Origin of the sequence: Leifsonia sp. TF02-11 (genome assembly GCF_017565305.1) — a bacterium.
In the GTDB taxonomy this organism is placed as follows: Bacteria; Actinomycetota; Actinomycetes; order Actinomycetales; family Microbacteriaceae; genus Leifsonia.
In genome coordinates, this window is record NZ_JAGEKP010000004.1 from 1 (window position 1) to 230,686 (window position 230,686).

Annotated in this window: 210 protein-coding genes, 3 tRNA genes and 1 pseudogene (1 of these 214 cut by a window edge); 64 read left to right on the plus strand and 150 right to left on the minus strand. The window is 69.8% G+C overall.

Going from position 1 to position 230,686, the window contains the following annotated elements; genetic code table 11:
* Positions 1-13 precede the first annotated feature (13 nt).
* The 10 genes from JNB50_RS05855 to JNB50_RS05900 all read right to left on the minus strand — a co-directional run bounded on the left by JNB50_RS05855 (position 14) and on the right by JNB50_RS05900 (position 7,655).
* Positions 14-640, minus strand: a complete 627-nt coding sequence (locus tag JNB50_RS05855) for a hypothetical protein (protein ID WP_208039199.1) — start codon at positions 638-640, stop codon at positions 14-16.
* Positions 641-1,193: 553 nt separating this feature from the next.
* Entirely contained in the window at positions 1,194-1,814 is a 621-nt protein-coding gene (locus JNB50_RS05860; RefSeq protein ID WP_208039200.1) for a transposase, read from the minus strand.
* A 74-nt stretch (positions 1,815-1,888) separates the two neighbouring features.
* Entirely contained in the window at positions 1,889-2,755 is an 867-nt protein-coding gene (locus JNB50_RS05865) for an alpha/beta fold hydrolase (RefSeq protein WP_208039201.1), read from the minus strand.
* Complete coding sequence (locus tag JNB50_RS05870) at positions 2,752-3,216, minus strand: GbsR/MarR family transcriptional regulator (RefSeq protein WP_208039202.1); 465 nt, start codon at positions 3,214-3,216, stop codon at positions 2,752-2,754. Before JNB50_RS05870 ends, JNB50_RS05865 begins: the two co-directional genes overlap by 4 nt.
* Before the next feature lie 73 nt (positions 3,217-3,289).
* Complete coding sequence (locus JNB50_RS05875) at positions 3,290-3,802, minus strand: AAA family ATPase (protein ID WP_208039203.1); 513 nt, start codon at positions 3,800-3,802, stop codon at positions 3,290-3,292.
* A 45-nt stretch (positions 3,803-3,847) separates the two neighbouring features.
* Entirely contained in the window at positions 3,848-4,468 is a 621-nt protein-coding gene (locus JNB50_RS05880) for a dihydrofolate reductase family protein (protein WP_208039204.1), read from the minus strand.
* Complete coding sequence (locus tag JNB50_RS05885; RefSeq protein ID WP_208039205.1) at positions 4,465-4,974, minus strand: SRPBCC family protein; 510 nt, start codon at positions 4,972-4,974, stop codon at positions 4,465-4,467. Before JNB50_RS05885 ends, JNB50_RS05880 begins: the two co-directional genes overlap by 4 nt.
* 3 nt (positions 4,975-4,977) lie before the next feature.
* The gene (locus JNB50_RS05890) at positions 4,978-5,322 is read right to left on the minus strand and encodes a helix-turn-helix transcriptional regulator (protein ID WP_208039206.1); all 345 of its coding nucleotides are present in this window, start codon (positions 5,320-5,322) and stop codon (positions 4,978-4,980) included.
* 33 nt (positions 5,323-5,355) lie between these two features.
* Positions 5,356-6,741 carry a sodium/glutamate symporter gene (locus tag JNB50_RS05895; RefSeq protein ID WP_208039207.1) on the minus strand — a complete coding sequence of 462 codons (1,386 nt, stop codon included), beginning with the start codon at positions 6,739-6,741 and terminating at the stop codon, positions 5,356-5,358.
* 71 nt (positions 6,742-6,812) lie between these two features.
* Entirely contained in the window at positions 6,813-7,655 is an 843-nt protein-coding gene (locus tag JNB50_RS05900; protein ID WP_208039208.1) for a class II glutamine amidotransferase, read from the minus strand.
* A gap of 182 nt (positions 7,656-7,837) precedes the next feature.
* Here JNB50_RS05900 and JNB50_RS05905 point away from each other — a divergent pair, with 182 nt between their 5' ends.
* The gene (locus JNB50_RS05905) at positions 7,838-8,485 is read left to right on the plus strand and encodes a M23 family metallopeptidase (RefSeq protein ID WP_208039209.1); all 648 of its coding nucleotides are present in this window, start codon (positions 7,838-7,840) and stop codon (positions 8,483-8,485) included.
* Positions 8,486-8,510: 25 nt separating this feature from the next.
* On the opposite strand, the gene JNB50_RS05910 is transcribed toward JNB50_RS05905, so the two are convergent.
* From JNB50_RS05910 to JNB50_RS05940, 7 genes are all read right to left on the minus strand, one after another.
* Complete coding sequence (locus tag JNB50_RS05910; protein WP_208039210.1) at positions 8,511-9,029, minus strand: universal stress protein; 519 nt, start codon at positions 9,027-9,029, stop codon at positions 8,511-8,513.
* A gap of 25 nt (positions 9,030-9,054) precedes the next feature.
* Positions 9,055-9,477 (minus strand): VOC family protein, encoded by a 423-nt coding sequence (locus tag JNB50_RS05915; RefSeq protein WP_208039211.1) that lies wholly within the window; start codon positions 9,475-9,477, stop codon positions 9,055-9,057.
* A gap of 80 nt (positions 9,478-9,557) precedes the next feature.
* The gene (locus JNB50_RS05920) at positions 9,558-10,169 is read right to left on the minus strand and encodes a universal stress protein (protein ID WP_208039212.1); all 612 of its coding nucleotides are present in this window, start codon (positions 10,167-10,169) and stop codon (positions 9,558-9,560) included.
* Positions 10,170-10,276: 107 nt separating this feature from the next.
* Complete coding sequence (locus JNB50_RS05925; protein ID WP_208039213.1) at positions 10,277-11,344, minus strand: hypothetical protein; 1,068 nt, start codon at positions 11,342-11,344, stop codon at positions 10,277-10,279.
* A gap of 55 nt (positions 11,345-11,399) precedes the next feature.
* Entirely contained in the window at positions 11,400-12,152 is a 753-nt protein-coding gene (locus JNB50_RS05930) for a methyltransferase (RefSeq protein ID WP_208039214.1), read from the minus strand.
* An 87-nt stretch (positions 12,153-12,239) separates the two neighbouring features.
* A tRNA-Val gene (locus JNB50_RS05935) sits at positions 12,240-12,312 on the minus strand.
* A gap of 43 nt (positions 12,313-12,355) precedes the next feature.
* A complete protein-coding gene (locus JNB50_RS05940) occupies positions 12,356-12,826 on the minus strand; it encodes a peroxiredoxin (RefSeq protein ID WP_208039215.1) in 471 nt (156 codons plus the stop codon).
* Between the two features lie 225 nt (positions 12,827-13,051).
* Between JNB50_RS05940 and aceE the strand changes: the two genes are divergently transcribed.
* The 6 genes from aceE to JNB50_RS05970 all read left to right on the plus strand — a co-directional run bounded on the left by aceE (position 13,052) and on the right by JNB50_RS05970 (position 20,684).
* A complete protein-coding gene (aceE, locus tag JNB50_RS05945) occupies positions 13,052-15,778 on the plus strand; it encodes a pyruvate dehydrogenase (acetyl-transferring), homodimeric type (protein WP_208039216.1) in 2,727 nt (908 codons plus the stop codon).
* Between the two features lie 11 nt (positions 15,779-15,789).
* The gene (locus JNB50_RS05950) at positions 15,790-16,998 is read left to right on the plus strand and encodes a CdaR family transcriptional regulator (RefSeq protein WP_208039217.1); all 1,209 of its coding nucleotides are present in this window, start codon (positions 15,790-15,792) and stop codon (positions 16,996-16,998) included.
* Positions 16,999-17,090: 92 nt separating this feature from the next.
* Positions 17,091-18,011 carry an ACP S-malonyltransferase gene (locus JNB50_RS05955; protein WP_208039218.1) on the plus strand — a complete coding sequence of 307 codons (921 nt, stop codon included), beginning with the start codon at positions 17,091-17,093 and terminating at the stop codon, positions 18,009-18,011.
* Positions 18,012-18,022: 11 nt separating this feature from the next.
* Positions 18,023-19,027, plus strand: a complete 1,005-nt coding sequence (locus JNB50_RS05960) for a beta-ketoacyl-ACP synthase III (protein ID WP_208039219.1) — start codon at positions 18,023-18,025, stop codon at positions 19,025-19,027.
* Between the two features lie 55 nt (positions 19,028-19,082).
* Positions 19,083-19,334, plus strand: coding sequence for an acyl carrier protein (locus JNB50_RS05965; RefSeq protein WP_021765217.1), 252 nt, complete (start codon positions 19,083-19,085; stop codon positions 19,332-19,334).
* 114 nt (positions 19,335-19,448) lie between these two features.
* Positions 19,449-20,684, plus strand: coding sequence for a beta-ketoacyl synthase (locus JNB50_RS05970; protein WP_208039220.1), 1,236 nt, complete (start codon positions 19,449-19,451; stop codon positions 20,682-20,684).
* Positions 20,685-20,805: 121 nt separating this feature from the next.
* Here JNB50_RS05970 and JNB50_RS05975 read toward each other — a convergent pair whose 3' ends face one another.
* Positions 20,806-21,309, minus strand: coding sequence for a DUF3145 domain-containing protein (locus JNB50_RS05975; protein ID WP_208039221.1), 504 nt, complete (start codon positions 21,307-21,309; stop codon positions 20,806-20,808).
* Positions 21,310-21,476: 167 nt separating this feature from the next.
* Between JNB50_RS05975 and JNB50_RS05980 the strand changes: the two genes are divergently transcribed.
* A complete protein-coding gene (locus JNB50_RS05980) occupies positions 21,477-22,070 on the plus strand; it encodes a PadR family transcriptional regulator (protein ID WP_208039222.1) in 594 nt (197 codons plus the stop codon).
* A 39-nt stretch (positions 22,071-22,109) separates the two neighbouring features.
* Here the strand turns inward: JNB50_RS05980 and JNB50_RS05985 are convergent, their stop codons facing one another.
* Both JNB50_RS05985 and JNB50_RS05990 read right to left on the minus strand, forming a co-directional pair.
* Positions 22,110-22,952: a DUF1684 domain-containing protein gene (locus JNB50_RS05985; RefSeq protein ID WP_208039223.1), complete on the minus strand. Its 843-nt coding sequence runs from the start codon at positions 22,950-22,952 to the stop codon at positions 22,110-22,112.
* Positions 22,953-23,052: 100 nt separating this feature from the next.
* A complete protein-coding gene (locus JNB50_RS05990) occupies positions 23,053-24,741 on the minus strand; it encodes a bifunctional 3'-5' exonuclease/DNA polymerase (protein ID WP_208039224.1) in 1,689 nt (562 codons plus the stop codon).
* Positions 24,742-24,945: 204 nt separating this feature from the next.
* On the opposite strand from JNB50_RS05990, the gene JNB50_RS05995 reads away from it, so the two are divergent.
* The gene (locus JNB50_RS05995) at positions 24,946-25,281 is read left to right on the plus strand and encodes a hypothetical protein (protein ID WP_208039225.1); all 336 of its coding nucleotides are present in this window, start codon (positions 24,946-24,948) and stop codon (positions 25,279-25,281) included.
* Between the two features lie 16 nt (positions 25,282-25,297).
* Here the strand turns inward: JNB50_RS05995 and JNB50_RS06000 are convergent, their stop codons facing one another.
* The gene (locus tag JNB50_RS06000; protein ID WP_208039226.1) at positions 25,298-25,756 is read right to left on the minus strand and encodes an NUDIX domain-containing protein; all 459 of its coding nucleotides are present in this window, start codon (positions 25,754-25,756) and stop codon (positions 25,298-25,300) included.
* Positions 25,757-25,817: 61 nt separating this feature from the next.
* On the opposite strand from JNB50_RS06000, the gene JNB50_RS06005 reads away from it, so the two are divergent.
* From JNB50_RS06005 to JNB50_RS06025, 5 genes are all read left to right on the plus strand, one after another.
* Complete coding sequence (locus JNB50_RS06005; protein WP_208039227.1) at positions 25,818-26,528, plus strand: potassium channel family protein; 711 nt, start codon at positions 25,818-25,820, stop codon at positions 26,526-26,528.
* On the plus strand, positions 26,528-27,004 hold the full coding sequence (locus JNB50_RS06010) for an NUDIX domain-containing protein (protein ID WP_208039228.1): 477 nt from the start codon (positions 26,528-26,530) through the stop codon (positions 27,002-27,004). Before JNB50_RS06005 ends, JNB50_RS06010 begins: the two co-directional genes overlap by 1 nt.
* A gap of 61 nt (positions 27,005-27,065) precedes the next feature.
* On the plus strand, positions 27,066-27,455 hold the full coding sequence (locus JNB50_RS06015; protein ID WP_208039229.1) for a hypothetical protein: 390 nt from the start codon (positions 27,066-27,068) through the stop codon (positions 27,453-27,455).
* A gap of 63 nt (positions 27,456-27,518) precedes the next feature.
* The gene (locus tag JNB50_RS06020) at positions 27,519-31,493 is read left to right on the plus strand and encodes a Pls/PosA family non-ribosomal peptide synthetase (RefSeq protein WP_208039230.1); all 3,975 of its coding nucleotides are present in this window, start codon (positions 27,519-27,521) and stop codon (positions 31,491-31,493) included.
* Positions 31,490-32,821: a M1 family metallopeptidase gene (locus JNB50_RS06025; RefSeq protein WP_208039231.1), complete on the plus strand. Its 1,332-nt coding sequence runs from the start codon at positions 31,490-31,492 to the stop codon at positions 32,819-32,821. Before JNB50_RS06020 ends, JNB50_RS06025 begins: the two co-directional genes overlap by 4 nt.
* A gap of 31 nt (positions 32,822-32,852) precedes the next feature.
* Here the strand turns inward: JNB50_RS06025 and JNB50_RS06030 are convergent, their stop codons facing one another.
* The 5 genes from JNB50_RS06030 to JNB50_RS06050 form a co-directional block, all read right to left on the minus strand.
* A complete protein-coding gene (locus JNB50_RS06030; RefSeq protein WP_208039232.1) occupies positions 32,853-33,368 on the minus strand; it encodes a hypothetical protein in 516 nt (171 codons plus the stop codon).
* Between the two features lie 113 nt (positions 33,369-33,481).
* Complete coding sequence (locus JNB50_RS06035; protein ID WP_208039233.1) at positions 33,482-33,751, minus strand: hypothetical protein; 270 nt, start codon at positions 33,749-33,751, stop codon at positions 33,482-33,484.
* A gap of 82 nt (positions 33,752-33,833) precedes the next feature.
* Positions 33,834-33,907: transfer RNA gene (locus JNB50_RS06040), tRNA-Ile, on the minus strand.
* A 16-nt stretch (positions 33,908-33,923) separates the two neighbouring features.
* On the minus strand, positions 33,924-35,177 hold the full coding sequence (locus JNB50_RS06045) for a glycosyltransferase (RefSeq protein ID WP_208039234.1): 1,254 nt from the start codon (positions 35,175-35,177) through the stop codon (positions 33,924-33,926).
* 89 nt (positions 35,178-35,266) lie between these two features.
* Positions 35,267-36,232, minus strand: coding sequence for a DMT family transporter (locus JNB50_RS06050; protein WP_307794616.1), 966 nt, complete (start codon positions 36,230-36,232; stop codon positions 35,267-35,269).
* 40 nt (positions 36,233-36,272) lie between these two features.
* Here JNB50_RS06050 and def point away from each other — a divergent pair, with 40 nt between their 5' ends.
* Entirely contained in the window at positions 36,273-36,839 is a 567-nt protein-coding gene (gene def / locus JNB50_RS06055; RefSeq protein WP_208039235.1) for a peptide deformylase, read from the plus strand.
* 16 nt (positions 36,840-36,855) lie between these two features.
* Here def and JNB50_RS06060 read toward each other — a convergent pair whose 3' ends face one another.
* The 16 genes from JNB50_RS06060 to dusB form a co-directional block, all read right to left on the minus strand.
* Positions 36,856-37,731, minus strand: coding sequence for a sensor histidine kinase (locus JNB50_RS06060; RefSeq protein ID WP_208039236.1), 876 nt, complete (start codon positions 37,729-37,731; stop codon positions 36,856-36,858).
* An 84-nt stretch (positions 37,732-37,815) separates the two neighbouring features.
* Positions 37,816-38,127, minus strand: a complete 312-nt coding sequence (locus JNB50_RS06065) for an SHOCT domain-containing protein (protein WP_208039237.1) — start codon at positions 38,125-38,127, stop codon at positions 37,816-37,818.
* Positions 38,128-38,255: 128 nt separating this feature from the next.
* Positions 38,256-38,918, minus strand: coding sequence for a response regulator transcription factor (locus tag JNB50_RS06070; protein WP_208039238.1), 663 nt, complete (start codon positions 38,916-38,918; stop codon positions 38,256-38,258).
* Positions 38,915-40,138, minus strand: coding sequence for a sensor histidine kinase (locus tag JNB50_RS06075; RefSeq protein WP_208039239.1), 1,224 nt, complete (start codon positions 40,136-40,138; stop codon positions 38,915-38,917). The genes JNB50_RS06070 and JNB50_RS06075 overlap by 4 nt, the downstream gene beginning before the upstream one ends.
* Positions 40,139-40,371: 233 nt before the next feature.
* Positions 40,372-40,575 carry a hypothetical protein gene (locus JNB50_RS06080; protein ID WP_208039240.1) on the minus strand — a complete coding sequence of 68 codons (204 nt, stop codon included), beginning with the start codon at positions 40,573-40,575 and terminating at the stop codon, positions 40,372-40,374.
* Between the two features lie 431 nt (positions 40,576-41,006).
* A tRNA-Asn gene (locus JNB50_RS06085) sits at positions 41,007-41,079 on the minus strand.
* A gap of 78 nt (positions 41,080-41,157) precedes the next feature.
* A complete protein-coding gene (locus tag JNB50_RS06090; RefSeq protein WP_307794617.1) occupies positions 41,158-42,159 on the minus strand; it encodes a D-isomer specific 2-hydroxyacid dehydrogenase family protein in 1,002 nt (333 codons plus the stop codon).
* A 65-nt stretch (positions 42,160-42,224) separates the two neighbouring features.
* Entirely contained in the window at positions 42,225-43,070 is an 846-nt protein-coding gene (locus tag JNB50_RS06095; protein ID WP_208039241.1) for an ATP-binding cassette domain-containing protein, read from the minus strand.
* A gap of 9 nt (positions 43,071-43,079) precedes the next feature.
* Entirely contained in the window at positions 43,080-44,768 is a 1,689-nt protein-coding gene (locus JNB50_RS06100) for an ABC transporter ATP-binding protein (RefSeq protein WP_208039242.1), read from the minus strand.
* Complete coding sequence (locus tag JNB50_RS06105; protein WP_208039243.1) at positions 44,765-45,838, minus strand: ABC transporter permease; 1,074 nt, start codon at positions 45,836-45,838, stop codon at positions 44,765-44,767. The genes JNB50_RS06100 and JNB50_RS06105 overlap by 4 nt, the downstream gene beginning before the upstream one ends.
* A gap of 1 nt (position 45,839) precedes the next feature.
* Positions 45,840-46,937, minus strand: a complete 1,098-nt coding sequence (locus JNB50_RS06110) for an ABC transporter permease (protein WP_208039244.1) — start codon at positions 46,935-46,937, stop codon at positions 45,840-45,842.
* A gap of 77 nt (positions 46,938-47,014) precedes the next feature.
* Positions 47,015-48,649 (minus strand): ABC transporter substrate-binding protein, encoded by a 1,635-nt coding sequence (locus tag JNB50_RS06115; protein ID WP_208039245.1) that lies wholly within the window; start codon positions 48,647-48,649, stop codon positions 47,015-47,017.
* 254 nt (positions 48,650-48,903) lie between these two features.
* Positions 48,904-50,787 (minus strand): DNA primase, encoded by a 1,884-nt coding sequence (gene dnaG / locus JNB50_RS06120; protein WP_208039246.1) that lies wholly within the window; start codon positions 50,785-50,787, stop codon positions 48,904-48,906.
* Positions 50,788-50,854: 67 nt separating this feature from the next.
* Positions 50,855-51,853 (minus strand): DUF4282 domain-containing protein, encoded by a 999-nt coding sequence (locus JNB50_RS06125; protein ID WP_208039247.1) that lies wholly within the window; start codon positions 51,851-51,853, stop codon positions 50,855-50,857.
* 76 nt (positions 51,854-51,929) lie between these two features.
* Positions 51,930-53,225 carry a deoxyguanosinetriphosphate triphosphohydrolase gene (locus tag JNB50_RS06130; protein ID WP_374222246.1) on the minus strand — a complete coding sequence of 432 codons (1,296 nt, stop codon included), beginning with the start codon at positions 53,223-53,225 and terminating at the stop codon, positions 51,930-51,932.
* Positions 53,215-54,438, minus strand: a complete 1,224-nt coding sequence (gene dusB, locus JNB50_RS06135; RefSeq protein ID WP_243768119.1) for a tRNA dihydrouridine synthase DusB — start codon at positions 54,436-54,438, stop codon at positions 53,215-53,217. The genes JNB50_RS06130 and dusB overlap by 11 nt, the downstream gene beginning before the upstream one ends.
* A gap of 33 nt (positions 54,439-54,471) precedes the next feature.
* Here dusB and JNB50_RS06140 point away from each other — a divergent pair, with 33 nt between their 5' ends.
* Positions 54,472-54,969 carry an aminoacyl-tRNA deacylase gene (locus tag JNB50_RS06140; RefSeq protein ID WP_208039248.1) on the plus strand — a complete coding sequence of 166 codons (498 nt, stop codon included), beginning with the start codon at positions 54,472-54,474 and terminating at the stop codon, positions 54,967-54,969.
* Between the two features lie 206 nt (positions 54,970-55,175).
* On the opposite strand, the gene JNB50_RS06145 is transcribed toward JNB50_RS06140, so the two are convergent.
* From JNB50_RS06145 to recO, 3 genes are read right to left on the minus strand one after another with little or no spacing between them, the layout of a single operon-like run.
* Positions 55,176-55,871, minus strand: a complete 696-nt coding sequence (locus JNB50_RS06145; protein ID WP_208039249.1) for a DsbA family protein — start codon at positions 55,869-55,871, stop codon at positions 55,176-55,178.
* A 29-nt stretch (positions 55,872-55,900) separates the two neighbouring features.
* Positions 55,901-56,701, minus strand: coding sequence for an isoprenyl transferase (locus JNB50_RS06150; RefSeq protein ID WP_208039250.1), 801 nt, complete (start codon positions 56,699-56,701; stop codon positions 55,901-55,903).
* Entirely contained in the window at positions 56,698-57,438 is a 741-nt protein-coding gene (gene recO / locus JNB50_RS06155) for a DNA repair protein RecO (RefSeq protein WP_208039251.1), read from the minus strand. The genes JNB50_RS06150 and recO overlap by 4 nt, the downstream gene beginning before the upstream one ends.
* 70 nt (positions 57,439-57,508) lie before the next feature.
* On the opposite strand from recO, the gene JNB50_RS06160 reads away from it, so the two are divergent.
* On the plus strand, positions 57,509-58,288 hold the full coding sequence (locus JNB50_RS06160) for a trimeric intracellular cation channel family protein (protein ID WP_208039252.1): 780 nt from the start codon (positions 57,509-57,511) through the stop codon (positions 58,286-58,288).
* Positions 58,289-58,378: 90 nt separating this feature from the next.
* On the opposite strand, the gene leuA is transcribed toward JNB50_RS06160, so the two are convergent.
* The 15 genes from leuA to hrcA form a co-directional block, all read right to left on the minus strand.
* Positions 58,379-60,154: a 2-isopropylmalate synthase gene (gene leuA / locus JNB50_RS06165; protein ID WP_208039253.1), complete on the minus strand. Its 1,776-nt coding sequence runs from the start codon at positions 60,152-60,154 to the stop codon at positions 58,379-58,381.
* Between the two features lie 137 nt (positions 60,155-60,291).
* On the minus strand, positions 60,292-62,892 hold the full coding sequence (locus JNB50_RS06170; RefSeq protein ID WP_307794618.1) for a DUF2156 domain-containing protein: 2,601 nt from the start codon (positions 62,890-62,892) through the stop codon (positions 60,292-60,294).
* On the minus strand, positions 62,889-64,169 hold the full coding sequence (locus JNB50_RS06175) for an esterase family protein (protein ID WP_243768121.1): 1,281 nt from the start codon (positions 64,167-64,169) through the stop codon (positions 62,889-62,891). Before JNB50_RS06175 ends, JNB50_RS06170 begins: the two co-directional genes overlap by 4 nt.
* 132 nt (positions 64,170-64,301) lie before the next feature.
* Positions 64,302-65,741, minus strand: a complete 1,440-nt coding sequence (locus JNB50_RS06180; RefSeq protein ID WP_208039254.1) for an ABC transporter permease — start codon at positions 65,739-65,741, stop codon at positions 64,302-64,304.
* Positions 65,738-66,490 carry an ABC transporter ATP-binding protein gene (locus tag JNB50_RS06185; protein ID WP_208039255.1) on the minus strand — a complete coding sequence of 251 codons (753 nt, stop codon included), beginning with the start codon at positions 66,488-66,490 and terminating at the stop codon, positions 65,738-65,740. Before JNB50_RS06185 ends, JNB50_RS06180 begins: the two co-directional genes overlap by 4 nt.
* A gap of 131 nt (positions 66,491-66,621) precedes the next feature.
* The gene (locus JNB50_RS06190) at positions 66,622-67,311 is read right to left on the minus strand and encodes a response regulator transcription factor (RefSeq protein ID WP_208039256.1); all 690 of its coding nucleotides are present in this window, start codon (positions 67,309-67,311) and stop codon (positions 66,622-66,624) included.
* The gene (locus JNB50_RS06195) at positions 67,308-69,182 is read right to left on the minus strand and encodes a sensor histidine kinase (protein ID WP_208039257.1); all 1,875 of its coding nucleotides are present in this window, start codon (positions 69,180-69,182) and stop codon (positions 67,308-67,310) included. The genes JNB50_RS06190 and JNB50_RS06195 overlap by 4 nt, the downstream gene beginning before the upstream one ends.
* 94 nt (positions 69,183-69,276) lie before the next feature.
* Positions 69,277-70,170, minus strand: a complete 894-nt coding sequence (gene era, locus JNB50_RS06200; RefSeq protein ID WP_208039258.1) for a GTPase Era — start codon at positions 70,168-70,170, stop codon at positions 69,277-69,279.
* The gene (locus JNB50_RS06205) at positions 70,167-71,474 is read right to left on the minus strand and encodes a hemolysin family protein (RefSeq protein WP_208039259.1); all 1,308 of its coding nucleotides are present in this window, start codon (positions 71,472-71,474) and stop codon (positions 70,167-70,169) included. Before JNB50_RS06205 ends, era begins: the two co-directional genes overlap by 4 nt.
* A 5-nt stretch (positions 71,475-71,479) precedes the next feature.
* On the minus strand, positions 71,480-71,941 hold the full coding sequence (ybeY, locus tag JNB50_RS06210; RefSeq protein ID WP_208039260.1) for an rRNA maturation RNase YbeY: 462 nt from the start codon (positions 71,939-71,941) through the stop codon (positions 71,480-71,482).
* Complete coding sequence (locus tag JNB50_RS06215; protein ID WP_243768156.1) at positions 71,938-72,960, minus strand: PhoH family protein; 1,023 nt, start codon at positions 72,958-72,960, stop codon at positions 71,938-71,940. The genes ybeY and JNB50_RS06215 overlap by 4 nt, the downstream gene beginning before the upstream one ends.
* Before the next feature lie 88 nt (positions 72,961-73,048).
* Positions 73,049-73,414: a histidine triad nucleotide-binding protein gene (locus tag JNB50_RS06220; protein ID WP_208039261.1), complete on the minus strand. Its 366-nt coding sequence runs from the start codon at positions 73,412-73,414 to the stop codon at positions 73,049-73,051.
* 40 nt (positions 73,415-73,454) lie between these two features.
* A complete protein-coding gene (locus JNB50_RS06225; RefSeq protein WP_208039262.1) occupies positions 73,455-74,183 on the minus strand; it encodes a 16S rRNA (uracil(1498)-N(3))-methyltransferase in 729 nt (242 codons plus the stop codon).
* Between the two features lie 16 nt (positions 74,184-74,199).
* The gene (gene dnaJ, locus JNB50_RS06230; RefSeq protein WP_208039263.1) at positions 74,200-75,312 is read right to left on the minus strand and encodes a molecular chaperone DnaJ; all 1,113 of its coding nucleotides are present in this window, start codon (positions 75,310-75,312) and stop codon (positions 74,200-74,202) included.
* Positions 75,313-75,360: 48 nt separating this feature from the next.
* Positions 75,361-76,377: a heat-inducible transcriptional repressor HrcA gene (gene hrcA, locus JNB50_RS06235; RefSeq protein ID WP_208039264.1), complete on the minus strand. Its 1,017-nt coding sequence runs from the start codon at positions 76,375-76,377 to the stop codon at positions 75,361-75,363.
* Between the two features lie 228 nt (positions 76,378-76,605).
* Between hrcA and JNB50_RS06240 the strand changes: the two genes are divergently transcribed.
* The gene (locus JNB50_RS06240) at positions 76,606-77,094 is read left to right on the plus strand and encodes a DUF4870 domain-containing protein (protein WP_208039265.1); all 489 of its coding nucleotides are present in this window, start codon (positions 76,606-76,608) and stop codon (positions 77,092-77,094) included.
* Between the two features lie 98 nt (positions 77,095-77,192).
* Complete coding sequence (locus JNB50_RS06245; protein ID WP_208039266.1) at positions 77,193-77,576, plus strand: DUF4870 domain-containing protein; 384 nt, start codon at positions 77,193-77,195, stop codon at positions 77,574-77,576.
* A gap of 20 nt (positions 77,577-77,596) precedes the next feature.
* Here the strand turns inward: JNB50_RS06245 and hemW are convergent, their stop codons facing one another.
* The 5 genes from hemW to JNB50_RS06270 all read right to left on the minus strand — a co-directional run bounded on the left by hemW (position 77,597) and on the right by JNB50_RS06270 (position 83,023).
* A complete protein-coding gene (hemW, locus tag JNB50_RS06250) occupies positions 77,597-78,826 on the minus strand; it encodes a radical SAM family heme chaperone HemW (protein ID WP_208039267.1) in 1,230 nt (409 codons plus the stop codon).
* Positions 78,826-79,473, minus strand: a complete 648-nt coding sequence (locus JNB50_RS06255) for a DUF1990 family protein (protein ID WP_208039268.1) — start codon at positions 79,471-79,473, stop codon at positions 78,826-78,828. The genes hemW and JNB50_RS06255 overlap by 1 nt, the downstream gene beginning before the upstream one ends.
* Before the next feature lie 125 nt (positions 79,474-79,598).
* Entirely contained in the window at positions 79,599-79,820 is a 222-nt protein-coding gene (locus JNB50_RS06260) for a hypothetical protein (protein ID WP_208039269.1), read from the minus strand.
* A 19-nt stretch (positions 79,821-79,839) separates the two neighbouring features.
* Complete coding sequence (gene lepA, locus JNB50_RS06265) at positions 79,840-81,690, minus strand: translation elongation factor 4 (protein ID WP_208039270.1); 1,851 nt, start codon at positions 81,688-81,690, stop codon at positions 79,840-79,842.
* 112 nt (positions 81,691-81,802) lie between these two features.
* Complete coding sequence (locus JNB50_RS06270; protein WP_208039271.1) at positions 81,803-83,023, minus strand: amidohydrolase; 1,221 nt, start codon at positions 83,021-83,023, stop codon at positions 81,803-81,805.
* An 86-nt stretch (positions 83,024-83,109) separates the two neighbouring features.
* On the opposite strand from JNB50_RS06270, the gene JNB50_RS06275 reads away from it, so the two are divergent.
* The 3 genes from JNB50_RS06275 (at position 83,110) to JNB50_RS06285 (ending at position 85,155) form a co-directional block, all read left to right on the plus strand.
* Complete coding sequence (locus JNB50_RS06275; RefSeq protein ID WP_208039272.1) at positions 83,110-83,997, plus strand: NAD-dependent epimerase/dehydratase family protein; 888 nt, start codon at positions 83,110-83,112, stop codon at positions 83,995-83,997.
* A gap of 159 nt (positions 83,998-84,156) precedes the next feature.
* Positions 84,157-84,417: a 30S ribosomal protein S20 gene (gene rpsT / locus JNB50_RS06280; protein ID WP_208039273.1), complete on the plus strand. Its 261-nt coding sequence runs from the start codon at positions 84,157-84,159 to the stop codon at positions 84,415-84,417.
* A 156-nt stretch (positions 84,418-84,573) separates the two neighbouring features.
* Complete coding sequence (locus tag JNB50_RS06285) at positions 84,574-85,155, plus strand: dihydrofolate reductase family protein (RefSeq protein ID WP_208039274.1); 582 nt, start codon at positions 84,574-84,576, stop codon at positions 85,153-85,155.
* 59 nt (positions 85,156-85,214) lie between these two features.
* Here JNB50_RS06285 and holA read toward each other — a convergent pair whose 3' ends face one another.
* A complete protein-coding gene (gene holA / locus JNB50_RS24950; RefSeq protein WP_307794619.1) occupies positions 85,215-86,267 on the minus strand; it encodes a DNA polymerase III subunit delta in 1,053 nt (350 codons plus the stop codon).
* A 293-nt stretch (positions 86,268-86,560) separates the two neighbouring features.
* Positions 86,561-87,940, minus strand: a pseudogene (locus tag JNB50_RS24955) (ComEC/Rec2 family competence protein); the annotation flags it as partial.
* Here JNB50_RS24955 and JNB50_RS24960 point away from each other — a divergent pair.
* Entirely contained in the window at positions 87,879-88,196 is a 318-nt protein-coding gene (locus JNB50_RS24960) for a hypothetical protein (protein ID WP_243768122.1), read from the plus strand. The pseudogene JNB50_RS24955 and the gene JNB50_RS24960 sit on opposite strands and share 62 nt — an antisense overlap.
* A gap of 679 nt (positions 88,197-88,875) precedes the next feature.
* Here the strand turns inward: JNB50_RS24960 and JNB50_RS06300 are convergent.
* The 3 genes from JNB50_RS06300 to JNB50_RS24965 form a co-directional block, all read right to left on the minus strand.
* Entirely contained in the window at positions 88,876-89,517 is a 642-nt protein-coding gene (locus JNB50_RS06300; RefSeq protein WP_208039276.1) for a ComEA family DNA-binding protein, read from the minus strand.
* Positions 89,518-89,698: 181 nt separating this feature from the next.
* Positions 89,699-92,287: a leucine--tRNA ligase gene (gene leuS / locus JNB50_RS06305; protein ID WP_208039277.1), complete on the minus strand. Its 2,589-nt coding sequence runs from the start codon at positions 92,285-92,287 to the stop codon at positions 89,699-89,701.
* 83 nt (positions 92,288-92,370) lie between these two features.
* A complete protein-coding gene (locus JNB50_RS24965) occupies positions 92,371-93,777 on the minus strand; it encodes an anthranilate synthase component I family protein (protein WP_208039278.1) in 1,407 nt (468 codons plus the stop codon).
* Positions 93,778-93,804: 27 nt separating this feature from the next.
* Between JNB50_RS24965 and JNB50_RS06315 the strand changes: the two genes are divergently transcribed.
* The gene (locus tag JNB50_RS06315) at positions 93,805-94,590 is read left to right on the plus strand and encodes an aminotransferase class IV (RefSeq protein WP_208039279.1); all 786 of its coding nucleotides are present in this window, start codon (positions 93,805-93,807) and stop codon (positions 94,588-94,590) included.
* A gap of 18 nt (positions 94,591-94,608) precedes the next feature.
* Here the strand turns inward: JNB50_RS06315 and cydC are convergent, their stop codons facing one another.
* From cydC to JNB50_RS06335, 4 genes are read right to left on the minus strand one after another with little or no spacing between them, the layout of a single operon-like run.
* Entirely contained in the window at positions 94,609-96,345 is a 1,737-nt protein-coding gene (gene cydC, locus JNB50_RS06320) for a thiol reductant ABC exporter subunit CydC (protein WP_208039280.1), read from the minus strand.
* Complete coding sequence (gene cydD / locus JNB50_RS06325) at positions 96,332-97,960, minus strand: thiol reductant ABC exporter subunit CydD (protein WP_208039281.1); 1,629 nt, start codon at positions 97,958-97,960, stop codon at positions 96,332-96,334. Before cydD ends, cydC begins: the two co-directional genes overlap by 14 nt.
* 1 nt (position 97,961) lies before the next feature.
* A complete protein-coding gene (cydB, locus tag JNB50_RS06330) occupies positions 97,962-98,987 on the minus strand; it encodes a cytochrome d ubiquinol oxidase subunit II (RefSeq protein WP_208039282.1) in 1,026 nt (341 codons plus the stop codon).
* Positions 98,988-98,999: 12 nt separating this feature from the next.
* Positions 99,000-100,412, minus strand: a complete 1,413-nt coding sequence (locus JNB50_RS06335) for a cytochrome ubiquinol oxidase subunit I (RefSeq protein WP_208039283.1) — start codon at positions 100,410-100,412, stop codon at positions 99,000-99,002.
* Between the two features lie 96 nt (positions 100,413-100,508).
* Between JNB50_RS06335 and JNB50_RS06340 the strand changes: the two genes are divergently transcribed.
* The 4 genes from JNB50_RS06340 to JNB50_RS06355 are packed head-to-tail and all read left to right on the plus strand — an operon-like array spanning position 100,509 to position 103,110.
* A complete protein-coding gene (locus JNB50_RS06340; RefSeq protein ID WP_208039284.1) occupies positions 100,509-100,874 on the plus strand; it encodes a BlaI/MecI/CopY family transcriptional regulator in 366 nt (121 codons plus the stop codon).
* 5 nt (positions 100,875-100,879) lie between these two features.
* Positions 100,880-101,821 carry a M56 family metallopeptidase gene (locus JNB50_RS06345; RefSeq protein ID WP_208039285.1) on the plus strand — a complete coding sequence of 314 codons (942 nt, stop codon included), beginning with the start codon at positions 100,880-100,882 and terminating at the stop codon, positions 101,819-101,821.
* 27 nt (positions 101,822-101,848) lie between these two features.
* On the plus strand, positions 101,849-102,439 hold the full coding sequence (locus JNB50_RS06350) for a TetR/AcrR family transcriptional regulator (protein WP_208039286.1): 591 nt from the start codon (positions 101,849-101,851) through the stop codon (positions 102,437-102,439).
* Complete coding sequence (locus JNB50_RS06355) at positions 102,436-103,110, plus strand: DedA family protein (protein WP_208039287.1); 675 nt, start codon at positions 102,436-102,438, stop codon at positions 103,108-103,110. The genes JNB50_RS06350 and JNB50_RS06355 overlap by 4 nt, the downstream gene beginning before the upstream one ends.
* 25 nt (positions 103,111-103,135) lie before the next feature.
* Here the strand turns inward: JNB50_RS06355 and JNB50_RS06360 are convergent, their stop codons facing one another.
* From JNB50_RS06360 to JNB50_RS06380, 5 genes are all read right to left on the minus strand, one after another.
* On the minus strand, positions 103,136-104,071 hold the full coding sequence (locus tag JNB50_RS06360) for an ABC transporter substrate-binding protein (RefSeq protein WP_208039288.1): 936 nt from the start codon (positions 104,069-104,071) through the stop codon (positions 103,136-103,138).
* Between the two features lie 62 nt (positions 104,072-104,133).
* Positions 104,134-104,877 (minus strand): ABC transporter permease, encoded by a 744-nt coding sequence (locus tag JNB50_RS06365; RefSeq protein WP_208039289.1) that lies wholly within the window; start codon positions 104,875-104,877, stop codon positions 104,134-104,136.
* Complete coding sequence (locus JNB50_RS06370; protein ID WP_208039290.1) at positions 104,874-105,563, minus strand: ABC transporter permease; 690 nt, start codon at positions 105,561-105,563, stop codon at positions 104,874-104,876. The genes JNB50_RS06365 and JNB50_RS06370 overlap by 4 nt, the downstream gene beginning before the upstream one ends.
* Positions 105,560-106,471 (minus strand): ABC transporter ATP-binding protein, encoded by a 912-nt coding sequence (locus JNB50_RS06375; RefSeq protein ID WP_208039291.1) that lies wholly within the window; start codon positions 106,469-106,471, stop codon positions 105,560-105,562. Before JNB50_RS06375 ends, JNB50_RS06370 begins: the two co-directional genes overlap by 4 nt.
* A gap of 202 nt (positions 106,472-106,673) precedes the next feature.
* Positions 106,674-107,333 (minus strand): TetR/AcrR family transcriptional regulator, encoded by a 660-nt coding sequence (locus JNB50_RS06380; RefSeq protein WP_208039292.1) that lies wholly within the window; start codon positions 107,331-107,333, stop codon positions 106,674-106,676.
* A gap of 205 nt (positions 107,334-107,538) precedes the next feature.
* Here JNB50_RS06380 and JNB50_RS06385 point away from each other — a divergent pair, with 205 nt between their 5' ends.
* From JNB50_RS06385 to JNB50_RS06395, 3 genes are all read left to right on the plus strand, one after another.
* The gene (locus JNB50_RS06385) at positions 107,539-108,606 is read left to right on the plus strand and encodes an App1 family protein (RefSeq protein ID WP_243768123.1); all 1,068 of its coding nucleotides are present in this window, start codon (positions 107,539-107,541) and stop codon (positions 108,604-108,606) included.
* A 67-nt stretch (positions 108,607-108,673) separates the two neighbouring features.
* The gene (locus JNB50_RS06390; protein ID WP_208039293.1) at positions 108,674-109,750 is read left to right on the plus strand and encodes a winged helix DNA-binding domain-containing protein; all 1,077 of its coding nucleotides are present in this window, start codon (positions 108,674-108,676) and stop codon (positions 109,748-109,750) included.
* Positions 109,751-109,782: 32 nt separating this feature from the next.
* Positions 109,783-110,856, plus strand: coding sequence for an FUSC family protein (locus tag JNB50_RS06395; RefSeq protein WP_307794621.1), 1,074 nt, complete (start codon positions 109,783-109,785; stop codon positions 110,854-110,856).
* A gap of 52 nt (positions 110,857-110,908) precedes the next feature.
* Here the strand turns inward: JNB50_RS06395 and JNB50_RS06400 are convergent, their stop codons facing one another.
* From JNB50_RS06400 to JNB50_RS06425, 6 genes are read right to left on the minus strand one after another with little or no spacing between them, the layout of a single operon-like run.
* Positions 110,909-112,675, minus strand: a complete 1,767-nt coding sequence (locus JNB50_RS06400) for a proline--tRNA ligase (protein ID WP_208039294.1) — start codon at positions 112,673-112,675, stop codon at positions 110,909-110,911.
* Between the two features lie 54 nt (positions 112,676-112,729).
* On the minus strand, positions 112,730-113,887 hold the full coding sequence (gene ispG, locus JNB50_RS06405; RefSeq protein ID WP_208039295.1) for a flavodoxin-dependent (E)-4-hydroxy-3-methylbut-2-enyl-diphosphate synthase: 1,158 nt from the start codon (positions 113,885-113,887) through the stop codon (positions 112,730-112,732).
* A 55-nt stretch (positions 113,888-113,942) separates the two neighbouring features.
* Positions 113,943-115,265: an RIP metalloprotease gene (locus JNB50_RS06410; RefSeq protein WP_208039659.1), complete on the minus strand. Its 1,323-nt coding sequence runs from the start codon at positions 115,263-115,265 to the stop codon at positions 113,943-113,945.
* Between the two features lie 53 nt (positions 115,266-115,318).
* Positions 115,319-116,020 carry a hypothetical protein gene (locus JNB50_RS06415; RefSeq protein ID WP_208039296.1) on the minus strand — a complete coding sequence of 234 codons (702 nt, stop codon included), beginning with the start codon at positions 116,018-116,020 and terminating at the stop codon, positions 115,319-115,321.
* Between the two features lie 46 nt (positions 116,021-116,066).
* The gene (dxr, locus tag JNB50_RS06420; protein WP_208039297.1) at positions 116,067-117,152 is read right to left on the minus strand and encodes a 1-deoxy-D-xylulose-5-phosphate reductoisomerase; all 1,086 of its coding nucleotides are present in this window, start codon (positions 117,150-117,152) and stop codon (positions 116,067-116,069) included.
* A complete protein-coding gene (locus tag JNB50_RS06425; protein WP_307794622.1) occupies positions 117,152-118,156 on the minus strand; it encodes an FKBP-type peptidyl-prolyl cis-trans isomerase in 1,005 nt (334 codons plus the stop codon). Before JNB50_RS06425 ends, dxr begins: the two co-directional genes overlap by 1 nt.
* A 41-nt stretch (positions 118,157-118,197) precedes the next feature.
* On the opposite strand from JNB50_RS06425, the gene JNB50_RS06430 reads away from it, so the two are divergent.
* Genes JNB50_RS06430 through JNB50_RS06440 form a run of 3 tightly spaced genes read left to right on the plus strand, consistent with a single transcriptional unit; the run spans position 118,198 to position 121,304 of the window.
* Complete coding sequence (locus tag JNB50_RS06430) at positions 118,198-119,544, plus strand: aminotransferase class III-fold pyridoxal phosphate-dependent enzyme (RefSeq protein WP_208039298.1); 1,347 nt, start codon at positions 118,198-118,200, stop codon at positions 119,542-119,544.
* A gap of 10 nt (positions 119,545-119,554) precedes the next feature.
* Positions 119,555-120,487, plus strand: coding sequence for a hypothetical protein (locus JNB50_RS06435; protein WP_208039299.1), 933 nt, complete (start codon positions 119,555-119,557; stop codon positions 120,485-120,487).
* Positions 120,488-120,533: 46 nt separating this feature from the next.
* Positions 120,534-121,304 carry a 1-acyl-sn-glycerol-3-phosphate acyltransferase gene (locus tag JNB50_RS06440; protein ID WP_208039300.1) on the plus strand — a complete coding sequence of 257 codons (771 nt, stop codon included), beginning with the start codon at positions 120,534-120,536 and terminating at the stop codon, positions 121,302-121,304.
* Here JNB50_RS06440 and JNB50_RS06445 read toward each other — a convergent pair.
* Positions 121,301-121,798 (minus strand): CGNR zinc finger domain-containing protein, encoded by a 498-nt coding sequence (locus JNB50_RS06445; RefSeq protein WP_208039301.1) that lies wholly within the window; start codon positions 121,796-121,798, stop codon positions 121,301-121,303. The genes JNB50_RS06440 and JNB50_RS06445 overlap by 4 nt on opposite strands.
* A 67-nt stretch (positions 121,799-121,865) precedes the next feature.
* Between JNB50_RS06445 and JNB50_RS06450 the strand changes: the two genes are divergently transcribed.
* On the plus strand, positions 121,866-122,081 hold the full coding sequence (locus JNB50_RS06450; protein WP_208039302.1) for a hypothetical protein: 216 nt from the start codon (positions 121,866-121,868) through the stop codon (positions 122,079-122,081).
* 28 nt (positions 122,082-122,109) lie between these two features.
* On the opposite strand, the gene JNB50_RS06455 is transcribed toward JNB50_RS06450, so the two are convergent.
* The gene (locus JNB50_RS06455) at positions 122,110-122,583 is read right to left on the minus strand and encodes an OsmC family protein (RefSeq protein ID WP_208039303.1); all 474 of its coding nucleotides are present in this window, start codon (positions 122,581-122,583) and stop codon (positions 122,110-122,112) included.
* Between the two features lie 38 nt (positions 122,584-122,621).
* On the opposite strand from JNB50_RS06455, the gene gabT reads away from it, so the two are divergent.
* The gene (gene gabT, locus JNB50_RS06460) at positions 122,622-123,977 is read left to right on the plus strand and encodes a 4-aminobutyrate--2-oxoglutarate transaminase (RefSeq protein ID WP_208039304.1); all 1,356 of its coding nucleotides are present in this window, start codon (positions 122,622-122,624) and stop codon (positions 123,975-123,977) included.
* Positions 123,974-124,972: an asparaginase gene (locus JNB50_RS06465; RefSeq protein WP_208039305.1), complete on the plus strand. Its 999-nt coding sequence runs from the start codon at positions 123,974-123,976 to the stop codon at positions 124,970-124,972. The genes gabT and JNB50_RS06465 overlap by 4 nt, the downstream gene beginning before the upstream one ends.
* A gap of 70 nt (positions 124,973-125,042) precedes the next feature.
* Here JNB50_RS06465 and JNB50_RS06470 read toward each other — a convergent pair whose 3' ends face one another.
* From JNB50_RS06470 to JNB50_RS06485, 4 genes are read right to left on the minus strand one after another with little or no spacing between them, the layout of a single operon-like run.
* On the minus strand, positions 125,043-125,867 hold the full coding sequence (locus JNB50_RS06470) for an ABC transporter permease (RefSeq protein WP_307794623.1): 825 nt from the start codon (positions 125,865-125,867) through the stop codon (positions 125,043-125,045).
* Positions 125,864-126,784 (minus strand): ABC transporter permease, encoded by a 921-nt coding sequence (locus JNB50_RS06475; RefSeq protein ID WP_208039306.1) that lies wholly within the window; start codon positions 126,782-126,784, stop codon positions 125,864-125,866. Before JNB50_RS06475 ends, JNB50_RS06470 begins: the two co-directional genes overlap by 4 nt.
* Entirely contained in the window at positions 126,785-127,984 is a 1,200-nt protein-coding gene (locus JNB50_RS06480) for an ABC transporter ATP-binding protein (protein ID WP_208039307.1), read from the minus strand. It lies immediately after the preceding gene.
* A complete protein-coding gene (locus JNB50_RS06485; protein ID WP_208039308.1) occupies positions 127,984-129,198 on the minus strand; it encodes a PotD/PotF family extracellular solute-binding protein in 1,215 nt (404 codons plus the stop codon). Before JNB50_RS06485 ends, JNB50_RS06480 begins: the two co-directional genes overlap by 1 nt.
* A gap of 369 nt (positions 129,199-129,567) precedes the next feature.
* Here JNB50_RS06485 and ald point away from each other — a divergent pair, with 369 nt between their 5' ends.
* A complete protein-coding gene (gene ald / locus JNB50_RS06490; RefSeq protein ID WP_208039309.1) occupies positions 129,568-130,683 on the plus strand; it encodes an alanine dehydrogenase in 1,116 nt (371 codons plus the stop codon).
* A gap of 87 nt (positions 130,684-130,770) precedes the next feature.
* Here ald and JNB50_RS06495 read toward each other — a convergent pair whose 3' ends face one another.
* The 10 genes from JNB50_RS06495 to JNB50_RS06540 all read right to left on the minus strand — a co-directional run bounded on the left by JNB50_RS06495 (position 130,771) and on the right by JNB50_RS06540 (position 147,265).
* A complete protein-coding gene (locus JNB50_RS06495) occupies positions 130,771-131,286 on the minus strand; it encodes a hypothetical protein (protein WP_307794624.1) in 516 nt (171 codons plus the stop codon).
* Between the two features lie 65 nt (positions 131,287-131,351).
* A complete protein-coding gene (locus JNB50_RS06500) occupies positions 131,352-133,664 on the minus strand; it encodes a transglutaminase-like domain-containing protein (protein WP_307794625.1) in 2,313 nt (770 codons plus the stop codon).
* The gene (locus JNB50_RS06505) at positions 133,661-135,004 is read right to left on the minus strand and encodes a DUF58 domain-containing protein (RefSeq protein WP_208039311.1); all 1,344 of its coding nucleotides are present in this window, start codon (positions 135,002-135,004) and stop codon (positions 133,661-133,663) included. The genes JNB50_RS06500 and JNB50_RS06505 overlap by 4 nt, the downstream gene beginning before the upstream one ends.
* The gene (locus JNB50_RS06510) at positions 135,001-135,972 is read right to left on the minus strand and encodes a MoxR family ATPase (protein ID WP_208039312.1); all 972 of its coding nucleotides are present in this window, start codon (positions 135,970-135,972) and stop codon (positions 135,001-135,003) included. The genes JNB50_RS06505 and JNB50_RS06510 overlap by 4 nt, the downstream gene beginning before the upstream one ends.
* A 74-nt stretch (positions 135,973-136,046) precedes the next feature.
* Entirely contained in the window at positions 136,047-141,956 is a 5,910-nt protein-coding gene (locus tag JNB50_RS06515) for an Ig-like domain-containing protein (protein ID WP_208039313.1), read from the minus strand.
* Entirely contained in the window at positions 141,953-143,371 is a 1,419-nt protein-coding gene (locus tag JNB50_RS06520) for a serine/threonine-protein kinase (protein WP_243768124.1), read from the minus strand. The genes JNB50_RS06515 and JNB50_RS06520 overlap by 4 nt, the downstream gene beginning before the upstream one ends.
* 192 nt (positions 143,372-143,563) lie before the next feature.
* Positions 143,564-144,400, minus strand: coding sequence for a PP2C family serine/threonine-protein phosphatase (locus tag JNB50_RS06525; protein WP_208039315.1), 837 nt, complete (start codon positions 144,398-144,400; stop codon positions 143,564-143,566).
* Positions 144,397-145,665, minus strand: coding sequence for an FHA domain-containing protein (locus tag JNB50_RS06530; RefSeq protein ID WP_208039316.1), 1,269 nt, complete (start codon positions 145,663-145,665; stop codon positions 144,397-144,399). Before JNB50_RS06530 ends, JNB50_RS06525 begins: the two co-directional genes overlap by 4 nt.
* A gap of 84 nt (positions 145,666-145,749) precedes the next feature.
* Entirely contained in the window at positions 145,750-146,487 is a 738-nt protein-coding gene (locus tag JNB50_RS06535; protein WP_208039317.1) for a cache domain-containing protein, read from the minus strand.
* Positions 146,480-147,265, minus strand: a complete 786-nt coding sequence (locus tag JNB50_RS06540) for a FadR/GntR family transcriptional regulator (protein ID WP_208039318.1) — start codon at positions 147,263-147,265, stop codon at positions 146,480-146,482. Before JNB50_RS06540 ends, JNB50_RS06535 begins: the two co-directional genes overlap by 8 nt.
* A gap of 87 nt (positions 147,266-147,352) precedes the next feature.
* On the opposite strand from JNB50_RS06540, the gene JNB50_RS06545 reads away from it, so the two are divergent.
* The 3 genes from JNB50_RS06545 to JNB50_RS06555 are packed head-to-tail and all read left to right on the plus strand — an operon-like array spanning position 147,353 to position 151,082.
* Entirely contained in the window at positions 147,353-148,522 is a 1,170-nt protein-coding gene (locus JNB50_RS06545) for a CaiB/BaiF CoA-transferase family protein (protein WP_208039319.1), read from the plus strand.
* Entirely contained in the window at positions 148,519-149,688 is a 1,170-nt protein-coding gene (locus tag JNB50_RS06550; RefSeq protein ID WP_208039320.1) for an acyl-CoA dehydrogenase family protein, read from the plus strand. Before JNB50_RS06545 ends, JNB50_RS06550 begins: the two co-directional genes overlap by 4 nt.
* On the plus strand, positions 149,688-151,082 hold the full coding sequence (locus tag JNB50_RS06555; RefSeq protein WP_208039321.1) for an aldehyde dehydrogenase family protein: 1,395 nt from the start codon (positions 149,688-149,690) through the stop codon (positions 151,080-151,082). Before JNB50_RS06550 ends, JNB50_RS06555 begins: the two co-directional genes overlap by 1 nt.
* Before the next feature lie 83 nt (positions 151,083-151,165).
* Here JNB50_RS06555 and JNB50_RS06560 read toward each other — a convergent pair whose 3' ends face one another.
* The gene (locus JNB50_RS06560; RefSeq protein ID WP_208039322.1) at positions 151,166-152,695 is read right to left on the minus strand and encodes an APC family permease; all 1,530 of its coding nucleotides are present in this window, start codon (positions 152,693-152,695) and stop codon (positions 151,166-151,168) included.
* A 124-nt stretch (positions 152,696-152,819) separates the two neighbouring features.
* Here JNB50_RS06560 and JNB50_RS06565 point away from each other — a divergent pair, with 124 nt between their 5' ends.
* On the plus strand, positions 152,820-154,181 hold the full coding sequence (locus tag JNB50_RS06565; protein ID WP_208039323.1) for an MFS transporter: 1,362 nt from the start codon (positions 152,820-152,822) through the stop codon (positions 154,179-154,181).
* Here the strand turns inward: JNB50_RS06565 and JNB50_RS06570 are convergent, their stop codons facing one another.
* Positions 154,182-155,639 carry a gamma-aminobutyraldehyde dehydrogenase gene (locus tag JNB50_RS06570; protein ID WP_208039324.1) on the minus strand — a complete coding sequence of 486 codons (1,458 nt, stop codon included), beginning with the start codon at positions 155,637-155,639 and terminating at the stop codon, positions 154,182-154,184.
* Positions 155,640-155,727: 88 nt separating this feature from the next.
* Here JNB50_RS06570 and JNB50_RS06575 point away from each other — a divergent pair, with 88 nt between their 5' ends.
* The 3 genes from JNB50_RS06575 to JNB50_RS06585 all read left to right on the plus strand — a co-directional run bounded on the left by JNB50_RS06575 (position 155,728) and on the right by JNB50_RS06585 (position 159,132).
* A complete protein-coding gene (locus JNB50_RS06575) occupies positions 155,728-156,210 on the plus strand; it encodes an Lrp/AsnC family transcriptional regulator (protein ID WP_208039325.1) in 483 nt (160 codons plus the stop codon).
* Between the two features lie 2 nt (positions 156,211-156,212).
* A complete protein-coding gene (locus tag JNB50_RS06580; RefSeq protein ID WP_208039326.1) occupies positions 156,213-157,628 on the plus strand; it encodes an aspartate aminotransferase family protein in 1,416 nt (471 codons plus the stop codon).
* A 115-nt stretch (positions 157,629-157,743) separates the two neighbouring features.
* Positions 157,744-159,132 carry an FAD-binding oxidoreductase gene (locus JNB50_RS06585; RefSeq protein ID WP_208039327.1) on the plus strand — a complete coding sequence of 463 codons (1,389 nt, stop codon included), beginning with the start codon at positions 157,744-157,746 and terminating at the stop codon, positions 159,130-159,132.
* A gap of 103 nt (positions 159,133-159,235) precedes the next feature.
* Here the strand turns inward: JNB50_RS06585 and JNB50_RS06590 are convergent, their stop codons facing one another.
* Both JNB50_RS06590 and JNB50_RS06595 read right to left on the minus strand, forming a co-directional pair.
* Complete coding sequence (locus JNB50_RS06590) at positions 159,236-160,015, minus strand: AMP nucleosidase (RefSeq protein ID WP_208039328.1); 780 nt, start codon at positions 160,013-160,015, stop codon at positions 159,236-159,238.
* A gap of 19 nt (positions 160,016-160,034) precedes the next feature.
* Positions 160,035-160,757, minus strand: coding sequence for a VIT family protein (locus tag JNB50_RS06595; RefSeq protein WP_208039329.1), 723 nt, complete (start codon positions 160,755-160,757; stop codon positions 160,035-160,037).
* Between the two features lie 164 nt (positions 160,758-160,921).
* Here JNB50_RS06595 and gdhA point away from each other — a divergent pair, with 164 nt between their 5' ends.
* Positions 160,922-162,271 carry an NADP-specific glutamate dehydrogenase gene (gene gdhA / locus JNB50_RS06600; RefSeq protein ID WP_208039330.1) on the plus strand — a complete coding sequence of 450 codons (1,350 nt, stop codon included), beginning with the start codon at positions 160,922-160,924 and terminating at the stop codon, positions 162,269-162,271.
* Between the two features lie 94 nt (positions 162,272-162,365).
* Here the strand turns inward: gdhA and JNB50_RS06605 are convergent, their stop codons facing one another.
* On the minus strand, positions 162,366-164,111 hold the full coding sequence (locus JNB50_RS06605; protein WP_208039663.1) for a DEAD/DEAH box helicase: 1,746 nt from the start codon (positions 164,109-164,111) through the stop codon (positions 162,366-162,368).
* A 239-nt stretch (positions 164,112-164,350) separates the two neighbouring features.
* On the opposite strand from JNB50_RS06605, the gene JNB50_RS06610 reads away from it, so the two are divergent.
* The gene (locus JNB50_RS06610; protein WP_208039331.1) at positions 164,351-165,139 is read left to right on the plus strand and encodes an SGNH/GDSL hydrolase family protein; all 789 of its coding nucleotides are present in this window, start codon (positions 164,351-164,353) and stop codon (positions 165,137-165,139) included.
* Between the two features lie 4 nt (positions 165,140-165,143).
* On the opposite strand, the gene JNB50_RS06615 is transcribed toward JNB50_RS06610, so the two are convergent.
* From JNB50_RS06615 to JNB50_RS06630, 4 genes are all read right to left on the minus strand, one after another.
* Positions 165,144-167,270: an acyltransferase family protein gene (locus JNB50_RS06615; RefSeq protein ID WP_208039332.1), complete on the minus strand. Its 2,127-nt coding sequence runs from the start codon at positions 167,268-167,270 to the stop codon at positions 165,144-165,146.
* 101 nt (positions 167,271-167,371) lie between these two features.
* Positions 167,372-169,684, minus strand: coding sequence for an acyltransferase family protein (locus JNB50_RS06620; protein ID WP_208039333.1), 2,313 nt, complete (start codon positions 169,682-169,684; stop codon positions 167,372-167,374).
* Positions 169,685-169,850: 166 nt separating this feature from the next.
* Positions 169,851-171,110, minus strand: a complete 1,260-nt coding sequence (locus tag JNB50_RS06625; protein ID WP_307794626.1) for a D-alanyl-D-alanine carboxypeptidase — start codon at positions 171,108-171,110, stop codon at positions 169,851-169,853.
* 73 nt (positions 171,111-171,183) lie between these two features.
* A complete protein-coding gene (locus tag JNB50_RS06630; protein WP_208039334.1) occupies positions 171,184-171,993 on the minus strand; it encodes an RNA methyltransferase in 810 nt (269 codons plus the stop codon).
* Between the two features lie 75 nt (positions 171,994-172,068).
* On the opposite strand from JNB50_RS06630, the gene JNB50_RS06635 reads away from it, so the two are divergent.
* Together JNB50_RS06635 and JNB50_RS06640 are read left to right on the plus strand one after the other, a co-directional pair.
* The gene (locus tag JNB50_RS06635; protein ID WP_374222247.1) at positions 172,069-172,938 is read left to right on the plus strand and encodes a Sir2 family NAD-dependent protein deacetylase; all 870 of its coding nucleotides are present in this window, start codon (positions 172,069-172,071) and stop codon (positions 172,936-172,938) included.
* Positions 172,939-172,970: 32 nt separating this feature from the next.
* Positions 172,971-173,570: a histidine phosphatase family protein gene (locus tag JNB50_RS06640; RefSeq protein ID WP_208039335.1), complete on the plus strand. Its 600-nt coding sequence runs from the start codon at positions 172,971-172,973 to the stop codon at positions 173,568-173,570.
* A gap of 49 nt (positions 173,571-173,619) precedes the next feature.
* Here JNB50_RS06640 and JNB50_RS06645 read toward each other — a convergent pair whose 3' ends face one another.
* Positions 173,620-174,714, minus strand: coding sequence for a glycosyltransferase family 1 protein (locus JNB50_RS06645; RefSeq protein WP_208039336.1), 1,095 nt, complete (start codon positions 174,712-174,714; stop codon positions 173,620-173,622).
* Positions 174,711-175,658 (minus strand): alpha/beta fold hydrolase, encoded by a 948-nt coding sequence (locus tag JNB50_RS06650; RefSeq protein ID WP_208039337.1) that lies wholly within the window; start codon positions 175,656-175,658, stop codon positions 174,711-174,713. Before JNB50_RS06650 ends, JNB50_RS06645 begins: the two co-directional genes overlap by 4 nt.
* 155 nt (positions 175,659-175,813) lie before the next feature.
* On the opposite strand from JNB50_RS06650, the gene treS reads away from it, so the two are divergent.
* From treS to JNB50_RS06665, 3 genes are all read left to right on the plus strand, one after another.
* Entirely contained in the window at positions 175,814-177,523 is a 1,710-nt protein-coding gene (gene treS / locus JNB50_RS06655) for a maltose alpha-D-glucosyltransferase (RefSeq protein WP_208039338.1), read from the plus strand.
* 37 nt (positions 177,524-177,560) lie between these two features.
* Entirely contained in the window at positions 177,561-178,247 is a 687-nt protein-coding gene (locus tag JNB50_RS06660; RefSeq protein WP_208039339.1) for a 3'-5' exonuclease, read from the plus strand.
* A gap of 67 nt (positions 178,248-178,314) precedes the next feature.
* Positions 178,315-178,647, plus strand: a complete 333-nt coding sequence (locus JNB50_RS06665; RefSeq protein ID WP_208039340.1) for a DUF4190 domain-containing protein — start codon at positions 178,315-178,317, stop codon at positions 178,645-178,647.
* A 132-nt stretch (positions 178,648-178,779) separates the two neighbouring features.
* Here JNB50_RS06665 and JNB50_RS06670 read toward each other — a convergent pair whose 3' ends face one another.
* From JNB50_RS06670 to glgA, 3 genes are all read right to left on the minus strand, one after another.
* Positions 178,780-179,031 carry a type B 50S ribosomal protein L31 gene (locus JNB50_RS06670; RefSeq protein ID WP_055916022.1) on the minus strand — a complete coding sequence of 84 codons (252 nt, stop codon included), beginning with the start codon at positions 179,029-179,031 and terminating at the stop codon, positions 178,780-178,782.
* 136 nt (positions 179,032-179,167) lie between these two features.
* Positions 179,168-179,968 carry an ABC transporter ATP-binding protein gene (locus tag JNB50_RS06675; protein ID WP_208039341.1) on the minus strand — a complete coding sequence of 267 codons (801 nt, stop codon included), beginning with the start codon at positions 179,966-179,968 and terminating at the stop codon, positions 179,168-179,170.
* A 19-nt stretch (positions 179,969-179,987) separates the two neighbouring features.
* Positions 179,988-181,175, minus strand: coding sequence for a glycogen synthase (glgA, locus tag JNB50_RS06680; protein WP_208039342.1), 1,188 nt, complete (start codon positions 181,173-181,175; stop codon positions 179,988-179,990).
* Between the two features lie 47 nt (positions 181,176-181,222).
* Between glgA and JNB50_RS06685 the strand changes: the two genes are divergently transcribed.
* Positions 181,223-182,467, plus strand: a complete 1,245-nt coding sequence (locus JNB50_RS06685) for a glucose-1-phosphate adenylyltransferase (RefSeq protein WP_208039343.1) — start codon at positions 181,223-181,225, stop codon at positions 182,465-182,467.
* Positions 182,464-183,147: a phosphoserine phosphatase SerB gene (gene serB / locus JNB50_RS06690; RefSeq protein WP_208039344.1), complete on the plus strand. Its 684-nt coding sequence runs from the start codon at positions 182,464-182,466 to the stop codon at positions 183,145-183,147. The genes JNB50_RS06685 and serB overlap by 4 nt, the downstream gene beginning before the upstream one ends.
* Before the next feature lie 98 nt (positions 183,148-183,245).
* Here the strand turns inward: serB and fabG are convergent, their stop codons facing one another.
* Positions 183,246-183,956 (minus strand): 3-oxoacyl-ACP reductase FabG, encoded by a 711-nt coding sequence (gene fabG / locus JNB50_RS06695; protein ID WP_208039345.1) that lies wholly within the window; start codon positions 183,954-183,956, stop codon positions 183,246-183,248.
* Positions 183,957-184,032: 76 nt separating this feature from the next.
* Here fabG and JNB50_RS06700 point away from each other — a divergent pair, with 76 nt between their 5' ends.
* Genes JNB50_RS06700 through JNB50_RS06710 form a run of 3 tightly spaced genes read left to right on the plus strand, consistent with a single transcriptional unit; the run spans position 184,033 to position 185,494 of the window.
* Positions 184,033-184,338, plus strand: a complete 306-nt coding sequence (locus JNB50_RS06700) for a DUF3099 domain-containing protein (RefSeq protein WP_208039346.1) — start codon at positions 184,033-184,035, stop codon at positions 184,336-184,338.
* Positions 184,338-184,568, plus strand: coding sequence for a hypothetical protein (locus tag JNB50_RS06705; RefSeq protein ID WP_374222252.1), 231 nt, complete (start codon positions 184,338-184,340; stop codon positions 184,566-184,568). The genes JNB50_RS06700 and JNB50_RS06705 overlap by 1 nt, the downstream gene beginning before the upstream one ends.
* Positions 184,565-185,494: an SURF1 family protein gene (locus tag JNB50_RS06710; protein ID WP_208039348.1), complete on the plus strand. Its 930-nt coding sequence runs from the start codon at positions 184,565-184,567 to the stop codon at positions 185,492-185,494. Before JNB50_RS06705 ends, JNB50_RS06710 begins: the two co-directional genes overlap by 4 nt.
* Before the next feature lie 13 nt (positions 185,495-185,507).
* Here JNB50_RS06710 and JNB50_RS06715 read toward each other — a convergent pair whose 3' ends face one another.
* The 6 genes from JNB50_RS06715 to sufB all read right to left on the minus strand — a co-directional run bounded on the left by JNB50_RS06715 (position 185,508) and on the right by sufB (position 191,325).
* Positions 185,508-187,106, minus strand: a complete 1,599-nt coding sequence (locus JNB50_RS06715; RefSeq protein WP_307794628.1) for an ABC-F family ATP-binding cassette domain-containing protein — start codon at positions 187,104-187,106, stop codon at positions 185,508-185,510.
* Positions 187,107-187,212: 106 nt separating this feature from the next.
* Complete coding sequence (locus JNB50_RS06720; RefSeq protein WP_055916008.1) at positions 187,213-187,542, minus strand: metal-sulfur cluster assembly factor; 330 nt, start codon at positions 187,540-187,542, stop codon at positions 187,213-187,215.
* Positions 187,543-187,571: 29 nt separating this feature from the next.
* On the minus strand, positions 187,572-188,366 hold the full coding sequence (sufC, locus tag JNB50_RS06725; RefSeq protein ID WP_208039349.1) for a Fe-S cluster assembly ATPase SufC: 795 nt from the start codon (positions 188,364-188,366) through the stop codon (positions 187,572-187,574).
* Between the two features lie 4 nt (positions 188,367-188,370).
* A complete protein-coding gene (locus JNB50_RS06730) occupies positions 188,371-188,700 on the minus strand; it encodes a non-heme iron oxygenase ferredoxin subunit (protein ID WP_208039350.1) in 330 nt (109 codons plus the stop codon).
* Positions 188,700-189,905, minus strand: a complete 1,206-nt coding sequence (sufD, locus tag JNB50_RS06735) for a Fe-S cluster assembly protein SufD (RefSeq protein ID WP_208039351.1) — start codon at positions 189,903-189,905, stop codon at positions 188,700-188,702. The genes JNB50_RS06730 and sufD overlap by 1 nt, the downstream gene beginning before the upstream one ends.
* Position 189,906: 1 nt before the next feature.
* Positions 189,907-191,325 carry a Fe-S cluster assembly protein SufB gene (gene sufB / locus JNB50_RS06740; protein WP_208039352.1) on the minus strand — a complete coding sequence of 473 codons (1,419 nt, stop codon included), beginning with the start codon at positions 191,323-191,325 and terminating at the stop codon, positions 189,907-189,909.
* 280 nt (positions 191,326-191,605) lie between these two features.
* Between sufB and JNB50_RS06745 the strand changes: the two genes are divergently transcribed.
* Complete coding sequence (locus tag JNB50_RS06745) at positions 191,606-192,547, plus strand: heme A synthase (protein WP_208039353.1); 942 nt, start codon at positions 191,606-191,608, stop codon at positions 192,545-192,547.
* On the opposite strand, the gene JNB50_RS06750 is transcribed toward JNB50_RS06745, so the two are convergent.
* Both JNB50_RS06750 and JNB50_RS06755 read right to left on the minus strand, forming a co-directional pair.
* Positions 192,521-193,063, minus strand: a complete 543-nt coding sequence (locus JNB50_RS06750) for a GNAT family N-acetyltransferase (RefSeq protein WP_307794629.1) — start codon at positions 193,061-193,063, stop codon at positions 192,521-192,523. The two genes, JNB50_RS06745 and JNB50_RS06750, sit on opposite strands and share 27 nt — an antisense overlap.
* A 2-nt stretch (positions 193,064-193,065) precedes the next feature.
* Positions 193,066-193,989: a heme o synthase gene (locus JNB50_RS06755; protein ID WP_208039354.1), complete on the minus strand. Its 924-nt coding sequence runs from the start codon at positions 193,987-193,989 to the stop codon at positions 193,066-193,068.
* A gap of 332 nt (positions 193,990-194,321) precedes the next feature.
* Between JNB50_RS06755 and tkt the strand changes: the two genes are divergently transcribed.
* Genes tkt through pgl form a run of 6 tightly spaced genes read left to right on the plus strand, consistent with a single transcriptional unit; the run spans position 194,322 to position 202,461 of the window.
* The gene (gene tkt, locus JNB50_RS06760; RefSeq protein WP_208039355.1) at positions 194,322-196,415 is read left to right on the plus strand and encodes a transketolase; all 2,094 of its coding nucleotides are present in this window, start codon (positions 194,322-194,324) and stop codon (positions 196,413-196,415) included.
* A gap of 34 nt (positions 196,416-196,449) precedes the next feature.
* Positions 196,450-197,577, plus strand: a complete 1,128-nt coding sequence (tal, locus tag JNB50_RS06765; RefSeq protein ID WP_208039356.1) for a transaldolase — start codon at positions 196,450-196,452, stop codon at positions 197,575-197,577.
* On the plus strand, positions 197,574-199,184 hold the full coding sequence (locus JNB50_RS06770; RefSeq protein ID WP_208039357.1) for a glucose-6-phosphate isomerase: 1,611 nt from the start codon (positions 197,574-197,576) through the stop codon (positions 199,182-199,184). Before tal ends, JNB50_RS06770 begins: the two co-directional genes overlap by 4 nt.
* A 9-nt stretch (positions 199,185-199,193) precedes the next feature.
* Positions 199,194-200,735, plus strand: a complete 1,542-nt coding sequence (gene zwf / locus JNB50_RS06775; RefSeq protein ID WP_208039358.1) for a glucose-6-phosphate dehydrogenase — start codon at positions 199,194-199,196, stop codon at positions 200,733-200,735.
* Complete coding sequence (locus JNB50_RS06780) at positions 200,732-201,694, plus strand: glucose-6-phosphate dehydrogenase assembly protein OpcA (protein WP_208039359.1); 963 nt, start codon at positions 200,732-200,734, stop codon at positions 201,692-201,694. Before zwf ends, JNB50_RS06780 begins: the two co-directional genes overlap by 4 nt.
* Positions 201,691-202,461: a 6-phosphogluconolactonase gene (gene pgl / locus JNB50_RS06785; RefSeq protein WP_208039360.1), complete on the plus strand. Its 771-nt coding sequence runs from the start codon at positions 201,691-201,693 to the stop codon at positions 202,459-202,461. The genes JNB50_RS06780 and pgl overlap by 4 nt, the downstream gene beginning before the upstream one ends.
* A gap of 75 nt (positions 202,462-202,536) precedes the next feature.
* Here the strand turns inward: pgl and JNB50_RS06790 are convergent, their stop codons facing one another.
* The 26 genes from JNB50_RS06790 to JNB50_RS06915 all read right to left on the minus strand — a co-directional run.
* Positions 202,537-202,902 carry an RNA polymerase-binding protein RbpA gene (locus tag JNB50_RS06790; protein ID WP_055915984.1) on the minus strand — a complete coding sequence of 122 codons (366 nt, stop codon included), beginning with the start codon at positions 202,900-202,902 and terminating at the stop codon, positions 202,537-202,539.
* A 26-nt stretch (positions 202,903-202,928) separates the two neighbouring features.
* Positions 202,929-203,174, minus strand: a complete 246-nt coding sequence (gene secG, locus JNB50_RS06795; RefSeq protein WP_055915982.1) for a preprotein translocase subunit SecG — start codon at positions 203,172-203,174, stop codon at positions 202,929-202,931.
* Positions 203,175-203,335: 161 nt separating this feature from the next.
* Positions 203,336-204,139: a triose-phosphate isomerase gene (gene tpiA, locus JNB50_RS06800; RefSeq protein WP_208039361.1), complete on the minus strand. Its 804-nt coding sequence runs from the start codon at positions 204,137-204,139 to the stop codon at positions 203,336-203,338.
* The gene (gene pgk / locus JNB50_RS06805) at positions 204,127-205,344 is read right to left on the minus strand and encodes a phosphoglycerate kinase (protein WP_208039362.1); all 1,218 of its coding nucleotides are present in this window, start codon (positions 205,342-205,344) and stop codon (positions 204,127-204,129) included. Before pgk ends, tpiA begins: the two co-directional genes overlap by 13 nt.
* A 15-nt stretch (positions 205,345-205,359) precedes the next feature.
* A complete protein-coding gene (gene gap / locus JNB50_RS06810) occupies positions 205,360-206,364 on the minus strand; it encodes a type I glyceraldehyde-3-phosphate dehydrogenase (protein WP_179605828.1) in 1,005 nt (334 codons plus the stop codon).
* Positions 206,365-206,466: 102 nt separating this feature from the next.
* A complete protein-coding gene (locus tag JNB50_RS06815; protein WP_208039363.1) occupies positions 206,467-207,093 on the minus strand; it encodes a superoxide dismutase in 627 nt (208 codons plus the stop codon).
* A gap of 115 nt (positions 207,094-207,208) precedes the next feature.
* Positions 207,209-208,189, minus strand: a complete 981-nt coding sequence (gene whiA, locus JNB50_RS06820; RefSeq protein ID WP_208039364.1) for a DNA-binding protein WhiA — start codon at positions 208,187-208,189, stop codon at positions 207,209-207,211.
* 57 nt (positions 208,190-208,246) lie between these two features.
* Complete coding sequence (rapZ, locus tag JNB50_RS06825; protein ID WP_208039365.1) at positions 208,247-209,134, minus strand: RNase adapter RapZ; 888 nt, start codon at positions 209,132-209,134, stop codon at positions 208,247-208,249.
* A 33-nt stretch (positions 209,135-209,167) separates the two neighbouring features.
* A complete protein-coding gene (locus JNB50_RS06830) occupies positions 209,168-210,469 on the minus strand; it encodes an acyltransferase (protein WP_208039366.1) in 1,302 nt (433 codons plus the stop codon).
* A 116-nt stretch (positions 210,470-210,585) separates the two neighbouring features.
* On the minus strand, positions 210,586-211,257 hold the full coding sequence (locus JNB50_RS06835; RefSeq protein ID WP_208039367.1) for a response regulator transcription factor: 672 nt from the start codon (positions 211,255-211,257) through the stop codon (positions 210,586-210,588).
* Positions 211,254-212,471: a sensor histidine kinase gene (locus JNB50_RS06840; RefSeq protein WP_208039368.1), complete on the minus strand. Its 1,218-nt coding sequence runs from the start codon at positions 212,469-212,471 to the stop codon at positions 211,254-211,256. The genes JNB50_RS06835 and JNB50_RS06840 overlap by 4 nt, the downstream gene beginning before the upstream one ends.
* On the minus strand, positions 212,468-213,163 hold the full coding sequence (locus JNB50_RS06845) for a DedA family protein (RefSeq protein WP_208039369.1): 696 nt from the start codon (positions 213,161-213,163) through the stop codon (positions 212,468-212,470). The genes JNB50_RS06840 and JNB50_RS06845 overlap by 4 nt, the downstream gene beginning before the upstream one ends.
* Before the next feature lie 158 nt (positions 213,164-213,321).
* The gene (gene uvrC, locus JNB50_RS06850; protein WP_208039370.1) at positions 213,322-215,358 is read right to left on the minus strand and encodes an excinuclease ABC subunit UvrC; all 2,037 of its coding nucleotides are present in this window, start codon (positions 215,356-215,358) and stop codon (positions 213,322-213,324) included.
* Position 215,359: 1 nt separating this feature from the next.
* Positions 215,360-218,335: an excinuclease ABC subunit UvrA gene (uvrA, locus tag JNB50_RS06855; protein WP_243768184.1), complete on the minus strand. Its 2,976-nt coding sequence runs from the start codon at positions 218,333-218,335 to the stop codon at positions 215,360-215,362.
* A gap of 207 nt (positions 218,336-218,542) precedes the next feature.
* Positions 218,543-219,082: a hypothetical protein gene (locus JNB50_RS06860; RefSeq protein ID WP_208039371.1), complete on the minus strand. Its 540-nt coding sequence runs from the start codon at positions 219,080-219,082 to the stop codon at positions 218,543-218,545.
* The gene (locus JNB50_RS06865) at positions 219,079-220,383 is read right to left on the minus strand and encodes a DUF58 domain-containing protein (RefSeq protein WP_208039372.1); all 1,305 of its coding nucleotides are present in this window, start codon (positions 220,381-220,383) and stop codon (positions 219,079-219,081) included. Before JNB50_RS06865 ends, JNB50_RS06860 begins: the two co-directional genes overlap by 4 nt.
* A 23-nt stretch (positions 220,384-220,406) precedes the next feature.
* On the minus strand, positions 220,407-221,465 hold the full coding sequence (locus JNB50_RS06870; protein WP_208039373.1) for a MoxR family ATPase: 1,059 nt from the start codon (positions 221,463-221,465) through the stop codon (positions 220,407-220,409).
* Positions 221,462-222,016 (minus strand): hypothetical protein, encoded by a 555-nt coding sequence (locus tag JNB50_RS06875; protein ID WP_208039374.1) that lies wholly within the window; start codon positions 222,014-222,016, stop codon positions 221,462-221,464. The genes JNB50_RS06870 and JNB50_RS06875 overlap by 4 nt, the downstream gene beginning before the upstream one ends.
* Positions 222,013-222,741, minus strand: coding sequence for a DUF4129 domain-containing protein (locus JNB50_RS06880; RefSeq protein WP_307794631.1), 729 nt, complete (start codon positions 222,739-222,741; stop codon positions 222,013-222,015). The genes JNB50_RS06875 and JNB50_RS06880 overlap by 4 nt, the downstream gene beginning before the upstream one ends.
* Positions 222,742-222,823: 82 nt before the next feature.
* Positions 222,824-224,890, minus strand: coding sequence for an excinuclease ABC subunit UvrB (gene uvrB, locus JNB50_RS06885; RefSeq protein WP_208039375.1), 2,067 nt, complete (start codon positions 224,888-224,890; stop codon positions 222,824-222,826).
* 63 nt (positions 224,891-224,953) lie between these two features.
* Entirely contained in the window at positions 224,954-225,550 is a 597-nt protein-coding gene (coaE, locus tag JNB50_RS06890; RefSeq protein WP_208039376.1) for a dephospho-CoA kinase, read from the minus strand.
* Between the two features lie 161 nt (positions 225,551-225,711).
* Positions 225,712-227,154: a 30S ribosomal protein S1 gene (rpsA, locus tag JNB50_RS06895; protein WP_208039377.1), complete on the minus strand. Its 1,443-nt coding sequence runs from the start codon at positions 227,152-227,154 to the stop codon at positions 225,712-225,714.
* A gap of 107 nt (positions 227,155-227,261) precedes the next feature.
* Entirely contained in the window at positions 227,262-228,245 is a 984-nt protein-coding gene (locus JNB50_RS06900; protein WP_208039378.1) for an epimerase, read from the minus strand.
* The gene (locus JNB50_RS06905; RefSeq protein WP_208039379.1) at positions 228,242-228,862 is read right to left on the minus strand and encodes a DUF4166 domain-containing protein; all 621 of its coding nucleotides are present in this window, start codon (positions 228,860-228,862) and stop codon (positions 228,242-228,244) included. The genes JNB50_RS06900 and JNB50_RS06905 overlap by 4 nt, the downstream gene beginning before the upstream one ends.
* A gap of 31 nt (positions 228,863-228,893) precedes the next feature.
* The gene (locus JNB50_RS06910; protein ID WP_208039380.1) at positions 228,894-230,567 is read right to left on the minus strand and encodes a DUF885 domain-containing protein; all 1,674 of its coding nucleotides are present in this window, start codon (positions 230,565-230,567) and stop codon (positions 228,894-228,896) included.
* A protein-coding gene (locus tag JNB50_RS06915; protein ID WP_208039381.1) for a hypothetical protein crosses the window boundary here: on the minus strand, positions 230,518-230,686 show its 3' end. It continues 287 nt past the right edge of the window; only the last 169 of its 456 coding nucleotides appear in the window; the start codon falls outside the window, past its right edge; the stop codon is at positions 230,518-230,520. The genes JNB50_RS06910 and JNB50_RS06915 overlap by 50 nt, the downstream gene beginning before the upstream one ends.

Below are 230,686 nucleotides of genomic sequence, written 5' to 3' on the forward strand. Positions count from 1 at the left end.
CCGGGAAACCGGGTCAGGCTCCCAACAGCCCCGCAGCGAGTGAACGTTTGATCTCCGCCTCATTCGCTCCGCCGGTCTGAGCTGGGAACCCTCCGTTCGCAAAGACCTGGTTGAGATACGCCACAAAGGACACCTCGGCTTCGGCCACGAACACGCCGTCCGCACACGCATCGGGAAGCCGAACACCATAAGGCTCTCCGCCACTCACGTTCGACTTATGGAGGCGATCGGGCGCCACAGGCAGGACGAAGCGCTCGGCCGTCGCGTCTTCGGCGACGCGCTCCTTCCACGCCTCATACTCGCTCGCCCAATAGTCCTCGATCCGCACGTTCGCATACCTCCCTCCCTCCAGCTCGATGACGAACGGATCCGCCTCAGCCGCCTCGTCCCACTCCGGATGGCTACCTACGAACCAGACATCTCCAACCAGACGCATCCACGACTCGATCACGAGCGGAATCGGCCCCAGCTCAGACTCCAACCAACCGGCAGCCTCGGCCCCTCGCGGGCCAGCCGGACGAAATGGCACAACGAGAGCGCGGTCATCGTCGTTCGAATGAAAGACAAACCCCTGAGCAGTCAAACGCTCAACGATTGCTTCGATATTGAACCTCGCGCGCGCCGCCATCTCATCGCACACAGCACGAGCCTCATCCTCGGCGGCTCCCCCACGCACTGCCGTCCCAAGCTGCCGGAGCTCAACCCACACCTGCGCCCCCTCGCCAGCCCGGTATCGAGCCAGCCAATTCAAAGACGTCACAACGGGTCATTATCCACAGTGAATACGCAACTCACGAATACGCACCCACACCACTCGTCTCGATTGTATTAGCGGGATTGCAGGCGCATCCGCCCCTGATAATCCAGCCTGGGTGCCGCCGATGTTGGCACTGACTGGGTATTTTGACTGCGACGGTAAAGGTCGGGCCTTCCGCCTGGGGTCGTTTTGCGTGCCACGAAGGATGGCTCCTGGTCTGGCCTTTCCTGATGACATTGCAGGGCTCGACCCCACCAACCCCGCCGCTCAGCTACTGCGGCAGGATCATGACCAAACACTTCGATCGCGCCGCAACCATCATCGCCAACAGAACGCACACAGCGGTGACGGTTGAATAGGCGACATTGGATTTGCGCAACAAGCGCACTTTGGTCCTACCGCTCACCGTCAAACCCATGTCCACTCGTCATGTGTGCTACCGATTCAGGGTGGGGCCTTCCGATGTCGCGTCGTGGTGCGTCGCTACTGGCGCGACGACTGCGACAAAGAACGAGATCACAAGTGCAAACGCGTAGCCACCCCACGCCGAAACACCGTAAGGAGCCGGCTTTCCGGCGTTGATGTCGAGAACAATAAAGCCCACCACAAAAGGCAGAATGATCAGGCCGGCAACCTTTGTTCGAGCATCCAACGAAGCCATTCTTCGTCGCATCGCCTTGTTCAGCGCGGTTCCGTACAAGGACGGAGCAAACGATCGTGCTCGCCAGAAGACAAGCGCAACAATCACCAACGAGAACCACAGCGCCATGCCGACCAGCGCAAGGATCACACCGATTAGTCCCGCGCGAAGCGGAGCGAATAGCAGTGCCCCAACTCCGAGCACAATGCTTGCGGCAGCGAGGACACGATACGCCGTGTTGAAGAGACGAAGCGGCATCGGATTCGGCCTACTTCTCAATGCATCCACGCATAACTCCCCCACCATGTTCCACTTCCCGAACCGCTCCGGTATATCCCGCCAGGGCGCCCCCGTCCGGAACCGCCACGCCATCGCTTCGCTTCCTCTGGTTCGTGCGCTGCCCTGTTTGAGCACCATTCGCTTGAATCCGTTTGCATCCGCAATTGTCGGCGGACCGGTCTTGGTTTGTTCCAACCGCGAACATCCCCCGCCTACGCGAACGCAGCCAGTATCGGATCCGGTTCCGCGAATAGCAGCGTGTGGCCTCCGTCGACGAGATGCGCCGTCGCGTTCGGGAGGTGCTCGACCATGACCCGCCCGGCCGACGGCTTCACGTTGCCGTCCTGTTCGCCGTGCCACCAGACGACGGGCGTCGACACGTCCTCCACGCGGAAGCCCCACGCCTGGCAGACGGCGCGAGCGTCGTCGACCGGGCCGCGGTTTCCGCCGCGGAAGCCGTCGGCCACTGCCGCGAGGGCCTGACGGGTTTCGTCGGGGTGGGTGCGCGCGAACTCGGCGTCGGGCGAGGATCCGCGGGAGATCAGCGCGAGCGTGCGGTCGATCGCCGCCGGTGTCCGCGCCGTGCTCGAACTCAGCAGAGCGCCGAAGAGGCGGGGCGTGCGGCGCGCAACCGCGTAGTAGACGCGTGAGGTCGCGGTCTGCGCGGACGCGTCGCGGTACCACGCCTCGGCGTACGGACCCGACCCGGCGCAGACGACGACCGCCGAAGCCCGGCTGCCGAGTTGCTGCGCTGCTGCGAGGACGAACGCGCCGCCGGCCGAGTGGCCGAGCAGGCCGATCCGGTCGATCCCGAGCTCGTCGAGCAGCTCGATGACGTCCGCGGGCCAGTCCGCGAGGGGCCGGTCCGGCGCGCGGTCCGAGAGTCCCAGCCCTGGGCGGTCGAGCGAGATCAGGCGGATCCCGGTACGTTCCGCCGCCTCCTGGAGCGGGGCGCCCGCGAGGCCGGAGCTCGACGATCCGGGGATGAAGAGACACGGGCGGCCCTCCGGCGTGCCGTACTCGTGCCAGCCGAGCGTCCGTCCGTCCGCCAGGACCGTCGATCGGGGTTCCTCAGTCATGCCCATTCCTCCTGCGTGTGCCGCCACTCCTCGAGAAGCTCCGGCAGCCGCGCCGCCAGGTAGGCGTTGAGCGACGCCGTGCGGGCAAGCAGCTCGCGTTGCTCAACGCCGCCGTCGCCGACCAGCGCGAGCCCTGCGGAGGCCAGCTCTGCGGCCTCCCGATATGGGGCGGGGTCGAAGCCGCGCGTCTCGTCGAACACGATGCCCACGCGGTCGGCCCGCTCCCCCGCCGCGCGCTGCCGCCGCACGAGTCCGCGAGACTCCAGCAGCTGGACGCCGGCGACGATCGCCGTGCGACTCGCCTGCAGCGCCGCGGCGAGCTCGTCGATGGTCTGCGCGGGAGGATCGCACACGTACAGGTAGCCGGCGATGCGCCCGGTCACCGGGGCCACCCGATAGCGAGCCGCCCAGACCGTGGCTACGCGTTCCGCGTAGGCGAGGCGGTCCTCGAGCGTGGTCATACGAAGCACTCTACCCCTGAGTTGACCCAAATGACAGTTTTTTCTGTCACTTGAGTATTTTCCAGGAATCGCCCTACGCCTCCCACCCCGCCGCCAGCCGCACCGCCCGCACGAGATCGCCCGGCGCGGCGTTCGAGGAGTCGAGCACGAGGTCGTGGCCCTCGAAGCGGTCGAGGATGGCCGTGAGCTCCCCCACCCGCTCGAGATGCCACTGCAGGTCGGCCGGGTCGTCGCGATGGCGTGCCCGCAGCCGTCCCGACAGGATTTCCGGCCGTGCAGTCAGCCGGACGAGCAACAGGCCGCTCGCTCCCAGCGCGTCGACGTACCGTGCGGTCTCCCCCGGGTCCTCGATGACGCCGGCGAGGATGAACCGCCGCGCTCCGGCCGCGCGGTAGTTGGCGGCGAAGGCACGGAGGTTCTGCAGTTCGAGCTCGTGCGCGAAGGGATCCCCCTGCGGCGGTGGGCTCAGCCGCCGGATCGCGTCCAGGTCGATCACCGCGTGCGGAAGCGGCTCGGCAGCGCTCAGCGCGTCGGCCAGCGTCGACTTGCCCGCGCCAACAGTTCCGTTGATGAAGACGCTGTCCATCCGGCCATTCTCACAGCTCCGCGTCACTCGTCCGCGGAGGCCGACCTACCGCTGCCGCACCGCATACGTCAGATGCGTCGCCCGCTTGGTCGGAACCACCTCGCGCTGCTCCAGCGCGATCCGGGAAGCGTCCACCCCCTCGAACAGCCTCACGCCTGCGCCGAACAGCACCGGGGCGAGCGACACCGTGAACTCGTCGATCAGGCCGGCGTTCAGGTACTGCAGGATCGTGTCACCGCCTCCGGAGATCCGGACGTCGCGCTCCCCTGCCGCCGCGCGCGCCAGCTCGAGCGCGCCCTCGATGCCGTCGTTAACGAAGTGGAACTCTGTGCCGCCCGGACGCTGCCAGGGGTCTCGTCGTTCGTGCGTCACCACGTACACGGGCGTGTGGAAGGGTGCCTCCTCCGGCCACATCTGCTCGCCGGCGTCGAACATCCGCTTGCCCATCACGCTGGTGCCGGTCCGCTCGAAGGTCGCTCGTGCGATGTCGTCGTCCGGCCCGGTCTCGCCGCCCGAGCCGAGCTTCAGGTTCGAGCGGAAGAACTCCGTGGAGAAGACCCAGTGCTGCAGTTCCATCCACTGCTTCCCCATCAGCTCGTCCGGGGAGTCGGGTGCGATGTAGCCGTCGAGCGACATCGAGACGGCGAAGTAGACCAGGCCGCTCATCGCTCCCCCACCTCCTGGCTCAGAACGTCGGCGACATAGCCGGCCAGGTGCGCGAGCGTCTGCCCGCCGGCCTCGACGGCATGGTACGTGTGCACGGCTTCGTCGCGCTGTTCGCGCGTCGGGAAGACCGTGCGCATTTCGAGCACGGTGGCGTCGCCGTCCTGATCGAAGGTGATCGCCGACTCGAACGCATCGGGGTCGTCGCGGAACGCGCCATGGCGGAAGGTGATCCGTTCGGGACGGTCGATCGCGGTCCACACGATCCACTCCGAGTAGTCGGTGCCGTCCGGTCCGCGCATCGCGAAGACCCACTCACCGCCGACGCGGAACTCGAACGCCTCCGTCGTCGTGGTGAACCCCTCCGGCCCCCACCAGTGCGCCAGGTGTCGCGCCTCGGTGAACGCCTCGAACACCAGCTCCCGCGGGGCGTCGATGCGACGGGAGATGACGATCTCCCTGTCGGTCGTCGCGCCGGGCGCTGTCGATGCCTGATCCGTCGTACTCATCTCTCACTGCTCCCCGTGTCGTTCTTGCTTCAGTTCCTGCACGTACGCGTCGAGGCGGTCGAAACTCTCGTTCCAGAACCGCTCGAAACCGCCCGTCCACTCGTGCACCGCGCGGAGGCCGCCGGCGTCGAGTCCGTAGACCCGCTGCTTACCTTCCCGGCGATCGCGCACCAGGCCGACCTCCCGCAGCACCCGCAGATGCTTGGAGGCCCCCGGCTGCGGCAGCCCGAGCTCCAGCGCCAGTTGCGCCACCGGTCGCTCGCCCGTGCGCAACAGCGTCAGGATCTCCCGACGCCGCGGCTCGGCGATCGCGTTGAAGACATCGGAGGTCGTCGCTGCTCGTGCCATGCGACGATCATATACCCATATGGGTACGTGTTGTCATCCCCCGGGTGGGCCCGTGCGTCGCCCGCGAAGGATCCCCCACAGGATCAGCCCCGCCGTGACGATCAGGCTGGCGAGGCCGAACCACGCCGACCCGATCTGCAGGATGATCGGCACGCTCAAGGCCGTCAGGACACCACCGCCCAGGATCGGCTCGTAGGTGAGCTGCTTGTAGCCGTATGCGCGCGCGGCGGCGGTCGTGCGGTCCGGATCCGCCATGTCGGCGAGGATGAAGCCCGTTGCGACGTTCCCCTGCGACTGCCCGTAGTCGGCGACGGCGTGCTCGAACCAGTCGACTCGATGGATGCGCGGACCGAGCCACAGCATCCCGACGACGCTCCACGCGAACGCGATCACCGTGAGGATGATCAGGCTCGGGACGTTCGCCCCGAGCGCCGCGAGCGACATCGTCCCGATGGCCGCAGCGATCAGGATGTCGAGGGCGAGCGTGGTGATGTCGTTCACCGTGCGACGCTCGACGAGCTCCTCCTTGCCCGTCGCGCTGAGCAGCAATTGCACCACGAACCCGCCGATGACGGTGAACGGGAACAGCGGGAAGTCGTCGAAAAGGGCGGACCCGAGCGCGTTCGCGCCGAATCGCAACAGCTCGAGGATGAGCAGCCCCAGCGCGATGGCGAGGGCGATCGCCCCGAAGCTCCTGCTGATCGAGCCGAGGCCGATATCGGCAGGGTTCGTGTCGCCGCTGTTCGGGGCGACGAAGTGCTCTGCGTCGCGCGCGGGATGCACGTGCGCCGTCCTGGCAACGGAGATGCGCGGGCTGCGGATGGCGTAGTTGACGAGGATCGAGCCGCCGACGACGCCGGTGATCATGCTGATGGTCGCCAGCCCGAGCCCGATGTCGACCACCTCCGGTGCGCCCGCACTGTTCAGGATCTCCCCCATGCCGGCGATCGTTCCGTGGCCGCCCGCGAACGACAGCTCCAGGATGGAGCCGGCCGCGTCGGGCAGTCCGAAGAACGGCTTCAGCACGAACGCGACCGCGAGTGCACCGAGGGCGAACTGGCCGAACGAGAACACGCTGCCGAGGATGAAGTGCGGCGCCGACTCGCGCCAGAACGTGCGCACCGACGGGAGCCGCTTGCCCAGCATGACTCCCGCGAAGACGATGTTGATCATCAGGCCGGGGAGGCGCGAGAGCACGTCGGCGATCGGTGCCGGCATGATGCCGGCCGTCCCGGTGAGCGCGCCCAGCACCTGCGGGCCGAGCAGGAGGATGAGGAAGCCGGCGATGACGCTCACCGGGATGTAGAGGGCGCGCAGGAACCCCGCGTATCGCCGGACGAGCGTTCCGACCAGCAGCGCGATGCCGAGGAAGACGAACGACAGCGCGACCCATTGGGCGTCCGAGAAGTCAGCGTTCACGATCTACTCTCCCGATCGCGCCGCCGCACGCTCCCATCCGAGGGTCTCAGTCCTCGCCCCCGCTTGTGTCTTCAGTCATCCGAGGCCAGGAACGCCTCGTGGTGGTATCCGTCGTCGTTGAGGATCGCGACCGTCGACTCCTCCACCTCGACGAAGGCGCCGGGGAGGTCGTTGAGGGGCTCGGACACGACCACCTTCGCTTTGTCGCCGAACACGTCCAGCCGGGCGGCGTCGGGATACATCTCCCGCAGCTCCGGGATGGCGACCGAGTGGTAGAGGCTCCGGCTGCGGTGTGCCGTGGAATAGCGGAACGCCCAGAGCGTCTCTCCGTCCGACAGCGCGAGCGTGCCCTGCATCGGGAACCGGATCCCCTTCGACTGGCCGACCTCCTCGACGCGCCGTACCGCCGCGCCCATCGCGGCGATCGGATCGTCCTGCAAGCCCAGCGAGAGCGCGAGGTAGAAGAACACCTCCGAGTCCGTCGTGCCATGGATCAGCGGGAACAGCGACTCGTCGACCGAGAACACCAGGTCGCGCTTCATCGCGCTGAAGCCGTCGAGGAAGCCATTGTGCATGAACATCCAGTTCTCGTGACGGAACGGGTGGCAGTTGGTCTGCTGGATCGGCGGTCCGCCGGCCGCGCGCACATGGCCGAAGAACAACGGGCTTGCGACCGAGTTCGTCAGCTCCCGCAGGTTCTCGTCGTGCCAGGCCGGCTCGATGGAGTGGAACAGGGCGGGAGCGTCGCCCTTCTTCGACCCTTCCGGATACCAGCCGAAACCGAAGCCGTCACCGTTCACGGTCTCCGCTCCCAGCGGCGAGTTCAGCGATTGGGCGACGAGCGAATGCTGTGCGTCCAGGATCAGGACGGCAGGCTTGAGGGCCTCCCCCGAGTATGCGAGCCATCGACACATGACGTCCACCTCTCCGGACCGATCGGCTCGATCCGGGAGCACCATAACGCGCGGACCACTCCCCTGGGAATGGGTGGGCGCTGTCGTTCGCACAGGGTTTACCCATGGTGATATGTGACACTTGTAGTGCGGAATACCCGTTCCGCCGTATTCTCCCCACCGCATCGAAACGAGGCCCACCCGTGCTCCGATTCACGCCGTTCTCCCACACCCTCACCGCCACCGGCCTGGTGCTCGGCCTCGCCGCCACCTCCACGCTCACAGTCACGGTGACGCCCGCGGCTGCCGAGCCCGCCCGGGTCTCGACGTCATCGGCGAGCCTGGCAGCGCAGGATCTCATCGTCGGCGCGGACGGAGACGGCGCGGTGTTCGGCATCGCCCGCGAGCTCGGGAGCGTTCTCGTGCCCCCGACGGTCGTCTGGCCGGTGCTGGGGGCCACCGTCTCCGACGGGTTCGGTCACCGGGAGTCTCCGACCGAGGGCGCGTCGACCGATCATCAGGGCGTCGACTTCGCCGCGCGGCTCGGTGAGCCCGTTCGCACGGCGGCCACCGGTGTGGTCAGCGCGGTCGTATCGGAGGACCGCGGCGGCTGCGGCGTCACCATCGCGATCGACCACGTCATGCGCGGGCAGAAGATCACCACGGTCTACTGCCACCTCGCGGCGGGCTCGGTGCGAGTCGCGCCCGGCCAGAGCGTCGTGGTCGGCGACACGATCGCCGCGGTCGGAAGCACGGGCACCTCCACCGGCGCGCACCTGCACTTCGAAGTGCGTCCGAACGGCGCCGCGGCGATCGACCCCCTGCCCTGGCTCGGCGCACTGGCGGCCTGAGCGCGCTGATACGGAGGAGCCGGCGTCAGCGCGGCGGCGCGAGCCTGTCGTCGGCGATCCCGTGCGTCGGGACGACGACGACGGGCCGCACCTGGTCTCGCGCGAGATGGGCGGCGACCGAACCGCCGAGCCACTCCTCGAGCGCGGGCTCCACTCCCCGTCCTCGTGTTCCGACGACGAGGAGGCGGGCGTCGAGTTCCTCCCCGATCCGCGCGAGAGCCTTGCCGGGGTCGCCGGCGAGGATTCGCAGCGTCCAGTCCGGGTCTGCCAGCCCATCGACGGAGGCGAGGGCCGTCGCGATCGCCGCGGCCAGTTCGCGGGCGACGCCCGCTTCGGCGGAGGCCGTGTCGGCGGGATGGAGGGAGGCCTGCTCGCGCACCTCGGCGCGATCCCACTCGGTGAGGTAGCTGTCCTCGGTGACGTAGGCACAGACCAGCGGCCGGCCGAGCGCGTCGGCCAGCCGTGCAGCCTCCACCACCACCGCGACGCTCTGGTCCGGATGGACGCCGACGATGACGGCACGCCGCATTGCCGCAGCGCTCATGATCGCGCAGGCGGCCGATGCCGCCTCAGGCCGATGGACCGGAGCCGGCGATGTTGACGAGCCATTGCACGCCGTAGCGGTCGACCAGCATCCCGAAGCTGTCCCCCCATGGCGCCTTGGAAAGTGGTTCGAGGACGGTGCCTCCGTCCACCAGCTTGTCGTAATAGCCGGAGAGCTGCGCCTCGTCGTCGCCGCTCAACGAGACGGAGATCTGCGAGCCCTCCTTCAACTCCATGTGCGCGGGGACGTCCGCGGCCATGAGCGTGAAGCCGGCGTCGGTCGTCAGCTGCGAGTGCATGATCAGGTCGGCGTCCTCCGGATCCTGGCTCATGCCGAACTCCGCGAAGGTGCTCTGCTGGAGGGTGCCCCCGAAGACCGACTGGTAGAAGTCCATCGCCTCCCTGGCCTGCCTGCGGAAGTTGATGTACGGATTGAGGATGGCTGCCATCGTGGGATCTCCTTCGTGCGGACCCGGAGCGCGCCCGCTCTCCCTCACAGGCTACTCAGCGGCCGGGGAGCGCGGGAGGGTCAGCTCGGGTTCTGAGCCGGCGCGGCCGTCGGGAGCTCGAGGAGGCCGCGGTCCGGCCCGCGATGGTGGCCGGGATCGGGCACGACGATGAGCGGGCGCAGCTGATCGTGCGCCAGCCGCGAGGAGACGGAGCCGCCGGTGAAGTGATCGAGCACCCGGTCGAACCCGCGCCTCCTCCCGCCGACGACGATCAGCCGGGCCTCGGTCTCGTGGGCGAGTTCGGCGAGCTCGTCGGCGACATCGCCCGAGAGCACGCGGATGGTCCACTGCGGGCTCACGGGGAGTTCGGTCACGGCAGCGCGGATCGCGGCGATCAGCTCGGGCGCCAGGTCGTCCTCCGACGAGCCGTCCTCGAAGTCCAGCGCCACCTCGAAATGCTCCGGCCGATCCCAACCGGTGGAGACGACCTCGGCCGCGACGTACGCGCAGACGAGGTCGCGGCCGAGTTCGACGGCGAGTCGGGCGGCATGGAGGAGGACGTCGATCGGCTGGCCGAGATGGACGCCGACGATCACCGGTCCCGCGTCAGGGATCGGAGGGTGCGAGGCGTGCGCCGTGACGTTCGTCGGCTCTGCGGTGTCGCCCGGTTCGTCGGGACGGGGATGGGACACGGCGTCCTCCTGGAGTCTGGCGGGCGTCGCCGACGACGCCCGGAGTCGATGCGGAAACACTAGAGCGCCATGGTCTCCATGACCGGGTCCGCTCTGCGCTGTGAGCCTCAGCGACGATAGGCGTCCACGATCAAATCACCCCTGATCTCCCCCAGGCGCGACAGGAGGCGTTCGACGACCGCGTCCGTCACGCCGGATGCCTCGACGTCGTACGGTCCGAGCAGGGACAGCGGGCGGCATCGCACGCGAACGACCTCCCATCCGACGGCGCGCAGCAGACGGTCTTTGCGGCGGTCGGACGTCTCGCGCGGGCCGACGTGCTCGAGCCCGTACCGACCGATCGTGTCGTACTCGATCGCGACCCGCAGCTCCGGGATGATGATGTCCGGCCAGACCTCCAGCTGGTCGTGGAACGGACGGGCGACCCGGACCGCCGTGCAGTCGAGGTCGACATCGAGCCGCTGGGCGATGCGCCTCCGGAGTTCCGGCTCCGCCGCCGACGCCGGTTTCGGCGCCCGTTCGCTCCGGAACGCCTCGCCGACGGCGACACGGGCGGCCCCACCGCGCGCGTTCCGGCAGACCGGGCAGCGACGACCGCCGAGAATCCGCTCGACCGTCGCCGTGTAGGCCGGATGGCCGTCAGAGCACTGCCACGAGTACCTGGTGGCTGTTCCGTTCTCGCGCGAGAGCGCCGCCCGCGAACCCGGAGTCGCGAGCGCGACCAGTTGTTCACGGCTCATCGCGGTGCGGTCCAGGCGACGGCAGAGGTAGCAGCGGTCGTCGTCGGGGTCGTTCTCGATGCGGCGCGGATCCCGCGCGTGCCCGCACGGATGGGTGCCGGCGTCGGGCTGAGCCGCGCGGATCCGGCTCGGAGCCGCGAGCTCGGCGCACCACGGGCACCAGGCTGAGCGCCGCCGGGTGCCTCCCGGTCTCGAACGCTGCTCCTGCGGTGTCGCGATGAACCGGTGCCCCGCGTCGCACTCCCACTGCACGTAGACATCGGCTGCGGGTGGGATCTGACTGAGCACGACGCCCGCGTTCAGCTCGGGGTGGAACTGCCGTACCAGCGCGGGAAAGCGCTGCCAGTCGGCGCGGTACGTGCCCACGGCGTAGGGCACTGTCAGATCTTTCGACCACTGGCGGCGCGCCCACCACTGGGCGACGTTCTCGGTCACCTCACCCCGCTCTTCACACGGCAACGCTAGGGTCGACCGCCGACATCGCGACGGTTCAGATGATGTAGGGCACCAACGCCCGTCGCTCGGGCGGATAGTCGGGGAACGTCTCGCGATACCAGCGGTGGTTGGCGACGGCGCGCGGCGCGAGGTTCGCGACGGTGTAAAGCGCGAACGCGAGGCCGGCGACCGACCAGGTCGCGATCGCCCAGCCCGTCCACTCGACGATCTCGCCGAGGTAGTTCGGGCTCGACACGTAGCGGAAGCCGCCGCCGTACGGCACGCGGTAGCCGGTGCCGCCCTTACGCAGCCGTCGAAGGATGCGATCGGAGCCGACGTTGAGCGCGTACCCGCCGGCGAAGAGCACGAGGCCGAACCAGAAGCGCGCGTCCGTCAGCCAGCTCGACGGGTAGTCGCCGTACTCCGAGATCCATCGGGCATTCACCCACGCGTTGAGCAGGTTGAACAGGATCGCCAGCAGCATCACCAGCACGGGCATCCGAGAGCCGGAGCGCATGAGGAACGGGTAGACGAACGCCCGCTGCACGTAGTGCGCCTGCCAGAGCAGGAGGAACAGGAGCGGCACGACGTCGGCCCGGTGGGCGCCGAGCAGGTAGAAGGCCAGGAAGGCCAGGCTGGCGGGCGCTTCCATTACGATCCAGCCGACCCGTGCCGGCACCGTCGGTCCCCAGCCGGAACGGCCATGGCGGCCGCCGTACGGTGCCACCACGAACAGCAGGGCGACGAACGTGACGGCCGCGAGCACCAACTCCGCCACCACGAACCAGCGGTACGGACCCTCGGGCATGTGCGGGAGTCTAGCGAAAGCGGGGGAAGACGTTGTGGGCCCTGCGTCCGGCGCTGCGTCGAACCGACGACATCGCCTGTAGAACGGTGGGCCCTGCCGGGATCGAACCGACGACATCCACGGTGTAAACGTGGCGCTCTACCAGCTGAGCTAAAGGCCCGTGCGACCAACCCTACCGGGTGGGCCGTGTGGATGCGGGCGGGTCAGACGTGCGCGGGCAGGAGTTCGAGCGCGGCGCGATAGGCCTCGATAGAGCGGGCCTCCCCCGGTGCCGTGATGAACGAGGCGCGGATGATGCCCGACTCGTCGATGAGGAAGGTCGCGCGGTTCGCGAAGCCCTTCTCTGCGAGGAAGACGCCGTACTCCTTGGCGGTCTCGCCGTGCGGCCAGAAGTCCGCGAGGAGGCTGAAGTCGTAGCCCTCCTGCTCCGCCCACGCGCGCAGCGTGTATTTGGAGTCGACGGAGATCGCGAGCAGCTCGACGCGGTGGTCCTGGAACATGGCCAGGTTGTCGCGGAGGGCGCACAGCTCGCCGGTGCAGGTGCCGGAGAAGGCCAGAGGGAAGAAGACGAGCGCGACGGCCTTCGATCCGCGGAAGTCGCTCAGCCGGACCGATCGGCCGTGCTGGTCGAGCAGCTCGAAGTCGGGTGCCTGGGTGTCGTTCTCCAGAGCCATGAGACGGTGTCCTTTCCGCGCGCAGGGGACCGTTTCTGCCGCCGGCGCACGAGGACACAGCATAGACCCGGTCGCGGTGCGGTCCAACAGTGCCCCCGTCTTCCGCACGGTCACCGGGTGCCTCGACTTGCGGCTAGGCTGAACGATGGTGCCCGCAATACGTCGTGACCCGACCAGCGGATGCGCGCCTTCCACGATCCGTCCGACACAAGAAAGAGGTCGAGGGTGACTGTAAACGACCAGGACCCGTACTCGGTGAATAACATCGATTCGGACCCCGAGGAGACCGCCGAGTGGCGTGAATCCCTCGATGCACTGGTTGCGGCACACGGCCATGAGCGCGCTCGCGAGATCATGCTGAGCCTGCTGAAGCGCTCGAAGGAACTGCACCTCGGCGTGCCGATGGTGCCGACCACCGACTACATCAATACCATCTCCCCCGAGAACGAGCCGGACTTCCCCGGCGACGAGGAGATCGAGCGCCGCTACCGGGCGTGGATCCGCTGGAACGCGGCCATCCTGGTGCACCGCGCGCAGCGCCCCGGCATCGCCGTCGGCGGCCACATCTCGACGTACGCGTCGAGCGCGGCCCTCTACGAGGTCGGCTTCAACCACTTCTTCCGCGGCCAGGACCACCCCGGCGGCGGCGACCAGATCTTCGTCCAGGGGCACGCCTCCCCCGGCACCTACGCGCGGGCGTTCCTCGAGGGCCGGCTCAGCGCCGACCAGCTCGACGGCTTCCGCCAGGAGAAGTCGCACGCGGGCGGCGGCCTCTCGTCGTACCCGCACCCGCGGCTCATGCCCGGCTTCTGGCAGTTCCCGACGGTGTCGATGGGCCTCGGGCCGATCAACGCCATCTACCAGGCGCAGCTCAACAAGTACCTCACCAACCGCGGCATCAAGGACGCCTCCGACCAGCACGTCTGGGCGTTCCTGGGCGACGGCGAGATGGACGAGGTCGAGTCGCGCGGCCAGCTGCAGGTCGCGGCCAACGAGAAGCTCGACAACCTGACGTTCGTGATCAACGCGAACCTCCAGCGCCTCGATGGTCCCGTTCGCGGCAACGGCAAGATCATCCAGGAGCTGGAGAGCTACTTCCGGGGCGCGGGCTGGAACGTCATCAAGGTCATCTGGGGCCGCGAGTGGGACGACCTGCTCGCCCGCGACACCGACGGCGCGCTGGTCAACCTGATGAACCAGACGCCCGACGGCGACTACCAGACCTACAAGACCGAGAACGGCGCCTACGTGCGCGAGAACTTCTTCGGCCGTGACCCGCGCACGCTCGAGCTGGTCAAGGACTACACCGACGACGAGGTCTGGAACCTCAAGCGCGGCGGTCACGACTACCGCAAGGTCTACGCGGCCTTCAAGGCGGCCGTCGAGCACAAGGGCCAGCCCACCGTCATCATCGCGAAGACCATCAAGGGCTACGGCCTCGGTCCGTCGTTCGAGGGCCGCAACGCGACCCACCAGATGAAGAAGATGACGCTGGACAACCTCAAGACGTTCCGCGACGCGATGCGCATCCCGATCACCGACGCGCAGCTCGAAGAGAACCCGTACCTGCCCCCGTACTACAACCCGGGGCCGCAGGACGAGGCCATCCGGTACCTGCACGAGCGCCGTGCAGCGCTCGGCGGCTACGTCCCGGAGCGCCGCGTGAAGTACACGCCGCTGAACCTCCCTGACGACTCGGCGTACGCCATCGCCAAGAAGGGCTCCGGCACGCAGGAGATCGCCACCACCATGGCGTTCGTCCGGCTGCTGAAGGACCTGCTGCGTGCGAAGGACTTCGGTCACCGCATCGTCCCGATCATCCCGGACGAGGCGCGCACCTTCGGCATGGACGCCTTCTTCCCGAACGCGAAGATCTACAACCCGAACGGCCAGCACTACACGTCGGTCGACCGTGAGCTGCTCCTGGCCTACAAGGAGAGCCCGCAGGGCCAGATCATCCACGTCGGCATCAACGAGGCGGGCGCCCTCGCGGCGTTCACCAACGTCGGCACGTCGTACTCGACGCAAGGCGAGCCGCTCATCCCGGTCTACGTCTTCTACTCGATGTTCGGCTTCCAGCGCACGGGCGACGCCATGTGGGCTGCCGGCGACCAGATGGCGCGCGGTTTCATGATCGGCGCGACCGCCGGCCGCACCACGCTGACGGGCGAGGGCCTCCAGCACGCCGACGGACACTCCCTCGTTTTGTCGAACACGAACCCGGCCGTCGTCTCGTACGACCCGGCGTACGGCTACGAGATCGGGCACATCGTCCGTTCCGGCCTCGAGCGGATGTACGGCGAGTCGCACCCCGAGCCGAACGTCATGTACTACCTGACGGTCTACAACGAGCCGATCGTGCAGCCGGCCGAGCCGGAGAACGTGGACGTGGACGGCATCGTCCGCGGCATCTACAAGCTCCGCGACGGCGAGGGCCAGGGCCCCAAGGCACAGCTGCTCGCGTCGGGTGTCTCGGTGCCGTGGGCGCTCGAGGCCCAGCACCTGCTCGCGCAGGACTGGGGCGTGTCGGCTGACGTCTGGAGCGTCACCTCGTGGGGCGAGCTGCGCCGCGACGGTCTCAAGGCGGAGGAGCACAACTTCCTCTACCCGCAGCAGGAGAAGCAGGTGCCGTACGTCACCCGCAAGCTGCAGGGCGCAGAGGGCCCGTTCGTCGCCGTGACCGACTACATGCACGCCGTGCCCGACCAGATCCGGCAGTTCATCCCTGGCGAGTACGCGACGCTGGGCGCCGACGACTTCGGGTTCTCGGACACCCGCGCCGCCGCACGCCGGTTCTTCAAGATCGACGGCCCGTCGATGGTCGTCCGCACCCTGGAGCTGCTCGCGGCGCAGGGCAAGGTCGACCCGAACGCGCCGGCCTGGGCGATCGAGAAGTACCTGCTGCACGACGTGAACGCCGGGACCACCGGTACCGCGGGCGGCGAGTCCTAGACCGCGGGCCCGTGCCGACGACACCGGAAAGGACGAAGTCCGAGACACTTGCGTGGTTGCGCAAGATCTCGGGCGAACTCGCCACGACCACGCTGAAGCGGCTGGAGGACACGCTCCCCTGGTACCGGGACATGCCCCCCGGCCGCCGCAGCGCGGTCGGCCTCGTCGCCCAGGCGGGCATCTCGTCGTTCATCTCGTGGTTCGACGACCCGCGCTCGACACCCTGGATCGCGGCCGACGTCTTCGGGGCGGCTCCTCGTGAGCTGCTCCGGAGCGTCAGCCTGCAGCAGACCCTGCAGCTCATCAAGATCACGGTCGAGGTGGTCGAGGAGCGGGTGAAGAGCGGGGGCAACGAGGCGCTGAAGGAGGCCATCCTCCTCTACTCGCGTGAGATCGCCTTCGCCGCCGCGGATGTCTACGCCCGCGCCGCCGAAGCGCGCGGCCTGTGGGACGCGCGACTGGAGGCGCTGGTCGTCGACAGCATCCTCACCGGGGAGTACGACGACGAGCTGCCGAGCCGGATCGCCGCGCTCGGCTGGCACGGTCACGGCGAGGTCAGCGTGCTCGTCGGCACAGCGCCCAAGATGCTCGACGTCGACCAGTTGCGCCGCACGGCGCGGCACATGTCGGCCGATGTGCTGATCGGGGTGCAGGGCAGCAGACTGGTGCTCGTCATCGGTCGCGCCGTCCCGAGCGACGGCAGCGCGGAGGACGCCATCGGCACGGCGCCGATCATCAGCTTCCTCGAGATCGCCCAGCAGCTGGAACCGGGATTCGGCCCGGGGCACCTCGTCCTCGGGCACGAGGTCGCGAGCCTGGTCGACGCGTCCAAGAGCGCCAAGGCGGCCCTGGCCGGGTTCGCGGTGGCGAAGGCGTGGCGCAACTGCCCGCGCCCGGTGCACGCCGACGATCTGCTGCCCGAACGGGCGCTCGCCGGCGACGGTCTCGCGCGGGCCACCCTCATCAGCCGCATCTACCGGCCGCTGCAGGGCTACTCGACCGAACTGCTCACCACGCTGTGGTGCTACCTCGACAACGGTCGGTCTCTGGAGGCGACCGCGCGGGAGTTGTTCGTGCACCCCAACACCGTGCGGTACCGCCTCAAGCGCGTGTCGGAGGTCATCGGCTGGGACGCGACGGGAGCCAGGGAGGCGCTGATCCTCCAGGCGGCGCTCATCGTCGGTTCGATCAACGAGCCGGACGCTCCGCGACGGCACTGACGCGTCGTATTGTAGACATTCACAAAGCATCCACCAATAGTTCGTATCGATCCGACACATCCGCTCCGCGGAAGATTGGCAGACTTGAACCCGTGATCGTCATCGTGTGCCCGGGACAGGGCTCCCAGACCCCCGGCTTCCTCGACCCGTGGCTCACCGAAGCGTCGTTCCGCGACCAGCTCACCGGCATCTCCGACGCCGTCGGCATCGACCTGGTCGCCCATGGAACCGTGAGCGACGCGGACACCATCCGCGACACCGCGGTGGCGCAGCCGCTCATCGTCTCCGCCGGGCTGCTGACGCTCTCCGCACTCCTCGCCGACGGCCGTCGCGAGCGGATCGGCGGCATCGCCGGGCACTCGGTGGGCGAGCTGACCGCCGCCGCCGGCGCCGGTGTGCTCTCCGAGACGGACGCCGTCGCGTTCGTGCGCGAGCGCGGGGTCGCGATGGCCGCGGCCGCGTCCCAGGTCCGCACCGGCATGAGCGCCGTGATCGGCGCAGACGAGGCCGAGCTGCTCGCGACCCTCGACACGCTCGGGCTCTCCCCCGCCAACTACAACGGCGGCGGCCAGATCGTCGTCGCGGGCGACCTCGATGCGCTCGCGGCCCTGGCCGAGCAGCCTCCCGCCCGCTCGCGCGTCATCCCGCTCCAGGTCGCCGGCGCCTTCCACACGCGCTACATGGCGCCCGCCGTGCCCGCGCTCGAGGCCTTCGCCGCCACGCTGACCACGAACGACCCGACCCTCCGGCTCTGGACGAACAAAGACGGGTCGGAGGTCACCGACGGCGCCGAGTTCCTCCGCCTGCTGGTGGGTCAGGTCTCGTCGCCGGTCCGCTGGGACCTCGACATGCAGGCCTTCCAGGACGCCGGCGTGACCGGCATCATCGAAGTGGCCCCGGCCGGCGCCCTCGTGGGACTCGCCAAGCGCGGCCTCAAGGGCGTGCCCGCCGTCGCCGTCAAGACGCCGGACGACCTGCCCGCCGCTTTCGACCTCATCGACCAGGCCGCCTAGGAGAGAACCCGATGACCCACCCCACTCTGCAGCAGTCCCACGGCCCGCAGTACACGCGCATCCTCTCCATCGGCGCCGCCCGCGGCGACCTGATCGTCCCCAATGACGACCTGGTCGGCCCGATCGACTCGTCGGACGAGTGGATCCGCCAGCGCACCGGGATCATCACGCGCACCCGCGCCAGCCACGACGTCGGGGCCGTCGACCTCGCGACCGCCGCGTCGAAGGAGGCCATCGAGAAGTCGGGCGTCGACCCGAAGCTGATCGACGCCGTGATCGTCGCCACCATCTCGAACCCGCAGCAGACCCCGTCGCTGGCCGCCGTGCTCGCCGACAACGTCGGCGCGAACCCGGCGGCCGCCTACGACATGAACGCGGCCTGCGCGGGCTACGCGTACGCCGTCGCCCAGGCCGACGCGCTCATCCGCACCGGCCAAGCGCACTACGCACTCGTCGTCGGCGCCGAGAAGCTCTCGGACGTCGTCGACCCGACCGACCGCACCATCTCGTTCCTGCTGGGCGACGGCGCGGGGGCCGTGGTGATCGGCCCGAGCGAGTACCCCGGCATCGCGAAAACGATCTGGGGATCGGACGGCTCCAAGGCGGGCGCGGTCGGCATGGGCAACACGCTGACCGAGTTCCGCGACGGCGAGGCGCCGTGGCCGACGCTCCGGCAGGACGGCCAGACGGTCTTCCGCTGGGCCGTCTGGGAGATGGCCAAGGTCGCCAAGCAGGCGCTCGACGCCGCGGGCGTGACGCCCGACCAGCTCGCCGCCTTCATCCCGCATCAGGCGAACATGCGCATCGTCGACGAGTTCGCCAAGCAGCTCAAACTGCCGGAGACCGTGGCGATCGCCCGTGACATCGAGACGACGGGCAACACGTCGGCCGCCTCGATCCCCTTGGCGACGCACCGGCTCCTGCAGGAGCACCCCGAGTTGTCCGGCGGCCTCGCCCTCCAGATCGGCTTCGGTGCCGGTCTGGTCTTCGGCGCGCAGGTCGTCGTGCTCCCCTAGGGCCTGCCCTAGACTGATCAACGGTCAAAACGACACCCCTCAAGGAGATAACACCATGGCATTGTCCACCGAAGAAGTTCTTGCCGGCCTGGCCGAGCTCATCAACGACGAGACCGGCATCGCGACCGACACGGTTGAGCTGGACAAGTCGTTCACCGACGACCTCGACATCGACTCGATCTCGATGATGACCATCGTGGTCAACGCCGAGGACAAGTTCGACGTCAAGATCCCGGACGAAGAGGTCAAGAACCTCAAGACCGTCGGCGACGCCGTCGAGTTCATCGTCAAGGCGCAGGACGCCTAAGCACCGCACGAAGAAACTTCCTCCGCGCGGGCGGTCCTCCCCCGGGGTTCCGCCCGTGCTGGCGGCAGCGCTGTGCGCGCTGCACCGTCGTACCTACTACCCGGAGTTGCCGTTATGACCAAGAAGATCGTCGTCACCGGCGTGGGTGCATCCTCCCCGCTCGGTGGCACCGCCCCGGAGAGCTGGGCCGGCCTGCTGGCCGGGAAGTCGGGCGCCCGCAGCCTCACCCACGACTGGGTGGCCGAGCTCGAGCTGCCTGTCACCTTCGCAGCGGAGGCGCTCGTGCGCCCCGACACCGTCCTCGAGCGCCCGGTCGCCAAGCGCCTCGACCCGTCCAGCCAGTTCGCACTCGTCTCCGCGATGGAGGCCTGGGCCGACGCCGGCTCGCCGGAGGTCGCCCCCGAGCGTCTGGGCGTCGACTACGCGACCGGCATCGGCGGAGTCTGGACCCTCCTCGACGCGTGGGACACGCTGCGTGAGCGCGGCCCTCGCCGCGTCCTGCCGATGACGGTTCCGATGCTCATGCCCAACGCGGCCTCCGCCGCCGTCTCGATGCACTTCGAGGCCCGCGCGTTCGCGCGCACGGTCGCCTCGGCGTGCGCGTCGAGCACCGAGTCCCTCGTCAACGCCTACGAGCACCTCCAGGCCGGCCTCGCCGATGTGGTCATCGCGGGAGGAACCGAGTCGGCGATCCACCCGATCACCATCGCGTCGTTCGCCTCGATGCAGGCGCTCTCGCGTCGCAACGACGACCCGGCGACCGCTTCCCGTCCGTACAGCATCGACCGTGACGGCTTCGTCATGGGCGAGGGCGCCGCAAGCCTGGTCCTCGAGACCGAGGAGCACGCGCTCGCCCGAGGTGCGCACATCTACGCGGAGATCGTCGGCGGCGGCGTGACCGCCGACTCCTACCACATCACCGCGAACGACCCGGAGGGCCGCGGCGCAAGCCGTGCCGTGCGGATGGCTCTCGAGCAGGCCGGCGCCTCGCCGGACGAGGTCACGCACATCAACGCGCACGCGACGAGCACGCCCGTCGGCGACCCGTCCGAGTACGTCGCCCTGCGCGAGGTGTTCGGCGAGCGTGTGCACGACATCCCCGTCTCGGCCACCAAGGCGTCGACCGGTCACCTGCTGGGCGGCACCGGTGCCCTGGAGGCGGTGTTCACCATCTTCGCGCTGCGCGACCGCGTCGCGCCGCCGACCATCAACATCACCGAGATGGACCCGGCAATCCCGCTGAAGGTCTCCGGCGAGCCGCAGCCGCTCGGTGATGGGCCGCAGCTCGCCATCAGCAACTCGTTCGGATTCGGCGGTCACAACGCCGTCGTGGCGATCCGCTCGGTCTGAGCTCGTCGCATCGGCTCTGATCACCCGCAGAGCGAGAAGGAGGCCCCGGTCGATCGACCGGGGCCTCCTTCGTTCACCGCGTGCGGGCGGCAGCGCCCGGCCCGCCGCGGGAGTGTGTGCGTCAGCCGACTTTGTGCAGCCAGGTGACGGAGGTGTCGTCGTGCGCGTGCCGGAACGGCTCCAGCTCGTCGTCCCACGCCTGGCCGAGCGCCAGCCGCAACTCGCGCTGCAGTTCCAACGGGTTCGATCCGGCGACCTCCATGGCATAGCGGATCCGGTCCTCCGGCACCACGGTGTTACCGGCGGTGTCGGTCTGCACGAAGAAGATGCCGAGATCGGGCGTGTGCATCCAGCGACCGCCGTCGGTGCCGAGACCGGCATCCTCGGTGACTTCGAAGCGTAGGTGCTCCCAGCCGCGCAGGGCGGTCGCGAGGCGCGCGCCCGTTCCCTGCGGGCCGTCCCAGAAGAACTCGGCGCGCTGGGAGCCCTTCAGCACCGGCTGCGTCTCCCAGGTGAAGTTGACGGCGCGACCGAGTGCGCGTCCTGCCGCCCACTCGATGTGCGGGCAGAGCGCGCTGGGAGAGGAGTGCACGTAGAGCACTCCTCTGGCTGCGTGAGCCGTCATGGTTTCCTCCGTTCGTCGGTACGTCTTCCCCTACGACCGCGAACGTGTTCCATGACTTCTATGAAGTTGACTACCGCGATTATGCCGGACAACGCGCCCGAGTTACAAGATTGTGATTCGGCGATTCCTCCGTGCCGCCGTGCGACGAGCGGAATAGCATACCGAGTATGTCGGTTCAGTATGGTTTTCTGGCGGTGCTGACCCAGGGTCCCGCCTACGGCTCCCAGCTCCAGAACGAGTTCCTCATGCGCGCGGCGAACCGCCGCCAGCTCAACGCCGGACAGGTCTACTCGACCCTCGACCGGATGAGTGAGCAGGGCCTGATCGAGTCGGCGGGCGAGACGGAGGACGGTCTGCCGCTCTACCGGCTCACCGACGCCGGCGAGCGGGCGGCGACGACGTGGCTGACCGCCGGTCCCGTCGAGGCGCGGCCCGACTGGGACGAGATGCAGGATCAGGTGCTCGTCGCCGCGTCGATCGATGGTGCCGATCCGGTAGCCGTGGTGGCGGACTACCGGGCGGCCTTCGCCGAACGGATCCGCGAGCTGACCCACGATGCCGACTCGCGCGCGGTCCTCGCAGCGAACCGTGCGGCCGAGCTCGGCGCCAGGGCCGCCATCGAATGGCTCGACGAGGTGTCAGCGGCGCTCGCGACGCATCCGGGCGCGCTCGTGCAGCCGCGCTGCCCCGAGCGTCCGCGTCGGGGTCGCCGGCCAGCGGACACCGACGGGCACGCGAACGCCCCGCAGACCGCGCCTTAGGGGCGTGTGCGTGCCCTTCAGCAGTCGGCGCCCGGGAGTTCAGTGGAGGAGGGTGCCGTCTTTGGCGAGCACGTTCTTCTCCCCCGCCTCGATCGGCACCGCGAACCGGTTCTGGGCGGGCGGCAGCGGGCAGTTGAAGTTGTAGCTGAACGCGCACGGCGGCAGCACCGCGAGGTTGAAGTCCAGCGTGACCGTACCGTCGTCGTTCGGGACGACGAAGAGGAAGCGACCGACGGAGTAGGTGCTCTCACCGTTCGTGGTGTCGGCGAACACCAGCTGGAGCGCGCGCCCCGCTTTGAAGGCGGCCAAGTTGTAGTCGACGCCGTCCTTGGTGAACGTGATCTCTCCGGGGATCACCGTGTCGCGGCTGGCACCGTCGTCTTTGAGGTGCTCGAAGCCGACGGTCTTGCCGCCCTCGATCGGCGAGAACGTCGCACGGATGATCCACTCGGGGTTGAACGGGAACGCATCGATCGAGCCGAACCGCTGGATGTCGTCGGACTGCGCATCCCACACGCGCAGCGCGTATTCGCCCTGCTCGCTCGCGATGACGAAACCGGTGAGGGTGTCGCTGAACCGGATCGCCGACGGGTTCGCGTCGTCTTTGCCGCGCACGATCGCCGAGCCGTCGACGAGCACCTCGTCCACGAACACGTTGTCGGTGGCAGCGGCAGTGACGCGCAGCCCCGACTGGCCCTCCGGCAGCGGAGACCACAGGCCGGGAACGCCCCAGACCGGCTGTTCGGAGGCCGGGTCGCCCGTGATCCACTGCGTGTTGACCAGCGCGAGGTTGCCCTGCGGTGCGGTGACGGCCTGCGCGCGGCGCGCGTGGTAACGGGCGAGGACCGCGTCGGGATCGGCGGGGGCTGCGGTGTCGGTCATGGTCTCCATCCTCTGTCAGGTCGGTAGCGACAACCAAGCGCGACACTCCCCCATTCCCGGCACGGTCGCGCCCCTCGACGGCCGCGCCGATCGATCCGACTCACTTCGCCGCGCCGTAGTCGTCGACGATCGCCGCCGTGACCGGGAAGTCGACGGGGAAGTCGCCGAAGAGCAGCCGGCCGGCAGCGGCGGCCGAGGCGGTGACCGACTCCGCGACGGCGTCCGCCAGCTCTGCGGGAGTGTGCACGATCACCTCGTCGTGCAGGAAGTACACCAGATGCGGTCCTGCTGTGAACGGCCTTTCCGGCGGCGACAGTGCAGAGAGTCGGTTGCGCAGTTCCGCCATCCAGCACAGCGCCCATTCCGCTGCGCTCGACTGCACGACGAAGTTTCGGGTGAAGCGGCCCCAGTCGCGGGCCTGCGTGCGCGCACGACGCTCCTCGGCCGGCGTCGAGTCGGACGCGGAGGCCGCCTCCTGCGCGCGGCGCCAGCCGCTGCCGGGCGGCGGCGAGCTGCGGCCGAGCCTCGACGTCACGATGCCGCCGTTCTCCCCCGTGCGGGCCGCGTCCTCCACGAGCCGGACGGCGCGGGGAAAGGCGCGGGCGAGGCGGGGCATGAGGCGCCCGCTGTCGCCGGTCGTCGCACCGTACATGGCGCCGAGCATCGCGACCTTGGCGTGGGCGCGCTCGGCGACGGCGCCGGTCGCCACGATGCCGGCGTAGAGGTCGCGACCGCGCCCCGCCGCGGCCATCGCCGTGTCTGCCGCGAGCCCGGTGAGGATGCGCGGTTCGAGTTGGGCGGCGTCGGCGACCACGAGCTTCCACCCGGGATCGGCGACGACCGCTCCGCGCACCTCCTTCGGGAGCTGGAGTGCACCCCCGCCGCGCGTGGCCCAGCGACCCGTCACGACTCCACCCGGGATGTAGTCGGGTCGGAACCGTCCGTCTGCCACCCAGGTGTCGAGCCACGTCCAGCCGTTCGCCGAGTAGAGACGGGACAGCTTCTTGTACCGCAGCAGCGGTGCGATGGCCGGGTGTTCGATCTCCCGGAGCTCCCACGACCGTGTCGAGGTGACCATCAGCCCGGCGCGCTGCAGCGCCTTCAGCACCTCGGGCGGGCTGTCCGGGTTGAGCGCCGGGGCGTCGAGGAGGCCTCTGAGCTCTGCCACGAGCTCCTCCATGATCGGAGGGCGGCCGTACCGCGGTCGGGGGCCGAGCAGCGCGGTCAACAGCGCGTCATGCCGCTCGACACTGTACGGGAGGCCGGCGTGCTGCATCTCGGCCGCGATCAGCGCGCCGGCCGACTCCGCCGCCAGCAGCAGGCGGAGGCGGCCCGGGTCGGCGCATGTCGCAACGGCGTCCTGCTGCAGCACGAACTCCGCCTCGGCCGACGGCAGGGCAGGCACCGACGGCGGATCGAACTCGAAAAGGGTGCTGTGATCGGTCTCTGATTCGCTGTCGGCGGCGGGCGATCGCTGATCCCAGGCGCCGGCAGGGGCGTTCGCCAACGCGGTCGCTGCGCACAGCGCGGACGCGCGCAATATGGCGTGAGCGAGCGCCAGGTCGTGGCAGCGCTGCACCGCGACTCCGCTCTCGAGAAGGGGCGGGTACCACGAGCGCGTGTCGCTCCAGACCCAGCGCGGAGGGGTGCCGGGCGCGGACTCGTGCTCCGCCACGAAGGCGGCGAGTTCGCCTGAGGGCATCGTGAGCGATTCGCCGCGCTCCCCCGAGTCGTCGATTCGCGTCGCGGAGACTTCACCGCGCGCGGGACGGTCGAGGACGATGTGCACTGCTCCATTGTCCTCGGTGCCGCTGACACCGCTCACCTCCGCTGGGACGCGGGCGTGGAGCAGTCCGCCTCGTCGTCGACGACCCAGCGGTTCCGTGTCGAAGCCGGGCGGCTGATCCCCCTCTGACCCAGCGCCGAGGGGCAGCTGATGTTATAGTGAGCAACGCTCATGTCGTGATGCTGCCGACCCGAAAGGCGAACCGCGATGATCGAATACCTGCACGACTCCCAGGGCGTCTGGATCGCCTACCGGAGCGGGCCACAGGAGCGCTTCCTGTTCAATCCGGACGGCGACTGGATCGGCTGGTTCCCGTGGGGCGACGGCGACGTGGTGACGCCCGACGGCGCCTACCTCGGCACAATTCACGGCGACCGTCTGTTCGCCGACGCCGACCATCCCTATCGCGGCGACCCCGGTTACCCGGGAGCTCCTGGACACCCCGGAGCCGCGCCCTATCCGGGTGCGGGGACGTACTCGGGGCTCCCGGCACAGTGCGCCGACGTCCCGAGCGCCCTGCTCTGGCCGCGCATCGCCTCCTGAAACGGCTGCGACGGGCTCAGCCCGCCAGCGCCGTCAACCGCGACCGCAACTCGGGCCACGACGCGCTGAAGCCGGGGTGCAGCGGGAGGTCGGCGACCTGCGGCACGGAGACCCACCGCAGTTCGATGCTCTCGACGTCGGCCATGTGCGGCTCGAAGGCCCTGACCGCCTGCGCGACGACCGTGGTGTACGACCAGAACCCGAGGTCGAGCACGCTCGTGAACAGGACTTCTACGGCGTCGGCGGGCACGGCGGCCTCCTCCGCCGCTTCGCGCAGTGCCCCCTCCACGGCGGTCTCGCCCTCGTGACGGGCGCCCCCGGGGAGTCCCCAGGTGCCGCCGAAGTGGCTCCAGTCGGCGCGATGCTGCAGCAGCACGCCGCGACGCAGATCGTGCACGAGCAGCCCTGCTGCGCCGAAGCGGCCCCAGAACCGTTCGCCGTTCGGACCTTCCACCCATGCGTCGCCGGAGTTCACGTCTCCACGTTAGCCGCCCGCTCGGGATGCTGACGCCCCATGACGGTCCTAGGGTGTTGCAATGACACTCGAACGTTGGCGCCACCTCACCGAGTGGCCGCTCACCGCCGCCGCCGCGGTGTTCCTCGTCGCCTACGCCTGGGAGGTCATCGCAGATCTCCACGGGCCGCAGCTCGTCGTCGCCGAATCCGTCATCTGGGCGACGTGGTGCGTGTTCCTCATCGACTACGCCGTATGCCTCGCCCTCGCGCCGCACCGGTGGAGATGGTTCTACACCCACCTGTTCGATCTCGCGATCGTCGTGCTGCCGATGCTGCGGCCGCTGCGGTTGCTGCGACTGGTCACGATCCTGGCCATCCTGCAGCGGAGCGCAGGAACCGCCTTCCGCGGGCGCGTCCTCGTGTACGTCGTCGGCGCGGGCGGACTGCTGGTCTTCACGGCGGCCCTTGCCGCGCTGGACGCGGAGCGCGGCGCGCCGCACGCGCACATCGAGACCTTCCCGCAGGCGGTCTGGTGGGCGTTCGAGACGATCTCCACCGTCGGTTACGGCGACTACACGCCGGTCACCGACGTCGGCAGGCTGGTCGCCGTCGGCCTGATGATCGGCGGGATCGCCACGCTCGGCATCGTGACTGCGACCCTCGCGTCGTGGATCGTCGACCGGGTCGCGCAGACCGAGATCGACACCCGGTCGGCCACGCGCGGCCAGATCCGCGAGCTCTCCGCGCAGGTCGCCGAGTTGAAGGCGATCCTCGAGAAGAAGTCCGCCTGATGGTCCAGCGCAGCGCCGCTGTGCTCCTGCACCGCGAGGGCGCCGACGGTCGCGAGGTCTGGATCGCGCACATGGGCGGCCCGTTCTGGGCGCGCAAGGACGAGGGTGCCTGGTCACTGCCGAAGGGGCTCGTCGAGGAGGGGGACGCTGACGAACTCGCCGCGGCCCGGCGCGAGTTCGCCGAGGAGATAGGGACGCCCTCCCCCGACGCCGACTACATCGCACTGGGCGAGTTCAGGGCGTCGTCCAAGACGTTCGTGGTGTTCGCGGCCGAGACCGACTTCGGGCCGATCGAGCTCGCCAGTAACACGTTCGAGCTCGAATGGCCCCCGCGCTCCGGAATCCTGCGGGCGTTTCCCGAGGTGGACGCCGCAGGCTGGTTCCCGATCGAGGAGGCGCGCACGAAACTCTCGAAAGGGCAGCGGCCCATTCTGGACGCGCTGCTGCTCCGCCTCCACGACATCCAAGATCGCTAGCGCGCTGAGCCCCTCCTCGGTCGTATCGTTGGGAGCACAAGCCGGGACGAAGGAGGAGCAGGTGGCGGCGAAGAAGAAGGCTGAGAAAGAGGCCGAGAAGGCCCTGATCACTGCACGGGCCGCGGTCGACGAGGCCCAGCGCCTGGTCAAGAAGCTCGACAAGAAGACCCGCAAAGAGGCGGACGACCTCGCCGCAGCGCTCGAACAGGCCGCGAAAGACGCCAAGAAGGCCGTACAGCGCGCGCGCAAGACCGCTGAGCAGGCTGCGAAGGACGCCAAGCAGAAGGCGCAGACGGCCAGGGAGAAGGCGCGAACCGCCGCCTCCGTCCCCGCCGCGAGCACCGGCATCCCGACCTTCCGCGACCTGCGCGATCGGGCGAAGGCGCAGGGCATCCAGGGCTATTCGCGAATGAACAAGGCGCAGCTGCTCCACGCCCTCGGCGAGGGCTAGGGAGTGACGCCCGACGACCGCGTGTTCACCGGCCGGTAACCGGCCGCTCCTACGGTTGCGGCCGTGACTGACACCTCCGCGCGGCCGGCGATCCTCTCGGCGCTGGCCGCGGCGCCCCCGCCGCGAACCCTGATCGACATCCTCCGCGAGCAGGCGGTGCGGAACCCTCAGGCCTCGGCGATCGAGGACGCGACCGGTGCGCTCAGCTACCGCGAGCTGCTCGCGCGCGTCGTCGCGACCGCCGCCCGTCTGCACGAGGCCGGCGTGCGCCGCGGCGACCGGGTCGGCGTGCGGATGACTTCCGGCAGCCGTGAGTTGTACCTCGCGATCCTCGGCGTGCTCGCCGCCGGCGCCGCCTACGTGCCCGTCGACGCGGACGACCCGCAGGAGCGCGCCGATCTGGTCTTCGGCGAAGCCGACGTGCGGGGAATCATCACCGACGACGGCTACCTCCCGACCGCCTCGGTCGACGCGGTGCCCGTCGACGCGGTCGTCGCGGACGCCGCTCCCGTCGTGCCGCACGCCGTGCAGGCGGGCGATCCGCACCCGAGCACGTCGAGCCTGCCGCTGATCGAGCCTCCGACGCCGCAGGACGACGCCTGGATCATCTTCACGTCCGGCTCGACAGGGACGCCCAAGGGCGTGGCCGTGAGCCACCGGTCCGCGGCCGCTTTCGTCGACGCAGAGGCACGACTGTTCCTGCAGGAGGAACCCATCGGCCCGGGCGATCGCGTGCTGGCCGGACTGTCGGTCGCGTTCGACGCCTCCTGCGAGGAGATGTGGCTCGCCTGGGGCCACGGTGCGTGCCTGGTGCCCGCGCCGCGCTCGCTCGTGCGCACCGGCATGGATCTCGGCCCGTGGCTTGCCGCACGCCGCATCTCGGTGGTGTCGACGGTTCCCACGCTCGCCGCCCTCTGGCCGACCGATGCGCTCGACACCGTCCGGTTGCTGATCTTCGGCGGCGAAGCGTGCCCGCCCGAACTGGTCAACCGGCTCGCCGTCGAGGGACGGGAGGTCTGGAACACCTACGGCCCCACCGAGGCGACCGTCGTGGCCTGTGCGAGCCTGCTCACGGCCGGCGAGCCGGTGCGGATCGGGCTGCCGCTCGACGGCTGGGACCTGGCCGTCGTCGGACCGGACGGTTCCCCGGTCGCCGACGGCGAGAGCGGCGAGCTCATCATCGGAGGTGTCGGTCTCGCCCGCTACCTCGACCCGGCGAAGGACGCCGAGAAGTACGCTCCCCTGCCCTCGCTCGGCTGGGAACGCGCGTACCGCAGCGGCGACCTCGTGCGCTTCGACCCGGCAGGACTCTTCTACCTCGGCCGCGCCGACGACCAGGTGAAGGTCGGCGGCCGCCGCATCGAGCTCGGCGAGGTGGAGGCCGCGCTGCAGCAGCTGCCCGGCGTCTCCGGAGCAGCGGCCGCCGTGCGCAGGAGCGCAGCGGGCAACGATGTGCTGGTCGGCTACCTCGCCGTGCCGGAGCGCTCGCTCTTCGACCGACGCGCCGCACTGGAGGAGCTGCGGGCCGAACTTCCCGCCGCACTGGTGCCGTTGCTGGCTGTGGTGGACGAGCTCCCCGTGCGGACCTCCGGGAAGGTCGACAGAGCGGCGCTGCCCTGGCCGCTCGAGGACGATGCCGAGGACACCCCGGACCTCGACCCGGTCTCCGAAGCGCTCGCCGTCGACTGGCGGAGCGTCCTCGGTCTCCCGGTCGGCGGTCTCGACGACAACTTCTTCGACCTCGGAGGAGGTTCGCTGGCGGCGGCCCAGCTGGTCTCCCTGGTGCGCAGGCGCCACCCCGACATCACGGTCGCCGACATCTACGCGCACCCCCGCTTCGGATCGCTCGCCGCTGCTCTCGCGGAGAGCTCGCCGTCGGCGTCAGCCGCCTCCACACACGTCGTGCCGCCGACTCCTCGACGGATGCAAGTGCTGCAGACCCTGCTCGGCGTCCCGCTCTTCATCCTCAACGGGATGCGCTGGCTGCTCTACCTGCTGACCGCCGCCGCGGTGCTCCGGCCGTTCGGCGGTTTCGGCTTCCTGCCGGACGTGAACCTGGTCTGGCTCATCGTCGGCCTGCTCGTCTTCGTCACACCGTGGGGCCGGATGGCGATCGCGGTCGTCGCCGCGCGCCTGCTGCTGGCGGGTGTCAAGGCGGGCGACTTCCCGCGCGGGGGTGGGGTGCACCTGCGCCTATGGCTCGCCGAACAGGTCGCCCACCAGATCGGTGCCGCGAGCCTGGCCGGCGCGCCGTGGATCAGCTACTACGCCCGCGCGCTCGGGGCGACCGTCGACCGCGGGGTCGACCTGCACGCGCTGCCCCCGGTCACCGGCATGCTCCGCATCGGCGCCGGGGCCTCCATCGAGCCGGAGGTCGACCTGGCCGGGTACTGGATCGACGGCGACCTGGTGCGGATCGGGGAGATCCGGATCGGCGCCGGCAGCTCGGTCGGCGCGCGCAGCTCACTCATGCCGGGCGCGAAGATCGGTCGCGACGCGACCGTCGCGCCGGGATCGGCGGTCTTCGGCCGGGTACCCGCCGGGCAGAACTGGGCGGGGTCGCCGGCGGTCCGTGTCGGCAAGGCTCGCGAGTGGTGGCCGGCCGAGCGTCCGCCGCGCCGCACGCGCTGGGTCGCCGCCTACGCCGCTGCATCCCTCGTCGTCTCACTCGTGCCGGTGGTCGCCCTCGCGGTCGGAGGTCTGGTCGTCGCGGCTTTCACGCGCGGCGCGACCTCCCTCTCCGGCGCCGTGCCGGGGGCGCTGGCCGCCATCGTGCCCGCCACGCTGGCCTCGGGTGTCGTCCTGGCCGGCCTCGTCGTCGTGCTGGTGAGGCTGCTCGGACTCCGCCTCCGCGAGGGCGTGTACCCGGTGCGCAGCAGGGCCGGTTGGCAGGTGTGGTCGACGGAGCGTCTTCTCGACATGGCGCGCACGGTCCTGTTCCCGCTGTACTCCAGCCTGTTCACCCCGGTCTGGCTGCGGATGCTCGGTGCGAGGGTCGGCCGCGATGTCGAGGCGTCCACCGTGCTGCTCCTTCCGGCGATGACCAAGATCCGCGACGGCGCGTTCCTGGCCGACGACACGCTCGTGGCGTCGTACGAGCTCGGCGGCGGGTACGTCCGGGTGGCGGAGGCCGAGATCGGCACCAGAGCATTCCTCGGCAACTCCGGCATGGCCGGCGGCGGCAACCGGGTGCCGCGCGACGGGCTGGTCGCCGTACTGTCCGTCGCGCCCCGCAAGGCGAAGGCCGGATCGTCGTGGCTCGGCTCTCCCCCGGTCAAACTGCGCAGGCGCGCCCAGGACGCCGACCTCTCGCGCACGTTCGAGCCGCCAACGGCCCTCCGTGTCGCTCGTGCGGCGTGGGAGCTGCTGCGCATCGTCCCGGTCTTCGTCACCTGCGCGATCGGCCTCGCGGTGCTCCTCGCATTGGGGGCGCTCTCGGAGAGCCTGGGGATCGTGTGGGCGATCGTGCTGAGCGGTCCCGTCCTGCTCGTCGCCGGTGCGGTGGCCGCGGCCGTCAGCACGGCAGCCAAGTGGGTCCTGCTCGGCCGGCTCAAGGCCGGCGAGCATCCGCTCTGGTCGTCGTTCATCTGGCGCAGCGAGGTCTCCGACACCTTCACGGAGATGGTGGCCGCGCCCTGGTTCGCCTGGTCGGCGGCAGGCACCCCCGCGTTGGTGTGGTGGCTGCGCAGCCTCGGAGCACGGATCGGCAGCGGCGTCTGGATCGACAGCTACTGGCTGCCGGAGGCCGACCTGGTCGAACTGGGCGACGCATCCACGGTCAACCGGGGCTGCGTCGTGCAGACGCACCTGTTCCATGATCGAATCATGAGCATGGACGAGGTGATCATCGAACGCGGCGGCACGCTGGGGCCGCACAGCGTCATCCTCCCCGCCGCTGCGATCGGCGCCGACGCGACCGTCGGGCCCGCGTCCCTGGTGATGCGCGGCGAGACCGTGCCCGACCGGAGCCGCTGGAGCGGCAACCCGATCGGCCCGTGGCGGGATGTGACGGTGCGCGAGTACCGTGCGGTGCGATGACCACGGCTCCCACCAGCGCTGACGCGGCTCCCGCCGCCTCCCACGCCTACCTTCCGCGCTCCGGCACCGACGACTTCTCGGTGCTCTCCTACGATCTCGACCTCGGCTACAAGGTCGCCACCAATCGCCTCGACGGCACCGCTGTGATCCGCGGGCGGGCGAACGTCGCACTCTCGGCGATCTCGCTCGACCTGGTGCATCTGCGCGCCAAGCGCGTCCGGCTCGACGGCGACAAGCGCACCCGCTTCACGCAGTCGCCCACGCACGTGCGGGTGAAGCCGGCCAGACCGATCCCCGCGGGGAGTGAGTTCACGGTCGAGATCGCCTACGACGGCTCCCCGGTCCCCCGCCGCACCCGCTGGGGCACGCTGGGCTGGGAGGAGCTCAGCGACGGCGTCATCGTCGCTTCGCAGCCGTCCGGCGCGCCGACGTGGTTCCCGTGCAACGACCGGCCGTCCGACAAGGCCGCCTACCGCATCACGGTCACCACCGAGCAGCCGTACACGGTGCTCGCCACCGGCGAACTCGTGGAGCACACCGTCAGCGGAGGACGCGGCACCTGGACGTTCGAGCGCACCGAGCCGACGGCGACCTACCTCGCCGCTGTGCAGATCGGCCGCTACGTGCTGGAGCCGCGCCGCACCGACGGTGTCGAGTGGGTGATCGCCTACCCGCCGGCGCTGGCGCGACGCGTCCTCGCGGACTTCGCACCGGTCGGCCGGATGCTCGAGTGCTTCCAGGAACGCTTCGGCCCGTACCCGTTCCCGTCGTACACGGTCGTGGTGACCGAGGACCCGCTGGAGATCCCGCTGGAGTCGCAGGGCATGGCGACGTTCGGCGCCTCCCACGTCGACGGCCGAGGCGGCTCCGAGCGTCTGATCGCGCACGAACTCGCCCACCAGTGGTTCGGCAACAGCGTGGGCGTGGCCTCCTGGAGCGACATCTGGCTCAACGAAGGCTTCGCCTGCTACGCCGAGTGGATCTGGTCCGAGTATGCGGGCGGCGCGACGGCGAACACACTCGCCCGCACCCACCACGCCGGCCTGCGACTCAAGCCGAAGGACCTCGTGCTCGCCGACCCCGGCGTCGACCACATGTTCGACGACCGGGTCTACAAGCGAGGAGCCTGCCTGCTGCACGCGCTGCGCCGACGGCTCGGCGACGACCGGTTCTTCGAGCTGCTCCGCGGCTGGTCGGCCACGCGCCGCTACGGGACGGCGTCGTCCGACCAGTTCGAGGCGTTCGCGGCCGGGTACTCGGAGGAGCCGCTCGACGCGTTCTTCGACGCGTGGCTGCGGGAGACGCCGTTGCCCTCGCTGGGGGCGTAGGGGCGGAGCGTGCGGATCGGGCCGCGGCGGCTCAGACCTGACGGTCCTCGGGTCGGCGCTCCTCGCCCGTGATGCCGTCGATGCGCGGCGCGCTGTGCGACGGCGCGGTGTGCGATGCCTCGGCGTTCGCGGGCGCTTCCGTGCGGCGCGGCGGGAGGCTCTCTTCGCCGTTCGCGCCTGCACGGGTCTCCACACGATTGCCGTGCCGGTCCGTCTCGACATCCGGGTCGACGCTGTCGGCGCGGGCGAGCTTGTGCTCCTGCTCCGCGCGTGCTTCGGCAGCGGCGCGCTCCCGCTCGTCGGCCTCGCGCCGCAGGCGCTCGGCGTCGACTTCGGCCTGCTTGGCGTCCGCTGCGGCGCGGGCGGACTTCGCCTCCCGTTCGCGCGCGGCGAGCTCAGCCCGTGCCGCGTCCTCTCGGAGGTCCGCGGCGCGGCGCCGGTCGGCCTCCTGCTTGCGCCGTCGCCCCACCGTGGCGGCGACGATGATGATCGCGATGACGACCACCACGATCACGACGATCAGGACGATCCATCCGATTGTGTTCATGCCACGGCACCGTACGCCGAGGAGCCCATCACACGAGGGCCTTGCGCTCGAGCGCCGGAGGTGCAGTACAGGGCTCCAGCACATACCCCGACGCCGCATCCGCGACATTCACCTCACCGTGGCGATCCGCTGCCCCGCCGGCGCACGTAGTACCCGACGCCGACCCCGGCCCAGGCGGCGAGAGCGGCCCAGCCCACGCAGAGGACGATCGGCCACGGCCCCCGTGTCCCTCCGAAGAGCGGGCCGACGAGTGCGACGATGCCGAACATCACGGACAGGACGCCGTAGAGGATCGCGTTGGTCCTGGCGCGGCGGAGCGACCCGGCGATGACCCACCACGGCCGACCCGCTCGGCGCACGCATTCGTCGTGGACTCCGCTCACTTGTCCGCTCCCCCGTCGGATGGCACGCATCAGACCGCGACGCGCGCCGTGCCAGACTTCGCGGCAGAAGCGGAGGTCCTTGTAGGGCGGACGGGACTTGAACCCGTGACCGGCGGATTATGAGTCCGATGCTCTAACCAGCTGAGCTACCGCCCCGTGCGCTCTCCCCTGGTCACTCCGGGGTGGGCACGCCGGGGGCCGTCGCCGTCTCCGGGTCGGCCACCGGCTCTCCACGATACAGGCTCTCGAAGGTGCTGATCGTGGTCTGGATGTCGTGCGTCGCGACGATCCGCAGCGACGCGTTCTTGAGGACGTCGAGCTCGTCCTGCGGGAGGGTGAGCACGCTCTCGAGCTTGTCGGCGAGGTCCTGGGCGTCCCCCGGCCGGAACAGGTGGCCGTTCTCGCCGTCGTGCACCAGGTGCGGAAGCGCCATGGCGTCGGCGGCCACCACGGGGAGAGCGGACGCCATGGCCTCCATGGTCGCGATCGACTGGAGCTCGGCGATCGACGGCATCGCGAACACGGCCGCCCGCGTGTACGCCTGGCGAAGCTCCTCGTCGGTCACGTAGCCGAGGAAGTTCACCCGGTCGGCGATGCCGAGGGTCTCGGCCAGGGTCTGGAGGTTCTTGAACTGGTCGCCGCCGCCCACGATGTCGAGCTTCGCGTCGAGCTCGGCCGGAAGCAGCTTGACCGCGTTGAGCAGCACGTCGATCTGCTTCTCGCCGGTGACCCGGCCGACGAACAGGATGCGGTTGTCGGTGCGCGGCGTGAAGTCGGGTGTGTAGTTGTGCGCGTCGATGCCGCACGAGATCGCGTGCACGTTGGTCAGGCCGGTGGCGGCTTCCAGGAACTCGGCGGCGCGGCGGGTCGGTGTCGTGATCGCCTCGGCGCGATCGAAGCTCTTGCGGGCGTCCCGCCACGCGATCGACACGAACGTGTGGTGGAGGAACTTCGGCAGGCGCGTGAACTCGATGATGTTCTCCGGCATCACGTGGTTCGTCGCGACGATGCGGATGCCGCGCTTCTGCGCTTCGTAGGCGAGACCGCGCCCGATCACGATGTGCGACTGGAAGTGCACGACATCGGGCTTGACCTCGTCGAGCACGCGACGCGCGTTCGCCTTGCTCATCCACGGGAGGGCGAAGCGCAGCCAGTCGTGCGGGTACCAGCGCCAGCTGCGGAGGCGGTGGGCCGTCATCTTCTGGCCCTCGTGCTCCTCGATCCAGGTGCCGTGGCGCCGGCTCGCGGCGGGGGCGACGATGTGCATGTCGTGGCCGCGCTCGACGAGGCCGGCGGCGAGCCGCTCGGCGAACCGGGCCGCGCCGTTCACGTCGGGCGGGAATGTGTCGCAGCCCATGAGGATGGTCATCGGCCTGTGTTCGGCCGGGGCGGGCGGGATGTTGTGCGTTCCGCTCGTATCAGGCACGTGGTGAGTCCCTCACGGTCGTTGGCCGGGATGATCGCCCCGGCGACGGTCTGAGTGCGCCGGACGGGTCGGACCGGCGATTCATCGGCCTAGTCTAGGCCGGATTCCCGGACGGAGTCCGCAAGCTGCCCGCTGAGCGGCGAGTCGACGTGCGACTGCGGATGGTGCTTGGCGAGCTGGAAGACGCCCAGGATGGCCACCGCGCCGGTCAGGGCGAAGCCCACCATCGCCCACCACGGAGCGCCTGCGGCCTCGTTCAGGACCACGATCCCGATGGTCACCGCGACCAACGGGTCGATGACCGTGAGACCGGCGATGACGAGGTCGGGCGGCCCCGACGAGTAGGCGTTCTGCACGAAGTAGGCGCCGAGCCCGGCTGCGGCGAGCAGTGCGACGATGCACAGCACGAGCAGCCAGTCCCACTCCTGGTTGGAGATGCGGTCGATGACGACCTTGGCGAGCGTCGCCACGAAACCGTACAGCACGCCGGCCCCGACGATGTAGATGATCGCCTTGAACCGGTGGCGGAGGAACCAGAACGCCAGTCCAAAGATGATGAGGACGACCGCCAGGATGATCAGGATGACGACGAGCGCCCGCGACGTCACCGGTTGATCGCGCGCGAAGATAGCGGCGATCACGACGAACGCTCCGACGCCTCCCACACACAGACACACCGCGATCACGGACTGCCTGTTGAGTTTCACGCCGCTGACCCGGGCGTTGAGCACGCTCGTGATCACGAGCCCGACCACGCCGAGCGGCTGCACCAGGATGATCGGCGACAGCTTGAGGCTGACGAGCTGGAACACGATCGCCAGCCCGAGCAGGAGCGTGCCGATCACCCAGGAGGGCCTGGCGAGCAGCAGGCCGAGCTGGCGGAGATTAAGGCCGCCCTTCGCGTCCTGCGTCTGCGCCTCGACTTTCGCGACGCCGTGGTGCTGCAGTTGCGCTCCGATGGAGAGGAACACGGCGCCAACGAGTGCGACCGGGATGCCCAGGAGCTGACTGGGCTGATAGGCCAGCTCGAGCGCATCCATCAGTTCCGTACCCACGCCACGACCCTACCGAACATGATCCCGATAGTCTTGCCGAATGGCCGTCCTTCCGATCCGGATCACCGGAGACCCCGTCCTGCACACGCGCGCCGCGGAGGTGACGGAGTTCGACGACGAGCTGCGAACGCTCGTCGACGACATGTTCGAGACGATGGACGAGGCGCCGGGAGTCGGGCTCGCCGGGCCACAGGTCGGTGTGCCACTGCGGCTGTTCGTCTACGGCTGGACCGACGACGACGACGTCGAGCACCGGGGCGTCGCGATCAACCCGGTGCTGTGGCTCAGCCCGCTGGAGGTCGGCGAGCCGGATGAGGACTCGGAGTCCGAGGGCTGCCTGTCGTTCCCGGGCGAGCGCTTCCCGCTCCGCCGTGCCGGACGGGTGATCCTCGAGGCGGTCGACCTGGAGGGCGAGCCGTACACCGTACGCGCCGACGGCTGGCTGGCCCGCATCTTCCAGCACGAGTACGACCACCTCGACGGCGTGCTGTACGTCGACCGGCTGGAGCACCCGTACGGCAAGCAGGCGCTCAAGGCGCAGCGCAAGAACTCTTGGGGCGTCCCCGGGCTCAGCTGGCTCCCCGGCCGCGACCACCTGGAGGACTGACCGGCGGCGGCCCGCTCTACCGCAGCGGCACGCCGTGAACGCCGTTGTGGTGGCGGAGGGCCGGGAACACCACGGAGAGCGAGAAGCCCACGCCCGGGACGCTCCGCGCGTCCAGGACGCCGCCGTACAACGCGACCCGGTCGCGCAGCTCGTTGAGGTCGGGGCCCTCGACGAACTCGGTAACGGCGCGCAGGTCGTCTTCCGCGCTGTAGGCCGTCGCCTTGTCCACTCCGTCGCGGTCGAGCCCCGCCCGACGGGCCGCTGCCCGGATGCCGTCGTCCTCGACCGTGACGTGGAGGCCGTCTGCGGTCCAGGCGAAGCCCACCGTCGCGCGTGTGCCGGGGCCGCCGTGGTCGAGGGCGTTGCCGAGGCTGGTCTGCAGAATACGGAAGACCACGAGCTCTGCGCCCTGCCGCAGCTCGTACCGCTCCCCCGTCTCCGTGGAGGTCACCTCCAGTCCCGCCTCCCGCATCACCCGGAACAGGTCGCCTGCGGAGTGGAGGCTGGGTGCCGGCGCGGAATCGCGCACACCCTCGGCCACGGCGTTCTGAAGCCTCCGCAAGTCGGCCAGAGCGTCCCGCGCCGACGTCTCGAGCGCCGCCGCCGAGCGGGTCGCCGCCTCCAGGTCGGTGCCCGCCGCGTAGCGCATCCCCTCGGCCTGGGACACCACACGGGACACGGACGCGACCGCCACATCGCCCAGCTCGCCGATGATGCGGAAGCGTCCGGCCTGCTCTGCGACCTCGAGCTCGCGGTCGATCCGGTCCCACTCGCGCTCCTCGCGCGCCTCTTCGGCGCGGCGCCGCCGCCTGCGCTCCACGAACCAGAGCGCCGCGAACACGACGGCCGCCGCGAGGAACACGGCGGCGAGGGGTATCGCGAACGGGGTCATGCTGGTCCTTCCAGGGCCGGCGGACGCGGCCCGGACGATCATATCCGGGCCGCGCTGCGCTGCGAGGTGCGATCTTCCCCGGCGTCAGGCGCTGTCCCCGCGGTTGGCGCGCAGCACCTCCAGCCGGGCGCGGTACTCCTTCTCGTCGATGTCGCCGTTGGCGTAGCGCTCCGCGAGCGTCTGCTCGGCGGCGCGCGTCCCGGAGTGCGGACCCCAGCCGTAACCGCCGCGTGCTGCTGCGGCGCGGCGCCAGCGACGGCCTGCGAGGCCGAAGATCAGGAAGAAGATCCCGATCCAGAACAGCGGGATCAGGAACCACCACCAGCCGAACCAGGGGCCGCCTCCCCAGGCGACGACGGCGCAGGGTGCGGCGGCGACGGCGAGCGTACTGAACATGGTGCATCCAATCGGTGAGCTGTCCGCGGCTTTCGCGGAACCACTCTCAGCCTCGCCGGAGCGGCCGTCGGGCGAATCCACCGGCGGGAGACACCTGCGCTACTCCCCCGGGAGCACTGGGCGGCCGGTCACTGCCGACCGGGCTGCACCAGCCCGGTCTCGTACGCCACAACGACCAGGTGCACCCGGTCGCGTGCCGCCAGCTTGGTCATGATCCGCGAGACGTGCGTCTTGGCGGTCAGGGGGCTGAGGAACAGCCGCTCGCCTATCTCGGCGTTGGTGAGGCCGTGACCGACCAGCGCAAGGACCTCGCGCTCCCGGTCGGTCAGCTCGCGCAACGCCTCAGGGTCGGGTGCCGGCCGGAGACCGCCCGCGACACGCTCGATGAGGCGGCGGGTGGCGCCGGGCGACAGCAGCGCGTCACCCGCCGCGACCACGCGGACGGCGCGGAGCAGCTCGACGGGCTCGGTGTCCTTCACCAAGAAGCCGCTCGCGCCCGAGACGATGGCCTGCGCGACGTACTCGTCCAGTTCGAAGGTCGTGACCATCACGATGCGCGTCCCCGCGAGCTCCGGGTCGGAGGCCAGCTCCCCCGTCGCCCATAGTCCGTCTCCGTCGGGCATCCGGATGTCCATGAGCACGACGTCGGGACGGCTGCGCCTGGCGAGTTCCACCGCCTCGCGGCCCGTCGCCGCCTCCCCGACGACCTCCAGGTCGTCCTCGGCCTCCAGCAGGGCGCGGAAACCCGCCCGCACCAGATGCTGGTCGTCGGCCAGCAGCACGCGGATCATTCGCGCTCCGTCCTGGGGCGCGGGATCCGCGCCTCGATGGTGAGCCCGCCGCCGGCAGTCTCACGGGTGTCGAACCGTCCGCCGAGCAGTTCGGCGCGCTCGCGCATTCCGACCATCCCCTTGCCGCCGTCCACCGGTGCACGCGCGCTGTCGGCGTCGGGCATCCCGCGGCCGTCGTCGGCGATCGTGAGCACGTAGTCGCCGCCGACCTCCTGCAGGGCGATCGACACCGTCGTGGCCTGTGCATGCCTGCCGATGTTGGTCAGCGACTCCTGCACGATCCGGTAGAGGGCGAGCTGGGTCGCGGCCGACGGAACCGAGGTCAGGCCGTCGTCATACTGGATGTCGAGTCCCGCACGGCGGTAGGTGTCGACCAGAACGGGTATGCGCGCGAGATCGGGCTCGGGGGCGCGCGCCGCCGGATAGCCCTCCGTGCGCAGGAAGCCCAGCACGCCGCGCACCTCTTCGAGGGCCTGGCTGCTCACCGACTTGATCGCCTCCAGGCTCTCCCTGGCCTTTTCCGGGCGACTGTCGAACAGGTGGAGGCCGACACCGGCCTGCACACTGATCTGCGACAGCGAGTGGGCGAGCACGTCGTGCAGTTCGCGGGCGATGCGGAGTCGCTCGGCCTCCGCTGCCGCCTCGCGTCGTGCTGCGACCTGACGCGACACTTCGCGGTAGCGCTCCCGACGGCCGCGGATGGCTTCGCCGACGCCGACCAGCAGCGTCAGCACGAGAGCGATGATGAGGGGACGGATGACCGCCTCCGGACGCCCGACGAGCAGGTAGGCGCCGAGCGGCCCCACGACGGCGATGCCCGCCACGGTCCACCAGGCCCAGACCCGTGCCGAGCGCACGACAGCACCGACCACCGCGAACGCGAGCGGAAGGGCCGCGAGCGGTGGGCCGACCGTCAGGGCGATTGCCGGAATGCAGAGCGCCGCAACGGCGACGACCACTGGTCCGGGGTGGGCGCGCCCGAGGAGCAGCAGGAACGAGGCCGCCAGCGCGACGAGGACCGCGACCAGCGTCCACGGGTCTTCCGCTGCGGAATGCGCGGCGATGAAGACGCCGGGAAGCTGCACGAGCACCGAGAGCACCACGGGGAACCAGATCGCCCCTGGCGGACGGCGGCGGCCCCCCCAGCCGGGAGTCCAACCCCCGCTCTGGCCGACGTCGTGCCCCGGCGGGCGGGAGTCGGCGGGCGGGTTCCAGGGCATTCCCTCATGCTAATGAGCGCACCGCGCCCGTGCAGTGCCCCCGCGGGAGTCTGTCGGCTACTCCCCCGGGAGTACGCAGCCCGCCCTCGGCTCGCTCACGGTCTATGGCGCCGTCCGCGCGCGGCAGAGCAGGCCGCGATCACCGCAGCACGGGCTGACGAGCAGGAACTCCGCCGGCGCGGTCGGGTCGAGGAACGAGATCCCCCGGGGACCGCCAACGCGTCGACTCCGACCTACGGATTGTGCTGGGCGTCGAAGATCTCGCCGTCGTCGCCGTCCGGCCGCCCGAACAGCGGTCCGAACGCCGGGCCGCCGAAGCTGGTCAGCCCCGCCTCGCGCTCCAGCGAGGCACGCAGTTCGTCGTCGTCGTTCTCGTACTCTTCGACCGGTTCGTCCGCTTCTTCGGGCTCTCGGTGCTCCGGCTCCCTGTCATCCATGGCCGAATGATACTCAGTTTCAGGTGAACGGGAGATGTATTCCGCGAACTGCATGCACAGGAAGCCGACGGGCTGCGAGGATCGTCGCCCTCGCCTTCGCGAGCCCCGCCCGCCGGCCCCTGGAGGCACGACCCGTGCAGTGGGTGGGCACGCGGTCCTTCAGCCTCTACCTCGTGCACGAGCCGATCCTCGTCGCCGCGGCTCTGCTGGTCGGCGTCTCCGGGTGGTGGCCGTGGGTCGCGATCGCCGTCGCGCTCGTACCCGCCATCCTGCTCTCGGCTGCGCTCTTCTACCGTGTGGTGGAGCACCCTTCGATCGGGTTGTCCCGACGCGTCGGCCGACTCATCGCCACTCCTCCGAGCGCACGCGCGAGCCGGACCGCGAAAGGGAAAGGGAAAGGCCCGGACGCTTTAGCGCCCGGGCCTCAGATGCTCCCCGACTTGGACTCGAACCAAGAACCTGCCGGTTAACAGCCGGCTGCTCTGCCAATTGAGCTATCGAGGAATGCTTGATCAGCGAAGCTACTCTAGCAAGACTTCGACCACCGAGAGAAATCGGCCGGGCATCCCGCGCGCGTCGCCGTCAGTAGCCCGCCGCGGGGTCCACCCGCCCCACGAAAGCGCCCGTCCCGAGGAACGCGCGCACGTTCGCGCCGATGCGCTCGGCGAGCAATGGCGCGACCATCTCGGAGGTGTCGGCCTGGTGCGGCGTGATCAGGCACGCCTCCTCGTCCCAGAGGGGGTGTCCGTCCGGCAGGGGCTCGGGATCCGTGACGTCGATGCCTGCTCCGGCGATCGCTCCCGTGCGGAGGGCGCGCAGCAGCGCGTCGGTGTCGACCAGTCCGCCGCGGGCGATGTTCACCAGGTAGGCGGTCGACTTCATCGCCGCGAACTCGGCGTCCGAGAACAGGTGACGCGTCCCTCCGGTCAAGGCGGCCGCGACGACGACGACGTCGGCATCGGGCAGCACGTCGAGGAGTCGGTCGGTCGGCACCGTGCGCTCCGCGCCCTCGACCGGGTCCGACGAGCGCCGCACGATCGTCACCCGCACGCCGAACGGCGCCAGCAGCACCATGAGCTCGAGGGCGATGCCTCCCGCTCCGACGATCACGACGTGGCGCCCGTAGAGCGACCGGCCCTCCTCGGCCGTCGCCCACGATTTCGCGCGCACGCGCTTCGGGATCACCCGCATCAGCGCGAGCGTCAGAACGAGGGCGTGCTCGGCGACCGGTTGGGCGTACGCGCCCTTCGCGCTCGTCCACACCAGGCCGCTGCGCTCCTCCGAGGCGATGATCCCGGAGAACGCGTCGACACCGGCGAACGGCAGTTGCACCCAGCCGATGCCGGGATGTGCTTCCAGGATCGGGGGGAAGGCCGCAGCGTCCTTGTTGGAGAGCCACACGACGCCGCGCGTGCGGTCGGAGAGCGGCTCGACCGTACCGCCCGCGGCCTCCACGGCCGCGACGAACGACGGCTCCGCTGTGGGCAGGACGGCGATCGGCCCGGGCTCCGGCCGGTCCTCCGGGGCGAGCGGTGCGCCCTCCGGCGCGAGTACGGCTCGATGCTGGGGCGGGCGGTCGGCCACGATGTCCTCCTGAAAGGTCGGCGGTGCGGAATCGGAACGTTCGGGTCTCAGTGCCTTCGGCGGCGTCAGTTCGCGCGCTGCGGACGGCGCTCGGTGCGACGCTGCGGTGGCTTCAGAGCCTCCGCCAGACCGCGCACGAACGGGTGCGACGGCTCGGCGAGCACCTCCTCGATCGGGCCGTAGCCGACGGGGCGTCCGCCCTGCAGGACGATCGACACGTCGGTCGCGCGACGCAGCACGGCCAGATCGTGACTGACGATCACGGCGGTGAACCCGGCGTGCTCGCGCAGCCGGGCCAGCAGGTCGATGACGGCGTCGCGCACCGTGGCGTCGATTCCCGCCGTGGGCTCGTCGACCACCAGCACCTGGGGGCCGAGGACGAGCGCCTTGGCCAGCGCGACGCGCTGCCGCTGTCCCGCGCTCAGCTCGTACGGATACTTGGCGAGAACGCTCAGCGGCAGATGCACCGTGTCGAGCATCAGGGCGGCCCGCTCCCCCGCGGCCCGGCGGTTGTAGTGGTGATCGCGCTCGAAGATCGGCAGCGAAACATTGTCCTGCACCGACAGCGTCGGCTCCAGCGTTGCGGCGCCCTCCTGCGGCAGATAGCCGACATGGAACGTCACCTCGGCCAGGTCGCGCTTGCGCGCGTGCCGCAGCGAGTGGCCGAGCACGGTGGCGTCCCCACCGCTGATCCGCGGTCCAGGCTCGCCGGAACGGAGGGGAAGCCCCCGCCCGGCGAGCACCGACGCCAGCGTGCTCTTGCCCGAACCTGTCTCGCCCAGCACCCCGATCGACTGCCCGGCCTCCAGGCGGAAGCTCACCCCGCGCAGGGCGACGCACGACGGGCTCGCCCCGCGCGCAGGATATTCGACGGACAGGTCGCTGACGAGGATGGCGGGATCGGGACTCACATCACGACACTATGCGCTCTGCTCCTGCAAGGCGTGCAGGGCTTCCCGCCGGTCGGCCTGTTGGACCGGATCCGGGACGGGGAGGGAGGCGAGCAGCCGCTGCGTGTACGCCTCCTTCGGGTTGCCGAGCACTTCCGCTCCCGTGCCTTCTTCGACGAGCCGCCCGCGGTGCAGCACCGCTATGCGGTCGGCGAGGAGGTCGACGACGGCGAGGTCGTGGCTGATGAACAGGGCGGCGAAGCCGAACTCGCGCTGCAGGTCGGAGAAGAGCTCGAGCACGCGTGCCTGCACCGACACGTCGAGCGCCGAGGTCGGCTCGTCGGCGATCAGCAGCGTCGGCTCGAGCGCGAGCGCCCGGGCGAGGCTCGCCCGCTGGCGCTGACCGCCCGACAGCTCGTGCGGGAATCGGTCGCCGTAGCTGCGCGGCAGCTGTACGGCCTCCAGCAGCTCGTCGACCCGGCCGCGTGCCGCGGTCGGCGACGACGCCTTGCCGTGCACGACGAGCGGTTCGGCCACGCAGTCTGCGATCGTCAGCAGCGGGTTGAAGCTCGACGCCGGATCCTGGAACACGAAGCCGATGTCGCTGCGCACCTTGCGGAACTGCCGCTCCCTGACGCCGTTCATCTCGATCCCGAGCACCTTCAGCGAGCCGTCGGTGACCTTGCCGAGGCCGGCGATGGCGCGACCGATGGTGGTCTTTCCCGAACCGGACTCACCGACCAGGCCGAGGACCTCGCCCGGCCGGATGTCGAAGCTCACGCCGTCCACGGCAACGAAGCCGGGCCGGCCGAGCCGACCGGGGTACTGGATGCGCAGGTCGCGTGCCGCGACCACCGGTGCCTCCTCCGGGCGCTCGGCGCGGGCGATCGCGCGATCCTGCGTCGCAACGGCGCCCTGCCCGATGCGCGGCACGGACGACAGGAGCTTGCGGGTGTACTCGGCCTTCGGCGCGGAGAACAGCGTCCGTGCATCGGCCTCCTCCACCACCTTGCCCTGGTACATCACCGCGACGCGGTCGGCGAGATCGGCGACCACGCCCATGTTGTGCGTGATCAGCACGATGGCCGCGCCGAACTCGTCACGGCACCGCCGCAGCAGATCGAGGATCTCGGCTTGGACCGTCACGTCGAGCGCGGTCGTCGGCTCGTCTGCGACGATCAGGCCGGGGTTGAGCACGAGCGCCATCGCGATCACGATGCGCTGCTTCTGACCTCCGGAGAACTGGTGCGGGTAGTACTTGACCCGCTTCTCCGGCTCGGGGATGCCCACCCGGCGCAGGATGTCGACCGCCTTCTCCTGCGCCTGCTTCTTCGAGAGCTTCTCGTGTGCGCGCAGGCCTTCGGCGATCTGCCAGCCGACCTGGTAGACGGGATTGAGCGCCGTGGACGGCTCTTGGAAGACCATGGCGACATCCGTGCCGCGGACCTCCCGCAGCTCGCGCTTGCTCAACGTCACGATGTCCGATTCCGTGCTGCCGTCCTTGCTGCGCAGCACGACGGCGCCGGACGCGGTCGCGGTCTCGGGGAGGAGCCCGAGGATCGTCTTCGCGGTGACCGTCTTGCCGGAGCCGGACTCGCCGACGATCGCGAGCACCTCGCCGGGCGAGACCCGCAGGCTCACATCGTCGACGGCCTTCACTGCGCCGGCGTCGGTGGCGAACGTCACGGACAGGTTGTCGATGGTGACGACGTCGCTCATGGCTTGACCTCGATTCCGTGTTCGTCGAACGACTCTCCGCCTTCGAGACCGTCGATGCCGCCGGGGCCTGCCTCGAGGGGGCCACCGGGCACGACAGAGGTCTCCGCGACCAGGCCGGAGGCCTCGGCCGCGCGGCGACGGCCACGCAGACGCGGGTCGGCCAGGTCGTTGAGGCTCTCGCCGACCAGGGTGATGCCGAGCACCACCAGCACGATCGCGAGGCCCGGATAGATGGACGTCCACCAGATGCCGCTGGTGACATCCGACAGCGCCTTGTTGAGGTCGTAGCCCCACTCGGCGGCGGCGGTCGGCTCGATGCCGAAGCCGAGGAAGCCCAGCGCGGCGAGCGTCAGGATGGCGTCCGAGGAGTTCAGCGTGAAGATCAGCGGCAAAGTGCGGGTCGAGTTGCGGAACACGTGACGGAACATGATCCGCCCATTGCTCGCACCGATGACCTTGGCCGACTCGACGTAGGCCTCCGCCTTGATCCGGACGACCTCCGAACGGATGACTCGGAAGTACTGCGGGATGTAGACGACGGTGATCGAGATCGCCGCCGCCAGGATGCCGCCCCAGAGGCTGGACTGACCGCCAGAGATCACGATCGCCATCACGATCGCCAGCAGCAGGGACGGGAACGCGTAGATCGCGTCGGCGATCACGACGAGCACCCGGTCGACCCAGCCGCCGAAGTAGCCGGAGACCAGGCCGAGCACGACGCCGGCGAAGATCGACAGGATCACGGCGACGACGATCACCAGGATCGCGGTCTGCGCTCCCCAGATCACGCGGGAGAAGACGTCGTAGCCGCCGACCGTCGTGCCCCAGATGTGTGCCGGACTCGGCGGCTGCTGGGAGCCGAACTGGCCGTTCGCGTCCTTCAGCTGCGCGAAGCCGTACGGGGCGATGAGCGGCGCGAAGACCGCGATCAGGATGAAGATGCCGGTGAGCACGAGTCCCACGATGAGCATCCCGCGCTGCAGTCCGACGGACTGCCGCAGCTGATGCACGACGGGGAGCCTGCTCCAGATGGAGCGCTTGGGGGCGGTGCTGGTCGTACCCGAGGCCATGTCAATACCTCACTCTCGGGTCGATGAGCGCCGCGATGATGTCGACGATGAAGTTCGTGATGGCGACGATGACGGCGAGCAAGACGACCATGCCCTGCACGGCGACGAAGTCGCGCGCCTGCAGGTAGTGCGACAGCTGGAACCCGAGACCCTTCCATTCGAAGGTCGTCTCGGTCAGGATCGCGCCACCGAGCAGGAGGGCGATCTGAAGCCCCATGACCGTGATGATCGGGATGAGCGCCGGGCGGTACGCGTGCTTGCGCACCAACCGGCTCTCGCTCACGCCGCGTGAGCGTGCCGCGTCGACGTAGTCGGTGGAGAGCGTGCCGATCACATTGGTGCGCACCAGCCGCAAGAAGATGCCGGCCGTGAGGAGCCCTAGAGTCACGGCGGGAAGGACGGCGTGCAGGAGGACGTCGCCGACGACGGCGGGATCGCCGGTCTGGAACGCGTCGATCAGGTAGATGCCCGTCTTGTTGGGCAGCGTCTGCATCTCGATCTCCGAGCTCGTGGACGCGCGGCCGGCGACGGGGAGCACGTTCAGCCAGATCGAGAAGACGAGCTTGAGCACCATGCCGACGAAGAACACCGGGGTGGCGTAGCAGAGGATCGCGAAGATGCGCAGCGACGCGTCGCCCCAGCGGTCGCGGAAGTACGCGGCGAGCAGACCGAGCGGGATGCCGACGATGAACGCGACGATGAGCGCGTAGAACGCCAGCTCGAGGGTCGCAGCGCCGTACGTGAGCAGCACCTGTGTCACCGGCTGGTGGTCGGTGAAGGTCGTACCGAAGTCGCCCCGGAGGATCTGACCGAGGTACTCGAAGTACTGCACGATCAGGGGCCGGTCGTACCCGGCCTCGTGGATGCGCTGGTGCAGCTGCGCGGGAGGCAGCTTACCGCCGAGCGCCGCCGTGATGGGGTCGCCGGTGGACCGCATCAGGAAGAAGACGACTGTGACGAGGATGAAGATCGTCGGGATGATGAGGAGGGCGCGGATGACGATGTAGCGGCCGAGGCCGCCTCCCGTTCGTCGACGCGCCGTGGTTCGTTCGGGGCCGGACGCTGTTGGCGCCGCCTGGCCGCTGACCGTCGCTGTCATGGAAGCCAATCGTGGGTGGTTCGTGAAGGGGGCGGCCCGCTGATGCGAGCCGCCCCCGTTCGGCCGTGGAGTGCGGCCTAGCTCTTCGAGAGAGCCGCGTAGCGGAACTTGAACGACGGGTCGAGCGTCTTGTCGGCGCCCGAGACGTTCTTTCCGACCACGGCGACCTGGGCGCCCTGCAACAGGGGCAGGGTCGACAGGTCGGCGCCCACCTTCGCCTGGATCTCTTCGATCAGCTTGGTGCGCTCGGTCGGGTCGGTCGTACCCAGCTGCTGGGTGATCAGCTGCTGGACCTCGGGGTTGTCGTAGTGGTTCGCGAGGAAGTTGTCCTTCGTGAAGAACGGCGACAGGTAGTTGTCCGCGTCGGAGTAGTCCGGAAACCAGCCCAGCTGGTAGGCCGGGTAGAGGTCCTTCACGCGGTCCTTGGAGTACTGCACCCACTCGGTCGACTGCAGGTTGACCTTGAACAGGCCGCCGTTCTCGAGCTGCTCCTTCACGAGCGCGTACTCGTCACCGGAGGACGGGCCGTAGTGGTCCGGGTTGTACTGCAGGTTCAGCGCGATCGGCGTGGTCACGCCCGCGGCCTGGAGAACCGCCTTCGCCTTGTCGAGGCTCGGGCCGCCGTTGCCGTCGCCGTAGAGGTCCTTGAGAACGGTGGTGGCACCGGTCAGGCCCTGCGGGACGAACGAGTAGACCGGGGTGTAGGTGTCCTTGTAGACCTGCTTGGCGATGGTCGCGCGGTCGACGAGGTCGGCTGCGGCCTGCCGCACGGCGAGGGCCTTCTTGGCGTCGGCCTCCGGAGTCGTGGCGCCGTACGGCTGCGTGTTGAAGTTCCACACGATGTAGCGGAGCTCACCACCCGGGCCCTTGACGACCTTGACGTTCTTGTTGGTGCCGAGGCTCTCGACATCGGTGGCCGAGAGGCTGCGGAACGCCACGTCGATGGCGCCCTTCTGGATGTCGAGCTTGAGGTTCGACGACTCCGCGTAGTACTTGACGTTGACCTTGTCGGTGGCCGGCTTGCCCAGCAGACCCTGGTAGTCCGGGTTCGCCTTGTACGCGATGAGGTTGTTGAAGTCGTAGCTCGTGATGTCGTACTGACCGGCGAACGGGTGACCCTTGACGATGGTGTTGTCCGGGGTGACCTTGTCGGCCGAGAAGACCTGGTGGTCGACGATCGGGCCGGCCGGGCTCGAGAGCACCTGCGCGAAGGTCTGGTCGTTCGGCACCTTGAGCTTGAAGACCGCGGTCGTCTTGTCCGGGGTGCTCACGCTGTCGAGGTTTCCGAGGAGCGACGCGGGGCCGTTCGGGTCGTTGATCTTCAGCTGACGGTCGAAGGTGAACTTGACGTCCTCGGAGGTCAGCGCGTGACCGTTCGCGAACTTCAGGTTCGGCTTCAGCTTCACGGTGTACTCGGTCGGCGACGTGAACGTGGCGCTCTCGGCGATGTCCGGCTTGACGTCCGGGCTGCCGTAGGGCGAGTTCATCAGGAACGGGTAGACCTGGTTCATCACGGCGAACGAGCCGTTGTCGTACGACCCGGCCGGGTCGATCGACGTGATCTTGTCCGTCGTGCCGATGGTCAGCGTGCCGCCGCTGGAGCCGCCGGAGCCGTTGTTGCTCCCCGAGCAGCCCGCGAGCACCAGCGCCGCGGCCGCGAAGGCCGCTGAGACGGCGAGCAGGCGCCGTCCGCCGATGTGAACGGATCTCATATCCGATTACCTCTTCCTTGGTGGGGTCACTGAGACGGCCGAGCGCACGCGAGCGCGTCGTTGCCGAATCGCGTTGCCACAGTCCTAGCATGAATGCCGCGTGGAGCGCGCATCCTGCCGCGGATCGCGGCGCAATCTTTACATCGACGCAACAATATCGCGCGCATTCGTGCAGGATGACACGGATTCCGTCGTCACGGTGCGCCGATGGCCTATGCTGCCCGGCCCGATTCGGCGGCCCCCCTCCCTACGGTCTATTCGCCGCGCAGGCGCATCCGCTCCTGGTCGATCGACGACAGCGCCACCTGCAACGACCGTCGAAGGTCGGCGTTCTGCGGGTCGGTGCGCGCGAGACGGGAGGTCAGCTCGGCCTTCTCGCGCAGGAGGTCGCGGTCGATCAGGCCGTCCAGGATCGACCGCGCATAGCGACCGGCGTCGGAGCCCGCCTGCGGCAGCGCGGCCACCGCCAGCGCGTTCACCGTCGGCTCATAGGCCTGAGGAACCTCCGCGAGGATGCGATCCACCCAGCCCGGGTCGGCGATCGAAGGCAACTGGCTGGCGATCGCGTCGCGGACCACGGCGTGCGTCGGGTTCACGAACGGCACCTGCACAGCACGCGCGGCCCGCTCTGCACCGATCTCCCCCGGCAGCTGAAGCAGCACCATCAGGCTCTCGCGCTCTGTCCGCTGCGTCGGATCGGTCGGGTCGACCGGCGTCGGCACGGGCTGCGCGGAGCCGTGCTCGCCGACAGAACCCGGCGAAGCCGAATTCTGGGCCGCGGTGGAGTCGCTCCGGCCGCCCGAGTCGCCGCGCTGACCGCGCTGAGCCGACCGCACGGCTCGCAGAGCATCGTCGAGGTCGGCGCCGGAGAGCCGCGCGAGCTCGCGCGTGTAGCCGTTCTGCGACGCGGGGTCGCGGATCGTCGCGACGATCGGTGCACCTGCGCGGAGCGCGGACGAGCGGCCCTCCACCGTATCCAGATCGAAGCGCTCCACCACCTGCCGGATCATGAACTCGAACATCGGCTTGCGGTTGTCGATCATCCGGCGGACGGCGTCGTCGCCCCCCGCCAGCCGCAGGTCGCACGGGTCGAGGCCGTCCGGGCCGACGGCGACGTAGGTCTGTGCAGAGAAACGCTGCTCCTCGCCGAAAGCTCGGGCTGCCGCCTTCTGACCGGCCGCATCGGGATCGAAGGTGAAGATCACGGATCCGGTGCTGCTGTCGTCACCCATCACCCGTCGGATCACCTTGATGTGGTCGACGCCGAACGCCGTTCCACACGTCGCGACTGCCGTCGTGATCCCGGCCAGATGGCAGGCCATCACGTCGGTGTAGCCCTCCACCACGACCACTTCGTCGCGACGCGAAATGTCGCGCTTGGCGAGATCGAGGCCGTAGAGCACCTGGGCCTTCTTGTAGACCGCCGTCTCCGGGGTGTTGAGGTACTTCGGGCCGTTGTCGTCGTCGAGAAGCCGGCGCGCGCCGAACCCGATCGTCTGGCCGGTGACGTCGCGGATGGGCCAGACCAACCGGCCGCGGAAGCGGTCGTACACACCTCGATCACGCTGCGACACGAGCCCGGCGGCGAGCAGTTCGTCCGGCGTGAACCCTTTGGTGCGCAGGTGCTTGGTGAGCTCGTCCCAGCTCTTCGGGGCGAAACCGACGCCGAAGTGCGAGGCGGCCGCTGCGTCGAAGCCGCGCTCCCCGAGAAATCGTCGGCCGGGGTCGGCGTCGGGCGCGGCGAGACGCTCGCGGAAGAACTCCTCCGCCGCGTTGTTGGCTGCCAGGATGCGGGCGCGGTTGCCGCTCGACTCGCTCGGGCCTCCCCCGCCCTCTTCGTAGTGCAGCTGGTAGCCGATGCGGGCGGCGAGCCGCTCGACGGCCTCGGTAAACGAGACATGGTCGAGCTTGACGAGGAAGGCGTAGACGTCGCCGCCCTCGCCGCAGCCGAAGCAGTGGTAGCGCCCCACGCCCGGGCGCACGTTGAAGCTCGGGCTCTTCTCGTCGTGGAACGGACAGAGCCCCTTGAGAGAACCGACGCCGCCCGGCTTCAGGCTGACGTAGTCGCCGATGATGTCGGCGATGTTGGTGCGGGCCTTGACCTCGTCGATATCACTCTGTCGTATCCGGCCGGCCATGTTCCGATTCTAGTGATCGGGTCCGACCTTCCGGCGCGGGGCGCCGCTGCACGCGTCGCGGACGACGCTACTCGCGGGGCGGGCGCCTGCGCCGCGTGTTCTGGGCGATCTCGATGATCGCGCAGAAGACCTCGATCGTGACGCGCAGCAGCAGCACGGCGAGGATGGCGCCGACGAGCGTCACCAGCACGCCGAGCAGGAAGATGAAGGCGCCTCCCGGGGAGTCGGCCGCGATCGCGATGCCGAGGCTGTTCGCGAAGCCGACGACGATCCCGAGGCCGATCAGCACCAGCCCGACGACGTACACCGGACCGGCGAGCTTGCGCGTCACGTAGCTCGTGAAGGTGAAGTCGAACAGCGACGAGAAGAACCGCGAGTCGTCGAGACGGTCGGCCAGCTCGTTCACGCTGCGACCATGCCGTCCTGTCGGGTCGGCGTCCTGGCCCGGCACTGCGGAGCCCTCCGAGGGTACGGAGGTGTCGGCCGCTGCGCCCGTCGCGGCAGACGGGGCCTCCTGCGCCGGGACGGGAGCGTCTTCGTCCGCGTGCTGCTCGACTGCGGTGGTCTCAGTTGCAGTGGACTCAATTGCAGCGGTTTCAGTTGCAGCGATCTCGGCGGCGGTCAGAACCTCGGTCTCTCCCGTCGGTTCACTGGAGAAGTCCGAAGCCGACGGCAGGACCGCTGTCTCGGTCTCCGGAGGCTCCGGCGGGTTCTCCGCGCTCGCGACAGGCTCTGCCGCAGAAACGGAGCTGTCCGGAGCGGCAGGCGCGGGAGCCTTGCCGAGCATGGCGTCCAGGATCTCGGGAGCCTCACCGTTCGGCGAGATCGGCGGCGTGGCCGTCGAGCGCTTGCGGGCGGAGGGCGTGCGCTTGACCGGGTTCTCCGCGTCCTCCGGCTTCTTGGCGGCCGGTGTACGACGCGGCGTCGTTCGCTTCGGCGCCGGCGTGGTCGGCGACCCCGCGGCCTCCGCGCGCGCCGAAGCGCCCTGGGGGCCGGCCTCCTGGGGAGCGGCCTCCTGGCCCGCTGAGGGCCGGTCGCCGTTCGACGGTGGCTGTGCGCTGGTCATTCGTTTCCCTCCGATGCCGTGCCTCAAGCATTCTGCACCCTGGCCGACGTTTCAAGCCTGCGTGCGGCGCGCCGGGTCAGTGCTGCACGAGCCGTTCGTACCAGCTCAGCGCCGACTGGTCGGTCAGGCTGGCCACCTGGTCGACCACCACCCGCTTGCGCTCGCGGTCGCTCGCAGCCTGGTGCCAGTCCTCTTGGAATCCGGGGTCGAGCTCCTGCGGCCCGCGCGCGAGCAGGATGTCCGCGAGCGTCGTGAGGATCTGGCGCTGCTGCGCGTAGATGGGCTGGCGCGTGTTGCGCGACATCACGAACGTCGCGACGATGCCCTTGAGCACGGCGATCTCGGCGCGGATCGCATCGGGTACGACGACGTCCGCGCCGAACCGGCGCAACTCCACGCCGCCGGCCGTCAGCTTCGTCTCGTGCACGGCGGCGTGCGCGAAGCGGCCGATGAGCTGGCTGGTGAGGTTCTTGAGATGGGCTTGCGCCCGCCTGCTGCCGTTCCAGCCCTCCAGCCAGATGTCGAGGCTGTCGAGTCGGTCGAAGGCGGCGATCAGCTCGTCGTGACTGAACTCACCGCCCACCCACTCGTACATCGACCGGACGAGGTCGTCGTGGTCGACGCGGCTGCTCAGCGCGGCGACATCGATGTAGCCGTTGACCACGGCGTCCTCGAAGTCGTGCACCGAGTAGGCGATGTCGTCGGACAGATCCATGACCTGGGCCTCGATGCAGCGCGTGCGCTCCGGAGCGCCGTCTCGCATCCACTCGAAGACGGCGTGGTCGTCGGCGTAGAAGCCGAACTTGGCCCGCCCGCTGGGATCGGCCACCGCGTGCGTCTCCGGCCACGGATACTTGCAGCTGGCGTCGAGGCTCGCCCGGGTCAGGTTCAGGCCGTACGCGCGGCCGTCGCGCCCGAAGACCTTCGGCTCGAGGCGGGTCAGCAGCCGCAGTGTCTGCGCGTTGCCCTCGAAACCGCCGATGTCTTCTGCCCACGAGTTGAGTGCGCGTTCCCCGTTGTGGCCGAACGGCGGGTGGCCGATGTCGTGCGCGAGGCACGCCGTGTCGACGATGTCGGGGTCGAGCCCGAGGCTCGTGGCGAGCTCGCGCCCGACCTGGGCGACCTCCAGGGAGTGGGTGAGCCGGTTGCGGGCGAAGTCGAGCCCGGCGGTCGGGCTGAGCACCTGGGTCTTGGCCGCCAGCCGCCGCAGGGCGCTGGAGTGCAGCAACCGGGCCCGATCGCGGGCGAAGTCGCTGCGCCGGCTGGAGTGGTACTCGGGGAGCCAGCGCTCCGCGTCCCGCTCGCTGTACCCGTCGGCAGGCGCGCCGCCTCCGATCGGCGTCACTGTCGACCGCGCTGCGCTATCCGCCACTGTTGTGCACCTCCGCCTCGGCGACCTCTGCCCTGGCACTGCCGGCGAGTTCTCTGCTGTCGAGCCAGCCCTCGGGAAGGGCAGGCCGCTTCGGGGAGCCGGCGCGACCGCGCTGGCCCTCCGCGGCCTCCCCCGGGTACTCCTGAGTCCAGTCGAGCGTGGCGAGGAGGTCGTCCAGGTGGGCGAGCGTGTCGACGGTCGCCAGGCTCGCGCGCAGGTCGCCGCCGACCGGGTAGCCCTTGAAGTACCAGGCGACGTGCTTGCGGATGTCGCGGCAGCCGCGCTCCTCGCTCTCGAAGAACTCCACCAGCAGCTCCGCGTGGCGCCGGAACGTCGCCGCCACCTGGCCGAGCGTCGGGTGCGCCTGCGCCCGTGCGGCCTCCTCGGCGCTGAGCTCGCCGGCGCGGGCACGGAACGCGGCGGCGAGGTCGCCGAACAGCCAGGGGCGGCCGAGGCAGCCCCGGCCGACCACGACGCCGTCGCACCCGGTCTCGTCGACCATGCGGATCGCGTCGGCAGCCGACCAGATGTCGCCGTTGCCGAGAACCGGCGTGCCGGTGATCGTCTCCTTGAGTCGAGCGATCGCCGACCAGTCGGCGTGGCCCGAGTAGAACTCGGCCGCTGTGCGGGCGTGCAGCGCGATCGACGCCACCCCGGCGCCCTCCGCCGCCTTGCCGGCCTCGAGGTAGGTGAGGTGATCGCCGTCGATGCCCTTGCGCATCTTGACGGTCAGCGGGATGTCGCCGGCGGCGGCGACGGCGCCCTCCACGATCTCGCGGAAGTGGTTCAGCTTCCACGGCAGCGCCGCGCCGCCGCCTTTGCGGGTCACCTTGGGCACCGGGCAGCCGAAGTTGAGGTCGATGTGGTCGGCGCGGTCTTCTGCCACGAGCATCGTGACCGCTTCGCGGACCGTCTTGGGATCGACGCCGTACAGCTGGATGCTGCGCGGGGTCTCCGACTCGTGGTGCGTGATGAGGCGGAGCGATTCCGGGGTGCGCTCGACGAGCGCGCGCGAGGTGATCATCTCGCTCACGTAGAGACCGGCGCCGAACTCGCGGCAGAGCCGGCGGAAGGCGGTGTTGGTGATCCCCGCCATCGGCGCGAGGACGACCGGCACGTCGAGCTGCAGCGGGCCGATGGCCAAGCGCGAGCTCGGATCGGCACGGCGCGAGCTCGGGTCTGTGCGAGCGGTTAGGGTTGCGGTAGTAGACATCTGCATCGATTCTCCCAGAAAGCGTGCTGATACATGGCCGAGAGCCCGGAAGTTGTGGAACCTCGCGCCGGACGCCGGCGTGTGGAGGACGATGCGAGCGCCCGCGGCATCCCGGTGCGGATCGTCGAGCGACCCGCCGCGCGCAGCCTCGAGGAGGCGGCCGAGCTGCTGGGCATTCACCCCGCCGACATCGTGAAGACGCTCGTGGTCAAGCGCAGCGACGACACGTTCGTGTTCGCGCTCGTGCCCGGCGGGCGCAAGATCTCCTGGCCCAAGCTGCGTGCCCTCCTCCACGTCAACAAGCTGCAGCTGCCGGACGCCTCGGTGGCGTTCGCGGCGACCGGCTACGAGCGCGGCACCATCACCCCGTTCGGGAGCACCACCGCGTGGCCGGTGATCGCCGACGAGACCGTGGCCGGCCGCACCGTCTCCATGGGAGCCGGTGAGCACGGCTACTCCCTCTTCGTCGACGCGGATGCGCTCCTGACCGGCTTCGACGCGACCGTCGCCGACATCACCGACCCCGAGTAGCCCCGCGCCGTCGAGACGGCGCATTCTTCGCCGTCTCGACGGATTCGCCCCGATTTCGAGCCGTCTCGCGGACGGCTATCGGAGCGGGACGGCGCAGGAGTCGCCGTCGCACGCAGCGGCGGACGGGTCGCCCAGGAGCGCGAGCGACGGGCGGGGCGCAGCAGGCGCAGCCTGCACAGCAGCCTCCGCGGACTCGGGCGCGGCGCTCACGCGCCGGCCCCGACCGCGGCGGACTCGCCTGCCGCGGCGCGCTCGGTCCAGACCTGCTCGAGCGCCTGCGCGAACGTGGCCGACTCCTGGGCGCCGGACACGCCGTAACGACCGTCGATCACGAAGAACGGAACACCGTTGATGCCGAACTCGGCTGCCGTGCGCTGGTCGTCGCGCACAGCGGCGAGGTACTCGCCCGACTCCAGCGCCGCCACCGCGGCGTCGCGGTCCAGTCCTACCTCTGCGGCCAGATCGGCGAGGTCCTCGACGCGGCCGACGTGGCCGCCCTCCACGAAGTACGCCCGGAACAGGCGCTCGGCCAGTTCGAGCTGCTTGCCGTTCGCCTTCGCGAAGTGCAGCAGCTCGTGGGCCTTCACCGTGTTGGTGTGCTGCAGCGAGCCGAAGTCGTAGTCGAGGCCGACCGAGGACGCGATCCCGGTGACGCGGTCGAGCATCTGGTGCACCTGCTCGGCCGGGATGCCCTTGTGGCCCGCGAGGAAGTCGACTTCCGTGCCGTCGAAGTCGACGGGGGTGTCCGGGGACAGCTCGAAGGAGTGGTACTCGACCTCCACGGCGCGACCGTCCCCGGCCTCAGCGAAGAGGGTGCTTCCGCCTTCGAAACGGCGCTTGCCGATGTAACACCAGGGGCACGCGATATCGGACCAGATGTCGATCTTGATGGGTTCACTCACAACAACATCAACATCCTGCAGCGCTGCAGTTATTCCGGGGTGTCCACAGCTCCACCGAATCGCCGGTTGCGCCGCGCGAAGATGTCGATCGCGTTCCACAGGTCGGTGCGCGAGAAGTCCGGCCACAGCGTGTCGAGGAACACCATCTCGGCGTACGCGCTCTGCCAGAGCAGGAAGTTGCTGGTGCGCTGTTCGCCCGAGCTGCGCACGAAGAGATCGACGTCGGGCATGTCCGGCAGGTAGAGGTGGCGTTGGATGGTCTTCTCCCCCACCGCCGACGGCTTCAGCCTCCCCGCCGCGACCTCCTCGGCGATCGAGCGCACGGCGTCCGCGATTTCGGTGCGACCGCCGTAGTTGACGCACATCGTCAGTGTCAGCACGTCGTTGCCCGCCGTCATCCGCTCCGCGAACTGCAGCTCCTTGATCACCGACGACCACAGCCGGGGCTTGCGACCGGCCCAGCGCACGCGCACGCCCCACTCGTTGAGCTGGTCGCGGCGGCGGTGCAGGACCTCCCGGTTGAATCCCATCAGGAAGCGCACCTCGTCGGGCGATCGCTTCCAGTTCTCGGTCGAGAAGGCATACACGCTCAGATGCTTGACGCCGACCTGGATGGCCCCCGCGACGACGTCGAGGAGGGAGGCCTCCCCGGCCCGGTGGCCTTCGATGCGCGTGAGCCCCTGGCGGTTCGCCCACCGGCCGTTGCCGTCCATCACGATCGCGACGTGCTCGGGCACCGCCCCGGACGGGAACGCGGGCGGGTGGACGCCTGTCCAGTCGAGCGGACGATACGCGACCGCGTCCCGGTGGGTGTAGGGCTTCGGGCTCATCCACTCGCCTTCTGGTCGTGCTGAACGTGTTGCAGGGAGCGCAGGCCGCGCTCCAGGTGCCACTGGGTGTATGCGGCGACGAGACCGTTCGCCTTCGACCGGGTGCTCTCGTCCGACGCGTCGGCCGTCACCCAGTCGCCGGTGAGCAGGGCACCGAGCAGCGCGATCGTCGCGGAGTCGATCCGCGGTGCGCCCTGCGGTGCGCAGTCGTCGCAGACGACACCGCCGAGTTGGACGACGACGTGCTCGTGCGGACCGGTCGCGCCGCAGCGCGAGCAGTCGAGGAAGCTCGGCGCCCAGCCGGCGAGCGACAACGCCCGCAGCAGATAGGAGTCCAGGGTGAGCTGCGGGCCGTGTTCGCGACGCGAGAGCGACCGCAGCGCGCCGACCAGCAGCAGGTACTGCTGCAGCGACGCTTCGGCATCGGTCAGCCGGTCGGCGGTCTCGACCATGGCGTTCGCTGCGGTGTAGCTGGCGTAATCGTCGGCGATCAGCGCGCCGTAGGCGCCGATCGTCTCGGCCTGCGTCACGACATCGAGCGAGCGCCCCTCGTAGAGCTGCACGTCGGCCACCATGAACGGCTCCAGCCGCGACCCGAACTTGGAGGCCGTGCGGCGCACACCCTTGGCGACGGCGCGGATCTTGCCGTGCTGCCTGCTCAGCATCGTGACGATCCGGTCGGCCTCGCCCAGCTTGTGGGTTCGAAGCACGACGACTTCATCACGGTAGACAGGCACCCCTTTAGTATCGCGCGTCATCCGCCGCACCATGCTCAGCCGAGCGTCTCGGTCGTGATACAAGTGACGGGTGACCACAGCCGCCTTCACGATCCCTCTCTGGGGCGACCTGGTCGCCGTCGGCGTCGGCAGCCTCCAGGGCGCGATGTTCGCCTCGGGATTCCGCGACCGCCGGCTCGACCTGCTCGGGGTCGCGATCATCGGCGTGGCGACCGGTGTGGGCGGCGGCCTCCTGCGCGATCTGCTGCTCAACGTGACGCCGGTCGCTCTGCAGTCGAACTGGTACCTGCCGGCGACGGTGGTCGCCGCTCTGATCGGGATGCTTCTGGTGCGCCTCTTCCGCCGCTTGGACCCGATCATCACCTTCCTCGACGCACTGACGATCGGGCTGTTCGGAGCCATCGGTGCGACCAAGGCGCTGGCGCTCGGGTTGCCGGAGGTGCCAGCGGTGTTCGTCGGCGTCGTGTCAGCCGTCGGCGGGTCGATCCTGCGCGACATGCTGTTGAACCTCCCGATCGCGCTCATGCACGTCGGGTCGCTCTACGCGGTGGCGGCCGGCGCCGGCACGATCGTCCTGGTGCTGCTGGTCGACTTCGGCGCGCCGTTCACGATCGCCGCCCTCGTCTGCGTCTTCGTGACGCTGGTGATCCGACTGCTCGCCGTGCGCTTCGGCTGGAGTCTCCCGGAGCAGCGCGAACTGGGACGGCTGCGCACACCACGCTGGATGGCGTTCGGTTTCGGGAGGCGGCCGAGCGCCGAGCACACCATCGAACGCACCGACACGGGGGCGATCCCGCGGTACCGCATCGATGACCGCCCTGCGGATAACGGAGGAGATCGGCCCGACTGACCAGCCGAGATGCCGTTAACGGAGGAGATCCCGGTGGATTTCACCGGGATCTCCTCCGTTGGCTACGAGGTAGGCGACCGGAGCAGAGGGTCAGGCGCCGACCAGCTCGGCCTCCGTCGCGTGGCCGGCGGATGCGCGCACCGCGCGGTTGACGGCCGACACGACCGCCTTGAACGACGCGGTCGTCGTGTCGCCGTCGATGCCGACGCCCCAGAGGCGCACACCGTCGACGTCCAGCTCGACGTACGCGGCGGCCTGCGCCGACTCGCTCGCCGACAGCGTGTGCTGCGAGTAGTCGTACAGGTGGGCGTTGATGCCGCGGGCGTTCAGGATGTCGAAGAACGCCGCGATCGGGCCGTTGCCCTCCCCCGTCGCCTTCGACACGGTGTCGCCGTCGCGCAGTGCGACCGTGAGGGTGACGTGCTCGCCGCTCTCGTTGGTGGTGCTCGTGCTGCCCAGCTCGAAGCGACCCCACTTCGCGTCGGGGTCGGAGTCCGGAGCCGGAAGGTACTCGTCCTGGAAGATCGACCAGATCTCGCCGCTCGTCACCTCGCCGCCCTCGGCGTCGGTCTTGGCCTGCACGACCCCGGAGAACTCGATCTGCAGCTTGCGCGGCAGGTCGAGGGCGTGGTCGGTCTTCAGCAGATAGGCGACGCCGCCCTTGCCGGACTGCGAGTTCACCCGGATGACCGCCTCGTAGCTGCGGCCCAGGTCCTTCGGGTCGATCGGCAGGTAGGGAACGGCCCACACCAGGTCGTCGACCGAGACGCCCTCGCGCTCCGCCTGCGCCGCCATCGCCTCGAAGCCCTTCTTGATGGCGTCCTGGTGGGAGCCGCTGAACGCGGTGAAGACCAGGTCGCCGCCCCACGGGCTGCGCTCGCCGACCGGCAGCTGGTTGCAGTGCTCGACGGTCCGCTTGATCTGGTCGATGTCGCTGAAGTCGATCTGCGGGTCGATGCCCTGGGTGAACAGGTTGACGCCCAGCGTGACCAGGTCGACGTTGCCCGTGCGCTCCCCGTTGCCGAACAGGCAGCCCTCGATGCGGTCCGCGCCGGCCATGTAGCCCAGCTCGGCTGCGGCGACGGCCGTACCGCGGTCGTTGTGCGGGTGCAGCGACAGGATGACGTTCTCGCGGTAGTTCAGGTGCCGCGACATCCACTCGATCGAGTCGGCGTAGACGTTCGGCGTCGCCATCTCGACGGTCGCGGGCAGGTTGATGATGACCTTGCGCTCGGCGGTCGGCTCGAAGACCTCCAGCACCTGGTTGCAGATGTCGGCTGCGAACTCCAGCTCGGTGCCGGTGTAGCTCTCCGGCGAGTACTCGTAGTAGATCTCGGTGCCGGGGACCATCGACTCGAACTGCTTGCACAGCCGCGCACCCGACAGCGCGATGTCGACGATGCCCTGCTGGTCGGTGCGGAACACCACGTCGCGCTGCAGGATGCTCGTCGAGTTGTACAGGTGCACGATGGCCTGCTTGGCGCCGACCAGCGACTCGTACGTGCGCTTGATCAGGTGCTCACGCGACTGGGTCAGCACCTGGATGGTGACGTCGTCGGGGATGGCACCCTCTTCGATGAGGCTGCGGACGAAGTCGAAGTCGGTCTGGCTCGCCGACGGGAAACCGACCTCGATCTCCTTGTAACCCATCCGCACCAGGAGGTCGAACATGATGCGCTTGCGCTCGGGGCTCATGGGGTCGATCAGCGCCTGGTTGCCGTCGCGCAGGTCGACGGCGCACCAGCGCGGAGCCGCCGTGATGCGGTTGTCGGGCCAGGTGCGGTCGGGCAGGTCGACGCGGATCTGCTCGTGGAAGGGCCGGTATTTGTGGATCGGCATGGCGCTCGGCGCCTGAGTGTTCTTCATGGTCTGTCTTCTCCTCGCGGTGTGGTGTGGAGAGCCAACGACGAACTCCGCGACGAGGGAGGCCCGGAACTAGGACTCGTCGCGGCAGCTAAGGAGGAGCAGACCGTACACAGAAACCACGGTACCACGCCGGGCGTTCACCCGCGGCCCACCGCCAGCGCCGCAGCCTGGCGAACCGACAGGTCGGGCAGGTAGGCGCGCACGAGTCCCACCCCGATGGCGGGCAGGGCCACTGGGTCGGGGTAGGCCATGATCAGCGGGTGCAGCTCGGGCTGGAACTTCTGCTTGAACTTGAGCAGCGAGCGGAACCCGTAGACCGGTTCCAGGGACGTGCTCAGGTAGCCGAGCACCCGGTCCATGCCGCTCTTGGCGTCGTCCGGGGTACCGGCGGTGTGCGCGAGCGGAGCCGCCGAGAGGCTCATGAACTCGATCCCGTCCGCCTTCATGCGCGTCGCGGCCTCGGCGATCAAGAACTCCATCACGCCGTTGATGCTGCCGGGGCGCCGGCGCATGAAGTCGAGCGTCCACCCGACGACGTGGCCGTCGCGGTAGCTCGGCAGCCACGAGGTCACACCCTCCACTCTGCCCGTCTCGTCCACGGCGAGCATCAGTCGCACGGCGGGGTCGTGCAACTCGTCGAGCCCACCGAGGGTGAAGCCCATCTCGGGAAGGTCCTTCTCTGCCACCCACTGCTCCGAGATGTCGGACAGCTGCACAGCGGTGCTCAGCGGAAGAGCGGCGAAGGTCGTCCACTCCGAGCGGATGCCAGCGCGCTGGGCGCGGTTGATCGAACTGCGCACGTCCTGCCACTTCTTGCCGGTGGTCGCCCACTGCTGCGGGCGGATGACCGTCTCCTCCGCGACGGTCATCGTGGACCAGCCCATCCGTTCGAAGAGCGGCTGGTACTCGGCGTCCACGCTGTAGAAGACCGGGATCCAGCCGCTGTCGTCGCAGAACCGGGCGAATCGTTCTATAACGCCGTCGTGCTCCGCCTGCGGCGCACCGAACGGCGCCCCCGTCGTCAGGGCGACGCGGCCGACGACCCGGTAGGCCACCGCTCCCCCGGTCGCGGAGTCGAACCAGTAGCTGTTACCCGGCCAGGTCGCCATGAACGAGATGGCGTCGCCGCCGCCGCGCTCGAGGAGGCCGCGCACCCGGCCGGCATCGCCGCTCGACCGGCGCCAGGCGCCGCGCCCGAACATGAAGGGAACGGCCGCGAGGATCACGATCAGCCAGAAGACTGTTCCGATGTTGTGGTAGACGACGGTGGCCAGGGGGGTCGTCGGCAAGTACTGTACGGGCTCGCGACGGAGGAAGCTCACCGGGATGAACCGCTCGAGCACGTCGTTGAGGAGGTCGCTGACGTCGATCGGCCGCGTGAAGCCGGTGTCCTTCTGGAGCCAGCCGACGAGCACGTAGAGGGCGATCAGCCCGACCCCCGACAGCACCACCGTCAGCACATACCGACGCACGGAGCGCGCCGTGGCGAGCACGGTGAAGTGCCGCCGGTAGACGACGAGCAACACCGCCATCACCGCGGGGACGACCGCCGACAGCGCGAGGATGACCGTCACCTCCCAGTACCGCGGCGAGACCGTCGGACGCGGGTCGGCGAACGGGAGGATCCCGAAGTAGAGGGCGGAGAGCACCGCGAGCAGCGTGTTCACCGCGACGGCGAGCCACACCGCGAACCGACGTCCGCGGAGCAGGCCGTACGCCGCCACCAGGAGCGCAAGCAGCGGCAGCACCGAGATCAGCACGGGCCCGAGGCCGTTGATCCGCTCCAGGGTGAGGTCGTGCACACAGCTGCGCGTCACGGCGAACGCCTGGCACCGCTCCAGCACGCTCCCCCGGTCGGGCACGTCGTTCGAGAACAGCAGGCCGATCGGGGACAGCACCCCGTAGCGCGACTGGGTGAGCAGGCCGATCACCGGGCCGAGCGCTGTGATCGTCACGGCCGCCGCGAGCAGCACCCTGACCTCGTGATGGGAGCTGCGGCGCCAGCCGGCCAGGCGCACGTGCGGACGCAGCAGCACGCCGAGGCCGAGACCGGCCAGGACGGCGAGGATGCGATAAAGGTCCGACGGCAGGCCGGAGTAGAGCACGTACATGATCGCCACGAGCAGCGTGATCACCCGGATCCGCCGGCGCCAGAGCGTTCCGGCGAAGGCGCTCGCCGTCATGATGGTGCCGCCGATCCCCGTGAACACGTCGAGCGCGACGAGATGGTGAACGTTGCGCGACCACATCTCGCCGGTCTGCGAGCCGAGGAGCTGGATACCGATGCCCGCGGAGATGCCGACGGCAGACGTCGCCACGAAAGCGAGCGCGGTGCGCCACGTCCCCATCAGCTGCTCGGCGGCCCCCACCAGCACGACGGAGAGCACGAGCACGACGATGAGCTCTGCGAGGTTGTCGGTGAAGAGCACGGCTGTGACGGGCGACCACCAGTGCCCGTCGATCAGCTGGTCGGGACCAGCACCCAGCCAGACCCGCAGCGGTCGGTGCGGGCCGTGGATCGGTCCGGTCACCAGCGCCAGCACGAGGATGAGCGCCGTGAGGCCGGTCGTGAACGGGTGACCGGCGATGAGCCGGCCGAACCTCTGCAGCGTGCCGCGCAGCCCGGACGCAGGCTCGGGCGTCGCGGGCTCCTCCTGCGGCGCCGCGTCCGGGTCGGTCGCCTGGTCCATCGGCGCTCCCCCCGTCGGTGTCCCGCCCGCGGTCAGTGCATCGTTCACGGAGCCAGCCCCATGTGCGCGGCCACCGCGGGGAAGCCGTTCGTGAGTGTGTAGCGCACCGTGTTCCAATCGTGTGCCGTGCCCGGCGAGATCAGAAGCTCGCTGCGGATTCCCGCTGCGAGCGCCTCGGTATGCAGCGTCTTCGCGAATGCAGTGTACTTGGCGTCGTTCTGGCCCGCACCGAACACCATCAGCGAGTCGGCGTACGGCGCGTGCTTCTTCATCGCGGTGGCCGGCTGGGCGGCGGCGAACGCCGAGGTGGAGCCCTCGAAGCCGGTCGTAATGGTCAGCGTCTTATTGCCGAGGGTCGGGCCGAGCTCGCTGGAGGACGCGAGGGCCGATCCGAACAGGTCCGGGCGCGCCGTGGCGAACTGCACGGCGCACGTCGCGCCTTGCGAATAGCCGAAGACGCCCCAGGCGGCAGGATCGCTGCTCACCCGCAGGTGGGACGTGACCCAGTCGCGGACGTCTTTCAGCAGGTAGGTCTCCGAATTCCCGTACGCGCGCGAGTCGACGCACATCGGGTTGCGACCGGGACCGCCCAGCTGGTCGGGCGCCACGACGATCGGCGCATAGCCGTTGTGCTTGGCGGCGAAGGCGTCGAGATAGGCGCCGATGCGACCGGCGGTGAACATGTCGGCGGGAGCTCCCGGTTGCCCCGACAGCGCGTAGAGCACCGGGAGGGCGGGCGGGTTCGGGCCGAGCGCGACGGGCGGGAGGTAGACCACCGCCTTGCGGGCCGGGAAGCCGCTCGCGGTCCCCGGGATGCGGACCGTGCCGATCTCGCCCTTCGCCGGCGGATCCGCCTGTGTCGTCGAGGCCGACCACCCCGTGCCGCCGATGACCTCTCCGCGCTCGGCGTGCAGGTCGAGCGCCTTGTACGGCACGATCCCGAGCGCGTCGTTGAGGTTGCGGTACTCGCCGAAGTCCACGTTCACTCCGGCGAAGGCCGTGAGAAGGAACACCGGGATGCTCACGCCGGCGACGACCTTGCGCCACCACCGCGACCGGAAGAAGTTCGCGACCGCGAGCGCGATGCCGCCGAAGCCGAGCGCCACCCACATCGTCGTCACCGGGGTGAGCCCGACTCCGAAGATGTTCATGACATCGTCGGTGAGCCACACCAGGAACCAGCCGAGGAGCGCGCCGCCGGCGAACGCGAGCACGCCGACGAGCGCCCGCCGCCAGGTGGGACGCACGATCAGGTAGAGAGCGAAGAGCGCTGCGATGACGTCGAGCGTGATGAGGAACGGCGGCTTGTCGATCCTCAGGGTCATGAGCCAGTTCAGGGTGTTTCCTCTCGGCGGAGCAGCACGGCGGCAGAGTCGGCTGCCGTCGGTCCTTCAGTATCGGACACTCAGCCTGCGGAAAGCTGAGGCTTGATGAGCATCCAGGAAACTTGGAGATCGTCAGTCGATCGCGAGCGCCTCCACCGGGGACACCCGCGTGGCCCGCCTGGTCGGAGCGACGGACGCGCCGACGGCCAGCACGGCCGCCGCGACCACGATCCCCCCGATGAACGGCCACGGCACGGCGGGCGCGATCAGCTCTGCACCTGGGAGCTGCCCGAGCAGAGTCTGAGCACCGATCCACCCGTAGAGGGTGCCGAGCACCAACCCGCAGAGGACCGCCGCGACGACCAGTTGCCCGCTCTCGGCGAGGATCATCCTGCGCACCTGCGTCGCGCTGAGGCCGAGAGCGCGCAGCAGCCCGAGTTCCCTGCGCCTCTGCAGCACGGCGAGCGACAGGCTGTTCACGACGCCTACGGCGGCGATCACCGCGGAGAATCCGACGAGCGCGCTGAACACCAGCATCGTGGCCGTGAGTACGCTCTCGGCGCCCTGGTAGAGCTCGGGGTCTTTTGCGGCGGCGGCACGCATGATCACGAGCCAGGTCTGGGTGGCGACGACGAACATCGTGATCAGAGTCACGCCGATGACGAGTCCGATCGCCGTGCGCGAGCTCCGCTCCGGGTTGCGCAGTGCGTTCGCGGCGGCAAGCCGGGTGGCAGCGCCGCGGCCCAGCAGCAATCCGATCCCGCGGAGGACGGCGGGGAGGAACAGGGGTGCCGCGACGATCACTCCCGTGAACGACACCAGTCCGCCGGCCATCGCGACCAGCACCCCGTAGCGGCCGAAATCGGCCAGTGCCGCGTTGCCGGAGTGGACGAAGAGGCCGAGTCCGAGCGCCAGCCCGAAGCCGAGCAGCGCGGCCCCCGGCACGATGAGCAGCAGGGACGCGGCGATCCTTCCCCTGCTGCGCAGTCCGCTCGACGGGCGCTCCTCCGCCGCTCCCAGGGCCTCCACCGGCGCGACGCCGAGCACTCGCCTGCTTCCGATCCAGGAGGCCAGCCAGGTGGTCGCGATCACCACGACCGGCGGTGCCACCAGCGATGGCGTGAGGACCGGGTACAGCGTGTCGGGGAGCACCCCCGTCCAGACGAACACGCGCACCGCGACGAAGGCGAGCACGACGGCCACGACGCCGCCGGCGGCTGCTCCGATCACGCCGACGGTCAGGCCCTCCCCCGCGACCGACCGGCGCTGGGCGCGCGCGGTCGAACCGAGCAGACGCAGGAGCGCGATCGTGCGGGTGCGCCCGGCGATCACCGTCGCAAAGGTGTTCGTCGTGACGATGGCGCCGACGAACACCGCGATCACGAAGAACACGCCGGCGACCAGGGCCAGCGCGAACTGTGCGGAGCCGTGCGAGCCGACCTCCGTCGTCGAGATGAACGCCCCCAGCACGTTCGTGCAGGCCAGGAGGGCGACCCCGAAGGCGGCGCTCAGCGCGGCGACCAGGATGCTCGCCCTGTGGTCCCTGGCATTGGCGCGGAAGGCCCTGATCACGCGCGCGCCTCCATCCCGAGCATGAACGCGGAGACCTCTTCGGCGCTCGACCGCTCGCGTTCCGCGATCACGCGGCCGTCGGCGAGGAACACGATGCGGTCGGCGTAGCTGGCGGCCACCGGGTCGTGGGTGACCATGGCGATGCTCTGGCCGTGCACCCGGGAGGCCTCCTGCAGCACGCCCAGGACCTCCCGGCCGGTGCGCGAGTCGAGGTTGCCCGTCGGCTCGTCGGCGAAGATCAGGTCGGGCCGTGTGGCCAGCGCCCGCACGATCGCCACCCGCTGCTGCTGCCCGCCCGACAGCTCGTGCGGGCGGTGGGTCAGCCGGTCCTGCAACCCGAGCGACTCGATCAGGGTGTCCGTCCACTCGCGCTGGACGAGGGAAGGCTTGCGGCCGTCGATCTCGAACGGCAATTGGATGTTGGCGCGCACGTCCAGGGTGGGCACGAGGTTGAAGGACTGGAAGACGAAGCCCACGCGCCGGCGGCGCAGCACCGTCAGCTCGGCGTCGCCCATCCCGCTGATCTCGGTGTCGCCGAGGAAGACCCGGCCGCTGGACACCGAGTCCAGCCCGGCCATGACGTGCATGAGGGTCGACTTGCCCGAACCGCTCGGCCCCATCACCGCGGTGAACCGGCCGGCCGGGATCCCCACGCTCACGTTGTCGAGGGCGATGACCCGATTCGGCCCGGATCCGTAGGTCTTCGTCGCAGCGTCCACGCGCGCGACCATGCTGGAAGGAGTGTCCATACTCTCAGGCTAGGAATCCGCTGCGCGCGGCGGATCCGGCTGTGGGGTCATCCGCCGTCCGCCCACAGGATGATTTGCGGGGTGATGAACGGGTGATGGTCGGCTGATGGACGGCTGATCCCGGCGCCGGATCAGTCGGTGTCGCCGCCCGCGGGCGTCGTGAGCCCGTGTTCGAAGGCGTAGACGACCATCTGCACGCGGTCGCGCAGCCCCAGCTTCGACAGGATCCTGCTGATGTGGGTCTTGACCGTCGCCTCGCTCAGGAACTCCGACCCGGCGATCTCCGAGTTGCTGAGGCCGCGCGCGGCCAGGGCGAAGATCTCGCGCTCCCGGCCGGTGAGCGAAGTGAACTCCGCGGGCTCCTGTGTGGAGCGCTGACTGTCGGAGAAGTACTCGAACAGTTCCCGGGTCGCGCCAGCCGCGATGACGGCGCTGCCGGCGTGCACGGTGCGGATGGCGGCGAGGAGGAACTCCGGTTCCGCGTCCTTGAGCACGAACCCGCTGGCGCCGCCGCGGATGGCACGCGCCGCCGCCTCATCGAGGTCGAACGTGGTGAGCACGATGATGCGGGCGGGAGTCCGCCCCTCGCGCTCCGCCTCCTCCACGATCCGGGTCGTGGCGGCGATGCCGTCCATGACCGGCATCCGGATATCCATGAGCACGACGTCGGGCCGCGCCGCGCGCACGAGCTCCACGCCCTCCCGGCCGTCGGAGGCCTCGCCCGCGAACTCGAGATCGGGCTGCGAGCCGACGAGCATGCGGATCCCGGCACGGAACAACGCCTGATCGTCGACCAGGGCGACGCGGATCGGCGCGCTCACGCGCGCACTCCCGCCACCACCGGCAGGAAGGCCTCGACGAGGAAGCCGTCGGCCGCCGGTCCGGCCGTGAGCGATCCGCCCGCGAGCACGGCGCGTTCGCGCATGCCAGGGAGGCCGTGCCCGATGCGGGGCAACGAGCCGGTCGTCGTCGGGTCGGGTGGTGCTGTCTTCATACTGTTCCTCACGGTGATGGCGATGCCGGGAGAGCCGTCGGCGCGGCCGGTCTGGGCGAGCACGACGGTGACCGGCATGCCGGTGTCGCCGTGCCGGAGCGCGTTGGTGAGCGCCTCCTGCACGATGCGGTACGCGGCGATCTGCTGCGCGGATCCCAGGCCGTCGAGCTGCCCGCGGCGCTCAATGGTCACCGGCAGACCCGCCGCACGCACCTGCTCGACGGTGTGGTCGATGTCGGCGAGCGACGGCTGGGGTCCTTCCGGCTGGCTCTGCCGCAGCTCCGCGAGCAGGACCCGCACGTCGACCAGCGCCGACCGCGCCGTCGCGGCGATGGTCTCGAGGGCGGTGTCGACGGCGCCGGGATCGGTGTGACGCGCGTACCGTGCCCCGTCGGCCTGGGCGATGACGACGGCGAGCGAATGCGCGACGACGTCGTGCATGTCGCGCGCAATGCGCGTGCGCTCCTGCTCGACGACCACGACCTCCTCCGCCCGGTTGCGGTCGAGCTCCGCCGCGATCTGGGCGTGCCGGGAGGCGCGCGCGTTGCGCCACGTCCGCACCAGGAGCCCGAGCACCCACGACAGCCCGAGGACGGTGGCGCTCACGACGAAGAGGAACGCGAACTGCAGCGCGAGGCCGGTGAGCTGCGTCGACAGCAGATTGAAGTAGCCCTGCGCGAGAGCGGAGGTCAGCGAGAGGTACAGGGAAGCGACCAGCGCGCCGATCCCGGCCGAGATGAGGCCTGCGTACCGCACCACCCTGTCGCCGTAGAGCGCCGTCGCGTAGAGCACGATCAGCACCGCGATGTCGCTCACCAGGATGTTGTGTCCCGTCGTCATCTGCACGACGGCGGCCAGCCACGCGATCGCCAGCGAGACGGCGGGAGACATCCGGCGCAGCGCGACCGCCACGGCGAAGACGATGAGCACGAGGAAGGTCGACCGCCCGCTGGCGTCGGGCATCAGGCTGGAACCGAAGTCCACGATCAGGCAGAAGAAGATGTAGGCGACGGCCCCGCCGATGTCGAAGGTCAGCTGCGGCCGGGTCAGCCGGCGCACGAGACCGGGCTCGTCGTCGCCTGCGGTGGCCGGCGCGCCACCGGAAGAGGCGAGCCAGACCAGCACGGAGGGCGCAGCGCTCGACCGCCCGGACGCCGCAGACGCTACGCGCTGACGCGCCACCAGGAAGCCGAGCATCCACGCGGTGACGAACACGACGGCCAGCAGGAGGCTCATCATCAGGAACCCCACGCCCTGGCTCGTGTAGTAGCCGCCGATGACGGGTCCGAACTGCGGGAACTTCACCTCGCCGCGCACCGTGAGGAGGTAGGCCTCGGCCGGAGCCCAGAGGATCGCGGAGCCGAAGGCGAACCAGCGCGAGACCTTGCCGCCGTGCGACGAGATTCCGAAGATCGCGATCACGACGGCCGTGGTGGCGAGCAGCCGGTGCGGCAGCGGAAGGGACATCCCCTCGGTCAGCTCGGCGATGACCGCGAGCCAGGCGATCTCGAGGGCGACCACCGGCAGCACCCGCGAGAGGGCGACGGCCGCGCAGTACAGCAGCGACGCGAGCGCTCCGGCCAGGTTGTACGGGAGCCCGGTCAGCAGCCACACCCCGAACAGCACGACGGCGACAGCGGGCTCCAGCACCCACCTGTGTGGTGCGAGCGCGCTCAGGAGCCGCGTGCGATCCGACATAGCTCTACGGTACGGGTACGCGCCGGTGGGTTCCGCATCCGGCGGAACCAATCATCCTTCCGATGTACGCCAGTCCGCGCCAGGGACGACGCTCTCAGAACCCGAGGCGGCCGAGCTGCTTCGGGTCGCGCTGCCAGTCCTTCGCGACCTTCACCCGGAGCGAGAGGAACACCTTGCGCCCGAGCAGCTGCTCGATCGGCTTCCTGGCCTCCGCACCGACATCGCGGATGCGCGAGCCGCCCTTGCCGATCACGATGGCCTTCTGGCTGTCGCGTTCCACGAACAGGTTAGCGTAGACCTCCACGAGGTCTTTGTCGTCGCGCTCGACGATGTCGTCGATCGTCACGGCGAGTGAATGCGGCAGCTCGTCTTCGACACCCTCGAGCACGGCCTCGCGGATGTACTCCGCGATCCGCTCCTCCAGTCCCTCGTCGGTGACGGCGTCCTCGGGGTAGAGCGGGCCGGGCGACTCCGGGAGGAGCTTCAGCAGCTCGCTCGTGAGCGTGTCCAACTGGATGCGACTCGTGGCGGAGATCGGGATGATCGCCTCCCACTCGCGCAGCGCGGAGACGGCGAGCAACTGCTCGGCGACCTGCGTCTTGCCCGCCGCATCGATCTTGGTCACGATCGCGACCTTCTTCGCGTTCGGGTAGTCGTCGAGCTGGTCGTTGATGAACCGGTCGCCCGGACCGATCTTCTCGTCGGCCGGCACGCAGAAGCCGATCACGTCGACATCGCCGAGCGTCGACTGGACGAGAGTGTTCAGCCGCTCGCCCAACAGCGTGCGCGGCCGGTGGATCCCCGGCGTGTCGACCAGCACGAGCTGTCCGCCGCGCTGGTGCACGATGCCGCGGATCGCCCGGCGCGTCGTCTGCGGCTTGGAACTCGTGATCGCCACCTTCTCGCCGACCAGGGCGTTGGTCAGCGTCGACTTGCCCACGTTGGGGCGGCCGACGAACGAGACGAATCCGGCGTGGTAGTCGGTCACCTGCGGGCCTCCTTGTGTGTGATCTGATGGACGTCCGGCTCGGGAAGGAGCGCGGTGTCCGGCTCCACCAGCACCGTGCTCACGTGCTTGTGCCGGCCGTCGATCCGGTCGACGGTGAACCGGAGGCCGTGCACGGCGACCGTGGAACCCACCTCCGGCAGGCGGCCAAGGGCCTTCGCGACCAGGCCGCCCACGCTGTCGACGTCCTCATCCTCGATCTCGAGATCGAACAGCTCCCCGAGGTCGTCGATTCCGAGCCGGGTCGCGACCCGGCGACGCCCTCCGCCGAGCTCCTGCACGAGCGCGACCTCGTGGTCGTACTCGTCCGAGATGTCGCCGATCAACTCCTCGATCAAGTCTTCGAGCGTGACGAGGCCGGCGATCCCGCCGTATTCGTCGACCACCATCGCGAGGTGATTCTTCTCGCCCTGCATCTGACGCAGGAGCGCGTCGGCCTTCTGCGACTCCGGGACGAACAGCGCGGGGCGCGCCAGCTCGCCCATGGTGAGGGTGTCGGAGCCGAGCGCGCTCTCGAAGCTCAGCTTGGCCACGTCCTTGAGATAGAGCACCCCCGCGACCTCATCGGGGTCGCCGTCGATGACCGGCATGCGGGACACGCCGGTCGAGAAGAACAGCCCCATGGCGGTGCCGAGCCCCGCCGAGATGTCCACGGTGATCATGTCGGTGCGCGGCACCATCACCTCGCGGACGACCGTGTCGCTGAACTCGAAGATCGAGTGGATCAGCTCTCGGTCGTCCTCCTCCAGGACATCGAACTCGGTCGCCTCGTCCACGATGCTCAGCAGCTGCTCCTCGCTCGTCACCGGCGCCGAACGGGAACGGGACGGGGTCACCCGGTTGCCCAGCGCGACCAGGCCGCCGGGGATCGGCCCGAGGATCACCCGGATGCCGCGCACGAGCGGCGCGGTCAGCCGCAGCAGCGCGGTCGAGTTCGCTCTCCCGACGCTGCGCGGGCTCGCGCCCACCAGCACGAACGACACCCCGGTCATGATGGCCGCCGACAGGATCAGCGAGATCCACCACTCCTCGAAGATCTGCTCGAAGGCGAGCGTCACGAGCACGGCGGCCGTGGTCTCGGCGATGATCCGGCTGAAGTTGATGGCGTTGAAGTACGCCCCGGGGTCTTCGGCGATCGACGCCAGCGACTTCTTGGCCCGCGAGGTCTCGGCGAGGTCCGCGATGTCGCCGCGCGACTGAACGGCGAGAGCCGAGTCGACCGCGGCCATCAGGCCGCCGAACGCCACCAGCAGAAAGGCGACGACGAAGAACAGGGTCGCGAGCATGGCGCCTAGCGCTGTCGGTCGTAGCGCGAGAAGCCGACGAGGATGTCGCGCTGGATACCGAACATCTCGCGCTCCTCCGCCGGCTCCGCGTGATCGAAGCCCAGCAGGTGGAGGATGCCGTGTGTGGTCAGCAGCAGCAGCTCGTCCATCAACGTGTGCCCGGCGGTCTCCGCCTGCACCTGCGCCACCTGGGGGCACAGCACGACGTCGCCGAGCAGGCCGGCCGGCGCCGGCTCCTCCTCGGTTCCCGGCCGCAGCTCGTCCATGGGGAAGCTGAGGACGTCGGTGGGACCGGGCTCGTCCATCCACTGCACGTGCAGCTGCTCCATCGCGGCCTCGTCCACCAGGACGATCGCGAGCTCGGCGTCCGGGTGCACGTGCATGATGTCGAGCGCATAGCCGGCGAGGCGCTGCAGGGCGGACTCGTCCACCTCGATGGACGACTCGTTGTTGATCTCGATGCTCATCGTGCGGGGCCCTGTCGTTTCGGGAGGTGGTCGCGGGGCGTGGCTGCTCGCCGCTCGGCGCGGTTGGCGAACTCGCGTGCCTCGTCGCGCTCGTATTGCCTGGCCTGCTGCCTGGCGTCGTACTCGGTGTACGCGTCGACGATGCGGCCGACGAGACTGTGGCGGACCACGTCTTCGCTGGTCAGCCGCGCGAAGTGGATGTCGTCGATCTCTTTCAGCACCCGGGTGACCAGTCGGAGGCCGCTCGCCGCGTTCGGCAGGTCAATCTGCGTGATGTCGCCGGTGACGACCATCTTCGAGTTGAACCCGAGCCGCGTGAGAAACATCTTCATCTGCTCCGGCGTGGTGTTCTGCGCCTCGTCGAGGATGATGAACGAGTCGTTGAGCGTGCGCCCGCGCATGTAGGCGAGCGGTGCGACCTCGATGGTCCCTGCCGCGAGCAGCTTGGGCACGAGGTCGGGGTCGAGCATCTCGTTCAGCGCGTCGTAGAGCGGCCGCAGGTACGGGTCGATCTTGTCCGTCAGCGTGCCGGGCAGATAGCCGAGCCGCTCGCCGGCCTCCACCGCCGGGCGGGTCAGGATGATCCTGCTGACCTCCTTGCGCTGGAGAGCCTGAACGGCCTTCGCCATCGCGAGGTAGGTCTTGCCCGTTCCCGCAGGGCCGATGCCGAAGACGATCGTGTTGTGGTCGATGGCGTCCACATACTGGCTCTGGCCGAGGGTCTTCGGCCGGATGCTCTTGCCGCGCGCGGTCAGGATGGCCTGGCTCAGCACATCGGACGGGCTGAGCCCAAGATCGCTGCGCATCATCCGCGCAGAGCTCGCCACCTCGGCCGGGCCGATGTCCTGGCCGTTGCGGACCATCTGCAGGAGCTCCTCGAGCAGCGCCCGGGCGGCGGCGACCTGGGTGGCATCACCCGTCAGACTGATCTCGTTGCCGCGCACGTGCACGTCGACCAGGGGATACTGGCGCTCCAGGGTAGTCAACAGGCGGTCCTGCGGCCCGAGCAGACGCACCATCTGGATTCCGTCGACGCTCAGTCGGGCCTCCGCCGAACTCGCAGGGGCAACCGGGCCGGACGCGTCCGCCGGCGGGGTCGGCGTCGGTTCACTCGTCGCCAAGGCTTCCTTCCTCGAGCCCGCCCGCGGGCGAACCCAGAATGTGGGCGTGGACGTGGAACACGGTCTGTCCCGCCCCCGCACCGGTGTTGAAGATCAGTCGGAAATCACCGTCGGCGTGCTCGTCGGCGAGCTGCTTGGCGGTCGCCACCAGCTCGGCGAGCAGGTCGGGATCACCGGCGGCGAGCTCGACGACGTCGCGGTACCGCTCCGTCTTGGGCACGACCAGCAGGTGCACGGGTGCCTTCGGCGCGATGTCGCGGAACGCGATGATCCGCTCGCTGTCGAACACGACGTCGGCCGGGATCTCGCCCGCGATGATGCGCGAGAAGATCGAGCGCTCCCCTGTCTCCATGTCATCCATCCTATTCGTCGGGCCGACCGTCGTCGCGGGACTACCAGCGCCCGAGCGCCGCGTTCAGCACCGCCAGCGCCGCGGGACCGGCGGTGGAGGTGCGCAGCACGGTGTCGCCGAGGCGCACGATCTCGGCTCCGGCGGAGCGGAAGGCGTCCAGCTCGTGCGGCGCGATCCCGCCCTCCGGGCCGACGACGAGCGCCAGCGGGCGGCCGTCCGGCCGGACCGAGGTCAACCCGTCCGTCGCGCCGGGCTCGAGCACCAGCAGACGATGCGTGGCCGTCATCGCGGCCACCTGCTTCGTGGACGACAGCCCGCCGACCTCCGGGGTCCAGGCCCGGATGGACTGCTTGCTCGCCTCGCGCACGATCGCGGCCCAGCGGTCGCGGCCCTTCGCGACCTTCGCTCCCTCCCAGCGCGACACCGATCGGGAGGCCGCCCACGGAACGACCGCGTCCACCCCGAGCTCGGTGGCCGCCTGCACCGCGAGCTCGTCGCGGTCGCCCTTGGCGAGGGCCTGCACCAGGGTGATGGCGGGTTCGGAGCGCGGAACCCGCTCGACGGCCTCCACGTCGATCGTCAGCTCGGAGTTCGTGGCGACCAGGACCTCGCCGGAGGCGACCAGCCCGCGTCCGTTGCCGATCAGGACGCTCTCGCCCGGCCGGGTGCGGTTGACGGTCGACGCGTGCTTCGCCTCGGCGCCGGTCAGGGTCAGCCGGGCGCCCACCTCGACCTCGGCGAGGTCTTCGCGCAGGTACAGGGAGCTCATCGGCGGCGCCGCATGCTCAGAGGTTGAGGAACCGGTCGCGGAGCTTGGCGAACAGCCCCTGCTGGAACCGCGCGAGCGACGGTTCCGCGCTGTGGTGGCTCGCCGCGAACTTCTTGATCAGTTCCTTCTCTTTGTGATCGAGCTTCGTGGGCGTCACGACCTGGATGCCGACCCGGAGGTCGCCCCGGCCGCTGCCGCGCAGGTGCGTGATCCCGCGGTCCTTGACCGAGACGATGTCCGCGCTCTGGGTGCCGGGCTTCAGCTCGAGGCGGATGTCGCCGTCCAGGGCCTTCACCGTGGCCGTTGTGCCGAGGATGGCGTCGGCCATCGACACCTCCAGCGTGCAGAGCAGGTCGTCGCCGTCACGGCTGAAGACGTCGTGGTGCTTCACCTTGATCTCGAGGTAGAGGTCGCCGTTGGGGCCGCCCGCGGGACCGGCCTCGCCCGAGCCGGGCATCTGCAGGCGCAGGCCCGTGTCGACGCCGGCGGGGATGTCGACGGGAACGGTGCGACGCGCGCGGACCCGCCCCTGCCCCTGGCAGGTCACGCACGGCGTGGCGATGACCGTGCCGTAGCCGCGGCAGCTGCCGCACGGGCTGGAGGTCATCACGTTGCCGAGCAGCGAGCGCACCGAGCGCTGGATGCTGCCCGTGCCGTGGCAGATGTCGCAGGTCACCGGAGCGGTGCCGGGCTGGCAGCAGGAACCGTTGCAGGTCTCGCAGACCACCGCTGTGTCGACCTCCAGGTCGCGGTGGGTGCCGAAGACGACCTCGTCGAGGTCGACCTCCACGCGCAGCAGAGCGTCCTGGCCGCGCTCGCGGCGCGACCGAGGGCCGCGCGTCGCGCCGCCGCCCCCGCCGAAGAACGTCTCGAAGATGTCGCCGAAACCCGCGAAGTCGCCGGGCGCGCCTCCACCGAAACCGGTGGAGCCGCCCAGGTCGTACTGCTGGCGCTGCTGCGGGTCGCTGAGCACGTCGTAGGCGTGCGTGACGAGCTTGAAGCGCTCCTGCGCCTCGCTGCTCGGGTTGACGTCGGGGTGCAGCTCGCGCGCGAGCCGGCGGTACGCCTTCTTGATCTCGTCGGGGGTGGCGTTGCGGTCAACGCCGAGTACTTCGTAGTGGTCGGCCAAAGTGAGGCTGTTCCTTCTGTTCGTCGCGTCGTTTTCGTCAGGTCGGTGTCAGTCGCCGAGGAGGCGGGAGAGGTAGCGTGCCACAGCGCGGACCGCGGCCATGTTGCCCGAGTAGTCCATGCGGAGCGGCCCGAGGAGGCCGACACGTGCGACATCGGAACCCGAGCTGTAGGTGCTCGACATCACGGACGTCTCGGTCAGCCCCACCACGGGGTTCTCGCGGCCGATGCTCACGGCGACGCCGTGCTGGTCGAGCGCCATCTCGTCGAAGAGCCGCAGCAGGACCACCTGCTCCTCGATGGCCTCGAGCACCGGTGTGATGGAACCGGGGAAATCGGTCTCGGTGCGGGCCAGGTTCGCCGCACCGGCCATCACCAGCTTGTCCTGGCGGTTGGCGGCGATCTGATCCAGCAGCGCCCCGGCTACCGGCGCCACCAGCGCCCTGGTGCGATCGCTCAGGTGCTCGGGGAGCTCCCGCAGGCGGGTGGCGGCGTCGATGAGCGAGAGACCCGCCGCAGCACCGTTGATGGCGCCCCTGATCTCCGCGATCTCGGTGTCGTCGAGCTCCTCCGGCAGCTCGATCACGCGCTGCTCGACCGCTCCGGAGTCGGTGATGAGCACGCTGAGGAGCCGGCGCGGAGCGAGCGAGACCAGCTCGATGTGCCGGATCCTCGACCGCGCCACCGACGGGTACTGCACGAGCGCGACCTGGTTGGTCAGCTGCGACAGCAGCCGCACGGTGCGCGACAGCACGTCGTCCACGTCGACCGATTGCCCGAGGAACGTCTCGATCGCGGTGCGCTGTGCCGCGGACAGCGGGCGTGCCTCCGCGAGGTGGTCGACGAACAGCCGATACCCCTTGTCGGTGGGGACACGCCCGGACGAGGTGTGCGGTGCCGCGATCAGCTGCTCCTCCTCGAGGAGCGCCATGTCGTTGCGGATCGTCGCAGCGGACACGCCGAACGAGTGCCGTTCCACGATGCTCTTGGAGCCGACCGGCTCCCGGGAGGCGACATAGTCCTGCACGATGACGCGGAGCACTTCGAGACTGCGTTCCGAGACCACGCCAACCGCCTCCTGTCGTCACTGGGGCTCGAGGTTCGAGCGTACGGATCGAGCACGGGAAGGACCCCGGGCGGGCTGGCACTCGGAGATCCTGAGTGCTAATCATAACGCCTCAGACTCGGAGATCGGGCAACGCGCGACACCGATGATTTACGCTGCGCCCCCGCGGTTGTACGGTATGCGCACCAGCTCGGAACAGTCCGCAGCCGACCACGAAAGGGTTTCCTCATGACAGACCCGACCCAGCCTCCCGCCGATGGCGACAACGGCGTCCCCCCGCAGCAGCCGTACAGCGCTCCCGCCGGACAACCCGCCGGCTCCGTCCCGCCCCAGCAGCAGTACGCGTCGGCAGCCGCCGCTCCCCTCGACCCCGCCCAGGACAAGCAGTGGGCCTCGTTCGCCCACCTCGGCGGCATTCTCTGGTTCCTCCCCTCGCTGATCATCTGGCTCGTCTTCAAAGACCGCGGAGCACTCACCAACCAGGAGGCCAAGGAGGCGCTCAACTGGCAGATCACCTGGATCATCGCGTGGGCCGTCTCGCAGATCCTCGGCGTGATCATCGGCTCGTTCACGCTCGGGATCGGCTTCCTCCTGTTCAGCCTCCTCATCCCGTGGGCGCTCTACATCGTGAACCTGGTGTTCTCGATCCTCGGGTTCGTGAAGGTCAACAGTGGCGGCAGCTACCGCTACCCGATCAACTTCCGGTTCATCAAATAGTCGACAGAAACCAGGCAAAGGCTCTCGGCTGCTTCTCAGGATCGCCCTCCGACCTCTAGGCTGAGACGCGTCATTACCCCATTGGAGGAGACAACACCATGTCCGCAACGCCCCCACCCCCGCCGCCCCAGCAGCCGTACGGAGGTCAGGCGCAGTCGCTGAGCCCGGCCGACGAGAAGCTCTGGGCCACCCTGATCCACATCGGCGGCATCCTGTTCAACTGGATCCCCGCCCTGGTCGGGTACCTCGTGCTCAAAGACCGCGGCCCGTTCATCCGGTCGCACACGGCCACCGCGCTGAACTTCCAGATCACGCTCTTCATCGGCTACGTCGTCGGCTGGATCCTCAGCATCGTCGGCATCGGCCTGATCATCCTGCTCGCGGTCTGGGTGCTCAACATCGTGTTCAGCATCATCGCGGCGATCAAGGCCAACCAGGGACAGTTCTACACCTACCCGGTCGCCATCAAGTTCGTGAGCTGAGACCGGCCCCGGTCACACGATCACTCCTCGGCGAGCAGCCGTCGCACGACGGCGTCCGCCAGAAGCCGCCCTCGCAGGGTCAGCACCACCGACCCGGCGAGGGCGGCTTTCGCGTCCACCAGACCATCCGCGATGAGACCGGCGACCGCACGCCGCCCCGGGGCCTCCAGCTCGTCGACGGTCACGCCCTCGCGGATCCGGGTGAGCAGCAGCACCCGCTCGACGCGCCGCGTCTCGGGGTCGAGGGTCTCGCGGCCCGCCGCGGGCGACTCCCCCGCCAGCACCCGCTGGGCGTACGCGGCGGGATGCTTCACGTTCCACCAGCGCACGCCGCCGACGTGACTGTGCGCGCCGGGCCCGACGCCCCACCAGTCGTGCCCGAGCCAGTACGCCAGGTTGTGCCTGGAGCGGTGGGCGTCGTCGGTCGCCCAGTTGCTGACCTCGTACCAGCCGTAGCCGGCGGCGGCGAGCCGCGCGTCGGCCAGCTCGTACATGTCGGCCTCGAGGTCGTCGTCCGGCTCCTGGACGGCGCCGGAGCGGATCTGACGCGCGAGCTTGGTGCCGGGCTCGACGATCAGCGCATACGCCGACACGTGGTCGGGTTCGCACGCCAGCGCGGCATCCAGCGAACGCGACCAGTCGTCGAGGGACTCTCCCGGCGTGCCGTAGATCAGGTCGAGACTCACCTGGAGGCCGGCCTCCCGCGCCCAGCGGACGACCAGCGGGACGCGCTCAGGGTCGTGCGTCCGCTCCAGGGTCGCCAGAACGCTCGGCACCGCGGACTGCATCCCGAACGAGACACGCGTGAACCCGGCGTCGGCGAGCCGGCGCAGGTCGTCGGCGTCGACGGAGTCGGGGTTGGCCTCGGTCGTCACCTCCGCGCCGTCCGCGATCCCCCACGCGCCGCGCACGGCCGCGAGCATCGCACCCAGGTCGTCCGGCGGGAGCAGCGTCGGCGTACCGCCCCCGAAGAAGACGGTCGACACCTCCCGGGTCGGCACCCCGCTGCGCTCGAGCGCCTCGGCGGCGAACGCGACCTCCCGGACCGCGTGTCCGGCGTAGTCGGACTGCGACACGCCGCGGAGTTCGGTGGCGGTGTACGTGTTGAAGTCGCAGTACCCGCAGCGCACCCGGCAGAACGGCACGTGGAGGTACACCCCGAAATCGCGCTCGCCTGCTCCGACGGCCGCCGTGCCGGGAAGCACGCCGTCGGCGGGCGCCGGATCGCCCAGCGGGAGGCCCCCCGGCATCAGGCCGACCGCGCGGGCAGCAGCGAGCGGAGGTAGCGCTTGGTGTAGGTGTTCTGGGTCGCGCGCAGCACCGGGTAGCCCAGGCGGTAGAAGCCGTTCGAGGGCCGCGAGAACGCGCGGACGACGAACCAGACCGTCCCGTCGTCCCGCAGCTCGACCAGGAAGGCCTCCTCACCGCTCTCCGGATGCCCCTTGAGCGTTCCGTACGCGAAGCCGCGACGGTGCGGCTCGTCCACGACGTAGACGACCCGGCACGGAGCCGACACCTTGAACGGACCGAACGGGATCTTGAGCACCGCGGTCATCCCGTTGCGGATGAAGGGTGTGCCGTCGTCGGCGAACACGTCCTCCTCCACCCGGTGCTCGCGCATCCCGCGCGGCGTTCCGTCGTCGTCGAACTCGATGCCCTCGTACTGGACGCCGGTGCCCTCTTCGACCTGGGTGACGCGGATGCCGCTGCCGCGCTGCACACCCCACGTCATCAGCGCGGCCGAGGCGGCCTCGAACCGCTCCTCACCGCTGCCCAGGCGCACCTTCCGCTCCAGCGGCCGGTAGCCCTTCGGCGGGTAGTACAGCAGGTCGGCGGCCTGCGTACCGCCGACGGACCCGTAGGTGACGGGCTGGTCGGTGAAGCTGGAGCGGCGCATGGAAACCATCCTCCGTCAATCAGCGCCCGAGCGCGAACCGACCGGCCTCGCCCCCGCCGCCGAGACGCGAGTATCCGCGGGAATCCGGCTGCCGATCGCGGCGATCACTCACGTTTCGGGCGCTACTACTTTTCAGTCAGGAACTCTCGGCGGGCGAGCTCAACGAGCTTCGCGGCCGCGGCGAAACTCACGCTGACGGTCCCGAAGGAGTTGAACGTGAGCTCGCCGCCCCGGTCGTCGTCGCGGAACACCTCCAGGAGCCTCTCGCCGTCGGCGTCGACGAGCTCGACCGCGAGACCGTCCCGAGTCGAACCGTCGCTCGCGACCTGGAAACGATATGAATCCACGTGTTCCCCTCCGGACGAGCTACTTCTTGTCCTTCTTCTCGACGTCGCCCGACAGCGCCGCGATGAAGGCCTCCTGGGGGACCTCGACGCGGCCGACCATCTTCATGCGCTTCTTGCCCTCCTTCTGCTTCTCGAGGAGCTTGCGCTTGCGGGTGATGTCGCCGCCGTAGCACTTGGCCAGGACGTCCTTGCGCATCGCGCGGATGTTCTCGCGCGCGATGATGCGGGCGCCGATCGCCGCCTGGATGGGGACCTCGAACTGCTGGCGCGGGATGAGCTCGCGCAGGCGGCCGGCCATCATGGTGCCGTAGGCGTAGGCCTTGTCGCGGTGCACGATCGCGCTGAACGCGTCGACCGTCTCGCCCTGCAACAGGATGTCGACCTTGACGAGGTCGGCCTCCTGCTCGCCGAACGGCTCGTAGTCGAGGGAGGCGTAGCCGGCGGTGCGGCTCTTCAGCTGGTCGAAGAAGTCGAAGACGATCTCGCCGAGCGGCATGGTGTAGCGGATCTCGACGCGGTCTTCGCCGAGGTACTCCATGCCGAGCAGGGTGCCGCGGCGGCCCTGGCAGAGCTCCATGATCACGCCGACGTAGTCCTTCGGCGCGAGGATGGCCGCCTTGACGACCGGCTCCTCCACCCTGTCGATCTTGCCGCCGGGGAACTCGCTCGGGTTGGTGACCGTGACGACCTTCTTGTCCTCGGTGGTGACCTCGTAGATCACGCTCGGCGCCGTCGTGATCAGGTCGAGACCGAACTCGCGCTCCAGACGCTCGGTGACGATCTCCAGGTGCAGGAGGCCGAGGAAGCCGCAGCGGAAGCCGAAGCCGAGTGCCACTGAGGTCTCCGGCTCGTAGACGAGCGCGGCGTCGGACAGCTTGAGCTTGTCGAGCGCCTCGCGCAGCTCGGGGTAGTCGCTGCCGTCGATCGGGTACAGGCCCGAGAACACCATCGGCTTGGGCTCGGTGTAGCCGGCGAGGGCTTCCGTCGCCGGCTTGACGGCCGTGGTGACGGTGTCGCCGACCTTCGACTGGCGGACGTCCTTCACGCCGGTGATCAGGTAGCCCACCTCGCCGACGCCGAGGCCCTTCGACGGGGTCGGCTCCGGCGCGGACACGCCGATCTCGAGGATCTCGTGGGTGGCCTTCGTCGACATCATCTGGATGCGCTCGCGCGGGCCCAGCTTGCCGTCCACCATGCGGACGTACGTCACGACGCCGCGGTAGCTGTCGTACACGGAGTCGAAGATCATCGCCCGGGCCGGAGCGTCCGCCACGCCGACCGGAGCGGGGATCTCCTGCACGACCCGGTCGAGCAGAGCCTCCACGCCCATGCCGGTCTTGCCGGAGACACGGAGCACGTCTTCCGGGCGGCCGCCGATGAGGCTGGCGAGCTCGGCCGCGTACTTGTCGGGGTCTGCCGCCGGGAGGTCGATCTTGTTGAGCACCGGGACGATCGTGAGGTCGTTCTCCAACGCCAGGTACAGGTTCGCCAGCGTCTGCGCCTCGATGCCCTGCGCTGCGTCGACGAGCAGGATCGCGCCCTCGCACGCGGCCAGCGAACGCGACACCTCGTAGGTGAAGTCCACGTGCCCCGGGGTGTCGATCATGTTGAGCGCGAAGGTCTCGCCGTCGAGCGCCCACGGCATCCGGACGGCCTGGCTCTTGATCGTGATGCCGCGCTCGCGCTCGATGTCCATGCGATCGAGATACTGCGCGCGCATGTCCCGGTCGGAGACCACTCCGGTGATCTGCAGCATGCGATCGGCCAGCGTCGACTTGCCGTGGTCGATGTGCGCGATGATGCAGAAGTTGCGGATGGAGGCCGGGTCGGTCGCGGCGGGCTCGAGGGGCTTCAGGGCTCGTGGTGACATTGTGGGCTCATTCTCCCATGAACGCCGGCCCGGCTCGAACGAACGAGACGGCGCGAATTCGGGCGAAAACCGTCGAGTGGGCGGACCTTCCGCCCACTCGATGCCGGACGGTTCAGGCGAAGCGCTCGCCGCGCTCGACGACGTGGCCGGCGCCGTCCTGCCAGCGGTAGACCTCCGTGCCGTCGATGAAGACGCGCTCGGCCCGGGAGGTGACGTCCAGCGGGTCGCCGGACCAGATCACGACATCGCCGTCGCGGCCCGGCTCGAGGGCGCCGACCCGGTCGTCGAGGCCGAGGAACGATGCCGGGTTCGCCGTGAGCGCCGCCAGCGCCGTCTCGCGCGGCAAGCCTTCTTTGACCGCGAGCGAGGCCTGGTGGACCAGGAAATTGATCGGGACGACGGGGTGGTCCGTCGTGATCGCGACGCGCACGCCCGCCGCGGCGATCAGGGCGAGGTTGCCGATGGCGCGGTCGCGCAGCTCGACCTTGGAGCGCGAGGTGAACATCGGGCCGAAGATGACCGGGATGTCGCGCTCGGCCAGCACGTCCGCGATCTTGTGCGCCTCGGTGCCGTGGTTGACGACGAGTTTGTAGCCGAACTCGTCGGCCAGGCGGATGGCCGTCGCGATGTCGTCATGGCGGTGGGTGTGCTGATCCCAGACGAGCTCACCGGCGAGCACGCGCGCGAGCGTCTCCTTGGTCAGGTCGCGCGCGAACGGCTTGCCGTCGCGCTCGGCCTCCGCACGGGCCGCGGCGTAGTTCTGGGCGTCGACGAACGCCTCGCGGATGATCAGGGCGACGCCCAAGCGAGTGCTCGGCGTCTGGTTCTTGCCGCCGTAGACGCGCTTCGGGTTCTCGCCCAGCGCGGACTTGACGCTCACGGCCTCCTTGATCACCTGCTCGTCGATCGTGCGCCCGCCCCAGCTCTTGATCGCGACGGTCTGTCCGCCGATCGGGTTGCCGGATCCCGGCTTGACGACGATGGCGGTGACGCCCCCGGCGAGTGCGTCCCTGAAGCCCTCGTCGTCGATGTTCACGGCGTCGATCGCGCGGACCGCCGCCGTGTTCGGCGTGGTCATCTCGTTGGTGTCGTCGCCGGCCGGGCCGTTCGCCTCCTCGTGGATGCCGACGTGGCCGTGGGCCTCCACGAACCCGGGGAGCACCCACTTGCCTGTCGCGTCGAGGGTCTCGATACCCTCCGGCACCGCGATCTCGGACGACGGGCCGACCGCGCTGATCCGACCGTCTTCGACGACGACGGTGCCCTTCTCGATCGGATCCCCGACGACGGGGACGACATACGCGTTGACGATGGCGATGCTCGATGCGGTCATGGAGTCGAGCCTACGCTCGGCGGCACGGCGTAGGTCCGGAGCACACTCTCGGGAATGCGCGGGCAGGTCCCGCGTTGACTGGAGGTATGAGCATTCTCCTGACCGGCGCGACCGGCTACATCGGATCCTCCGTCCTCCCCCGCCTCCTCGACGAGGGGCACGCTGTGACCGCGCTGGTGCGCGACGAGTCGAAGGCGCAGCTCGTGCGCGACGCCGGGGCCGCCGCCGTCGTGGGCGACGCGACGGACAGCGCACTCGTCGCCCGTCTCGCACAGGAGAGCGACGGTGTCATCCACCTCGCCTCCGGTCACGACGTCGACCCGGTGTTCATCGCTGCAGTGCTCGACGGTCTCGCCGGCAGCGGCAAGCCGTTCGTGCACACCGGCGGCATCTGGACCTACGGATCGAACCCGGACATCGCGGAGGGCTCCCCCGTTGCGCCTCCCGCGATCACGGCCTGGCGCGCGGCCAACGAGGCCGTGGTGCTGGGCGCCGAAGGTGTTCGCGGCTCGGTCGTCGTGCCGTCGATCGTCTACGGCCACGGCAAGGGGCTCGCCCGGGTGATCGTCGACGCGCCGCGCGGATCGGGCGTCGCCCCGGCGCTGCAGCTCATCGGCGACGGCTCGCAACACTGGGCGACCGTGCACGTGGACGACGTCGCCGCGCTCTACGTGCTCGCGTTCGAGAACGGTGCAGCAGGCGAGGTGTACATCGCCGCAGGTGGCGCGAACCCGACGGTCCGCGAGCTCGGTGAGCTCGCTGCGCGCGCCGCCGGCCTGGACGGGCGTGTGGAGGCCGAGAGCGTCGAGCAGACGTCGGCGCGGCTCGGTGCCGGGCTCGCGGAGGCGCTGCTGCTCGACCAGCAGGCGCGAGGAACCAAGGCGCGCATCGATCTGGGCTGGGAGCCGAACGGCCCGTCGCTGGCGGACGAGATCCTCTCGGGCAGCTACGCACCGGAGCTGTCGCGCAGCTGACACGGCGTCCGCGCGTTCCCGCGCGTTTTGGCGCGGAGGCCGCCCGCTGCTAAAGTTGTTTGTTGGCTTGCGTGTGGGTTCGTCCGCACGAACGCCGCGAGGCGCCCTCTCTCGCTGAGCGGCACATCCGATACCCACTTCGAACGAAAGTAACCATCCGTGGCAAACATCAAGTCGCAGATCAAGCGCAACAAGACCAACAAGAAGGCGCAGGAGCGCAACAAGGCGGTCAAGAGCGAGCTGAAGACGGCCATCCGCGCCACTCGCGAGGCTGTCGTCGCCGGCGACAAGGAGAAGGCGACCGCGGCGCTGCGTCTCGCCGTCAAGAAGATCGACAAGGCCGCCAGCAAGGGCGTCATCCACAAGAACCAGGCGGCGAACCGCAAGTCGGCCATCGCCAAGCAGGTCGCCGCTCTCTGAGCAGCGACCGCTCGCGGGACCTGTCCCGCGCCGCGACGAACCCCCGCCCCGTGGACAACGGGTGCGGGGGTTCGCTGCATCAGCCCGGTTGATCCGCTCCCCTTCTCGCTACGATCGTCAGACGCTTCGAGCACGCATCAGACGAAGGAGAACGACGTGGGGACCGTTGTCATGTACAGCTCAGTGTCGGTCGACGGCTTCATTGCCGACGACAGCGATCAGCCCGGCCCGCTGTTCGACTGGCTGACCAGCGGCGATGTCCCGCTGGACGACAGCGGCGTGCTGAGGGTGTCGCAGGCGTCGTACGACTACACCCGCGCCTACTGGGATCGGATCGGGGCGACGATCGTCGGTCGTCACGTCTTCGACCTGACCGACGGGTGGGACGGCGTGCCACCCGGCGGCGTCGACCACGTCGTCGTCGTGACACACCGGCCTCAACCCGACGGCTGGGACCCCGAAGCGCCCTTCCATTTCGTCGCAAGCGTCGAGGCCGCCGTGGCGACCGCCCTGGAGCTCGCGGGCGACCGCCTGGTCGAGGTCGCCGCCGGTGACGTCGGTGGCCAGGTGTTCGCAGCCGGCCTGGTCGACGAGGTGCGCATGGATGTCGCACCCGTGGTGCTCGGCTCGGGCAAACGCTACTTCGGGTCGGTCGCGGCACCACATGGGCTGGTCGGCCCGGTCGAGGTGGTCCAGGGCGACCGGGTTCTCCACCTGCGGTATCGAGTGCAGCGCTGAGGCGAGCGCCGGTACCGCGGCGACACGCAGCAGCGGCCTATCGGCGCGTCCCGCTGACCTCAGGCGCGGCCGCGCGTGCTCACGATGCGGATCATCCGTTCGAGGGCGAAGACCGGGTCACGACCGCCGCCCTTGACGTTGGCGTCGGTTTCGGCGAGCACCTCGATGCAGCGCCCGAGGCCGTCTTCCGTCCAGCCGGACAGATCGCGCCGGGCTCGGTCGACCTGCCAGGGCGCCAGCCCGAACTGCTGCGCGAGCTGGCCGGAACCGCCCCTGGCACCCGACAGCTTGGCCATGGTCCGGAGCTTACTGGCGAACGCCGCCACCATCGGCACCGGATCGGCACCGGACGCGAGCGCGTGCCGCATCGTCACCAGCGCTTCGCCGTGACGGCCCGCGATCGCGGCGTCGGCGACCTGGAACGCGTTGGTCTCGACCCTGCCGCCGTAGTACTTGTCGACCGTTGCTTCCGTGATCTGCTCCGCCGAATCGGAGAGCAGCTGCTGGCACGCCGCGGCGAGCTCCGCCAGATCGTCGGTGAATGCCGACGTGAGCGACCGCAGTGCACCAGGCGTGATCTTGCGGCCGGCGGCGGCGAACTCCGCCTGTGCGAACTCGTACTTCTCGGTGTCCTTCTTGAGCTCGGCGCACACCACCTCGACGCCGCCGCCGGTGCCCGCACGGATCGCGTCGAGCAGCTTCTTGCCGCGAACGCCGCCGGCGTGCCGGAGGACGACGACCGTGCCGTCCGCCGGTGAGGTGAGGTAGTCGAGCATGTCGGCGAGGAAGCCGTCGCCCGTCTTCTCGACCGCGTCGACCCGGATGAGGCGCGGCTCACCGAACAGGGAGGGGCTCGCGAGCGTGAGCAGCTCGCCCGGCGCATAGTCCGCGGCGGAGATGTCACTGATCTCCAGGCTCGGATCATCTGCCTTGAGGAGGTCGCGCAGCATCCGCGTGGAGCGATCCGCGAGGAAACCCTCCGTTCCCGACACCAGCACGACCGGAGCAGGCCGGATCTGGTTCCACGCCAGCTGAGGGATAGCGCTCTTCGGTGCGCTCGCGCCCGCACGGCCGCGAGAGCCGCCGGCTCTGCTGTTGCTTCGTGTCGCCACGTTCCTCCTCGTCCGTATCCAGGATAGGGGCGACCACCGGCACTCGCGGCCGCCTCCACCTCGTCGGAACGCTCGGTCCAGAGCGCCGGCCCGCCCGGTGTCGCCGAGACCAGCAGCATGCCCGAGCGATCGGTGCGCGCCGCGACTGTACCGGACTCCCGCAGCATCGACAGCGCGCGGTCGGTCGGATGGCCGTAGCCGTTGTCGACGCCGACGGAGACCAGGCCGAGAGGCGCACGCAGCTTCTGGTAGAGGTGTGCGCTCTGGTCGGCCGAACCGTGGTGGGAGACCTTCACGACGTCGATCGGCCCGATCGATCCCGACGACTGCAGGACGTCCTGCTCGGTCTCTCCGAGATCGCCGAGGAAGAGCGCGCTCAGCCCGGGCGCCTCCGTGCGGACGACCAGGCTGCCCGGATTGCCGCTCAGCTGCGTTCCGCCCGGCTCGGCGGCCGGCGGCCAGACGATCTGCCAGGGCGTGCTGCCCAGCACTCCGGACATGCCCGCCCGCCCGGCCTCGAGGGTGATACCGGCCGCTCTGAGCCGTTCGAGATAGCGGTGGTCGGCCGGACGGTCCGGCTGCCCGACGATCGCCCGGTCGGTACGCCCGAGCACCGCCTCGACCCCGCCCGCGTGGTCGGCGTCGAAGTGGGTGAGCAGGACCCAGTCGAGGCGGTCGACACCGAGCGTCTCCAAGCAGCGCACGAGCGGTTCCGGCTTGCGCCCCACGTCGATGAGAGCGACGTGGTCTCCGTCCCTGACCAGTAGCGCATCGCCCTGTCCGACATCGCAGGCCGCGATACGCCATTCCCCCGGCCGGCTCACCGTGCGACCGACTTCGAGGCCGCCCAGTGCCCCGGCGTAGACCGACACACCGCCGAGCAGGGCGATCGTCACCGCCGACGCGAGCATCCGGGGCAGACGACTGCGCACTGCAAGGAGTGCGACCGCCGCGAGGGTGAGCGCGCACAGCAGCACGCCGAGAAGCCCGTCCGGCCAGGGCAGGGCGGCACCGGGCAGCTCCGCCGCGAATCGGGCGACCAGCGCGATCCAGGCCGACGGCAGCCAGGCGACCCAGACCACGAGCTGTCCGAGCGCGGCAGCCCAGGGCAGGAGCAGGCACGCGACGCACCCGAGGACGGTCGCGACCGGAGCGGCCGGCTCCGCGACGAGGTTGGCCAGGACGCCGTATAGCGGAAGCGTCGGCGTCAACAGGATGAGCACCGGTTGACAGGCGAGCTGCGCAGCGAGCGGTACCGCGAGCGCGAGGGCGATGCCGCGCGGCAGCCACCGCGTCAGAGTGGCCGCCAGCGGGCGCGCGAGCACCAGCAGTCCCGCCGTGGCCAGAGCAGACAGTGCGAAGCCGTAGTCGCGGGCGAGCCACGGATCATGCACGAGCAGGACCACGACGGCCAACGCCAGGGCAGGCAGGCCGTCGGCGACACGGCCGCGCGCCAGCCCCACGAGGACGACCGTCGCCATCGCCGCAGCGCGGAGCACACTGGCCCCCGGACCCACGAGGGCCACGAACGCCGCGAGGGCGGCGGCAGCGGCGACGGTTCGACTTCGACGCCCGAGGCCGACGCTTCGCGCGATCAGGAACACGACCCCCGTGACGAGCGCGCAGTTCGCTCCGGACACCGCTGTGAGATGGCTGAGCGCCGAGACCTTCATCGCCTCGTCGAGGCCGGGACTCACAGCCGTCTCGTCGCCGATGGCGAGACCGGGCAGCAGATCGCCGCCGTCGCCCGGTGCGGAGGCGGCGGCCCGGGCGAACGCGTCGCGCGCGGGGGCCGCCCAGGCGAGCCAGAGCGGCGGCTGGTCGCGGACGGTGGGAGGCTCGGACGCCCGAACCCGGTACGTGGTTCTCTCCCCCGGCTCGTTGCGCAATACGGACACCTGCGCCGTGATGACGGCTCCGAGCGCGTAGGAGCGCACCGACCGGGCATCACCCGGCGCGACGATCGACACGGGCACGCCGCCACCGACGACGGCATTCGGGTCGGCTTCCCTCGCCGCGAGAGGTTCCGCGCCCACCGGGTCGAGCGCCACGGTCGTGCCGCGCAACCTCCAGTGCTCGACGCCGTCGAAACCCGCGGCCGACCGCTGGGGCGCGCTCTCGACCCGCACCGCGACCTCCGCACGATGCTTCTTCTGCACTGCGCTCTCGAGCACCGCGTCCGTCCGCTGGGGCGCCTGTGCGCCGATCGCGGCCGCCCCGAGCGCCACCGCAGCGAGAGCGACGGCCGAGGCGGCGAGGCCGCGGGACCAAGAGCGACCCAGCGGATGTCGAGGCGCCGAACGGGCCGGCCGTCGGCGCCTCTGCGGCGAACGTGGCCTCTCTCCGCGGGCGCCGACGGACGAGCCGGCACCGAGCGGCGACGGACCTGCCGGTTGGCGGCCAGACGATTTCCGACGGATGCAGCCCCTCCCGCCGGATCGAACAGCACCTCGTCCGAACCGTTCTCTCAGGGCGGCCATAGCCAAAGCCGTCGCCGCCAGCAGGCCGGCGCCCACCGCCACGATCGGCATCGCGCCGCTCACGCCGACCCCGATCCCGCAACAGATCCACAGGGCAACCGCGGGGATGACGAGCCGGAGGTCGGGCATCAGACCGTCACCCGGTCCTTCAGCGCGTCGAACAGCTTCTCGCCCACACCGGACACGCTCCGCAGGTCGGTCACGGCGGAGAACCCGCCGTGCGCCTCACGCCATTCGATGATGCGCTGAGCCAACGCCGGCCCGATCCGGGGCAGCGTCTCGAGCTGCGTGGTGGTCGCCCGGTTCAGATCGACAAGACCGCCGACGGCTCCGCCCGCACCGGCCTCCCCCGTCGCACCATCGACCACGGCGGCCACTTCACCCAGCGCCGGAACCCGCAACTGCTCTCCGTCGCGGACGAAGCGCGCGAGGTTGACGCCCGCCGGGTCTGCCGTCTCGGCGAATCCGCCGGCCGCGTCGACCGCGTCGACGACGCGCGAGCCGCTCGCGACCCTGATCAGGCCCGGTCGCGCGACCGCCCCCGAGACGTGCACGTACAGCTCATCACCTTCGGCGGCCTGTGGGGTGCCCGACGGCGTCGCCGGCGCCGAGGCCGCGACAGACGGAAGCGGTACGCTCTGCCCTCCGCTCATCCCCGAGACCAGCGCTGCGATGACGAACGCGGCGATGAGCAGCACGGTCGCTGCACCGACGCCGACCCTCAGGCGGCGCGACGGTGCGCGTTCCGTCTCCCCCGCCCGATGCCGCATGCCTCCACGTTAGGAAGGAGCTGAGGCCGGTATCCGGGCGGGCGCCGGATCGGTGGACAACAAGGATGGCGGCCGCACTGGGGAGGACATTCCCACCCCGGTGGCGCCAGGTGACGCACGAGCGGCGGCCCTCCACCGGAGGACCGCCGCTCACCGTCGCGACAGCGACGAACGCTCAGGCTCAGCCGCGGGTTGCGATGTTCACCAGGCGCGGTGCGCGCACGATCACGTTCACGATCTCGCGGTCGCCCACCGAGCGGGTCACGGCCTCCGAGCCGCGGGCCAGGGCCTCCAGTTCGTCGGTGGAGATCTTCGGCGAGACCTCGACGCGGTCGCGCACCTTGCCGTCGACCTGGAAGACCGCGGTGACGGCCTCTTCTATCAGCAGCGTCGGGTCGGCCTTGCGCCACTGCACCAGAGCGACGGACGGCTCGTAGCCCAGCTTCTGCCACATGTCCTCCGCCGTGTACGGCGCGAACAGGTTCAGGGCCATCGCTGTGACCTCGGCGGCCTCGCGCACGGCCGCGTCTGCGGCGCCGGGCGCTCCGTCGATGGCCTTGCGGGTCGCGTTCACCAGCTCCATCAGGCGCGCGACGACCACGTTGAACTTGAACGCCTCCACCAGGCCGGGCGCATCGGCGAGGAACCGGTGCGTGATGCGGCGCAGCGCAGGGTCGCCGGTCTTCCAGACCACGTCGGGCGCGCTCGAGACGTCCTGGGCGACGCGCCAGGCGCGCGCCAGGAACTTCGCGCTGCCCGACGGCGACACGTCGGCCCAGTCGATGTCGTCCTCCGGCGGCCCGGCGAACGACATGGTCAGGCGCACCGCGTCGACGCCGTGCTCGTCGAGCTGCTCGGACAGCTTCACCAGGTTGCCGCGCGACTTGCTCATGGCGGAACCGTCCATCAGCACCATGCCCTGGTTGAGCAGCGCCGTGAAGGGCTCCGTGAAGCTGATCGAGCCCAGGTCGAACAGCACCTTGGTGATGAAGCGCGCGTACAGCAGGTGCAGGATCGCGTGCGTCACGCCGCCGACGTACTGGTCGACGGGCGCCCACTTCTCTGCCTCCTTCGGGTCGAACGCCTGGGTCGGGTCGTTCGGGTTCAGGAAGCGCAGGAAGTACCAGGAGCTGTCGACGAACGTGTCCATGGTGTCCGTGTCACGCTTCGCCGGACCCCCGCAGTTCGGGCAGGAGACGTTGACCCAGTCGGAGGCCGCGCCCAGCGGGCTGGTGCCCTTCGGCTGCAGGTCCAGGCCCTCGGCGGGACGCAGCAGCACCGGCAGCTCGGACTCAGGGACCCGCACCTCGCCGCACTGCTCGCAGTGGATGATCGGGATGGGCGTGCCCCAGTACCGCTGGCGCGAGATCAGCCAGTCGCGCAGGCGGAAGTTCTTCGCCGGCGCGCCCAGGCCGGAACCCTGCAGCGCCTCGGTGACGCGGCGAATGGCGTTCGACTTGCTCAGCCCGTCGAACGGGCCGGAGTTGATCAGGCGGCCCTCGCCGGTCAGCGCGACGCCGGTCTCCGACGGATTCTCCAGCGGAGCATCCTCCGGCAGGATCGGCTCGCCCGTCACCGGATCGGTGTGGATGACCGGGATGGCCCCCGTGACTGGCTGCGTGGTGTCGACGACGATGCGCACGGGCAGGTCGAAGGCGCGCGCGAAGTCCAGGTCGCGCTGGTCGTGGGCCGGCACGGCCATGATCGCGCCGTGACCGTAGTCGCTCAGCACGTAGTCCGCCGCCCAGATCGGGATGCGCTCCCCCGTCAGCGGGTTGATCGCGTGCCGCTCCAGGAAGACCCCCGTCTTCTCGCGGTCGGTGCTCAGCCGGTCCATCTCGGTCGTGCCGCGCACGGCCTCCAGGTACTCGTCGAATCGCGCGCGCACCTCCGGGCGCACGTCGGCGACCAGCTCGGCGGCCAGCTCGGAGTCGGGCGCCACCACCATGAACGTCACGCCGTACAGCGTGTCGGGGCGCGTCGTGTAGACGGTGACCGGCTCGTCACGGCCCTCGATCGCGAACTGCACGTCAGCGCCGGTCGAGCGGCCGATCCAGTTGCGCTGCATCGACAGCACCTTGGAGGGCCAGGCGCCCTCCAGCTGGTTCAGGTCGTCCAGCAGCCGGTCAGCGTAGTCGGTGATCCGGAAGTACCACTGGGTCAGCTTCTTCTTGGTGACCAGGTTGTCGCAGCGCTCGCAGCGGCCGTTGACCACCTGCTCGTTGGCCAGCACGGTCTGGTCGAACGGGCACCAGTTGACCTGGGAGGCCTTGCGGTAGGCCAGGCCCTTTTCGTGCAGCTGCAGGAACAGCCACTGGTTCCAGCGGTAATAGTCGGGGTCGCTGGTCTGCAACACGCGATCCCAGTCGAAGCTGGGCGCGTAGCGGCGCATGGAGGCCTTCTGCTGTGCGATGTTGTCGTTGGTCCAGCCGGCCGGGTCGAGCCCGCGCTTGATCGCGGCGTTCTCGGCGGGCAGGCCGAAGGAGTCCCAACCGATCGGGTGCAGCACATTGAAGCCCTGGTGGCGCCAGTAACGCGCGATCACGTCACCCAGCGCGTACGCCTCCGCGTGGCCCATGTGCAGGTCTCCGGAGGGGTACGGGAACATGTCCAGCACGTACTTGCGCGGCCGCTTGTCGTCGGGGTCGGCCGTGGAGAACGGCTTCAGCTCGTCCCAGACCGGAAGCCACTTGTTCTGGATCTCGGCGAAGTCGTAGTGCGCTCCGGCCTCGCGGACCGGGGTTGTCGCTGAATCGTGCTCGTGTGCCACTGGACTCTCTCTCGGATGTCGCCGCGGCCGGACCGGCCTCTCGGCGAGAAGGCGTCGGGCGCGTGGCCCGAGCTTCCAGGGTACTAAACGTTCGCGCCTTCCGATCCGTTCCCTGGGAGCGGGCCGGGAGATCGCAGACCGGCCGCTCGGAGGAGGGCGGCGGCCTTCACACGCACTTCGTCCAGCTCCTCCTCCGGTACCGACAGCGCGGTGATCCCGCCGCCGGCGCCGATCGTCACCCTGCCGCCGCAGAACCGCAGGCTGCGGATCACCATCGCGAGGTCGGCGGAGCCATCGGCGCCGAGGACTCCGAAGCAGCCGGAGTAGATTCCGCGCGGGCCGTTCTCGAGCCTGTCGAGGATGCGCATCGCCGAGAGCTTCGGCGCGCCCGTCATCGATCCGGCGGGGAACGCGGCGGCCAGAGCGTCCACGGCCGTGAGGCCGGGGAGCAGCTGTCCCTCGACGGTGCTCACGAGCTGGTGCACCTGCGCGTAGCTCTCGACCTCGAGGAGGTGACGGACGCCGACGCTTCCGGTGATGCTCACCCGGCCGAGATCGTTGCGCATCAGATCGACGATCATCACGTTCTCCGCGCGCTCCTTCTCGCTCGCCTCCAGCTCGGCCCGGAGCCGGAGGTCGTCGGCGAGCGTCGCACCGCGCGGGCGCGTGCCCTTGATGGGCTTGGTGCGCACGGCGCCGCCGGCCGTCACGAGCAGGAACTGCTCCGGCGAGGAGCTGACCAGGGTCTCGCCGCCGATCCGCAGGAAGCCGGCGTGGTGCGACGGACTCGCGCGGCGCAGGCGGAGGTGCACGGCCAGCGGGTCGGCATCGGTGCGGGCCGTCGCCGTGTTGGTCAGGCAGAGCTGGTAGGCGTCGCCGGCGCGGATGGCCTCCTGGCACGCGGCGATCATGCCGAGGTAGGTCGCATCGTCGTGACGCCAGGCGACCTCCGCCGTCGCGTCCGGCGTGTCGACCTGGTGCACCCGCTCGTAGGTCGAGGCGGACCCCGCTGCCGTCTCGAGCGTCGCGGCGGCGGACCCGAGCCACCCGCCGTCGTCGGTCGCGTCAACGATGGTCACCGAGCCGTCGACGTGGTCGAACGCGATCAGGCGGTCGACGAGCAGGAACGCGGCATCCGTTCCGTCGCCGGGGTGGACAGGCAGCCCGAGCGCTGCCACGCCGGCCTCGTAGCCGAGCCAGCCGGTCCAACCGAGCGGGAAGCCCAGGGTGTCGTCGCCCCGGTCGAGGCGCTCGCGGAGCAGCTCCAGGATGGCGCCGCCCCTGGTCACGCCGTCCTCCGTGACGGTGCCGGCGGAAACCGACGCGCTGATGACGTGGGTACCGGTGCCGATGAAACTACGTCCGCGCTCTGCACCGACCCCGCCGTCGAGCCAGACGGCGTCGCCGTCCGCGTCGCCGAAGAGGGCGACGAAGGAATCGGCCGGGTCGACGGCGGTGTCGAGGCGGCGCGTGCGGGGCGGGAGGAGCACCCACCCAGTCTGCACTAGCCTGATCGGATGGACGCGACGGCCACCCTCTACGACTGGGCGGCCGGCGCGCTCGCGGTCCGCGATCACTGCGAGGTGGTGGAGACCGAACTGCTGGCCGCCGACTCGTTCCTCGTCGCCTCCGGCCGGTCGCTCGCACTCGGTCTGCACCGCCAGCGCTTCGCCGAGTCCGCGGCGGAGCAGGGATTCGACGACCGGGCGTCGCTCGACGCGTTCTGGGACGCCGGCCTCGCACTCCTGCCCGGCGATGGCCGGTGGTTCCCCCGGTTCGAGCTCGTGCGGGCGCGGGACGCCCTCCGCCTCCGCTTCCGTCTGCGGACGGCCCCTCCGTTGGGCGCCGACCTGGTGGTGGCGACCGCGGCGACGGACCCGCGGCAGGTTCCGCATCTCAAGGGGCCGGACATCGACCGCCTCACCGTGCTCCGCCAGCACGCGCAGCGCGACGGGGCTCAGGAGGCCGTGCTGCTGGACGGCGGCCGGGTCAGCGACGGGACGACCACCGCCCTGCTCTGGTGGCGCGGCGAGACGCTCTACGCACCGCCGTTCGAGTTCGCGCGGGTGGACAGCGTGTCGGCGCGGACGGTCCGCGGTATCGCCGCCGCCTTGGGCATCCCCGTCGAGGAGGAGGCGGTGCGCCCCTCCGAGCTCGCGGGCGCGACGCTCTGGGCCGTCAACGCCCTGCACGGCATCCGCGACGTCACGGTCTGGGTCGACGGCCCCGCCCTCGGCCACGATCCCGCGCGCACCGCGGCCTGGCGCGCGCGCTTCGCCGCGCTCGCGCGACCGCTCCGCTGAGCGCTCCCCCGCGCGGCGCTACAGGACCAGCGTGCCCGACTCCAACCGGAGACGACGGGTGATCAGGGCGTCCGGGACGTCGGTGTGCGAGATCAGGAGCACCGTGCGGCCGTCCTCCGCGGCTGTGCGGAGGATGTCGCGCACGATGCGCTCCGCGACCGCGGTGTCCACATTGGCTGTCGGCTCGTCCACGACGAGCACCGGGAAGTCGGCCAGCAGTGCACGGGCGAGCGCGATGCGCTGAGCCTGCCCTCCGGAGACCAGCGCGCCCCGTTCGCCGACAGGCGTGCCCAGGCCGCCGCGCGCCGCCGTCCACTCGCCGAGTCCTACGCGGTCGAGCACGGCCAGCAGCTCGTCGTCTGTCGCGGTGTCACGCGCGAACAGGAGGTTCTGCCGCAGGTCGGAGTCGAACAGGTAGGGCTGCTGCTCCACCAGCCCGACGACGCGACGCACGTCGTCCTGGCGGACCGTGCGCACGTCGACGCCGTCGATCGTGTAGGAGCCGTCGAGGTCCAGGAAGCGGGTCAGAACGTGGGCGAGCGCGGTCTTGCCCGTTCCGGTCGGACCGCTGAGGATCACCCGCTCGCCCGCGCGCAGCTCGAGGTCGACCTCGTGGAGCACCGGCGAGGTCGTACCGGGCCAGTGCGCCGACGCCACCTTCACCCGGAGGTCGGGGACGCCGGTCACCGCGAACTCCGCCGCGTCGGCGGCATCGACGGGGACCCCGTCGGGAACGGTGGCCGGCACGGTGTCGGCGATCCGTTCCGCACTCGCGCGCACCCGCCGCCACGCGCCGAACGCCAGCGGCAGCGCGCCGAACACCTCGAACACGGCGAGCGGCAGCAGGGCGACGACGGCCAGGGACGGACCGTCGAGGCGCCCGTCCTGCAGGGCGGGGATGCCGCCGGCGAGGGCGAGCAGTGTCGCGGCGCCCGCGAGCACCGACACCGCACCGGCGGTCACGCCGAGTCCCGCCGCGCGGGCGCGCATCGCCGCGGTCAACCGAGCACTCGCGGTGCGGACGCGCTCGCCGGCCGCCGCAAGACCGTCGAAGGCGACCAGCACGTCGAGGTTCGTGACGAGGTCGTTCACCGCACCGGCCACCTCGGCGCGGAGGGGCGAGATCCGCCGCTCCGATGCTCCGGCCGCCCAGCGGTTCACCAGCGTGCCGATCACGAAAGCTACGGTGAGCGTCACGAGCAGCGCGACACCGGCCTCCGGGAGGAACAGGAACGCCGCGACGACGGTCGCCAGCACCACGATCCCGCCCGACACCAGAGGCTGGACGACCCGGAGAGCGAAGTCGGGCAGTTCGTCGACGTCGTCTGCCAGCCGGGCGAGCAGCTGGCCGCCGCGCGCGCTTTCGTCACGGCGCCCGTCGGCGGTGTGCCGGGCACCGATGCCGTCGGGACCGAGCGGCACCATCCGCGCAAAGAGGTCGGAGCGGATGGCCCCCAGCCGTCCGAACGCGGCGTCGTGGCCGGCCAGTCGCTCGAGGTAGCGGAAGAACGCCCGCCCGAGCGCGAAGGCACGGACGCCGACGACCGCCATCGAGATGTACATGAGCGCCGGCTGCTCCGCCGCGCGCGTGATCAGCCACGCGGAAACCCCGAGCAGGGCGACGGCGCAGGCGCCGCTCAAGGCCCCGAACGCGATGGCCACCCACAGCCGGCGGGCCGGAGGCAGGGCGAGGCGGAGGATTCGCCGCGTCTGTGCCTGCTCCTCCACGGGCTGCGTGCGTTCAGCGAGCGACATCGAACAGCACCTCCGTCGACAGGATCGTGTCGGCCGCGGCCACGACGGACTCCCGGTGGCTGACGATGAGCACGGCCACCCCGCTGTCGGCGATACGGCGGAGCGAGGCCAGCAGCTCCCCCTCCGTCGCCGCGTCGAGTGCGGAGGTCGGCTCGTCCAGGATCAGTACGGAACACGACCGCGCGCGCAGTCGGTAGAGAGCCCGTGCCACCGCCACCCGCTGCGCCTGCCCGCCGGACAGCCCCACGCCGCCGGCGCCCACGACGAGCCCCGGCGACAGCTCGCCGGCCGCCGCCGCTCGCAACGCCTCCTCGATGGCGGGAGCGGACGGTTCCGGGTCGCCCAGCGCCACGTTCTCCGCGATGGTTCCCGCGAGCAGACCCGGACGCTGACCCGCCCAGGCGATCGCAGCGCGGCGCCCGGCCGCGTCCTGCCGCCCGCCCGCGGCGATCCTGCCGCTGTAGGCCACGAAACCGAGAGCGGCGGCCACCAGGCTCGACTTGCCCGCTCCGCTCGGAGCGCTCAGCACCGCGAGCTCGCCAGGCGGCACCTCCGCGGCGAAGCCGGACACGGCATCCCGCCCGTCGTACTGGACACTGACATCGCTGAACACGAGTCCGGAAGCGTTCACAGCCGCGACGGGCTCGTCCGACGGCACCCCGGCCGCGGCGTCGAGCACCTCGAAGGCGTCGGCCGCGGCCGCCATGCCCTCCGTCGCGGCGTGGTAGGCGGCGCCGACGTTCCGCAGCGGCAGGAAGGCCTCCGGCGCCAGCAGGAGCACGAAGAGCCCCACCGACAGGTCCAGCGAGCCGCCCAGCAGGCGCAAGCCGATCGCCACCGCGATGAGCGCGACCGACAGACTGGCCGCGAGCTCGAGCACGAACCCGGAGAGGAACGACATCCGCAAGACCTTCATCGTGCGCGACCGGTACTCCTCGCTCACCTGACGGATTTGCGCCTCCTGCCGGTGCTGGCGACCGAAGAGCGTGAGCGTCGGCAGGCCTGCGACGACGTCGATGAAGCCTTTCGACAGCGTCGAGAGAGCCGACCACTGGCGCTTCTGCGCCGCCTGGGTCGCCCAGCCGACGAGGACCATGAACACCGGGATCAGCGGAAGGGTCAGCACGAGGATGATCCCGCTGGTCAGGTCCTGCCAGCCGATCACGAGCACCAGCAGCGGCATCGCCACCGCGGTGGCGATCAGCTGCGGCAGGTAGCGGGCGAAGTAGCCGTCGAGCGCGTCCATCCCGCGACCGGCCACGAGGGTGAGTTCCGCGCTGCTGCGCCCGGCGAGCCCGCCAGGGCCGAGCCGTCCGAACGCGTCGACCAGCTGCCCGCGCAGCTGCCCGACGACGGTCGCTCCCCCGCGCGCCGACACGGCCTCCGCGAGCCACAGCAGCGCCCCGCGCGCGATGACCACGATGACGAGTCCGGCGAACAGCGCGCTGAGCTCGGGGAACGGTGCACCCGCGATCCCGCGCACCACCAGCTGCGTGACGAGCCAGGCGAACGCGACGATCGCCGCCGTCTGCGCCAGGGTGACGAGCGCACCCGCCGCCAGCGTCAGCCGAGTGGCCGACGCGTAGCGGAGGAGGCGGGGGTCGAGCGGACGCATCTCAGGCGGCTGCGGGTTCGGGTTCGGGGTGGTCGTCGGGGATCTGCGCGCGGGTCACGCGCTTGCGGAAGACCCAGTAGGTGAAGCCCTGGTAGAGCAGGATCAGCGGAAGGAAGATCACCGCCACCCAGGTCATGATCGTGAGCGTGGTCTCCGAGCTGGAGGCGTTCGCGATCGTCAGGCTGTTCTCCGGGTTGGGGACCGACGGCATCACGTCCGGGAACAGCGCCGTGAACAGCGCCGCCACTGCGAGGGCGATCGTCGCCGCCATGAAGCCGAACGACCAGCCTTCTGCGCCGCGGAGGTTGAGGACCCACGAGGTGACGAGGGCGACGGCCGCGAGCAGGGCGAGCACCAGGAGCGCGACGGAGAAGTGCGCGATCACGGTCCAGGCCAGGAAGGCCGCGGCGACGACGATGGTGAGCACACCGGACCGGGTCGCGAGCCTCCTGGCCCGCTGGCGGATGTCGCCGTCCGTCTTCAACGAGACGAAGACGGCGCCGTGCGTGAAGAACAGCAGGAGCGTCGTCAGGCCGCCCAGCAGTGCATAGCCGTTCAGGAGGTCGAACAGCGTGCCGGTGTAGTCGTGGTGCGCGTTCAGGGCGACGCCCTGGACGATGTTGGCGAAGGCGACGCCCCAGAGCAGCGCCGGTACGGCGGAGCCGATCACGATCATGGCGTCGAACCGGCGCTTCCACGTCGACTCCGGCCGCTGGTGCCGGTACTCGAACGACACGCCGCGCAGGATGAGCGCGATGAGGATGAGCAGCAGGGCCAGGTAGAAGCCGCTGAACAGGGTGGCGTACCACTCCGGGAACGCGGCGAACAGGGCCGCGCCGCCGACGATCAGCCAGGTCTCGTTGAGGTCCCAGACCGGGCCGATCGTGTTGATGAGGACGCGCCGGTCGGTCTCGTCCCTGCCGAGGAACGGGAGGGACATCCCGACGCCGAAGTCGAACCCGTCGAGCACGAAGTAGCCGACGAACAGGAAGCCGATGATGCCGAACCAGAGAACTGCGAGATCCATTGCCGTCTCCTCCTAGTAGACCGTCGCGACCGGGACGTGCTTGCCCTCGTCGTCGAGGTGGTCCTCGGCGGGGGCTGGTCCCTTCTGGGCCGCGCGCTTGATGAGCTTGAACTCGACGACCGCGAGGGTGCCGTAGACCGCGGTGAAGGCAAGGAGCGAGATCAGGACTTCGAGTCCGGTGGTTCCCGGCGAGACGCCGTCCTGGGTCTTCATGAGGCTGAACACGATCCAGGGCTGCCTGCCCATCTCGGTGAAGATCCAGCCGACGATCATGGCGCCGAGCGAGAGCGGGAACGCCCAGATCGCCACCTTCCACATCCACGGCCACGGTGGTGTGCGGCCCTTGCGGGTGAGCCAGAGGCCGACGACGGCCACGAGCACGTGCAGGAGGCCGAGGCCGATCATCCAGCGGAACGACCAGTAGGTCACCCAGATGATCGGGGTGTAGTCGCCGGGGCCGAAGATGTCCTGGTAGTGCGCGTTGAGGTCGTTGATGCCTTCGACAGTGCCGTCCAGGGTGTGCGTCGACAGGAACGACAGCAGATAGGGCACGCGGATGGAGAACAGTTCGTGCACGCCGTCCGGCGTTCCGAGGGTGAAGATCGAGAACGAGGCGTCCGCTCCCGTCGAGGTCTTGTAGAGCGCTTCGGCCGCCGCCATCTTCATCGGCTGCGTCTGCACCATCGCCAGGCCGAGCTGGTCACCGCTGATGACGCTGCCGATACCGGCGACGACCATCATCCAGAGGCCGAACTTGAGCGCGGGACGCATGGTCTCGAGATTGCGGGTGCGCGAGAGGTGCCAGGCCGCGACTGCGATGATCAGGCCGGCCGAGACCATGAAGCAGCCGAACATCGTGTGCGGGAACGCCGCAAGCGCCACCTTGTTCGTGAGCACGGCCCAGAGATCGGTGAGCTCGGCGCGGCCTCGTGCGGGGTCGAGCTTGAAGCCGACCGGGTTCTGCATGAACGCGTTGGCCGCGAGGATGAAGTACGCCGAGAGGATGGAGCCGACGGCGACGATCCAGATGCAGGCCAGATGGATGCCGCGCGGCAGTTTGTCCCAGCCGAAGATCCAGAGGCCGATGAACGTCGCTTCGAGGAAGAACGCGAGCAGGCCCTCCAGCGCCAGCGGAGCACCGAAGATGTCGCCGACGAAACGCGAGTAGTTCGACCAGTTCATCCCGAACTGGAACTCCTGCACGATGCCCGTCACGACGCCCATGGCGAAGTTGATGAGGAACAGCTTGCCGAAGAAGTGCGTGAGCTGGAGGTAGTGGACCTTGCCCGTGCGGTACCAGGCGGTCTGGTAGACCGCGACGACGGTCACGAGACCGATGGTGAGCGGGACGAACAGGAAGTGATAGATGGTCGTGAGTCCGAATTGCCAGCGTGCCAGCAGCAGCGGATCGAGGATCTCGTTCACGCAGCCCTACCCTTCCGGTCAAGTTCTACGTTCTGTAGAACGGCTACTTCTACAGAGTGTAGAACATTCACAGCTACTTCGCGCTACCCTGGAGGCGTGGCGAATCTCGGAGAACTCGAACGAGCGGTGATGGACGCCCTCTGGTCGGGCGACTCCCCCATCACCGCAGGCGAACTGCGCGACAAATTAGCGGCCTCCCGCACCGACGGCAAGACCCCGGCGCTCACCACCGTCCTCACCGTGCTCTCCCGCCTCGAGCAGAAGGGCTTCGTCGACCGCGACCGCGACGCACGCCCGCACGTCTATTTCGCCACCCTCACGCGCGCCGGCCACGTGGCCGACCTGATGCGCGAAGTGCTGGAGACCTCCTCCGATCGCACAGAGGCACTGGCGTACTTCGTGGGCTCCGTCGACGAGTCCGAGGCCCAGGTGCTGCGCCGACTCCTCGACGCCCGCAGCTGACCGGGATGCCCGTCGACTCGACCGCCGTCGTCCTCGGCGTGCTCGCGCTGGCCCTCGCCTGGCCGGTGCCGCTGATCCTCGCGCGCGCGAAGTGGCCCGCCGCCGCCCCGGTGCTCGCTCTCGCGCTCTGGCAGTCGATCGCGCTCGCCGGAGGGATCTCGATGATCGGCTCGCTGCTGCTCGCCGGCCTCGAACCGTTCGGCGACGACCTGGCGAGCCGTGTCTCGGGGGCCGCGGCGGCGCTGTTCAGCGGGCCGCTCCCTCCGGACGTGTCGCTGCTGCACACGTTCTTCCTGAGCGCGGCGGTGCTGTTGACGGCGCACCTCGTCCTGAACCTCGCCCTCACCTCGGTGCGCAGCCGACGCCAGCGTCACCGGCACATGGAGCTGCTGCGCCTGCTCAGCTCGCCGCTGCCGGACGAACCGGCGACGCGCATCATCGACCATCCCGCCCCTGCGGCATACTGCCTCCCCGGCGCGCGCAGCGTCACGGTGCTCTCCGAGGGCATGATCGAGCTTCTCAGCCCCGAAGAGCTGGAGGCCGTGATCGCCCACGAACGCGCCCACCTGCGCCAGAAGCACCACCTGCTGCTCGACGCCTTCCGGTCGTGGAAGCGCGCACTCCCCTGGTTCCCGATCGCCACCCGGGCGCAGGACGCGGTGGCGCTCCTCGTGGAGATGCTCGCCGACGACACCGCGCGGCGCGCCTCCGGCGACGCGGTGCTGGCCGATGCCATCCGGATCGTCGACTCGACCGGGTCAGCAGGCACCGCGCTCGGCGCGCCGAAGGACCCCCGCACGCCGGAGCAGCGACGAACCGCGCTGCTCGCACGCGAGGACCGGCTCACCGCCGACCACAGGACGGTCGGCACCGGTGTCCGCCTGTTCGTGGTCGTCGCGATCGTGCTGCTGGTCGTGGTGCCGCCGGTGCTCGTGCTCACGAGCTGATCAGGCGCCTCCCGCTAGCCTGGAAGCATGCCGGAGAAGCGGGGATACGCCAAGGGAATCGCCAAACGCGAGGAGATCCTCGCGCGAGCCTTGGAGGTGTTCGCCGACAAGGGCTACCGCAAGGCCTCGCTGCGCGAGATCGCCGACTCGGTCGGCCTCAGCCAGGCCGGCCTCCTGCATCACTTCTCGTCGAAGGAGGAGCTGTTCGCCGAGGTGCTGCGCAAGCGCGACGAGGTCGACTCCGCCGGCGGTGAGCTCGGGGCCGACTGGACGGGGGCGCTCGACGGTCTGGTCGGGATCGTGCGCCACAACGCGGAAGTTCCCGGACTGGTGCAGCTCTACGCCACCATCTCCGCCGAGGCGGCGGACCCGGAGCACCCTGGCCACGACTACTTCGTCTCGCGCTACGCGCAGATCGTCGGCGGTCTGGAGCAGTACCTCCGCTCCGAGCAGGAGGCCGGACGCATCCGCGCCGACGCCGACCCGCGTACGCTCGCTCGCCTGGCGGTCGCCGTCGCCGACGGGATGCAGGTGCAGTGGATGCTCGATCCCAGCGCCGACATGGCCGACGCCGTCGAGGCGTACTGGTCGCTGATCCGGTCGGCACCGGGCACATGAACGACGCGCTCACCTGGATCCTCGACCTCGTCCAGTCCGTCGACCCCGTCCTCCGCACCCTGCTCGCGGGGGTCGGGATCATGCTGGAGACCTCGATCCTCGTCGGGCTGATCGTTCCGGGCGACACGATCGTGCTGGTCGCCTCCACCGCTGTCGCGGGCCCGCTGGAGTACGCCGCCCTCGTGATCGCGGTGATCGTCGGCGCACTCTGCGGCGAGTCGATCGGCTTCGCCCTCGGCCGCTACTTCGGCCCGCGCATCCGCGCCAGCCGGCTCGGCCGGCGGCTCGGCCCCCAGAACTTCGACCGCGCAGAGGCCTACCTCGCCAAGCGCGGCGGCATCGCCGTGTTCCTCTCGCGCTTCCTCCCCGTGCTGCACTCGCTCATCCCCCTCACGGTCGGGATGAGTCCGATGCGCTATCGCACATTCATGGCGTGGACGGTACCCGCGTGCGTGATCTGGGCGTTCGCGTACGTCACAGTGGGTTCGCTCGCCGCCGGCGGCTACCGCGAGCTCTCCGAGGAGCTCCACTGGGCGGGCTACGCCTTCGTCGCCGTGATCGCGGTGTTCATCGGGGTGGTGTTCGTGGTGAAGAAGGTCCTCCAGAAGCGCGAGGCGGCACACATGGGTGCGGCGGCCCGGTCGCCCGAGCCGCCGCACGCGGAGCTGTGAGGAGGCCGGGGCCTCCCGCTTCAACCTAGATCTTGATCGGGTGCTCCTGCAGCCACTTCTTCGCCACGGCGTCGGGCTGGGTCTTGTTCGCGCCCTGGTTCTCGGCGTTCATGGCGATGAGATCGTCCGTGGTCAACTCGGCCGAGACCTTGTTGAGCACCGACTTCACCTTGTCGGAGGCCTTCTTGGTGTTGATCAACGGCACGATGTTCTGCGCGGCGATCAGGTTCTTCGGGTCCTTCAGCACGACGAAACCGTTGTCCTTGATGGCCGGGGTCGTCGTGTAGATGTCAGCGAGCTCCACGTCACCGTTCTTGAGCGCGGTGACGGTGAGCGGGCCGCCCGAGTCGCTGATCGGGGTGAGCGTCGCCGTCACGCCGTAGGTCGACTTGAGGCCCGGGATGCCGTAGGGACGGGTGGCGAACTCGGGGTTCGCGCCGACCCTCAGCGGGACGGTGACCTTCTTCAGGTCCTCCAGGCTCGTCACGCCGTACTTGTCCGAGAACTCCTTGGTGACGTTGTAGGAGTCGGCGTCCTGCGCCTTTGCCTGGTCGAGCACCTCGAAGCCCTTCGGCAGGGCGTCGTTCAGCGCGGCGTAGACGTCTGCGCTCGAGCTGGCCGTGCTGGTCTTGTCGTAGAACTGGAGCAGGTTGCCCGAGTACTCCGGGACGAGGTCGATCGAGCCGTCCTGCAGCGCCTTCAGGTAGACGTCACGCTGGCCGATGCTGGGCTTGTAGTTGACCGTGATGCCGTTGGCGGCTAGGGCCTGGCCGTAGACCTGCATCAGGATCTCCGACTCGCCGAAGGCGGCCGAGCCGACGGTGACGCTGTCGCTGGACGAGGAACTGCTGCCGCTGGTGTTGAATGCGCCGCCGCCTCCGGACGAGCACGCGCTGAGGGCCAGGAGCGCCCCCGCCGCGAGCACACCGGCCGCGATGCGGCCCTTCGTGGATCCGAACATGTGATTCTCTCTCTTCTGTGTGCGATGGGTCTCTGTGAGCAGGAATGGGGAGGACGAGGAGGTCAGTGGGTCGGCTGCCGCCCGGGCACCGTGATGCCGAGGGCGCGCCAGGGGTCCTTCGCCCGGTCGGAACGGACCGTGCCGGCCGTGACACCGCGCGGGACGACGAGCTTCTGCGTGATCGCGAACAGGCCGTCGACGACCAGGGCCAGCACGACCACGATGATCGAACCGCCGAGCATCTCCGCGTAGTTCTGCACCGGAAGGCCGTCGAACAGGAACCGTCCGAGGCCGCCGACCGGCAGGATCGCCGCGACAGTCCACGTCGCGATGACCTGGAGGGCGCCGGACCGCAGGCCGCCGAGCACGAGCGGCAGCGACAACGGCAGCTCGACCTTGCCGAAGATCTGCCACTCGGTCATACCGATCGCGCGCGCGGCGTCGATCGTGCTCCTGTTCACCGACTCCAGCCCGGAGTACGCGCCGGCGAGCAGTGGCGGAACGGCCAGGATGGTGAGGGCGATGAGCGGCGGGACGATCGAGATGTTCGCCATGATGAGCGCGAGATAGACCACGAGTCCCAGCGTCGGAAGCGCGCGCAGCGCACCGGAGACCCCGACCGCGAGCCCCCGCAGTCTTCCGGTGTGCCCGATCAGGAATCCGATCGGGAGGGCGATGATGCTCGCGATCAGGAGTGTGAGCAGTGTGTAGACGATGTGCTCTCCCGTGCGGGCGGGGATGCCGGCGGGACCCGCCCAGTTGGCGGGTGCGAACAGCCACTGGAAGGCGGCGAGGAAGTCCGTCATGCGCCGGTCACCGCCTTCATCGCCGCCGAGCGCCGCAGTCGCCCGGTGCGCCGGTCGAGCCGCGACCACGGCAGGAGCAGCCGCCCGAGCAGCACGAGGACGAGGTCGAACACCAGGGCGACGACCATGATGAGGATGATGCCGACCGCCACTTCCTCCGGGTAGTAGCGGTTGAGCCCGTCGGTGAAGAGTTGCCCGAGGTTGGCTACGCCGAGGAGCGCGCCGATGCTCACGAGACTCACCGTCGAGACCGAGACCACCCGCAGGCCGGCCAGCAGCACGGGCCCGGCGAGGGGCAGCTCGACGGACCAGAACCTCCGCCAGCTCGAGAACCCGATCGCGGTCGCGGACTGGACCACGTCAGCCGGTACCGACGCGAGCGCGTCCGCGGTGGTGCGCACCATGAGCGCCAGCGCGTAGATGCTCAACGCGACGACGAGGTTGACCGGATCGAGGATCTTCGTGCCGATCAACGCAGGCATGGCGACGAGGAGCGGAAGCGACGGGATCGCGTAGAGGATGCCGCCGATGGTCAGCAGGACGGGACGGCTCACCCGATACCGGTTGGCCACCCAGCCGATCGGCAGTGACACCACGAAGCCGACCACGATCGGGATGGCGCTCAGCCACACGTGGGAGACCGTGAGATTCCAGACCTGGCCGAGATTCGACCACAGGAAGTTCACTGCGGAAGCCGTGGAGGGGCGCCACCCTGCGTTACGGCGTCCGCACCACCCGCGACGGACACCGCCGCGGCCTTTGAATCTCGGTCAGGGGAAAGCTCGGAGCTCAGGACGCCCGCAGTGCGCCCCTCGCTGTCGACGAGCACCGACCCAGTGGGGGTCTGCTCGATGTGGAGGGCGCGCTTGCCGCGGTCGGCGCCGACGAACGACGCGACGAAGTCGTCGGCGGGCGACGCGAGGATCTCGGCGGGCGTGCCCTTCTGGGCCACGATCCCGCCCTTGCGGAAGATGACCACCTGGTCGCCGAGCCGGAACGCCTCGTCGATGTCGTGCGTCACGAACAGCACCGTCTTGCCGAGGTCACGCTGCAACCGCAACAGCTCGTTCTGGAGGTCGTCGCGCACGATCGGGTCGACGGCGCCGAACGGCTCGTCCATCAGCAGGATGTTCGGGTCGACCGCGAGGCCGCGGGCCACTCCCACGCGCTGCTGCTGGCCTCCCGAGAGCTGGCTGGGGTACTTGTCGGCGAGCGACCGCTCGAGGCCGACCGTGTCCATCAGTTCGAGCGCGTGCTCATAGGCGACCTTCTTCTTCACGCCGGTGAGCACGGGGACCGTCGCGATGTTGTCGACGACCTTGCGGTGCGGCAGCAGGCCCGAGTTCTGCATCACGTAGCCGATGCGTCGGCGCAGGTGCACGGGCTTGAGGCTCTGCACGTCTTCGCCGTCGATCGACACGGTGCCGCTGGTCGGGTCGACCATGCGGTTCACCATGCGCAGGATGGTCGTCTTGCCGCTGCCCGACGACCCCACGAGGACGGTGATCTTTCTCGACGGGATCACCAGCGAGAAGTCGTCGACCGCGACCGTCCCGTCGGGGAACCGCTTCGTCACCGAGCGGAACTCGATCATCGGCTCTCACTTCTCGGGAGGTACGGATCTCTCGATCCGGGCGGCAGGCTGGTCACGATCGTCTGGGCCATCTCTTCCACCCAAACAGCCTTTCGGTCAATTCGCAATGAATTGAGTCGGTTTATGGCAGGAAACCCAGGCACCATGTGACAACTCTGTCCGGTACCACCGACATTCCCGAGGAGCGCGAACTCGAAGAGCGTCAGCCCTTCGGGTCGTACCGCCGCTCCAGGTACTCGCGCGCCACGATGCGCGCCTCGTCGATGTAGCGCGGGTCGCCCATCGGGTCGTCGAGGAACGCCCGGTTGATGAGGCCGTCCATGATCTCCACGACGATCTCGAGGCGGAAGGCCAGGTCTTCTCCGGCCGGGAGGCCGAACTCCTCCGAGAGGATCGCCGCGAATTGGGAGGCGAACGACGCGGTGCGCTCGACCTCCTCTTCTCCCGGGAGACCCGAGCGCTCGGCGTCGGTGAAACGGATGATGCGGAATCCCGGCTCCGTGCGGAACATCGCCACGAACGCGTCGATCGCGCACTCCACGGCGTTCCACCAGTGCTCGGCGCCCTCGGTGCGGATGGCCTCGACGACCGAGTGCCGGTAGCGCAGGAGGGCGCGGTCGCGGAGGGCCTGCAAGAGCACGATGCGGTCGGGGAAGTACCGGTAGACCGTGCCGATGGACGCACCGGCGCGTTCGGCGACCATCGCCGTGGTCAGCCGGTCGAAGCCGATCTCGTCGACCACCTCCGCCGCTGCGTCGAGCAGGGCGTCGATCCGGGCGGCGCTGCGCTCCTGGATCGGCTCCGTGCGCACGAGCGGCGCTCCTACAGTGTTCTGTGCGGCGACCAGGTCGTTGATGGGCACGAGGGTGACTCCTTCTTTCTGTGTTCCACGATACGCGTGCGGGTCCCCAGTCCGGCGGCGGGATCTTTCCGTCGCTCACCTCGGATCATATTCGGGGAAACCTCACCTTTGCTCGGGAAATGCTCCAGACACACCGAAGATCTGTCCCCCAGATCTGGGGGCTGCGTCGGGGCGAACGTTCACTCCATGAGAAACTGGTACCTCTATGACCTCCACCCCAGCCAAGCGCAGCGCGAGCGTCGAGCCCATCATGCACCGCGCAGCGCGCGTCGAGGACGCCTTCCACGAGTTCCGCGCCCGCCGTGCCCGCAAGCGCGGATTCCTGGAGACCGTCGTCCCCTACACCGGCTACGGCGCGCCGTCGTGGGTCCGCATCCTCGGTCGCGTCGTGCTGGCCAAGGAGCCCCGTCCCGGCAGCCGCGCCGAACGCAAGCACCGTAAGCGCGAGGAATCCATCCGCGGCTGGCGCTCCTTCATCAGCGTGCCGGTCGCCGATGTGCCGGTCGTCATCGAGGTGGAGGGCGACCGCCACGAGGTGATGCCCGACCGCGGAGGCGTCATCGACACCGTCATCCCGGTTCAGCTGACGCCCGGCTGGCACACCGTCACGCTGACGGTCCCCGCGTCGGCGCGCGTCTTCGAGGCGCCCGTCTTCATCGTGGACCCCAAGGCCACGTTCGGGATCATCTCGGACGTGGACGACACCGTCATGGTCACCGCTCTCCCCCGGCCGTTGCTCGCGGCGTGGAACACCTTCGTGCTCGACGAGCACGCCCGGGTCCCGACGCCCGGCATGTCGGTCCTCCTCGAGCGGCTGGCGGCGGCACATCCCGGCGCCCCGGTGATCTACCTCTCGACGGGCGCCTGGAACGTCGCCCCCACGCTCACCCGCTTCCTGTCGCGCAACCTGTTCCCCGCCGGCCCGCTGCTGCTCACCGACTGGGGCCCGACGCACGACCGCTTCTTCCGCTCCGGCCGCGAGCACAAACGCACCAGCCTCGCCCGGCTGGCCGACGAGTTCCCTGGCCTGCGCTGGCTGCTGGTCGGCGACGACGGCCAGCACGACGAGGCGCTCTACGGCGAGTTCACGACCGCCCATCCGGGAAACGTGGCCGCCGTGGCCATCCGGCAGCTGTCGAGCGGCGAAGCGGTGCTCGCCGGCGGACGGTCGAAGGCCGAGAAGCACAGCGAGATCTCGGGAGCGCCGTGGGTCTACGCTCCTGACGGCGCCGGGCTGCTCGAGCAGCTCCGCGACCTCGACCTCCTGCCCTGACAGCGTTCCGGACGGACCTCCCCGCCCTCCCGCGCCGACTGTCGGCGGCGTGCACCAGACTGGCCCCATGACGTCTCGCGCCAATCTGCTCCGGATGCGCCGCCTCGCGCAGGCGATCGACGGCGAACGGGAGGCCGCCCCTGCCGACGTCGCCCGCCGGCTGCTCGCCGTTCAGGCGCAGGACTTCGCCGCCGGCTGCTGGGCGCTCGCCGTGCGCACGACCGGAGCGACACGCGCCGACGTGCTCGCCGATCTCGACGCGGGGCGGATCGTCCGCTCGTGGCCGATGCGTGGAACGCTCCACTTCGTGCCGCCGAAAGACCTGCGTTGGATGCTCGGCATCACGACCGCCCGCATGCTGGCGGGTCTCACCGCGCGCCACCGGCAGCTGGAGTTGGAGTCCGGCGACTTCGCCCGCGCCCGCGACCTCGTGGTAGCCGCACTGTCCGGCGGCCGCAGTATCGGCCGGGCCGAGCTCATGGAGCTCTGGGAGGACGCCGGCATCGCGACGGCCGGTCAGCGCGGCTACCACCTGATCTACTTCCTCGCTCAGACCGGCGTGCTCTGCTGGGGGCCGACGCTGCGGACGCAGCAGGCGCTCGTACTGCTCGACGAGTGGGCCCCCACGACGCGTCACCTCGAGCCCGACGAAGCCTGGGGAGAGTTCCTCCTGCGCTACCTCCAGGGCCACGGGCCGGCCACGATCAAGGACTTCGTCTGGTGGACGAAGGGCACGGTGGCCGGCGCGAAGACCGGGCTCGCCGTGTTGGGCGACGCCGTGACCACGCTGGAGGTCGACGGGGTCTCGTATCTCGTGACGGCCGAACTCGCCGATCGCGCGGCCTCCACCCCGCAGAGCCGCAGGGAGCGCGACGCCGTGGAGCTCCTGCCCGCGTTCGACGAGTACCTGCTGGGCTACCAGGACCGCCGCGCGGTTCTCGACGACGAGCACTTCGAGCGGATCGTGCCGGGCGGCAACGGCGTCTTCCAGCCGACGATCGTCGCGCGCGGCCGCGTCGTCGGCACCTGGCGCCGCCCCGCGGGTGACGGCACCGTCGATCTTCAGCCGTTCGAACCGCTGACCGCGTCGCAGGAGCGCGCCGCCGCGCGGTCTGCGGAGGCCTACCGCCGTTTCGCCGTCTGAGACGGGAGCTTTCGGCGGGCTACGCTGGTCACGTGGCTCCGAAGTTCCCGGTCAAGATCCAGCTGCCCGCGAACATCCGGGCCGCCTCAAGGGTGCCGTTCCTCCAGGTGGCCAAGACCGCTGCCGCGATGATCATCTCCTGGGGCATCGCCACCCTGCTCTTCCCCGGCGAGCTCCCGGTGTTCGCGGCGATCGCCGCCCTGCTCGTCGTCCAGCCGAGCGTCAACCAGTCGGTCGGGCGCGCGATCGAGCGGTCGATCGGCGTGATCTTCGGCGTGGTCATCGCCTACGTCGTCGGGCTGGCCTTCGGGAGCAACACCTGGATCGTGCTCCTCACCCTGGTCGCGTCGCTCTTCCTGGCCTGGGCGCTCAAGCTCACCCCGGGCACGGCCAACCAGGTCCCGATCAGCGTCATGCTCGTGCTCTCGTTGGGCGCGGCGAATCTCGAGTACCCGCTCGCCCGCATCGTCGAGACCGTGCTCGGCGCGGCCGTCGGAGTGATCATCAACATCCTCGTGGTCCCTCCCGTGCTCACCGGACCGGCCCGCACGTCCGTCCTCACGCTCGGCACGGAGATCGCTGCGACGCTCGACCGGCTCGCGGCGGCGCTGACCAGCCGGCCGACCCCCGGCGAGCGGGACGCCCTCCTGATCGAGGCGCGCCTGCTGCGCCCGATGGAGAAGAAGGCCGAGGCGGCGCTCACGGCCGCCGACGAGAGCCTCACGCTCAACCCACGGCAGTCCCGGCACCGGGCCGTGCTGGAGCACGACCAGGAACTCTTCTCGCGCCTGCGGCCGTTGATCACCCGTTCCCTCGGAATGACCCGCGCCTTCCACGACCACTACGACGACAGCCTCGCCGACGAGCCGACGATCGCCGCCATCGCGGACGAGCTGGAACGTTCGGCGCACGACCTCCGCCTTCTGTCCCGGGACCCCGACGCGCCGGTCGAGGAGCCGGCGACCGAGACGGCGGGGCTGCCCGTGCTCACCGCGCCCCTCGTCATCACCACGCCGAATCCCCGGCACTGGGTGCTCATCGGCTCGCTGATGGAGGACCTGCGCCGCATCCACGCGGAGATCACCGGAGACGACGACGCCGCCTGAGCCGCGCATTCGGCACGGTCAGGCGGCGTGAGAGGTCGTTGCCTCCGCGTCGTCAGGCGGTCAGCGCCGCGATGGCCTCCGCGAGCGGGAGCGTCGCCCGCTCGCCGGTGCGGCGGTCCCACAGCTCGACCTCGCCGTCCGCGGCGCCGCGGCCGGCGACCAGGACGCGCGGGATGCCGATGAGCTCCGCATCGCCGAACTTGACGCCGGGAGAGACCTTAGGGCGGTCGTCCAGCAGCACGTCGAGCCCGGCGGCCTCCAGCTCGGCTGTCGCCTGCTCCGCCACCTCGAACGCGACGGCGTCGCGGCCCGCGGCGACAACGTGGACGTCGAACGGCGACACGGAGGCCGGCCAGACCAGACCCTTGTCGTCGTTGTTCTCCTCGGCGATGATCGCCAGGATGCGCGTCACCCCGATGCCGTAGGAGCCCATCGTCACGGTCACGAGCTTGCCGTTCTCGTCCAGCACCTTCAGGCCGAGCGCGTCGGCGTACTTGCGACCCAACTGGAAGACGTGGCCGATCTCCATGCCGCGCGCGAGCTCGACGGGCCCAGAGCCGTCCGGAGCGGGGTCGCCCGCCCTGACCTCTGCGATCTCCACGATGCCGTCCCAGCCGAAGTCGCGGCCGGCGACCAGGCCGAAGACGTGCTTGCCGTCGACGTTCGCGCCGGTGATCCAGCCCGAGCCGTCGACCACGCGCGGGTCGACGACGTAACGGATGCCGGTGGCGGCCTCCTCGCCGAGCACGGGGCCTTCGGCCGACCACGGACCGATGTAGCCCTTGACCAGGCCCGGGTGCTTTCGGAAGTCGTCTTCGGTCGCCGCATCCACCTCTGCGGGCGCGAACGCCACCTCCGCGCGCTTCAGGTCGACCTCGCGGTCGCCGGGCAGGCCGACGACGACGAGCTCGCGCGTACCGTCGAGGTGCGTGAGCGCCAGGACCACGTTCTTGAGCGTGTCCGCTGCCGTCCAGGCGCGACCGTCGGGCCGGGGGTGCTTCTCGTTGGCGACATCGACGAGCGTCTGGATGGTGGGGGTGTTCGGGGTGTCGAGCACCTCCTGCGGCGTGAGGCCCTCGTACCCGCGGGCCGCGGGCGGCGTCGTGGTGAACGCCTCCACGTTGGCCGCATAGCCTCCGGCCGACCGCACGAAGGTGTCCTCGCCGACCGGAGTGGGGTGCAGGAACTCCTCGCTGCGCGAGCCGCCCATCGCGCCGGCGTCGGCCTGCACGATCACGTAGTCGAGTCCGAGCCGCGTGAAGATCCGCTCGTACGCGTCGCGCTGAGCCGTGTAGCTGGCGTCGAGCCCCTCGTCGGTGTAGTCGAACGAGTAGGCGTCCTTCATCGTGAACTCGCGGCCGCGGAGCAGCCCGGCGCGCGGACGCGCTTCGTCGCGGTACTTGTCCTGGATCTGGTAGATCGACAGGGGCAGGTCTTTGTACGACGAGTAGAGGTCCTTCACCAGCAGCGTGAAGACCTCTTCGTGGGTGGGCGCGAGCAGGTAGTCGGCGTCTTTGCGGTCCTTGAGGCGGAAGATGCCGTCGCCGTACTCCTCCCAGCGTCCCGTGGCTTCGTAGGGCTCGCGCGGAAGCAGTGCGGGGAAGTGCACCTCGTGCGCGCCCGCCGCCGTCATCTCCTCACGGATGATCTGCTCGATCTTGCCCTTGACCCGCAACCCCAGCGGCAACCACGCGAAGATGCCCGGCGCCTGGCGGCGGATGTAGCCCGCGCGCACGAGGAGCTTGTGGCTGGTCACCTCCGCGTCGGAGGGGTCTTCACGGAGGGTGCGGAGGAAGTAGTTCGTCAGGCGAGTAGGCACCGTTCCATGTTAGTGGTGCGATGGAGGTGGGCTCGGCCGCGGGGCGGCCGGCGGCTAGTGGCCGACGGTGACGATCGGCTCGCCCGAGGCGACCTGGGCGGCCTCCATCTCGGCGGCGATGCGGTTGGCCTCGTCGATCAGGGTCTGTACGATCTCGGCTTCCGGCACGGTCTTGATGACCTCGCCCTTGACGAAGATCTGGCCTTTGCCGTTGCCGCTGGCGACGCCGAGGTCGGCCTCGCGCGCCTCCCCCGGTCCGTTGACGACGCAGCCCATGACCGCGACGCGCAGCGGGACGCTCATGCCCTGCAGGCCTTCGGTCACGCTGTCGGCGAGCGTGTAGACGTCGACCTGCGCACGCCCGCAGCTGGGGCACGACACGATCTCGAGCTTGCGCTCGCGAAGGTTGAGCGACTGCAGGATCTGGAGGCCCACCTTGACCTCTTCGGCCGGCGGCGCCGACAGCGAGACGCGGATCGTGTCGCCGATCCCCTCTGCCAGCAGGATGCCGAACGCGGTCGCGGACTTGATGGTGCCCTGGAAGGCGGGACCGGCCTCCGTCACGCCGAGGTGGAGGGGCCAGTCGCCGCGCTCGGCGAGCTGACGGTAGGCCTTGACCATGACGATCGGATCATTGTGCTTGACCGAGATCTTGAAGTCGTGGAAGTCGTGCTCCTCGAAGAGGCTGGCCTCCCAGACGGCGCTCTCGACGAGTGCCTCGGCCGTCGGCTTGCCGTACTTCTGCAGCAGGCTCGGCTCGAGGGAGCCGGCGTTGACGCCGATGCGCAGGGACACACCCGCGGCCTTCGCGTAGGCCGCGATCTTGCCGACCTGATCGTCGAACTTGCGGATGTTGCCCGGGTTGACGCGCACGGCCGCGCAGCCGGCGTCGATGGCCGCGTACACGTAGTTCGGCTGGAAGTGGATGTCGGCGATCACCGGGATCTGGCTCTTCTTGGCGATGATCGGCAGCGCCTCGGCGTCGTCACGGCTCGGCACGGCGACACGCACGATGTCGCACCCGGAGGCCGTGAGTTCGGCGATCTGCTGGAGGGTCGCGTTGATGTTCGTCGTCGGCGTCGTGGTCATCGACTGCACGCTGACCGGGGCGTCACCGCCGACCAGGACCTTTCCGACACGGATCTGACGGGACTTGCGACGGGGTGCGAGGGTCTCGGGGACCTTGGGCATCCCCAGGTTGATTGCTGCCACCCGATAATCCTACGCGTGCGGGTGGGAGGTGGCTGGGCGCGCGCGGGGAGCCGGCTCAACCGAAGAGGTTGACCGGCTTCACGATGTCGGCGTACATCAGCAGGAGGCTCATCCCGCCCAGGACGACGACCACGGCCATGGTCAGCGGCATGAGCTTGGCCATGTCGACGGGTCCCGGGTCGCGTCGCTTGAACAGCTTGGCCATCGTGCGGCGGAAGCCCTCCCACAGCGCGCCGGCGATGTGCCCGCCGTCGAGCGGCAGCAGCGGGATGAGGTTGAAGACGAACAGCGCGATGTTCAACGACGCGAGGATGCCCAGCATCGTGTACACCTTGTCGATCACCGGCACACCGTCGAGCGCGGTCAGCTCACCCGCCGCGCGACCGACCCCGACCAGGCTGAGCGGCCCGTTCGGGTCGCGCGGGGCGGAGCCGAACGCCGCGTTCCACACGTCGACCATGCGCTGCGGGAGATGGACGACCACGCCGACGACGGCGCCGGTCTGCGCGCCGACCGCCGGCAGCACCGCTGTGATCGGCTGCGGCACGAGCTCCGGCATCGGGCTGATGCCGACGAACCCCACGGTCAGCGTCTGCGTGCTGCCGTCCGCGGCTTTGACCACTTTGCCGCTCGAATCCGTCTTCGCGACGGTGTTCGTCGTAGGAGTGAGGACGACGGTGCGCTCCTGGCCGTCGCGGCGGAGCACGACGGTCAACGGGCGGTCCGCCGACTCGCGGATGATCGCGGTGGACTGCGCCCACGACGTGATCGTCGTGCCGCCGATGCTCACGATGGTGTCGCCGGGCTTCAGCCCCGCCGCGGCCGCCGGACCCTGCGGAGCGTTCGGCTCGCAGGTCTTCGAGGTGCTCGTCGCCGGCTGGACGCACTGGTTCACCGCGCCGACGGTGGTCGAGTTCTGCGGCGCGCCGAAGCCCACCAGGATCACCCCGAACAGCACCGTCGCGATCACCAGGTTCATGAACGGGCCGCCGAACATGATGATGATGCGCTTCCAGACCGCCAGGCGGTAGAACGTGCGGTCCTCCTCGCCGACCATGACGGTCTCGGCGCTCGACGTGCGCGCATCCTGCACCATCGCCTGCATGAAACCGGTCGTCGCGTTACGGCCGCCGCCGCCCTCCTTGCCGGGCGGGAACATCCCGATCATCGAGATGTAGCCGCCGAGCGGGATCGCCTTGATTCCGTACTCGGTCTCACCCTTCTTGACCGAGAACAGCGTCCGGCCGAACCCGATCATGTACTGGGTGACCTTGACGCCGAACAGCTTCGCGGGCACCAGGTGGCCGATCTCGTGCAGCGCGATCGACACGGCGACGCCGATCAGCATGATGACGACGCCGAGGATGAACAGCAGCACGGAATCCACGAGCACAGGCTAGCGGCGATCGCTTGGAGCGAGCCGGATGCGGGCTATGCGCCGCCCAACATGGCTGGTGCGGAGATCCAGCTGATCGGCCCCGGCCACGGGCGGGCGGCCACGAGCACGCCGACCGATCCCCCTTCGATCTCGGGGGAACCGGGCGACAGTTCCACCAGGATCCAGCTCTCCTGACTGCCGTCGGGCATGATGAACGAGGAGTGTCCCGATCCGACGAGGGGCTTTGCGTTCTCGTACGGCTCACCCACCGCCACGCCGACGGTCGTGCCCAGGGCGACCTCGCCGACTGCAGGGGCCGAGAGCACCACACTCCACGCCGGCGTGACGAGGTAGTCGTAGGTGACCGGCGCCCCGTAATGGTGGTCGATGATGCGCAGTCCGCCGAACTCGGTCAGCGTTGCCGGGACGGTGTGGTTCGTCCCCTTCGCCTCGGAGGTGGACGTCGGAGCGCCGAGCACCGCCGTCAGGGACGCGATTGTCTTCGCGGCGTCTGCGCGGTAGTCGAGCAGGGCCACCGTCTCTTCACCGTGCTGCAGGTGCAGGCCGTCGCCGCCGACGAGTATCGCATCGACGGTCGAGAGCGGCTCCGCCGACGCCGATGGCGAGGGAGTTGACGCCGGTGACGATGCGGTGGCCGTGGGCACTGGAGCGTCGGGCTTCCCCGAGCATCCAGCCAGCAGCAGCACACCGATGGTCGCTGCCGCGACCGCGATGAAAGCACGAATTCCCGCCACGATCCCCCTGAACGAACACACACAAATACTGGTGGTGAGCAGTATCCTATGCCGCGATGATCGCGTCCGCCGTCGCCCGCGCCCAGCGCTCCGCCTCCGCCAGCGACTCCAACGTCAGTTCGGCAACCGGCTCGTGCTCGTCCACGACCCGCTCGACCGTGTCGACGATGTCGAGGTAGCCGATCGCTCCCGCGTGGAACGCCGCGACCGCCTGCTCGTTCGCGGCGTTGAAGACGGCCGGGTAGGTCGAGCCGGCCGTGCCGACGCGTTTGGCGAGTGCGACAGCGGGGAACGCCGCGTCGTCGAGCGGCTCGAAGGTCCAGCTGTGCGCGCGTGTCCAGTCGATCGGCGCGCCGACGCCCGGCACGCGGTCGGGCCAGCCGAGGCCGAGCGAGATCGGGAGGCGCATGTCGGGCGGAGACGCCTGGGCGATCGTGGAGCCGTCGACGAACTCCACCATCGAGTGGACGACGGACTGCGGATGCACCGTGACGTCGATGCGGTCGTACGGCACGTCGAACAGCAGGTGGGCCTCGATGACCTCAAGGCCCTTGTTCACGAGCGTCGCGGAATTGGTCGTGACGACGAGCCCCATGTCCCAGGTCGGGTGCGCCAGCGCCTCGGCTGGAGTCACGTCGCGCAGCGAGTCCCGTGACCTCCCCCGGAACGGACCGCCCGACGCGGTCAGGACCAGCCTGCGCACCTCCGCCGCGGAGCCCGAACGCAGCGCCTGCGCCAGCGCCGAGTGCTCGGAGTCGACAGGCACGAGCTGGCCGGGCGCGGCCGCCTGCTTGACCAGCGCTCCCCCGACGATCAGCGACTCCTTGTTCGCCAGGGCGAGCATGGCGCCGGTCTCCAGCGCCGCCAGGGTCGGGCCGAGGCCCACGGAGCCGGTGATGCCGTTGAGCACCACGTCGGCCTCCACCGAGCGGATCAGCCGCACCGAGTCCTCGGCGCCGAGCGCCGTGTCGCGCACGCCGAACCGCGCCGCCTGCTCGGCCAGGAGATCAGCATTGCGCCCGGCGGTCAGGCCGACGACCTCGAACCGGCCGGGGTTCGCCGCGACGACGTCGAGCGCCTGCGTGCCGATCGAACCGGTGGACCCGAGGATGACGACGCGGCGCGGGGACATCAGCGGTTCGTCTTCAGGATGTCGATCACGAACACCATGGTGTCGGTCGCCGTGATCTCGCCGGATCCGGCGCTGCCGTAGCCGTCGGCCGGCGGGACGATCGCGATGACCTGCGAGCCGACCTTCTGACCTTCGAGCGCCATCTGGAAGCCCTTGACCACCTTGGTGGTCTGGAACGACACGACCTGGCCGCGCCCCCAGCTGGAGTCGAAGACCTTGCCGTTGCGCCACAGGACGCCCTTGTACTGCACGGTCACGGTGTCGCCCGACTGCACGACCTCGCCGTCGCCCTGCTTGAGCACCGCGATCTTGGTCTCCGTCGGCGGGTCGGCCTTCGGGATGGTGATCGTCGGCTCGCCGGTCTTGGCGTCGTCCTTGACCGTCGGGAAGCCCGGCGTCGGTGCGACGGCCGTGCCGGTCGCCTTGGTCTGCGCGATGCCGGCGATGTCCGCGACGAAGACCACGGTGTCCTTGTCCGTCAGTTTGAGTTGCGAGATGTCAGCGCTCCCGAACGCGGTCTTCACGGGGGCCGTCAGTACGACGCGGGACCCGACAGGGAGGCACTCCACGGCCCGCACGAGACCCGGGACGAAGGCCTTGTCGTCGACGGTGATGGTCTGGGTCGCGGAGCCGTCGAAGCCGACCTCGGTCAGAGACGCCCCGGTCGTTCCGTTGTACGCGGCCAGCGCGATGTCGGCGCTCGAACCGGCCTTCACTTCGGGGCCGTCGCCCTTGATGGCGACCGTTCGCTCGACGTCGGTGGTCTTCAGCGGCGCGGGGACGGTCACCGTCGGAGTCTTCAGGAAGTCGCCGGAGACTTTCACGGAATCGGAGGATGCCCCCGATTTCACGTTCTGACAGGTCGCCACCGAAGCCGACGTGGACGTCGGGGACGGCGTCGAGCCGTTGCCGGAGCTACTGCACGCGGCGAGGCCGGCGACGACGAGGGCTGCTGTGAGGACGGAGAGGGATCTGCGCACGATCAGCCAGTCTGCCGCATCCACCTAGGTTCCCGCTGAACGGACGCCCGGGAAGCGCCCATACGATGGAGGTCATGACCCGTGACTTCTCCGTTCCCCAGTCCCGCCACCTCGTCACCGAGCTGCCCGGCCCGCGGTCGGTCGAGCTGCAGCAGCGCAGAGTCGCCTCGGTCAGCCGAGGCGCCGGCACCCTGGCGAACATCTACATGGAGTCCGGTTCCGGCGCCATCCTGGTCGACGTCGACGGCAACCGTCTCATCGACCTGGGTTGCGGCATCGGCGTCACGACCATCGGCCACGCGCACCCCGGCGTCGCGGCGGCCGCCGCCGAGCAGGCCGCCAAGCTCACCCACACGCTCTTCACCGTGACGCCGTACGAGAACTACGTGCGCGTCGCCGAGAAGCTCGCCGAGATCACCCCCGGCGACTTCGAGAAGCGCAGCATCCTGGTCAACTCGGGCGCGGAGGCCGTCGAGAACGCGGTGAAGATCGCGCGCAAGCACACGGGCCGGCGTGCGATCGCGACCCTCGACCACGCGTTCCACGGCCGCACGAACCTGACCATGGCGATGACCTACCGTCCCTGGCCGGAGCGCGCAGGCATGGGACCCTTCCCCGGCGAGATCTACAGCCTCCCGATCAGCTACCCCTTCCGCGATCCGGAGGGGATGACCGGTGAGGAAGCCGCCGAGCGGACGATCGACTACATCACCACCCACATCGGCGCCACCGAGCTCGCGGCGCTGTTCGTGGAGCCGGTGCAGGGCGACGGCGGCATCATCATCCCGGCTCCCGGCTACTTCCGACGGCTCTCGGAGTTCTGCACCGAGAACGGCATCGTGTTCGTGGCGGACGAGATCCAGGCCGGCATCGGCCGTACGGGAACGTGGTACTCGATCGAGCACCACGGCGTCGTCCCCGATCTGGTGACCAGCGCGAAGGGCATCGCCGGCGGTTTCCCGCTCGCCGCCGTGACCGGCCGCGCCGAGATCATGGACGCCGTGCAGCCCGGCGGCATCGGCGGCACCTTCGGCGGCAACCCGGTGTCGACGGCCGCGGCGCTGGCCGTGTTCGAGGCCTTCGAGCAGGAGGACCTGCTCGCGGAGGCCCGCCGCGTCGAGAAGGCCCTGTGGGCGCGCATCGGCGACTGGGCCGAACGGTTCCCGGTCGTCGGCGAGGTGCGCGGCGTCGGCGCGATGTTCGGCATCGAGCTCGTCGTCCCCGGTACGAAGAAGCCGAACCCGGAGGCGCTGAAGGCCGTCCTCGCGCACGCCACGGCCAACGGCGTCATCCCGCTCGACGCCGGAAGCTGGGACAGCGTCCTCCGCCTCCTGCCGTCCGTCGTGATCAGCGAGGAGCTGATCGACGACGCGGCGACCGTGATCGAAGAGGCGCTCGGCCGCCTCGGCTGACCGGCGCAGAATGCACCAGGCACGCCGACGCATCGTCGCCGCGGTCCTTGCGGCCGCGGCGACACTGGCCGTGCTCCCGGCGCTCGGAGTGCAGGCCGCCGGCGCCGTCGAGCCGTCGAGCGCACGCCTTCCGAGCGTCACGGCGATCGGCACCGCGGTGATGGGCACCGCGAAGACCGCCGCCGGCTTCGACGCCGGCGACATCATCAGCGACGACAGCTTCTACAACCCGTACGCGATGACCGCGGCGCAGGTGCAGCGGTTCCTCGAGGGGCGCGACTGCACGCCCAAGGACGGCTCGCCGTGTCTCGCCGACTTCCGCATGGACGTACCGCGAACGCCGGCGTCCGCCGAACGCTGCGCGGCGATCCCCGCCCGCACGAACGAGCGGGCGAGCAGCATCATCGCGCGCATCGCGGAGGCCTGCACCATCAGCCCGCGCGTCCTGCTCGTGCTGCTGCAGAAGGAGCAGTCGCTGCTGACCTCGCCCAGCGCCGGCGGCTACCAGAAGGCGACCGGATACGCGTGCCCGGACACCGCGGCCTGCGACGCGCGCTACTTCGGGTTCTTCAACCAGGTGTACCGCGCGGCCTGGCAGTTCCGCGAGTACACCGCACACCCCGGCGACTGGCGCTACCGGATCGGCTCGAACGCCATCCAGTACCACCCCGATGCCGCGTGCGGGTCGAGCCGGGTCGCGATCGTCAATCAGGCGACCGCGAACCTCTACAACTACACGCCGTATCAGCCCGACGAGCAGACCCTTGCGCACCCGACGGGCCCGGCGGGAGCCTGCTCCGCCTACGGCAACCTCAACTTCTCGCGCCTCTACGACCAGTGGTTCGGCGACCCGCGCGCGGTGCGCTATCCCGGCTTCCAGCTGCCCTGCCTCGTCTACACCGGAGGCCACGGCTGCCCGCCGATCCGCCCCTTCCAGGTCTGACCGACACATGCCGGCCGAGGCATACGACCGGAACTAATCTCGTTCTGTGAACCAGCGCACTCCCGACGATGGGCAGCCGACCGACGACGACGTCGTCCCGCGCCCCGGCCTCACGTATTTCGTAGGCCGGCACATCGTCGCTCCGCTGCTCCGGCTCGTCTACCGACCCAAGGTCATCGGGACTCGCAACGTCCCCAAGCACGGCAAGATCATCCTCGCCAGCAACCACCTGTCGTTCATCGACTCCCTCGTCATCCCGATGACGGCGCCGCGCCGCGTGCAGTTCCTCGCCAAGTCGCACTACTTCGAAGGCACGGGCCTGAAGGGTGCGATCTCCCGCTCCTTCTTCACCGCGATCGGCGCCGTCGGCGTCAAGCGCGGAGCAGGACAGGCGGCTCAGGAGGCTCTCGAGCAGTCCCGCCGCATCATCGACACCGGCGCAGCGTTCGCCGTCTATCCCGAAGGGACCCGCTCTCTCGACGGCCGTCTATACAAGGGCAGGACGGGGATCGGCTGGCTGGCGCTCACCACGGGTGCCAAAGTGGTGCCGGTCGGTCTGATCGGGACGGCCGAGGTGCAGCCGGTCGGAGCGAAGTTCCCCCGCGTGCGCCCGATCACGATCGCCTTCGGCGAGCCCATCGACGTCGCACACTACGGATCGGCCGACTCCGGCCGCGCCCGCCGCCAGGCGACCGACGAGATCATGGCCGCCATCCACGCCCTCACCGGGCAGGAGCTGGCCGGCACCTACAACGAGTCGCCGCCGGCCAACACCGTCGAGCGGGTCAAGCGGGCTCTGCGGCCCGAGCGCCTCTAGACCTCGGCGGCAGACGCCGTTCCGGCGTGCTCCTCGCGGCGCGAGCGATAGGTGCGGGCCTTCTGGCGATTGCCGCACACCTCCATCGAGCACCACTGTCGCGAGCCGTTCCGCGAGCTGTCGTAGAACGCCCAGCGGCAGTCGTCGCCTCCGCAGAGCTTCACTCGCGCGAGCTTGCCCTGGATGCTGAGCACCACCGAGCTGGCCACCGCGGCCTCCGCAGCCGTGCGCGCACTCAGCTCGACCGTCCCCTCGTCGCACGCGGTCGCCAGTCGCACGTCGGGCAGCTCCGCCTGCTCGCCGTCGACGACCTGACGCAGCGCGTCACGCACCCGCCGGGCCTCGGCCGGCTCCCCCGCCTCGACGCCGTGCTCCCGCGCCCAGGCGGCGAAACCGGACGCGTCGTCGAGCGCGTCCGTCTGCTCCTCCACGTCGAGCGTGTTGAGAAACGCGACCAGGTAGTCGGCGCCGAGATCAGGCCTATTCGTACGCATGTAACCATTGTAACGCAATAGCGGGTTACGGTACGCTATAACCACTCAACGCTGATAGGTGGTTATCATGCATCCGCTCGTCTTCTGGTCCATCTCGCAGGACGCCCTGTTCCGTCGGCGGCAGGAGGACGCCATGCTCCGGGCGCAACACGACTCTGGAATCGAACAGCCCGCTCCGCTCAGCCGCGACGAACGCTGGGTCGCTGCCATCCACCGCTGGGCGGCGGCCGAACCGGTCCAGGCGCCGTCCGAGGCGCCGCGCCTGCGCAGACGCGCGGTCTGAGCGCCAGGCGACCCGCGGCCGACCGCACTCAGGCGAGCGTCAGGAGCTCCGGCTCGTGACCGACCGGGAAGTTGACGCTCGCCGCGATGAAGCACTTGGCCGCGGCCGGCGCGTGCAGCGATGCGGCGAGTTCCGCCTGCGCAGGGTCGGCGATGGTGACCTTCGGGCGGAGGACGGCGCTGGTGAAGTGGCCGCCGCCGTCGTTGGTCTGCTCCATCACACCGCTGGCGTGGTCGGTGTAGCCCACCACGACCACGCCGGCCCTGGCGGCCTCCGCCAGGTAGCTGAGCATGTGGCACTGACTGAGAGCCGCGAGCAGCAGCTCCTCCGGGTTCCACCGGTCGGTGTCGCCGAAGAAGGCGCGGTCGGCGGAACCCTCGATGGAATGCTTGCCCTCGGCGCTCACCGTGTGGTCGCGCCCATACGACTTGTAGCCGCTGGTCCCCTCCCCACGGTTGCCGGTCCACTGCACATCGATCTCGTAGCGGTGCTCAAGCTTCATGCGACGATTCTCGCACCCCGGCTAAACTGGCCAGCATCATGACTGACACCCTGAGCACGCCCACGTTCACCGTGGAGCAAGAACGCCGTATCGTCACCGCCGTCCCCGGCCCCAAGTCTCAGGAGCTGCACCAGCGACGCCTCGCCGTCGTCCCGACCGGCGTGTCGTCTGCGCTCCCCGTGTACATCGCGCGCGCCAACGGCGCCATCCTGGTCGACGTCGACGGCAACCAGTTCGTCGACTTCGGTGCGGGCATCGGCGTCACGACGGTCGGCCACACCGAGACCGCCGTCGTCGCCGCCGCGGCCGACCAGCTGCAGGACGTCATCCACACGCTCTTCACGATCACGCCGTACGAGGAGTACGTGCGCGTCGCCGAGCTCCTCGCCGAGCGCACGCCCGGCGACCACGCCAAGAAGTCGGTGCTGGTCAACTCGGGCGCCGAGGCCGTCGAGAACGGCGTCAAGATCGCCCGCAAGCACACCGGCCGCCGCGCCGTCGCCGTGCTCGACCACGCGTATCACGGCCGCACCAACCTCACCATGGCGATGAACTACAAGGCGATGCCGTACGCCACCGGCTTCGGCCCGTTCGCCGGCGACGTCTACCACGCGCCGAACTCCTACCCCTACCGCGACGGACTCAGCGGCCAGGAGGCCGCCGCCCGCACCATCGCGTACCTGGAGAAGGTCGTCGGCGCCTCCGACCTGGCCTGCCTCGTCGCCGAGCCCATCCAGGGCGAGGGCGGCTTCGTGGTGCCGGCAGAGGGATACCTCACCGCCCTGCAGGAGTGGTGCACGGCGAACGGCGTCGTGTTCATCGCCGACGAGATCCAGAGCGGCATGGCCCGGACCGGCGCCTACTTCGCGAGCGAGCACTTCGGTCTCGTCCCCGACCTGGTGCTCAGCGCCAAGGGCATCGCGGGCGGCCTCCCCCTCGCCGCGGTCACGGGCCGGGCCGAGATCATGGACTCCGCGCAGCCCGGCGGACTGGGCGGCACGTTCGGGGGCAACCCGGTCGCCGCCGCCGCGGCCGTCGCGGTCTTCGAGCAGATCGAGAAGGGCGACCTCCTCGCCCACGGCGCGCGGATCGAGAACGCGCTCAAGCCGGCCCTCGAGAAGCTGCAGCAGAAGTACGACATCATCGGCGACGTGCGCGGCATCGGGGCGATGGTCGCCGTCGAGCTGGTGCAGCCCGGCACGGCGCAGACCACTAAGGCCCCCAACCCGGACGCCGTGAACGCGATCATCGCCTACGCAGCCCAGCGCGGCATCCTGTTCCTCAACGCGGGCACCTGGGGCAACGTGCTGCGGTTCTTGCCGAGCCTCGCTGTGTCGGACGCCCTCATCGCCGACGCCGTCTCGGTTCTCGACGACGCCTTCGCCGCGCTGTGACTCCGGAGGTCTTCGGCACAGCCGAGGCGGTCGAGCTCGCGGTCGTCGAGCGAAGCGGGTTCGTGGAGTCGCGGCATGCCGGCTCGGCCGTCGTGCTCGGCCCCGACGGCGCGGTGGCGATCTCGCTCGGCGCTCCGGAGAAGCCGGTGTTCCCGCGCTCGTCGCTCAAACCCTTCCAGGCGGTCGCCGTCATGGGCGCCGGGGTGCACCTGGAGGGCGCGGCCGCGGTCCTGGCGACCGCCAGCCACGCCGGGACCCCCGCGCACATCTCGGTGGTCCGCGGTCTGCTCGCGCAGGCCCAGTTGACGGAGGACGCCCTCCTCTGCCCCGCCGACTGGCCTCTCGACACGTCCGCGCGCGAAGCGGCGATCCGCGATGGCGCCCAGCGCAGCCCGGTGTTCATGAACTGCTCCGGCAAGCACGCCGCGATGCTGCTCGCCTGCCGGGTCAACAACTGGCCGTTCGAAAACTATCTCGACCCGCAGCACCCGCTGCAGCAACACATCCGCGACACGACGGAGCGCCTGACCGGCGAGAAGGTCGTGGCCACCGGAGTGGACGGCTGCGGGGCCCCCGTGCACGCCATGTCGCTCCTCGCGCTCGCGCGGGGCATCCAGCGGATCGGAACGGCCTCCGACGGTTCACCCTTCGCGTTGTTCCGCAACGCCGCCCAGCTGCGGTCCGCCGTGCTCGCCGACGGCTGGGCGATCGACGGGCCGGGGCGAGCCAACACCGTCGTGATCGACGAGCTGGGGATCTTCGCCAAGCTGGGCGCGGAAGGCGTCATGGTCATGGCGGCGCCCGACGGCACCACCGTCGCGCTCAAGATCCTCGACGGCAGCCTGCGGGCCGCCACCATCGTCGCACTGTCGCTGCTGGCGGACGCGGGAGCGCTCGAGCGCGCCGCCATCGAGCGGGTCGCACCGAAACTCGACCTGGCCGTCCTCGGCCGCGGCGCGCCCGTCGGCGCCATCCGCGCCTCCTACACCCGCTGACCCACGTCGAAGGGCACGTCGTTGTCGCTTTCGCGCGCGAAAAGCGACAACGACGTGCCCCTCGGGTTCGCTACTGAGTAGAGCGGGCGAGGCGTCGGGCGCGGGCGGCTGCGGTGAGCTGGGCGATCAGGACCACGAGGATGGTCAGGATGAACACGGCGGACGCGATCACGTTCGCCTGCGCAGGGATGCCGCGCGACGCCGCGATGTAGATGTACATCGGGAACGTCGTCACCGCGCCGGCGTTGAAGTTCGTGATGATGAAGTCGTCGAAGCTCAGCGAGAACGACAGCAGGGCGGCCGACAGGATGCCCGGCAGCAGCAGCGGGAACGTGATCCGCCAGAAGACCGCGTTGGGCGACCCGTAGAGATCGCGCCCCGCCTCCTCCAGCGCAGGGTCGAGCGACGCGACGCGCGCCTTCACAGTGACCACCACGAAGCTGATGCAGAACATGACGTGGGCGACGATGATCGTCCCGAAGCCCTTGTTCACGCCCAGGCTCAGGAACTGCGCCGCGAGTCCGGCGCCGAGCACGACCTCCGGGCTGGCCATCGGCAGGAACAGCAGCAGGCTGGTCTGCGAGCGGAACCGGAAGCGGTAGCGCATCAGGGCGATGGCGATCATCGTCCCGAGGATCGTCGCGATCACGGTCGAGACGATGCCGATGATGATGCTGGCCGCGAAGGCGTCGCAGATGCCGGCCGCGTCGCACACGTTCGTCCAATTGCGCAGCGTGAACCCGCGCCAGGCGATGTTGTTCTTGATCGCGTCGTTGAACGAGAACACGAACGTGTAGACGATCGGGATCAGCAGGAAGGCCAGGGCCAGGAAAGCGTAGACGCCCAGTCCCAGTCCGCGGAAGCGGAACCGTGCACGGGGTTCGGTGGTCGTCACAGCAGGTCCTCCGTCCCGCTCCGCCGCACATAGAGGCCGACGATGACCAGGATGACCGCCATCAGGATCACCGACATGCTGGCCGCCGTCGGATAGTTCTGCAACACCAGGAAGTTGCTCTCGATGACGTTGCCCATCATCGACGTGTCGGCGGCACCGAGGAAGTCCTGCGACGCGTTGATGTAGTCGCCCGCCGCCGGGATGAAGGTGAGCAGCGTCCCCGACACGATGCCGGGCATCGAGAGCGGGATGGTCACCTTGCGGAAAGTCGTCCAGTTGCTCGCGTAGAGGTCCTGACCGGCCTCCAGCAGCCGGGTGTCCAGCCGCTCCAGCGTGGAGTACAGCGGCAGGGTCATGAACGGGATGAAGTTGTACGTCAGACCGAAGATGACCGAGAACGGCGTACCGGTGATGTGGGCGTCCGGCGGGAGGATACTGAGCGCCTTGAGCGAGCTCGCGACCCACGCGTCGTCGCTCAGGATGGACTTCCAGGCGAGCGTGCGCAGCAGGAAGCTGATGAAAAACGGCGCGATGACCAGCGTCATCAGCAGGTTCTGCAGCACGGGACGGGCCCGCATCTTCACACCGATGAAATACGCCAGCGGATAACTGATCACGAGCGCCGCCGCGGTGGCGATCAGCGCGTAGCCGAACGAGCGCAGGATCTGGGGCCAGTACTCGGAGATCGAGTCGGTGTAGTTCTGCCACTGGAACGCGGCCTGGTACTGACCGATGTCGCCCTCGGGCACCGGCGCCTGGAACGACGTGATGATGAGCGATACCAGCGGGGTCAGGAAGAACAGCACCAGGTAGAGCACGCCGGGGAGCAGCAGGACCAGCGCGATCCCGGACTTGCGGCGTACGGCGGGTTCCTGATCCCTCGTCGCGGGAGGCCCGGTGAAGGCGGCGATCGCCATCTACGCCTCCTCCAGCTCGGAGAGCAGTCGCTCCTTCGCCTGGGCCGCCACCGCCTGGGTGTCGGTGTCGTCGGCGAAACGCCCGTCGGCCGGGGGCTCGTCGGCGAGCACGAAGGTGTGGGAGGCCTCCCACGACACCCAGACCTCGTCGCCGAAGCCGGCTGCTGGCCCGCTCGCCAGGTTCTGGGCGAACACGACCACCGTGCCGAGGCCGGCGACGTCGACCAGGTACTGCGTGCTCACACCGCTGAACGACACGTCGATGACTCGGCCGGGACCGAGGCGGTTCGCACCCGACGGGATGGTGGCCTCCCCCGCGTGCAGCGTGAGCTTCTCGGGACGGACCCCGACCGTGACCGTTCCGGACGTGCGCTGCGCGCGCGAGCGCGGCACCTGGATGCGCCGGCCGGCGACCTCGACGCCGAGCGTGTCGCCCGCACCGTCGAGCACCGGCCCGACGAAAAGGTTCGACTGGCCGAGGAAGTTCGCCACGAATACGGTCGACGGCAGCTCGTAGAGCAGTTCGGGCGCACCCATCTGCTCAATGCGGCCCTTGTTCATGACCGCGACCGTGTCGGCCATCGTCATGGCCTCCTCCTGGTCGTGCGTCACGTGCACGAACGTGAGGCCGACCTCGGTCTGGATGGACTTCAGCTCGAGCTGCATCTGCCGGCGGAGCTTGAGGTCGAGTGCGCCGAGCGGCTCGTCGAGCAAGAGCAGAGCCGGGCGGTTCACGACGGCGCGCGCCAGGGCCACGCGCTGCTGCTGGCCGCCCGAGAGCTGCGCGGGCCGCCGAGCGGCCAGGTGGTCGAGCTCGACCAGCCGCAGGGCCTCGTGTGCCTTCGCAACCGGGTCGCCGATCTTGCGGCGCCGCAGACCGAACGCGACGTTCTCGAGGATCGTCATGTGCGGGAAGAGCGCGTAGCTCTGGAACACCGTGTTCACCGGTCGCTGGAAGGGCTTGGTCCGGGTGACGTCCTGGCCGCCGATCAGGATGCGGCCCTCCGTGGGCTCCTCGAGGCCTGCCACCAGCCGCAGCGTCGTGGTCTTGCCGCAGCCGCTCGGGCCGAGCAACGCGAAGAACGAGCCGGCGGGGATGGTCAGGTCCAGGTTCTCGATGGCCGTGAATCCCGGGAACCGTTTGCGGATGCCGACCAGCTGCAGGTCCGCCCCGGACTCGGCGAAGACTCCCTTCGCCATCAGGCCCCCAGGATCACTTTCTGGAACGCCGCCTGGTACTTCTGCTCCTGCGCCGGCGTGAGGGTGCGGAAGACGTGCACCTTCGAGAGCGTCTCCTCGTCGGGGAAGATCAGCTGGTTCTCGGCCAGTTGCGGGTCGATCTTCACGGCCGCGTCCTTGGCCCCGTGGACCGGCGTGATGTAGTTGACCCACGCGGCGACCTCCGCCGCGACCTCCGGCTCGTAGTAATAGTCGATGAGCTTCTCGGCGTTCGCCTTGCGCGGGGAGCCGATCGGGATGACGAAGTTGTCGCTCCAGAGCGTACCGCCGGCCTCGGGGATGGCGAACTGCCAGTTGTCGCCGGCCTCGGCGTTCAACTGGGTGATGTCGCCGGACCAGCAGATCGCGGCGAGCGTGTCGCCCGACTTCAAGTCGTTGAGGTACGAGTTGCCCTTGATGTTGCGGATCTGACCGTCGTTGACCTCCTTGGTCAGCGTGTCGATCGCCTTGTTGAAATCGTCGTCGCTGAACTCCTTGGAGATGTCGACGCCCTGCTGCAGCAGGAGGAGCCCCATCGTGTCGCGCATCTCGCTGAGGACTCCGACCTTGCCCTTGAGGTCGGGCTTCCAGAGGTCCTCGATCGACTTCAGACCGTTCGGCAGCTTCTCCTTGTTCCAGCAGATGCCGGCGAACCCGCTCTGCCACGGGAGCGACTTCTGCCGCCCCGGGTCGAAGTCGACGTTCACCAGGTTCGAAGTGAGGTTCTTCTTGTTCGGGATGGCGGCCTGGTCGAACGACTGCACGTAGCCGAGTCGGATCCAGCGTGCGATCATCCAGTCGGTGAGACAGACCGTGTCGGCGCCGATGTCCTTGCCGAGCGCGAGCTGGTCTTTGACCTTCGCGTAGTAGGTGTTGTTGTCGTCGACGGCGACGTCGTACTTGACCTTCAGGCCGGACTGCTTCTGGAACGCCTGCAGCGTCGGGTAGTTGCCGTCCTTGTCCTGGTCGAGGTACGCCTGCCAGTTGGCCCAGGTGAGGGTCTTGTCGGTGCTCGACTGGTCCTTGGCGGGCGTCGGCTTGCCGGAGGCGCCTCCGGTCGAGCAGGCGGCAAGGGCGAGTGCCGCGGCGCCGGCGGTCGCACCGGCGAGCAGGCCGCGGCGGGTGAGCTGCGAGGCACGAGCGGATTGCACCAGCTGGCGGATCATCGGGTCGTTCGGGAGTGGCCTGTTCTTCACGTGCGGAGCTCCTTCGGGTCTATCTGGTGGTGCCGGGAGAGCGGTCCGCCGGGACACTGCGTCGTGCCTCGCGGTGGGTAGATCCTGGCACACCAGCAACGCGATTCGCACCCATCAGCGACCGAATCGTCCATCTTGAAACATGATCGTCACGAAATCCGCGTCGATTCGTCCGAAAGACGCGGGAAACCGCACACCGCGTCTCCCGCGCGGATGAGCAGTGAGACGAACTGCCGATATCCGCGCTTGCTCGACACAGAATTTACGGAATCAGCACGATCCTTCACGAATTGCTATCGAAATCCTCCGTGAAGGGCGCTAGGGTGTTGTCGAACCATCACGTCGAAGTGCAAGGAGCTGAGGAGCCCCATGAAGGTCGCGATCCCCCGCGAGATCAAGAACAACGAATTCCGCGTGGCGATTACGCCCGCAGGCGTCCACGACCTGGTCGGCGCCGGACACGAGGTCTACGTGGAGACCGGAGCCGGAGTCGGCTCCTCCATCCCGGACGACTTCTACACGGCTGCCGGCGCCACCATCCTCCCGGATGCCGCCGCCACCTGGGCCGCCGGCGATCTCATCCTCAAGGTGAAGGAGCCGATCGCCTCGGAGTACGGCTACTTCCGCGAGGGGCTGGTGCTGTTCACGTACCTCCACCTCGCCGCCGACGAGGAGCTGACCCGCGCCCTGATCGCGTCGGGCGTCACCGCCATCGCCTACGAGACCGTGCAGCTGCCCAACCGGGCACTTCCGCTGCTCGCCCCGATGAGCGAGGTGGCCGGTCGACTCGCCCCGATCGTCGGCGCCAACACCATGCTCAAGCCGAACGGCGGCCCCGGCCTGCTCGTCCCCGGCGTCCCCGGCACCCACCCGGCCGTGGTCACCGTGCTCGGCGGCGGTGTCGCCGGGACCAACGCCGTCTCCGTGGCGGTCGGCCTCGGCGCCGAGGTCACCGTTCTCGACACCAACATCGCGCGCCTCCGCGAGCTGGACGCGCTCTACGCGGGTCGGATCAAGACCATCGCCTCGAACAGCTTCGAGATCGACAAGGCCGTGGTCGCCTCCGACCTGGTCATCGGCTCGGTGCTCGTCCCCGGCGCCAAGGCGCCGAAGCTGGTCAGCAACGAACTGGTCTCGCGCATGAAGCCGGGCAGCGTGCTCGTCGACATCGCCGTCGACCAGGGTGGCTGCTTCGCCGACTCGCACCCCACCACCCACGCCGACCCGACCTTCACGGTGCACCAGTCGCTGTTCTACTGCGTGGCGAACATGCCGGGCGCTGTGCCGCACACCTCCACGTACGCGCTCACCAATGCGACGCTGCCCTACGCGCGCGCCATCGCCAACAACGGCTGGCAGGCAGCGCTCCGTGCGGACGCGTCGCTGGCCCTCGGCCTCAACGTGCACGCCGGCCACGTCACCAACCCGGGAGTCGCCGAGGCGCACGGGATCGTGGACGCCGCCGTCGCCGACGCCCTGGTCTGACCGCAGGCGGACGAACTCCCCTGCCGGCCCTTCACGCGGTCGGCAGGGGAGTTTCCGCGTTTCCGACGCTGGTCCAGGCGGATGCCGTCAGCTGACGTCGAACCACTGGTCGCCGATGTCGACCCTGGTCCCCCGGCCGACCCGGTACCGCCGGCCCGCCTCGCACTGCCGCGCCACGCCGCCGAGCGGGCGCGCGACCGTGCCGTTGCCCGAGTAGCGGTCGCAGATCCAGAGGTCGTCGCCCTCCAGCCCGAACTCGAGGTGGGTCTTGGAGACGCTGCGCGCCGGGTCCGAGATCGCGACCAGCTGGTCGACGTGCTCCCCCGGCTGCGTGATCGGGCGTCGGCCGACCAGGCCGCTGCCGAGCACCTCCACCGTCTCGCCCGTCGAGAAGCTCAGACGGTACACCCGCACCGAGGCGGCAGGCGGGGCGCACTCGATCGCGACGACGTCGATGGCCTCGGTCGGCGGGAGGCCGTCCTCGTCCACATCGGAGCCGAGGAACCGGCCGGCCACGGCGGGCTTCGCGAGCGGCGGGACGATCGACGTGTCGGACGGCCGCGAATCGGCAACCTCCGGCGGTCGCACGCGCGACGCCGTCACCGAACTCCCGCAGTTTCCGCAGAACAGCGTCCCCTCGGAGAGCGCCGCTCCGCACACCCGGCATCTCATCGCCTGTTCGTCCTCTCTCGCGTCCTTCCACGGTAGCCGAGGGATCGCAAAGAGACGGCCGCCAGCAGCCGCTTCCACCGCGTGTCGCGGCGATCCAGCTGCGCGCGCAGCTCGTCCACCGCCTTCCACACCGTGTCCGCCTCCGCCGCCGTCGGAGCGAGCGGACTGAACACCGCGCGGTCGGCCACCTTGGCGAGCGCAGCTGCCCGCGTGCCGCCGATGGTCGACGCGAACTCCACCCGGGTGGCGGCAGGCGGTGGATCGTAGCCGTGGTCGACGGCCGCGTCGGCGAACTCGCGCCAGCCGCCCACGATCCGGTCCACGGAGGTCCCCGCTGACCGCCGGAGCGAGCGCCGCCGCCATTTCGCCGCGATGACCGCCAGGAACGGCGCGGCGAGCAGCGCCAGCACCAGCAGGGTCCAGCCGATGGCGATGAGCACCGCCAGGATGGTCTCCAGGACGGGATCGGGCGTGTGCTGGGGCGAGCTGTCGACCTGCGCCTGCGGCGGCTCCTCGTTCTGCTGCGGGCTTTCGTCGATGGGCGGCTGCACGTTCGTCTGCGGCCGGGTGATCTCGGTCGGCTGCTCGGGTCGCTTCGGCGGCACCGGGCGAACCGGAGGGGTCGGATCGACCGTCACCCAGCCGGACGCGGTCTGCACCTCGATCCAGGCCGATGCGTCCGCGCCGAGGAACGTGACAGGTCCGGCCCCCGCGTCCGCGGGAGCGACGAAGCCCACCACGACGCGCGCGGGGAAGCCGAGCTGGCGCGCCATCAGCGCGGCCGTGACCGCGTACTGCTCCTGGTCGCCCAGCATCGGGACGTTCGTCAGCAGCTCGGTGATGCGGTCGGCGCCATGACCCGAACGGCTCGGCGGCTCGTTCGGACCGACACCGTGGCTGAGATAGCCGTCGGTCGCGAGACCCTGCAGCGCCGCTGCCAGCTTGGCGCCGGCGCCGGAGACGCCCGACGTGTACTTCTGGAGGGTCGACTGCAGCTCGTCGGGGATCACGGACGGGCGGGGCACGATGTCGGAGCCCGGCTCGACATTCGTCAGCTGCGCGGCCGTGAGCTTCGGGCGTGTCACGGAGTCCGCCACGTACACGTCGCCGTCGCTGAAGGCGGACATGACGGCACCGGTCCCGGTGACGTCGTTGTAGAAGTAGGCGCCGGAGAGCGTCGAACCGTGGCTGCCGAGGAACTGGATCTGCTCGAGCTGCCCGGTTCCCGGCACCCAGGGCCCCCGATAGCCGCGCACGGTGACGGTCAACTCCGTCTGCGTGCCTTTCGTGCCGGACTGGTCGAGCCGGTACGGCAGGCGCGTGAACGCGCCTGAGGCGCTCGTGACGGCCGCGCTCCCCACCGAATACGTCACGCCGTCGTAGGTGTCGAGCGTCGCGATCCGGATACGCCGGTCCGCGGGCAGCCCCGAGACGCTGAGCATCGGCTTCGACGCGGAGCCCGGCTCGAAGAAGGACCGGAAGCCGCTGAGCGGGCTCGGGTACGCCCGTGGGTCGAAGGGCTGCTCGACGGCCGTCCGTACCACCTGACGGTCGGTCGTCGGCGGCACCAGGACGGTGGCTCCGATCCCGACGACGGCGGCGCCCGCCAGCATGACCGCGGCCCCTGTCGCCGTCAGGACGGCGGTCGAGCCGCGCTCCCTGCGCGTCTCGACCGTGAGTCCGCTCTGCTCCCGCAGCGTGCGCACCGCGGCCGTGCGCCGGCGCAGGCGCAGGCGGATGTTCCAGATCAGAAGCAGTGCGAACAGCCCGAGGACCAGCCAGAGCGGTGCCGGCGCGATCGCCGAGCCGAACGCGATCCCCGCGACGAGCACGACCACGGGCGGGATGCCCGCCAGCTCCGGGAGGGAGGAGCGCAGAGCGGTCGTGGTGGTGATCGTGCCCGCCAGCAGCACGAGGATGAAGGCCGGCACGAGGAGCGCCTGGTACGAACCGACCGGGACCGAGATGGTGACCAGCTGCTTCCACGACAACCACGTTCCCTGGACGAGATCGACGAAGCCCTGCGCCGTCGGCAGCAACCCACCGGCAGTCGCCTCCCCCGGGACCGCGAGCTGGACTCCCGCACCCAGATAGACCACCGCGATCAGACCGCCGATCACGATGCTGGGCCAGCGGAAGACCGCTCCGAGCACGGCGATCGCCGAACCGAGCGCGATCGTCACCACGAGCATCGTGACGAACGCCGTCGACTGGTAGACCGGCCAGAACGACCACGCCGCCAGCGCGACCGCCGCCACCGCGAAACCCACATCGGCGGCGGCCGAGCGCCAAGGCAGCCGCCCGATCACGTCGCGAGCCGTTTCGCGAGGCTGCGCTGGAGGTCCTCCAGGTAGCCGATGGTGAGCACGCTGAGATCGGCCACCCGGCGCAGGGTGGGCACGGCGCCTGCGTCGCAGGCGATGGCCACCACGTCGACGCCGAGCGGGAAGTGGGCTGCGGCCGAGCGCAGCTGGGTCGCGGTCACCGTCGACCCGCACACTAGGAAGGCGATCGACGTCCCCGCGGCGTCCTCGCTGGCGACCTGCGCGAGCTCGGGCAATCGGAGCGCCGCCTCCGCGGTCTCCACGCCGGCCAGGTCGTCGAGCAGTCGGCCCCGCCCGACCGTGCTCAGTCTGCGGGCGCTGAACACCACGCGCTTGGCGAAGTCGGGGGTCTCCGCGCTTGCCACCACGGACACCGTGCGCGAATCCTGCATCGCCCGCACGCCGAGCGAGCCGGTCGCGCTCACGGCCAGCTCGAACTCCTCCTCGGAGGCGTAGTCGGCCTCGGAGAGGCTGAGCGCCACCAGCAGATGGCTGCGCCGGGTCTCCTCGAACTGGCGCACCATGTAGCTGCCGGTCTTCGCCGTGCTCTTCCAGTGGATGTTCCGACGCTCGTCGCCCGGCATGTACTCGCGCAGGGCGTGGAACGCCACGTCGCTCTGGGTGAGGTCGCGAGTGGGAGCGCCCTCCAGGTCGCGGACGAACCCGGTGCTCATGCTCGGGATGGCGATGATGCGCGGGTGCACGAACAGGTCGAGCGAGTCGGCCCACACCATCTCGCGGCGCAGCAGACCGATCGGATCGGCTCGAACCGTGCGCACCGGGCCGATCGGGACGATGCCGCGCCTGCTGGTCGGCACGACGAAGACATCCGAGTGCTCCTCGCCGCTGAGCAGTGCGGGTGCGGCGAACGCGGCGAGTCCCGCGCCGACCGGCACCTCCACGCGCACGCCGGGCAGACGCCGACGCGAGGGATTGCGGACGCTCACCTCCCCCGGCGCCCGATCGCCTACGACGACGCGGTTGGTCGGAAGCGTCAACCCCACGTCGTAAGCGATGCGGCCCACGAGGTAGAGCGACGCGATCAGCAGGAGCGCGCCGGCAGCCCAGCCCACCACGACGGCTTCCGTCCAGCCCAGGACGTACCCCGCGACGAGCGCGAGGGCCGTCACCGCCACCATCGACCAGCCGAGGGGGGTGATGATCGCTCCGAGCATGCGCCAGGCCGACGCCACGGACCGGCCGATGGCCGCGCTGGTGCGCACGACCCAGACGATCGTGTCGGCGAGCAGCCCGTCGCGCTCGCCGACGATTCGGGCGCGGGCGTTGGTGAGCTCGACCTGGGTGCGGGTGACGGTGCTGGTCACACGGCGGCCCGATCGCTCGGCGGCGGCACCTCGATCAGCAGCTGACCGACCACGCTGGAGGCCGTGACGCCCTCGAACTCGGCCTCGGGATCGAGCACCAGTCGATGCGCGAGCACCGGCTCCGCGAGCGCCTTCACATCGTCGGGGGTCACGTAATAGCGGCCGGTGGACGCGGCGAGGGTCTTCGCCGCCCGGACGAGAGCGAGCGCGCCGCGGACGCTGACGCCGAGGCGGATCTCGTCGGCCGTTCGGCTGGCGTCGACCAGTCGCGAGACGTAGTCGTTGATGGACGGATCCACGTGCACGCCGCGCGCCATGTCGGCCATCTCCACGACGGTCTCCGCCGAGATCACCTCCGGCACGACGATCTCGTGCGCGCGGCGTTCTGCACCCTCGAGGATGCGCAGGGTCGCCTCGTGGTCCGGGTAGCCGATCGACGCCTTCATCAGGAAGCGGTCGAGCTGCGCCTCCGGCAGCCGGTAGGTCCCCGCCTGCTCGATCGGGTTCTGCGTGGCGATCACCATGAACGGCTCGCCGACAGGATGACGGACGCCGTCGACGGTGACCTGCTGCTCCTCCATGACCTCCAGCAGGGCCGACTGGGTCTTGGGAGACGCACGGTTGATCTCGTCGGCCAGGACGATGTTGGCGAACACCGGCCCGCGGTGGAACTCGAACGCGCCGGTGCGCTGGTCGTAGATGTTGACGCCGGTGATGTCGCCGGGAAGGAGATCGGGCGTGAACTGGACCCGGTTGGTCGTCCCGCGGACGCTCTCGGCCATGGCCCGCGCGAGCGATGTCTTGCCGGTGCCGGGAAAGTCCTCGAGGAGCAGATGCCCCTCGCTCAGAAGGGCGGTGAGCGCGAGCCGGATGACGTGCGACTTGCCGAGGAGGACGCGGTCGATGTTCTGCACGAGGCGGTCGAACACGCCCGCGAACCAGCCGGCCTGTTCGGGGGTCATCGTCATGCTGTGGCCTCTCTCGGGGTGCGTGAGCAGCGCCGCGCTCGCGCGCGCGCCGTCCTCAGTATGCCGTTCCTCGCTCATTGCATGCCTGAGGCCGGATACGACGTGGCGTACGTGGCGCTCCCGACGCGCACCGTGACGGTGAGCGACGGGTTCGCGGCGCCGGGCGGCGCCTGACAGGTCGCGGTCTGCCCGACCGGCGGCATCGGTGCCTCCGGACCGTTGCCGCAGCTGTAGGTGACGAGCGTGTAGCCAGAGCCGGTCGGCCAGCTCGTCCAGCTGAACGTGCTCGTGGTCGCGTCGTAACGCGGGCCGCCGATCGCGGTGCTCACGGCGACGCCCATCCGCGTGCTGTAGTTCTGCGGCGAACAGAGCTGGGAGCCGTCCGGATACGTCTCGCAGATGCTGGTGATGCTGAGGGTCAGCCCGGTGCCGTAGTGTGCTCCGTTGCCGCCTGCGACCATTCCGCTCGTGCCGGACAGCTGGCCGTTCTCGACCACGCCGTTGTCGCCGACGAGCTGGTAGTTGACGATCGGGCTCGAACCGCTGCCGTTCTGATAGTCGACAGCGGCCTGGAAGTCCCACGTGTTCGTGAAGTTCTGCGCCGGGCCGGTGATCGTCACGCTGCGCACGGATCCCGGCTGCTGGCGCTGCGTCGCCGAGACGATGGTGCTCGGCGTGCAGCCCTGGCCGTTGTAGGCGTAGACGACGAAGTTGTAGGTCTGGTTCGCGCTGAGCCCGCTGAAGGTGGCGCTGCCGCCCTGGACCTGCTGGAACGTCGACGAGGTCGGGTCGACGTGGAGGACGGGCTGGCCCGACTCGACGCCGGTGACGCTGCAGCCGGGCTGCGCACCACCCTGGAAGACGCCCGCGTAGTACGCGATGACGGACTTCCCGTTGGGGGTGAACACATTCGGCCACGTGAGCGTGGCACTGGATCCGTCGACATTGTTCGGCGCCGCGACCGGCGCAGTACCGGTCAGCAGCGGCGCTCCCGCCGGGACCCCGCTGCCCGAGGTCGAGTTCCACGTCGTGCGACCCTGGTAGAAGTCGTTCCGGCTGGCGATGCTGAAGCCGATGGACACGCCGTTCGCGATGGAGGCGTCGACCACGTTGAGCGCATAGCTGCCGCTGTCGCCCGGGGAGACCTGGAGGGCGTTGGCGATCCCGCCGACCGTCACGACGTAGGAGGTGATCGGGCTGGCGCCCGGTGCGTCCGCCGGTCGGTTCCAGGTGATCCTGAGGCCGTTGTTCAGCGGGGTGTAGTTCACGTTCGCCGGCGCGTTCGGCACCACGTCCGACCACACGGGCTCCACATAGCCGGTCGGGTCGGACAGACCGAGGGCGTTGCGGGCGCGCACCGCGAGGGTCACCGCGTTCGCCCTGCCGTTGCCGGGCGTCGTGATCGCACACACCGTCGTGCTGCACTGCGTCGTGCCGAGCACTGCGCCGGAAGCCGCACTGCTCATCGTGACCTCGAAGCCGGTGATGGCCGAGTTGTTGAACGCCCCCGGCGTCCAGCTGAGCGTCAGGCTGCGGTCGCCGATCGCCGAGACCTGGACGTTCGTCACCGGGGCCGGACGGTCTTGCACCGACACCGTCACCGTGCCCCAGGTATATCGATCAGGGTCGTTCGTGGCGTCGGCGACCTCGTACTGGAGCGTGGTGTCGACCGGGGCCGCCGTGCTCGAGACCGAGATCTGCAGCACCGAGTTGTCGGAGCTCGGGGTGATCGAGACGCCGTCGGGAAGCGACCCGCCGAGACCGCGGACGGCCAGGACGCGCAGCGGCTTGTTCGGGAACGGGTTGGTCGCCGCATCGTTGGCGAGCACGTCGACCGTCGTCGTCTGTCCGCGCGGGGCGATGACCCGGTCGGGCTGCGGGCTGGCGAGCGGGCGCGTCGACGGGACGATGTTGAGGTCGATGCGGCCGGCCTGGCCCGCGTTCACCGCGTCCTTGACCCCGATGGAGATCGAGGGCGTGCTCCCCTTCTGCACGTCGGCGCCGACGGAGATCGTGAGCTTCTGGCCGGAGAGCGACAGCGAGACGCCGTCGGGTCGCGGGTTCTGGACCGTGTACTGGAGCTCGGCCTGGTCTTTCGCGTACGGGTAGCTCGTGAGCTTGGTGAGATCGACCGTCTTCGACTGGCCGGGCTCGAAGTCGATCAGCGCCCCGGTGAACACCGGAGGCTGATTCTCGCGCGGCGTGACATCGATGGGCAGCACGATCGTGGCGACATTGCCGTTCGGGTCGTTCGCACTGCTGCCGTCCGTCACCTGGAACGAGATGCTCGCCGGGCCGAAATAGCGGCTGGAGGACGTGTACTGCAGGGTGTCGGAGTTGACTACCAGGTCGTCACCGTTGGCGTGCGTCGCTCGCACCGTCGCGGCGTCGGTCAGCTTCACCTTGCGGCCGCCGACGGCGACGATGTAGTCGTTCAGGTGGATCGTCAGCGTCTTCTCGCTGACCACCGAGAGCGTGGGTGCACCGCGTTTGAGCTGCGGCAGGGCGTCGTCGTACCCCGGGAGCCGCACGAAGCCGTACCCGGCGTACGACTCGTCGTCCGGGTTGGCGACTTTGAACGGGATGATCTGGCTCTTGGCCGTGATCGCGACGCGGATGCGCTTGTCCGAGGTCACCTGGGCCGTGTTCCCGTAGCCCGGCACGATCGAGAGCTTGAGGGATGAGACCGGCCCGTCGGCGAAGAACACGTTCGACAGAGCGTTCACGTCGACGGTCTCGCGTCCGAGGATGTCCGAGAGCCCGAGCACGGTGTCGGACACCACCGGACGCGCGGGCGGGGCGTTCTTGTCGACCGTCACGCGCAGGAACGCCTGGCTGGTGCCGCCGCGTGCGTTCTGGATCGTGTAGAGGAATCCGTAGGCGCCCTCCTGCTGCGGAGCCGTCACCACCACGATGTCGCCCTGGATCTTGGCCTTCGCCTTGCCGTCGAGCGAGGTGACCGCCGTGACGCTCAGCGGGCTGCCGTCCGGATCGGAGTCGTTGGCGAGCACCTGCACGCTGAGGGTCCGTCCCGGGCGGGTGGTGACGTCGTCCTCGACGGCGACGGGGTTGCGTGCCCCGTCGACGCGGGGCGCGATCCCGACGCGCACGGTGCCGGTCGCTCTGGCGCCGAGGGCATCCACGACGGCATAGGTGAAGGAGTCCGTCCCCGCCGCGTACTCCCCCGCCTGGAAGTCCATCCAATCGCTGCCGGAGGCCACGACGGCGCCCTTCTGCGGGTTGGACTCCTGGCCGATGAACTGCACGGAGTCGCCGTCGGGGTCGATTCCGGAGAGCGGGACCGTGATCCGCACCGTGTCCCCGGCGAGCACGCGAGCCGTGACCGTCTTGGGTACTGGCGGGTTGTTGGTCGCCACGTCGCGCTCGCGGACGGCGATATTCACCTCGGCGGTGGCCCACTGCCCGTCCGCGCCGTAGACGCGGTACGCCGCGGTGTAGTTGCCCGGCTTCGATGGCGCGAGGTACCGCAGGTGGTCGCCGCTGGCGAACAGCAGACCTGCTCCGGCGGGCAGCGGTGTCGCGAGCGTCGGGTCCAGGGTCAGCTTGTCGCCGTCCGGCTGCACGTCGTTTGCCAGCACGGGGATGTCGACGACGTCGTCCACCCGGACGGCCACGGAGTCCGGCGCGGCGATGGGCGGCTGGTGCACGGTGAGAGGCGGGAGCTGGACGACGGTCACCGTGCCCTCGGTGTCGGCGAGGCCGTTGCTCAGGCGGTAGTGGAAGTCGACGGGCTCGCTGAGCGGCCGCGTCAGCGAGACGCGCAGCGTCCGCTGCTGGAGCACCTGGACTTTGATGCCGGTGGCGAGCGCGGGGTCCGTGACCCCCGTCACCAGGAGCACGCCGCCCGACGGGTCGATGTCGGTGGACAGCACGTCGACGTCTTGCGTCGACTGCTCGCGGATGAAGGCGGTGTGCGGCACCGCGATCGGCGTCGCCTTGGCTCCGGGAGGCGCTTTCACCTCGACGCGCACGGTTCCCGTCGTCGTGACGACGCCGTCGGTCACCGAATACTCGATGTTGTGCGTCCCGGCTTGGTCGGACGTGAAGCGGAAGGTCCCGCCCTGGTAGTCGGGCGTGATCGTGGCGTCCGCTTTCGACGGCACGGTGCTCAGCCGCACGACGCCGTTGCCGCCGCGCACGTGGTCGAGCGGACGGATCGTCGCCTCCTGGCCCTGATAGGTCACCACCGCGAACGGATCCGCGATGATCGGCACCTGCCCCGGCGGCTGAACCGTCACCGCCAACTGGCCGGAACCTTCGGCTCGCCCGTCGGAGAGCACCAGCGCGACGTCCTTGAGGCCGCCTCCCGTTCCGTGGTCGGAGTAGGCGACCTGCCCCTGCGGGGTGAAGGTCACCGTGTCGGGAGCGGGAACCGTCGCGCTCGCCAAGTAGAACGGATCGCCGTCTGGGTCGTAGCAATCGCCGAGGACGGACGTGGTGACCCTGCCGCCGGCCTGCACCACCGCCTTCGCCGTGCGGACGCACACGGGAGGCGAGTTCTCGTTCGGTGTGCGGACGGTCACCGTCACGTGCGCGGTCGCCGTACCGCCGCGGCCGTCCGAGATGGTGTAGTCGAATCCGATGGTGCCGCTGGCGGTCGCCGGAAGCGAGATCTGCAGCATCTGGTCCGAGTTCGTCAGCTGGATCGTCCCCTGGTCAGCGGGGATCGCGGTGAACGAATCGATCGTCAGCACGTCGCCGTTCGGGTCGTAGTCGTTGAGGAGCACCGGCAGAGGCGTGACGCGTCCCGGCCGGGCACCGAACTGGTCGTCGACAGCGACCGGGGGCTGCTCCTGCTTCGCATATTGCGGTGTCGTGTCCTGCTTGGACTGGTCGACGAGCTCCTGGGTGGTCTTCTTCGAGATCAGCTCGTCCCAGTTGTCGATCCGCGCGTTGCCCGTCTGAACGGCCCAGGACACCCCGGAGCGGGAGTCGTTGAGGACGACGCGGTCGCGATTCACCCGGAACGAGAGCACCGCGTTGGGCGGCACCTCACGCAACGCGCTCGTCGTTCCCGCCGCCGACGAGGAGCAGCCGCGCCACACGGCGCCGGAGTTCCAGGCGGCGTAGACGCAGCCGGCCACCGTCACCGGTGCCGCAGGCGCACCGGACGCCGTGCCGAGCACCCGCGTCGGCGCGGAGCCGTCGAGCGGGACGCGGACCAGCCCCGAGGAGGTCGCGATCCACACCGCCGTCGCGTCGCTCGACGGCTCTTGGAGGATGGCGTCGGTGTCGGAGCCGAGCACCCTGGCGAGGTTCACGGCGCCGGTGCTGGTCCACAGAGTCTTCTGGTCCGGGTCGAACATCGCCCACCGGCCGCCGGCCGACGTGAGCTGTGAGTGCGCGCCGTCGCCCCGCGACGGCACCTTCACGGTCGAGCTCGCCGGCTGGTCGCCGCCGAGGTCGATCCGCACCAGGTTGCGGGAGCCCGGCTGGTACACGAACAGCACACCGGAGGGATCCATCGCGGAGACGGCACGACCGCCGAGATCGATCGTCGCGGCCGATCCCGAGTTGAACTGGTCGAGCAGGTCCATCGACGTCAGCCACAGCTGCCCGGTCGTCTGCGACAGCATCGCGACGTGATTTCCGGAAACGGCGACCTGCGGCGACCGCGGCGGCAGGGCAACCGATTTGCCGGCCTCGGCGGTCGCCGGATCGACGACCGCCGCCGTGTTCGCCTCCTTGTCGAGCAGCAGCACGTTCTCGCCGTCCTGCACGACGTCGAGCGCCTCCCCCGTGCCCGCGACGATCGAATTCAGCGAGTCGATCTCGGTGTTGGCGCGGCCGAGCGCCTTCTTCGTGTCGCTCGCCACCCACACCGCCGCGTCGTTCAGCTGGAGGTGTTGCGCACTGTAGCCGCCCGAGACCACGGCGAGCGTCGTCACCAGCGCGGCGACGACCGTGCCGCTGAGCGCCGTCGCGGCGACCGACTTGTGGGCGAGCAGCCACGACCGGATCATGGCGAAGCGGTCCTCTGCACGCACTTCTGCCCGCTCGGCGACCCGGTCTTGCCGTCGCGGTTGACCGTCACGGTCACGCACACGGTCTCGCCCGGCTTGGCGTCCACGCGGAACTCAGTGGCGCGCTGACTGCTCGGCGGCTGGTCGTCGACGGTAACCTGGTATGTGTCGCCGCTCTCGATCCCCGGGTCGCTCCACGTGAACACGATGGTGCTCGCGGAGACCCGGCCGCTCAGGTCGCGCACCGTCGGGATATCGTTCGCGGCACCTGCGCGCACCAGGACGACCGCGGCCGTCACCCCGAGGACCACCACCAGCAGTGCGCACGCAGCAAGCGAGATCACGAGGGCTCTGGACACCCGGGACGGCGTAGCGGGCGGCGAGGTCGGCGAGCTGCCGATGCTCTCGCGCACCATCGTGCGCGTCGGGGTGCGCGTGGTCGCCGCGGCCGCAGCCGGGGCCTTGCGCCGCCGGCGTTGCGATCCGGGATCGACGGCGACGACGCCCTTGACCCTGGTGCGCTCCTCCGGGTCGTCGGCGGTGGCCAGCGCCCAGTCGTCCATCGCGACCTCGATCGGCGTCTGCGGCAGGCCGAGCTCGGCCTCCACGGACTGCAGTTCGCGGATCAGCTCGAGCGCGCTGCGCTGGCGCGCCGACGGCTTGCGCGACATCGAGCGCATCAGGATCTGTTCGAGCCTCGGCGGAACGTCCGGGCGCCCGATGGGCTGGGGACGGCCCTTGGTGATGCGCTGGATGAGCTCGGCGGACGTGTTCTCTTTGCCCGGTTGCTCGAACGGCGACCGGCCGGCCAGCAGCGAGTAGATCGTCGCCCCGATGGACCAGACCTCGCTCGCGATGGTGCCGCTCGTCTCGTCGAGCAGCACCTCGGGCGCCGACCAGGGGATGGACAGCCCGATCGCTTCGGTGACGTCGGCCTCGCTCAACGTCGCCGCGATGCCGAAGTCGCTGAGGACGGGATGGCCGTACGCCGTTGTCAGGATGTTCGACGGCTTGATGTCGCGGTGCAGCACTCCCGCGCGGTGCGCCGTCTCGACCGCGCTCGCGATGCGGACGCCGATGCTCAGCACCTCGGGTACGGCAAGCGGTTCCGACCGGTAGCGCTGCCCGATCGCCGACGAGCAGAGCTCCATGACCAGATAGGGTCGACCATCGGCCGACACGCTCGCCTGATAGACGGTGAGGATCGACGGGTGCGTGCTCAACTGGGCCATCAGATTGGCCTCGGCCTGGAACATCTGCTTCACCTGGCTCGTGACGACCTCGGCGAGCATCACCTTGACCGCGACCTGGCGGCGCGGCATGTTCTGCTCGTACAGGAACACGTCGGCGAACCCGCCCGAACCGAGCACCCTGACGTACGAGAAGCCAGGCAGGTTCGGCGGCTGTGAAGGCAAGCGCCGAGCCAAGCAGCTCCTCCTGTCGTCGGCCGGACGCGATCGCAGCGGCGAAGGCGTTTCCCAATTGTAGGCAGCAGGCGGAGGCGCTCAGGGAGCCGGGACCCGCACTGGGGACAACTCGATTACCCCCAACTCGGGGGGCACTTCGGCGTGCCGTGCGGGCTGTGGAGGAGTGCTGTACGACGGGGGTCAGTGCCGGCGGGCAGCCCGCCGCGGGAAGCCCTCGCGGTGCACGCCGCTCTCCGGCGTCGCCAGGACGTCGACCACGACGACGGTCACGTTGTCGCGGCCGCCGTTGCCCAGCGCCGCGTCCATCAGCTGCTGTGCGGCGTCGAGCGGCGAGCTGCCCTCGCCGAGGAAGTAGCGGATCCCGTGCTCGGTGAGCTCCTTCGTCAGACCGTCGGAACAGACCAGCAGCCGTGAGCCGGCGACGATCGGGAAGAGGAAGTAGTCGGGGACCGGGTCTTCGTTGAACCCGACGGCACGCGTGATCACATTGCTGTGGGGGTGGACCTCGGCCTCCTCCGGAGTGATGGCACCGGCGTCCAGGAGTTCCTGCACGATCGAGTGGTCGACCGTCAACTGCTCGAGCGTGCCGTCGCGGTAGCTGTAGACACGCGAATCGCCGATGTTGAACACCAGCCAGTACGGAGCCCCCTCGACCAGCGTGAGGGCGATACCCGTCACAGTTGTCCCGGTCCCGAGGTCGGTCTGGCCGACCCCCCTGGTCATATCGCCGACGGCGTCGCGCAGCGCGCTCGTCAGCGACGTCTCCGTCACGAAATCGGTGCGGACCTTCTCCGCCAGCCGGGTCACCACGGCGGTGCTGGCGAAGTCTCCCGCCGTGTGCCCTCCCATTCCGTCGGCGACCGCGAAGATCGGCGACCGGGCGAGGAGGCTGTCCTCGTTGACGCTGCGGCGGTAGCCGGTGTCGCTGAGCGCCGCCCAGCCGAGGCTGATGCGCGCATCGGCACCTCCCGGAACCACCACGGTGTGGCGACGGTTGGTGCGACCGATCTGGGTCACTCGCGTCCTTCTTCTCGACGGTCCGCCCCCGACGCCGGCTGAGGTGCGCCCTGCGGGCCGTCGGCCGGGACGGCGGTGATCTCGATGATATTACCGTCGCCGATCTGCACAACGGATCCGGGCAGCACGACCGTCGACTCGCCGGGCCGCAGGCGGGCGGAGGCCCCGCCCGGTCGCACGACGACCGTCCCGTTCGTCGACCGGAGGTCGGTGACGACCACGGCGTCCCCCGACTGCTCGATGCGCACGTGCGTCGAGGAGACCTCGTGCTCGGGCGACGGCACCGCGATCAGACGCGGCAGCTCGCCCGACTCCACCCGGGCCAGTGACGGCTTGCGCCCCACGAGGATCGGCGCGTCCAGTCGGATGCTGTCCCCCGGTCCGACGCGGACGGCGAAGCGCCGCTGCTCCGGTTGCGGCCCGACCGGCTCGAGGTCGGTCGGCCGGGGCGATGTCCCGTCTCCGGCGCGGCCACCGGGCGTGTCGCGCGGACCGGTGGACAGCGGCTGCTCGGTCGCCGTCCCCGGCTCCTCGATGTCGATCGCCCCGGGGAGTTCGTGGGCGACAGGAATCCGCTGGACCACCGGGTCCGCCTCGGGCGACTCCGCGAGCTCTGTCGGCGCGTCGTGCCGGGAGAACAGGCTGGAGCTGCGGGGACGGTCGCGGATGATCGTCTCGTCTGAGCTCGCATCGTCAGCGGGAGACCCGGCCGCGGCGGCGTCGCCTGTGTCTGCAGGTCCGACCCGGTCGGCCGTGCGCTCGACACGCTCGATCGGCGTGCTCGACCAGGTCAGCAGCTCGCCGTCGACCACGCCGAGGCCGATCGGAAGCGAACCGACGGCGAGCCGGGCGACCGGAGCGGTGGGCAGATCGTCGCCGCCGAGCGCGAGGCCGGTGACGTTCCGGAACTCCGCCAGCACCCACGGCTGGACTCCGCCCGAGCCGAACCGCCTGGCTCCGCCGACCGAGAAGATGTCCAGCGCCGCGGACCCGCGGACCACCGCTGTGACGACGATCTCACCCTGTGCGTTGGGCTCGCCGAGCTCCGCCACGGCGAAGGAGCGGACGCTGTCCGGCCCGGCCAGCGGGAACGCACCGACCACCGACTCGATGGTCGCCAGATCGGAGTCGGCCAGCCACCACACCGCGTCGACGATGCTGTCGGCGGCCGTGCTCTCGACACAGGCGACGAACCGCCGCCCGGCGATGAGCAGCCAGCGGGACGGACCTGCAGTCGGTGCGTACCGCGTGAAGCCGGGAGCCACTCGGGGGTTCCTCCTGGTCTGCGACGGACCGGGGCAGCTCCCCGATGTAGGACGTGACGTACGGGACGAGTCTAGCCGCCCGGCTCAGGCGGACAGCGCAGTGGCGACAAGGCGGAACGGGGTCCCAGCGCACCGGACCGCGTCGTCTCCGACCTGCGCGACGGCCCCCGCCAGCACCGTCGGGTCGGTCGACACCATGACGCGCCCCCACTCGTTGACCAGTATCGTCGGACGCCCGACTCCGAGCAGGGCAGGGAGCAGCTCCCGCTCGAGACGCCGCACGTAGACGTCGACGCCGACCACCCCGAGCATCCGCGCGCCGCGCTCAACGGGCGAGGTGATGGTGACGATGTAGTCGCACGCGCACAGGTGGTCGACGTACGGCCCGGTGATGTGGGTGCGGTGGGTCGACCGCGGGATGCTGTACCACTCCAGCGATCGGAAATCGCGCAGGTAGTCCGAGTACGAGCGCGAGGCCAGATCCAACCGGCTCGGCTCGGACGTCGCGCCCGTGAGCGGGTTGTCGTCGAGCGGCCCGAGCCACCAGGCGAAGTGGAGGTCGTCCCCTCCGGTGAACTCCGGAGCGGCGACGAACCCCGCGCCGACGAGCACGGGATCGTCCTCGCGCAGTGCGGGCAGCACCAGGCGCTCGATCAGGTCGTCGAGCGCCGCGGCGGGCATCCCCTCTGCGCTCTGGGCGGCGAGGACGGCGTCGCGCCAGTCCGTGAGCCGCGCTTGGAGATCGCCGAAGAGGGCGCTCACACGCGCTGCCGCAGCGTCGAGCCGCGCGTCGTCCTGCGTCGTCACGACCAGCTCAGCCATCGATCGTCCCTCCCGTCTCGATCCGGGCCTTCGCGGCGAGCAACCAGCGCGCCACGCCGCCGAGCAGCGCGGTGACCTCGGCTCGCGCGGCCGCGGCGTCGCTCGCGGCGACCGCATCGGCGATGGCCCGGACGGATCCGGCCGTCCCCTCCCGGAGGGCGGCGTCGCGCATCCCGAGCCACAACAGTGGGCCGAACTCGGCCTGCAGTCGGATCTGCTCGCGCACCAGGCGGGTCGACTGGCTCAGCACGGCCAGCTCCAGCAGGAATCCCCCTGCGCTGCGCCGCGCCTCCGCCGGCTCGCTGAAGTCCGCTGCCGCGAGCCAGGCCGCCAGCCGGGCATCGTCGGCGGGGGTCGTGCGCTCGGCGGCCCGGTCGGCGCAGCCCGCCGCGATCGCCGTGACGTAGACGGTGAGATCGCTCAGCTCGACCTGCGAGAGGCCCCGCAGTCGAGTCGCCAGCATCGGCCCGTCTGCGTCACCGGGGTGGACGACGAAGCTCCCGCCGTCCCTGCCGCGGCGCGTCTCGACCAGTCCGGCCTCTCGCAGCATCCCGAGGCCTTCGCGCGCTGTCACCAGAGCGACGCCGAACCTCCGCGCCAGGTCGGCCTCGCTGGGCAGGCGCTCACCCGGGCTGAGCACGCCGAGCACGATGGCGTCGGCGAGGCGCCGGGCCACCTGCTCAGCGCGTCCGGCGTCGGAGAGCTGAGCGAAGACGGCGTCGCGCGCACCTGGCGCCGGCCGCGTCGTTCGGGCAGCATCGCGGGTGGAGGTGGTCACCCCACCACGATATCCCGACCCAATCATTCGATATAGGATGAATTCGGCGCGAGCCCGGAAACGGCCGTGAGAGCGAAGGAGCGGACCATGACCGACAGCATCCTGTCCGGAGTGCGGGTCGCCGACTTCTCCCGCGTCCTGGCCGGCCCCTATGCCACGATGATGCTCGCCGACTTCGGCGCCGACGTCGTCAAGATCGAGAGCCCGGCCGGCGACGACACGCGCGCGTGGCGGCCTCCCGTCGACGACGCGGGCGAGTCCACCTACTTCGGCGCCGTCAACCGCAACAAGCGCTCCGTCGTGTGCGACCTGACCACCGCGGAGGGCCTCGCGGCCGCGCGCGCTCTCGCCGAGACGGCCGACGTGGTCGTCGAGAACTTCCGGCCGGGGGTGATGGAGCGCTTCGGGCTCGACGAACAGAGCCTCCGCGCGGCCAACCCCGGTCTGGTCTACTGCTCGATCACGGGGTTCGGGCGCGAAGCCGGCGCCGACCTCCCCGGCTACGACCTCCTCGTGCAGGCGGTCGGCGGCCTGATGAGCATCACGGGCCCGGCCGACGGCGAACCCAGCAAAGTGGGCGTCGCGCTCGTCGACGTCCTCACCGGCCAGAACGCACTCGCCGGCATCCTGCTCGCCCTGCGCGAGCGGGACCGCACCGGGCACGGCTCGCGCGTCGACGTCGACCTCCTCGGCTCGCTGCTCGCCGCACTCACCAATCAGGCGTCCAGCACGCTCGCGACCGGCCGCTCCCCCGCCCGGCTGGGCAACGCGCACCCGAGCATCGCACCATACGAGCTCTTCCGCGCCGCCGATCGCGAGCTCGTCGTCGCCGTCGGCAACGACCGTCAGTTCGCCGCCTTCGCGGCGGCGCTCGGCCTCCCGGAGCTCGCCGACGACCCCCGGTTCGCGACCAACGAGGAACGCGTGCACAACCGCCACGAGCTCCGCGCGCTCCTCGAGCCCGCGCTGCGCCGCCGCGACGCAGCCGACTGGGTGGCCGACTTCGGCGCGGCACGGGTCCCCTCCGGCCTCGTCAACAGCGTCGCAGAGGCGTTCGAGTTCGCGGCCTCGCTCGGCCTCGACGCGGTCGCGACGACCGTCGACCCCGCCACCGGACGCACCTCGCGTCAACCCGCGACCCCGATCCGCCTCGACACGGCGCCCGCCGTTCACCGCACGCCGCCGCCGCTTCTCGGCGCGCACGACCCCGTGTGGGCGGAGGCACTCTCCGCCCGCACCGAAAGGACCGCTCCATGACCTCCGCATCCGCCACGCTCCACGAGGCCTTCAGCATCGACCGCCTCCTCACCGAGGACGAACTGCGCTGGCGTGACGAGGCAAGGCGCTTCGCCGCAGAGCGCATCGCCCCGGTCATCGCACAGGACTTCGAGGACAAGCACTTCCGGAAGGAGCTCGTCGGGGAGCTCGGGGCACTCGGCGTGCTCGGCATGCACTTGAAGGACCCGGGCTGCGCGGGCGCCGGTGCTGTCGCCTACGGCCTGGTCTGCCACGAACTGGAGGCCGTCGACAGCGGGTGGCGCACGTTCGTCTCCGTGCAGGGCTCGCTCGCCATGAGCGCGATCTCCAAGTTCGGCTCCGACGAACAGAAGGCCGAGTGGCTCGCGCCGATGGCCCGCGGCGAGCGCATCGGCTGCTTCGCGCTCACCGAGCCGCAGGGCGGCAGCGACCCCGCCGCCATGACGACGCGGGCGCGCCACGAGGGCGGCGACTGGGTGATCACCGGCGCCAAGCGCTGGATCGGCCTGGCGTCGCTCGCCGACGTCGCCGTGGTCTGGGCGGCGACCGACGACGGCGTACGCGGCTTCGCGGTCCCGACGGCGACTCCCGGGTTCACGGCGACGCCGATCGACGGCAAGCTGTCGATGCGCGCGTCGGTGCAGTGCGACATCGTGCTCGACGAGGTCCGGGTCCCCGAGTCCGCGATGCTGCCGGGCGCTCGCGGACTGTCCGGACCGTTCTCCTGCCTCAACGAGGCGCGGTACGGCATCGTCTGGGGTGCGATGGGCGCGGCGCGATCCTGCCTGGAGGTCTCCATCGAGCGCGCGACGACCCGAGAGGTGTTCGGTCGGCCGATCGGCGCGACCCAGCTGATCCAGCAGAAGCTGGCGGACATGCTGGTGGAGTACGAGAAGGGGATGCTGCTCGCCCTGCACCTGGGCCGGCTCAAGGAGGCGGGGCGGCTCACGCCGACGCAGATCAGCGTCGGCAAGCTCAACAGCGTGCGGGAGGCTCTCGCGATCGCCCGGGAGGCGCGCACCATCCTCGGCGGCGACGGCATCACCGACGCGTTCCCGGTGATGCGGCACATGGCCAATCTGGAGTCCGTGCGCACCTACGAGGGCACCGACGAGATCCACACGCTCGTGCTCGGGCGCGCGCTGACCGGGCTGGCGGCCTTCTGATGGGCGACGCCCTCCTCGACGCTGCGACCGCTGCCGCCTCCGCCGCCGCGCTGCTGCCGACCACCCGCGAGGAGCGGGCGACCTGGCTCGACCGGCTCGCCGCCGCTCTGGAGGCCGACCGCACGGGACTCGTCGCCCTCGCGGCAGAGGAGACGCACCTGTCGGCGGCGCGGCTCGACGGCGAGATCACCCGCACCGCGGCGCAGCTCCGGTTCTTCGCCGGCGTCGCGCGCGAGGGCGGCTATCTCGAGGCCACGATCGACTCCCCCGACCCGGCCCTGATCCCGCCGCGGCCCGATCTGCGGCGCATCCTCCGCCCGATCGGACCGGTCGCGGTCTACACCGCGTCCAACTTCCCGTTCGCGTTCTCGGTACTGGGCAACGACACGGCCTCGGCGCTCGCCGCAGGGTGTCCGGTCATCGTCAAGGCGCATCCCGGCCACCCTCGGCTGTCCCGGCGTACGGCTGACCTCGCCGTCGGCGTGCTGCCGAGCGGCTGGTTCGCGCTGGTGGAGGGCATGGAGGCCGGTGTCGCCCTCGTGCAGCACCCCGGCGTGCGCGCGGCCGGATTCACGGGTTCGGAGCGCGGCGGTCGCGCCCTGTTCGACCTCGCGGTCTCCCGGCCGGACCCGATCCCGTTCTACGGCGAGCTCGGCAGCATCAATCCGGTGATCGTCACGCGCGCCGCCGCCCGCGAGCGTGCCGCCGACATCGGTGCAGGACTCGTCGGCTCGTTCACCCGGGATGCCGGCCAGTACTGCACCAAGCCGGGGCTCGTGTTCGTGCCGTCCGGCGAGGGTGTCGACGACGCCGTCGCCGCCGCGCTCGGCTCGGCTCCGACCTCCCGCCAGCTGACCGACGGCATGAGTGCGGCGTACGCCGAGGCGCTGGAGCTGTTCGGAGCGGACGACGACGCCACCGTGCTGCTCGGCCCGTACCAGCCGGGAGCGTCGGTCCCCGCTGTGGTGCTGACCGATGCGGCGGCTTTCCTCGCCGGGTCCGACCGCTTCCTCCAGGAACGGTTCGGCCCGGTGACCGTCGTCGTCTCGTACCGCGACGACGACCTGCCCGCCGTGCTCGCCGCCCTCCAGCCGTCGCTCACCGCGACGATCCACCGTGCTGCCGGTGAAGATGTCACCGCCCTGGCGGCCGCCCTCGCGCCGATCGCCGGCCGGCTGCTCTTCGACGGCTGGCCCACCGGGGTCGCCATCGGTTGGGCGCAGCACCACGGCGGGTCGTGGCCGGCGACCACGGCCAGCATCCACACGTCGGTGGGAGCCACCGCGATCCGCCGCTGGCTCACCCCGATCGCCTACCAGGACGCCCCGCAGGACGTGCTGCCCCTCGAGCTGCGCGACGGCAACCCGCTCGCCGTCCCCCGCCGCGAGTCCTGACCCGCAGCCATCGCTTCCTCACTTTCTCCCGCGGGCGCTCGGCGTGTCGCGTGAAGAGGTGAGGAAGCGATGGCTGGGGTCGGTCAGTCCGCGGCGGGGGCGGCCTCTTTCGGGCTCTCGCGGCGGGCGCGGAGCAGCTGGGCCACCTGGATGGCGTCGCCCTCCGGTGCGGTCGACTGGCGGTCCGGCCGGGCGAGGAACAGGTAGAGCAGTCCTGCGCCGGCGACGATGCCGAGACCGATGAGCACGATCCAGTCGTTGAACCAGCTCCCGGTGTTCGTCGGCCACGCCAGCAGGATCATGGCGAACACGCCGTAGGCCAGCGCGAGCACATTGACGATCAGCCCCGCGCCGCGCAGCGAGAACGGCCCTGCCGGACGCCAGCCCTTCAGCCGCTGCCGCAGCGACGCCAGCACGACCGACTGGAACGCGACGTAGATGCCGAGCACCGCGAACGCCGTCACCTGGGTGATCAGGCCGGACGGCCCCACGTACACGATCAGGCTGATCAGCACCGGGATGCTGCACGCCACGATGAGGGCGTTGACCGGAACCTTGGTGCGCGGCGACACCTTGGCCAGCCAGCGGTGGGCCGGGATCATCCCGTCGCGGGCGAACGAGAACAGCAACCGGCTCGCCGCGGCCTGCAGGCTCAGCACGCACGACAGGAAGGCCGTCACCGCGACGACCAGGAAGATCTTCGCGCCGACCGTGCCGAGCGTGGACTGCAGGATCTCCGGGATCGGGTCGACGTCCTTGCCCGCGACGATCCGCTCCAGGTCGGGCGCGGCGAGCACGTAGCCGCCGAAGGCGAAGAGCGCGGAGACTCCGCCGACGACGATCGTCATCATCATGGCCTTGGGGATGCGGCGCGCCGGGTTGGCGACCTCCTCTGCGACGTCGCCGCAGGCCTCGAACCCGTAGAAGAGGAAGAGCCCGGCGAGCGCGGCGCCGAGGAACGCGACCAGGTACGAGCCGTGGCCCTCCACTCCCATGGTGTCGAAGAACACCGAGAACGGGTGCTTCCGCTGGAAGATCAGCAGGTAGAGCCCGACGGCGATCACGCCGATCAGCTCGGCGGAGAGCCCGATGCGGGCGACCGTCGCGAGCGTCTTGGTGCCCGTGAAGTTGAGTCCGAGCGCCACGACGAGCAACAGCACGGTTAGACCGAGCGTGACCTCGTTGGTCGCCGGGAGGCCGAACAGGCTGGCGAGGAACCCGCTGCCGTACGACGCCACCGCCGTGATCGTCACGATCATGGCCCAGATGTAGACCCACGCGGCCATCCACGCGTACCGCCGGCCCCAGAGCCGGCGCGCCCACGGGTAGATGCCGCCGTGGATCGGGTACTGCGAGACGACTTCGCCGAAGACCAGGGAGACCAGGAACTGGCCGGCGCCCACGATGACGATCCACCAGATCGAGGGCGGCCCTCCCGTGGCCATCGCGACCGCGAACAGCGAGTACACGCCGACGAGCGGCGACAGGTACGTGAAGCCCAGCGCGAAGTTGGCCCACAGGGTCATGGACCTGTTGAAGGAATCCTCGTACCCGAGGACGGCGAGGTGCTCGCTGTCCTCGAGATGGGCGGAGGACGACGGTTCTGCAGACATCGAATGCCTTCCGGTCGACTGCACACGACGATGTGTGTGCAGGCAGCGTAGCGGAGGCGCGGGGTTAATACCTATAGGACAGGATGTTTAAGCGCCGACGGCGTGTCGCGTAGTCTGGCCCGCGATGGATTCGGATCGGCCGGCAGCGCGGCTCAGCAGCGCCCTTGTCGCGGTCGCGCTCGTGGTCGCCGTGATCGGCAGCCTGGGCGCGCCGCTGATCACCTCGGTCGCCACCACGCTGCACGTCCCGCTCGCCGCCGCGCAGTGGACCCTGACCGTCACGCTGTTCGCCGGCGCGATCGCGGCCCCGGTGCTCGGGAGGCTCGGCTCCGGTCCGCGACGCCGCATCACCGTGCTCGGCTCGCTGGCGGTGGTCGTGCTGGGCGGCGTCCTCACCGTGCTGCCGCTGCCGTTCGCGTTCCTCATCGCGGGCCGCGCCCTGCAAGGACTCGGCCTCGGCGCGGTGGCCCTGCTGATGAGCGTCGCACGCACAGAGCTCCCCGAGGCGCGCGCGTCCGGGACGATCGCGGCGCTCTCGGTCGCGTCGACGGTCGGCATCGGTGTCGGCTATCCGCTCGTGGGGTTGATCGATCAGCTCGCCGGCCTGCGCGCCGCCTATGCGTTCGGCCTGGTCCTCTCGGCCGTCGCGCTCCTGATCGCGTGGCGGACCCTCCCGCGCGATGCGCCGGGGCCGAACCCGCGCCTGGACGTCCCCGGGGCGGTCCTGCTGGGGGTCGGCACTCTGGGCGTCCTCCTCGTCATCGCCGAACCGGCACTCTGGGCCAGTCCGCTCCTCGGAGGCGCCGTGCTCGGGCTGTCCGCGCTCGTGCTCGCCGCCTGGACCGTCGTCGAGCTGCGGGTGCCCGCTCCCCTGGCCGACCTCCGCCTCCTCGGCCGACCCACTGTGCTGCGCGCGAACGGCGCGATGCTGGTCTCCGGCGTCGGGATGTACCTGCTGTTCAGCCTTCTGACACGGTATCTACAGACTCCGCCAGGGGCGGGCTACGGGTTCGCGCTGCCCGGCGTCGCGGCGGGCGCAGCGCTCATCCCCTTCTCCGCCCTCGGGTTCGTCGCCGGGCGTGTCGTCCCCCGCCTGGCGCGCACGGTCACGGACCGCGGCGCATTCGCCGTGTCGGCCTCCGCCGTCGCCATCGCGGCAGTGCTCCTCGCCGTCGGGACGGGGTCGCTCGCGGTGGTCCTGCTCGCCATGACCGTGCTCGGCTTCGGTGTCGGCGGCGTCTCCGCCGTCATGCCCCGGCTCGTCCTGGAGGACGTCCCCGCACAGGAGACCGCGAGTGTGCTCTCGATCAACCAGATCGTCCGCAGCGTCGGCTTCAGCATCGGCAGCGCCCTGGCGGGCCTCCTGCTGGCCGCGGCGACGCCCGCCGGCGCACTGCTCCCGCCGGCGGGCGGCTACGTCGCCGCCGCGCTGTGGGCGCTGCCGCTGCTCGCGGTCAGCGCCCTGATCGTCGCGCTCCGGCGGTGATCACTCCCCGATGTACGACATCACGTGCTTGATGCGCGTGTAGTCCTCGAACCCGTACATCGACAGATCCTTGCCGTAGCCGGAGTGCTTGAAGCCGCCGTGCGGCATCTCGGCCACGATCGGGATGTGGGTGTTGATCCACACGCAGCCGAAGTCGAGGCCTTTAGCGAAGCGCATCGCCCGGCCGTGGTCCTTCGTCCAGACCGACGACGCGAGGCCGTAGCGCACACCGTTGGCCCAGCGCAGGGCCTCCGCCTCGTCGGTGAACTTCTGCACGGTCTGCACCGGGCCGAAGATCTCGTTCTGCACCGCGTCGTCGTCCTGGCGCAGGCCGGAGACGATGGTGGCCTCCCAGAAGTACCCGCGGTCGCCCTGGCGACGGCCGCCCAGCTCGACGCGAGCGTGGTCGGGCAGCCTGTCGACGAAGCCGCTCACCTGGGCGAGCTGGTTGGCGTTGTTGAGCGGGCCGTAGAGGATGCCGTCCTCGCGCGGCGCACCCGTGCGGGCGTTGTCGCGGGCGTACTGCGCCAGTGCGGCGACGAATTCGTCGTGCACGCCCTGCTGCACCAACAGGCGGGTGGCGGCAGTGCAGTCCTGGCCGGCGTTGAAGTAGCCGGCGGCGACGATGCCCTCGACCGCCTTCTCGATGTCGGCGTCGTCGAAGACGATCACCGGCGCCTTGCCGCCGAGCTCGAGGTGCACTCGCTTGAGGTCGAAGGAGGCCGCCCTGGCGACCTCCATGCCCGCACGCACCGACCCGGTGATCGAGACCAGCTGCGGGGTGGGGTGGTCGATCATGGCGGCGCCCGTCGTCCGGTCGCCCAGCACCACGTTGAGCACGCCGGCCGGCAGGAACTCGCTGGCGACCTCCGCCAGCAGCAGCGTGGAGAGCGGCGTGGTGTCCGAGGGCTTCAGCACCGTGGTGTTGCCGGCCGCCAACGCGGGAGCGAACTTCCACACCGCCATGTTCAGCGGGTAGTTCCATGGCGTCACCTGGCCGACGACGCCGATCGGCTCGCGCCGGATGAACGACGTGTGGTCGGGCATGTACTCGCCGGCCGACTTGCCCTCCAGGTTGCGGGCCGCGCCGGCGAAGAAGCGGATCTGGTCGACCGACAGCAGGATCTCGTCCTCCACGAGGGTGCCTCGCGGCTTGCCGGTGTCCTGCGATTCGGCGTCGGCGAACTCCTCCGCGCGCTCCTCCATCGCGTCTGCGATGCGGAACAGGGCCAGCTGCCGCTCTGCCGGCGTGGTGTTTCCCCAGACCTCGAAGGCATCCTCGGCGGCGCGATATGCGTCGGCCACATCCTCGGCGGTGGAGACCGGCGCGGTGGCGTACACATCCTCCGTCGCCGGGTCGATCAGGGCGATGCCGTCGCTGCCGCGGGCGGCGGTGCGCGCACCGTTGACGAAGTTCGTCAGTTCGGGGGTCGTCGTTGTGCTCAGCGGTGAACTCATGCCGGGAGTCTACTGATTTCGTCAGTGAATCGGGCAGGAATGTGCGGATTCGCTTGCTAGAGAGCTACTCCACTGACAGAATCGCTCCATGAGTACCCCTCGGGCAACGAATGGCACGAAGGCTGCGGTCATCGACGACGTCTCCAAGGCGATCATCGAGCAACTGCAGGTCGACGGCCGCAAGTCGTACGCGGAGATCGGCAAAGCGGTCGGTCTCAGCGAGGCGGCGGTGCGCCAGCGCGTGCAGAAGCTGACTGAGTCGGGTGTGATGCAGATCGTGGCCGTGACCGACCCGATGCAGCTCGGCTTCTACCGCCAGGCGATGATCGGGGTACGCGTCACCGGGGACACCCTGGTGATCGCGGACAAGCTCGCGGCGATGCCCGCCGTGGACTACGTCGTCCTCACGGCGGGGACATACGACATCCTCGCCGAGGTGGTGTGCGAGAACGACCTCGACCTCATCACGATGCTCAATTCCGAGATCCGGACGCTCGAGGGAGTGCTCTCCACCGAGACGTTCGTGTACCTCAAACTCCACAAACAGTTCTACAACTGGGGAACGCGATAACCATGACGACAACCGTTGAAACGTTCGGCGAGCCCATCACACCCGATGAGGCAGACCTGCAGGCGAAGGCACGCGACCATCTCTGGATGCACTTCGCACGCCAGTCGGTGATGGAGGAGGGCCACGGCGTCCCCATCATCACGCGCGGCGAGGGCCACCACATCTGGGACGACCACGGCAAGCGCTACATCGACGGCCTGTCCGGGCTGTTCGTCGTGAACGCCGGCCACGGCCGCAAGCGTCTCGCCGAGGTCGCGGCGAAGCAGGCCGAACAGCTCGCCTTCTTCCCGATCTGGTCGTACGCCCACCCGAACGCGATCGAGCTCGCGGACCGCCTCGCGCACTACGCGCCCGGCGACCTCAACCGCGTCTTCTTCTCCACCGGCGGCGGCGAGGCCGTCGAGACCGCGTTCAAGCTGGCCAAGTACTACTGGAAGCTGCAGGGCCGCCCGACCAAGCACAAGGTGCTGTCCCGTGCCGTGGCTTACCACGGCACCCCGCAGGGCGCGCTGGCCATCACCGGCATCCCGGCCATGAAGGAGATGTTCGAGCCGCTGACCCCCGGCGGGTTCCGCGTGCCGAACACGAACTTCTACCGCGCCGGCGAGATGGGCGCGCCGACCGACGACGTCGAGGCCTTCGGCGTGTGGGCGGCGAACCGCATCGAGGAGATGATCCAGTTCGAGGGTCCCGAGACCGTCGCCGCGATCTTCCTCGAGCCGGTCCAGAACTCGGGCGGCTGCTTCCCGCCGCCTCCCGGATACTTCCAGCGTGTGCGCGAGATCTGCGACAAGTACGACGTGCTCATGGTCAGCGACGAGGTCATCTGCGCCTTCGGCCGCATCGGCCACATGTTCGCGTGCGACCAGTACGGCTACGTGCCCGACATGATCACCTGCGCCAAGGGCATGACGTCCGGGTACTCCCCCATCGGCGCGACGATCATCAGCGACAAGATCTACGAGCCGTTCAAGCACGGCAACACGTCGTTCTACCACGGCTACACGTTCGGCGGGCACCCGGTGTCCTCGGCCGTCGCGCTGGAGAACCTCGACATCTTCGAGGAGGAGCGCCTCAACGAGCGCGTCCGGGAGAACTCGCCGCTGTTCCGCGCCGAGCTCGAGAAGCTCCTCGACCTCCCGATCGTCGGAGACGTCCGCGGCGACGGCTACTTCTTCGGCATCGAGCTGGTGAAGGACAAGTCGACGAAGGAGACGTTCAACGACGACGAGTCGGAGCGCCTGCTGCGCGGCTTCCTCTCCAAGGCGCTCTACGACGCGGGCCTCTACTGCCGCGCCGACGACCGTGGCGACCCCGTCGTCCAGCTCGCGCCGCCGCTCACGATCGGTCCGGACGAGTTCGTCGAGATCCGGCAGATCCTCGAGTCGGTGCTCACCGAGGCGTCCAACCACCTGTAAGACACCCAGCACGACCCGAAGGAGTCCGCGCACCGCACCACCGAGCGGCGCGCGGACTCTTTCGTCTCACCCGTCCGAGTACTCGGACGTCACACCCCAGACTCGAAGGAGTGTCGTGGACTACCGCAGCGTCGGCTTCTGGTTCGACTCGATCGCCGAGGCGGAGGACGGCTTCCGACCCCGGCCGGCGCTGGCCGAGGACACGACGGTCGACGTCGCGATCGTCGGCGCCGGCCTCACCGGACTCTGGACCGCGTACTACCTGCAGGAGGCCGACCCGAGCCTGCGCATCCTGCTCCTCGAACGAGACGTGGCCGGCTTCGGCGCGTCCGGGCGCAACGGCGGCTGGTGCTCCGCGCTGTTCCCGTGGTCGGCGTCCGCTCTGGCCGCCCGCTACGGGCGCGATGCCGCGGTGGCCCAGCGGCAGGCGATGGTCGACACCGTCGGCGAGGTCGGCCGGGTCGTCGAGGCCGAGGGCGTGGACTGCGACTACGTCCGCGGCGGCACCGTGACCTTCGCGCGCAACCGGGTGCAGCTCGCGGCCGCCCGGGCGGAGTTCGCGGAGTCGGAGGAGTTCGGCGTCGACCGGGTCACTCTCGCCGGCACCGAGAGCGTCCGTGCGCGCTACGGCGTCCCGGACGCCGTGGCGGCCACGATCACGCCGGCCTGCGCCCGCGTGCACCCCGGCAAGCTCGTGCGTGGCATGGCCCGCGCGGTCGAACGCCGCGGCGCGGTGATCACTGAGCAGACCGAAGTGATCGGCTGGACCGACGGCGTCGTGCGGGTGCGCGCGGCCGGCGTCGAGCGCACGGTCACCGCAGGCACAGTCGTCAACGCCACCGAGGGCTACGGGTCACAGCTCGCCCAGGTCGGCCGCCGCATCCTCCCCCTGTACTCGCTCATGATCGCCACCGAGCCGCTCTCCGACGCGGTGTGGGAGCGCATCGGCATCGAGCACGGCCAGACCTTCGCCGACTTCCGGCACCTGATCGTCTACGGCCAGCGCACTGCCGACAACCGCATCGCGTTCGGCGGGCGCGGCGCCCGGTACCACCTCGGCAGCGCCATCCACCCCTCCTACGACCGCTCGCCGCGCGTGCGCGACCACCTGGTCCGCACGCTGGGCGAGCTGTTCCCCGCGGTCGCCGGCGTTCGCATCACCCACCACTGGGGCGGCCCGCTGGGCGTTCCGCGCGACTGGCACGCCGCCGTCGGCCTCGACCGCGACGCGCGCGAGGCCTGGGCCGGCGGCTACGTCGGCGACGGGCTCAGCACCACGAATCTCGCAGGCCGCACGCTGGCCGACCTGATCGCCGGCCGCCGGACCGAGCTCACCGCGCTTCCGTGGGTCGGCCACCGCTCTCCGCGCTGGGAGCCGGAGCCGCTGCGCTTCCTCGGCGCCAACGCCGGCCTCGTCGCAATGGAGGGCGCCGACCTGGAGGAGCGCGCCACCGGCCGCCCCTCCCTCGTCGCCCGCGCCATGGCTCCCCTCACCGGCCACTGACGCACGTCACCACCCCGCACGCCCCGCCGAGGGGCACGTTGTTGTCACTTTCGAGCCGCGAAAGCGACAAGGACGTGCCCCTCGCGCGTGTGCCTCTCGGGCGTCAGTTGTCTTCGAAGCGGAGGTGGCGCAGGCTCCGGCCGTTGCGGCGGACGAGCCGAAGGGACTCGACGCCGATCCGGATGTGCCGCTCCACGAACTGCGCGGTCACGCTGCGATCGCTCTCGGCCGTCTTGACGCCCTCCGGGATCATCGGCTGATCGGACACCAGCAGCAGGGCGCCGCTCGGGATGTGGTTGGCGAACCCGGCCGCGAAGACGGTCGCGGTCTCCATGTCCACCGCCATGCAGCGCGTCTGCCGCAGGTACGTCTTGAAGGTGTCGTCGTGCTCCCAGACCCGGCGGTTCGTCGTGTACACGGTGCCGGTCCAGTAGTCGTGGCCGAAGTCGCGGATCGTCGTCGAGACACCGCGCTGCAGCTGGAACGCGGGCAGCGCCGGCACCTCGGGGGGCAGATAGTCGTTCGACGTGCCCTCGCCGCGGATGGCCGCGATCGGCAGCACCAGGTCGCCGAGCTGGTTCTTCTTCTTGACCCCGCCGCACTTGCCGAGGAACAGGGCCGCCTTCGGGCTCACCGCGCTCAGCAGGTCCATGATGGTCGCCGCGTTCGGGCTGCCCATGCCGAAGTTGATCATCGTGATGCCGTCGGCGGTCGCGTTCGGCATCGAGCGGTCGCTGCCGCGCACCTCCGCTCCGTACCACTCGGCAAACCGGTAGACGTAGTCGCCGAAGTTGGTGAGCAGGATGTGCTCGCCGAACTCCTCCAGGGGCGTGCCGGTGTAGCGGGGCAGCCAGTCCCTGACGATCTCGACCTTTTCCTTCATCGCCTCGGCGCTCCGGCGCTCAGCCGACCGTGGTGCCGAGCAGCGCGCCGATCGCGAACGTGGCCGCCAGCGCCAGCGCACCGCCGATCACGACCCGCACCATCGCCCGCCCCGGCGAGGAACCACCGATCCACGCGGCGACGTACCCGGTGACCGCCAGGGCGACCAGCACGACCACGAAGGTCAGCGGGATGCGGACGGCGGCCGGCGTCAGGATGATCAACAACGGCAGGATGCCGCCGATCGTGAACGCGATCGCCGACGCGAACGCGGCGTGCCAGGGACTCACGACGTCGTCCTGGTCGATGCCGAGCTCGGCCGAGAGGTGCGCGGCGAGGGCGTCGTGCTCGGTGAGTTCGACGGCCACCTGCCTGGCGGTCTCCGGCTTCAGGCCCTTGGCCTCGTAGAGCCCGGCGAGCTCGGCGAGCTCCTGTTCCGGCATCTCCTCGAGTTCGCGCCGCTCTTTCGCGATCAGCGCGTGCTCACTGTCGCGCTGGCTGCTGACCGACACGTACTCGCCGAGCGCCATCGAGATGGCGCCTCCGACGAGGGCGGCGAGGCCCGCGGTGAGGATGGCCGGTACGGAGCTCGTCGCTCCGGCGACACCGACGACCACGGCGGCGACCGACACGATGCCGTCGTTCGCCCCCAGCACTCCCGCGCGCAGCCAGTTCAGTCTCTGGGCGAGGCCCTCCCGATGCGGCTCGTCGGGATGCCGTCCGTTCACGATCTCCGCGCTCATGGCCCCAGCCTAGGAACCCGCGACCCGCAGTGCCAGCAAGGACAGCCGAACCTCACCGCGCGGCGGTCTCCCACCGCCCGTCACACGGGAAGCGCCACGCTTTCATGAGAGTAAACTCAGAATTCCGTGCTCGTCTCGACCGTGTCCGTCCCGAAAGGCCTCGCTTGACCTCCGTGCTGTCCTCCCTCCTCGACGACGTCCTCCGCCGCAATGCCGGCGAACCCGAGTTCCACCAGGCCGCGCGCGAGGTGTTCGGATCGCTGGAGCCGGTGATCGCCGCGCACCCGCGCTATGCGGAGGCGTCGGTGCTCGAGCGGCTGACCGAGCCGGAGCGGCAGCTCATCTTCCGCGTGCCGTGGACCGACGATACCGGGCGGGTGCGGGTGAACCGCGGCTTCCGGGTCGAGTTCAACTCGGCGCTGGGCCCGTACAAGGGCGGGCTGCGCTTCCACCCGAGCGTGACGCTCGGCACGGTGAAGTTCCTCGGCTTCGAGCAGATCTTCAAGAACGCGCTCACCGGCCTCCCGATCGGCGGAGGCAAGGGCGGCAGCGACTTCGACCCCAAGGGCAAGTCCGACGCCGAGGTGATGCGGTTCTGCCAGTCGTTCATGACCGAGCTCTACCGCCACCTCGGAGAGCACACCGACGTCCCCGCGGGCGACATCGGCGTCGGCGGCCGTGAGATCGGCTACCTGTTCGGTCAGTACAAGCGCATCACCAACCGCTACGAGTCCGGCGTGCTCACCGGCAAAGGCGTCGGCTGGGGCGGTTCCCTAGTGCGCACGGAGGCGACCGGGTACGGCGCGGTGTTCTTCGCGCAGCGGATGCTCGCCACCCGCGGCCGGGACTTCGACGGTGCGCGCGTGCTCGTCTCCGGTTCGGGCAACGTGGCGATCTACGCGATCGAGAAGGTGCACCAGCTCGGCGGTACCGTGGTGGCCTGCTCCGACTCCTCCGGTGTCGTGTACGACGCCGATGGCATCGATCTGGACCTGCTGCGCCAGATCAAGGAGGTCGAGCGCGGCCGGCTCAGCACGTATGCCGAGCGCCGTCCGGGCGCCGATTACCGTGCGGGCGCCGACATCTGGGCGCTGTCGGCGGAGACCCGCATCGATGTGGCCATCCCCTGCGCGACCCAGAACGAGCTCGACGGCCGCGCGGCGTCGACCCTGGCAGCAGGTGGCGTCGCCGCCGTCGTGGAGGGCGCGAACATGCCGTGCACGCCAGAGGCCGTCGCCGTGCTGACCGCGGCGGGAGTCCTGTTCGCGCCGGGCAAGGCGGCGAACGCGGGCGGCGTCGCCACGTCGGCGCTCGAGATGCAGCAGAACGCCTCCCGCGACGCCTGGACGTTCGACTACGCCGAGCAGCGACTCGCCGAGATCATGAACTCCATCCACGACAGCTGCGCAGAGACCGCCGAGGAGTACGGCGCGCCGGGCGACTACGTGCTGGGGGCGAACGTCGCCGGCTTCGTGCGCGTAGCCGACGCGATGCTGGCGCTCGGCGTCATCTAGCGCCCGTCAGGCCGATCGTTCGCAACTCCGGAGATCCTGCCCGACACGCCGCGCGTCGCGCCGGTGGTCCGGAGTTACGCGCGCCGGGCCCGCTTCAGGAGCGGCCGATGCGCTTGCGGAGCCACTCGATGCGGGCCTGGAGCTGCGAGACGCTGGCCTGCGCCACGGCCGGGCCGCCGCAGACGCGGCGCAGCTCGGCGTGGATGAGGCCGTGGGGTTCACCCGAGTTCTTCGAGTACAGGCCCACGAGACTGTTCAACAGCTGTCTCTGCTCCTTCAGGGTGCGGTGCAGCGGGGCCGGCGGGTGCCCGTCGGCCGCGGCTGGTCGCGAGCTGTGCCGGCGCGCCTGGCGCTGCTGTCGCTGCATCAGGAGGTCATGCACCTGCTCCGGCTCGAGGATGCCGGGCAGTCCGATGAAGTCGAGCTCCTCGTCGGAGCCGGGCACCGCGAACCCGCCGAACTCGCGCCCGTCGTAGACCACGCGGTCGAAGTTCGCCTCCGAGCCGAGCGCCTCGAACGCGAACTGCTCGGTCAGGGCCTCCGAGGCCCTCCCCTCGCGGTTCGCCTCGGCCATCATCGCGTCCTCGGGGTTCCAGAGGTCGCCCTCGGCCCCTTCGGCCGTCGGTCGGTCGAGAGCGTGGTCGCGTTCGAGCTCGAGGGCGTTCGCGAGCGCCATCAGCGTCGGCACGTTCGGCAGGAACACGGAAGCCGTCTCACCCCGGCGCCTGGCACGCACGAATCGCCCGATCGCCTGGGCGAAGAACAGCGGCGTGGAGGCGCTGGTCGCGTAGACGCCGACCGCCAGGCGGGGCACGTCCACGCCTTCCGACACCATGCGCACAGCGACCATCCAGCGCGACTCCCCCGCCGCGAACTCGGCGATCCGGTCGCTCGCCTCCTTCTCGTCCGAGAGCACGACCGTCACCGGCTCCCCGCTGATCTGCTGGAGGAGGTCGGCATAGGCGCGCGCGGCATAGTGGTCGGTCGCGATCACCAGTCCCCCGGCGTCCGGGATCGAGTTGCGCACTTCGCTGAGCCGTCGGTCGGCGGCGCTGAGCACGGCGGGGATCCACTCGCCGCGAGGGTCGAGCGCGGTGCGCCAGGCCTGCGAAGTGATGTCCTTGGTGTTGCCCTCGCCGAGCCGCGCCTCCATCTCGTCGCCGGTCTTGGTGCGCCAGCGCATGTGACCGGCGTAGATCATGAAGATCACCGGGCGAACGACGCCGTCGCTGAGCGCGCGTCCGTAACCGTAGTTGTAGTCGGTGACCGACGTACGGATGCCCTGTCGGTCGGGCAGGTAGGTGACGAACGGGATGGGCGCGGTGTCGGAGCGGAACGGCGTGCCGGTGAGGGAGAGCCGGCGGGTCGCACGCTCGAAGGCGTCGCGGATGCCGTCTCCCCAGCTCAGGGCGTCTCCGCCGTGGTGCACTTCGTCGAGGATGACGAGCGTCCGATAGGACTCGGTGATGTCTTTGTGCAGGCTCGGCCGCATTGCGACCTGCGCATAGGTGACGGCGACGCCTTTGTAGTGGCGGGCGTAGCGGCCCTCGGCGTTTCGGAAGTCGGGATCGAGCGGCAGGCCGACCCGCGCGGCGGCCTCGGCCCACTGTCGCTTGAGGTGCTCGGTGGGCGCCACGACGGTGACCCGCTCGACGACGCGGCGCGACAGCAGTTCGGTGGCGAGCCGCAGAGCGAAAGTCGTCTTGCCCGCGCCCGGGGTCGCGGCGGCCAGGAAGTCGCGCGGCTCGTGAACGAAGTAGGCGTCGAGCGCCTCGGCCTGCCACGCGCGGAGCTTTCCCGCGGTGCCCCAGGCCGCGCGCTCGGGGAACGACGGCGACAGGTGCTCGGCGGCGAAGCTGCCGGCGTGGGCCCCCGCGCTGTGCTCGGCAGCATTCGACTCGGTGACGCCAGACTCGACGGCACCTGATTCGGCGGCACCTGATTCGGCGGCACCTGTTCCTTTCGCGGGTACGACGGCGCCCAGCGAGGGCTCGCCGGGCTGGGGTGCTGCTGTCGTCTCCACTTGGATCAAATCTACCCGAGGCGTCCGACACCACGACCACGATGCAGAATGGAGGAATGGTCGAAGCCCAGCACCCGTGGTCCCGCTACGTCGCGATCGGAGATTCGTTCACCGAGGGGATCGGCGATCCCGAGCCGCTGAGCCCCGGGGGCCACCGCGGGTGGGCCGACCGCGTGGCCGAGGTCCTCAGCGCACAGACCGACGACTTCGCGTATGCGAACCTCGCGGTGCGCGGCAAGCTCATCAAGCAGATCCTCGACGAACAGGTGGAGCCGGCGCTCGCGCTCCGGCCCGACCTCATCACGATCTCCGCTGGCGGCAACGACGTCATCCGCCCCGGCACCGACCCCGACCAGATCGCGGCGCTGTTCGACGAGGCCGTCCGCAGGCTCAGCGCGGACGGCGCGACCGTGGTGGTCTTCACGGGCGTCGATGTCGGCTTCTCCCCCGTCTTCCGCGGAATCCGCGGCAAGGTCGCGATCTACAACGAGAACGTGCGCGCGGTGGCGGCCCGCTACGACGCGATCGTCGCCGACCAGTGGTCGCTCACCGAGATCCAGGATCAGCGCATGTGGGCGCCGGACCGCCTGCATCTCGCACCGCTGGGCCACCACACCGTCGCGCGGATGGTGCTCGCCGCCCTGAACGTCGAGAACGATCTCCAGCCGCTCGAACCCGAGCCGCTTCCGCCGCGGACCTGGCGGCAGGCGCGCGCGGAGGATCTCTCCTGGGCACGGGAGTACCTCGTGCCCTGGGTCGTCCGCCGCATCCGCCACCAGTCGTCCGGCGACCACGTGCTGCCCAAGCGTCCGGAGGCGGGGCCGTTCGTCATCGAACCCGAGTAGCGCGTTACTGAGTCGCCGGCTCTCCGGTGAGGTCGACACCCGCATTGGCCAGTAGCTCGGCAGCTGCGGGAGCGATATGTCTCGACCACGCTTCGGTGATGTGGAACGTGTCGAACTTGATGGGCACGCCGGCCGCGAACGCCGGGCAGTTGTCGCTCACGCAGTAGAGCGAACGCGTGTCCACCCACACGCCGCCGACAGCTGTCGCAACTTCTTTGTCTGCCGCACTGAGCTCTTTCCATCTTTCCTGCACGTGCGTGACGCACGTCGAAGGGGGATTTTGCGGGGCATAGCACTCGCGAATGTCCTTCTCCTCGGGCGGAGGCGCGAACAGGACCACCTTGCCGGTGTACGGGGCGATCTTGCTCAGGCTCGTGTCGAGTCCTGCCTTGTATTCAGCGACCATCGGGCTGCCGCCGTCGACCTTCCTGATCTCACTCGAGAGGTTCGAAACGAAGACGAAGGACGGCTTCATCGCGCCGATCTCGTGTATCGCCATCGCTCGACGCGTCGGACACGCGGATTGGGCGGCCTCATTCTCAGCCGCGAAGGAATCGTCGATGAACGGACAGTCGTACATGCCGAGCGCGGTGATTCGAATCGCGCCGTTCGACGAGTCCACAAGAGTGCGCAGCAGTGGAAGGTATCCCACCGATGTCGCGTCTCCGACGACCGCGATGGTGACAGGGGCGCCCGCTGGCCCCCAGGTGCACTCATCGACGCCGGGATGGGTCGGCGTGGAGCACGCGTCGAACTCGGCACTGCGTTCGGCGGCCTCCGGTGCGGCGAGTGCTGGGGTGGTTTCCGGCCATTCCTCCGCCTTCAGCGCCTCGGTGAGCTCGGACTTCACAACGGCCAGAGCAGCGCCGCCCTTCTGAGGTGCCTTCGTCGGCTGCGAGCTGCTGCTCGTGGTCGGCGTGGCCGCCGGCGGCGTGTCGTTGCGAGAGCCTCTGTCCACCATGAGGGCGACGACAACGGCCACGATCGCCGTGGCGGACAGGACCGCCACGGCGATGGACTGAAGTCGTTTGACAGTGGAACGAGTTCTGCGCCGCCTTCTCTTGGCGGGCTCCAGCCACGAGGAGTGCCGGACGGGTTCTTCGATGAAGCGGTACGAAAGAGCAGCCAGGACGAGCGAGAGCGCGATGGATTCGAGTGCCGGGATTGGCGAACCATAGCTCGGAGTCCCGCGGGCGAGCTCCGTGACCAGGATGAGCGCGGGAAAGTGCCACAGGTAGAGCGAGTATGAGATGTCGCCGATGTAGCTGAGGAACGGGTTGTCGAGCGGGTTGAGCCACGCCCGCTTCGGCTGCCAGGGGAAGGCGATGAATGCGGCGGCACTGAGTACCGCGAGTGCTGCCCACGGCGCTGGGAAACCCTGTTCGGTCGGCGTGACGACGCTTGCGGCGATCATGCCCGCGAGAGCCAGAAGCGCGACGAACGGACGGAGAGCCAGTGGAAGGCGCGAGAACCAGGGCATGCAGAGCGCTACGGTCGCTCCGACCGACAGCTCCCAGAGCCGCGCCGGTGTGATGAAGTACGCGGTGGCGATATTGCTCTGCGTCAGCTGCAGCGACAGCAGGAACAGCGCGACGGTGATCGCGAGCGTGCTGAGAGCGGCGAACAGGCGCGGCTGTCGCGTTCGTCCGACCATCAGCGCGATCGCGAGAATCGCGAATGGCCACACCAGGTAGTACTGCTCCTCCAGGCTCAGCGACCAATAGTGCTGGAGCGGGGACGTCTGCGCGCCCTGGGCGAAGTAGTCGGTCGCCTCCGCGGCGTAGCGCCAGTTCGAGACGAAGAACAACGACGCGATCGCGTCCCACACCGTCGACATGAACCGGCCGGACCCGAAGATCGCCCAGGCTCCGATCACGGTGGCCGCCAGCACCGCCACCGATGCCGGGATCAGACGTCGGACACGACGTCGGTAGAAGGCGAGGAAGCGGATACGCCCCGTCCGCTCGAATTCACGGTGCAGGACTGACGTCATCAGGAACCCGGAGATGACGAAGAAGATGTCCACGCCGACGAAGCCGCCGAATGGCCACTCGAAGGCGTGGTTCAATACGACCAGTCCGACCGCCAGGGCGCGAAGGCCTTGCACGTCGAGACGAATCGTTGACCTCACGGCAGGTCCTGCAGCACGAGGCGCGGCGGTCGCGCCTCGGCTGCGGCGCCCCTCTGGCCGCTGGCGACCCTCGGGTGGCGCGGAGGTGTCGACGACACCCATCATTTCCCCGTTTCTGAGCCCGAACCGCCGTCCGGCGATGGATCATCGGCTGGCGGTAGACCACCGCTCGTCTGCTCGGGGTCCGAGGGGGAATCCGAACCGGAGTCTCCGCCGAGATCGACGCCGTTCTCGGCGAGGAGTTCGGCCATACCGGTCGCGACGTGACGCGAGTACTCCTCGGTGAGGTGTACCTGATCGAACTTGGTGGGCATGCCGGCCGAGAACGCCGGGCAGCCGGTGTTCACGCAGAAGAGCTGGCGCGTGTCGACCCACACTCCGTTCGGAACCGCCTTCGCCCACTTGGTCTCCGCCGCTGCACGACGCTTCCACACATCGTTCACTTGCGACACGCAGTCCTTCGGACTCGCTCGCGGCGAATAGCACTCGCGGATGTCTTTGTCCGCCACCGGCGGTGCGACCAGCGCGATCTTGCCGACCGATGCAGTGACCCGCTGGAGATAGGTGTCAAGCCCCTTTCCGTACTCGTCGAGCGAGACCGAGCCCCCCTCAGGGTGGTGCGTCGACGTGAGGTACGAGTTCGTGACGATCAGGATGGACGGTTTCATCGCGATGATGTTGTCGATAGCTTGCTCTTTGCGAATCGGACAGGCGGCCTGGTACGACGCGAGCCGCATGGAGGTCGCCACATCGATCCACGGGCAGCTGTACATGCCCAGCGTCGTCACCTTCAACTGGCCGTTGGATGCATCCGCAAGCGCGCGCAGCAGCGGCACGTAGGCGACCGAGGTGGAGTCACCCACGATTGCCACCGACACCGGAGCATCCGCGGCTCCCCAGGTGCACTGGTCCACTCCGGGGTAGACCCGATTCGAGCAAGCATCCGTACCGGGATCGCGCGAGTAGCTCGCCACCACGCTCTCGATCGAGGGAGACGTTTCGGGCCAGGACGTCGCCGCCAAGGCTGCGCTGAGCTCACTCTGGATGCTGGCCAGCGCACCGCCGCCGCCCCCAGGTGGAGCGGTGCTTCCGGGAGTCGATGTCGCCTGTGCCTGCTGGTCTGTGCCTCCGTCGCCGCCGCCGCGAGCCTGCCGATCGACGACGACCGTCAGGACGACGGCCGCGACGGCCACCATCACTCCTGCGGTGAGCGCGTACGAATGGAGCTTCGACAGCCGTGCTCCGCGGCGCCGTTTCGTGCTCGGTTCAAGCCACCGTGATCGTCGCACGGTCTCCTCGACGTACCGGAACGAGAGCTCCGCCACGACCAGCGTCACGACGATCGACACGACGGCGGGTACCGGCGTCTTGTCGCCCGGCAGCCCGCGGAACGCCTCGGTGATGAGGATCAGTGCGGGGAAATGCCACAGGTAGAGCGAGTAGGAGATGTCACCGAGGTGCGTGAGTACCGGGTTGTCGAGCGGATTCAGCCAGGAGCGCCGCTCGGGATGCCACGGAAAAGCGATGAACAGCGCGGTGCTGAGCACGGCCACCAGCGCCCAGGGCGCCGGGAAACCCTCAGCGGTCGGAGTGATCACCGCTGCTGCGACCATCCCGCCGAGCGACACGAGCATGATCATCGGCCGCCAGACCGCCGGGAGACGGTCGAAGAGCGGCATGCAGAACGCGACCGTCGCGCCGACCGAGAGCTCCCAGAGGCGCGCGGGCGTGATGAAGTACGCAGTGGCGATGTCGGCCTGCGTGAGTTGCAGGGAGACAAGGAAGAGCCCTGCTGTGATGACGAGGCTGACCAAGGCCGCCGTGATCCGAGGATGGCGGTGTTTGGCGACCAGCAGGGCGATCACCAGTACGGCGAGCGGCCAGATCAGGTAGTACTGCTCCTCCAGGCTGAGCGACCAGTAGTGCTGGAGGGGCGACGTCTGCGCACCCTGGGCGAAGTAGTCCGTCGCCTCGGCCGCGTATCTCCAGTTCGAGACGAAGAACAGCGACGCGATGCCGTCCCAGACCGTCGAGAGGAATCGACCGGAACTGAACAGCGCCCACGCGCCGATGACGGTGGCGAGGATCACTGTCGCGGAGGCCGGGATCAACCGCCGGATGCGACGCCGGTAGAACGCGAAGAACTTGATCGTCCCCGTGCGCTCGTACTCCCGGTAGAGCAGCGACGTCATCAGAAAGCCGGAGATGACGAAGAAGATGTCGACGCCCACGAACCCGCCGGCCGGCCAGTCGAACGCGTGGTTGAGGATGACCAGCCCGACGGCGAGCGCACGGAGGCCTTGCAGGTCCATCCGCTTCTTCGTGCGGATAGGCGCGGCATCGGCGGAGCGCCTGGCCGCTCGGCGGCGCGCACCCGATTCTGCGCGGGTGCGGGGCTGGGTATCTGACGTCATGTATCGGGCCTCGTCGAGTGCTATGAAGCATCGACGCTAGCGCGGCGAATTCGACGTCCGCGTGCCCTTCTCAGCCCCTTCCCGCGGGCCTGTCCGCCATCACTCCGACGCGGTCACCCCGGCCCTCACCCGCGCAATCATCTGCGCGCGGCGCGCTCCGGGCGTGTCAGGTGCCGAGGCCACCCGGGTGCGCCAGACGCCACCCGAAGCCCGGATCCGGCACGTCCTTCGCCAGCGCGAGGTCGACCGTCTTGGTCGTCCCGTTGAACGTGAACGTGATGCGGCCGACCAGATCCCCCTTGAATCCCGACTGGATCGGGCGCGTCGTGAGGTCGACCTGGATCGGCGTGTCCGACCACACCACGAACGTCTGACCGCTGGTGGCGACCAGGTTCGACGACGCACCCCACGGCGTCGTGTACGACCCGAACGACTGGCCGCTCGTGGCCGCCTCCACCTGGTGGAATCCCGCCTGCATGCTGGTCAGCAGGCCGGTCACGCCGGCCCACAGCGTGTCGTGGTCGGGGGCGCCGAGGACCACGCCGAGCACGCGGACCTTGACCGCGCCTACCGGCACCTCGGCCGAGAAGAGCAGGCAGAATCCCGCTTCATCCGTGTTGCCGGTCTTGATGCCGTCGACACCGTCCACGCCGAGCAACGCGTTCGTGTTGTCCTGCGCACCGGCGCCCGGGAGGGTCGCGGACTTCTGCGAGACGATCGACGACAGCACCGGGGAGGCGAGGACGAGCTTCCCCAGCCCGATCAGGTCTTTGGTCGTGCTGACGTTGCCGGGGTCGAGCCCGTCCGGCGTGACGACCTTCGTGCCGGTGAACCCCTTGTTCTTCAACCACGAGTTCGCGGCGGAGACGTAGGCGGACGACGACCCGTACGCCCAGTTCGCGAGCGAGATGGCGTAGTTGTTGGCCGACGGCAGCAGCATCGCAGTGAGCGCCTGCTTCTCGGTCATCGAGGTCCCCGCTTTGACGGGGGCCCAGGATCCGCCGTCGGCGATGACCGTGTTCCAGATGTCGACGTCCTTCTGGGTGAAGGAGATCGTCGGCCCCTCGGACGATCCGTCGAGCGGCTTGGCGTCGAGCACGACCAGGGCGGTGATCGTCTTGGTCATGCTCGCGATCGGCATGCTCGCGTCGCTGCCGTGGTATTCGGTCGCGCCGGGATAGTCGGGCGCTGTGATCGCCGCCGACCCGTACCCGGGCCAGGCCAGCTGCGCGGCCGCCTGGGTGAGCGCCTTCTCGTGCTGGGTCACCGCGGCGGTGGCGGGCACGGGAGTGATGATCGAGCCCGCGAGGTACAGCAACGCGACGAGCAGCACGCCCCCGATGCCGAAGACCACGAACCGGCGACGGCGGTAGACCTGCTTGCGGTTCAGACGGCGCGGCGGATCGGCGATGACTTGCTGGGGCACGTTCGGAGTCTACGGAAGATGCTCAGGCATCTCCTGAGAACGCGCCAACGCGGGCGAAGTCAGCGCGCCACCCTCAACCCGGGAGCCGCAGCGCCCACAGCACGACGGCACTCGCGGAGGCGACGTTGAGGGAGTCGACCCCGTGCAGCATCGGGATCGTGACGACCGTGTCGGCCGCCGCCAACGCCCGCCTGCTGAGCCCGTCGCCCTCCGCACCGAAGACCAGTGCGACGCGTTCCGGCGCCGCGGCGGCGTAGGCGTCGAGCGAGACGGCATCGTCGGCGAGGGCGAGGGCCGCGATCTCGAAGCCCGCGTCGTGCAGCAGCGGCGCGGCCTCGTCCCACTCCGGCTGGCGCGTCCAGGGCACCTGGAGCACGGTGCCCATGCTCACCCGAACGCTCCTCCGGTACAGCGGATCGGCGCAGCGCGGACTGACGAGCACCGCGTCGGCACCGAGGCCGGCGACGCTGCGGAAGATCGCCCCGACGTTCGTGTGGTCGACGATGTCCTCGAGGACGACGACGCGCCGGGCGCCGCGCAGCAGTTCGCGCGGGTCCGGCAGCTCCGGCCGGTGCATCGCGGCGAGCGCGCCCCTGTGCAGGTGGTAACCGGTGAGCTGCTCGAGCAGCGCGGACTCCCCCACGAACACGGGCACGTCGGGGAACGGCTCCAGCAGCGGTGCCACGTCGTCGAGCCACTGCTCCTGCAGGAGGACGGAACGCGGTCGGTGCCCCGCCGCCAGCGCCCGCGTGATGACCTTGGTCGACTCCGCGATGTAGAGACCGCCCTCCGGCTCGCTGACCCGCCGCAGCGCGACGTCGGTCAGGCGGGAGTAGTCGGCGAGGCCGTCGGCGGTCAGGTCGGTCACACGCTGGATCTGCACCCGTCCAGATTGCCAGTCCTCGGAAACAAATCCGAAAAGCGGCCGGTTTAGACTCCAGTGAGGATCGACCGGGAGGTGACTGTGACCACGGAGGCACGCGGGGCCACGCTGACGACGGAGCTCTCGCCCGAGCTGTCCCGCGGCATCGACCAGGTCGAATCGCTGCTCGCCGGGCGCACCTTCGCGGTGCTCACGGGGGCCGGTGTCTCCACCGACTCCGGAATCCCGGACTACCGTGGCGAGGGCGCCCCCAAGCGCACCCCGATGACGTTCCAGCAGTTCCTCGCCGACGACCGGTACCGCAAGCGCTACTGGGCGGGCAGCCACCTCGGGTACCGCCGGTTCGCCGCGGCCCACCCCAACGCCGGACACCGGGCGCTCGCCGCCCTCGAGGCCGCCGGCGCCGCCAACGGCGTGATCACGCAGAACGTCGACGGACTGCACAAGCAGGCGGGAAGCCGCCGCGTCGTCGACCTGCACGGCTCGATGGACCGCGTCGTCTGTCTGGTGTGCGGGCAGATCTTCGCACGCGAGGCGATCACCGCCCGCATCGACAGCGCGAACCCGTGGCTCGACGCCGAGGGCGCGGTGGAGATCGCACCGGACGGCGACGCCATCGTCACCGACGTCGACGCGTTCGTCGTGCCCGACTGCACCGTGTGCGGCGGGCACCTGAAGCCCGACGTCGTGTTCTTCGGCGAGTTCATCCCCGCCGAGAAGTACCGGGAGGCCAGCGCACTCGTCCGCGGAGCCGACGCGCTCGTGATCGCGGGGTCGTCCCTGGTGGTCAACTCCGGCATCCGACTGCTCGAGGAGGCCAGGCGCAAGCGCCTCCCCATCGTGATCGTCAACCGGGGCGAGACCAAAGGCGACAGCCGGGCCACCGTTAAGCTGGACGGCGGGACCACCGAGACGCTGGTCGAGCTCGCACACCGACTCGCCTAGCGCGACGCGCGTCCTTCGACGAAAGGACGTGCGTGACCTTCATCTCGCTCGTGCGCCACGGCCAGACGGACTGGAACTTGGCCAAGCGCATCCAAGGCTCCAGCGACATCCCCCTCAACAGCACCGGCCGCGCTCAGGCCGACGCGACCGGCCGAGCGCTCGCGGGCGGCCGGTTCGACGCCGTGTACGCCAGCCCGCTGAGCAGAGCGGTCGACACGGCGCGGATCATCGCGGCCCATCTCGGCCTCGGCGAGCCGGAGCGCCTGCCCGCGATCGCCGAGCGGCACTACGGCGAGGCGGAGGGTCTCACCGGCGCGGAGATCCTGGAGCGCTGGCCGGAGGGCACCCCCGTGCCGGGCCGGGAGACCCGCGAGCAGGTCGTGGAGCGCGCGCTGCCCGCGCTGCTCGAACTCGGCGACGCGCACCCCGGCGAGAACCTCATCGTCGTCAGCCACGGCGGCGTCATCGGTTCGCTCGTGCGCCATGTGACGGACCACGCACTCCCCGGCCCCGGCGAGGTGATCCCGAACGGCTCGGTGCACCGGTTCCGCTACGGCGACGGCCGGCTGACGCTCGACAGGTTCAACCTCGGTCCGGAGGACCGCGACCTGTTCACGGCGTCTGTGCTCTGAGCCGGCGCAGCACTTTGACACAGCGGCGCACACTGGCGCAGCGGTGCGCTCAGTTGCGATCGCGCCGCTTCGCGCGGGCCGCTGTCGCGGTGAGCACGGTGAGCAGGCGCTCGGCGGAGGTCTCCCAGGTGAACCGAGCGGCCTCCTCGCGGGATCCGGCCGATCGCTCGGCCCACACCCCCGGCTCCTCCAGGTGCCGGATGCGAGCGACGAGCGCATCCGGGTCGTCCGCCGGGAAGTACAGCGCCGACCGGCCGCCGATCTCGCGGAAGATCGGGATGTCGCTCACCACGACCGGTGTGCCCAGGGTCATCGACTCGACGAGCGGGATGCCGAACCCCTCATCCCGGGAGGCCGTCACGAGCGCGGTCGCGCGTGCCAGCGTCTCGGCGTAGTCCTCGTCGGTCGCTCCGTCGTGGAACACCAGCTGCGCGTCCGGCGCGAGCGCCGACAACCGCTCGCGCTCCGCGGGGGTCACCCGGCTCATCAGGTGGAGGCGGTAATCCGGTAGCTGCGCGGCAGCGCGAACGAGGGTGTCCACGTTCTTGTACGGCATGAACGACCCCATGTAGACGAGACTCTTCGACTCCGGAGCGGTTCGGGACGCGCGCTCCTCCGGGATCTGCGGCATGTCGGCGGCGTTGGGCACGACCGAGACCGGTCGCCGGGTCAGCTTGTGCTCGGCGATCAGCGCCCTGGTGGTCTCCGACACCGTCACGACGGCGTCGGAACGGTTGAGCAGCAGACGCTGCGGCCACCACGCGAGGTGGTACAGCCTCCAGAGCACCCGCACGAAGCCCGGCAGATCGCGCGGCGGCGTGGGATGACGGTAGTAGATGAGGTCGTGGACCGTGAGCACCAGGCGGTAACGCCGGCCGAAGCCGCCCATCGTCTGCATGGGCGTGAACACAATGTCGGGCTTCAGCTTGTTGACCCGGCGGGCGACCCACGGTTCGCCCAGCGAGGTCGGCGAAGCGATCAACTCCCACGGGAGGTCCGGCAGCATCTCGAGCTGCCGGTGGTCGCTGATCAGCATGGTGACCGGATGACGTTCGGCCAGAGCGCCCACCAGGCCCGCGGTGAAGCGGCTGATCCCGTCGTGGCGCCCGATGCGCGTGTACCGGCAGTCGAAGAGGATCCTCACGCGGTGCCCTCCACGCGCGCCGGCGAGACCAGCCCCTGCTCGGCGAGGAAGGCCTCGATGGCCCGCGCGGCCTCCACCGGCTTCTCGTAGTGGATGAGGTGACCGACATCGGCGATCTCGACGAGCCGGGCGTCAGGAAAGATCCCGCGGAGCCGGCGTTCCGCCGCGATCGGCGTGATGTCGTCGTCCACAGCGGCCACAAGAAGGGCCGGCTCGGTGATCTGCGCCGCGAACTCGCTGACGTCGTGGGAAACCGAGGCGCGGAAGGCCTGCAGCACGACCCTCCGGTCGCTGAAGGCCGAGAAGTAGCTGTCGTGCTGGCCGTGGATCCACGAGCGCAGGCCGCGGTCGCGCGTCTTGGCCATCGCCTCGCTCATGACCCGCACGATCAGGCGGTTGCGCAGGAGGGCGAAGCCGAGGCGCTCCGGCAGCACGGCGGCCAGCCAGTAGTAGAAGATCGCGAGGCGGGTCAGCACGCCGCGGGGACCGGCGAGCGCCGGTTGGCCGATCGGGTTGACGAGCACGACCGAGCTCGGTCGCGCTCCCCCGCTCTCTGCCAGGGCCGCCGCGACGACGATCGATCCGAACGAGTGGCCGAGCAGGACGACGCGACCGTCGAGCCCGAGCGCCGCCACGAACGATCGCAGCCAGTTCGAGTAGCCGTCGATGTCGTGATCGCACTCGGTCATCGGGGTGGACTCGCCGAAGCCGGGGAGGTCCGGCGAGATCAGCCGCAGACCGCTCAGCTGGGCCACCACGGGCTCGAGGCCGTGGTGGTCGCCGCGGAAGCCGTGCACCAGCACGAGAGTCGTTTCCGCGTCCGCGTCGCCGTAGTCCCAATACCGCGTCATCCCGCCGAGCAGCGGGAGCTCTCCGCGGCGTACGGGGACGCGGCCCAGCGCCTCCCCGTACGGAGAGGCGGCGTACCGTGTCGTGGGAGTCATCGCCGTCCAGTCTAAGCGGCGCCTCGCTACGCACCACGAATGCGCCGGTCGGACTGGACAGTCCCCGGCGCCGAGGTCCTAGACTTCTCTGGATGTAATCGCTTGCATGCCCCACGTGCACGACCCCCGGGCCATCGGGCCCGAGAAGGAGAACCGTGAGCTTCACCGCTCCCATCACGCTGCCCGGGCTGACGCTCGACCCCCAGTGGTACCGCCGCGCGGTGTTCTACGAGGTCATGGTCCGCTCCTTCGTCGACAGCAACGGCGACGGCTCCGGCGACATCGCCGGGCTCACCTCCAAGCTCGACTACCTGCAGTGGCTCGGCATCGACGCGCTCTGGCTGCCGCCGTTCTTCCAGTCCCCGCTGCGCGACGGCGGCTACGACGTCTCGGACTTCAAGTCGATCCTGCCGGAGTTCGGGACCATCGACGAGTTCCGCGACCTGGTCACGAAGGCGCACGAGCGCAACATGCGCATCATCATCGACCTGCCGATGAACCACACCTCCGACCAGCACGAGTGGTTCCAGCAGTCGCGGAGCGATCCGGAGGGGCCGTACGGCGACTTCTACGTGTGGAACGACACCGACGACAAGTGGCCGGACATCCGCATCATCTTCGTCGACACCGAAGACTCCAACTGGGCGTTCGACGAGGCGCGCAGGCAGTACTTCTTCCACCGCTTCTTCTCGCACCAGCCCGACCTCAACTTCGAGAACCCGGCCGTGCACGACGCGATGTTCGACGTCGTGCGGTTCTGGCTCGACCTCGGCGTCGACGGGTTCCGGCTCGACGCGATCCCCTACCTCTACGAGTCGGACGAGGGCAACGGCGAGGGCGAGCCGCCCACCCACGAGTTCATCAAGAAGCTGCGGGTCATGGTCGACAGGGAGTACCCCGGCCGCATGATGATCGCCGAGGCCAACCAGTGGCCCCGCGAGGTCGCGGCGTTCTTCGGCACCGAGGACGAGCCGGAGTGCCACATGGCCTTCGACTTCCCGGTCATGCCGCGCATCTTCTACGCGCTGCGCAGCCAGCAGGCGAGCGAGCTGATCCGGGTGCTGTCCGAGACCACCGACGTCCCCGACGGCTCCGCGTGGGGCGTGTTCCTGCGCAACCACGACGAGCTCACGCTCGAAATGGTCAGCGAGGAGTACCGCCAGGCGATGTACGGGTGGTACGCCTACGACCCGCGGATGCGCGCGAACATCGGCATCCGGCGGCGACTGGCGCCTCTGCTCGACAACTCGCGCGCCGAGCTCGAGCTCGCCCACGCCCTGCTGTTCTCACTCGCGGGGAGCCCGTTCCTCTACTACGGCGACGAGATCGGGATGGGCGACAACATCTGGCTGCCCGACCGTGACAGCTCGCGCACGCCGATGCAGTGGACCCCCGACCGCAACGCCGGGTTCTCCACAGCGGACCCGGGCAAGCTGTTCCTCCCGATCGTGCAGTCGCTCGTCTACCACTACAACCAGGTCAATGTCGAAGCGCAGCTCGCGCAGTCGCGCTCGCTGCTGCACTGGATCCGCAACGTCATCCACGTCCGCAAGGCGCACCCGGTGTTCGGGCTCGGCGACATGCGGGTGCTCCCGACCGACCACGAGTCGGTGCTGGCGTTCGTGCGCAGCTACGAAGGCAGCGGGACGCACTTCGGCGACCAGCCGGAGGACGTGCTCTGCGTCTTCTCGTTCGCGCACAACCCGGTCTCGGTGACATTGGAGGCACCCGAGTTCGCCGGAGGCGTGCTCTACGACCTCTTCGGAGGTGCGGAGTTCCCGACCGTCGCCGAAGACGGCCGCTTCACCCTCACGCTCGGCACCCAAAGCTTCTACTGGCTGCACATCGAGCCGCGCCGGGCTTAATCCCGGCACTGACGGAGGTCGTTCCTACGCTGGCTGCATGAGCACCTGGCATCACGAACTCGGCGTCTTCGATCTCGAAACCACGGGCGTGGATGTCGAATCGGCGCGGATCGTGACCGCCCACGTCGGCCTTCTCGGGGCGAACGGGGAGGTGAAGCACGGCCGCTACTGGCTGCTCGACCCCGAGGTCGAGATCCCCGCCGAGGCAACCGCCGTGCACGGTATCACCACGGAGCTCGCCCGCGAAAAGGGGATGGACGCCGGAGCGGGTGTGGCGGCGATCGTCGACCAGTTGCGCCGGCTGTTCGACCGCGGCATCCCCGTCGTGGCCTACAACGCCCCGTACGACTTCACACTGCTCGACCGCGAGGCGCGCCGACACGGGATCGAGCCGCTCGACTCCCCCGGACCCATCATCGACCCGCTGGTCATCGACCGTGCCGTCGACCGGTACCGCCCGGGCAAGCGCACACTGACCGTCACCGCCACCCACTACGGCGTCGAGCTCATCGCCGCACACGACGCCGGCGCGGACGCGATCGCTGCCGGGCGCCTCGCCCAGGCGCTCGCCCGGCAGCACGGCGAAGTGCTCGCCATCGCGGCTGCGGAACTCCACACCAAGCAGATCGACTGGTGCCGGGAGCAGGCCGCGGACTTCCAGGAGTACATGCGCCGCGCCCGCGACCCGGAGTTCACCGCGTCCGGGCAGTGGCCGATCCGGTGAGGATTCTGGCTGGGGCGCAGAGGCTGGGGCCTTCCTGCGCGTCTCCTGGACCGCTACCCTCAGTGCCATGAGCGATCCGAATCTGAACCCGCAGCCGCTGCCTCCGCAGCAACCGCAGTCCCCGCAGCCGCAGTACGGCGCCTACCAGCAGCCGCAGCAGGCCGGCTACAACACGATGTCGATCGTCGCCTTCATCCTCGCGTTCTTCGTGAGCATCGTCGGCATCATCCTGGGCTTCGTCGCCCTCTCCCAGATCAAGCGCACCGGCGAGCAGGGCCGCGGCCTCGCGCTGGCCGCCGTGATCATCGGTTTCGTGGAGGTCGCCATCGGCATCCTGATCAGCATCATCGTGCTGATCGCGATCGGCATCGCCGCGTCGCACGGAAACACGACCTACTGAGCCCGAGGTTCGTCACGAATCACGACATTCGTGGCACGAATGTCGACATTCGTCACGAATCTCATCGCGTAACGGTGAAGGCCCCGCCCCGGCGTCCAGAGGACGCGGGGGCGGGGCCTTCAGCGTTGCGGCTTACTTGCCGAAGTTCTTGTAGCGCGTGTTGAACTTCTCGACGCGGCCGGCCGAGTCGAGGATGCGCTGCTTGCCCGTGTAGAACGGGTGCGACTCCGACGAGATCTCGACGTCGATGACGGGGTACGTGTTGCCGTCCTCCCACTCGATCGTCTTCTCGCTGGTCACGGTGGAGCGGGTCAGGAACGTCGCACCCGAGGCCAGGTCGCGGAAAACCACGGGGGCGTAGTCGGGGTGGATGCCAGTCTTCATGAGGACTTCCTTGTTGCGTAGTGTTCGGTCGGTCGTGTCTGCGCGCGAAAGCGCGTCGACGGGAAGCTTTTCGGTTCTCACCTGCCGCAGAGCGGACACGATGAAGGAGAACCAGCTATCGAGTTTAGCAGATGTGTCAGTCGGCTGACGCCTGACGCGCCCGGGCGGTGTAGCGACCACCGGTCTCGGTCAGCTCCACGTCGATTCCGAACGTCTCGCTCAGCGACTCGCTGGTCAGCACCTCGTCGATCGCGCCCTGCGCCGTGATGCGGCCGTCTTTCAGCAGGAGGGCGCGGTTGAAGCCGAGCGGGATCTCCTCGACGTGGTGGGTGACCATGACGATCGCCGGGGACTTCGCGTCGCTCGCGTAGCCGCCGAGCAGCTGCACGAGCTCCTCACGACCGCCGAGGTCGAGGCTGGCGGCCGGCTCGTCGAGCAGCAGGATCTCGGGGTCGGTCATGACCGAGCGGGCGATTTGGACGCGCTTCTGCTCGCCGTCGCTCAGGCTGCCGAAGGTGCGCTCCGCGAGGTGCTCGAGGTGCCACTCGGCGAGGACGCGACGGGCACGACGCTCGTCGATGTCCTCGTAGAGCTCGTTCCAGCGACCGGTCACGGCGTACGCGGCGGTCATCACCACGTCGAGCACGCGCTCGGTGCGCGGGATGCGGCGGGCGAGCGCCGTGGAGGCGAACCCGAGCAGCGGGCGCAGCTCGGCCAGGTCGCTGTGGCCGACGGTCTCGCCGAGCACCACGGCCTCGCCCGACGACGGGTGCAGCGCGGCGGCCGCGATCTGCAACATCGTCGTCTTGCCCGCGCCGTTCGGGCCGAGGATCACCCAGCGCTCGTCCGGCTCCACCGTCCAGTCGACGTCTTGGAGGACGGGGTTGCCGTCCCGGACAACGGACACGTCGTGGAGTCGGAGAACACTGCCTGCCATGCCGTCTAGCCTAGCGGCGTCAGGAGGAGGTCAACGACCGGTAGACGGCCCGGGTCTGCTCGGCGATCGCCGTCCAGCTGAACGCGGTCTCCGCCCGGTCGCGCCCGGCCGCGCCCATGCGCGCCGCCCGCTCCGGGTCGCTCACGACCTCCGTCAGAGCCGCTGCGAGGTCGCGCACGAACGCCTCGGGATCCGTGGGAGTGCCCGTGCCGTCCTGCAGCTGCTCGATCGGGACCAGCCGCCCGGTCACGCCGTCGACGATGACCTCGGGGATGCCTCCCGTCGCCGTGCCGACGACGGGCAGACCGCACGCCATCGCCTCCAGGTTGACGATACCGAGCGGCTCGTAGATCGAAGGGCACACGAAGACGGTGGAGGCCGTCAGGGCGGCCCGCAGCTCGTCGTTCGGGAGCAGCCGGTCGATCCACACCACGCCGTCGCGCTCGGCCTTCAGCCCGTCGACCAGGCCGGTCACCTCGGCGAGGATCTCCGCCGTGTCCGGCGCGCCGGCGCACAGGATGACCTGCACCTCCGGCGGCAGCAGCCGTGCCGCCCGCAGCAGGTACGGCAGTCCCTTCTGGCGGGTGATCCTGCCGACGAAGATGACGGAGGGCCGGTCTGGGTCGATCCCGAGCGAACGCGCGATGTCGTCGTCGTGCAGCGGCGTCCAGCGTTCGAGGTCGATGCCGTTGTAGACCACGGTGACCTTCTGCGGGTCGAGCGACGGGTAGGAGGCGAGGATGTCGCGCCGCATCCCGTCCGAGACGGCGATCACGGTGTCCGCCGCCTCGAAGGCGGTCTTCTCGATCCAGCTCGAGACGCGGTACCCGCCGCCGAGTTGCTCGGCCTTCCACGGCCGCAGCGGCTCCAGGCTGTGCGCGGTGACGACGTGCGGCACGCCGTGCAGGAGCTTCGCCAGGTGGCCTCCCGCGTTCGCATACCAGGTGTGCGAGTGCACGACGTCGGCGCCGCCGCAGTCCTGCGCCATCTGGAGGTCGACACCGAGGGTGGTGATCGAGCCGTTCGCGGCGGCGAGCTCGGCGGGCACCCGGTAGGCGAACGTGTCGGCCTCGTCGCGCGGCTCGCCGAAGCAGCGTACGCGCACTTCAGTATCCGTTCTGAGGGCCCGGACCAGCTCGGTCACGTGGACACCGGCACCGCCGTAGATGTCCGGTGGGTACTCCTTGGTCAGAAGATCGACGCGCATGTCGAGAACGCTAGTACAGCCCTCCGGTTGCCTCTACTGTGGTGCCTATGGCAGCAGGCAAGAAGATCTTCGGCATCGTCCTCGCGGGTGGGGAGGGCAAACGGCTGATGCCGTTGACCGCCGACCGCGCCAAGCCGGCGGTGCCGTTCGGCGGGCAGTACCGCCTCATCGACTTCGCCCTGTCGAACCTGATCAACTCGCAGCTGCGCCAGATCGTCGTCCTCACCCAGTACAAGTCGCACAGCCTCGACCGCCACGTCTCGCAGACCTGGCGACTCGACGGGATGCTCAACTCGTACATCGCCTCGGTGCCGGCCCAGCAACGGCTCGGCAAGCGGTGGTTCAGCGGCTCGGCCGACGCCATCCTCCAGAGCCTCAACCTGCTGCGCGACGAGCGGCCCGACATCGTCGTCGTGGTCGGCGCCGACCACGTGTACCGGATGGACTTCGGCCAGATGCTGCAGGCGCACATCGACTCGGGCGCAGCGGCGACCGTCGCCGCCATCCGCCAGCCGATCTCGCTGGCCGACCAGTTCGGCGTGATCGAAGTGGACGGCCAGGACACATCGCGCATCGCGGCGTTCCGCGAGAAGCCGACCGACCCGGTCGGACTGCCCGACTCCCCCGGCGAAGTGCTGGCCTCGATGGGCAACTACGTCTTCGACGCCGACGCCCTCATCGACGCGGTGGTGCGCGACGGCGACCGGCCGGACTCCAACCACGACATGGGCGGCGACATCATCCCCGACTTCGTGTCGCGCGGGGAGGCCGGGGTCTACGACTTCAACCACAACGACGTGCCGGGGTCGACCGACCGCGACCGCTACTACTGGCGCGACGTGGGGACGATCGACTCGTTCTTCGAGGCGCACACGGACCTGATCTCCGCCCTCCCCGTCTTCAACCTCTACAACCGGGAGTGGCCGATCTTCAGCCAGGTGCTCAACTCGCCCCCGGCGAAGATCGTGCGGGACGGCCGCGGGGCGCTCGGCACGACGATCGACTCGATCGTGTCGCTCGGCTCCGTGATCTCGGGCGCCCACCTGGAGCGCAGCGTGCTCGGACCGTGGGCGACGGTGGACTCCGGCGCCAAGGTGGTGGACTCCGTCGTCTTCGAGCGCGCCGTCATCGAACCGAACGCGTTCGTCGGCCGGGCGATCCTCGACAAGGACGTGGTCGTCGCGGAGGGCGCCCGCATCGGCGTGGATCCCGACCGCGACCGTGCCCGCGGGTTCACGGTCACCGAGTCCGGCATCACCGTCGTCGGCAAGGGTGTGCACGTCGTCCCATGAGCACCGGCTATCCTCACGACGGCTCCCGTCCCTCCGAACGGGCCGCCCGGTTCCTCGTCGTGCTCGACGCGGACTCCACCCTCATCCATGACGAGGTCATCGAGCTGCTGGCCGAGGAGGCCGGCTCGCGCACTGAAGTCGCCGACATCACCGAGCGCGCCATGCGCGGCGAGCTCGACTTCGAAGAGAGCCTCCGCGAGCGCGTGCGCACCCTCGCCGGCCTGCCGGTCGAGGTCTTCGAGCGCGTGGGCGAACGCATCCGCGTGACCGACGGCGTGCCGGAGCTGATCGCGGGCGTCCAGGCCGTCGGCGGCGAGGTGGGCGTGGTCTCCGGAGGCTTCCACGAGCTCCTCGACCCGCTCGGCGAGCGGCTCGGCCTCGACCACTGGCGCGCCAACCGGCTGGCCGTGAGCGACGGCGTGCTGACCGGCGAGGTCGACGGCCCTGTCGTCGACGCCGCCGCGAAGGCGCAGGCCCTGCTGTTCTGGGCCGCCGAGTGCGGAGTGCATCTGCGGCAGACGATCGCGATCGGCGACGGCGCCAACGATCTCCGGATGATGGCGGAAGCCGGGCTTGCGGTGGCGTTCAACGCCAAGCCGCGCGTCCGTGCGGAGGCCGACCTGGTGATCGACCGGCAGGATCTCGCCCAGGTCCTCCCGCTGCTCGGACTCCGCGGCTGACCGCCCTGAACGCGCTCACCGCGCTGGTCGCCGCCGCGAAGGGCACGTTGTTGTCCCTTTCGGAGTCCGAAAGGGACAACAACGTGCCCCTCGACGGGTCAGTGCCCCATGCCGAGGCCGCCGTCAACCGGGATGACCGCGCCGGAGACGTAGCCGGCGTCGTCCCCGGCCACCCACGTGACGACGCGCGCGACCTCGTTCGGCGACGCGAAGCGGCCGGCAGGGATGTTCTTCTTGTACTCGGCCTGCTGCGCCTCCGGCAGCGCTGCCGTCATGTCGGTCTCGATGAAGCCGGGAGCGACCACGTTGGCTGTGATGCCGCGGGCGCCCAGCTCGCGGGTGATCGAGCGCGCCATGCCGACGAGGCCGGACTTGCTGGCCGCGTAGTTCACCTGTCCAGCGGAGCCGTACAGGCCGACCACGCTCGAGATGAGCACGATGCGGCCCCAGCGCGCTTTCAGCATGCCCTTGGAGGCGCGCTTCACCACGCGGAACGCACCGCCGAGGTTCGTCTCGACGACCGTGTCGAACTCCTCGTCGCTCATGCGCATCAGCAGGGTGTCCTTGGTGATGCCGGCGTTCGCCACGACCACCTCGACCGGGCCGTACTCGGCCTCCACCTGGCTGAACGCCGCGTCGACCGACGCCGCGTCGGTGACATCGGCGCGCACCGTCAGCGCACCCGCGGGGCCCTCGCCGGAACGGGCCGTGACGGCCACGCGGTGACCCTGCGCCAGGAACTCCTCGGCGATGGCGTAGCCGATTCCGCGGTTGCCTCCGGTGACGAGAACGGTGCGTGGCGTGGTCATGGAGGCGGTCCTTTCGACGAATCGACCCCGTGCGGGCCGGGTACCAGTTTATGGACGTACGCTTGAGGCAACGCACATGAAGCAGTCACGCCCGTCCATCACGAATCTCCCGCTCTCCCCGGACGAAGAGCGCAAGCGCCGGATGATCAAATACGCCGTCGCCATGGGGGTCCGCATCGTCTGCATCATCGTCGCGCTCTTCATCGGCTGGCCGTGGGCCGCGATCCCGCTGGTCGGTGCGATCTTCCTGCCGTACTTCGCGGTGGTCATCGCCAACGTGGGCGCCGACCCGCGTCAAGGAGAAGCACAGCGTCCGGGCAATATCCTTCCCATGACGCCTCCTCCGCCTGGAGCGCACGGCGACCGACAGGAGGACGAGTGATCGGACTGGGCGAACCGGCCCCGCTCACCTGCTCGCGCGCCGGCTGCCGCGACACCGCGTCGTGGCGCATCGAGTGGCGCAACCCGCGCATCCACTCGGCCGATCGTGTGAAGGTGTGGTTGGCGTGCGCCGAGCACGTGGACTACCTGCGCGAGTTCCTGGCCGCGCGTGAGTTCCCGGTATCCGTCGTCGCGCTGGCGGATGACGGCGGCGAGCGGACCAGCGCGTGACGGCCACCGAGCGCCCGCAGCGGCATGAGGCCGACGCGCCCGGGCAGCCGGACGCCGACGAGAACGCCCCACGGCCGGCCGGCGGGTGGAGCTTCGCCTTCTCGCGCCGCTGGCTGGGCTACCTCGCGTTCGCGATCGTGTTCGCGATCGCCTGCGGTTTCCTCTCCAACTGGCAGCTCGCCCGCAGCAAGGAGGCCGCTGCCGCGAACGCTCTGATCTCCCAGAACTTCAACTCGCGCCCCGTCCCCCTCGCCGACGAGCTCCCGTCGCTCACAGCGTACTCACCGAGCCAGGAGTGGACACGCGTCACGGTGACCGGCACCTATGAGAAGGACAAGGAGCTGCTCGCGCGCAATCGACCGTTCAACGGCAGCCCCGGGTTCGAAGTTCTCACTCCGCTGCGCACCTCCGACGGCTCGCTCTTCATCGTGGACCGCGGCTGGGTGCCGACCGGCAACAACACGGACGCGCCCGACCACGTGCCGCCCGCGCCCTCCGGGACCGTCACGGTCATCGCGCGGCTCAAGGCCAGCGAGCCCGCCATCCAGGGCCGCACCGGCGTCGGCATGCAGGTGGGCACCATCCAGCTCTCCGTCGTCAAAGAGAAGCTCGGCGGCGCCGACGTCTACACGGGCGCCTACGGTCTGCTCGACTCGCAGAAGCCGAACCCGGCCAGCGCTCCGGCGCCGACGGTCACCGGCCCGCCGACGCAGGACGAGGGGTTGCACTGGTCGTACATGATCCAGTGGATCATCTTCGCCCTCATCGGCTTCTTCGGCCTCGGCTACGCGCTGGTCACCGAGTACCGCAAGCGCAACGAGCACGATCCGGCCGAGAAGGAGCGCGCAGCCGAGCGGGCCCGCCGCCGGGCCGCCAGGCGCACCGACGCCGACGTGGAGGACGAACTCCTCGACGCTGGCCGCTGAGCCCGCGAGAAGCTCAGGCGAGCGAGATCAGCTCGAGGTAGTCCTTGTTCCAGTGGTCCTCGACGCCGTCCGGGAGGATGAGGACGCGCTCGGGGTTCAGCGCCTCCACCGCGCCCTCGTCGTGGCTCACCAGCACGACGGCGCCCTCGTAGTGCGCCAGCGCGTCCAGGATCTCGTCACGGCTGGCCGGGTCGAGGTTGTTCGTCGGCTCGTCGAGCAGGAGCACATTGGCCCCGGACACGACGATCATCGCCAGCGCCAGGCGCGTCTTCTCACCGCCCGAGAGCACGCCGGCCGGCTTATGCGCGTCGTCGCCCGTGAAGAGGAACGAGCCCAGCACCTTGCGGGCCTCGGTCTCGGTGAGGTTCGGCGACGACGACACCATGTTCTGCAGCACGGAACGCTCGACGTCGATCGTCTCGTGCTCCTGCGCGTAGTAGCCGATCCGGAGGCCGTGGCCCGGCTCGACCCCACCGGTGTCGGGCTGGTCGACGCCGGCGAGCATCCGCAGCAGCGTCGTCTTGCCGGCCCCGTTCAGGCCGAGGACGACGACCTTCGAGCCGCGGTCGATCGCGAGGTCGACCGCCGTGAAGATCTCCAGCGAACCGTAGCTCTTCGACAGGTCCGAGGCCTGCAGCGGGGTCTTGCCGCACGGGGCAGGGGTCGGAAAGCGCAGCTTGGCCACGCGGTCGACCTGACGCACCTCGTCGAGACCGGCGAGCAGCTTCTCGGCGCGCGCCACCATCTGGTGCGCGGCCGCGGCCTTGGTCGCCTTAGCGCCGAACTTCGCGGCCTGCAGCTGGAGGGCCGACGCCTTCTTCTCGGCGTTCGCCCGCTCCTTCTTGCGTCGCTCCTCGTCCGCCGCCCGCTGGCGCTGGTAGTTCTTCCAGCCCATGTTGTAGATGTCGATCACCTGACGGTTGGCGTCGAGGTAGAAGACGCGGTTGACCGTCTCGCCGACAAGCTCCACGTCGTGCGAGATCACGATGAAACCGCCCGAGTAGCCCTTGAGGAAGTCGCGCAGCCAGACGATCGAGTCGGCGTCGAGGTGGTTGGTCGGCTCGTCCAGGATCATCGTCCGCGCGTCGGAGAAGAGGATGCGCGCGAGCTCGATGCGACGGCGCTGACCGCCCGAGAGGGTCTTCAGCGGCTGTTCGAGGATGCGGTCGGGCAGGTTCAGGTTTGAGGCGATGGAGGCGGCCTCCGCCTCGGCGGCGTACCCGCCGAGCAGATGGAAGCGCTCCTCCAGCCGGCCGTACGTCTTCATCGCGGCGGCCGACACAGCGGCGTCGTCGCTGGCCATGTCGTGCGTGGCCTTCTGCATGCCGAGCACGATCGTGCCGAGACCGCGGGCGTCGAGGATGCGCGTGCGCGCCAGGTCGTCGAGGTTGCCGGAGCGCGGGTCCTGCGGGAGGTAGCCGAGCTCGCCGGACCGGTCGACCTTCCCCGCCGTCGGCAGGAGGTCGCCAGCGAGCACCTTCGTGAGCGTCGTCTTGCCCGCGCCGTTGCGGCCGACGAGCCCGATCTTGTCGCCGTCGGCGACGCGGAAGCTGACGTCCTCCATCAGCAGGCGCGCTCCCACGCGGAGTTCGAGCCCTTGCACGGCAAGCACAGCAGTAGTCCTTTACGTTCAGAAACCAGCGATCCGTTCCTCACTTCCTCTCGCGACACGCCGGGGCGCGGCGGGAGGAAGTGAGGAACGGATTGCGTGGAAAAAGCTAGATGGCGAAACCGAGGGCGCGCATCATGTCGCGGCCGTCGTCGGTGATCCGCTCGGGACCCCACGGCGGCATCCACACCCAGTTGATGCGGAAGGCTTCGACGATGCCGTCGAGGCTCTCGGCGGTCTGCTCCTCGAGCACGTCGGTGAGCGGGCAGCCGGCGCTCGTGAGCGTCATCGAGATGATGAGGGCGTTGTTCTCCTCATCCCAGGCCAGGTCGTAGATGAGGCCCAGGTCGACGACATTGATCCCGAGCTCCGGGTCCATGACGTTCTTCAGCGCCTCTTCGACCTCGTCGAAGAGCGCCGGGCTCAGCGTGGCGGGCATGTCGGAATTCTACCTCCGCGGCTCGGCGCTCAGGCCTCGGCCAGCTCGCCCGCCGCAGCGGACGCGGACTCGGGGGCGTCGACGAAGCGGTCGTAGCCCTCCTCCTCCAGGCGCTCCGCGAGCTCGGGGCCGCCCTGCTCGGCGACCTTGCCCGCGACGAACACGTGCACGAAGTCCGGCTTGATGTAGCGGAGGATGCGCGTGTAGTGCGTGATCAGGAGGATGCCGAGGCCGGTGTTGGCCTTGGCGCGGTTGACGCCCTCCGACACGACCTTGAGCGCGTCGACGTCGAGACCGGAGTCGGTCTCGTCGAGCACGGCGAACTTCGGCTTGAGCAGCTCGAGCTGGAGGATCTCGTTGCGCTTCTTCTCGCCGCCGGAGAAGCCCTCGTTGACGTTGCGCTCGGCGAACGAGGAGTCCATGCGCAGCTGGCCCATGGTTTCGCGGACGTCCTTCACCCAGGTGCGGATCGCCGGCGCCTGGCCGTCGATCGCGGTCTTCGCGGTGCGGAGGAAGTTGGTGTTGGTGACACCGGGGATCTCGACCGGGTACTGCATGGCGAGGAACAGGCCGGCGCGGGCGCGCTCGTCGACGGTCATCGCGAGGACATCCTCGCCGTCGAGCGTGATGCTGCCGCCGGTGACGGTGTACTTGGGGTGGCCGGCGATCGTGTAGGCCAGGGTGGACTTGCCCGAGCCGTTGGGGCCCATGATGGCGTGGATCTCACCCTCGCGGATGGTCAGGTCGACACCGTTGAGGATGGGCTTGGTGCCCTGGTCCGTCTCGACGGTGACGTGCAGGTCGCGGATCTCGAGGACTGACATGTGTTTACTGAATCTCTTTCGTGGCGGTCGGGTCGATGTAGACGTCTCCGTCGATGACCTCGACCTGGAAGACGGGAACCGGCTCGTAGGCCGGGAGGTTGAGCGGCTTGCCGGTGATGAGGGAGAACTGGGAGCCGTGCGCCCAGCATTCGAGCGTCTCCCCCTCGATGAAGCCTTCGGACAGCGATATCTCGCCGTGCGTGCAGGTGTCGCCGATGGCGTGGATGTCGCCAGCCGAGTCCTTCACGACGGCGATGGGGACGCCGTCGACGACCACACGGGTCGCCTGGTTCTCGACGAGCTCCGCCGCTGCTGCGACGCGGGTACCCGCCATCAGCTCGCCGCCGTGACGGACACCGCGAGCTCGGCCTCGATGGCCTGCTGAAGCCGCTCCTGCAGTGCGGGCGAGCCGATCTGCTGCACGATCTCGAAGAGGAAGCCGCGCACGACCAGGCGGCGCGCCTCATCCTCCGGGATCCCGCGGGACTGCAGGTAGAAGAGCTGCTCGTCGTCGAAGCGGCCGGTCGCGCTCGCGTGGCCCGCGCCGACGATGTCGCCGGTCTCGATCTCGAGGTTCGGCACCGAGTCGGCGCGGGCGCCGTCGGTGAGGACGAGGTTGCGGTTCTGCTCGTACGTGTCGGTGCCGACGGCCTTCGGGCCGATCAGCACGTCGCCGATCCACACCGTGCGGGCGCCCTCACCCTGCAGCGCGCCCTTGTAGGTGACGCGGCTGCGGGTCTCCGGGCCGTCGTGGTGCACGTACACCTGCTGCTCGAGGTGCTGCGAGGCGTCGGCGAAGTAGGCGCCGAGCAGTTCGGCGTCCGCCCGCGCGCCGGCGAGGTGCGCCGACGGGTTGAGGCGGACCACACCGCCACCGAGCGTGACGGCGACGTGCTTGATGCGCGCGCCCTCGGCGAGCTCGGCGAAGTGCGCGGACACGTGCAGCGCGTCGTCGTCCCACTCCTGCACCGACACGACCGTGAGATCGGCGCCGGCGCCGAGAAGGAACTCGACGTTCTCGGTGAGGTGGGCCGCCCCGCTGTTCTGCAGGATGAGTGTCGCGTGGGCGCCCGGGGCGACCTCCACGACCGTGTGCGCTGCGCGCGCGCCGCCGCCGAGGGCCGCGCGAGTGAGCGTGGCCTCCTTGACGTCGTCGCCGGTGATCGAGACGAGCAGCGCCTGCTCGAAGTTCGTCCAGGCGTTCGCCGAGGCGCGGTCCTCCGGAATGCCGGCGGCGCCGATGCGGGCGTCGTCTCGGGCGATCCAGGAGGCCGTCACGCCGGGGGCCGCGGTCAGGTCGAACACGTACGGCGAACCGTCGAGCTCGCCCGAGATCAGCTCGGCGAGGCGGGCGACCGGCGTGTGCTTCCACATGACCTCGCGGCCGGTGACGTCGGGGAAATCGGCGACGTCGGTGGAGGTGAACCGCTCGGAGCGGGTTTGCACCGGCACGGGCGCGCGCATGTGCGTAGGAGCCGGCGCGGCCTCCGTGGTCTGCGGAATCGTGACAGAGGGCGTCGGGGTACTGGGGGTCGTCATATCAGCCGACAGAGCCTTCCATGCCCATCTCGATGAGCTTGTTGAGTTCGAGTGCGTATTCCATCGGGAGCTCACGAGCGATCGGCTCGATGAAGCCGCGGACGATCATCGCCATGGCCTCGTCCTCCGGGAGCCCCCGGGACATCAGGTAGAAGAGCTGCTCCTCGCTCACGCGCGAGACGGTCGCCTCGTGGCCCAGCTGCACATCGTCGACGCGGATGTCGATCGCCGGGTAGGTGTCGGAGCGCGAGATCGTGTCGACCAGGAGGGCGTCGCAGCGCACGGTGTTGGCGGCGTGGTGCGCGTTGGCGTCCACCCGCACCTCACCGCGGTAACCTGCGCGACCGCCGCCGCGCGCGATCGACTTCGAGACGATCGACGACTGCGTGTACGGCGCCATGTGGATCATCTTGGCGCCGGCGTCCTGGTGCTGGCCGGGGCCGGCGAAGGCGACGGAGAGGGTCTCGCCCTTGGCGTGCTCCCCCATCAGGTAGATCGACGGGTACTTCATGGTCACCTTGGAGCCGATGTTGCCGTCGATCCACTCCATCGTCGCGCCCTCGGCCGCGGTCGCGCGCTTGGTGACGAGGTTGTAGACGTTGTTCGACCAGTTCTGGATGGTCGTGTAGCGCACGCGGGCGTTCTTCTTGACGATGATCTCGACGACCGCGGAGTGCAGCGAGTCGGACTTGTAGATCGGCGCCGTGCAGCCCTCGATGTAGTGCACGTAGCTGTCTTCGTCGGCGATGATGAGCGTGCGCTCGAACTGGCCCATGTTCTCCGTGTTGATACGGAAGTAGGCCTGCAGCGGGATCTCGACGTGAACGCCCTTGGGAACGTAGACGAACGAGCCGCCGGACCAGACGGCCGTGTTCAGCGCGGCGAACTTGTTGTCGCCGGCCGGGATGACCGTGCCGAAGTACTCCTCGAAGATCTCGGGGTGCTGCTTGAGCGCCGTGTCGGTGTCGAGGAAGATCACGCCCTGCTGCTCGAGGTCCTCACGGATCTGGTGGTAGACCACCTCGGACTCGTACTGGGCGGCGACGCCGGCGACGAGGCGCTGGCGCTCCGCCTCGGGGATGCCGAGCTTCTCGTAGGTGTTGCGGATGTCCTCTGGCAGGTCTTCCCAGCTCTGGGCCTGCTTCTCGGTGGAGCGGACGAAGTACTTGATGTTGTCGAAGTCGATGTCCGAGAGGTCGGCACCCCAGGTCGGCATCGGCTTGCGCTCGAAGAGCTGGAGGGCTTTGAGGCGACGCTGCAGCATCCACTCGGGCTCGTTCTTGAGTGCGGAGATGTCTTTCACCACCTCGGGAGAGAGCCCCCGGCGCGCGGAAGCACCCGCAGCGTCGGAATCCGCCCAGCCGAACTCGTACTGCCCCAGAGAGGCGAGCTCAGGCCGATCGATCAGGATGTCTGACATATCTACCTCGTTTCCTACCATTCGTAACCGGCTATCAGTCCGGCTCATTCCTCCCGTCGCGCGGCGCGAGACCGTCGGCGATGGTTGTCGTGATTGTGCGAATGGCGCAACTGCGTACCTAGACTGTCCGAGGAGGCGGGTCGCGCTGCGCCGCCCGTGGGCGCGCGCACCGAGGCGCGCTCCTCGAACCCACCAATTCTACAGGTGAAGCGCGGTAAAAGTAGAGGCGCGCCTGCACGTTGGCCGAGTATCGAACGAGATCTGAGGAATCCAGGAACTTATGAAGCGCATCATCGCGTGGCTGCCCGACCGAGTCGACGGGCGGCTGAAGGTCATCGCCTGGATCTACCTCATCGGCCAGATCGTTCTGGTCGGCACCGGAGGACTCGTCCGGCTGACCTCCTCCGGCCTCGGCTGCCCGACCTGGCCGAAGTGCACGGCGGACTCGCTGGTGAACACGCCGGAGATGGGCATCCACGGCTTCATCGAGTTCGGCAACCGGGTGCTCAGCGCCGGCCTGGGAGTGGTCGCGATCGTCGCGTTCATCGCGATCCTGCGACTTCGCACAGAGCGCTCCGACCTGTTCTGGCTGACGCTGCTGGCCGGCCTGATGATCCCCGCACAGGCGGTGATCGGCGGCCTCTCGGTGTGGAGCGGGCTGAACCCGTATGTCGTCGGACTGCACTTCGTCGTGTCCATCGTGCTTGTGGCACTGTGCACCGCGTTCGTGGTGCGGGTCTACGCGGTGCCGGGCCCGCGGGTCCGCGCGGTCCCGGGATGGTTCGCCGGAGTGGCACATCTCACCAGCTTCTTCGTGGCCCTGACGATCGTCTTCGGAATCCTCACGACGGGATCCGGCCCGCACGCGGGGGACGCGAACGCACCGCGCAACGGGCTCAACCCCGAGATCCTGGAGCACGTCCACGCGATCCCGGCCTACGTGACCTTCGCGCTGACACTGGTTCTGGTGGTGGGGTCGTGGCGCATCCGCACCACCCCGGTGCACCGCTACGCCCTCTACCTGCTCGCCGTCGAGGTCATGCAGATCGCGGTCGGCCTGATCCAGTCGAACACCGGGCTCCCCGGCATCCTCGTCGGCATCCACATGATGCTGGCCGCCACGCTCGCGTCGGTGATGACAGCGGTCATCCTGTCGCTGAAGGCCCCGGCCCCGCGCGACGAGGTCGCGGCCGGTTCAGCCGCGGAGGCCGTCGCGGCGTAGCTCTCCGGTCAGCGCCTGGCGCTGCTCCCCGCGGAAGTCGACGGCGTGCGGCTCCGCCGCCGTGAAGTCGAAGCCCACGGCTTCGGCGAGTCTCCTGCTCGCCTCATTGCCCGGCAGACACTCCCAGCGCAGTCGCTCGAAGGCCAGCCCGTCCGGGCTCAGCGCGTGCGCGCACACCGCTGTCACCGCCTCCGTCATCACCCCCCTTCGCCGCGCCGAGGGCGTGAGCCAGCAACCGAGAGAGGCCGCACCTGCCGACTCGTCGCTGCGGACCTCGACGGCACCCACCAACGGCAGTGTGTCGCTCTCCCGTACCGCCCACACCGTGAACCGGCCGCTCGCGAGCCCGTGCGGGCAGTACGACCGCACGAAGAACTCCGCGTTCTCGAGCGTGTACGGCTCCGGGAGCGGGATCCAGCGCAGCAGCTCCGGATCGGCGCAGGCCTCGAGGACGGCCGGGATGTCGGTCTCGCGCGGCGTGTCGAGCACGAGCCGCGCCGTCCTCAGCGCCTGCACGCTCAGAACGGTAGCAGCGGATCGATCGCGACGGCGAGGAAGATGAGCGTCAGGTAGGCGATCGAGCCGTGGAAGACGCGCATCGGCGAGACGCGCTCGTGGCGGATCGCGAGGTTGTAGAGACGGTGCGACTCGTACAGGAACCAGCCGCCTGCCCCGATGGCGACGACCGAGTAGACGAGGCCCATGTGGCCGACCGGGATGAGCAGCAGCGAGCAGGCGACCATCGCCCACGCGTAGAGGATGACCTGCAGGCCGACGACGGTGCGCCCGCGCACCACGGCGAGCATGGGCACGCCGGCCTCCTTGTAGTCCTCGCGGTACTTCATCGAGAGCGGCCAGTAGTGCGGCGGCGTCCAGAGGAAGATGATGCCGAAGAGGATGACGGGCGGCCAGGCGAGCGACCCGGTGACAGCGGCCCAGCCGATCAGCACCGGCATGCAGCCGGCGACGCCGCCCCAGACGATGTTCTGGGCGGTGCGGCGCTTGAGGATCAGCGTGTAGAAGACCACGTAGAGCAGGATGGCGCCGACCGACAGCGCCGCGGCCAGCCAGTTGGTGAAGAAGCCGAGCACCAGCACGGAGGCCACGCCGAGCGCCCACGCGAAGACGAGGGCCTCACGGTCGCTCAGCTCGCCGGTGACGAGCGGTCGGTTCTTGGTGCGCCGCATCACGCGGTCGATGTCGCGGTCGATGTAGCAGTTGAACGCGCCGGCCGAACCCGCCGACATGTAGCCGCCGACGACCGTGGCCAGCACGAGCCAGAGATTCGGGATGCCGTGCGCGGCGAGGATCATCGTCGGGACGGTCGTCACCAGGAGCAGTTCGACGACCCGCGGCTTGGTGAGGGCGATGTACGCCTTGACCTTGCGTGCGACGCCGATGCGGCTCGCCGGCTCGACACGGCTCTCTACGGCGACGTCCATTGCTCCTCGTGCGGTTCGGTTCCGGGATGACGGGGCGTGAAGAAACGGTTTGTTACAGCCCTGCACAAGTCTACGACAACCGCGGCACCGGTGGCTTTCCGCGCCCGTGCGCCGCCGGGTAGCGCACCGACCTGCAGGAACACCCCGTGTTTCGTGCGTGTTACCTATACTTGGAGGTGCTCGCCAGCCGGAGCCCCTTCCGCACGGCCTCCATTCGTAGGACTGTGACGGACAACGCGACCGGCGCCGATGACGTCCACGGCGCGCACTACCTCAACCGGTGCGGGTTCCACAGACGGCCCTCACCACTTCTAGGAAGGGTCAGTTTTCACGTGGCAGCTCTGCAGTGGGATCCCATTGACAACAAGGCAGTAGACACGGTGCGCGTCCTCGCGGCCGACGCGGTCGAGAAGGTGGGCAACGGGCATCCCGGCACCGCGATGAGCCTCGCGCCCGCCGCGTACCTGCTCTTCCAGAAGGTGATGCGCCGCGACCCGCACGACGAGCACTGGCTCGGCCGCGACCGCTTCATCCTGTCGGCCGGCCACAGCTCGCTGACCCAGTACATCCAGCTCTACCTCGGCGGCTACGGCCTCGAGCTCGACGACCTCAAGGCGCTGCGCACCTGGGGCTCGCTCACCCCCGGCCACCCGGAGTACCGCCACACCAAGGGCGTCGAGATCACCACCGGCCCGCTCGGCCAGGGCATCTCCTCCTCCGTCGGCTTCGCCTACGCGCAGCGCTTCGAGCGCGGCCTGTTCGACCCGGACGCAGCGCCGGGCACCAGCCCGTTCGACCACTTCGTGTATGTGATCGCCAGCGACGGCGACCTGGAGGAGGGCATCAGCTCCGAGGCCTCCAGCCTCGCCGGCCACCAGCAGCTCGGCAACCTGATCGCCATCTACGACGCCAACCAGATCTCGATCGAGGACGACACGAACATCGCCTTCACCGAGGACGTCAAGGCGCGCTACGAGTCCTACCACTGGCACGTGCAGGTCGTCGACTGGAAGAAGACCGGCGTCTACGAGGAGGACGTGCAGGAGCTGCACCAGGCCATCGTCAACGCCCAGGAGGTCACCGACAAGCCGTCGCTCATCGTCCTCAAGACGATCATCGGCTGGCCGGCCCCCAAGAAGCAGAACACCGGCAAGATCCACGGCTCCGCGCTCGGCGCCGACGAGCTCCGCGCGGTCAAGGAGGTGCTCGGCTTCGACCCGGAGCAGACCTTCGAGGTCGCCGAGGACGTCATCGAGCACACCCGCAAGGCCGTCGAGCGCGGCGCGCAGGAGCACGCCGAGTGGCAGAAGGGCTTCGACGCCTGGGCCGCAGCCAACCCCGAGCGCAAAGAGCTGCTCGACCGGCTGCTGTCCGGTGACGTGCCCGCGGGCCTGGAGGAGGCCCTCCCGGTCTTCGAGGCCGGCAAGGACGTCTCGACCCGCGCCGCCAGCGGCAAGGTGATCAACGCGATCGCCGGCGTCATGCCCGAGCTGTGGGGCGGTTCCGCCGACCTCGCGGAGTCGAACAACACCACGATCGAGGGCGCGGCGTCGTTCGTCCCGACCGAGCACTCGACCCACGAATGGACGGGCAACCCGTACGGCCGCGTCCTGCACTTCGGAATCCGCGAGCACGCGATGGCCGCGATCCTGAACGGCATCGTGCTCCACGGACCCACCCGCCCGTTCGGCGGCACGTTCCTGATCTTCAGCGACTACCAGCGCCCGGCCATCCGCCTGGCCGCGCTCATGCAGGTGCCCTCGATCTTCGTGTGGACGCACGACTCCGTCGCGCTCGGCGAAGACGGCCCGACGCACCAGCCGATCGAGCAGCTGTCGACGCTGCGCGCGATCCCGCACCTCGACGTCGTCCGCCCGGGCGACGCCAACGAGGTCGCGTACGCCTGGAAGACCATCCTCGAGCGCCGCGGCGGCCCCGCCGGCATCGCGCTGACCCGCCAGAACATCCCGGTGTTCGAGCGCGGCGACGGCGAGGCCACGGGTGACACGCTCGCCTCGGCCGCCAACGTCGCCAAGGGCGCCTACATCCTGGCGGAGGCCCCCGGCGGCACGCCGGACGTGCTGTTCATCGCCACCGGCTCCGAGGTGCAGATCGCCCTGGAGGCGCGCGAGGTGCTGCGCGGCGAGGGCATCAACGCCCGCGTCGTCTCCGCCCCCTGCCTCGAGTGGTTCCACGAGCAGGACGCCGCCTACCAGGAGAAGGTGCTGCCGAAGGACCTGAAGGCCCGCGTCTCCATCGAGGCCGGTCTGGCGCTCGCCTGGGACAAGATCGTCGGCGACCACGGCCGCAGCGTCTCGATCGAGCACTTCGGTGCGTCGGCCGACTACAAGACGCTGTTCCGCGAGTTCGGCATGACCACCGAGCACGCCGTCGCCGCAGCCAAGGAATCGCTCGCGTCGCTCTGAGCGCGGGCACGGAAGAAGAGAAGAAGAAACCACGATGACCGACACCACTTCCACCACCTCCTCCCCCACGGCCGCTCTGTCGGCCGCCGGCGTCAGCATCTGGCTGGACGACCTCTCGCGCGAGCGCATCGCCACGGGCGGCCTGCAGAAGCTGATCGCCGACCGCAACGTCGTCGGCGTGACCACCAACCCGACGATCTTCGCCGCCGCGCTCGCCAAGGGCGAGGCCTATGACGCCCAGGTGAAGGAGCTCGCCGCGGCCGGCACGAGCGTCGAGGACGCGATCTTCGAGATCACGACCGACGACGTCGCCGCCGCGAGCGACATCTTCCACGCGGTCTACGAGGCCAGCAACGGCGTCGACGGCCGCGTCTCCATCGAGGTGGAGCCCGGCCTCGCGCACGACGCAGCCGGAACGATCGAGCAGGCCAAGAAGCTCGCAGCCAAGGTCGACAAGCCCAACGTGCTCATCAAGATCCCGGCGACGGTCGAGGGCCTGGAGGCCATCACCGAGACCATCGCGGCCGGCATCAGCGTCAACGTGACCCTGATCTTCAGCCTCGAGCGCTACCGCCAGGTCATCGACGCGTACCTGACCGGCCTCGAGAAGGCCAAGGCCGCGGGCATCGACCTCGCGGGCATCCAGTCGGTCGCCTCGTTCTTCGTGTCCCGCGTGGACACCGAGGTCGACAAGCGCCTGACCGCGATCGGCACCGACGAGGCGCTCGCGCTCAAGAGCAAGGCCGGCGTCGCGAACGCCCGCCTCGCGTACGAGCTGTACGAGCAGGAGTTCGCCACCGACCGCGCCAAGGCCCTCGTCGCCGCGGGTGCGAACGAGCAGCGTCCGCTCTGGGCCTCCACGGGTGTCAAGGACCCGAGCCTGCCCGACACGCTGTACGTGACCGAGCTCGTCGCTCCCAACACCGTCAACACGATGCCGGAGAAGACCCTCGAGGCCACCTTCGACCACGGCGAGATCACGGGCGACACCGTCACCGGCAACTACGCCGACGCGAAGGGCGTCCTCGACGCTCTGGCCGGCCTCGGCATCTCCTACGACGATGTGACCGCCACCCTCGAGCGCGAGGGCGTCGACAAGTTCAACGTGTCGTGGGGCGAGCTCGTCGAGACCGTCACCAACGCTCTGGAGGCCGCCAAGTGACCTTCCGCATCCACGTCACCGGCGCGGCGGCCGAGGCCGTCGCGACGGTAGTGCCACAGCTCGTGGCCGACCGGGTCGCCTCCGGCATCACGGCGCAGGATCCCGCCCTCTGGGGCCCCGCCGCCGAGTCCGAGGCCGCCAAGCGCCTCGGCTGGACCGAGGCCGTCGCGATCTCGCGCCCGCTGGTCGCCGAGATCGTCGCGCTGCGTGAGCAGCTGCACGCCAAGGGCGTCAACCACATCGTCCTCGGCGGCATGGGCGGCTCCTCGCTCGCGCCCGAGGTCATCACGCGCACGGCCGAAGCCGAGCTCACGGTGCTCGACTCGACCGACCCCGGCCAGGTCCTCTCCGCGCTCCGCGACCGCCTGCAGGCCACGGCCGTCGTGATCTCCTCCAAGTCGGGCTCGACCCTGGAGACCGACAGCCAGAAGCGCATCTACGAGAAGTGGTTCCGCGACGCCGGGATCGACCCGACCGAGCGCATCGTCGTCGTCACCGACCCGGGCTCGCCGATCGACCAGTCGGCGCGCGAGGCGGGCTACCGTGTCTTCAACGCCGACCCCAACGTGGGCGGCCGCTACTCGGCGCTCACCGCGTTCGGGCTGGTCCCGTCCGGTCTCGCCGGCGTGGACATCTCCGAGCTGCTCGACGAGGCGGAGGCGACGCTCATCGAGCTCGCCGTCGACAACGACGCGAACCCGGGCCTGGTGCTCGGCGCCGCGATCGCCGGCACCAACCCGCTCAAGGACAAGCTGGGCATCGTCGCAGACGGCACCCACATCGTCGGCTTCGCCGACTGGGCGGAGCAGCTGATCGCCGAGTCGACCGGCAAGGAGGGCACCGGGCTCCTGCCCGTCGTGCTCGACACGCTCGCTCCGGAGCTGACGTCGAAGCCGGCAGACCTCCAGGTCGTCCGACTCGTCGCCAACGCGGAGGCCCACCACCTGTTCCCCGCCGACCGGCACGAGGGCGAGATCCTCGTCTCCGGCAGCCTCGGCGCGCAGCTGATCGTCTGGGAGTACGCGACCGCGGTCGCCGGCCGACTGCTCGGCATCAACCCGTTCGACCAGCCCGACGTGGAGGCCGCCAAGGTCGCCGCTCGCGCGCTGCTCGACAACCGGCCGGAGCCCGCAGCACCGGCATTCACCGCCGGCGGCATCGAGGTGCGCACCACGGGAGACTTCCTGGGTGCAGCTTCGACGCTCGACGGCGCCGTGGATGCCCTGCTCGCCCAGCTCGGCCCGGACGGCTACGTGGCTGTGCAGGCCTACGTCGACCGCCTCGCGCTCCCGCAGCTCGCGGGCATCCGCGACCTGCTCGCCGCCAAGGCCGGGCGCCCCGTCACCTTCGGCTGGGGCCCGCGCTTCCTGCACTCGACCGGGCAGTTCCACAAGGGCGGCCCCGCCGTCGGCGTGTTCCTGCAGATCGCCGCCGCAGCTCCGGAAGACCTGGAGATCCCCGACCGTCCGTTCACGTTCGGCCAGCTCATCCAGGCCCAGGCCGCCGGCGACGCGAGCGTGCTCGGCGAGCACGGCCGCCCGGTGCTGACCCTGACCCTGTCGAACCCCGAGGCGGACGTCGTCTCGCTGTTCGAGGCCGTCAACTAGAGGAGCCAGATGTCACCGGTGGAGATCACTCCGGAGTTCAACCCGCTGCGGTTGCCCTCCGACCGCCGCCTCAACCGCATCGCAGGCCCGAGCAGCCTCATCATCTTCGGCGTGACAGGTGACCTGTCGCGCAAGAAGCTGATGCCGGCCGTGTACGACCTCGCGAATCGCGGCCTCCTGCCGCCCGGCTTCTCGCTCGTCGGGTTCGCGCGGCGCGACTGGGAGGACCAGGACTTCGAGAAGGTCGTCTACGACGCCGTCAAGCAGTACGCCCGCACGCCGTTCGACGACGACGTGTGGAAGCAGCTCGCCCAGGGCGTGCGCTTCGTCTCCGGCGAGTTCGACGACGCCGAGGCGTTCCAGCGCCTCAAGGAGACGGTCGAGAAGCTGGACGTCGAGCGCGGGACGATGGGCAACCACGCGTTCTACCTGTCGATCCCGCCGAAGGCCTTCCCGCTGGTCACCGAGCAGCTGAAGAAGTCCGGTCTCGCCGACCAGTCGGGCACCGGCTGGCGGCGCGTCGTCATCGAGAAGCCGTTCGGCAGCGACCTGAAGACCGCTCGGGAGCTCAACCACGTCGTCGAGTCGGTGTTCCCGCCGGACTCGGTGTTCCGCATCGACCACTACCTCGGCAAGGAGACCGTCCAGAACATCTTGGCGCTCCGCTTCGCCAACGAGCTGTACGAGCCGATCTGGAACGCCAACTACGTCGACCACGTGCAGATCACGATGGCCGAGGACATCGGCGTCGGCGGCCGCGCCGGCTACTACGACGGGATCGGCGCCGCGCGCGACGTCATCCAGAACCATCTGCTGCAGCTCCTCGCCCTGACGGCGATGGAGGAGCCTATCTCGTTCGACGCCGCCGATCTGCGCGCCGAGAAGGAGAAGGTGCTCGCGGCCGTCCGACTGCCCGACGATCTCGCCACCTCGACCGCCCGCGGTCAGTACTCCAGCGGTTGGCAGGGCGGCGAGAAGGTCGTCGGTTTCCTGGAGGAGGACGGGATGAACCCCGACTCCACCACGGAGACCTACGCCGCGATCAAGCTGCAGATCGGCACGCGCCGCTGGGCCGGCGTGCCGTTCTATCTGCGCGCGGGCAAGCGCCTGGGCCGCCGCGTCACCGAGATCGCGGTGGTGTTCAAGCGCGCGCCGCAGCAGTTGTTCGCCGAGTCGCAGACCAGCGCGCTCGGCCAGAACGCGCTCGTGATCCGCGTGCAGCCCGACGAGGGCGTGACCATCCGGTTCGGCTCCAAGGTGCCGGGCGCCGGCATGCAGGTGCGCGACGTGAGCATGGACTTCGGCTACGGCCACGCCTTCACCGAGGCGAGCCCCGAAGCCTACGAGCGGCTCATCCTCGACGTGCTGCTCGGCGACCCGCCCCTGTTCCCGCGCCACGAGGAGGTCGAGCTCTCCTGGAAGATCCTCGACCCGATCGAGGAGTTCTGGACAACGCAGGGCCAGCCCGAACAGTACCGCCCCGGAACCTGGGGCCCGAAGTCCGCCGACGAGCTCCTCGCCCGCGACGGCCGCGTCTGGAGGCGCCCATGATCGTCGATCTGCCCGACACCACGACGAGCAACATCTCGAAGGCGCTCGTCAAGATCCGCGAGGAGGGCGGCGCCGTCGCCCTCGGCCGGGTGCTGACGCTGATCATCGCCACCCACCTCGGCCAGGAGGAGGAGGCCATCGAGGCCGCCAACGACGCCTCCCGCGAGCACCCGATGCGCGTCATCGTGGTGTCCACCGAGGAGGAGCGCAGCCACACGGACTCCGGGCGTCTCGACGCCCAGATCCGGGTCGGCGGCGACGCCGGCGCCAGCGAGGTCATCGTGCTCCGCGCCTACGGCGAGACCGCGAGCGACGAGGAGGGGCTGGTCACCGGCCTGCTGCTCCCCGACGCGCCCGTGGTGGTCTGGTGGCCGGGGATCGCTCCCGCCCGGGCCTCGCACTCCCCCCTCGGCCGCATCGCCACGATCCGCATCACGGACGCGTCGGCGCAGCCGAACCCGCAGGAGGCGCTCTTCCACCTCTCCGAGACCTACACGCCGGGCGACACCGACTTCGCCTGGACCCGTCTCACACTGTGGCGCGCTCAGCTCGCGGCGGTGCTCGACCAGCCGCCGTACGAGCCGATCACCGCGGTGGAGGTGGCCGGCGCGGCCGACTCTCCCTCCACCCTCCTGCTCGCCGCGTGGCTCCGCCTGCAGCTCCAGGTGCCGGTGCAGTACGACCTCGCTTCGCGCGCGATCGGCTCGGGCGGCATCCACGGCGTCAAGATGGAGCGGGCGTCCGGCACGATCGAGCTCGAGCGCGAAGTGCCGAACGTGGCCCGCCTCTCGCAGCCGGGCCAGCCGACCCACGATCTGTCACTGCCGCGCCGCAGCCTCCGCGACTGCCTGGCGGAGGAACTGCGTAGGCTGGACCCGGACGACCTGTACGGTGAGGTCATCACGAAGGGTCTCGCACTGCTCGAGGCCTCCGACGAAGGAGCGGTCACGACAGCATGACGAACGAACGGCGGGTGCTCGTCCACCCCGACAAGGAAGCACTCGCCGCGTCGGTGGCCGCGCGCTTCCTCACCAAGACGATCGACATCCTCGACGACCTGGGGGCGGCGAACATCGCGCTCACCGGCGGGACGATGGGCATCGCCGTGCTGGAGGCGGTCAACGCCTCCCCCGCGCGCGACACCATCGACTGGTCGAAGGTGCACTTCTGGTGGGGCGACGAGCGGTTCGTCGAGAAGTCGAGCGAGGAGCGCAACGAGCGCCAGGCGCGCGAGGCGCTCCTCGATCACCTGCCCGTGCCGCCGGAGAACATCCACCCGTTCCCGGCGTCCGACGAGATCGCGGACCTCGACGAGGCCGCGAGCGTCTACGCCGCCGAGCTGGCGGCGTTCGCCCCGGACGGCCAGGACTTCCCCCGGTTCGACATCACGTTCCTCGGGGTCGGCCCTGACGGGCACATCGCCTCGCTGTTCCCCGACCGGTCCGGCATCCGCGAGACGGAGGCGACCGTCGTCGCCGTCCGCGAATCGCCCAAACCGCCGCCCGAGCGCCTGAGCCTCACCCGGCCGGTGTTGAACGCCTCCGACCGGATCTGGCTGGTGCTCGCCGGAAGCGACAAGGCCAGCGCCCTCGGCCTGGCACTCGCCGGTGCGAGCTACACCGAGGTTCCCGTCGCCGGCGCCAAAGGCCGCAAGCGCACGGTGTTCTTCGTCGACAAGGACGCCGCCGTCGACGTGCCGGAGAACCTCATCGCTCCGTCGTACTGAGGCGCGCACTCAACGAAGAAGCCCCGCCGGTCATCGACCGGCGGGGCTTCTTCGTGCAGTGCGCTTACGCTCGCACTAGTTGCTCGTGGGCTTGCCGCGGCGGGCGCGCAGCTGGTTGAGGGCGTCTTCGAGCAGCTGCTCCGCCTCCTCCTCCGAACGGCGCTCCTTCACGTAGGCCAGGTGCGTCTTGTAGGGCTCGGTCTTGGCGACCGACGGCGGGTTCTCCTTGTCACGACCGGCCGGGAGGCCCGTCGACGGGGAGTCGATCACATCGGGGATCTCCTCCTCGGGCAGGTTCGCCGCGAAGTATCGAACGGTCTCGTTGCCGAGGGCGTCCCAGTACGAGATAGCCACGCGCTCGGCGTGGAACCCGCGGTCCTGTTCGCCCATGGGGCCTGCGCCGACGCGCGAGCCGCGGATTGCGCTTCCTCCGGATGCCATGCTTCTCCTCTGGTGAAGGCGCGCCGCTAGGCGCTGAACTTGGTGATGAGCCCCAGGACCACGATGCAGGTGATCCAGATGAGCCCGAGGATGACGGTGATGCGGTTGAGGTTGCGCTCCGCGACGCCCGACGCTCCGAGGTTGGAGGTGACTCCACCGCCGAACATGTCGGAGAGACCGCCACCGCGTCCCTTGTGCAACAGGATGAGGAGCGTCAGCAGGAGGCTGGTGATGCCCAGCAGGACCTGCAGGACGACCGTGAGAATCTGCACGCTAGACCTTTCAATGCGACCGGGCGGCGCCCGGCGAAACCAACGTCCAGTATAACCGGCCGAGGCCGCGGCGGCTGCGCAGCCCGCGGTGGAGCTAAGAGCAGCGCGGAGCGATGCCGCGACCCCAGCGCCGAGGGAGCCTGCGACCGAGGGTAAGAACGTCAGAGACCGACGTGCTTCTGGTAACGGATGATCGCCGAGAACTCGGCCACGTCGAGGCTCGCACCGCCGACGAGGGCACCGTCGACGTTCGGCTCGCGCATGAAGCCGGCGATGTTGCCCGACTTCACCGAACCGCCGTAGAGGATGCGCGTCTTGGCCGCGACGTCCTCGCCGAGAAGCTCGACGATGACGGCCCGCAGCGCGGCGGCGACCTGCTCGGCCTGCTCGGGCGTCGCCGCCTGACCGGACCCGATCGCCCACACCGGCTCGTAGGCGACCACGAAGTCCGCCGCCGAGTCGACGGCGGAGAGCGCCGCGCGCAGCTGCGCCACCGGCACGGCGCTCGCGCCGTGCGTCTCGAGGTCCTCGGCCGTCTCGCCCACGCAGATGATCGGGGCGATGTTGTGCTTGATCGCCTGGGCGACCTTCGCGGCGACCTGCTCGTCGGTCTCGTTGTGCAGCGTGCGCCGCTCCGAGTGACCGATGATCACGTACCGCGTCTCCAGCGCGGCGAGGAACGACGCGGCGACCTCACCCGTGTACGCGCCCGACTCGTGCTCCGAGACGTCCTGACCGCCGAACGCGATCGGGAGCTTGTCCGCCGAGACGAGCGTCTGCACGCTGCGCAGGTCGGTGAACGGCGGGAAGACGGCGACCTCGACGGCCGAATAGTCGTGGCCGGCGTCCTTGAGCGTCCACGCCAGCTTCTGCACGGTCGCGATCGCCTGCAGGTGATCGAGGTTCATCTTCCAGTTGCCCGCGATCAGCGGCACGCGCCGCACGGAACCGTTCACTGCTGCCATCCGAGGACCTCCAGACCCGGCAGGTGCTTGCCCTCGAGGAATTCGAGGCTCGCACCGCCACCGGTAGAAATGTGACCGAACTGATCGTCCGAGAAGCCGAGAGCGCGCACGGCGGCGGCCGAGTCTCCCCCGCCGACGACGCCGAGGCCGTCGACCTCGGTGAGCGCCTGGGCGATCGCCTTCGTGCCCGCCGCGAACGGCGCGAGCTCGAAAACGCCCATCGGGCCGTTCCAGAACACGGTGCGGGCGCCGCGGATGTACTCCGAGAACAGCTCGCCGGTCTCCGGGCCGATGTCGAGACCGAGGCCGGCGGAGCCCCACTCGGTGTCCTCGATCGCGTCGATCGGGCGCACCACGTGCTCCGCGTCCGCACCGAACTTCGAGGCGACGACGACATCGCGCGGCAGCACGATCGTCACGCCGAGCTCCTTCGCCGTGGCGAGATAGCCCTTCACCGTGTCGATCTGGTCGGCCTCCAGCAGGCTGGAGCCCACCTTGTGGCCGAGCGCGGCGAGGAACGTGAAGAGCATCCCCCCGCCGATCAGCAGCGAGTCCACGCGCGGCAGCAGGTGCCCGATCACTCCGAGCTTGTCGGACACTTTGGAGCCGCCGAGCACGACCGCGTACGGCCGCTCGGGGTTCTCGGTGAGCCGGTCGAGCACGTCGAGCTCGGTGGCGATGAGCGTGCCGGCGGCGCTCGGGAGCGCCTTGGCGAGCTCGTACACGCTGGCCTGCTTGCGGTGCACGACACCGAAACCGTCCGAGACGAACGCGTCGCCGAACGCGGCGAGCTTGGCTGCGAAAGCCTCGCGCTCCGCGTCGTCCTTGGCGGTCTCGCCCGGGTTGAAGCGCAGGTTCTCGAGCAGGGCGACGTCGCCGTCGCTCAGGCCGGCGACGGCGGCCTCCGCACCGGCACCGACGGTGTCCTGTGCGAAGGTCACCGGCTTGCCCAGCAGTTCGGAGAGCCGCTGGGCCACCGGAGCCAGGCTGTACTTGGCATCGGGCGCGCCGTCGGGGCGGCCCAGGTGGGAGATCACGACCACCTTCGCGCCCTGATTGATCAGCGCGTCGAGGGTGGGAATCGACGCTCGCACGCGGCCGTCGTCCGTGATCTTCCCGTCCTGCAGGGGGACGTTCAGATCACAGCGGACGACGACGCGTTTTCCTGCGAGCGAACCGAGTGAGTCGAGGGTGCGGAGCGTCACGTCGGTCCCCTGGTGTTAGAGGCGCTCGGCCACGTACTCGGTCAGGTCGACGAGACGGTTGGAGTAGCCCCACTCGTTGTCGTACCAGCTCGAGAGCTTGACCTGGTCGCCGATGACGCGCAGCAGACCGGAGTCGAAGATCGACGAGTGCGGGTCGGAGACGATGTCGGAGGACACGATCTCGTCCTCCGTGTACTTGAGGATGCCCTTGAGCGGACCCTCCGCCGCCTTCTTGTACGCGGCCTTGACCTCGTCGACGGTGACCGGGCGCGAGGCGGTGACGGTCAGGTCGGTGATCGAGCCGGTGGGGACCGGGACGCGCAGCGCGAAGCCGTCGAGCTTGCCCTTCAGCTCCGGGAGCACCAGGCCGATGGCCTTGGCGGCGCCGGTGGAGGTCGGCACGATGTTGATGGCGGCGGCACGGGCACGGCGCAGGTCGCTGTGCGGGCCGTCCTGCAGGTTCTGGTCGGCGGTGTAGGCGTGGACCGTGGTCATGAGACCGCGCTCGATGCCGAACTCGTCGTTGAAGACCTTGGCCAGCGGGGCGAGGCAGTTGGTGGTGCACGACGCGTTGGAGATGATGTTGTGCTTCTCCGGGTCGTACAGGTGCTCGTTGACGCCGATGACGAACGTCGCGTCCTCGTCGGTGGCCGGGGCGGAGATGATGACCTTCTTGGCGCCCGCCTCGATGTGCTTCTTGGCGTCGGCGGCCTTGGTGAAGCGGCCGGTCGACTCGATGACGATGTCGACGCCCAGGTCGCCCCACGGGAGGTTGGCCGGGTCGCGCTCCTCGAGGACCTTGATCGGCTTGCCGTTCACGACGATGCTGTCGCCCTCGAGCTCGACGGTCGCGTCCAGGCGGCCCGTGATCGAGTCGTACTTGAGCAGGTGCGCGAGCGTCTTGTTGTCGGTGAGGTCGTTCACCGCGACGATCTCGAGGTCGCTGCCCTTGGCGAGGGCCGCGCGCAGGTAGTTGCGACCAATGCGACCGAACCCGTTGATACCGATCTTTACGGACACAGATGTCTCCCGTTGCTTGATGTCTGCGCCGAGCGGCGCGATATGGGTGTTGTCAGGCGGACGGCGGCGTCCCGGGAGGCTCCCTCCCGGGACGCCTACCCGCTACGACAGTAGCAGCAGACCCGAGGTCTTCTCGCGGGCCTTTTCGAAGCGGTCGTTCACGTCCGCCCAGTTGGTGATGTTCCAGAACGCCTTGACGTAATCCGCCTTCACATTGACGTAGTCGAGGTAGAACGCGTGCTCCCACATGTCGAGCATGAGCAGCGGGATCGTCGCGGTCGCGAGGTTGCCCTGGTGGTCGTAGAGCTGCTCGATGATGAGCTTCTGGCCCAGCGAGTCCCAGGCGAGGATCGACCAGCCGGAGCCCTGGATGCCGAGCGCCGAGGCCGTGAAGTGTGCACGGAACTTGTCGAACGAGCCGAAGAACTCGTCGATGGCGGCGGCCAGCTCGCCGGTCGGCTTGTCGCCGCCCTCCGGCGAGAGGTTGGTCCAGAACACGGTGTGGTTGACGTGTCCGGCCAGGTTGAACGCGAGGTCCTTCTGGAGTTTGTTCACGTAGGTGAGGTCGTCGGCGTCGCGCGCCTCCGCCAGCTTCGCCAGGGCGGTGTTGGCACCGTCGACGTAGGCCTTGTGGTGCTTGTCGTGGTGCAGCTCCATGATCCGGCCGCTGATGTTCGGCTCCAGGGCCGAGTAGTCGTACGGAAGGTCGGCGAGCGTGTAGTCAGCCATTACTCATCTCCACAGTTGTTCTTCTTCGAGACCCGAATCGGGCGACTTCTTCAGTCTACTGAGGGCAACCCGGCGGGCCGCGGGTTCCTTCCCGCCGGGGACGCCCGTCTGGAAACTACACCTCATCCAGATCGGCCGGCAGGTTGGCGTCGGTGCCGGGGATGTCCAGCTCCGACGCCTTCTTGTCGGCCATCGCGAGCAGCCGGCGGATGCGGCCGGCGACGGCGTCCTTCGTCATGGGCGGGTCGGCGTGGTGGCCCAGCTCGTCCAGGCTCGCGTCGCGGTGCGCCAGGCGCAGTTCGCCCGCGTAGCGGAGGTGCTCCGGCACATCGGGGCCGAGGATCTCCAGGGCGCGCTCGACGCGCGCGCAGGCGGCGACGGCGGCCTGCGCCGAACGGCGGAGGTTGGCGTCGTCGAAGTTGACCAGGCGGTTCGCCGTCGCGCGCACCTCGCGGCGCTGGCGCAGCTCCTCCCAGTTGGCGACCGTCTCGGCCGCGCCCATCTGCACGAGCATCGCGCTGATCGCCTCGCCGTCGCGGATCACCACCCGATGCACACCGCGCACCTCACGCGCCTTGGCGGGGACGCCGAGCCGGCCGGCTGCGCCGACGAGGGCCATCGCCGCCTCGTTGCCCGGGCAGGTGACCTCGAGGGCTGCGGAGCGGCCGGGGTCGGTCAGTGAGCCGTTGGCGAGGAACGCCCCGCGCCAGACGGCGGCGAGCTCGTCGCGCGAGCCGGTGGTCAGTCGGTTCGGGAGGCCGCGGATCGGCCGGCGCCTCGCGTCGAGGAGGCCGGTCTGGCGCGCGAGGGTCTCGCCGCCCTCGAGCACGCGGACGAGGTACTGGCTGGTGCGCCGGACTCCCGACGCGGAGATCACCGAGACGTCGCTGCGGACGCCGTAGAGCTCGGCGAGGTCTTTGCGCACGCGGCGCGCGAGCTCCGGGGTGTCCAGCTCGCTCTCGACCGCGATGCGTCCACCGATCAGGTGGAGACCGCCCGAGAACCGCAGGATGGTGGCCAGCTCTGCGGCGCGGACGGTCGTCTTGCTGACTTCGACCTTCGTGAGTTCGTCTTTGACGTCGGCGGTGAGAGCCAATCGGATTCCTAACTGTGACGGACGGCGCGGGTCACGCCGTGAAGTGGGCGGCCGGCATCATTCACGGCCCAGGTCGCGGTGCTTGGTGTTGACCGCGACGCCGGGGAAGCCCCTCAACCGGGTCGCGAGCTCTTCGGCTATCGCGACGGACCGGTGCTTCCCGCCAGTGCAGCCTATCGCGATCATCGCGTGCCGCTTGTTCTCCCGCTGGTAGCCGGCGAAGATCGGGCGCATCGCCGCGACGTACGCTGCGACGAACTCCTCGGCTCCGTCCTGCTGGAACACATACTCCTTGACCACGTCGTCCAGCCCGGTGTGCGGCCGCAGGTCGGGGTTCCAGAACGGGTTAGGCAGGAAGCGGGCATCGGCGACCAGATCGGCGTCCGGCGGCAGGCCGTACTTGAATCCGAAGCTCATGACGGTCACCTGGACGCCGGCGGTGTCCTCCGCCGCGAAGGTCTCCGTGATGTTGGTGGCGAGCTGGTGGATGTTGAGGTCGGTCGTGTCGACGATGATGTCGCTCGCCTCGCGGATCTCGCGCAGCCGTGCGCGCTCCGCGTCGATGCCGTCGAGGATCGTGCCGTTGCCCTGCAACGGGTGCGGGCGGCGCACCTGCTCGAACCGCCGCACCAGCACCGAGTCGGACGCCTCCAGGAAGAGCACCCGCACCTTCGTGCCCTCGCGGAGGCTCTGGATCATCTCCCGCAGGTCCTCGAAGAAGTTGCGCCCGCGCACATCGACGACCGCGGCGATCCGGGGCAGGCCCGACTCGGCCCGGTTCGCCAGTTCGATCAGCGGGCGCAGCATTTGCGGAGGGAGGTTGTCGACGACGTACCAGTCGAGGTCTTCGAGGGCGTTCGCGACCGTGGACCGGCCGGCACCCGACATCCCGGTGACGATCAGCACTTCCTGCTGCTCGGCGTTCGTGTCGATGTCGGTCGCCACGGAATCTCCTTCTCTGAACTGCGTGGGTCAAGCCTACCGACTGAGGGCGGCCGCGACGCGGCCGCCGCGAGGAATCCGCAGCGCCGCGAAAACGAGCGCCGCGCCTGCGACCCACCCGGCGACGGACGAACCCGCGAGCAGCACGATCAGGACTCCGCCCGCCCCGCTCGCAGCAGCGGCGGCTGCGCGCTGCGCGGAGACAGGGATGCGCGCGGTGGCGGCCGAGCTCCCGCGCTCTGCACGGGCGGCGACGGCGACCAGCGCTGCGACCGCCGCCTCCACGACGGCGAGCCACAGGGGACGGGACGCCCACCAGGCCGCGGACAGCGGCGCGGGGAGCGCCAGACCGGAGACCAGCACGAGGCCGGCGAGCGTGATCAGCGCGAGCATGTGCCAGGAGTAGATCGTCATGGCGCGGCGGTTGACCGCGTCCACCACCCTCCCGGAGAGCGGCCGCGCCGACACCGCCCGCAGTCGACGGCGCAGCAGCAGGAACACGGCGAGCTGGGCGGTGCCGAGCAGCGCGAGCGCGGTCGCCGGCGGGTTGAGCGCGGCGTACATGTCCGGCGACCAGAGCCCCGCCACCGCACCGACGACGGCGAGGCCGAGCGCAGCGGCGGCCAGCCCGGCGAGCGCGCCTCGGCGCAGCGCGTCCAGCCGGCCGGACGCGAGCCAGAAGCCGAGCTGCTGCACGAGCAGCCAGACGAAGAGCAGATTCGCGAAGCCGACCGCGGCGATCCCCGTCGCCGTCCGCAACACATCCACGGCCAGCGCCAGCATCGCGAGCGCCCCGAGCGAGGCGACAGGGCTGCGGTCGTGTGCTGCGACCAGGAGCGGAACGGCCGCCGTGCACAGCACGTAGACGCCCAGGAACCACAGCGGCTGCGACAGCCGGAAGCCGGCGACGGCGACGACGTCGGCCGGCACTCCCAGCAGTGCGAGCGCCGACAGCAGCACGGCAGCGGCGGCGATCGCGGTCAGCGCGGGCGACAGCAGCCGGTGGAGCCGCCCACCGAGGTAATCGCCGTACCCGCCGCCGGCGTCCCGCAGCCGAGACCACTGCCCGTAGGCGGAGAAGCCGCCGAGGATGAAGAACAGCGGCATGACCTGCACCAGCCAGCTCACTGCGGGGAACGACGTCCAGCGCTCGAGCGCGTTCTCGAGCACCGGTCCGTGCGGACCGACGGAGACGCCGACCATGAGCGCGTGCAGCAGGACGACGACGGTGAGGCACACCGCGCGGACGACGTCGACGGCGCCATCCCGGCGGATGGGCGTCGGGCGACCCGGCGCCGGCCGGGTGCGTACGGCGAGGGGTGCGACGGTGGTGGACATCGAGGGCTCCTTCCGCGGTCCGGCGGACCGACGGAGGAAGCGTCTCGGGAGGACACCGTGGGGCGCGTCACCCCGGGGAGCCAAAGCCGACCCGTACCCGGGTACGGGTCACGAGCTCAGGGAGTCGGCTCGACCAGGCCCGCGTCGAAGGCGAGGATGACCGCCTGCACGCGGTCGCGCAGCCCGAGCTTCGCGAACACCCGGCTCACGTGCGTCTTCACGGTCTGCTCGGCGATGAACAGCTCGCCGGCGATCTCGGCATTGGACAGTCCGCGACCGATCAGCACGAGGATCTCGCGTTCGCGCTCCGTGAGGTCGGCGAGGCGCTGCGCCTTGTCGCCGCCGGTCGGGCGCTGCGCGGCGAAGCGCTCGAGCAGCCGTTTGGTCACGCGCGGCGCGAGCAGCGCCTCCCCCGCCGCGACGACGCGCACGGCCTGGACCAGGTCCGCGGGCGGCGCGTCTTTCAGCAGGAAGCCGCTCGCTCCGGCCTGGAGCGCGTCGTAGACGTACTCGTCGGCGTCGAACGTCGTCAGCACGAGGACGAGCGGTCGGTGCGGATCGCCGCGACTCGGCCGAACCAGCTCCCTGGTCGCGTCGATGCCGTTCATGACGGGCATCCGCACATCCATCAGCACCACGTCCGGGCGCAGCCGGCGGGCGAGCTCCACCGCCTGCGCGCCGTCCTCGGCCTGGCCGAGCACCTCGATGCCCTCCTGCGCCGCGAGGATGGCGGCGAAGCCGGCGCGCACCATCGCCTGGTCGTCGGCGACCAGGACGCTGACGCTCACCCGGTCACCGCCTGCGCTGCCGGCAGCACGGCGACCACGGCGAACCCGTCGTCGAGCTCCTCGGCGGTGAGCGTCCCGTCGAGGAGCTCCGCGCGCTCGCGCATCCCGCGGATGCCGTGCCCGCCTCCGATCGGAGCCGGCGCCGACGCCGGGCGGCCCGGCGCCCGGCCGTTGCGCACCTCGATGCGGACGCCCTCGCCCGACCGATCGATGCGGATGCGCACCGGTGCGCCGGTCGCGTGCCGGGCGACGTTGCTCAGCGACTCCTGGACGATCCGATAGGCCGCGAGCCCGAGCACCGGGTCCCCGAGCGCCGGGTCGTCCTGGGGCAGCTCGGCGTCGAGGGCGACCTCGCCGTGCCGCGCCGCATCGGCGACAAGAGCGGGAACGTCGGAGAGGCCGGGCTGCGGCGCGAGGTCGGCGCCGCCGTCGTGACGGAGCACGCCGAGCAGACGGCGCATCTCGCCCATCGAGGCGCGTGCCGTTGCCGCGAGCTCATCGAACTCGCGCGCGGCGTCCTCGGGCAGATCGGGCAGGCGGTAGCGCGCGCTGGAGGCCTGCACCTGGATGGCGGACATACCGTGCGCCACGACGTCATGCAGTTCGCGCGCGATGCGCGTACGCTCCTCCGCCACCTCGAGACGCGCGTGCTCCGACGCGGACAGCTGCTGCTCACGCAGCAACTGCCGACGCACGTCCTGCCACCGGCTCACCAGCACGGCAGCGCCGAGCAGCACCCCGGACACGGCTGCGAAAACGATCAGATCGGCTGTCGCCGCGTCGGCGGACACCGGCGGCCGATGGCCTGCGATGCCCACCACCGAGGCGCCGGCCACCGCGACCACCCAGGCGATGAACCCGGGACGCCAGTCGGAGCGCAGGACGACGAGAGCCAGCGTCAACCCGAAAGCAATCGTCGTCGGAATGGCGACCGGCCACGGGCTCCCGGTGTCCGGCGACCCCGCGAGGGCGAGGGCGATGACCGCTGCCGCCGACGTCCCCGCGGCGACGACGGGCAGAACCACTGCCAGCACGAGGGACCCGGCCAGCACGAGCGCGAGCAGCAGGGCGAGGACGACCGGGATGCCGTAGAGCGAGGATCCCAGCGCAGCGGAGAGCGCGAAGAGGACGATGGCCGCCGTGCAGGTGGTTCCCCAGAGCAGGGCGAGCGAGCGGTCGAGGCGCAACGTCGGCGCGACGGCTGTGCCGGTCATCGTCCGACCTCCTTCGTCATCGTGCCGACCTGGACCGGCCGGGGTGCCGGCTCTCCCTCGGGCGCGGCGGTCACCTCTGCGCCCGCCCCCGCGGCGGCGCGCCGCCGACCCGATGCCCGCAGCAGCGCATCCACGACGAACCCGACCGCGACGCCGACGGCGATCCCGATCAGCATCGCCAGGAACGCGTTGCCGTGCAGCCAGTGCGCCGCGAGCACTCCCACAGTAACGGAGTACAGCGCCCAGGAGACTCCCGCGATCGCGGACAGCATCAAGAAGCGCAGCCGGGACACGCCGGCGGCGCCTGCCACCAGATTGACCGCGACCCTGCCGACCGGCACATAGCGCGCAGAGAGCACGAGGACGCCCGCCCGGCTGTGGATGCCGCGCCGAGCCCTGTCGAGCGCCGCTCGCAGCCGCGGCCGACGCTCGAAGCGGAACCGCTCCAATCCCACCGCGCGACCGATCGCGAAGGTCAGGTTGTCGCCGGTCACCGCCCCGGCCGCCGCACACCCGAGCAGCAACGGCAGGTTCGGGTTGCCGGTGGCGACCGCTGCCGCCGCGGCGGCGATGACCACCGACTCGCTCGGAACGGGCGGGAAGAACGCATCCACCAGCACCACGGCGAAGACGACCAGATACACCCAGGGCGAGGCCGCGGCGCTGGCGATGAACTCGTTGACGACATCCATGCCCTCGACGCTACGGACGAGGTGTCGGGCGCACATCACCCCCGGGTAGCCTCCGGCCCGTACCACGGGGTGATTCGGGAGCACCGGGCAGCCGCGAGACGGCGCACTATCCGCCGCCTCGACCGTTCTCGGCGTACTCTGCGCGTCTCGGGTCGGCGTCAGTCGGCGTTGAGGCGCTCGTAGACGGCGGCCGCGGTCGTCGGGCCGACGCCACGGACCTCGGCGATCTGCTCCGGCGTCGCCTGCCGCAGCTGCGCCACCGATCCGAAGTGCTTCAGCAGCTCCTTGACGCGCGCCGGGCCGAGGCCGGGGATCTCACCGAGCACGGAGGTGATGTCGCGCTTGCGCCTGGCCCGCTGATAGGTGATGGCGAACCGGTGCGCCTCATCGCGGAGGCGCTGCACCAGGAACAGGGCGTCGCTGTTGCGCGGCAGGATGACCGGGAAGTCGGAGTCGGGCAGCCAGATCTCCTCGAGCCGCTTGGCGATCCCGGCGAGCTGGATGCCGGTGACCCCCGACTCGTCGAGCGCCCGTTGGGCGGCGGCGACCTGCGGCTGACCGCCGTCGACGATGAGCAGGTTCGGCGGGTAGGAGAACTTGCGGCGGCGGCGTTCGGCGGCTTCGGCCAGTTCCGCGTCGACGTCGATCCCCGGATCGTCACCGCTCTCGCGATCGTCGCCGGTCTCCGGAGTGTCGTGGGTCTCCGCGGACTCGCCTGCCCCCAGAACGTCGCCGGCTCCGGGCGCGTCATCCTTCAGATACGCGAGCCTGCGAGTGATCACCTGGTAGATCGACTCGGTGTCGTCGGTGGACTCCGGGATGCTGAACCGGCGGTACTGGTCTTTGCGCGGCAGGCCGTCCTCGAAGACCACCATGGAGGCGACGATGTTGGTGCCGCTGAGATGCGACACGTCGAAGCACTCCATGCGGAGCGGAGCGTCGGCCATGCCGAGGGCGTCCTGGATGTCGTTGAGCGCCTTCGACCGGGCGACGAAGTCGGAGCTGCGCCGGGTCTTGTAGAGGATGAGCGCGTTCTTCGCGTTCATCTCGGCGGTCTGCGCTAGCGCGGCCTTGTCGCCGCGCTGCGCCACACGGAGCTCCACCTTGCCGGTCGACTTGGGGCCGCGGCGCACCGGGCCGGCCTCGTCGGCCTCCACTCGCCGCGCCATCAGCCACTGCTCGAGTTCGCTCGCGTCCTCCGGGAGCTCGGGCACGATGATCTCGCGCGGCGGGGCGTCCGAGCCTTCGTACGCGTTCTGCAGCACCGTCTCGACCAGCTCGCCGAGCTCGATGTCGAGTTCCTTGTCGACCACCCAGGAACGCACACCGCGGATCCGGCCGCCGCGCACGATGAACTGCTGCACCGCCGCGGCCAGCTCGTCGTGGGCGATGCCGAACGCGTCGAGGTCCACGTTCTCGTGGAGGACGACGGCGCTCTTTCCCATCGCCGCCTCCAGCGCCTGGATGGCGTCGCGGTGCCTCGCGGCGGCTTCGTAGTCGAGCGTGCTCGCGGCGTGCTTCATCTTCTCGGTGAGCTCGCGGATGTACTTGCTGTCGTTGCCCGCCATGAACGAGACGAAGTCTTCGGCGAGCTCGCGGTGATCCTCCGGGCTGATCCGCCCGACGCACGGCGCTGCGCACTTGCCGATGTCGCCGAGCAGGCACGGCCGACCGGTCAGCTCCGCGCGGCGGTACACGCCGTCGGAGCAGCTGCGCACCGGGAACGCCTTCAGCATCAGATCCACCGTGTCGCGGATCGCCCAGACCTTCGTGTACGGCCCGAAGTACCGGGCGTCCTTGAGGTTGCGGTTGCGGGTGACCATGACCCGCGGGATGCGGTCGCCCAGCGTCACCGCGAGATACGGGTACGACTTGTCGTCGCGGAACTGGACGTTGAAGGGCGGATTGAACTCCTTGATCCAGGTGTACTCCAGCTGCAACGCCTCGAACTCGCTGGCGACGACCGTCCACTCCACGCTGTTGGCGGTCGTCACCATGCGCCGCGTGCGCTCGTGGAGGCTCCGCAGCGGCTGGAAGTAGTTGCTCAGCCGCGCGCGGAGGTTCTTGGCCTTGCCGACGTACAGCACCCGCCGATTCGCATCACGGAACCGATACACCCCCGGCTGGGTCGGGATCTCGCCCGCCTTGGGCCGGTAGCTCACCGTGTCGGTGCGGGTCGTGCTCACAGGCGGCATCTTACGCGGCGCCGCGGACACGCTCGGAGCCGATGGCGCCCTCCCCCTGCAGGATCTCCTTGAGGAAGTAGCCCGTGTGGCTTCCCGGGGTCTCGGCCACCTGCTCCGGTGTCCCGGTCGCGATGACCATGCCACCGCCGGCGCCGCCCTCCGGCCCCAGGTCGATGACCCAGTCGGCCGACTTGATGACGTCGAGGTTGTGCTCGATGACGATGACCGTGTTGCCCTTGTCGAGCAGGCCGTTCAGCACCAGCAGCAGCTTGCGCACATCTTCGAAGTGGAGGCCGGTCGTCGGCTCGTCGAGCACGTACACGCTGCGGCCGTTCGACCGGCGCTGCAGCTCGGTCGCCAGCTTGACGCGCTGCGCTTCGCCGCCCGAGAGGGTCGTGGCGCTCTGGCCGAGCCGCACGTAGCCGAGCCCCACGTCGACGAGGGTCTGCAGGTAGCGGTGGATCGCGGAGATCGGCCGGAAGAACTCCGCCGCCTCGCTGATCGGCATGTCGAGCACCTCGGCGATGTTCTTGCCCTTGTAGTGCACCGTGAGGGTGTCGCGGTTGTACCGTGCTCCCCCGCACACCTCGCACGCCACGTAGACGTCGGGCAGGAAGTTCATCTCGATCTTGATGGTGCCGTCGCCCGAGCACGCCTCGCAGCGCCCGCCCTTGACGTTGAAGCTGAACCGGCCGGGCAGGTAGCCGCGGGCCTTGGCCTCCGGCGTCTCAGAGAACAGAGTCCGGATGCGGTCGAAGACGCCGGTGTAGGTCGCCGGGTTGGAGCGCGGGGTGCGACCGATCGGCGCCTGGTCGACGTGCACCACCTTGTCGAGGTGATCGAGTCCGGTGACCGTGCGGTGCTTGCCCGGGAGCTTGCGGGCGCCGTTGAGCTTGTTGGCGAGAACACGGTACAGGATGTCGTTGACCAGCGACGACTTGCCGGAGCCGGACACGCCCGTGACCGCGACGAACGCGCCGAGCGGGAAGTCGACCGTGACCTTCTTGAGGTTGTTCGCCTCCGCGTCGACCACCCGGATCACGCGCTTCTTGTCGATCTTCCTGCGCTTCTCGGGGATCGCGATCTCACGTCGGCCGGCGAGGTAGTCGCCGGTGAGCGAGTCGGTGTTCGCGAGCAGCTCGTCGTACGAGCCCGAGTGCACGACGTGGCCGCCGTTGACGCCCGCCCCCGGACCGATGTCGACGATCCAGTCCGCTGTGCGGATGGTGTCTTCGTCGTGCTCGACGACGATCAGGGTGTTCCCGAGGTCGCGCAGGGCGACCAACGTGTCGATCAGACGTCGATTGTCGCGCTGGTGGAGGCCGATGCTCGGCTCGTCGAGCACGTACAGCACGCCGGTGAGCCCCGAACCGATCTGCGTGGCCAGGCGGATGCGCTGCGCCTCACCGCCGGACAGGGTCGCCGCGGCGCGCGCGAGGTCGAGGTAGCTGAGGCCGACCTGGATGAGGAAGTCGAGACGGATCTTGATCTCGCGCAGCACCTGCGCGCCGATCTTCTGCTCGCGCTCGGTCAGGTGCAGCTTCTCCATGAACGCGCGCGCGTCGGAGAGGCTGAGCAGGGACGCGTCGGCGATCGAGGCGCCGTGGACCAGGACGGCCAGCACCTCCGGCTTGAGGCGCTTGCCCTTGCAGACCGCACAGGGCACCTCGCGCAGGTATTCGGCCCAGCGGGCGCGCTGCGTGTCGGTCTCGGCCTGGGCGTACTGGCGCTCGATGTACGGCACGACACCCTCGAAGCCGGACGTGTACGACATCTCGCGCCCGTAGCGGTTCTTCCACCGCACCTTGACCTCGAAGTTGTCGCCGTTGAGCACGGCCTCCTTGACCGCGGCCGGGAGTTTCTTCCACGGCGTGTTCAGCGAGAAGTCGAGGTCGCGCGCGAGGCCGTCGAGCAGCTTCTCGTAGTAGTTGAAGAGGCCCTTGCCCTGCGTCGTCCACGGGATGATGACGCCCTCGGCGATGCTGAGCCCGTCGTCGCCGAGCAGCAGGTCTTCGTCGACCGACATGCGCGTGCCGAGGCCGGAGCACTCGGGGCAGGCGCCGAACGGAGCGTTGAACGAGAACGTGCGGGGTTCGATCTCGGTGAGCTGGATGGGGTGCCCGTTCGGGCACGACAGCTTCTCGCTGAACGACTGCCAGGCCTCAGGACCCTCGCGGTCGACGAAGTTGACCTGGACCAGGCCGTCCGTGAGCCGGAGCGCGGTCTCAAGGGAGTCGGTGAGGCGACCGAGGATGTCGGGGCCGGCGACGAGCCGGTCGACCACGACCGCGATGTCGTGCTTGTACTGCTTCTTGAGGGTCGGCGGGTCGCTCAGCTGGACCTGCTGGCCGTCGACCAGGGCGCGCGAGTACCCGCTCGCGGCGAGCTCCTTGAAGAGGTCGACGAACTCGCCCTTCTTCTGCGAGATGACCGGGCTCACCACCATGTAGCGCGTGCCCGTTTCGAGCTCCATGAGCTGGTCGGCGATCTGCTGCACCGTCTGCCGCTGGATCTTCTCGCCGCAGACCGGGCAGTGCGGGACGCCGATGCGCGCCCAGAGCAGTCGCATGTAGTCGTAGATCTCGGTGATCGTGCCGACCGTCGACCGCGGGTTGCGGTTGGTGGACTTCTGGTCGATGGAGACCGCGGGGCTCAGGCCCTCGATGAAGTCGACGTCGGGGCGGTCGACCTGGCCGAGGAACTGGCGCGCATACGCGGACAGCGACTCCACGTAGCGGCGCTGCCCTTCGGCGAAGATCGTGTCGAACGCCAGAGACGATTTGCCCGACCCGGACAGGCCGGTGAAGACCACCATCGAGTCGCGCGGGATCTCGAGGTCGACGTTGTGCAGGTTGTGCACGCGTGCGCCACGGACGCTCAGGTGCGATCCGACGACCTTGCTCGGCTTGGCGAACCCGGTACCGGAACCGCTGCCCCCCGGCTCGTCATCGAAGTCCACGCCGTCGAAACCCGAATTCGCGTTCATACCCAGACTGCTCACTCGTTCCATTCTCCGCTATTCCGCCGTCGCCCCGGTCGCGTGTTCGCCCACCGCGCACGTGCGCGACGGCCCTCTCGGGATGGTTCGAAGCTTTGTTCGATTCTACCGCGTCGCCACGAGAATTCGCGACCACGCGCGAGCGTACGCCGCACCACCGACATTCGTTCCCCGACGCCGCCGAGCACCGCCCGCTCAGGCCCGCGGTCGGGCCAGGAGCATCGCGGCCAGCAGCACGACCAGGCCCACGATCGCGGCCCCCGACACCATCGCGAGCCAGGGGGCGACGGCGGGGCGAGCGACCAGCAGGAGGACGACGGCGCCCGCCTGCACGGGGAGCTGGATCACGACGAAGCGCCGCAGCGACGGCAGCAGCACGGCCGGCTGGAACCGCGCAGTCGGCGGCAGGACGAGCATCCACGACGCCAGCACGTGCAGCAGCTGAACGGCGGCGATCAGCGCGAGAAGGCGCGGCGTCACCGTCCCCGGCTCCAGCAGGGTCGAGAACGCGAGCACCGCGATGAGGACCCACGCGACCCGCCAACGCGGGACGGCGACGGCGACCGCGGTCAACAGGACGGCGAGTGCCGGCCATGGCCCGCTGGGCGCGGCGGTCCAGGCGAGCGGCACCGCGACGGCGGCGAATGCCACCCGCAGCGACCAGGCGGGGAGGGTGCGCCCGAGGTCCGCGTCGGCTCGTCCGGCCGGCTGCTTGCGATCGCCCGCCGCGCTCACGGTCGCCTCCGCGTCGTCGCCAGGCGGCGGATTGTCGCGTCGCGGTCGGGCGACGACCAGACGAGCAGCTCGGCACCCGCCGCGCGCAGTCGGTCCAGCCGGAGGCCGCGCTCCAGGTCGACGACGCGCAGGGCGAGCCGTTCGCGGGCGGCGAGCTCGTCGACGCTCCGGGGCGGCAGCACGTCGACCACGACGACCCGATGGCCGGCCGCCCGCCAGGTGAGCGCCAGCCGGGTCGCCTGGTCGTCGAGGAAGGTCGACATCACATAGACGACGGCGCCCTGCGCGAGCCGCGGCGCCCGCGCCCGCTCGGTGGCCGCGCCGTGCGCCGTCGTCAGCTCGACGGCACGCAACACCCTGCTGAGGTGACGTGCCCCCGCGCGCGGCGGCAGCGCACGGCGGGCGTCGGAGAGGTCGTCGAAGCCGACCCGGTCGGATGCGCCGGCGTACGCCTCCGCGAGGGAGACGGCGGCCTCCCTCGCCAGGTCGAGGGACGTCACGCCCGGTCTCGGGTACGGCGCAGCCCACCCCGCGACGGCGCCGGGCACGTCGTCCCGTGCGTCCACGACGAGTTGCACAGCGGCGTCGGACGTCGCCGTGGTCCGCCGCACGTACAGCTCCCCGGGTCGCTGGGCCAGACGCGCCGTCGCCTTCCAGTCGATCCTGCGCAGTCGGTCTCCCGCGCGGAAACGGTCGATGTCGCGGAACTCGCCGCCATCGCCCGGGCGCGTGGACACGTGTCCGCCGGTCAGCCCGAGCAGCCGCGCCGGCAACGGGAGGCTCCGCACGCGCTGTGGCTTCGGGCGGACGACTCGCTCCGCGACAGCGGGACGGCCGGGGTCGCCGACCCAGGCCGCGTCCGGACCGATCCCGCGGGCGGCGATCGAGAGGATGCGTTGGGGGCCCGAGTGCGAGACGGCGACCCGCAGACGGAGTCGCCCGGCGAACCCCGGGGTCACCACCGCATCTTCCGGCTCCCGGTCGGACCGCCGGATCCGCAGGTGGAGGCCGTCGACGCGCCCCTCCGCCTCGGCGACCGCGTCGACGCGCACGCGGCCGTCGGTGTCGTCGCCGGCGATGGCGACGTCCGTGCGGGCCGCTGCGCCGTCCGGACGCGACGACCAGCCGATGACCGCGCTCAGCAACAGCGGCGCCGCGACGAGGACGAGTTCGAGCCGGGACATCACGAACGCCGCGACCAGGCAGACGGTCGCGACGATCGCCGCGGCGGTGGCCGCCGGGCTCAGCGACCAGCCCGAGCCGCCCTCCGGCCTGGCCGGCCGCTCGCGCGGGCCGGGCATGCGCGAACGCAACCACAGCGACATCAGGGGGCGGCCTCCCGTTCACGCGCACCGATCGCCGGAGGTCCTGGCACGCCGGAGAGGACCTCCAGCACGACCTGAGCCGCGCTCACGCCGCTCGTCCACGCCTGCACGGTCAGTGTCAGCCGATGCGCGAGCACGGGGACGGCCACGCGCTTGACGTCGTCCGGGATGACGAAGTCGCGACCCGCGAGAACCGCCAGCGCCCTGGCGACCAGCAGCAGGCCCTGCGATCCCCGTGGGGATGCCCCCACCTCGACCGAGCGATGCCTGCGAGTGGCGGCGGCGAGGGCGACGCAGTAGGCGGCGATGTCCGGGTCGACGTCGACGCGCTCGACGCCGGCCTGCATCGCGAGCAGCGTCCGCGCCTCCATGACCGGCTCGACGGTCGCGACCTCGTGCCGGCGGGCGATGCGCGCGAGCAGCACCTGCGTCTCACCCGACGCGTCCGGGTAGCCGACGCCGAGCCGCACCATGAACCGGTCGAGTTGGGCCTCCGGGAGCGCGTAGGTGCCCTCGGACTCGATCGGGTTCGCCGTCGCGACGACGTGGAACGGGCGCGGCAGCGCGAAGCTGCGTCCCTCCACCGAGACCTGCCCCTCCGCCATCGCCTCCAGCAGCGCCGACTGGGTCTTGGGCGACGTGCGGTTGATCTCGTCGGCCAGGAACAGGCCGGTGAACACCGGCCCCGGCCGGAACTCGAACTCGGCCGTCGACGGCACATAGACGAAGGAGCCCGTGATGTCGGACGGGAGGAGGTCGGGCGTGCACTGGAGCCGGCGGAAGTCGAGACCGACCGCGCTCGCAATGCTCCGCGCCGCGAGCGTCTTACCGAGTCCGGGGACGTCCTCGAAGAGCACGTGCCCGCCGGCGAGCACGGTGGCCAAGGCGATCTCCAAGGGCTCGCGCATCCCCACGACGACGCTCTCGACCCGGGCGAGGACGTCCGCACCGAGGCGGGCGACCTCCTCGACGGCGAGCGGGACGACCTCTTCGGTGATCGAGGTCGCCGCGAGGGGCGTGCCCCCGCCGGTGCTGGAGGGTGCGGGTTCGAGGGTCATTCGGCTCCTGACGTGTCGACGGTGAGCGGTGAAGTCGTTGAGGTCGGTGAGGTCGGCGCGTCGGCGTCCGGGCGGCCGGCCCGGGCGAGCGCTTCCAGTCGGGAGAGCGACGCAGCGAAGTCGCGCGGGCGCGGCGCGGCGGCGGTGCCCTTGCGCAGCATCGCGGCGGTCTCATCGCCGAGGAGGTCTGCCGCCTGGCGCGCGAAGGCCGGATCGTCGAGCTGGACGCCGTGCCGATCGAGCACTTCGGCCGCGAGTCCACGCAGCCGCCGGACGGCCTCCGGTGAGACACGGCCGCCGCGCGCCCCCAACGACCAGCCCAGCTGCACGACGTCCCTGCGCGCACCGGCGCGGGGCTGCGGGGGCGGCACGGGCCATGAGACGTCCGCCTGGTCGCCGAGCAGCGACAGCACGGCGCCGAGGGCGAAGACCACGGCGCCGAGCCCGGCCGCGTGCGGGGCGTCCATCCCGAAGAACCATCCTGCGACACCGACGACGACTGCCGCGATCGTGCAGCCGACCGCGCGCCTGACCAGCCGCGCCCGCGTCATCGGACCGCGCCGTTCGTCGCACGGGCGTCGGCAGCGGCTCTCCAGGACGCGCGCAGCGCCTCGATCGCCGCTCGCGCCCTGCCGACGTCGGCGATCGTCACCGGCGCGTCGCTGAACCGCGCGCGCAGATAGAGGTCGAGGAGGTCGCGCGCGGCCGCCCGGTCCGACGCCACCCGGGCGACGACCCGACCGACGAACTCCCCCGGCGTCTCGGCGGGCAGGCGGTGCACACCGCTGTCGGCCGCGCCCTCCTCGAGGCCGAGCCACGCCCGCTCGATGGCGTCGCGCGGCTCTCTGCCCTCGCCGAGGAGATCCAGCGCGCGGTCGAGGCCGCGCCTGACCCGTTCCGGCCGCGGCTGCTCCGGCGGGTCGGGCGCGACACCGCCGTCGGTCGATCCGGAGACCTCCCCGTCGGGGCCGGGGAACTCGGGACGGAGCCGGCGCCGCAGATATCGCCAGAGCAGGGCGAGCATCACCACGACCGCGAGGACGACGAGGGCATAGGTCACCCACGTCAGGTCGATCCGCGTCTCGTGCGGGATGTCCTGGGGTTCCGGCGTCCCGCTCACCTTCTGCTCCCCCTGGTGCGGCTGGAGGTCGGTGGTCGGCGGTGTGAACCTGAGGCCGGTGAACGTCGGCGTCCCTTGGAACGCCAAGGCGACGGCGGAGAGCGCCAGCAGCGCTCCGGCGACGGCGATACCCCACCGTCGTCGCGTCCGTGTCACCGTCGAGCCCACCCTGCCACCGTAGCGCCACCCTGACGGGTGCGCGTCGGTACTCCTCGGACGCGGCGACGCCCGCCGCGCCTCAGCCCAGGTGGCCGGCCTTCTCCATCTGCCTCAGGTCGCGCTTCAGGTCCGAGAGCTCGTCGCGCAGTCGCGCCGCGAGCTCGAACTTCAGCTCGCCCGCAGCGGCGAGCATCTGGTCGTTGAGATCGGCGATCAGGGACTCCAGCTCGGCCGCGCCCTGAGCCGCGATGCCGCCGTTGCGCAGGTTGGGGGTCGGGCTCTTGCGCCGCTGCTCCCGGCCGGCGAGTATACGGGCGGTGTCGGCCTCCTCGCGGGCGAGCACGTCCGTGATGTCGGCGATCCGCTTGCGCAGCGGCTGCGGGTCGATGCCGTTCGCCCGGTTGTACTCGAGCTGCAGCTCGCGACGACGATCGGTCTCTTCGATGGCGTTCTTCATCGAGTCGGTCAGGACGTCGGCGTACATGTGCACCTCGCCCGAGACGTTGCGCGCCGCACGGCCGATCGTCTGGATGAGCGACGTCGACGACCGCAGGAAGCCCTCCTTGTCTGCGTCGAGGATCGCCACCAGCGACACCTCGGGAAGGTCGAGACCCTCGCGCAGCAGGTTGATGCCCACGAGCACGTCGTAGACGCCCGCGCGCAGCTCGGTGAGCAGCTCGACGCGCCGCAGGGTGTCAACGTCGGAGTGGAGGTAGCGGACCTTCACCCCGGCCTCGGCGAGGAAGTCGGTGAGCTCCTCCGCCATCTTCTTGGTCAGGGTGGTGACGAGGATGCGCTCGTCGCGCTCCACGCGCACCCGGATCTCCTCGAGCAGGTCGTCGATCTGACCCTTGGTCGGCTTGACCACGATCTGCGGGTCGACCAGGCCGGTCGGGCGGATGATCTGCTCCACCACGCCGTCGGCGACGCCCATCTCGTACTGCCCCGGCGTCGCCGAGAGGTACACGGTCTGGCCGACGCGGTCCTTGAACTCGTTCCACCGCAGCGGACGGTTGTCGAGAGCGCTCGGCAGCCGGAAGCCGTGCTCCACCAGTGTGCGCTTGCGGGAGGCGTCTCCCTCGTACATGGCGCCGATCTGCGGCACGGTCACGTGGGACTCGTCGATCACCACGAGGAAGTCGTCGGGGAAGTAGTCCAGGAGGCAGTTCGGCGCTTCGCCCGGCTGTCGCCCGTCGATGTGCCGCGAGTAGTTCTCGATACCGGAGCAGAACCCGATCTGCTCCATCATCTCGAGGTCGAACTGGGTGCGCATGCGCAACCGCTGGGCCTCCAGCAGCTTGCCCTCGCGCTCCAGCTCCTGCAGCCGTTCGCGGAGCTCCTCCTGGATGGTGCCGATCGCGCGCTGCATGGTCGCCGGGCTGGCGGCGTAGTGCGTCGCGGGGAACACCGACACGGCGTCCATCTTCTGCAGCACCTCGCCGGTGAGCGGGTGCAGCGAGTACAACGCCTCGATCTCGTCCCCGAACAGCTCGACGCGCACGGCGTGCTCCTCGTACATCGGGATGATCTCGATGGTGTCGCCGCGCACCCGGAACTTGCCGCGCGAGAAGTCGACGTCGTTGCGCTCGTACTGCATCGCGACGAAACGCCGGATCAGGGCGTCACGACCGACGTTCTGGCCCACCTGCAGGGCGACCATGGCCTCCAGGTACTCCTCGGCCGCACCGAGACCGTAGATGCACGAGACCGTGGAGACCACGACGACGTCACGGCGGCTGAGCAGCGAGTTCGTGGTGGAGTGGCGCAGGCGCTCCACCTCGGCGTTGACCGACGAGTCTTTCTCGATGAAGGTGTCGGTCTGAGGCACGTAGGCCTCCGGCTGGTAGTAGTCGTAGTACGAGACGAAGTACTCGACCGCGTTGTTGGGGAGCAGCTCGCGGAACTCGTTGGCGAGCTGAGCCGCAAGCGTCTTGTTGTGCGCGAGCACGAGGGTCGGCCGCTGCACCTGCTCGACGAGCCAGGCGGTCGTCGCCGACTTTCCGGTACCGGTCGCGCCGAGCAGCACGACATCGGTCTCGCCCGCGTTGATGCGGGCGGCGAGCTCGGCGATCGCCTTGGGCTGGTCTCCACTCGGTGCGTACTCGCTGACGACCTCGAACGGACGGACGAGACGCGTTGCTTCCATGACATCCAGTCTAGGAACGACCACCGACATCCGGGCCTGCTCTCGCTGAGAGCGGAACCGCGGTCAGGACCGCAGGCTCTCCCAGAGCTCGTCGACCTGCTCGCGGGTCCGCTCCAGCGTGCCGTCGGTGTCGATCACGACGTCGGCGACCGCGAGCCGCTCCGCGTCGGAGGCCTGCGAGCCGATCCGCCGCTCGGCCTCCGCGCGGTCCATTCCGCGCAGCCGGACGAGCCGGTCGATCCGGGTCGCCGCGTCGGCGTGCGCGACGACGATGAGATCGAACGGGTACTCGTTGGCCGACTCCACCAGGAGCGGGACGTCGTAGACGACGATGGCGGCGGGATCGGCGGCGGCCGCCGCCTCGAAGCGCGCGGTCGACGCCGCCAGCACCGCGGGATGGGTGATGCCGTTGAGCTTCTGCAGAGCCTCAGGGTCACCGAAGACGATGGCCCCGAGCGCGGGGCGGTCGAGGCTGCCGTCGGCCGAGATGACCGACGCCCCGAAGGTGCGCTCGATCTCGGCGAGGGCCGGCGTGCCCGGCTCGACGACCTCCCGCGCGATGCGGTCGGCGTCGACGACGACAGCGCCGAGCTCGGCGAGACGGGAGGCGATGGTCGATTTGCCGGAGGCGATCCCGCCGGTGAGTCCGATCAGCTGCACCGCACCAGCCTAGCCGCCCTCCGCCCGCACCCCAGGGGCACGTTGTTGTCCCTCTCGGCGCCCGAAAGGGACAACAACGTGCCCCTCGGCGGACAAGTACGGGCGCTTAACGCCGGAACGGCCGGCCCCGAAGGACCGGCCGCTCACGGATGAGACGTGTCTCAGTTGTTGGAGCTGAGCTTCTCGCGCAGCGCCGCGAGGGACTCGTCGTCGGCGAGGGTGCCGCCGGAGCCCGACTCGCTGGAGTACGACGAGGAACCGCTGTCGGCAGCCGCCTCCTCGATACCCTTGGCGACCTGGCGCTTGTGAGCCTCCCAGCGAGCCTGAGCCGCAGCGTACTGCTGCTCCCACTCGTCGCGCTGGCTCTCGAAGCCTTCCTTCCACTCGTTGGTCTCCGGGTCGAAGCCCTCGGGGTACTTGTAGTTCCCCTGCTCGTCGTACTCGGTGACCATGCCGTAGAGGGCCGGGTCGAACTCGGTGCCTTCGGGGTCGACGCCGTCGTTCGCCTGCTTGAGCGACAGCGAGATGCGGCGGCGCTCCAGGTCGATGTCGATGACCTTGACGAAGACCTCTTCGCCGACCGACACGACCTGCTCGGCGAGCTCGACGTGCTTGCCGGAGAGCTCGGAGATGTGCACCAGGCCCTCGATGCCGTCTGCGACGCGGACGAACGCACCGAACGGAACCAGCTTGGTGACCTTGCCCGGCGCGACCTGACCGATCGCGTGGGTGCGGGCGAAGACCTGCCACGGGTCCTCCTGGGTCGCCTTCAGCGACAGCGAGACGCGCTCGCGGTCCAGGTCGACCTCGAGGATCTCGACGGTGACCTCCTGGCCGACCTCGACGACCTCGGAAGCGTGCTCGATGTGCTTCCACGACAGCTCGGAGACGTGCACGAGGCCGTCCACGCCGCCCAGGTCGACGAACGCGCCGAAGTTGACGATCGAGGACACGACGCCCTTGCGAACCTGGCCCTTGTGCAGGTTGTTGAGGAACGTGGTGCGGGACTCCGACTGGGTCTGCTCCAGCAGCGCGCGACGCGACAGGACCACGTTGTTGCGGTTCTTGTCGAGCTCGAGGATCTTGGCCTCGATCTCCTGGCCCAGGTACGGGGTCAGGTCGCGGACGCGGCGCAGCTCGATGAGCGACGCCGGCAGGAAGCCGCGCAGGCCGATGTCGACGATCAGGCCGCCCTTGACGACCTCGATGACCGTACCGGTGACGACACCGTCGGCCTCCTTGATCTTCTCGACATCGCCCCAGGCGCGCTCGTACTGCGCACGCTTCTTGGACAGGATGAGGCGACCCTCTTTGTCCTCCTTCTGGAGAACGAGCGCCTCGACGGTGTCGCCGACCTCGACGACCTCGCTGGGGTCGACGTCGTGCTTGATGGAAAGCTCGCGAGAGGGGATGACACCCTCGGTCTTGTAGCCGACGTCGAGGAGGACCTCGTCGCGGTCGATCTTGACGACGGTGCCCTCGATGAGGTCTCCGTCGTTGAAGAACTTCAGCGTCTTTTCGACCGCGGCAAGAAAGTCTTCAGCAGACCCGATGTCGTTGACGGCGACCTGCTTCGGTGCCTTGTCGGTCGTTGCGGTTGTCATGTAGTGGATGCTCCGTAATGGACATAAATCAGGCCGAGCGCGAACCTTTGTGGGTGTCTTCCGCGAGCGGCAGGCGGATGTGGATGTCACACAAGTGACGGTCTAGTCTACCGACTGGTCTGCGGATGCAGCAACTCGCGTTCGGCCACGATGTCACGCAGCGCCGGCTCGAGCTCGGGATAGGCGAACACGTAGCCCGCGGCGAGCAGCCGCTCCGGCACGACCCACCGGCTCTTCAGGACCAGCTCGGTCTCCGTGCGGATCGCGGCAGAACCCAGCTCGAGCATCCACCGGGTGGCCGGAAGGCCGAACGGGACCCCGAGCACGCGCCGCAGCGTCGCCATCAGCGTCCGGTTGTCAACGGGCGTCGGCGCCGCGATGTTCACCGGCCCGTCGAGCTCAGGCCGCTCGCGGAGGAACTCGATCGCTCCGAGGACGTCGCGGACGTGCACCCAGCTGAACCGCTGCCGGCCGCCGCGCGCCCGGAACTCATGGAAGGTCCCCGCGTTGCGGCGCGCTGTCGTCGCGAACCAGCGGCCGTCGAGCTGCGGGCCGCCGAGACCGGACCGGGCGAGCCGGATGAGCGGGACCAGGGCCGAGCCGTCGCCCAGCACGATCGCCATGCGCAGGGCGACCCTTCTGGTGCCGGCGAGCTCCCCTTCGAAGAGCTCGGCCTCCCACGCCCGCGCCACGTTCACCGAGAACCCGGCTCCCAGCTCCCCCGTCGACTCGGTCATCGGCCGGTCCACCGCGTGCCGGTAGATGGTCGCGGTGGAGGCGTTGAACCAGACGGGTGGCGGCGCGTCCGACGCCGCGACGGCCTCCCGGAGGGCCCGCGTCGTCTCCACGCGCGAGCGGAAGATCTCTGCGCGGTTGGCGTCGCCGTAGCGGCAGTTCACGCTCTTGCCCGCGAGGTTGATGAGCAGATCGGCGCCGGTGACCGCGCGGCGCAGGGCAGCAGGGTCGTCCCAGCGTGCGTCGGCGCCGTCGCGCCCGACGAGCAGCACGGTCGAACCCGAAGCGCGGTAGTGCTCCGCCAGATACCGTCCGATGAACCCGGACGCACCGGCGATGACGACCCGCTCGCTCACTCACTCCCCCGTGTGATCTCGTAGCGGAAGGCGCCCGCGTACTGGTACACCCTACCGATCAGCGGCGCCCTCACGACGATGGAGACCACCTGTGCGCCCCGCGCATCGTCGTACCGTTCGGTGAGCGCGACGACCGGCGCGATGACCCGCGGGACGACGATGCGTGCCCGTCCTGCCCGCACCGCGATGCGGCGGGAGACCAGCCGCAGCGCACCGTCGGTCACCCGGGCCGAGAACCAGGCCTCCACCACCGTCGGCGATCCGAGGCGGTCGACGATCAAGCCCTTCTCGGCGCCGATCTCATCCCGCATCTCGCGCGTGCGCCCGCGCAGCTCGAACCGACGCACCGCGCGCACCGCAGGGCTGCCGTCCGCGGAGGTCGCCGGAACGTTCGCGACGGTGAACAGGACGCTGTGCTCCCACACCGGGAACAGCACATGCGCCAGGGCGAACGCCGCGAGCACCGGCCACAGCCAGCGGCGGGGTGTGCCGACGACGTCGAACACGCCGATGCCCCGACCGGTCGAACCGTCCGGAATGCCGTCGAAGTAGGCGCGCAGCCGCGGATGGAGCTCGTCGAAGGCCGAGCCGAGAACGGCCCGGTACGGGGAGGTCATCGCGGCCGCGCGCCCTTCTGAGTGCGGGCGCTCAGTCGAGCAGCGCCGACTTCAGCGTGTCGAGCCCGACACCGCCGATGTCGAGCGCCTTCTTGTGGAAGGCCTTGATGTCGAACGACCCGCCCTCGCGGCGTGCGTACTCGTCGCGCAGCTGCTCCCAGATGCGCTGACCGATCTTGTACGACGGCGCCTGACCCGGCCAGCCCAGGTAGCGGTTGACCTCGAAGCGCACGAAGCCCTCGTTCATGTTGACGTTCTCGCCGAGGAAGCCGAAGGCATAGTCGCCCGTCCACGGGCCGGACCCGTCGGGCAGCTGCTTCTCGAGGTGCACGCCGATGTCGAGCACCACCCGGGCGGCACGCATCCGCTGGCCGTCGAGCATCCCGAGCCGGTCGGCCGGGTCGTCGAGGTAACCCAGCTGCTCCATCAGGCGCTCGGCGTAGAGGGCCCAGCCCTCGGCATGACCGGAAGTGCCGGCGATGCGGCGCCACGAGTTCAGCTGCGCCTTGTTGTAGGTGGCCTGCGCGATCTGGAGGTGATGGCCGGGAACGCCCTCGTGGTAGACGGTCGTCAACTCGCGCCAGGTGTCGAACTCGGTGACGCCCTCCGGGACGCTCCACCACATGCGGCCGGCGCGGGCGAAGTCGTCGCTCGGGCCGGTGTAGTAGATACCGCCCTCCTGCGTCGGCGCGATCATGCACTCCAACCGGCGGATCTCGACCGGGATGTCGAAGTGCGAGCGGCCGAGCTCCTCGATGGCGCGGTCGCTGGTCTCCTGCATCCACTTCTGGAGGGCGTCGGTGCCGTGCAGCTTGCGGGAGGCGTCACCGTCGAGGAACGCGATGGCCTCGCGCACGGTCGCGCCCGGCTTGATCTCGTTCGCGATCGACTCCTGCTCCGCCACCATGCGCGCCAGCTCTTCGAGGCCCCACTCGTAGGTCTCGTCGAGGTCGACGGTGGCGCCGAGGAAGTCTCGGGAGGCGAGAGCGTACAGCTCGCGGCCGACGGCGTCCTTCTCCGGAGCGTGGGCGGCGAGCTCGTCCTGCAGGAAGGTCGCGAGCTTCGCGTAGGCCGCGGCGGACTCGGAGGCGCCGGACGCCAGATCGGCCTTCAGCGACGCGGGGAGTTCGGCGTCTCCGGCCTTCGCCGAGCCCGTGAACTCGAAGAAGAATCCGGTGTCTGCGACCTGCTTGTTCGCCTGCACGAGCACCTCGCGCACCTGGCGGACCGCCGGAACGTTGCCCGTTGCGATGCCGCTGCGGAGGGTCTCAATGTAGCCGTCCATCGCGGCGGGGAGGTTGTGCAGGCGCTTCGCGACGTTCGCCCAGTCGTCCTCGGTGTCGGTCGGGACGAGGTCGAAGATGTCGCGGAGCTCCTGCGCGGGCGAGGCGATCACGTTGAGGTCACGCTGGCCGAAGCCGGCCTCGTGCTTCTCGATGGTGAGCTCGAGCTCGCGGGAGAGGTCCATCTTGGTGACACGGTCGATGTCGTCGACCGGCTCGGCCTTGCGGATCTTGGCGAGGGTCTCGCGCACGGCGGCGACGGACTGCTCGGCTCCCGCCGGCGAGTAGTCGGAGTACTCGCCCTCGCGGCCGGGTCGGCCGAGCCAGACGTGGTACTCGGGGTGGAGCTCCAACTGGGTGTCGACCCACTCCTCAGCGATCGTGTCGATCGGAGTCGGTTCGCGCTTCTCTGCGTTCGTCATGATCCGACCCTACCGAGGCCTCGAGCTCGGCGCTCGCTCCTGCCGCCCCCTCCGCCCGCCGGCGCCGCTGCTCCCTCAGGTCGAGCTCGTCCTGGAGCGCGACGAAGAAGCGGTGGATC

What these genes read in the sequence shown, in the direction of transcription:
- JNB50_RS06300 (WP_208039276.1), bottom strand. Translation starts at nt 89,517, where the DNA reads ATGCGGCATCGGGCGGGGGAGACGGAACGCGCACCGTCGCGCCGCCTG.
- JNB50_RS06510 (WP_208039312.1), bottom strand. Translation starts at nt 135,972, where the DNA reads ATGACGATGACCCCCGAACAGGCCGGCTGGTTCGCGGGCGTGTTCGAC.
- JNB50_RS06065 (WP_208039237.1), bottom strand. Translation starts at nt 38,127, where the DNA reads ATGTTCAGTACGCTCGCCGTCGCCGCCGCACCCTGCGCCGTCGTCGCC.
- JNB50_RS06660 (WP_208039339.1), top strand. Translation starts at nt 177,561, where the DNA reads ATGAGCACCTGGCATCACGAACTCGGCGTCTTCGATCTCGAAACCACG.
- JNB50_RS06670 (WP_055916022.1), bottom strand. Translation starts at nt 179,031, where the DNA reads ATGAAGACTGGCATCCACCCCGACTACGCCCCCGTGGTTTTCCGCGAC.
- JNB50_RS06270 (WP_208039271.1), bottom strand. Translation starts at nt 83,023, where the DNA reads ATGACCGCATCGAGCATCGCCATCGTCAACGCGTATGTCGTCCCCGTC.
- hemW (WP_208039267.1), bottom strand. Translation starts at nt 78,826, where the DNA reads ATGCCGGGGGGCCTCCCGCTGGGCGATCCGGCGCCCGCCGACGGCGTG.
- zwf (WP_208039358.1), top strand. Translation starts at nt 199,194, where the DNA reads ATGTCACCGGTGGAGATCACTCCGGAGTTCAACCCGCTGCGGTTGCCC.
- JNB50_RS06115 (WP_208039245.1), bottom strand. Translation starts at nt 48,649, where the DNA reads ATGAGATCCGTTCACATCGGCGGACGGCGCCTGCTCGCCGTCTCAGCG.
- JNB50_RS06720 (WP_055916008.1), bottom strand. Translation starts at nt 187,542, where the DNA reads ATGCCCGCCACGCTGAGCCCGGCGCTCTTCGACGAGGTCGAAGAGGCG.
- leuA (WP_208039253.1), bottom strand. Translation starts at nt 60,154, where the DNA reads ATGAAGAACACTCAGGCGCCGAGCGCCATGCCGATCCACAAATACCGG.
- JNB50_RS06515 (WP_208039313.1), bottom strand. Translation starts at nt 141,956, where the DNA reads ATGATCCGGTCGTGGCTGCTCGCCCACAAGTCGGTCGCCGCGACGGCG.
- JNB50_RS06570 (WP_208039324.1), bottom strand. Translation starts at nt 155,639, where the DNA reads ATGAGTTCACCGCTGAGCACAACGACGACCCCCGAACTGACGAACTTC.
- JNB50_RS06275 (WP_208039272.1), top strand. Translation starts at nt 83,110, where the DNA reads ATGAGCATTCTCCTGACCGGCGCGACCGGCTACATCGGATCCTCCGTC.
- JNB50_RS06475 (WP_208039306.1), bottom strand. Translation starts at nt 126,784, where the DNA reads ATGGCGATCGCCGCCTTCACCGGGCCTCCCGCGACGAGGGATCAGGAA.
- JNB50_RS06560 (WP_208039322.1), bottom strand. Translation starts at nt 152,695, where the DNA reads ATGTCTGCAGAACCGTCGTCCTCCGCCCATCTCGAGGACAGCGAGCAC.
- JNB50_RS06650 (WP_208039337.1), bottom strand. Translation starts at nt 175,658, where the DNA reads ATGACTCCCACGACACGGTACGCCGCCTCTCCGTACGGGGAGGCGCTG.
- JNB50_RS06030 (WP_208039232.1), bottom strand. Translation starts at nt 33,368, where the DNA reads ATGAACACAATCGGATGGATCGTCCTGATCGTCGTGATCGTGGTGGTC.
- JNB50_RS05890 (WP_208039206.1), bottom strand. Translation starts at nt 5,322, where the DNA reads ATGGCACGAGCAGCGACGACCTCCGATGTCTTCAACGCGATCGCCGAG.
- JNB50_RS06385 (WP_243768123.1), top strand. Translation starts at nt 107,539, where the DNA reads ATGACCTCCACCCCAGCCAAGCGCAGCGCGAGCGTCGAGCCCATCATG.
- JNB50_RS06195 (WP_208039257.1), bottom strand. Translation starts at nt 69,182, where the DNA reads ATGTCGGATCGCACGCGGCTCCTGAGCGCGCTCGCACCACACAGGTGG.
- rpsA (WP_208039377.1), bottom strand. Translation starts at nt 227,154, where the DNA reads ATGACAACCGCAACGACCGACAAGGCACCGAAGCAGGTCGCCGTCAAC.
- dnaG (WP_208039246.1), bottom strand. Translation starts at nt 50,787, where the DNA reads ATGGCCGGCCGGATACGACAGAGTGATATCGACGAGGTCAAGGCCCGC.
- def (WP_208039235.1), top strand. Translation starts at nt 36,273, where the DNA reads ATGGCCGTCCTTCCGATCCGGATCACCGGAGACCCCGTCCTGCACACG.
- JNB50_RS06840 (WP_208039368.1), bottom strand. Translation starts at nt 212,471, where the DNA reads ATGACCGGCACAGCCGTCGCGCCGACGTTGCGCCTCGACCGCTCGCTC.
- JNB50_RS06125 (WP_208039247.1), bottom strand. Translation starts at nt 51,853, where the DNA reads ATGACCAGCGCACAGCCACCGTCGAACGGCGACCGGCCCTCAGCGGGC.
- serB (WP_208039344.1), top strand. Translation starts at nt 182,464, where the DNA reads ATGAGCACCGGCTATCCTCACGACGGCTCCCGTCCCTCCGAACGGGCC.
- JNB50_RS06105 (WP_208039243.1), bottom strand. Translation starts at nt 45,838, where the DNA reads ATGGCCTCGGGTACGACCAGCACCGCCCCCAAGCGCTCCATCTGGAGC.
- JNB50_RS06100 (WP_208039242.1), bottom strand. Translation starts at nt 44,768, where the DNA reads ATGAGCGACGTCGTCACCATCGACAACCTGTCCGTGACGTTCGCCACC.
- JNB50_RS05900 (WP_208039208.1), bottom strand. Translation starts at nt 7,655, where the DNA reads ATGTGTCGATGGCTCGCATACTCGGGGGAGGCCCTCAAGCCTGCCGTC.
- JNB50_RS06450 (WP_208039302.1), top strand. Translation starts at nt 121,866, where the DNA reads ATGCATCCGCTCGTCTTCTGGTCCATCTCGCAGGACGCCCTGTTCCGT.
- JNB50_RS06550 (WP_208039320.1), top strand. Translation starts at nt 148,519, where the DNA reads ATGACCTCCGCATCCGCCACGCTCCACGAGGCCTTCAGCATCGACCGC.
- JNB50_RS05980 (WP_208039222.1), top strand. Translation starts at nt 21,477, where the DNA reads ATGTCGGTTCAGTATGGTTTTCTGGCGGTGCTGACCCAGGGTCCCGCC.
- JNB50_RS06780 (WP_208039359.1), top strand. Translation starts at nt 200,732, where the DNA reads ATGATCGTCGATCTGCCCGACACCACGACGAGCAACATCTCGAAGGCG.
- JNB50_RS06830 (WP_208039366.1), bottom strand. Translation starts at nt 210,469, where the DNA reads ATGTCCACCACCGTCGCACCCCTCGCCGTACGCACCCGGCCGGCGCCG.
- JNB50_RS06745 (WP_208039353.1), top strand. Translation starts at nt 191,606, where the DNA reads ATGAAGCGCATCATCGCGTGGCTGCCCGACCGAGTCGACGGGCGGCTG.
- JNB50_RS06140 (WP_208039248.1), top strand. Translation starts at nt 54,472, where the DNA reads ATGGCCGAGAGCCCGGAAGTTGTGGAACCTCGCGCCGGACGCCGGCGT.
- JNB50_RS06205 (WP_208039259.1), bottom strand. Translation starts at nt 71,474, where the DNA reads ATGCTCGCGACCCTGTTCTTCGTCGTCGCCTTTCTGCTGGTGGCGTTC.
- JNB50_RS06910 (WP_208039380.1), bottom strand. Translation starts at nt 230,567, where the DNA reads ATGACGAACGCAGAGAAGCGCGAACCGACTCCGATCGACACGATCGCT.
- JNB50_RS06245 (WP_208039266.1), top strand. Translation starts at nt 77,193, where the DNA reads ATGTCCGCAACGCCCCCACCCCCGCCGCCCCAGCAGCCGTACGGAGGT.
- cydD (WP_208039281.1), bottom strand. Translation starts at nt 97,960, where the DNA reads ATGCGTCCGCTCGACCCCCGCCTCCTCCGCTACGCGTCGGCCACTCGG.
- JNB50_RS06435 (WP_208039299.1), top strand. Translation starts at nt 119,555, where the DNA reads ATGCACCAGGCACGCCGACGCATCGTCGCCGCGGTCCTTGCGGCCGCG.
- JNB50_RS06575 (WP_208039325.1), top strand. Translation starts at nt 155,728, where the DNA reads ATGAGTACCCCTCGGGCAACGAATGGCACGAAGGCTGCGGTCATCGAC.
- JNB50_RS06455 (WP_208039303.1), bottom strand. Translation starts at nt 122,583, where the DNA reads ATGAAGCTTGAGCACCGCTACGAGATCGATGTGCAGTGGACCGGCAAC.
- JNB50_RS06185 (WP_208039255.1), bottom strand. Translation starts at nt 66,490, where the DNA reads ATGGACACTCCTTCCAGCATGGTCGCGCGCGTGGACGCTGCGACGAAG.
- JNB50_RS06905 (WP_208039379.1), bottom strand. Translation starts at nt 228,862, where the DNA reads ATGACCTCCCCGTACCGGGCCGTTCTCGGCTCGGCCTTCGACGAGCTC.
- JNB50_RS06025 (WP_208039231.1), top strand. Translation starts at nt 31,490, where the DNA reads ATGACCACGGCTCCCACCAGCGCTGACGCGGCTCCCGCCGCCTCCCAC.
- JNB50_RS06350 (WP_208039286.1), top strand. Translation starts at nt 101,849, where the DNA reads ATGCCGGAGAAGCGGGGATACGCCAAGGGAATCGCCAAACGCGAGGAG.
- uvrA (WP_243768184.1), bottom strand. Translation starts at nt 218,335, where the DNA reads ATGAACGCGAATTCGGGTTTCGACGGCGTGGACTTCGATGACGAGCCG.
- JNB50_RS05940 (WP_208039215.1), bottom strand. Translation starts at nt 12,826, where the DNA reads ATGGCTCTGGAGAACGACACCCAGGCACCCGACTTCGAGCTGCTCGAC.
- JNB50_RS05995 (WP_208039225.1), top strand. Translation starts at nt 24,946, where the DNA reads ATGATCGAATACCTGCACGACTCCCAGGGCGTCTGGATCGCCTACCGG.
- JNB50_RS06535 (WP_208039317.1), bottom strand. Translation starts at nt 146,487, where the DNA reads ATGGCTGAGCTGGTCGTGACGACGCAGGACGACGCGCGGCTCGACGCT.
- dxr (WP_208039297.1), bottom strand. Translation starts at nt 117,152, where the DNA reads ATGTCCCCGCGCCGCGTCGTCATCCTCGGGTCCACCGGTTCGATCGGC.
- JNB50_RS05865 (WP_208039201.1), bottom strand. Translation starts at nt 2,755, where the DNA reads ATGACTGAGGAACCCCGATCGACGGTCCTGGCGGACGGACGGACGCTC.
- JNB50_RS06360 (WP_208039288.1), bottom strand. Translation starts at nt 104,071, where the DNA reads ATGTTCGGATCCACGAAGGGCCGCATCGCGGCCGGTGTGCTCGCGGCG.
- ybeY (WP_208039260.1), bottom strand. Translation starts at nt 71,941, where the DNA reads ATGAGCATCGAGATCAACAACGAGTCGTCCATCGAGGTGGACGAGTCC.
- JNB50_RS06430 (WP_208039298.1), top strand. Translation starts at nt 118,198, where the DNA reads ATGGAGGTCATGACCCGTGACTTCTCCGTTCCCCAGTCCCGCCACCTC.
- JNB50_RS06240 (WP_208039265.1), top strand. Translation starts at nt 76,606, where the DNA reads ATGACAGACCCGACCCAGCCTCCCGCCGATGGCGACAACGGCGTCCCC.
- JNB50_RS06730 (WP_208039350.1), bottom strand. Translation starts at nt 188,700, where the DNA reads ATGGCGGGTACCCGCGTCGCAGCAGCGGCGGAGCTCGTCGAGAACCAG.
- JNB50_RS05930 (WP_208039214.1), bottom strand. Translation starts at nt 12,152, where the DNA reads ATGCCCGAGGGTCCGTACCGCTGGTTCGTGGTGGCGGAGTTGGTGCTC.
- JNB50_RS06700 (WP_208039346.1), top strand. Translation starts at nt 184,033, where the DNA reads ATGAAGCAGTCACGCCCGTCCATCACGAATCTCCCGCTCTCCCCGGAC.
- sufC (WP_208039349.1), bottom strand. Translation starts at nt 188,366, where the DNA reads ATGTCAGTCCTCGAGATCCGCGACCTGCACGTCACCGTCGAGACGGAC.
- JNB50_RS06110 (WP_208039244.1), bottom strand. Translation starts at nt 46,937, where the DNA reads ATGACAGCGACGGTCAGCGGCCAGGCGGCGCCAACAGCGTCCGGCCCC.
- JNB50_RS05875 (WP_208039203.1), bottom strand. Translation starts at nt 3,802, where the DNA reads ATGGACAGCGTCTTCATCAACGGAACTGTTGGCGCGGGCAAGTCGACG.
- JNB50_RS06610 (WP_208039331.1), top strand. Translation starts at nt 164,351, where the DNA reads ATGGTCGAAGCCCAGCACCCGTGGTCCCGCTACGTCGCGATCGGAGAT.
- sufD (WP_208039351.1), bottom strand. Translation starts at nt 189,905, where the DNA reads ATGACGACCCCCAGTACCCCGACGCCCTCTGTCACGATTCCGCAGACC.
- JNB50_RS06365 (WP_208039289.1), bottom strand. Translation starts at nt 104,877, where the DNA reads ATGACGGACTTCCTCGCCGCCTTCCAGTGGCTGTTCGCACCCGCCAAC.
- JNB50_RS06225 (WP_208039262.1), bottom strand. Translation starts at nt 74,183, where the DNA reads ATGAGCTCCCTGTACCTGCGCGAAGACCTCGCCGAGGTCGAGGTGGGC.
- JNB50_RS06010 (WP_208039228.1), top strand. Translation starts at nt 26,528, where the DNA reads ATGGTCCAGCGCAGCGCCGCTGTGCTCCTGCACCGCGAGGGCGCCGAC.
- JNB50_RS06345 (WP_208039285.1), top strand. Translation starts at nt 100,880, where the DNA reads ATGCCCGTCGACTCGACCGCCGTCGTCCTCGGCGTGCTCGCGCTGGCC.
- JNB50_RS05970 (WP_208039220.1), top strand. Translation starts at nt 19,449, where the DNA reads ATGACCAAGAAGATCGTCGTCACCGGCGTGGGTGCATCCTCCCCGCTC.
- JNB50_RS06870 (WP_208039373.1), bottom strand. Translation starts at nt 221,465, where the DNA reads ATGACCCTCGAACCCGCACCCTCCAGCACCGGCGGGGGCACGCCCCTC.
- JNB50_RS06620 (WP_208039333.1), bottom strand. Translation starts at nt 169,684, where the DNA reads ATGACGTCAGATACCCAGCCCCGCACCCGCGCAGAATCGGGTGCGCGC.
- JNB50_RS06075 (WP_208039239.1), bottom strand. Translation starts at nt 40,138, where the DNA reads ATGCCCTGGAACCCGCCCGCCGACTCCCGCCCGCCGGGGCACGACGTC.
- JNB50_RS06755 (WP_208039354.1), bottom strand. Translation starts at nt 193,989, where the DNA reads ATGGACGTCGCCGTAGAGAGCCGTGTCGAGCCGGCGAGCCGCATCGGC.
- JNB50_RS06070 (WP_208039238.1), bottom strand. Translation starts at nt 38,918, where the DNA reads ATGATCCGCGTGCTGCTGGCCGACGACCAGCATCTGGTGCGGGCGGGT.
- JNB50_RS06665 (WP_208039340.1), top strand. Translation starts at nt 178,315, where the DNA reads ATGAGCGATCCGAATCTGAACCCGCAGCCGCTGCCTCCGCAGCAACCG.
- JNB50_RS06565 (WP_208039323.1), top strand. Translation starts at nt 152,820, where the DNA reads ATGGATTCGGATCGGCCGGCAGCGCGGCTCAGCAGCGCCCTTGTCGCG.
- JNB50_RS06580 (WP_208039326.1), top strand. Translation starts at nt 156,213, where the DNA reads ATGACGACAACCGTTGAAACGTTCGGCGAGCCCATCACACCCGATGAG.
- ald (WP_208039309.1), top strand. Translation starts at nt 129,568, where the DNA reads ATGAAGGTCGCGATCCCCCGCGAGATCAAGAACAACGAATTCCGCGTG.
- JNB50_RS05880 (WP_208039204.1), bottom strand. Translation starts at nt 4,468, where the DNA reads ATGAGCGGCCTGGTCTACTTCGCCGTCTCGATGTCGCTCGACGGCTAC.
- tpiA (WP_208039361.1), bottom strand. Translation starts at nt 204,139, where the DNA reads ATGGCAGCAGTGAACGGTTCCGTGCGGCGCGTGCCGCTGATCGCGGGC.
- gabT (WP_208039304.1), top strand. Translation starts at nt 122,622, where the DNA reads ATGACTGACACCCTGAGCACGCCCACGTTCACCGTGGAGCAAGAACGC.
- JNB50_RS05915 (WP_208039211.1), bottom strand. Translation starts at nt 9,477, where the DNA reads ATGGCAGCCATCCTCAATCCGTACATCAACTTCCGCAGGCAGGCCAGG.
- tal (WP_208039356.1), top strand. Translation starts at nt 196,450, where the DNA reads ATGACCGACACCACTTCCACCACCTCCTCCCCCACGGCCGCTCTGTCG.
- uvrC (WP_208039370.1), bottom strand. Translation starts at nt 215,358, where the DNA reads ATGCCGCCTGTGAGCACGACCCGCACCGACACGGTGAGCTACCGGCCC.
- JNB50_RS06390 (WP_208039293.1), top strand. Translation starts at nt 108,674, where the DNA reads ATGACGTCTCGCGCCAATCTGCTCCGGATGCGCCGCCTCGCGCAGGCG.
- JNB50_RS06595 (WP_208039329.1), bottom strand. Translation starts at nt 160,757, where the DNA reads ATGAGCGCGGAGATCGTGAACGGACGGCATCCCGACGAGCCGCATCGG.
- cydC (WP_208039280.1), bottom strand. Translation starts at nt 96,345, where the DNA reads ATGTCGCTCGCTGAACGCACGCAGCCCGTGGAGGAGCAGGCACAGACG.
- JNB50_RS05910 (WP_208039210.1), bottom strand. Translation starts at nt 9,029, where the DNA reads ATGAGCGCTGCGGCAATGCGGCGTGCCGTCATCGTCGGCGTCCATCCG.
- JNB50_RS06545 (WP_208039319.1), top strand. Translation starts at nt 147,353, where the DNA reads ATGACCGACAGCATCCTGTCCGGAGTGCGGGTCGCCGACTTCTCCCGC.
- JNB50_RS05965 (WP_021765217.1), top strand. Translation starts at nt 19,083, where the DNA reads ATGGCATTGTCCACCGAAGAAGTTCTTGCCGGCCTGGCCGAGCTCATC.
- JNB50_RS05975 (WP_208039221.1), bottom strand. Translation starts at nt 21,309, where the DNA reads ATGACGGCTCACGCAGCCAGAGGAGTGCTCTACGTGCACTCCTCTCCC.
- JNB50_RS06875 (WP_208039374.1), bottom strand. Translation starts at nt 222,016, where the DNA reads ATGACGCGGGCGCGGCTGGTCAGGCGCGCGGTCGGCTGCACGATCGCG.
- JNB50_RS05985 (WP_208039223.1), bottom strand. Translation starts at nt 22,952, where the DNA reads ATGACCGACACCGCAGCCCCCGCCGATCCCGACGCGGTCCTCGCCCGT.
- dusB (WP_243768119.1), bottom strand. Translation starts at nt 54,438, where the DNA reads ATGTCTACTACCGCAACCCTAACCGCTCGCACAGACCCGAGCTCGCGC.
- JNB50_RS05870 (WP_208039202.1), bottom strand. Translation starts at nt 3,216, where the DNA reads ATGACCACGCTCGAGGACCGCCTCGCCTACGCGGAACGCGTAGCCACG.
- JNB50_RS06790 (WP_055915984.1), bottom strand. Translation starts at nt 202,902, where the DNA reads ATGGCATCCGGAGGAAGCGCAATCCGCGGCTCGCGCGTCGGCGCAGGC.
- fabG (WP_208039345.1), bottom strand. Translation starts at nt 183,956, where the DNA reads ATGACCACGCCACGCACCGTTCTCGTCACCGGAGGCAACCGCGGAATC.
- lepA (WP_208039270.1), bottom strand. Translation starts at nt 81,690, where the DNA reads ATGTCACCACGAGCCCTGAAGCCCCTCGAGCCCGCCGCGACCGACCCG.
- cydB (WP_208039282.1), bottom strand. Translation starts at nt 98,987, where the DNA reads ATGGATCTCGCAGTTCTCTGGTTCGGCATCATCGGCTTCCTGTTCGTC.
- JNB50_RS06445 (WP_208039301.1), bottom strand. Translation starts at nt 121,798, where the DNA reads ATGCGTACGAATAGGCCTGATCTCGGCGCCGACTACCTGGTCGCGTTT.
- JNB50_RS06555 (WP_208039321.1), top strand. Translation starts at nt 149,688, where the DNA reads ATGGGCGACGCCCTCCTCGACGCTGCGACCGCTGCCGCCTCCGCCGCC.
- JNB50_RS06315 (WP_208039279.1), top strand. Translation starts at nt 93,805, where the DNA reads ATGGACGCGACGGCCACCCTCTACGACTGGGCGGCCGGCGCGCTCGCG.
- JNB50_RS06005 (WP_208039227.1), top strand. Translation starts at nt 25,818, where the DNA reads ATGACACTCGAACGTTGGCGCCACCTCACCGAGTGGCCGCTCACCGCC.
- JNB50_RS06845 (WP_208039369.1), bottom strand. Translation starts at nt 213,163, where the DNA reads ATGGATGTCGTCAACGAGTTCATCGCCAGCGCCGCGGCCTCGCCCTGG.
- JNB50_RS06865 (WP_208039372.1), bottom strand. Translation starts at nt 220,383, where the DNA reads ATGCCCGGCCCGCGCGAGCGGCCGGCCAGGCCGGAGGGCGGCTCGGGC.
- JNB50_RS06685 (WP_208039343.1), top strand. Translation starts at nt 181,223, where the DNA reads ATGGCAGCAGGCAAGAAGATCTTCGGCATCGTCCTCGCGGGTGGGGAG.
- JNB50_RS05885 (WP_208039205.1), bottom strand. Translation starts at nt 4,974, where the DNA reads ATGAGTACGACGGATCAGGCATCGACAGCGCCCGGCGCGACGACCGAC.
- JNB50_RS06355 (WP_208039287.1), top strand. Translation starts at nt 102,436, where the DNA reads ATGAACGACGCGCTCACCTGGATCCTCGACCTCGTCCAGTCCGTCGAC.
- JNB50_RS06060 (WP_208039236.1), bottom strand. Translation starts at nt 37,731, where the DNA reads ATGACCCCGTTCGCGATACCCCTCGCCGCCGTGTTCCTCGCGGCGGCC.
- JNB50_RS06480 (WP_208039307.1), bottom strand. Translation starts at nt 127,984, where the DNA reads ATGGCGAAGGGAGTCTTCGCCGAGTCCGGGGCGGACCTGCAGCTGGTC.
- JNB50_RS05860 (WP_208039200.1), bottom strand. Translation starts at nt 1,814, where the DNA reads ATGGTGCTCAAACAGGGCAGCGCACGAACCAGAGGAAGCGAAGCGATG.
- JNB50_RS06220 (WP_208039261.1), bottom strand. Translation starts at nt 73,414, where the DNA reads ATGGAGACAGGGGAGCGCTCGATCTTCTCGCGCATCATCGCGGGCGAG.
- JNB50_RS06175 (WP_243768121.1), bottom strand. Translation starts at nt 64,169, where the DNA reads ATGACCCTGAGGATCGACAAGCCGCCGTTCCTCATCACGCTCGACGTC.
- JNB50_RS06080 (WP_208039240.1), bottom strand. Translation starts at nt 40,575, where the DNA reads ATGGATGACAGGGAGCCGGAGCACCGAGAGCCCGAAGAAGCGGACGAA.
- glgA (WP_208039342.1), bottom strand. Translation starts at nt 181,175, where the DNA reads ATGCGCGTCGATCTTCTGACCAAGGAGTACCCACCGGACATCTACGGC.
- pgl (WP_208039360.1), top strand. Translation starts at nt 201,691, where the DNA reads ATGACGAACGAACGGCGGGTGCTCGTCCACCCCGACAAGGAAGCACTC.
- JNB50_RS06255 (WP_208039268.1), bottom strand. Translation starts at nt 79,473, where the DNA reads ATGCGCCGCTCCAGCTTCACCGACCAGCCCGTCACCTACGGGTCCGTC.
- JNB50_RS06675 (WP_208039341.1), bottom strand. Translation starts at nt 179,968, where the DNA reads ATGGCAGGCAGTGTTCTCCGACTCCACGACGTGTCCGTTGTCCGGGAC.
- uvrB (WP_208039375.1), bottom strand. Translation starts at nt 224,890, where the DNA reads ATGGAAGCAACGCGTCTCGTCCGTCCGTTCGAGGTCGTCAGCGAGTAC.
- JNB50_RS06815 (WP_208039363.1), bottom strand. Translation starts at nt 207,093, where the DNA reads ATGGCTGACTACACGCTCGCCGACCTTCCGTACGACTACTCGGCCCTG.
- JNB50_RS06150 (WP_208039250.1), bottom strand. Translation starts at nt 56,701, where the DNA reads ATGAGCCCGAAGCCCTACACCCACCGGGACGCGGTCGCGTATCGTCCG.
- JNB50_RS06590 (WP_208039328.1), bottom strand. Translation starts at nt 160,015, where the DNA reads ATGAAGGAAAAGGTCGAGATCGTCAGGGACTGGCTGCCCCGCTACACC.
- JNB50_RS06375 (WP_208039291.1), bottom strand. Translation starts at nt 106,471, where the DNA reads ATGATCGAGTTCCGCTCGGTGACGAAGCGGTTCCCCGACGGGACGGTC.
- JNB50_RS06215 (WP_243768156.1), bottom strand. Translation starts at nt 72,960, where the DNA reads ATGGTGCGTCTGCTCGGGCCGCAGGACCGCCTGTTGACTACCCTGGAG.
- JNB50_RS05960 (WP_208039219.1), top strand. Translation starts at nt 18,023, where the DNA reads ATGACCCACCCCACTCTGCAGCAGTCCCACGGCCCGCAGTACACGCGC.
- sufB (WP_208039352.1), bottom strand. Translation starts at nt 191,325, where the DNA reads ATGTCAGACATCCTGATCGATCGGCCTGAGCTCGCCTCTCTGGGGCAG.